The 230,686-nt window shown below is 37.4% G+C and carries 197 protein-coding genes and 4 tRNA genes (2 of these 201 cut by a window edge); 85 read left to right on the plus strand and 116 right to left on the minus strand.

Going from position 1 to position 230,686, the window contains the following annotated elements:
• The 3 genes from HHL20_RS08720 to HHL20_RS08730 form a co-directional block, all read left to right on the plus strand.
• On the plus strand, nt 1–238 hold the 3' portion of the coding sequence (locus tag HHL20_RS08720; protein ID WP_169230751.1) for a carboxylate-amine ligase. The gene continues 884 nt to the left of window position 1, outside the view; only the last 238 of its 1,122 coding nucleotides appear in the window; its start codon lies off the left edge, out of view; its stop codon occupies nt 236–238.
• 32 nt (nt 239–270) lie between these two features.
• Nucleotides 271–1,107, plus strand: coding sequence for a type 1 glutamine amidotransferase (locus HHL20_RS08725; RefSeq protein WP_169230752.1), 837 nt, complete (start codon nt 271–273; stop codon nt 1,105–1,107).
• Nucleotides 1,108–1,180: 73 nt separating this feature from the next.
• Nucleotides 1,181–2,365 (plus strand): hypothetical protein, encoded by a 1,185-nt coding sequence (locus HHL20_RS08730; RefSeq protein WP_169230753.1) that lies wholly within the window; start codon nt 1,181–1,183, stop codon nt 2,363–2,365.
• A gap of 102 nt (nt 2,366–2,467) precedes the next feature.
• On the opposite strand, the gene cphA is transcribed toward HHL20_RS08730, so the two are convergent.
• Nucleotides 2,468–5,098, minus strand: coding sequence for a cyanophycin synthetase (gene cphA / locus HHL20_RS08735; RefSeq protein WP_169230754.1), 2,631 nt, complete (start codon nt 5,096–5,098; stop codon nt 2,468–2,470).
• 198 nt (nt 5,099–5,296) lie between these two features.
• On the opposite strand from cphA, the gene HHL20_RS08740 reads away from it, so the two are divergent.
• The 3 genes from HHL20_RS08740 (at nt 5,297) to HHL20_RS08750 (ending at nt 7,504) form a co-directional block, all read left to right on the plus strand.
• The gene (locus HHL20_RS08740) at nt 5,297–6,187 is read left to right on the plus strand and encodes a cyanophycinase (RefSeq protein ID WP_169230755.1); all 891 of its coding nucleotides are present in this window, start codon (nt 5,297–5,299) and stop codon (nt 6,185–6,187) included.
• Between the two features lie 118 nt (nt 6,188–6,305).
• Nucleotides 6,306–7,148: an isoaspartyl peptidase/L-asparaginase gene (locus tag HHL20_RS08745; protein WP_169230756.1), complete on the plus strand. Its 843-nt coding sequence runs from the start codon at nt 6,306–6,308 to the stop codon at nt 7,146–7,148.
• Between the two features lie 98 nt (nt 7,149–7,246).
• Entirely contained in the window at nt 7,247–7,504 is a 258-nt protein-coding gene (locus HHL20_RS08750) for a YtxH domain-containing protein (protein ID WP_169230757.1), read from the plus strand.
• A 54-nt stretch (nt 7,505–7,558) separates the two neighbouring features.
• On the opposite strand, the gene HHL20_RS08755 is transcribed toward HHL20_RS08750, so the two are convergent.
• The 7 genes from HHL20_RS08755 to HHL20_RS08785 form a co-directional block, all read right to left on the minus strand.
• Entirely contained in the window at nt 7,559–8,356 is a 798-nt protein-coding gene (locus HHL20_RS08755; RefSeq protein ID WP_169230758.1) for a class I SAM-dependent methyltransferase, read from the minus strand.
• Nucleotides 8,357–8,539: 183 nt separating this feature from the next.
• Nucleotides 8,540–9,181 carry a GNAT family N-acetyltransferase gene (locus HHL20_RS08760; protein WP_169230759.1) on the minus strand — a complete coding sequence of 214 codons (642 nt, stop codon included), beginning with the start codon at nt 9,179–9,181 and terminating at the stop codon, nt 8,540–8,542.
• 5 nt (nt 9,182–9,186) lie between these two features.
• Complete coding sequence (gene chrA / locus HHL20_RS08765; protein ID WP_169230760.1) at nt 9,187–10,317, minus strand: chromate efflux transporter; 1,131 nt, start codon at nt 10,315–10,317, stop codon at nt 9,187–9,189.
• Nucleotides 10,314–11,381, minus strand: coding sequence for a leucine-rich repeat domain-containing protein (locus HHL20_RS08770; RefSeq protein WP_169230761.1), 1,068 nt, complete (start codon nt 11,379–11,381; stop codon nt 10,314–10,316). The genes chrA and HHL20_RS08770 overlap by 4 nt, the downstream gene beginning before the upstream one ends.
• A 4-nt stretch (nt 11,382–11,385) precedes the next feature.
• Nucleotides 11,386–12,738: a histidine--tRNA ligase gene (gene hisS, locus HHL20_RS08775; protein ID WP_169230762.1), complete on the minus strand. Its 1,353-nt coding sequence runs from the start codon at nt 12,736–12,738 to the stop codon at nt 11,386–11,388.
• Nucleotides 12,739–12,878: 140 nt separating this feature from the next.
• Complete coding sequence (locus tag HHL20_RS08780; protein WP_169230763.1) at nt 12,879–13,331, minus strand: HRDC domain-containing protein; 453 nt, start codon at nt 13,329–13,331, stop codon at nt 12,879–12,881.
• 16 nt (nt 13,332–13,347) lie between these two features.
• A complete protein-coding gene (locus tag HHL20_RS08785) occupies nt 13,348–13,680 on the minus strand; it encodes a single-stranded DNA-binding protein (protein WP_169230764.1) in 333 nt (110 codons plus the stop codon).
• A gap of 203 nt (nt 13,681–13,883) precedes the next feature.
• Here HHL20_RS08785 and HHL20_RS08790 point away from each other — a divergent pair, with 203 nt between their 5' ends.
• From HHL20_RS08790 to HHL20_RS08820, 7 genes are all read left to right on the plus strand, one after another.
• Entirely contained in the window at nt 13,884–14,486 is a 603-nt protein-coding gene (locus HHL20_RS08790) for an HPP family protein (RefSeq protein WP_169231157.1), read from the plus strand.
• Nucleotides 14,487–14,491: 5 nt separating this feature from the next.
• Nucleotides 14,492–14,836 (plus strand): hypothetical protein, encoded by a 345-nt coding sequence (locus HHL20_RS08795; protein ID WP_185194804.1) that lies wholly within the window; start codon nt 14,492–14,494, stop codon nt 14,834–14,836.
• A 12-nt stretch (nt 14,837–14,848) separates the two neighbouring features.
• Nucleotides 14,849–15,751 (plus strand): TIGR01777 family oxidoreductase, encoded by a 903-nt coding sequence (locus HHL20_RS08800; protein ID WP_169230765.1) that lies wholly within the window; start codon nt 14,849–14,851, stop codon nt 15,749–15,751.
• Nucleotides 15,752–15,771: 20 nt separating this feature from the next.
• Nucleotides 15,772–16,353: a GDP-mannose pyrophosphatase NudK gene (nudK, locus tag HHL20_RS08805; protein WP_169230766.1), complete on the plus strand. Its 582-nt coding sequence runs from the start codon at nt 15,772–15,774 to the stop codon at nt 16,351–16,353.
• Nucleotides 16,354–16,379: 26 nt separating this feature from the next.
• Nucleotides 16,380–16,958: a hypothetical protein gene (locus HHL20_RS08810; RefSeq protein ID WP_169230767.1), complete on the plus strand. Its 579-nt coding sequence runs from the start codon at nt 16,380–16,382 to the stop codon at nt 16,956–16,958.
• Nucleotides 16,959–16,989: 31 nt separating this feature from the next.
• Nucleotides 16,990–17,316 carry a hypothetical protein gene (locus tag HHL20_RS08815; protein WP_169230768.1) on the plus strand — a complete coding sequence of 109 codons (327 nt, stop codon included), beginning with the start codon at nt 16,990–16,992 and terminating at the stop codon, nt 17,314–17,316.
• Nucleotides 17,317–17,450: 134 nt separating this feature from the next.
• Nucleotides 17,451–17,897 carry a KTSC domain-containing protein gene (locus HHL20_RS08820; protein WP_169230769.1) on the plus strand — a complete coding sequence of 149 codons (447 nt, stop codon included), beginning with the start codon at nt 17,451–17,453 and terminating at the stop codon, nt 17,895–17,897.
• Between the two features lie 303 nt (nt 17,898–18,200).
• Here HHL20_RS08820 and HHL20_RS08825 read toward each other — a convergent pair whose 3' ends face one another.
• The 4 genes from HHL20_RS08825 to HHL20_RS08840 all read right to left on the minus strand — a co-directional run bounded on the left by HHL20_RS08825 (nt 18,201) and on the right by HHL20_RS08840 (nt 24,521).
• Nucleotides 18,201–21,386, minus strand: coding sequence for an efflux RND transporter permease subunit (locus HHL20_RS08825; protein ID WP_169230770.1), 3,186 nt, complete (start codon nt 21,384–21,386; stop codon nt 18,201–18,203).
• A gap of 7 nt (nt 21,387–21,393) precedes the next feature.
• A complete protein-coding gene (locus HHL20_RS08830) occupies nt 21,394–22,455 on the minus strand; it encodes an efflux RND transporter periplasmic adaptor subunit (protein ID WP_169230771.1) in 1,062 nt (353 codons plus the stop codon).
• A gap of 9 nt (nt 22,456–22,464) precedes the next feature.
• Nucleotides 22,465–23,832 carry a TolC family protein gene (locus tag HHL20_RS08835; RefSeq protein ID WP_169230772.1) on the minus strand — a complete coding sequence of 456 codons (1,368 nt, stop codon included), beginning with the start codon at nt 23,830–23,832 and terminating at the stop codon, nt 22,465–22,467.
• Nucleotides 23,833–23,927: 95 nt separating this feature from the next.
• Nucleotides 23,928–24,521 (minus strand): TetR/AcrR family transcriptional regulator, encoded by a 594-nt coding sequence (locus HHL20_RS08840; RefSeq protein WP_169230773.1) that lies wholly within the window; start codon nt 24,519–24,521, stop codon nt 23,928–23,930.
• Nucleotides 24,522–24,703: 182 nt separating this feature from the next.
• Here HHL20_RS08840 and HHL20_RS08845 point away from each other — a divergent pair, with 182 nt between their 5' ends.
• A complete protein-coding gene (locus HHL20_RS08845; protein WP_169230774.1) occupies nt 24,704–28,627 on the plus strand; it encodes a DUF7948 domain-containing protein in 3,924 nt (1,307 codons plus the stop codon).
• A gap of 31 nt (nt 28,628–28,658) precedes the next feature.
• Here the strand turns inward: HHL20_RS08845 and HHL20_RS08850 are convergent, their stop codons facing one another.
• The 3 genes from HHL20_RS08850 to HHL20_RS19535 form a co-directional block, all read right to left on the minus strand.
• Nucleotides 28,659–29,483, minus strand: coding sequence for a CvfB family protein (locus HHL20_RS08850; protein WP_169230775.1), 825 nt, complete (start codon nt 29,481–29,483; stop codon nt 28,659–28,661).
• Nucleotides 29,484–29,582: 99 nt separating this feature from the next.
• Nucleotides 29,583–30,347 (minus strand): GlxA family transcriptional regulator, encoded by a 765-nt coding sequence (locus HHL20_RS08855; protein ID WP_317165990.1) that lies wholly within the window; start codon nt 30,345–30,347, stop codon nt 29,583–29,585.
• A complete protein-coding gene (locus HHL20_RS19535; RefSeq protein WP_228463140.1) occupies nt 30,341–30,580 on the minus strand; it encodes a hypothetical protein in 240 nt (79 codons plus the stop codon). Before HHL20_RS19535 ends, HHL20_RS08855 begins: the two co-directional genes overlap by 7 nt.
• A gap of 114 nt (nt 30,581–30,694) precedes the next feature.
• Here HHL20_RS19535 and HHL20_RS08860 point away from each other — a divergent pair, with 114 nt between their 5' ends.
• From HHL20_RS08860 to HHL20_RS08870, 3 genes are read left to right on the plus strand one after another with little or no spacing between them, the layout of a single operon-like run.
• Nucleotides 30,695–31,006 (plus strand): EthD family reductase, encoded by a 312-nt coding sequence (locus HHL20_RS08860; protein WP_169230776.1) that lies wholly within the window; start codon nt 30,695–30,697, stop codon nt 31,004–31,006.
• A gap of 33 nt (nt 31,007–31,039) precedes the next feature.
• Entirely contained in the window at nt 31,040–31,519 is a 480-nt protein-coding gene (locus tag HHL20_RS08865) for a DinB family protein (RefSeq protein ID WP_169230777.1), read from the plus strand.
• Nucleotides 31,520–31,530: 11 nt separating this feature from the next.
• Nucleotides 31,531–31,959 (plus strand): SRPBCC family protein, encoded by a 429-nt coding sequence (locus HHL20_RS08870; protein ID WP_169230778.1) that lies wholly within the window; start codon nt 31,531–31,533, stop codon nt 31,957–31,959.
• A gap of 119 nt (nt 31,960–32,078) precedes the next feature.
• Here the strand turns inward: HHL20_RS08870 and HHL20_RS08875 are convergent, their stop codons facing one another.
• The 5 genes from HHL20_RS08875 to recQ all read right to left on the minus strand — a co-directional run bounded on the left by HHL20_RS08875 (nt 32,079) and on the right by recQ (nt 38,466).
• Entirely contained in the window at nt 32,079–32,921 is an 843-nt protein-coding gene (locus HHL20_RS08875) for a DUF4476 domain-containing protein (protein WP_169230779.1), read from the minus strand.
• A gap of 97 nt (nt 32,922–33,018) precedes the next feature.
• Entirely contained in the window at nt 33,019–34,422 is a 1,404-nt protein-coding gene (gene lpdA, locus HHL20_RS08880; RefSeq protein ID WP_169230780.1) for a dihydrolipoyl dehydrogenase, read from the minus strand.
• Between the two features lie 195 nt (nt 34,423–34,617).
• On the minus strand, nt 34,618–34,965 hold the full coding sequence (locus HHL20_RS08885) for a hypothetical protein (protein WP_169230781.1): 348 nt from the start codon (nt 34,963–34,965) through the stop codon (nt 34,618–34,620).
• 71 nt (nt 34,966–35,036) lie between these two features.
• Nucleotides 35,037–36,116, minus strand: a complete 1,080-nt coding sequence (locus tag HHL20_RS08890) for a glycosyltransferase (RefSeq protein ID WP_169230782.1) — start codon at nt 36,114–36,116, stop codon at nt 35,037–35,039.
• 145 nt (nt 36,117–36,261) lie between these two features.
• A complete protein-coding gene (recQ, locus tag HHL20_RS08895; protein WP_169230783.1) occupies nt 36,262–38,466 on the minus strand; it encodes a DNA helicase RecQ in 2,205 nt (734 codons plus the stop codon).
• A gap of 154 nt (nt 38,467–38,620) precedes the next feature.
• Between recQ and HHL20_RS08900 the strand changes: the two genes are divergently transcribed.
• The 4 genes from HHL20_RS08900 to HHL20_RS08915 all read left to right on the plus strand — a co-directional run bounded on the left by HHL20_RS08900 (nt 38,621) and on the right by HHL20_RS08915 (nt 44,479).
• Nucleotides 38,621–39,580 carry a KpsF/GutQ family sugar-phosphate isomerase gene (locus HHL20_RS08900; RefSeq protein ID WP_169231159.1) on the plus strand — a complete coding sequence of 320 codons (960 nt, stop codon included), beginning with the start codon at nt 38,621–38,623 and terminating at the stop codon, nt 39,578–39,580.
• A 70-nt stretch (nt 39,581–39,650) separates the two neighbouring features.
• The gene (tatC, locus tag HHL20_RS08905) at nt 39,651–40,475 is read left to right on the plus strand and encodes a twin-arginine translocase subunit TatC (protein ID WP_169230784.1); all 825 of its coding nucleotides are present in this window, start codon (nt 39,651–39,653) and stop codon (nt 40,473–40,475) included.
• Nucleotides 40,476–40,867: 392 nt separating this feature from the next.
• Entirely contained in the window at nt 40,868–42,499 is a 1,632-nt protein-coding gene (locus HHL20_RS08910) for a M1 family metallopeptidase (protein WP_169230785.1), read from the plus strand.
• Nucleotides 42,500–42,622: 123 nt separating this feature from the next.
• Nucleotides 42,623–44,479 (plus strand): M61 family metallopeptidase, encoded by a 1,857-nt coding sequence (locus HHL20_RS08915; RefSeq protein WP_169230786.1) that lies wholly within the window; start codon nt 42,623–42,625, stop codon nt 44,477–44,479.
• 533 nt (nt 44,480–45,012) lie between these two features.
• On the opposite strand, the gene HHL20_RS08920 is transcribed toward HHL20_RS08915, so the two are convergent.
• From HHL20_RS08920 to pepE, 3 genes are all read right to left on the minus strand, one after another.
• On the minus strand, nt 45,013–46,167 hold the full coding sequence (locus tag HHL20_RS08920) for a sensor histidine kinase (protein ID WP_228463142.1): 1,155 nt from the start codon (nt 46,165–46,167) through the stop codon (nt 45,013–45,015).
• Nucleotides 46,168–46,173: 6 nt separating this feature from the next.
• Nucleotides 46,174–47,544 (minus strand): D-alanyl-D-alanine carboxypeptidase/D-alanyl-D-alanine endopeptidase, encoded by a 1,371-nt coding sequence (gene dacB / locus HHL20_RS08925; protein WP_169230787.1) that lies wholly within the window; start codon nt 47,542–47,544, stop codon nt 46,174–46,176.
• Nucleotides 47,545–47,689: 145 nt separating this feature from the next.
• Nucleotides 47,690–48,382 carry a dipeptidase PepE gene (gene pepE / locus HHL20_RS08930; RefSeq protein WP_169230788.1) on the minus strand — a complete coding sequence of 231 codons (693 nt, stop codon included), beginning with the start codon at nt 48,380–48,382 and terminating at the stop codon, nt 47,690–47,692.
• 181 nt (nt 48,383–48,563) lie between these two features.
• On the opposite strand from pepE, the gene HHL20_RS08935 reads away from it, so the two are divergent.
• Nucleotides 48,564–49,139: a tetratricopeptide repeat protein gene (locus HHL20_RS08935; RefSeq protein ID WP_169230789.1), complete on the plus strand. Its 576-nt coding sequence runs from the start codon at nt 48,564–48,566 to the stop codon at nt 49,137–49,139.
• A 9-nt stretch (nt 49,140–49,148) separates the two neighbouring features.
• Here HHL20_RS08935 and HHL20_RS08940 read toward each other — a convergent pair whose 3' ends face one another.
• Nucleotides 49,149–49,454, minus strand: a complete 306-nt coding sequence (locus HHL20_RS08940; RefSeq protein WP_169230790.1) for a hypothetical protein — start codon at nt 49,452–49,454, stop codon at nt 49,149–49,151.
• A gap of 116 nt (nt 49,455–49,570) precedes the next feature.
• On the opposite strand from HHL20_RS08940, the gene fsa reads away from it, so the two are divergent.
• Entirely contained in the window at nt 49,571–50,224 is a 654-nt protein-coding gene (fsa, locus tag HHL20_RS08945) for a fructose-6-phosphate aldolase (protein ID WP_169230791.1), read from the plus strand.
• Nucleotides 50,225–50,280: 56 nt separating this feature from the next.
• Here fsa and HHL20_RS08950 read toward each other — a convergent pair whose 3' ends face one another.
• From HHL20_RS08950 to HHL20_RS08970, 5 genes are all read right to left on the minus strand, one after another.
• Nucleotides 50,281–50,841: a sugar O-acetyltransferase gene (locus tag HHL20_RS08950; protein WP_169230792.1), complete on the minus strand. Its 561-nt coding sequence runs from the start codon at nt 50,839–50,841 to the stop codon at nt 50,281–50,283.
• A 93-nt stretch (nt 50,842–50,934) separates the two neighbouring features.
• Complete coding sequence (locus HHL20_RS08955; RefSeq protein ID WP_317165973.1) at nt 50,935–51,834, minus strand: GLPGLI family protein; 900 nt, start codon at nt 51,832–51,834, stop codon at nt 50,935–50,937.
• Between the two features lie 96 nt (nt 51,835–51,930).
• Complete coding sequence (locus HHL20_RS08960) at nt 51,931–52,836, minus strand: GLPGLI family protein (protein WP_169230794.1); 906 nt, start codon at nt 52,834–52,836, stop codon at nt 51,931–51,933.
• Nucleotides 52,837–52,902: 66 nt separating this feature from the next.
• A complete protein-coding gene (locus HHL20_RS08965; RefSeq protein ID WP_169230795.1) occupies nt 52,903–54,753 on the minus strand; it encodes a M56 family metallopeptidase in 1,851 nt (616 codons plus the stop codon).
• 6 nt (nt 54,754–54,759) lie between these two features.
• Nucleotides 54,760–55,125, minus strand: a complete 366-nt coding sequence (locus tag HHL20_RS08970; RefSeq protein WP_169231161.1) for a BlaI/MecI/CopY family transcriptional regulator — start codon at nt 55,123–55,125, stop codon at nt 54,760–54,762.
• A gap of 334 nt (nt 55,126–55,459) precedes the next feature.
• Between HHL20_RS08970 and HHL20_RS08975 the strand changes: the two genes are divergently transcribed.
• Nucleotides 55,460–56,044: a hypothetical protein gene (locus tag HHL20_RS08975; protein WP_169230796.1), complete on the plus strand. Its 585-nt coding sequence runs from the start codon at nt 55,460–55,462 to the stop codon at nt 56,042–56,044.
• A 110-nt stretch (nt 56,045–56,154) separates the two neighbouring features.
• Nucleotides 56,155–56,361 (plus strand): hypervirulence associated TUDOR domain-containing protein, encoded by a 207-nt coding sequence (locus HHL20_RS08980; protein ID WP_169230797.1) that lies wholly within the window; start codon nt 56,155–56,157, stop codon nt 56,359–56,361.
• Nucleotides 56,362–56,397: 36 nt separating this feature from the next.
• Here HHL20_RS08980 and HHL20_RS08985 read toward each other — a convergent pair whose 3' ends face one another.
• The 4 genes from HHL20_RS08985 to HHL20_RS09000 form a co-directional block, all read right to left on the minus strand.
• Complete coding sequence (locus HHL20_RS08985) at nt 56,398–56,808, minus strand: hypothetical protein (protein ID WP_169230798.1); 411 nt, start codon at nt 56,806–56,808, stop codon at nt 56,398–56,400.
• Between the two features lie 102 nt (nt 56,809–56,910).
• Nucleotides 56,911–56,983: transfer RNA gene (locus HHL20_RS08990), tRNA-Met, on the minus strand.
• Between the two features lie 38 nt (nt 56,984–57,021).
• Nucleotides 57,022–57,094, minus strand: a tRNA-Met gene (locus tag HHL20_RS08995).
• A gap of 39 nt (nt 57,095–57,133) precedes the next feature.
• A tRNA-Met gene (locus HHL20_RS09000) sits at nt 57,134–57,206 on the minus strand.
• Nucleotides 57,207–57,307: 101 nt separating this feature from the next.
• Between HHL20_RS09000 and HHL20_RS09005 the strand changes: the two genes are divergently transcribed.
• From HHL20_RS09005 to HHL20_RS09020, 4 genes are all read left to right on the plus strand, one after another.
• Complete coding sequence (locus HHL20_RS09005; protein ID WP_169230799.1) at nt 57,308–57,922, plus strand: L-threonylcarbamoyladenylate synthase; 615 nt, start codon at nt 57,308–57,310, stop codon at nt 57,920–57,922.
• Between the two features lie 79 nt (nt 57,923–58,001).
• Nucleotides 58,002–58,760 carry a peroxide stress protein YaaA gene (gene yaaA / locus HHL20_RS09010; protein WP_169230800.1) on the plus strand — a complete coding sequence of 253 codons (759 nt, stop codon included), beginning with the start codon at nt 58,002–58,004 and terminating at the stop codon, nt 58,758–58,760.
• On the plus strand, nt 58,761–59,612 hold the full coding sequence (gene prmC, locus HHL20_RS09015) for a peptide chain release factor N(5)-glutamine methyltransferase (RefSeq protein ID WP_169230801.1): 852 nt from the start codon (nt 58,761–58,763) through the stop codon (nt 59,610–59,612).
• 104 nt (nt 59,613–59,716) lie between these two features.
• Nucleotides 59,717–60,967, plus strand: coding sequence for a hypothetical protein (locus tag HHL20_RS09020; protein WP_169230802.1), 1,251 nt, complete (start codon nt 59,717–59,719; stop codon nt 60,965–60,967).
• 55 nt (nt 60,968–61,022) lie between these two features.
• On the opposite strand, the gene HHL20_RS09025 is transcribed toward HHL20_RS09020, so the two are convergent.
• Genes HHL20_RS09025 through HHL20_RS09040 form a run of 4 tightly spaced genes read right to left on the minus strand, consistent with a single transcriptional unit; the run spans nt 61,023 to nt 66,687 of the window.
• Nucleotides 61,023–61,676: a rhomboid family intramembrane serine protease gene (locus HHL20_RS09025; protein WP_169230803.1), complete on the minus strand. Its 654-nt coding sequence runs from the start codon at nt 61,674–61,676 to the stop codon at nt 61,023–61,025.
• Nucleotides 61,677–61,687: 11 nt separating this feature from the next.
• On the minus strand, nt 61,688–64,270 hold the full coding sequence (locus tag HHL20_RS09030) for a DNA gyrase/topoisomerase IV subunit A (RefSeq protein WP_169230804.1): 2,583 nt from the start codon (nt 64,268–64,270) through the stop codon (nt 61,688–61,690).
• A complete protein-coding gene (locus tag HHL20_RS09035; RefSeq protein WP_169230805.1) occupies nt 64,248–64,760 on the minus strand; it encodes a hypothetical protein in 513 nt (170 codons plus the stop codon). Before HHL20_RS09035 ends, HHL20_RS09030 begins: the two co-directional genes overlap by 23 nt.
• A 55-nt stretch (nt 64,761–64,815) precedes the next feature.
• Nucleotides 64,816–66,687 (minus strand): DNA topoisomerase IV subunit B, encoded by a 1,872-nt coding sequence (locus HHL20_RS09040; protein WP_169230806.1) that lies wholly within the window; start codon nt 66,685–66,687, stop codon nt 64,816–64,818.
• 449 nt (nt 66,688–67,136) lie between these two features.
• Here HHL20_RS09040 and HHL20_RS09045 point away from each other — a divergent pair, with 449 nt between their 5' ends.
• The 4 genes from HHL20_RS09045 to HHL20_RS09060 all read left to right on the plus strand — a co-directional run bounded on the left by HHL20_RS09045 (nt 67,137) and on the right by HHL20_RS09060 (nt 74,423).
• Nucleotides 67,137–70,004: a sensor histidine kinase gene (locus HHL20_RS09045; RefSeq protein ID WP_169230807.1), complete on the plus strand. Its 2,868-nt coding sequence runs from the start codon at nt 67,137–67,139 to the stop codon at nt 70,002–70,004.
• Nucleotides 69,982–70,719 (plus strand): LytR/AlgR family response regulator transcription factor, encoded by a 738-nt coding sequence (locus HHL20_RS09050; RefSeq protein WP_169230808.1) that lies wholly within the window; start codon nt 69,982–69,984, stop codon nt 70,717–70,719. The genes HHL20_RS09045 and HHL20_RS09050 overlap by 23 nt, the downstream gene beginning before the upstream one ends.
• A 132-nt stretch (nt 70,720–70,851) precedes the next feature.
• On the plus strand, nt 70,852–73,071 hold the full coding sequence (locus HHL20_RS09055; RefSeq protein WP_169230809.1) for a T9SS type A sorting domain-containing protein: 2,220 nt from the start codon (nt 70,852–70,854) through the stop codon (nt 73,069–73,071).
• Between the two features lie 203 nt (nt 73,072–73,274).
• Nucleotides 73,275–74,423: a methionine aminotransferase gene (locus HHL20_RS09060; protein ID WP_169230810.1), complete on the plus strand. Its 1,149-nt coding sequence runs from the start codon at nt 73,275–73,277 to the stop codon at nt 74,421–74,423.
• 174 nt (nt 74,424–74,597) lie between these two features.
• Here the strand turns inward: HHL20_RS09060 and HHL20_RS09065 are convergent, their stop codons facing one another.
• From HHL20_RS09065 to HHL20_RS09090, 7 genes are all read right to left on the minus strand, one after another.
• Nucleotides 74,598–75,362, minus strand: coding sequence for an SDR family NAD(P)-dependent oxidoreductase (locus HHL20_RS09065; RefSeq protein WP_169230811.1), 765 nt, complete (start codon nt 75,360–75,362; stop codon nt 74,598–74,600).
• Nucleotides 75,363–75,448: 86 nt separating this feature from the next.
• Nucleotides 75,449–76,396, minus strand: coding sequence for a helix-turn-helix domain-containing protein (locus tag HHL20_RS09070; RefSeq protein ID WP_169230812.1), 948 nt, complete (start codon nt 76,394–76,396; stop codon nt 75,449–75,451).
• Nucleotides 76,397–76,542: 146 nt separating this feature from the next.
• Complete coding sequence (locus HHL20_RS09075) at nt 76,543–77,310, minus strand: hypothetical protein (RefSeq protein WP_228463144.1); 768 nt, start codon at nt 77,308–77,310, stop codon at nt 76,543–76,545.
• Entirely contained in the window at nt 77,307–77,609 is a 303-nt protein-coding gene (locus HHL20_RS19540) for a hypothetical protein (protein ID WP_228463146.1), read from the minus strand. Before HHL20_RS19540 ends, HHL20_RS09075 begins: the two co-directional genes overlap by 4 nt.
• An 85-nt stretch (nt 77,610–77,694) precedes the next feature.
• Entirely contained in the window at nt 77,695–78,786 is a 1,092-nt protein-coding gene (gene ychF / locus HHL20_RS09080; protein WP_169230813.1) for a redox-regulated ATPase YchF, read from the minus strand.
• Nucleotides 78,787–78,994: 208 nt separating this feature from the next.
• Nucleotides 78,995–79,546, minus strand: coding sequence for a ferritin (locus tag HHL20_RS09085; protein WP_169230814.1), 552 nt, complete (start codon nt 79,544–79,546; stop codon nt 78,995–78,997).
• Between the two features lie 444 nt (nt 79,547–79,990).
• Nucleotides 79,991–80,764 carry an SDR family oxidoreductase gene (locus HHL20_RS09090; RefSeq protein ID WP_169230815.1) on the minus strand — a complete coding sequence of 258 codons (774 nt, stop codon included), beginning with the start codon at nt 80,762–80,764 and terminating at the stop codon, nt 79,991–79,993.
• Nucleotides 80,765–80,877: 113 nt separating this feature from the next.
• On the opposite strand from HHL20_RS09090, the gene HHL20_RS09095 reads away from it, so the two are divergent.
• The gene (locus HHL20_RS09095) at nt 80,878–81,204 is read left to right on the plus strand and encodes a winged helix-turn-helix transcriptional regulator (RefSeq protein WP_169230816.1); all 327 of its coding nucleotides are present in this window, start codon (nt 80,878–80,880) and stop codon (nt 81,202–81,204) included.
• A gap of 232 nt (nt 81,205–81,436) precedes the next feature.
• Here HHL20_RS09095 and HHL20_RS09100 read toward each other — a convergent pair whose 3' ends face one another.
• Complete coding sequence (locus tag HHL20_RS09100; protein ID WP_169230817.1) at nt 81,437–83,029, minus strand: glycoside hydrolase family 10 protein; 1,593 nt, start codon at nt 83,027–83,029, stop codon at nt 81,437–81,439.
• Between the two features lie 1,458 nt (nt 83,030–84,487).
• Nucleotides 84,488–86,293 carry a translational GTPase TypA gene (gene typA / locus HHL20_RS09105; RefSeq protein ID WP_169230818.1) on the minus strand — a complete coding sequence of 602 codons (1,806 nt, stop codon included), beginning with the start codon at nt 86,291–86,293 and terminating at the stop codon, nt 84,488–84,490.
• 212 nt (nt 86,294–86,505) lie between these two features.
• Between typA and HHL20_RS09110 the strand changes: the two genes are divergently transcribed.
• The gene (locus HHL20_RS09110; RefSeq protein ID WP_169230819.1) at nt 86,506–88,002 is read left to right on the plus strand and encodes a right-handed parallel beta-helix repeat-containing protein; all 1,497 of its coding nucleotides are present in this window, start codon (nt 86,506–86,508) and stop codon (nt 88,000–88,002) included.
• A gap of 13 nt (nt 88,003–88,015) precedes the next feature.
• On the opposite strand, the gene HHL20_RS09115 is transcribed toward HHL20_RS09110, so the two are convergent.
• A complete protein-coding gene (locus HHL20_RS09115; RefSeq protein WP_169230820.1) occupies nt 88,016–88,279 on the minus strand; it encodes a DUF1294 domain-containing protein in 264 nt (87 codons plus the stop codon).
• A 62-nt stretch (nt 88,280–88,341) separates the two neighbouring features.
• On the opposite strand from HHL20_RS09115, the gene HHL20_RS09120 reads away from it, so the two are divergent.
• The gene (locus tag HHL20_RS09120) at nt 88,342–88,698 is read left to right on the plus strand and encodes a hypothetical protein (RefSeq protein ID WP_169230821.1); all 357 of its coding nucleotides are present in this window, start codon (nt 88,342–88,344) and stop codon (nt 88,696–88,698) included.
• 86 nt (nt 88,699–88,784) lie between these two features.
• On the opposite strand, the gene HHL20_RS09125 is transcribed toward HHL20_RS09120, so the two are convergent.
• The 3 genes from HHL20_RS09125 to HHL20_RS09135 form a co-directional block, all read right to left on the minus strand.
• Nucleotides 88,785–90,641, minus strand: a complete 1,857-nt coding sequence (locus HHL20_RS09125) for a DUF262 domain-containing protein (RefSeq protein ID WP_169230822.1) — start codon at nt 90,639–90,641, stop codon at nt 88,785–88,787.
• Nucleotides 90,642–90,975: 334 nt separating this feature from the next.
• Nucleotides 90,976–93,147, minus strand: coding sequence for a DNA/RNA helicase domain-containing protein (locus tag HHL20_RS09130; RefSeq protein ID WP_169230823.1), 2,172 nt, complete (start codon nt 93,145–93,147; stop codon nt 90,976–90,978).
• A gap of 15 nt (nt 93,148–93,162) precedes the next feature.
• Nucleotides 93,163–93,492: a nucleotide pyrophosphohydrolase gene (locus HHL20_RS09135; RefSeq protein WP_169230824.1), complete on the minus strand. Its 330-nt coding sequence runs from the start codon at nt 93,490–93,492 to the stop codon at nt 93,163–93,165.
• A 476-nt stretch (nt 93,493–93,968) separates the two neighbouring features.
• Between HHL20_RS09135 and HHL20_RS09140 the strand changes: the two genes are divergently transcribed.
• Nucleotides 93,969–95,297: a lipase family protein gene (locus HHL20_RS09140; RefSeq protein ID WP_169230825.1), complete on the plus strand. Its 1,329-nt coding sequence runs from the start codon at nt 93,969–93,971 to the stop codon at nt 95,295–95,297.
• Nucleotides 95,298–95,784: 487 nt separating this feature from the next.
• Here HHL20_RS09140 and HHL20_RS09145 read toward each other — a convergent pair whose 3' ends face one another.
• The 3 genes from HHL20_RS09145 to HHL20_RS09155 all read right to left on the minus strand — a co-directional run bounded on the left by HHL20_RS09145 (nt 95,785) and on the right by HHL20_RS09155 (nt 97,445).
• Nucleotides 95,785–96,084 carry a GIY-YIG nuclease family protein gene (locus HHL20_RS09145; protein WP_169230826.1) on the minus strand — a complete coding sequence of 100 codons (300 nt, stop codon included), beginning with the start codon at nt 96,082–96,084 and terminating at the stop codon, nt 95,785–95,787.
• A gap of 337 nt (nt 96,085–96,421) precedes the next feature.
• A complete protein-coding gene (locus HHL20_RS09150) occupies nt 96,422–97,063 on the minus strand; it encodes a DUF6266 family protein (RefSeq protein ID WP_169230827.1) in 642 nt (213 codons plus the stop codon).
• Nucleotides 97,064–97,292: 229 nt separating this feature from the next.
• Nucleotides 97,293–97,445 (minus strand): helix-turn-helix domain-containing protein, encoded by a 153-nt coding sequence (locus tag HHL20_RS09155; RefSeq protein ID WP_169230828.1) that lies wholly within the window; start codon nt 97,443–97,445, stop codon nt 97,293–97,295.
• A 683-nt stretch (nt 97,446–98,128) separates the two neighbouring features.
• Here HHL20_RS09155 and HHL20_RS09160 point away from each other — a divergent pair.
• The 6 genes from HHL20_RS09160 to HHL20_RS09185 all read left to right on the plus strand — a co-directional run bounded on the left by HHL20_RS09160 (nt 98,129) and on the right by HHL20_RS09185 (nt 110,306).
• Nucleotides 98,129–99,724 (plus strand): T9SS type A sorting domain-containing protein, encoded by a 1,596-nt coding sequence (locus HHL20_RS09160; RefSeq protein ID WP_169230829.1) that lies wholly within the window; start codon nt 98,129–98,131, stop codon nt 99,722–99,724.
• Between the two features lie 5 nt (nt 99,725–99,729).
• Nucleotides 99,730–103,155, plus strand: a complete 3,426-nt coding sequence (locus HHL20_RS09165; protein WP_169230830.1) for an RHS repeat domain-containing protein — start codon at nt 99,730–99,732, stop codon at nt 103,153–103,155.
• Nucleotides 103,156–103,159: 4 nt separating this feature from the next.
• The gene (locus tag HHL20_RS09170; RefSeq protein WP_169230831.1) at nt 103,160–106,555 is read left to right on the plus strand and encodes a DUF6443 domain-containing protein; all 3,396 of its coding nucleotides are present in this window, start codon (nt 103,160–103,162) and stop codon (nt 106,553–106,555) included.
• A gap of 13 nt (nt 106,556–106,568) precedes the next feature.
• The gene (locus HHL20_RS09175) at nt 106,569–107,003 is read left to right on the plus strand and encodes a hypothetical protein (RefSeq protein WP_169230832.1); all 435 of its coding nucleotides are present in this window, start codon (nt 106,569–106,571) and stop codon (nt 107,001–107,003) included.
• A 303-nt stretch (nt 107,004–107,306) separates the two neighbouring features.
• Nucleotides 107,307–107,537 carry a hypothetical protein gene (locus HHL20_RS09180; protein ID WP_185194805.1) on the plus strand — a complete coding sequence of 77 codons (231 nt, stop codon included), beginning with the start codon at nt 107,307–107,309 and terminating at the stop codon, nt 107,535–107,537.
• A 777-nt stretch (nt 107,538–108,314) separates the two neighbouring features.
• A complete protein-coding gene (locus HHL20_RS09185) occupies nt 108,315–110,306 on the plus strand; it encodes an Ig-like domain-containing protein (RefSeq protein WP_169230833.1) in 1,992 nt (663 codons plus the stop codon).
• 304 nt (nt 110,307–110,610) lie between these two features.
• Here the strand turns inward: HHL20_RS09185 and HHL20_RS09190 are convergent, their stop codons facing one another.
• Complete coding sequence (locus HHL20_RS09190) at nt 110,611–111,288, minus strand: YceI family protein (protein WP_169230834.1); 678 nt, start codon at nt 111,286–111,288, stop codon at nt 110,611–110,613.
• Between the two features lie 279 nt (nt 111,289–111,567).
• Between HHL20_RS09190 and HHL20_RS09195 the strand changes: the two genes are divergently transcribed.
• The 3 genes from HHL20_RS09195 to HHL20_RS09205 all read left to right on the plus strand — a co-directional run bounded on the left by HHL20_RS09195 (nt 111,568) and on the right by HHL20_RS09205 (nt 116,974).
• Nucleotides 111,568–113,970 carry a hypothetical protein gene (locus HHL20_RS09195; protein WP_169230835.1) on the plus strand — a complete coding sequence of 801 codons (2,403 nt, stop codon included), beginning with the start codon at nt 111,568–111,570 and terminating at the stop codon, nt 113,968–113,970.
• Nucleotides 113,971–114,247: 277 nt separating this feature from the next.
• The gene (locus HHL20_RS09200) at nt 114,248–116,371 is read left to right on the plus strand and encodes a Tex family protein (RefSeq protein ID WP_169230836.1); all 2,124 of its coding nucleotides are present in this window, start codon (nt 114,248–114,250) and stop codon (nt 116,369–116,371) included.
• A 9-nt stretch (nt 116,372–116,380) separates the two neighbouring features.
• Nucleotides 116,381–116,974: an RDD family protein gene (locus tag HHL20_RS09205; protein WP_169230837.1), complete on the plus strand. Its 594-nt coding sequence runs from the start codon at nt 116,381–116,383 to the stop codon at nt 116,972–116,974.
• Between the two features lie 66 nt (nt 116,975–117,040).
• Here HHL20_RS09205 and HHL20_RS09210 read toward each other — a convergent pair whose 3' ends face one another.
• A complete protein-coding gene (locus HHL20_RS09210) occupies nt 117,041–117,217 on the minus strand; it encodes a histone H1 (protein ID WP_034684091.1) in 177 nt (58 codons plus the stop codon).
• A 274-nt stretch (nt 117,218–117,491) separates the two neighbouring features.
• Here HHL20_RS09210 and HHL20_RS09215 point away from each other — a divergent pair, with 274 nt between their 5' ends.
• The 10 genes from HHL20_RS09215 to HHL20_RS09260 all read left to right on the plus strand — a co-directional run bounded on the left by HHL20_RS09215 (nt 117,492) and on the right by HHL20_RS09260 (nt 126,653).
• Nucleotides 117,492–117,965, plus strand: a complete 474-nt coding sequence (locus HHL20_RS09215) for a Dps family protein (RefSeq protein ID WP_169230838.1) — start codon at nt 117,492–117,494, stop codon at nt 117,963–117,965.
• Nucleotides 117,966–118,033: 68 nt separating this feature from the next.
• A complete protein-coding gene (locus tag HHL20_RS09220) occupies nt 118,034–118,729 on the plus strand; it encodes a LytR/AlgR family response regulator transcription factor (RefSeq protein ID WP_169230839.1) in 696 nt (231 codons plus the stop codon).
• A gap of 70 nt (nt 118,730–118,799) precedes the next feature.
• A complete protein-coding gene (locus HHL20_RS09225) occupies nt 118,800–121,013 on the plus strand; it encodes a hybrid sensor histidine kinase/response regulator (RefSeq protein ID WP_169230840.1) in 2,214 nt (737 codons plus the stop codon).
• Between the two features lie 6 nt (nt 121,014–121,019).
• A complete protein-coding gene (locus HHL20_RS09230) occupies nt 121,020–122,078 on the plus strand; it encodes an NADH:flavin oxidoreductase/NADH oxidase (protein WP_169230841.1) in 1,059 nt (352 codons plus the stop codon).
• A 95-nt stretch (nt 122,079–122,173) separates the two neighbouring features.
• Entirely contained in the window at nt 122,174–122,725 is a 552-nt protein-coding gene (locus HHL20_RS09235; RefSeq protein ID WP_169230842.1) for an antibiotic biosynthesis monooxygenase, read from the plus strand.
• A 355-nt stretch (nt 122,726–123,080) separates the two neighbouring features.
• Entirely contained in the window at nt 123,081–123,542 is a 462-nt protein-coding gene (locus HHL20_RS09240; RefSeq protein ID WP_169230843.1) for a redoxin domain-containing protein, read from the plus strand.
• A gap of 1 nt (nt 123,543) precedes the next feature.
• On the plus strand, nt 123,544–124,062 hold the full coding sequence (locus tag HHL20_RS09245; protein ID WP_169230844.1) for a DsbA family protein: 519 nt from the start codon (nt 123,544–123,546) through the stop codon (nt 124,060–124,062).
• 131 nt (nt 124,063–124,193) lie between these two features.
• The gene (locus HHL20_RS09250) at nt 124,194–125,015 is read left to right on the plus strand and encodes an alpha/beta fold hydrolase (RefSeq protein WP_169230845.1); all 822 of its coding nucleotides are present in this window, start codon (nt 124,194–124,196) and stop codon (nt 125,013–125,015) included.
• 262 nt (nt 125,016–125,277) lie between these two features.
• Complete coding sequence (locus HHL20_RS09255) at nt 125,278–126,099, plus strand: alpha/beta fold hydrolase (RefSeq protein ID WP_169230846.1); 822 nt, start codon at nt 125,278–125,280, stop codon at nt 126,097–126,099.
• A gap of 65 nt (nt 126,100–126,164) precedes the next feature.
• Complete coding sequence (locus HHL20_RS09260; protein ID WP_169230847.1) at nt 126,165–126,653, plus strand: MaoC family dehydratase; 489 nt, start codon at nt 126,165–126,167, stop codon at nt 126,651–126,653.
• Between the two features lie 133 nt (nt 126,654–126,786).
• Here the strand turns inward: HHL20_RS09260 and HHL20_RS09265 are convergent, their stop codons facing one another.
• The gene (locus HHL20_RS09265; RefSeq protein WP_169230848.1) at nt 126,787–128,220 is read right to left on the minus strand and encodes an SDR family oxidoreductase; all 1,434 of its coding nucleotides are present in this window, start codon (nt 128,218–128,220) and stop codon (nt 126,787–126,789) included.
• 39 nt (nt 128,221–128,259) lie between these two features.
• Nucleotides 128,260–128,850, minus strand: a complete 591-nt coding sequence (gene ribA / locus HHL20_RS09270) for a GTP cyclohydrolase II (protein ID WP_169230849.1) — start codon at nt 128,848–128,850, stop codon at nt 128,260–128,262.
• Between the two features lie 113 nt (nt 128,851–128,963).
• Here ribA and HHL20_RS09275 point away from each other — a divergent pair, with 113 nt between their 5' ends.
• The 3 genes from HHL20_RS09275 (at nt 128,964) to HHL20_RS09285 (ending at nt 131,707) form a co-directional block, all read left to right on the plus strand.
• A complete protein-coding gene (locus HHL20_RS09275; protein WP_169230850.1) occupies nt 128,964–129,662 on the plus strand; it encodes an SDR family NAD(P)-dependent oxidoreductase in 699 nt (232 codons plus the stop codon).
• Between the two features lie 40 nt (nt 129,663–129,702).
• A complete protein-coding gene (locus HHL20_RS09280; RefSeq protein WP_169230851.1) occupies nt 129,703–130,347 on the plus strand; it encodes a MarR family winged helix-turn-helix transcriptional regulator in 645 nt (214 codons plus the stop codon).
• 127 nt (nt 130,348–130,474) lie between these two features.
• Complete coding sequence (locus HHL20_RS09285; protein WP_169230852.1) at nt 130,475–131,707, plus strand: YaiO family outer membrane beta-barrel protein; 1,233 nt, start codon at nt 130,475–130,477, stop codon at nt 131,705–131,707.
• 412 nt (nt 131,708–132,119) lie between these two features.
• Here HHL20_RS09285 and HHL20_RS09290 read toward each other — a convergent pair whose 3' ends face one another.
• The 6 genes from HHL20_RS09290 to HHL20_RS09315 all read right to left on the minus strand — a co-directional run bounded on the left by HHL20_RS09290 (nt 132,120) and on the right by HHL20_RS09315 (nt 143,235).
• Entirely contained in the window at nt 132,120–135,557 is a 3,438-nt protein-coding gene (locus HHL20_RS09290; protein WP_169230853.1) for a sulfatase-like hydrolase/transferase, read from the minus strand.
• Entirely contained in the window at nt 135,551–136,615 is a 1,065-nt protein-coding gene (locus HHL20_RS09295; protein ID WP_169230854.1) for a HEAT repeat domain-containing protein, read from the minus strand. Before HHL20_RS09295 ends, HHL20_RS09290 begins: the two co-directional genes overlap by 7 nt.
• 6 nt (nt 136,616–136,621) lie before the next feature.
• The gene (locus tag HHL20_RS09300) at nt 136,622–136,978 is read right to left on the minus strand and encodes a response regulator transcription factor (protein ID WP_169230855.1); all 357 of its coding nucleotides are present in this window, start codon (nt 136,976–136,978) and stop codon (nt 136,622–136,624) included.
• A gap of 12 nt (nt 136,979–136,990) precedes the next feature.
• Nucleotides 136,991–140,923 (minus strand): response regulator, encoded by a 3,933-nt coding sequence (locus HHL20_RS09305; RefSeq protein ID WP_169230856.1) that lies wholly within the window; start codon nt 140,921–140,923, stop codon nt 136,991–136,993.
• Nucleotides 140,924–141,275: 352 nt separating this feature from the next.
• Entirely contained in the window at nt 141,276–141,854 is a 579-nt protein-coding gene (locus HHL20_RS09310) for a CinA family protein (RefSeq protein WP_169230857.1), read from the minus strand.
• Between the two features lie 484 nt (nt 141,855–142,338).
• On the minus strand, nt 142,339–143,235 hold the full coding sequence (locus HHL20_RS09315; protein ID WP_169230858.1) for a glycosyltransferase family 2 protein: 897 nt from the start codon (nt 143,233–143,235) through the stop codon (nt 142,339–142,341).
• A 321-nt stretch (nt 143,236–143,556) separates the two neighbouring features.
• On the opposite strand from HHL20_RS09315, the gene HHL20_RS09320 reads away from it, so the two are divergent.
• The 6 genes from HHL20_RS09320 (at nt 143,557) to HHL20_RS09345 (ending at nt 148,964) form a co-directional block, all read left to right on the plus strand.
• On the plus strand, nt 143,557–144,216 hold the full coding sequence (locus HHL20_RS09320; protein WP_169230859.1) for a TetR family transcriptional regulator C-terminal domain-containing protein: 660 nt from the start codon (nt 143,557–143,559) through the stop codon (nt 144,214–144,216).
• Nucleotides 144,217–145,533 carry an ABC1 kinase family protein gene (locus HHL20_RS09325; protein WP_169230860.1) on the plus strand — a complete coding sequence of 439 codons (1,317 nt, stop codon included), beginning with the start codon at nt 144,217–144,219 and terminating at the stop codon, nt 145,531–145,533.
• A gap of 189 nt (nt 145,534–145,722) precedes the next feature.
• The gene (locus HHL20_RS09330) at nt 145,723–145,878 is read left to right on the plus strand and encodes a DUF2256 domain-containing protein (RefSeq protein WP_169230861.1); all 156 of its coding nucleotides are present in this window, start codon (nt 145,723–145,725) and stop codon (nt 145,876–145,878) included.
• Nucleotides 145,830–147,128, plus strand: coding sequence for a DASH family cryptochrome (locus HHL20_RS09335; protein ID WP_169230862.1), 1,299 nt, complete (start codon nt 145,830–145,832; stop codon nt 147,126–147,128). Before HHL20_RS09330 ends, HHL20_RS09335 begins: the two co-directional genes overlap by 49 nt.
• Nucleotides 147,113–148,591: a cryptochrome/photolyase family protein gene (locus HHL20_RS09340; RefSeq protein ID WP_169230863.1), complete on the plus strand. Its 1,479-nt coding sequence runs from the start codon at nt 147,113–147,115 to the stop codon at nt 148,589–148,591. Before HHL20_RS09335 ends, HHL20_RS09340 begins: the two co-directional genes overlap by 16 nt.
• A 91-nt stretch (nt 148,592–148,682) precedes the next feature.
• Complete coding sequence (locus HHL20_RS09345; protein WP_169230864.1) at nt 148,683–148,964, plus strand: TIGR03643 family protein; 282 nt, start codon at nt 148,683–148,685, stop codon at nt 148,962–148,964.
• A gap of 102 nt (nt 148,965–149,066) precedes the next feature.
• On the opposite strand, the gene HHL20_RS09350 is transcribed toward HHL20_RS09345, so the two are convergent.
• From HHL20_RS09350 to HHL20_RS09370, 5 genes are all read right to left on the minus strand, one after another.
• Complete coding sequence (locus HHL20_RS09350; protein WP_169230865.1) at nt 149,067–150,314, minus strand: hypothetical protein; 1,248 nt, start codon at nt 150,312–150,314, stop codon at nt 149,067–149,069.
• A gap of 166 nt (nt 150,315–150,480) precedes the next feature.
• Nucleotides 150,481–150,801: a hypothetical protein gene (locus HHL20_RS09355; protein WP_169230866.1), complete on the minus strand. Its 321-nt coding sequence runs from the start codon at nt 150,799–150,801 to the stop codon at nt 150,481–150,483.
• Nucleotides 150,802–151,108: 307 nt separating this feature from the next.
• Nucleotides 151,109–151,414, minus strand: a complete 306-nt coding sequence (locus HHL20_RS09360) for a hypothetical protein (protein ID WP_169230867.1) — start codon at nt 151,412–151,414, stop codon at nt 151,109–151,111.
• Nucleotides 151,414–152,031 (minus strand): flavin reductase family protein, encoded by a 618-nt coding sequence (locus HHL20_RS09365; RefSeq protein WP_169230868.1) that lies wholly within the window; start codon nt 152,029–152,031, stop codon nt 151,414–151,416. Before HHL20_RS09365 ends, HHL20_RS09360 begins: the two co-directional genes overlap by 1 nt.
• A gap of 54 nt (nt 152,032–152,085) precedes the next feature.
• The gene (locus HHL20_RS09370) at nt 152,086–152,850 is read right to left on the minus strand and encodes a tryptophan-rich sensory protein (protein WP_169230869.1); all 765 of its coding nucleotides are present in this window, start codon (nt 152,848–152,850) and stop codon (nt 152,086–152,088) included.
• A 207-nt stretch (nt 152,851–153,057) separates the two neighbouring features.
• Between HHL20_RS09370 and HHL20_RS09375 the strand changes: the two genes are divergently transcribed.
• Both HHL20_RS09375 and uraH read left to right on the plus strand, forming a co-directional pair.
• Nucleotides 153,058–153,627: a Crp/Fnr family transcriptional regulator gene (locus HHL20_RS09375; protein WP_169230870.1), complete on the plus strand. Its 570-nt coding sequence runs from the start codon at nt 153,058–153,060 to the stop codon at nt 153,625–153,627.
• 106 nt (nt 153,628–153,733) lie between these two features.
• Nucleotides 153,734–154,141 (plus strand): hydroxyisourate hydrolase, encoded by a 408-nt coding sequence (gene uraH, locus HHL20_RS09380; protein ID WP_169230871.1) that lies wholly within the window; start codon nt 153,734–153,736, stop codon nt 154,139–154,141.
• Nucleotides 154,142–154,238: 97 nt separating this feature from the next.
• Here uraH and HHL20_RS09385 read toward each other — a convergent pair.
• From HHL20_RS09385 to HHL20_RS09395, 3 genes are all read right to left on the minus strand, one after another.
• Nucleotides 154,239–154,312: transfer RNA gene (locus tag HHL20_RS09385), tRNA-Arg, on the minus strand.
• 67 nt (nt 154,313–154,379) lie between these two features.
• The gene (locus HHL20_RS09390) at nt 154,380–156,140 is read right to left on the minus strand and encodes a TonB-dependent receptor (RefSeq protein WP_169230872.1); all 1,761 of its coding nucleotides are present in this window, start codon (nt 156,138–156,140) and stop codon (nt 154,380–154,382) included.
• Between the two features lie 94 nt (nt 156,141–156,234).
• Nucleotides 156,235–159,195 carry a tetratricopeptide repeat protein gene (locus HHL20_RS09395; protein WP_169230873.1) on the minus strand — a complete coding sequence of 987 codons (2,961 nt, stop codon included), beginning with the start codon at nt 159,193–159,195 and terminating at the stop codon, nt 156,235–156,237.
• Between the two features lie 252 nt (nt 159,196–159,447).
• Here HHL20_RS09395 and HHL20_RS09400 point away from each other — a divergent pair, with 252 nt between their 5' ends.
• Both HHL20_RS09400 and HHL20_RS09405 read left to right on the plus strand, forming a co-directional pair.
• A complete protein-coding gene (locus HHL20_RS09400; RefSeq protein WP_169230874.1) occupies nt 159,448–161,118 on the plus strand; it encodes an APC family permease in 1,671 nt (556 codons plus the stop codon).
• A 105-nt stretch (nt 161,119–161,223) separates the two neighbouring features.
• Nucleotides 161,224–161,565, plus strand: coding sequence for a DUF962 domain-containing protein (locus HHL20_RS09405; RefSeq protein WP_169230875.1), 342 nt, complete (start codon nt 161,224–161,226; stop codon nt 161,563–161,565).
• A gap of 68 nt (nt 161,566–161,633) precedes the next feature.
• Here the strand turns inward: HHL20_RS09405 and HHL20_RS09410 are convergent, their stop codons facing one another.
• The 3 genes from HHL20_RS09410 to HHL20_RS09420 all read right to left on the minus strand — a co-directional run bounded on the left by HHL20_RS09410 (nt 161,634) and on the right by HHL20_RS09420 (nt 166,506).
• Nucleotides 161,634–163,655, minus strand: coding sequence for a DUF3857 domain-containing protein (locus HHL20_RS09410; protein WP_169230876.1), 2,022 nt, complete (start codon nt 163,653–163,655; stop codon nt 161,634–161,636).
• 321 nt (nt 163,656–163,976) lie between these two features.
• Nucleotides 163,977–164,930: an SPFH domain-containing protein gene (locus HHL20_RS09415; protein WP_169230877.1), complete on the minus strand. Its 954-nt coding sequence runs from the start codon at nt 164,928–164,930 to the stop codon at nt 163,977–163,979.
• 220 nt (nt 164,931–165,150) lie between these two features.
• Complete coding sequence (locus HHL20_RS09420) at nt 165,151–166,506, minus strand: deoxyguanosinetriphosphate triphosphohydrolase (protein ID WP_169231162.1); 1,356 nt, start codon at nt 166,504–166,506, stop codon at nt 165,151–165,153.
• 134 nt (nt 166,507–166,640) lie between these two features.
• Here HHL20_RS09420 and HHL20_RS09425 point away from each other — a divergent pair, with 134 nt between their 5' ends.
• Both HHL20_RS09425 and HHL20_RS09430 read left to right on the plus strand, forming a co-directional pair.
• Nucleotides 166,641–167,378: an endonuclease gene (locus HHL20_RS09425; protein WP_169230878.1), complete on the plus strand. Its 738-nt coding sequence runs from the start codon at nt 166,641–166,643 to the stop codon at nt 167,376–167,378.
• A gap of 791 nt (nt 167,379–168,169) precedes the next feature.
• Nucleotides 168,170–168,889, plus strand: a complete 720-nt coding sequence (locus tag HHL20_RS09430) for an AAA family ATPase (protein ID WP_169230879.1) — start codon at nt 168,170–168,172, stop codon at nt 168,887–168,889.
• 35 nt (nt 168,890–168,924) lie between these two features.
• Here the strand turns inward: HHL20_RS09430 and HHL20_RS09435 are convergent, their stop codons facing one another.
• Nucleotides 168,925–169,290 carry a winged helix-turn-helix transcriptional regulator gene (locus tag HHL20_RS09435; RefSeq protein ID WP_169230880.1) on the minus strand — a complete coding sequence of 122 codons (366 nt, stop codon included), beginning with the start codon at nt 169,288–169,290 and terminating at the stop codon, nt 168,925–168,927.
• 55 nt (nt 169,291–169,345) lie between these two features.
• On the opposite strand from HHL20_RS09435, the gene HHL20_RS09440 reads away from it, so the two are divergent.
• Nucleotides 169,346–170,209 (plus strand): SDR family oxidoreductase, encoded by an 864-nt coding sequence (locus HHL20_RS09440; RefSeq protein ID WP_228463148.1) that lies wholly within the window; start codon nt 169,346–169,348, stop codon nt 170,207–170,209.
• A 128-nt stretch (nt 170,210–170,337) separates the two neighbouring features.
• A complete protein-coding gene (locus HHL20_RS09445) occupies nt 170,338–170,655 on the plus strand; it encodes a nuclear transport factor 2 family protein (RefSeq protein ID WP_169230881.1) in 318 nt (105 codons plus the stop codon).
• A gap of 130 nt (nt 170,656–170,785) precedes the next feature.
• On the opposite strand, the gene HHL20_RS09450 is transcribed toward HHL20_RS09445, so the two are convergent.
• The 20 genes from HHL20_RS09450 to HHL20_RS09540 form a co-directional block, all read right to left on the minus strand.
• Nucleotides 170,786–173,788 carry a LamG-like jellyroll fold domain-containing protein gene (locus HHL20_RS09450; RefSeq protein ID WP_169230882.1) on the minus strand — a complete coding sequence of 1,001 codons (3,003 nt, stop codon included), beginning with the start codon at nt 173,786–173,788 and terminating at the stop codon, nt 170,786–170,788.
• 593 nt (nt 173,789–174,381) lie between these two features.
• Entirely contained in the window at nt 174,382–177,240 is a 2,859-nt protein-coding gene (gene gcvP, locus HHL20_RS09455) for an aminomethyl-transferring glycine dehydrogenase (RefSeq protein WP_169230883.1), read from the minus strand.
• A 533-nt stretch (nt 177,241–177,773) separates the two neighbouring features.
• Complete coding sequence (locus HHL20_RS09460; protein WP_169230884.1) at nt 177,774–178,424, minus strand: J domain-containing protein; 651 nt, start codon at nt 178,422–178,424, stop codon at nt 177,774–177,776.
• Nucleotides 178,425–179,694: 1,270 nt separating this feature from the next.
• Nucleotides 179,695–179,964 carry a hypothetical protein gene (locus HHL20_RS09465; RefSeq protein WP_169230885.1) on the minus strand — a complete coding sequence of 90 codons (270 nt, stop codon included), beginning with the start codon at nt 179,962–179,964 and terminating at the stop codon, nt 179,695–179,697.
• Between the two features lie 83 nt (nt 179,965–180,047).
• Nucleotides 180,048–180,389 carry a hypothetical protein gene (locus HHL20_RS09470; RefSeq protein WP_169230886.1) on the minus strand — a complete coding sequence of 114 codons (342 nt, stop codon included), beginning with the start codon at nt 180,387–180,389 and terminating at the stop codon, nt 180,048–180,050.
• A 13-nt stretch (nt 180,390–180,402) separates the two neighbouring features.
• The gene (locus HHL20_RS09475) at nt 180,403–180,957 is read right to left on the minus strand and encodes an RNA polymerase sigma factor (RefSeq protein WP_228463149.1); all 555 of its coding nucleotides are present in this window, start codon (nt 180,955–180,957) and stop codon (nt 180,403–180,405) included.
• 340 nt (nt 180,958–181,297) lie between these two features.
• The gene (locus HHL20_RS09480; protein WP_169230888.1) at nt 181,298–183,301 is read right to left on the minus strand and encodes a S9 family peptidase; all 2,004 of its coding nucleotides are present in this window, start codon (nt 183,299–183,301) and stop codon (nt 181,298–181,300) included.
• 105 nt (nt 183,302–183,406) lie between these two features.
• Nucleotides 183,407–183,865: a DoxX family protein gene (locus HHL20_RS09485; protein WP_169230889.1), complete on the minus strand. Its 459-nt coding sequence runs from the start codon at nt 183,863–183,865 to the stop codon at nt 183,407–183,409.
• Nucleotides 183,866–183,878: 13 nt separating this feature from the next.
• Nucleotides 183,879–184,340, minus strand: coding sequence for an SRPBCC family protein (locus tag HHL20_RS09490; RefSeq protein ID WP_169230890.1), 462 nt, complete (start codon nt 184,338–184,340; stop codon nt 183,879–183,881).
• A gap of 214 nt (nt 184,341–184,554) precedes the next feature.
• Nucleotides 184,555–184,983: an SRPBCC family protein gene (locus HHL20_RS09495; protein WP_169230891.1), complete on the minus strand. Its 429-nt coding sequence runs from the start codon at nt 184,981–184,983 to the stop codon at nt 184,555–184,557.
• A 39-nt stretch (nt 184,984–185,022) separates the two neighbouring features.
• Nucleotides 185,023–185,856 (minus strand): SDR family oxidoreductase, encoded by an 834-nt coding sequence (locus tag HHL20_RS09500; protein WP_169230892.1) that lies wholly within the window; start codon nt 185,854–185,856, stop codon nt 185,023–185,025.
• A gap of 167 nt (nt 185,857–186,023) precedes the next feature.
• Complete coding sequence (locus HHL20_RS09505; RefSeq protein ID WP_169230893.1) at nt 186,024–186,890, minus strand: VOC family protein; 867 nt, start codon at nt 186,888–186,890, stop codon at nt 186,024–186,026.
• Nucleotides 186,891–187,091: 201 nt separating this feature from the next.
• Complete coding sequence (locus HHL20_RS09510) at nt 187,092–187,355, minus strand: helix-hairpin-helix domain-containing protein (protein WP_169230894.1); 264 nt, start codon at nt 187,353–187,355, stop codon at nt 187,092–187,094.
• 15 nt (nt 187,356–187,370) lie between these two features.
• Nucleotides 187,371–187,784, minus strand: a complete 414-nt coding sequence (locus HHL20_RS09515) for an SRPBCC family protein (RefSeq protein ID WP_169230895.1) — start codon at nt 187,782–187,784, stop codon at nt 187,371–187,373.
• A gap of 60 nt (nt 187,785–187,844) precedes the next feature.
• Nucleotides 187,845–188,276, minus strand: coding sequence for a VOC family protein (locus HHL20_RS09520; RefSeq protein WP_169230896.1), 432 nt, complete (start codon nt 188,274–188,276; stop codon nt 187,845–187,847).
• Nucleotides 188,277–188,734: 458 nt separating this feature from the next.
• Nucleotides 188,735–189,349 (minus strand): alpha/beta fold hydrolase, encoded by a 615-nt coding sequence (locus HHL20_RS09525; RefSeq protein WP_317165991.1) that lies wholly within the window; start codon nt 189,347–189,349, stop codon nt 188,735–188,737.
• A 9-nt stretch (nt 189,350–189,358) separates the two neighbouring features.
• Nucleotides 189,359–189,511: an alpha/beta fold hydrolase gene (locus HHL20_RS19545; RefSeq protein ID WP_228463151.1), complete on the minus strand. Its 153-nt coding sequence runs from the start codon at nt 189,509–189,511 to the stop codon at nt 189,359–189,361.
• A 1-nt stretch (nt 189,512) separates the two neighbouring features.
• Nucleotides 189,513–190,037, minus strand: a complete 525-nt coding sequence (locus tag HHL20_RS09530) for a DinB family protein (protein WP_169230897.1) — start codon at nt 190,035–190,037, stop codon at nt 189,513–189,515.
• A 24-nt stretch (nt 190,038–190,061) separates the two neighbouring features.
• Nucleotides 190,062–190,466, minus strand: coding sequence for a VOC family protein (locus HHL20_RS09535; RefSeq protein ID WP_169230898.1), 405 nt, complete (start codon nt 190,464–190,466; stop codon nt 190,062–190,064).
• Nucleotides 190,467–190,541: 75 nt separating this feature from the next.
• Nucleotides 190,542–191,132 (minus strand): Crp/Fnr family transcriptional regulator, encoded by a 591-nt coding sequence (locus tag HHL20_RS09540; protein ID WP_169230899.1) that lies wholly within the window; start codon nt 191,130–191,132, stop codon nt 190,542–190,544.
• Nucleotides 191,133–191,526: 394 nt separating this feature from the next.
• Between HHL20_RS09540 and HHL20_RS09545 the strand changes: the two genes are divergently transcribed.
• From HHL20_RS09545 to HHL20_RS09560, 4 genes are all read left to right on the plus strand, one after another.
• Nucleotides 191,527–192,441 (plus strand): helix-turn-helix domain-containing protein, encoded by a 915-nt coding sequence (locus HHL20_RS09545; RefSeq protein ID WP_169230900.1) that lies wholly within the window; start codon nt 191,527–191,529, stop codon nt 192,439–192,441.
• Between the two features lie 163 nt (nt 192,442–192,604).
• Complete coding sequence (locus tag HHL20_RS09550) at nt 192,605–193,375, plus strand: HNH endonuclease (protein WP_169230901.1); 771 nt, start codon at nt 192,605–192,607, stop codon at nt 193,373–193,375.
• Nucleotides 193,353–193,598 carry a hypothetical protein gene (locus HHL20_RS09555; RefSeq protein ID WP_169230902.1) on the plus strand — a complete coding sequence of 82 codons (246 nt, stop codon included), beginning with the start codon at nt 193,353–193,355 and terminating at the stop codon, nt 193,596–193,598. Before HHL20_RS09550 ends, HHL20_RS09555 begins: the two co-directional genes overlap by 23 nt.
• Nucleotides 193,599–193,820: 222 nt before the next feature.
• Nucleotides 193,821–194,483: a hypothetical protein gene (locus tag HHL20_RS09560; protein WP_051686407.1), complete on the plus strand. Its 663-nt coding sequence runs from the start codon at nt 193,821–193,823 to the stop codon at nt 194,481–194,483.
• A gap of 209 nt (nt 194,484–194,692) precedes the next feature.
• Here HHL20_RS09560 and gldG read toward each other — a convergent pair whose 3' ends face one another.
• The 18 genes from gldG to HHL20_RS09650 form a co-directional block, all read right to left on the minus strand.
• Nucleotides 194,693–196,363: a gliding motility-associated ABC transporter substrate-binding protein GldG gene (gene gldG, locus HHL20_RS09565; protein ID WP_169230903.1), complete on the minus strand. Its 1,671-nt coding sequence runs from the start codon at nt 196,361–196,363 to the stop codon at nt 194,693–194,695.
• A 4-nt stretch (nt 196,364–196,367) separates the two neighbouring features.
• Nucleotides 196,368–197,096, minus strand: coding sequence for an ABC transporter permease subunit (locus HHL20_RS09570; RefSeq protein ID WP_169230904.1), 729 nt, complete (start codon nt 197,094–197,096; stop codon nt 196,368–196,370).
• Between the two features lie 88 nt (nt 197,097–197,184).
• Entirely contained in the window at nt 197,185–197,733 is a 549-nt protein-coding gene (locus HHL20_RS09575; protein ID WP_169230905.1) for a CopD family protein, read from the minus strand.
• Nucleotides 197,734–197,859: 126 nt separating this feature from the next.
• Nucleotides 197,860–198,297, minus strand: a complete 438-nt coding sequence (locus HHL20_RS09580; protein WP_169230906.1) for a toxin-antitoxin system YwqK family antitoxin — start codon at nt 198,295–198,297, stop codon at nt 197,860–197,862.
• Between the two features lie 67 nt (nt 198,298–198,364).
• Nucleotides 198,365–199,561, minus strand: a complete 1,197-nt coding sequence (gene kbl, locus HHL20_RS09585) for a glycine C-acetyltransferase (protein ID WP_169230907.1) — start codon at nt 199,559–199,561, stop codon at nt 198,365–198,367.
• A gap of 84 nt (nt 199,562–199,645) precedes the next feature.
• Nucleotides 199,646–201,574 (minus strand): M1 family metallopeptidase, encoded by a 1,929-nt coding sequence (locus tag HHL20_RS09590; RefSeq protein WP_169230908.1) that lies wholly within the window; start codon nt 201,572–201,574, stop codon nt 199,646–199,648.
• An 85-nt stretch (nt 201,575–201,659) separates the two neighbouring features.
• Nucleotides 201,660–203,132 carry a D-alanyl-D-alanine carboxypeptidase/D-alanyl-D-alanine endopeptidase gene (gene dacB / locus HHL20_RS09595; protein WP_169230909.1) on the minus strand — a complete coding sequence of 491 codons (1,473 nt, stop codon included), beginning with the start codon at nt 203,130–203,132 and terminating at the stop codon, nt 201,660–201,662.
• 159 nt (nt 203,133–203,291) lie between these two features.
• Complete coding sequence (priA, locus tag HHL20_RS09600) at nt 203,292–205,739, minus strand: replication restart helicase PriA (RefSeq protein ID WP_169230910.1); 2,448 nt, start codon at nt 205,737–205,739, stop codon at nt 203,292–203,294.
• A 125-nt stretch (nt 205,740–205,864) separates the two neighbouring features.
• On the minus strand, nt 205,865–208,345 hold the full coding sequence (locus HHL20_RS09605) for a beta-mannosidase (protein WP_169230911.1): 2,481 nt from the start codon (nt 208,343–208,345) through the stop codon (nt 205,865–205,867).
• Nucleotides 208,345–208,722, minus strand: a complete 378-nt coding sequence (locus HHL20_RS09610) for a GxxExxY protein (protein ID WP_169230912.1) — start codon at nt 208,720–208,722, stop codon at nt 208,345–208,347. The genes HHL20_RS09605 and HHL20_RS09610 overlap by 1 nt, the downstream gene beginning before the upstream one ends.
• 180 nt (nt 208,723–208,902) lie before the next feature.
• Nucleotides 208,903–209,565, minus strand: a complete 663-nt coding sequence (locus tag HHL20_RS09615; protein WP_169230913.1) for a copper homeostasis protein CutC — start codon at nt 209,563–209,565, stop codon at nt 208,903–208,905.
• 106 nt (nt 209,566–209,671) lie between these two features.
• Complete coding sequence (locus HHL20_RS09620; protein ID WP_169230914.1) at nt 209,672–210,667, minus strand: isoaspartyl peptidase/L-asparaginase family protein; 996 nt, start codon at nt 210,665–210,667, stop codon at nt 209,672–209,674.
• Between the two features lie 98 nt (nt 210,668–210,765).
• On the minus strand, nt 210,766–211,248 hold the full coding sequence (locus tag HHL20_RS09625) for a DUF6691 family protein (RefSeq protein ID WP_169230915.1): 483 nt from the start codon (nt 211,246–211,248) through the stop codon (nt 210,766–210,768).
• 9 nt (nt 211,249–211,257) lie between these two features.
• Nucleotides 211,258–211,821, minus strand: coding sequence for a YeeE/YedE family protein (locus tag HHL20_RS09630; RefSeq protein ID WP_169230916.1), 564 nt, complete (start codon nt 211,819–211,821; stop codon nt 211,258–211,260).
• Nucleotides 211,822–212,000: 179 nt separating this feature from the next.
• Nucleotides 212,001–213,413 carry an MBL fold metallo-hydrolase gene (locus tag HHL20_RS09635; RefSeq protein ID WP_169230917.1) on the minus strand — a complete coding sequence of 471 codons (1,413 nt, stop codon included), beginning with the start codon at nt 213,411–213,413 and terminating at the stop codon, nt 212,001–212,003.
• A gap of 1,076 nt (nt 213,414–214,489) precedes the next feature.
• Nucleotides 214,490–215,278, minus strand: a complete 789-nt coding sequence (locus HHL20_RS09640; RefSeq protein WP_169230918.1) for a sulfite exporter TauE/SafE family protein — start codon at nt 215,276–215,278, stop codon at nt 214,490–214,492.
• 326 nt (nt 215,279–215,604) lie between these two features.
• Nucleotides 215,605–216,234, minus strand: coding sequence for a Crp/Fnr family transcriptional regulator (locus HHL20_RS09645; RefSeq protein ID WP_169230919.1), 630 nt, complete (start codon nt 216,232–216,234; stop codon nt 215,605–215,607).
• Nucleotides 216,235–216,250: 16 nt separating this feature from the next.
• Nucleotides 216,251–218,509, minus strand: coding sequence for a family 20 glycosylhydrolase (locus HHL20_RS09650; protein ID WP_169230920.1), 2,259 nt, complete (start codon nt 218,507–218,509; stop codon nt 216,251–216,253).
• A 102-nt stretch (nt 218,510–218,611) separates the two neighbouring features.
• On the opposite strand from HHL20_RS09650, the gene HHL20_RS09655 reads away from it, so the two are divergent.
• Complete coding sequence (locus HHL20_RS09655; protein WP_169231164.1) at nt 218,612–219,412, plus strand: DUF4197 domain-containing protein; 801 nt, start codon at nt 218,612–218,614, stop codon at nt 219,410–219,412.
• A gap of 114 nt (nt 219,413–219,526) precedes the next feature.
• Here the strand turns inward: HHL20_RS09655 and HHL20_RS09660 are convergent, their stop codons facing one another.
• Nucleotides 219,527–220,180, minus strand: coding sequence for a CoA transferase subunit B (locus tag HHL20_RS09660; RefSeq protein WP_169230921.1), 654 nt, complete (start codon nt 220,178–220,180; stop codon nt 219,527–219,529).
• 121 nt (nt 220,181–220,301) lie between these two features.
• Here HHL20_RS09660 and HHL20_RS09665 point away from each other — a divergent pair, with 121 nt between their 5' ends.
• Nucleotides 220,302–222,095, plus strand: a complete 1,794-nt coding sequence (locus HHL20_RS09665) for an ABC transporter ATP-binding protein (protein ID WP_169230922.1) — start codon at nt 220,302–220,304, stop codon at nt 222,093–222,095.
• Nucleotides 222,096–222,383: 288 nt separating this feature from the next.
• On the opposite strand, the gene HHL20_RS09670 is transcribed toward HHL20_RS09665, so the two are convergent.
• On the minus strand, nt 222,384–223,085 hold the full coding sequence (locus HHL20_RS09670) for a CoA transferase subunit A (protein WP_169230923.1): 702 nt from the start codon (nt 223,083–223,085) through the stop codon (nt 222,384–222,386).
• A 130-nt stretch (nt 223,086–223,215) separates the two neighbouring features.
• On the opposite strand from HHL20_RS09670, the gene HHL20_RS09675 reads away from it, so the two are divergent.
• Entirely contained in the window at nt 223,216–223,593 is a 378-nt protein-coding gene (locus HHL20_RS09675) for a DoxX family protein (RefSeq protein ID WP_072885671.1), read from the plus strand.
• 204 nt (nt 223,594–223,797) lie between these two features.
• On the opposite strand, the gene HHL20_RS09680 is transcribed toward HHL20_RS09675, so the two are convergent.
• The gene (locus HHL20_RS09680; protein WP_169230924.1) at nt 223,798–226,536 is read right to left on the minus strand and encodes a fibronectin type III domain-containing protein; all 2,739 of its coding nucleotides are present in this window, start codon (nt 226,534–226,536) and stop codon (nt 223,798–223,800) included.
• Nucleotides 226,537–226,818: 282 nt separating this feature from the next.
• On the opposite strand from HHL20_RS09680, the gene rplS reads away from it, so the two are divergent.
• The 5 genes from rplS to HHL20_RS09705 all read left to right on the plus strand — a co-directional run.
• A complete protein-coding gene (rplS, locus tag HHL20_RS09685; protein WP_034709455.1) occupies nt 226,819–227,175 on the plus strand; it encodes a 50S ribosomal protein L19 in 357 nt (118 codons plus the stop codon).
• 182 nt (nt 227,176–227,357) lie between these two features.
• Entirely contained in the window at nt 227,358–229,079 is a 1,722-nt protein-coding gene (locus HHL20_RS09690; RefSeq protein WP_169230925.1) for a cellulase family glycosylhydrolase, read from the plus strand.
• Nucleotides 229,080–229,301: 222 nt separating this feature from the next.
• Complete coding sequence (bla-A, locus tag HHL20_RS09695; protein ID WP_169230926.1) at nt 229,302–230,180, plus strand: CGA/CIA family class A beta-lactamase; 879 nt, start codon at nt 229,302–229,304, stop codon at nt 230,178–230,180.
• Between the two features lie 31 nt (nt 230,181–230,211).
• Entirely contained in the window at nt 230,212–230,634 is a 423-nt protein-coding gene (locus HHL20_RS09700) for a hypothetical protein (protein ID WP_169230927.1), read from the plus strand.
• A gap of 9 nt (nt 230,635–230,643) precedes the next feature.
• A protein-coding gene (locus HHL20_RS09705; RefSeq protein ID WP_185194811.1) for a 3-hydroxybutyryl-CoA dehydrogenase crosses the window boundary here: on the plus strand, nt 230,644–230,686 show its 5' portion. The gene runs 848 nt beyond the window's last position; the window shows 43 of its 891 coding nt (coding positions 1–43); it begins with the start codon at nt 230,644–230,646; the stop codon falls past the right edge of the window.

Below are 230,686 nucleotides of genomic sequence, written 5' to 3' on the forward strand. Positions count from 1 at the left end.
AGAATCCGTACCGTACCCTGATCTTTTGAAGGAACTTCTTGAGTTTATTGATGATGTGGTAGATGAATTGGGATGCAGAAAAGAAGTAGAATATGCCTGGACAATCCTTGAAAACGGAACCGGCGCAGACCGTCAGCTCCGAATATTTAATGAAACAGGAGACCTTACGAAAGTCGTTGATTATATGATCTCCGAAACCGAATATGGTATCACTCACGGTGAAGCACTACATTCATAATATTTGATACATTTGTATAAAATTTAAGACATATGAATGATATTCGAATTGCTTTGCTGGATATGAATAATAATCAGGTGAATCAGGGATTTAAAAATATAAAAGAAATTTCTGAAGCATTCAGGCAGAGCTGTACCGGAGAAAATGTAAGCATTACAACATTCGATGTACGATCTAAAAATGAAATTCCCGACATTAAAGATTTTGATATATTTATTTCTTCCGGCGGTCCCGGAAACCCACATCGTGAAGGATTTGAATGGGAAGATCAATTCAGTGTTTTTTTAGATTCGATTTACAATCACAACCGAATCAGCCAGGAGAAAAAATACCTTTTTTTAATTTGCCATTCTTTTCAGCTGGCAAGCATTCACTGGAAGCTGGGTAATATCTGTAAAAGAAAATCTTATTCTTTTGGAGTAATGCCTGTTCACAAAACAGAAGACGGTGAAGAAGAATTTCTATTTAAAAATCTTCCGGACCCTTTCTATGCTGTAGATTCGCGTGCCTATCAATTTATTGAGCCGGACCATGAGCGTTTTGAAGAGCTGGGAATGAAAATTACAGCGATTGAAAAATTCCGTCCTCATATTGATCTGGAGAGAGCGGTAATGGCCGTAAGGTTTTCTGAAGAGATCTTTGGTACACAGTTTCATCCTGAAGCCAACCCTGAAGGAATGATTGAAAATCTGAAAGATGAAAAAAACAAACTGGCTATGATTGAGAATTTCGGAATGGAAAAATATCTGGAAACTATCGACCGAATTGATGATGAAGATAAAATTACCCTTACGCAGTCTCAGATTTTACCGAGGTTTTTAGATCAGGCCAAACAAAATATTATCAGCAGAAGCAATGTTCTGATTTAGCGAATAAATTTAATACAGTAACATAATCGGGCGGTATTGTCCGATTTTTTTAAATCACAAAAGAAAAAGGATTATGATTTCAAAATACCGAAAGCAATTTAATCAGGAATTTTCGCAGGAAAAATATGCTCAGCTTAAAGAATATTTAAAGCAAAAAAGCGGACTGGAACCGGCCTTCAGAATTTCTGAAAGCCCTTTGTTCCTTACCAAAGACTTTGAAACTAAACTGACCGGTGCGAGCAATAGTATTATCAATCAAATAAAAAATTTATCTCCTGATGTCTTACAAAGGGCCGTTCCTGACAACTGCAGAGTTCCGAATGATACAGACAAACCACATTTTTTCACCATAGACTTCGGAATCTGCAAAAATAAAAACGGTGAAATAGAACCGCAGCTCATTGAACTCCAGGCTTTTCCTTCACTATATGCATTCCAAAGAGTATTTGAAGATGCATTTTGTGAAATATACCCATTCCTGTCCGAATTGAGAAATACAATTTCTCCCGAAGCTTTTAAAAATCAGCTTAATGATCTTATTGTGGGAAACGAAAATCCTGAAAATGTAATCCTTCTGGAAATCTATCCTGAAAAGCAGAAAACAGCCATTGATTTTATTTTGACTGAAAAGTTATTAGGAATAAAAACGGTTTGCCTTACTAAGGTAAAAAAGAACGGCAGAAAACTTTATTATGAGAACGAAGGACAGTTAACTGAAATCAAAAGAATTTATAATCGCGTTATTTTTGATGAATTAGACCGCATTCCTGATCTAAAAACGGAGTTTGATTTCCGTGAAGATATTGATGTAAAATGGATTACCCATCCCAACTGGTTTTTCAAAATTTCAAAATTTTTACTGCCTCTTTTACAACATCAATTTGTTCCGAAAAGTTATTTCCTGCATGAATTTCCCGAAACAGAGGATTTGAAAAATTTTGTTTTAAAGCCGTTGTTTTCTTTTGCCGGAAGCGGGGTTAATCTAAATCCTACAAAAGAAATTACAGATACCATTGAGGACAAACAAAATTATATTCTTCAGAGAAAAGTAGAATATGCCCCTATTTTCGAAGATATTAACGGAGATTTTTCGAAAGCAGAGATCCGTTTGTTGTATATTTGGCCTGAAAACAGCGACCGGCCTGTTCTGATGGAGAATCTGGCAAGAATGACCAAAGCAGCGATGGTGAACGTCGATTTTAATAAGAAAGATGCCATCTGGATCGGAAGCTCGAATGCTTTTTTTGCGGAGGAATAATTGATATAATTAAATCCATAAGACATTAGCAAAGATAAAATTTCAGAATTCTTAAAAAAGTTTCGGCGGCATCTTCGATGCCGCCGAAACTTTTAAATATGATTATAACATTCTGTCATCTTCCATTAATTCCCTGGTCTGGTAATCCTGTACGAGGTCAATCGCATTGGAAATTACGTCGCTTAAGGCAGTGATAAAAGTACCTTCTTCAGCCATTCCCATGGCGTGTTTCAGCGCTTCAATCTCTTTAGGAATGATTTCATAGCTCACATCTTTTCCTGAAGACTGCATTCCTTCAATGATCAGTCCATTGATTTCGTCTTCCGTACGTCCGCGGAGATGCTTTTCATTTCTGATGATGATATGATCGAACATTCTTCCTGCAATCTTTCCGCATTCCCGGATATCGCTGTCTCTTCGGTCTCCTACCCCTGAAATAATCCCAATTTTTTTTGTTGCCTCCACATTTTTGAGATAATCTTCAATCGCCTGATATCCCGAAGGATTATGAGCAAAATCAATAAGAACTTTGAAATTTTTAAACTTAAATACATTCAAACGGCCCGGGGTAAGCTGGGCACTTGGAATAAAAGTTCTTAAAGAATTGGAAATATCTTCAATCCCGAATCCGTACAGATAACAGGCGAGACTCGCAGCCAATACGTTTTCAATCATAAATTTGGCTTTTCCTTCCATGGTAATCGGAAAATCTTTAGCCTTGCCGATTCTTATCTTCCAGTCTCCTTTTTTAATCGTAACAAATCCTTCCTCGTAAACACAGGTAATCTTGCCCTCTTTAGCAAATTTCTGAATGTGAGGATTGTTTTCATTCATACTGAAAATCGCAACATGACTGTCGAGATCATTAACAATTTTCATGGAATACTCATTATCGGCATTCAGAATGCTCCAGCCGCTTTTCTTTACGCTGTCCAGAACGACTCTTTTTACACGCGTAAGATCCCTGAGGTTGTGGATATCATTCATTCCGAGGTGATCTTCCGCAATATTGGTCAATACCCCGATATCACACTGAGAAAAACCAAGTCCGGAACGTAAAATTCCGCCGCGAGCAGTTTCAAGTACGGCAAACTCCACGGTAGGATCTTTTAAGATAAACTCCGCAGATAATGGACCTGTCGTATCTCCTTTTGTAAGCATCGTATTTTGGATATAGATTCCGTCTGAGGTCGTAAAGCCTACTCTGTAACCGTTGCTTTTTACAATATGGGAGATCAGTCTTGTTGTCGTCGTCTTTCCGTTGGTTCCGGTAACCGCAATAATCGGGATGGTAAAAGGTTTTCCCGGAGGATACAGCATATCTACCACAGGAGCGGCAACATTTCTCGGAAGCCCTTCACTTGGAGCAAGGTGCATTCTGAATCCAGGTGCAGCATTCACTTCAATAATGGCTCCTCCACTCTCTTTTAGAGGCTGGGTAAGATTTTCCGCCATAATATCAATTCCGCAGACATCAAGGCCGATGATTTTCGAAATCCTTTCAGCCATAGTGATATTTTCCGGGTGTACCATATCGGTAACATCAATAGATGTACCTCCCGTTGAAAGGTTAGCTGTTGATTTCAGATAAACCACTTCCCCTTTTTGAGGAACTGTTTCCAGGGTGTAGTTCAGTTTCTCTAAAAGCTCGGTAGTATCTTTATCGACTTCAATTTCCGTTAATACATTTTCGTGTCCGTATCCTCTTCTCGGGTCTTTATTTTCTTTTTCAATAAGTTGCTGAAGATTTAATTCACCATCGCCTACCACGTGAGCAGGAACCCTTCTGGCAGCAGCAACCATTTTATTATTGATGACCAGCACTCTGAAATCGTATCCGGTAATATATTTTTCAACAATAACTTTTTTAGAATATTTCTGGGCGTGTTGCAATCCTATTTTTGCAGATTCCCAGTCATTGACGTTAATAGAAGAACCCTTCCCATGATTTCCATCCAGAGGTTTAATAACCACGGGATATCCTATTTTCCTCACTACACTATCAAGGCCTTCTTCATCCATGATAAGGTCTCCGATCGGCACAGGAATCGCAGCATCGTGCAGCATTCTCTTGGTAAGTTCTTTATTGCAAGCAATATCCACGGCAATAGAGCTCGTTTTCCCGGTAATGGTGGCCTGAAACCTTTGCTGATTCACTCCGTAACCAAGCTGTACTAAAGAGTTTGTTCCTAATCGGATCCACGGGATTTTCCTGGAAACAGCCTCTTCAACAATGCTTCCTGTTGAAGGTCCTAGACGAACTCTTTCGCGGATTTCTTTAAGTTTCTGAATACAGGCATTAATATCATATTCTTCGCCTTTAATCAAAGCTTCCGCAATTTTTACGGATTCTTCCGCGGCAAAAATCCCTGCGTTTTCTTCAATATAATTAAATACAACATTGTAAACTCCGGGTGTTTTAGTCTCCCTTGTTCTTCCAAAGCCCACTTCCATCCCTGCAAGCGTCTGGATTTCCAAAGCGATGTGCTCAATTACATGTCCCATCCATGTTCCTGTTTCAACACGATGAAAGAATCCTCCTTCTACTCCTTCAGAACATCTGTGAGCGAATAAGGAAGGCAGCAACTTTTCAATTCTTTCCCTGAATCCTTCGATCTTATTGGTAGGAAAATTTTCCATTTCTTCCAGGTCCAACCTCATCTGTATCAGCTTCTTTCGTCTGATACTCCAAATATTCGGGCCGCGCAATGCCTGTATTTTTTCAATTTTCATAATCTATTTGCATTTTTAATAGTTAACAATAACTGCATCTAGAATCAAAGATAATGCAAAACCCTAAACAAAACTATACCACATTTGAATATTTATTAAAAATAATCATTCTTTAGTAATCATTCTAAAATCCTCAAAATCAATTTTATGTACCATGAAATTTTTTCAGCTGTTAATATTTTTTTAAATTTGCACTCTATGACGAAACCTGTTGGAAAATTAATTGTTATTGGTGGTGCGGTAAACAAAGGAAGTTTTGCAGAAACCGATTTTGATCAGAATATAGAAAAAAACCTGAATTTTTTTGAGCGAGGGATCCTTAGAAAAATCATCAACGAGTCTAAGCATAAGGAAAATTCTGTTATTGAAATTATTACCACGGCCTCACAGATACCTCAAATTGTAGGCTCTGAATATAAAAAAGCTTTTGAATTTTTAGGAGCAAAAAATGTAAATATACTGGATATTCACAACCGTGAAGAAGCCAATTCTGATGCTATTGTCGCAAGGGCAAATGCTGCAGACGTTGTGATGTTTACCGGCGGAGATCAGCTTCGTCTTACATCCATCCTTGGCGGTACAAGATTCCATGATACCATTTTACTTAAATACCAGGAGCAGGATTTCATCTATTCCGGAACTTCTGCCGGAGCTGCTGCTGCTTCTGAAAATATGATTTATCAGGGAAGCAGTTCTGAAGCATTGCTGAAAGGTGAGATCAAAACCACACAGGGATTAGGATTAATCGACAACGTCATTATTGATACACACTTTGTACAGAGAGGAAGAATCGGAAGGCTTTTCCAGGCAGTGGTCAATAATCCGAGAACCCTGGGAATCGGTCTTGGTGAAGATACAGGTCTTTTTATCTATAACGATGTAATGACGGCCGTAGGTTCGGGACTTGTAATCTTAGTCGACGGAAGATTCATTAAGGATACCAATCTTACAAATATTAACCTCGGAGAACCGATTTCTATTGATAACCTTACGGTACACGTAATGTCCATGAATGATCATTATGATCTTACCACAAAAGTACTGACAATCGAAAATTCACAATTTAATCCTATTCCGCAGGATAAGTAAGAGCTTTTTCCGGCTTAATGATTATCCCTGATAATTTTTCTGAATTTTATTTTTCGGCCTGTTGAATCATATCCGGTTTGAAAAATTTGGCTATCTTGTCTGCAAAAACAATATTACAATGAAGGTAATCATTCACGGTGGGTTCTTTTCAGAAAGCGATCAGAGCCATGAGGTAAAAGCGGCCAAGCAGGAATCTCTTAAAAACATTGCAAAACAGGCTTTTGAATTTTTACAAACCCATTCTGCTTTTGACACAGCTGCCTTTGCCGTTTCGTTATTGGAAAACGATGAACTTTATAATGCCGGTATTGGTTCACAGATCCAAAGTGACGGGATTATACGGATGAGTGCAGCCATTATGGATGGAGAAACGCAGAAAATGAGCGGTGTTATTAATATTCAGGATGTAAAAAACCCGGTTTTCGTAGCAAAAGAGCTGATGAAGGAAGACGACAGAGTCTTAGGCGGAAGTGGTGCTAAAAAGTATGCTTCGACTCATGGTTTCGAAAATTTCTCCACTGAAATTCCGAAAAGAAGAAAAGAATACGAAGAAAAATTAAATAACGGCGGAAAAGGCACAGTCGGATGCGTTGTATTAGATAAAGACGGAAAATTGGCTGTAGCAACCTCTACCGGAGGAAAAGGATTTGAGATTCCGGGAAGAATTTCAGATTCCGCCACCGTAGCCGGAAATTATGCCAATTCTTTCTGTGCCGTTAGCTGCACAGGCGTGGGTGAAGATATTGTAAGCAATGCTACTGCTGCGAAGATCGTAACAAGAGTAACCGACGGAATGTCTCTCGGCGAAGCTTTTGACAAAACTTTTAAAGAACTGAAAACTTTTGATGGTTTTGCAGGAGCCATTGCCATCGATCAGCACGGAAATTTATACCATCAGGATTCTCATCCCACTATGGTCTTTGCAAGTTTTGACGGGGAAAATCTAAAAACCTTCCATTAACTTTAACATTATTTTATAGTTCTGATATTTTTTTTGGCACGTATTTTACATGATTAGTAATAACAAATTTTAATATTAACACTTAAAAAATAGAAATCATGGGAAATAAGACAAAAGGTTTATTGGCATTAGTTGGTCTTGGAGCTTTAGCATATTGGAAATACAAAAACTCAAGCCCGGAGCAACAACAAATGGTAAAAGATAAATTGAATAATGCAAAGGATAACCTAAACAAGTGGGGAAATGATCTTAAAGAGAAAGCCAACAGTGTTGCTTCCCAGGTTCAGGACAAAGCTGATGAATTTAAAAACCAAGCGCAGGATTCTGTGAACAAAGCACAGGAAACCGTAAGCTAAGACTAGTTATTTAACATTCATATATTTCAAAAAAAGTCATTGTAATTTAAAATATTACGATGACTTTTTTTGTGCTCCGATCGCAAAGACCAAGGGTATTTTATTACCAAACATGGAAATCCGCCATTTCCCTTTTTCAAATTCCTGAACATGTCTGAAACAAGGATAAGGTGACCAGTCGAATTCTTTAAACTGATCTATTTTCAAATTATTATCAATCAGGCTTTGCAATGCTTCTGCTAAAGAATGGTTCCACATCACATATTCCTGAACAATATTCGCGGAAGGATCTGCATAAGTTCCTTCGTATGTTTCTACAATAGGCTTTTCATTAAAATAATTGTATTTCACCCCATCAAAATCATCATCAAACATCCAAACGACCGGATGAAACTCTGCCATTACAAATTTACCGTCAGGTTTTAAGAAATGCGAAATTACTTTCGCCCAACGGTCGAGGTCAGGAAGCCAGCCGATCGTACCATAACTCGTAAAAACGATGTCAAATTTTTCATTAAGAACGTTGGTAAGGTTATACAGATCGGTGCATATAAACTGTGTATTGGTTTCGCATTTGAGAGCTAGCTCTCTGGCGGTCTCAATAGCTTTATCCGACAAATCTATTCCGGTAACTTCAGCTCCAAGCCTTGAAAGAGAAATAGAATCCTGGCCAAAATGACATTGAAGGTGAAGAATTTTTTTATTTTTAATGTCACCTAAAAGTTCCATTTCAATAGAATTAAGAGAGCTTCTGCCTTTTAAAAATTCATCTACAAAATAAAAATCTGATTTTAAGTGAGGTTCTACTTTAGCATTCCAGGATTTTCTGTTGATCTCTAAATAATTTTCCATGACTGATATTTATGTTTAAAAATATTAAAATAAATGTAACTGTAAATACATTCGTTTTAAAGACAACTAAATTAAAACAACAGAATTTTTAATTTCTTTCGATGTAAGATATGCTCGTGAGTTTAACTACATTGTAACGAGGTAACTTTACATTCTTATGTCATGAATTAATATTTTGACATTTTACTCCCCTTCAATAACGATGGAAGTATAAAAACTGTAGAGTTTCCAGCCTAATGATTCATACAGATTCTTACCTTCTTCGGTGGCCACCAAAAAGTTTGCGGAAAACCCTTCAGACAATGCTATTTTTTCAAGCTCTTTCATTAAAAGACTAGCCAGCCCTTTTCTACGGTGGTCTTTTTCAGTAGAAATTCTGTCATAAACAGCGAGACCATCAACAAAGACAATTCGTCCCGATGAAGCTACCTTATTGTTTCTCATAATATATACTACAATAGTAGAGTCATATTGGTTATATGCAAATCGGTAATCGTCGGGTAAATTTCTATCGTTAAATTTCATTGGTGAAGTACAATACATCATATAGCCTTGCGGCTGCAACGCCCATCTTTGGGGTATTTCGTTTTTAAATTCATCAAAAGAAGTACATACTTTCAGGAAGACCCACGGCTCATTTATGGCTTCAGCCAATTCAATAAAATCAGCATTGCATTCCGGGAACACATATCTCTTTCTTTGCTTTTCGTACCCTACCTCAACCATAAATCCTGATTTGTACTGTACAGGCAAAGGCAGTTCTCTTGATAACGACCATGCTTTAAGCCACTTTTCAATAGTATCTGATGAAATTTGTTTTTCCATAAGTTTTATATAAACGTCAGCATATAGCCCATTCCGGAACCTAATACAACAATAAGTGCACTATTGATTTTCCTGTATCCAAAGCTAATAAAAAGACAGAAAACAGCAATAAGAATCATGCGCCAGTCAGTAATTGTATCGATTCCCATACTGATGCAGACGGAAACAATAATAGCAACCGAAGCTGCATTGACCGCATCGAGAAAGACTGAAAAAATTTTCGAGTTCCTCATCTTTTTTACGAGGGGATTCAGCAATGCAACAAACAGGAATGAAGGCAAAAAAATCCCGAGAGTTGAAATGGCAGCCCCACTCCATCCGTTTATCTGATATCCGATGAATGTAACCGACGAAAAAACCGGTCCCGGAGTAAACTGCCCTACTGCAATAGCATCAATAAGCTGTTTCCTGTTCAGCATTCCGTTTGCAACAAACTCTGCATCAAGAAAAGCAAAAAGTACATAACCGCTTCCGTAAAGAATAGATCCAACTTTCAGGAAAATCAGGAAAAGCTTAAGGTTTAAAGACGATATAAAATTATTTTCACTTCCCTGTAAATAAACGAGAGGAATAAGATTTTTCAAATCTCCGGATTTTCCGGGAGGTAAAAACGTGATAAGCACGTAAAGAATTCCTGCTCCGAAAAGTAGAAAAACTTCATTGTAACCTAATAATGATCCCGCTAAAACAAGCAGTCCCAGGATTATAAGACCTGCTGTCTTAAAAGATTTTTTTGCCAAAGGAAAGATGGCCGATAAAATCACAGCGATAATAGCCGGTTTAATTCCGTAAACAAATGGCTGAATTTCCGGCAGAGCACCGTATTTTTTATACAGCCACGCGAATATCCCGGTAATAAAAACTGCAGGAAGTATAAAACATACACCTGCAGTAATTAAGCCTTTCCAGCCTGCTTTTTCTCTTCCGATATGAATGGCCATTTCAGTACTGTTGGGTCCTGGAATTAAGTTGGTAGCTCCTATCAGATCCAGAAAATGCTGTTGGGACATCCACTTTCTTTTGGTAACAACCTCATTCTGCATCATGGATATATGTGCAGCAGGGCCTCCGAAACCAATTATTCCTAGCTTGAGAAAAAGCCTGGCTATTTCTTTTAGATCCTCTGTATTTTTCATGGCATTTCCTGAGTAACAAACTTTGTTTTTGGCAACAAAGACTGTGCACGGGAAATTTCCTGATATGGAATATTATTTCCTGAAATGTATATTACTTTCAGCTTTTTCATTTTTTCCAAACCTGGAGGAAAAGCCGTAATTTTATTATTCCTAATATCTAGACCTTCAAGATTTTCCAGATTATAAATTTCTGTCAAACATTCGTTTGTAAGCTCATTCCTATCAATGAAAAGTCCTGTCAGTCCCGTCATGCCAATCATTCCGGGAGGGATCTGGCTAATTTGATTTTTATAAATATCCAGCCTTTTAAGACCTGAAATCTTGTATAGTTCTTTTGGAAAAACTTTAAATGCATTATTGTCCAAATGCAGCGTTTTCAAATTTTGAAGTCCGGAAAATCCGTTTGGCAAAGCTTTCAAAAGATTTTCCGAAAACCATACATCATTAACCATATTCAAAAATCCTATTTCTTCGGGCAGCTCAGACATCAGGCTTCCACTTACGGATAAAGTCTCCAGACTTTTCAGATTCTTTATGGAAGGCGGAAGATTTCTACCGGGTTTTCCTTCAGCACTTTTTAAACTTCTGATATCTAATCCTCTTGATAATCCCAGCCTTTTAAGCATTTTTAGCTTTCCAATATCCTCAGAAAAATCAAAATAGCTGGACTGAGAATATTCTAAATCTTCTAATGATTTAAGGTTAAAAATCACAGGAGACATCTTTTCTGTAAGCATATTATGCAGTGCAAGCTTTTTCAATTGTTTCAAAGAAGCAAACTCTTTGGGGAAATCTTTAATTTTGTGCCCTCCGGTGAGCATAAAAGATTCAAGATTTTTTAGCCTGGAAATTTTTCCGGGTATGCTTGTGAGCTGATCCGATTCAATTACTGTCAGGGATTTAATATTCCATGTAAAAATATGTTCCGGAAATGCTGTGATCTCACTAAGCACTACCCGATCGCTTTCTTTGCTGAGGTCCTGTTTAGGAATTTCCGGTATTCTTTCTTGTGCCTGAGTAAAAACAAAAGATATCAGTAGTGCTGAAAATAAGATGTTCTTCATAACTCTAAAATTGTAAAAACTCCTCCAGCGAAACCGTTTTCTGCTCCCCGGCTTCAAGACCTTTATAGGTAACATTTCCGTTCTTAATCTCTTCTTCACCCAGGAAAACAAGATTTTTAATTCCCTTCTTTTCGGCGTAAGTAAACTGTTTTCCGATCTTGGCTGCTTCGGGATATAGTTCGGTAGAAACTCCCTTTTCTCTGAGTTGTTTTATTAATTTCAGGGCTTCTACGATTTCATCCCCTCCGAAATTTGCAAACAGGTATTCCACTTTTGAGACTGCCTCTTCAGGGAACAGTCCCAATTCTTCCATGACAAGATAAATCCTGTCTAACCCAAAAGAAATTCCGATTCCCGGAATATTTTTAACCCCGAAAACCTCCGTAAGATTGTCATATCTTCCGCCACCGCCGATGGATCCCATCTGAACTTCATCCGCTTTTACCTCGAAGATAGCTCCGGTGTAATAATCTAATCCTCTGGCAAGCGTAATGTCAAATACCAGGTTCTGAATATCTACTCCAAGATTTAATGACTGAGTAATTACAAACTCCAATTCTTCAACACCTTTTAATCCGGTTTCGTTTCCTGCAAACTTTTCTTTAAGTTGCAAAAGGTTCTCCAGAGCGTCGTCCGACTGTGTAAAAAGAAAATCCAGTTTATCAATAGACTCCTGGGCAATTCCTCTTTCAAGAAGTTCCTTTACAACACCTTCTTTTCCTATTTTGTCTAATTTGTCAAGAGCTACCGTAAAATCAATTAATTTGTCGGTAATTCCTGCAAATTCTGCTAATCCGGAAAGTATTTTTCTGTTATTAATATGAATGGTTACAGAAACACCCAGTTCAGCAAATGACTTTAAATACAATTGAACCAAATCTATTTCCTGCAAAAGACTTTCACTTCCCACCACGTCAGCATCACACTGGTAAAACTCCCTGAATCTCCCTTTTTGAGGACGGTCTGCCCTCCAAACCGGCTGAATTTGGTAACGCTTGAATGGAAACGTAAGCTGATTGTGGTTCATCGCTACAAATCTTGCAAAAGGTACGGTAAGGTCATAACGAAGAGCCTTATCTGAAATCTGCGAAGTTAATTTCTGATGATTTTTATCTTCCCAGTCCTGCTGATTTACTTTTGAAGTATAGTCCCCTGAATTTAAAATCTTAAAAATCAGACGATCTCCTTCTTCTCCATATTTTCCTGTTAATGTCGAAAGATTTTCAAAGCTCGGAGTTTCCAATGGTTGGAATCCGAATAATTCAAAGTTTCTCTGTAAAATATTGATGATATATCTTCTTCTGGCAACTTCCGATGCGGTAAAATCTCTCGTCCCTTTTGCTAAACCTGGTTTCATTCTATAATTGATAAATGATGATTAATGTATAAGTGTTGCAAAAATAAGGAATTGAACTGACTTTAAAACTAAAATCCAAAGCCGAAGAAATAATCTTCCCCAGCTTTGAATTTCTTCATCATTTGTGTTTTTATCTGATATCAGATGCTTTCTAAAATTTCCAGGATTTCTTCGCCGTAATTTTCAATCTTGTGTTTCCCAAACCCTTTGATATCCAGCAGTTCTTCTTTCCGTGCAGGTTTATATTTAGCCACGGACATAAGTTCTTTATTGGTTGCAATAAAATAGCTTGGCAGATTCTGCTCTTTTGCCTTATCCGATCTCCACTCCTTCAGGGCATAGAGAATTTTCTCTTCATCGGAATTCAGCTCTTCGCCTTCTGCGGCATATTTTGCATGCTTCGATTCTTTTACAGTAGTAACTGCCGTTTTCAAGCTCTCAAAATACAGAATCACGGACCAGTAATTTTCGTCATTTATAAAAGCTGTTTCTACTTTTACGACCTGATGTTTCCCAAGAAAATCATCAAGTGTCTGCTGATCATGGTGTAAAAACTCCTGATCCAGCCGCACTTTAAAAACTTTTACTTTCATCGCCTGTGTTCTTAATTTATTTACCTCCCAGAAGCAGAATCTCGTCAACCCTGATTTCTGTGATATAGCGTTTTACCCCGTCCTTATCATCATATGATCTGTAGGTTAGCTTTCCTTCAATGGCAATTTCTTTTCCCTTTGTAACATATTTCTGAAAGATTTCTGCTGTTTTACCGAAAGCAATGAGATTGTGCCATTGGGTTTCTTCCACTTTTTCGCCTTTTGCGTTGGTGTAGTAATCGCTAGTAGCAAGAGATACGACTGCTTTGCTGTTTCCATTTTCGAAGTTTACCATTTCAACTTCTTTTCCTGTGTAACCAATAAGTGTTACTTTGTTTCTTAGTGACATAATTTTCTTTTTTTAAATTAATAATTCAGATTAGGGACGTTCACTGTTTTTCCCAGATCTCTGTTGCAAAGATTGGGGAAAGCTGAAATTCAAGCCGGTACCAAACTGTTTAAATTCGTTTGTAGTCGTTTGAAAACGAATAAAGAAAATGATCATCAATTTTTATCCGTTTGAAAACGGATAATTCCGTATCTTTGAGTGATATGAAAAAAGCGATTAAAAGAACATTCAGAGTATCAAAATATGTCATTTACAGGGAGACACTGGTTGACTATAAAGAACATTTCTGGTCTTTCCTGGGTGCTTTTGTCGGAATCGGGATTATTGCTTTTATCCAGTCGCATTCCGTATCGGCAACAGAAAATATTTTTCTGATCGGATCTTTCGGAGCATCGAGTGTATTGATCTATGGTGCAATACAGAGTCCGCTTGCGCAGCCGAGAAATCTGGTAGGAGGTCATGTAATCTCAGCTTTGGTCGGCGTTACCATTTATAAGCTGGTTCCTGATATCATCTGGCTGTCGGCTCCTCTGGCAGTTGCTTTTTCGATTGTCCTGATGCAGTATACCAAAACGCTTCATCCTCCCGGCGGCGCTACAGCACTCATTGCAGTAAGTTCCACAGGAAAAATTCCTGAATTGGGGTTTTGGTACGTGCTATCACCGGTTCTTACCGGATGCCTTATTTTATTGCTTACAGCACTTTTTTTCAATAATATAACGTCCAACAGAAGTTATCCTGCTCACAGCAGGTTCAAAAAGCTATTAAAGAAAAAACACGCTCACCCACACAAATTGAAAAAATAAAAATTATGGATTGTCTTGAATGCGGCGAAAAAATCATCGGGAGATCAGACAAAAAATTTTGTAACGATGCCTGCCGAAACGCTTACAACAACAAACAGAATAAGGATTCTAACAACCTGATGCGTAATGTTAATAATAAACTCCGCAAAAATTACCGCATCCTTTCCGAAGTAAATACGGACGGAAAAGCAAAAGTACCCCGCTCAAAACTTGATGGTTTGGGTTTTGATTTTGAATATTTTACCAATCTGAAAGTGTATAAAAATGGTTCTGAATATAAATTTATCTATGACTATGGCTATAAACTTCTGGATGACGATTTCATTTTAATTGTTAAAAATCAGTCATAAAAACATAATGTAATGAAAGATATTATACTGATCACCGGAGCTGGCGGGCTTATTGCCCGTGAGCTTGCCAAAAGACTTGAAAAAGACTATACCGTTCGTTTTTTAACAAGAAAAAAAAGGCGGAGTGATGAATTTGAATGGAATATCAGAGAAAAAACAATTGATGAAAGCGCTTTTGATGGTGTTTCCCACATCATTCATCTGGCCGGAGCCAATATTTCTGAAAAACGCTGGACCGATGAACGAAAGAAAGAACTCATTTCCAGCCGGGTTGATTCTGCTGACCTGATTTTAAAAACACTGCAAAAGAAAAATATTAAGCTTAAATCTTTTATATCCGCTTCAGGAATAAATTATTACGGAACCAAAACTGCCGATCAAATTTTCACTGAAAGTGACGGGCCCGGAAATGACTTTTTAAGCGAAGTGGTAGTATTGTGGGAGCGGGCTGCGGATCAGTTTAAAGAACAAAATCTTGCGGAAAGAGTGGTTAAAATCCGTACCGCAGTGGTTCTTTCTGAAAAAGATGGAGCTTTAAAGAAAATGCTGCCACCGATTAAGATGGGAATTGGTTCTGCTTTAGGCAACGGAAAACAATATATGCCCTGGATTCATATTGATGATATTTGTTCGATCTATGAGTTTGCCTTAACAAATCCGGATATGGATGGAGCGTACAATGCAGTTTCACCACAACACACCAGCAATGAGAATTTAACTAAAAAGATTGCAGAAGTTATAAAAAAGCCACTTTTTATGCCTAATGTTCCGGGATTTGTTTTGAAACTTATTTTTGGAGAGCTTGCCGATGCATTACTGGAAGGTTCCAGAGCTTCTTCAGAGAAAATTCAAAAGGCGGGTTTTCGTTTTGAATTCCCCGATCTAAAAAATGCCCTGGAAAATTTATTAAAATAATTACCAAGATTATACAATCTATGCACAATACAAACGTTCAGATAGAAAAGACCGAAATATTATCAGACAACTGGTACACGTTAAAAAAAGTAACGTTCAGCATTCAGAAAAAAGACGGCAGCTTTCAGCAGCAGAGCCGTGAAGCATACGACAGGGGAAATGGAGCTGTCATTTTGCTATATGATAAAAGCACGGAAAAGGTCATTCTCACCCGACAGTTCCGACTGCCTACATATATCAATGGGAATCCGTCCGGAATGATGATTGAAGCTTGTGCCGGACTTCTGGATAATGACAATCCTGAAGAGTGCATCAAGAGGGAAACTGAGGAAGAAACAGGATATAAAATATCCCATGTTGAAAAGATTTTCGAAGCTTTTATGTCGCCGGGCTCCGTAACGGAGATCCTTTATTTTTTTATTGGTGAATATTCCAAAGAGATGAAAATCAATGACGGCGGCGGACTCGATGATGAAGGGGAAGATATTGAAGTGCTTGAGCTTTTTTTCGAGGAAGCTTTGAAAATGATTGACACAGGAGAGATCAAAGATGCTAAAACCATCATGCTTCTGCAATATTTAAGACTTAAAAACATCCTGTAAAATCTTTTAAAATTAATATGAATATCATGAAATTATTATATACAGCAGGCCTTTCATTACTTTTATCAGCATCCGTTTTTGCGCAGAAAACGGAAAAAGCCGGCCCGAAGGATAAGGCTGTAATCGAACATTTTAAGAATGACTACAAAAAGAAAAACTATAAAAAGTTTAACGGAAATATTGTCGTAAAAGATAGCCAGATCATGTTTGATGATAAAGTTATTTTTTACGATAAATCCGATAAAATCACCAAAGCCGTTCTTCAGGAAGGACTAATTTATCCACAGCTTTTAACCGATTTTCAGGTTGATAAGTTTGAAAATGAAGACAGCGACAGAACCCAGAAAAGATTTGCCAAGCTGCAGAAAAACTGGAAGATTGCTTTTGACGTAAATAATATAAGGCTTTATAATGCTTCCGAGCTCGTTTTTTTAAGTGATAATGAAAAGATAAAACGCCTTAAAATATTTTGTAAAGATCCTAAGTTCCCTAATACGATGGCGTATTATATTGAGCTAACCAATAAAAATGCGGTGAAAGATACCCCGCTTCAGGATTTTATTAAGGATGCTAAAGTAACGCATATTTTCCAGAGGACGGAGTGAAACCCATGACAAGATCTGTATTATAATAGTTATGAACGCACAAGAATTTGTAAAAAATTTCTATTTAGAAAAACAAAATATTTTAAACTTAGCCTTTGATCAAAAATCAAAGTATAAAACTGTTAAATCTGCTAAGATTGAAGCATTAAATTTAAGTTTAGAACAAACAGAAAAATTAAAAGAAATAACTTCTGACCTTCTGACTGATAGTTTTTATACTATTTTATTGGGACTGGATGGAAGTGGGTCTATTGGAGAATCACAGGAAAGTTTTAAAATATATGATGAGGAGAATAATTTAATTTCCGAAGATGGAGATTTGGAAAGTTTGGCCTATGAATATTTTCACCAAAAATAATATGAGCCTTTTATCTTTTCTCTTTAACCTCTATATTTGAAGTATCTGAAAATGTTTTATATTAATAATCAAAAGCTTACACTTTCTCATTTAAAAACCTTAATTTTGCATCCCGAAAAAAGGATCCAACCATAATGAAAAAATTAGGCGAATACAGAAAGCTTCTTGAAGTTGATAAAAATGTGACACTGAAAGAACTGAAAACCATTTACAGGAATACGATGAAAGATACGCATCCTGATAAATTCATCAATGATGAAGCCGGTAAGCTGGAAGCGGAAGAGAAAAGTAAATCGGTAATTGAAGCCTATCATTTTCTGGTGAGCATCAATCCCGAAACTCAGGAGAAATACAAAGAAGAATATACGGAAACGACGACGACTTCCAATATTCAGGATTTTTATCTTGAAAAATCAATTCTTACAATTCAGCATCTGAACGGTAATATTTACGAATATCTTGGAGTTCCGAGAAATACGTATATCAAAATGGTGAATGCAGATTCGCCAAGCCGTTTTGCGAGAAGACATATCTACGGCAGCTTTGTGTTTCGCAAGGCAGGCGAAGTAATGGCAGATTAAATCTTACGATTTACCAATATATAAAGCCTTCGGATTATTTCGGAGGCTTTTTTTAGGAATAAATATTAACCTTAACGCAAAGAATTGCAAAGTTTTTTTTAAATTATAGAAAATATTTTTGTTCGCAAAGGCTGAACTATGTTCGTAAACTTTCAGTTTATACTCAGCCATTGAGCATTGATATTTATTATTTTTTACCTTATTATCAATTTCTGAGACTGCTTCTTCGCTTCGCTCATCGCAATGACAAAAAAGCGCACCATTTCTGATGCGCTCTTTCGGTTAATTAAGGTTGTTATTATATTAATCTAAATGTTTTGGCGTATAGCCGTCTTCACTCAGTTCTCTGTGATCATATTCTGCTTTCATTTCAGCATCATAATCTACTTTTTCGTTTTTACCCATTCTTCTAAGAATAGAATCAAACAGTGAATACACTACCGGTACGATAATCAAAGTCAGGAATAGCGATGATGTCAAACCACCAATAACTACCCAGGCCAGACCTTTGTTCATTTCAGCTCCTGCTCCTGTTGCCAATGCGATTGGTAACATACCGATAATCATCGCAATTGTCGTCATCAGGATTGGACGAAGACGGGCATGGTTGGCCTGTACTAAGGCGTCATGTGTATTGGCACCTGCTGCTTTTCTTGCGTTGGTAAAGTCGACGATCAAAATTGCGTTCTTGGCAACAAGACCGATCAACATGATCATCCCCAACATGGTGAAAATGTTCAGTGAATTGGCTGTTAAGGCAAGAATCACCATTACCCCGATCATCGCCAAAGGAATAGAGAACAATACTACAAACGGATACACAAAACTGTCATATAAGGAAACCATTACAAGGTACACCAATACGATGGCTGCCAATAAAGCAATTCCCAAGGTACCGAAACCTTCCTGCTGATTTTCCATATCCCCGCTCCAGATATAATCTACTCCGGCCGGTTTGTTTTTGCGATCCATAAATTGTTTTGCCCATTCATTGGCGACATCTCCTACCGGTCTACCTACTGCTTTTGCTCTTACTTTTACGGAAGGAGATTTGTCTCTACGCTCAAGTAAGCTTGGTCCTGATCCCATTTTAACTTCTGCAAACTGGCTCAGACGAATCTGCTGTCCCTGAGGATTGGTAAACATTAAGTTTTTAACATCATCAATAGACTGTCTGTTGGCATCGCCAAAACGGATATTGATATCATATTCGTACTCTCCTGCTCTGTATTTTCCGTCTGTATTTCCGTTAAATGCCGTCTGCATCGTCTGTCCTACGTTGGAAAGGTTTAAGCCTAAAGAAGCCATTTTATCTCTGTCGATGTTCACCTGAACTTCAGGATTTCCGGTATCGGTAGATAATTCTGCATCTACAGCTCCCGGCACTTTTTTCAGAAGCGCTAATATTCTTGTCGCTTCTTTTACCGCTGTTGCATTATCCGGAGCGGTAACCACCATTTCGATCGGTGCATTTTCGGCTCCCAGGATCCCGATTGGGGCAGTTTTAAATTCAACTCCTGTGAACTTTTCTTCTAACGCTCTTTTTATTTTAGCCGCTTTGATGTTCGTACTTTCAGAACGTTCGGATTTATCCGTTAGGTTTACCTGAACCTCCGACTGATAGGATGTAGCCTGGGCTCCACCAAAACCGGTCGACTGCTGTCCTACTGTTGTAATAAGATCTACTACATCTTTGTCGTTTCTTAAAAACTTTTCAACGTCCAGTGTCAACTGGTTTGTTTTTTCAACGGTTGCATCTTTTGATAATTCCATCTGAACAAGGAACTGGCCTCTGTCGATCGGCGGGAAGAATTCACCCCCGATAAATCCGAATGCCACCAGCATGAAAGAAGCAATCAAAACTACGAATGTAATAACAACTGTTGAAATTCTTCTTAATGTTGTTTTCAGACACCATTCCAGAATTCCTGTGATCCAGTGTGTAAATCTGTCGATTAATCCTTCAAACCAAAGGATGAATTTTTCGAACCAGTTTTTTCCTGTTAAATGTTCCAGCTTACCAAATCTTGAGGATAACCAAGGGATAATGGTAAATGAAGCCAGTAATGATAATAAAGTTGCAATAACTACCGTGACGCAGAACTGTGCCAGGATGTTGGCAACCAAACCAGAACTCATTGCAATCGGAAGGAATACCACTACGATTACCAATGTAATTGCCGCAACGGTAAATCCGATTTCGGAAGCTCCGTCGTATGCTGCACGGATCTTGCTTTTACCCATTTCCATGTGACGGTAAATGTTTTCCAACACTACGATCGCATCATCTACAAGGATACCTACCACGAGCGAGAGTCCTAATAAACTCATTAAGTTCAGCGTATAGCCCATCAGATTCATTCCGATAAACGTTGCGATCAACGAAGCCGGAATAGAAACCATTACAATGAATGCGTTTCTGATACTGTGAAGGAATAACAACATTACAATGGCCACCAAAATAATCGCCAGGAATAAGTCGAAAATAACGTGGTTGGCAGATTCCAGGGTAAATTCTGTACTGTCATTAACTACTTTTACTTTTATACCCTGAGCTTTGTAAGTTTCCTGAACGGTTTCGATAGTCTTCTGAACGCTTTCCGATACTGTAACCGCATTTGCATCAGATTGTTTTTTTACCTGCATCAAAATAGTTGGAAACTGATTGAATCTCGCTACTTTCTCAACATCTTTCTGGGAGTCGAAAACCGTTGCAATATCAGATAAACGAACCTGCGCTCCGTTTTTATTGGAAACTACAAGATTGTTCATTTCATCAGTTGATCTGTATTTTCCGGATAACCTGATCGTAGATTTTGTAGTTCTCGTTTTAATGCTACCGGTAGGGAAATCAAGGTTTGAAGAAAGAATAGCCTGCTGTACATCTCCTATGGAAAGTCCGTACCCCTGCAGTTTTTTTTCATCAAGATTAACCTGGATCTCTCTTTCCTGTCCACCCACAAGATCAACCTGAGCTACACCGTTTACACGGGAGAAAATAGGTTCTATTTTTTTATCTAAAAGATCATAAAGATCTTTGCTGTTTAACTTGTCTGATGAAACACTCATCGTAATGATCGGTAGATCATCCAGTGAGAATTTATTCAGAGACGGAGCATCTACATCATCAGGAAGATCTGCAAGGATAGCGTTCACCTTTCTCTGAGCATCATTTAAAGCATAGTCCACATCGGCTCCGTCATTCAGCTGTACCATGATTACGGATAAGCTTTCGTAGGAGGAAGATTCTACTTTTTTCACGTTTTCCAAAGAACCAACAGCATCTTCGATCTTTCGGGTAACGGACGTTTCTACCTCTGCAGGTGAAGCTCCCGGATATACCGTAGAAATCGTTACCATATTAGTCTCGAACTTCGGAATCAATTCGTATCCCATGAGTGTATAACTCAGGATACCTCCCAGCGTAAGAATCGTAAATAATACGATCACCAACGATGGTCTTTTAATCGATATTTCTGCTAACTTCATAGATCTTCTACTTTATGATATTTACTTTAGATCCGTTATCCAGGTTGATCTGTCCGCTGGTTACCACCTGCTCACCGCCATTCAATCCGCTAAGAACCTGAACTTTATCCCCGTATACTTTTCCGACTGTTACTTTGATCAATTTTACGGCACCATTCTGAACAACAAATAACTGTCCTGAACTAACACCGTTTACAAAGGCTTCTGCAGGAACCGTCAGCATATTTTGGGTTTCAGCACCATGGTTTGTTTTAAATGTAGCTGTTGCGTACATCCCTGCTTTCAGATTTCCTTTGTTCTGAACTTCAATTTCAACTGGGAAATTTAAAGAAGCATCACTTTTTGGAGCGATAAATGTAATTCTGCCCGCAAAAGATTCTCCCGGCAATACATTAACACTGATTGGCACTTCCTGGCCTAACTGGATCTTACCGATCTGGCTCTCATCCACTAAAACCGAAAGTTTCAATGAATTGATGTTTACAATTTCAAACAAGGCTGTACCCGGCGCTACTACCATTCCCGGCTCTACCATCTTTTTGTTGATGGTACCGCTGATTCCTGCACGTACGCTGGTATCGTTTATTTTTACTCCTTGCGCTCTTACTGCTGCCTGAGCATTTTTAAGCTGTAATCTTGAGTTATCAAGCTGCTGTTTGGTAACCCCTCCGGTTTTGAAAGCATTTTCGTAACGCTGATTATCAATTATAGCATTCTGCAAGTTGTTCTGAGCCTGGGTAACATCTACTTCGATAGCATCCCTTTTAATAGTCGCCAAAACCTGTCCGGCACTTACTCTGGATCCTTCTTTTACCAAAACATTTACAATTCTTCCGGAGATTTCAGAAGACTGGTTAGATTCCTGTTTTGGGATAAATGTTCCGTTGGCGGTATAATCTGTATCGATATTTTCTCTGGAAACGGTTACCACATTCACGTTGATCTTGTCAACCTGCTTGGCAACCTCTTTTACTTCCTGTGTCTGTTTTTCTTTATTTCCTGCAATCTTGTACGCCGCTAAACCGACCAGTACAGCTGCCACGATAATATATATTAGAGTTTTTTTCATTGTAGTTTATTATGGGTTTTGTAATGTGTTTAATTGTCCTTTTGCTTTGATCAATTTAATTTCAGCCTGTTTGTAATCTAATAAAGCATTTGCATAATTCTGTTTAGCCTGTGTAAGTGCATTTTCAGCATCCAGAACTTCGGTAAGTGTTGCAAGACCGTACTGATAGTTGGATTGTGTATTTTTCTGAACCCTTTCTGCAAGACCTACATTATCTTTGGTACTTTCAATATTAATGATGGCATTTTCCATATTGCTGATCGCATTTTTATAATCGAGGTCAAGACTTTCTTTGGTATTGTTGATATCCTGATCCAGATCCTGAATGTCAATTTCAGCCTGCTGAATTTGTGCTCTTGTAGATCCTCCGGAGAAAATCGGAATTTTAATAGCCAGACCTATCGATGCATAATCACTCCAGTTGGTTCCCTGAGCGCTTCCCGTAAAATACGGAAATTTGTTGCCCAGCCCCTGCCATCCGTAGTTTGCCTGTAGCCCAACGGTAGGGTAAAGTAAAGCTTCCGTAGCTTTTTTGTTGTATTGCAACAGCTCTTTCTGCTTGTTCAAAACTTTAAGCTCTGAACGTTCTTCTAAGTTAGCTGCAGTATTTAAAAGGGCTGTATTGGGTTCAATTGTTTTTTGTTCCAGTTCAATAGGTGTACTGATGGGAATTCCCATATAGAATTTCAGTGCATTTTTTGAAACTTCCACGGCATTGATAAGCTGCTGCTTATTTGAACCTATATTGGTAAGCTGAACGTTGGTACGGTCAAGATCAATAGATTTTGCCAGCCCGTTATCTACAAGACTTTTGATTACATTTCTCACTCTTTCCGTATTGGCATAACTTGCTTCTACAGTTTTAAGGTTTTCTTCCTGAACAAATACCTGATAATAGGCTGTTGCTACGTTTTCGATAATCTGTTCATTGGTGAGCTCCGAATTGAGCAGATAAAATTCTCTGGTAGACTTGGCAGCTTTTAATCCGGTAAATACTCTTTGGTCAAAAATATTCTGATACAATGACACTGAATTTACGGACTGCCATTTTGTTCCGAAAGTTACCGGAACCAGCTGGCCCGGCATCCCGATGATTTCGCCGGGAAGCACAGAGGTCTGAAGGATCGGGTTAAAAGTATTGCTGATATTGGCACTGATCTGCGGAAGGGCTCCGGCTCTGGCCTCATCAATCTTATACTCAGCTTTTTTTACCTGCAGGGCAGCTTTTTTGGCTTCCGCTTTATTCTGAAGGGCCTGTTTGATGGCCTCCTGAAGGGAAACCTGCTGCTGTGCAGACAGTGATGAAAAGCCGAAAATCATAAATGCAGCCGCTATTCCTATTTTTAGCTTTTGTGCAGTTATTCGTTTTCTTTTCATAATTTTATACTTCGTTTATTTTTTTTAATGTAATTGCTGTTGCTATAGTTTTATTCCTAAAAGACGAATCATTTTTTAAAATACTTTAACATTATTTAATTTTTAAATAACATATTTAAGATGATGTCTTTTCTTTCTGAAATTATTTTATCGAATTCCACTTCGTCAATCATCAGATTTTCCATAAGCAATGGTCTTACGGCACTCGGGAAAACCAGCAGAGAAATCATATTGAGAACAAACTGAATCGGTGCCATCTTTTCTATATTTCCCAGCTCCATTTCTGCTTCTACTTCTTTGTAGAGTTTTTTCAGCTCATCTTCTTCGATGTCTTTTTTCTGGCAGTTTCCCTTGTTGATCTGGGAAACAATATAGGTTTCCAGATACGGATACTGAAGGCTGGTAGACAGACTTCCCTCAATAAACTGTCCTATCTTTTCCTTAAACGGCAGATCAGAATTCATAATGATTTCAGACTTTTCGTGTTCTACTTTCTGAGCTTCATCAAAAATGATCTGGATCAAATTATCTCTTGATCGGAAATAATAGTTGATCAGCGTTCTGTTGACCCCGGCCTCATCAGCAATCTCCTGCGTGGTTGCATCAAACTTCCCCTTCACAAAGAATAGATTCTTCGCGGTTTCCTTGATTAATTCCTGTGTTTGGTCTTTTTTTGTTTGATTTGACATTTTTGTTAAACAAATTTGTGCAAATATAAATCAATCAAATGTTTTGACAAAATTGTTAAACAAAATAATTAAGAGAAAAAATTATGATATGCATCATGTTTTAACATAAAGCTTTTGTATTACTCATATTTAATCTTTAAAAAGTGGCTGTTTTGTTATATTTGCCGGAAAATTAATAACCGATGCGAAGAATTTTATTTCTGTTGAGTTTGTTGTGTTGGGGATCTATGATTTCTCAGAGCAAATTCCCTCAAAATAACGATTACTATTTTTACGAGAATAAAGGTCAGATTATTGACCAGGATGGAAATGCAAATCCAGACGTAAAGTATTTATTTCTTTCTAATGGTCTGAATGTTCAGCTGAAGAAAAATGGGTTTTCATATGATGTTTATGAAGTAAAGAAAACTGTAAACCCTAATTCTTCAAAGTTCAAAAAAGATAAATCGCTAGAAGGCAAAACTTATTATGAAGATGAGTTTTTGTATGAAAATTTATACCACAGAATTGATATTGAACTATTAAATTCAAATAAAAATGCATCAATTATTGCAGAAGGAAAATCTCCAGATTACAATAATTATTTCAACATTCCCAATCAACCAAAAGGCGTAACAAATGTTCATCGCTTTCAAAAAGTTTTATATAAAAATGTATATCCGAATATTGATTTAGTTTTTTTTAAACCAAATGATACATTAAAACCTGTTGAGTATAATTTCATCATAAATCCGGGAGGGAAAATTTCCGATATTAAAATGAAATTTAATGGTGCACCGACAAGTATTAAAGATCATAAACTTTCGATGAAAGTCCGTTTTGGGGAAATGTATGAAAACATTCCTAACAGCTGGATTTTAGGGAATAAAAAAGAAAATATTGACGTTTCCTTTAAGGATTTTGGAGATCAGACTTTCGGTTTTAACAGTCCTTTTGATATTTCAGATAAAACTATCGTCATTGATCCAGTTCCTACGAGAATCTGGGGAAGCTATGCAGGTGGCTTTGGTGAAGATTACGGAAGAATTAAAACAGATTCTCAAAATACAGGATATCTTTACGGAACAACAGCAAGCCCAACTAATATTTCAACTTCAGGAGCTTATCAACAAAATATTCTTGCAGCGTTTGATGCTTTTTTAATGAAAATTACAAAAACTGGACAAAGATTATGGAGTACTTATTATGGAACTATAAAAGATGATTCGTTTAACGATGTTGCATTCGATGAAAATTATAATATTTATGCGGCAGGTACAGTTTACAGGCTAGCAAGCAATCAAGATGTTGTAATAACTAAATTTAACGCTAATGGCGCGCTGATTTATCAAAAAAATTTTATTGGAAACTCTGTTGATGAAATGTATACTATTTCATACAATAATAATCAGGTTTTTCTTGGGGGGCAGACAATGAGTCCTGATTTTCCAACTTTAAACGCTCCACAGCCAACAAAACTTAGCCCAAATGGATATACTGACGGTTACATTATTACCCTGGATGCGTCAACCGGTAATACACTCCGATCTACATTCTTCGGTGCAACCGACCACTCTACTTCTATTTATAATATATTTTCTTCTACAGGAAGCGACCTTGAAGTTATTGGGGCAACCCGTTCTCCTAATATTCCTATGATCAACGCTTTTCAAAATACATTCGGGGGTGTAACTGACGGATTATATCTAAAGTTTTCGAAAAGCACAGGTACCTTGCTACGATCCAGCTATTTTGGAAATTCAATTCAGGAATACGTTTGGGAAGCAAGAATTGTAAATAATACTCTAATATTAGCAGGTGAGTTTCCTAATTTTAGCGGTCCGGTTTACGGTCCGGCCGGAATATGGAGAGTAGATCTGAATACAAATACTATTGTAAAAATTAATCTGCCTATTTTATATTCAATCCAATTAACAGCCCACATTGATACTACGGGAAATGTATTTTTCTCGGGATTATCTGATCATATTCATCAGGCAGGAATTGCTACACCTAATGCGTATATGGAGGACACAGGCCCTTCCCTAAAAACTTTTATGATAAAATATGATTCCAATAATGTAAAGCAATGGGGAACTTTTTATGGAGGAAACGGAGGAACGCAGCTAGGAACTGTTACAAAAGATAGCGAGGGTTATATTTATTTTACAGGAATGTCAAGTAATAACACTACAGGAATTGCTACCCCCGGAACATTTCAGCAACAGGGAGGACATCCTTCAAATGATATATTTATTGCAAAGTTTCAGGATTGCACATCCTCTGGTACAGTAACCTCCAATTCCCCGGTATGCATTAATTCCACCCTTCAATTGAACGCATCGGGAGGAACAACCTATAACTGGACCGGACCAAACGGATTTACATCAACACTACAAAATCCTACAATACCAAGTGCAACAGCGATTAATTCAGGAACGTATACGTGTCAGGTTACAGGTTCGGGAGCCTGCGATGGAAGTTTCATTGTAAATGTAGTTGTAGGTGATACTACTGCACCAGTTCCTGATACAGCAACACTTCCAACCATTACAGGAGACTGCCATACGGTAATTTCGGCAATTCCTACGGCAACAGACAATTGCGCCGGAATCATTACAGCCACTACAACAGATCCACTTTCCTACTCCCTTCCCGGAACATATGTAATTCACTGGAATTATGATGATGGAAACGGAAATATTTCATCACAAAATCAAAATGTAATCGTAACTGCGCCAGCTTTGCCAACTACTGCAAATCCCCAGCAAACTTTCTGTGGAACCAATCATCCTACCCTTTCAAATATTCAGATCACAGGACAGAATATCAAATGGTATGATGCGGCAGGAAATATCTTAACCACAACCACAGCACTTGTAAACGGGCAAACATATTACGCTTCACAAACTGTTAATGGCTGCGAAAGTAATAAGACAGCTGTTCAGGTAACCATTAACGAAACTCCGAAACCAACAGGAAACCCGGCTCAGGATTTCTGTGCTTCTTCAAATCCAAAATTATCTAATTTAATTGTTTCCGGTACTTCGTTAATATTTTACGATGCCGCAGGTAATGTTTTACCCCTTACTACTCCATTGATCCATGGGGTAACGTATTTTGTAACACAGACTTTAAACAATTGCGAATCGGAGAAATTTGGAATTTCAGTCACACTGTCAACCAACAATGTCCCGGCAAATGACTTTTCCGCAACGACATGTAATAGTTCAACGGCTAATTCAATGGTTGTAAATCTTACTTCATATCAGTCCAATATTGTAGCTAATCCTGCAATATATACTTTTACCTATACCGATGACCTTGGGAACCCTATTATCAATCCATACAATTATAACCTGAATGTCGGTTCAACAGTTATTCATGTAAAAGTTACTACAGCAGACGGATGTTTTACCGTAGTAAGACTAAGCCTTACCTTAAACCCAAAACCTGTACTGGAGCTTCCTGAAAAAATTGAGTTCTGTAAAGGCAAAACCGTAACACTAGATGCAGGAAATGGATTTGCCACTTATTTATGGAATACCGGAGACACTACCCAAACCATTATGGTTTCTACTGCCGGGAATTATTCGGTTACGGTAAGCAATAACTTCGGGTGCCAGAGTACCGACCAGATTCAGGTGAATTATATTATATTGCCGGAAATTACGGCTGTAACGGTTAATAATGGATCCGCAACAGTTACGCTTTCTGCTGCCGGTAATTTCGAATATTCTCTGGATAATTTTACATGGCAGACTTCAAATATTTTTACCAACTTAAATATCGGCGAGTATACTGTTTATGTAAGAACCAAAGAAGGCTGTTTTATCGGACAGAAACCTTTTTCGATTTTCAATATCCCGAATGCTTTTACTCCGAATGGAGATGGATACAATGATAAATGGAAAATCGCCGGACTTGAAAATTATCCGGGTACTGAAGTAAATGTGTATGACAGAAGAGGAATACCGGTTTTCAAAGAAGTGATCTCCAAAAAGCCGATGGAATGGGACGGCAAGCTTAACGGGAGCCCGATTCCTACAGGAAATTACTGGTACACGATTAAAGTTTCCGACGGCAGGATTTATACCGGCTGGCTGATGGTTAAAAACAGGGAATAAAAAAAGAGCAGAAATTCTGCTCTTTTTTGTTTTATAATAATTTGATTTTATCGTCAAGGATATCAATAACTTTATCTTTATAAAGTCCGCCAATGGCTTTTTTGAAATTCTTTTTGCTCATCTGCACTTCATCTTTGATTTCTTCGGGAGAAGATTTGTCGGAAAGATATAGCAGACCGTAGTTTTCTTCCAGTTTATCCAGAATTTTTTTTCTAAATTCATCAATATTTTCAAAACCTTCAGGCTGAAGCGAAACATCTATTTTTCCGTCTTCACGAATGGCCTTGATATAACCGGTTTCTTCGGATAAAGGGTACAGTTTTTTGAAAACATCAGAACTGTAAATGAGACCAATATATTTTTTGTTAATAACCACATTCCAGCCCAGCTCACTTTCATTCATCATGATAAGATCTACTTTATCCCCTTTTTTAAAAGGTAAATCCTGATATTGCGGATTTCTCTTAAACTTCGTAGTCCCAGTTATCAATTCAAGGTCTTCATCAACATAAATGTGAACAAGATATCTCTTGCCTTCCACGATTTTAGTTTTCTGCTGTTTGTACGGAATAAAAAGATCTTTGATAATTCCCCAATCCATAAAAGCACCACTCGGAAGACTCTGCACACAGCTCATTACCGCAAACTCCCCTACTTCGGCCAACGGAATTTCTGTGGTTGCTTTCAGTTTACTGTCATCCTGATACACAAAAACCTCCACTTCATCATCTATTTCTTTATCTTCCTGAATGAAAATTTTCGGCAGGAAAGCTTTTTCACCCGATTCGTCTGTTAAGATCCATCCTGAATTATTTTTATCTGAAATTTTTAAAGTCTGAGTTTTTCCGAGTTGCATTGATGATAAAATTAGTCGGTAAAGGTACGGAAATATAAGCCGAACTTGCAAAAATGAAAAAAATTAGAAACTTTACTGTATTGTAATTAAAAGTAACTTTTAATGAAAGAATTTATTGTCCTTATTATACTTTGATTTATAATCTAATGGTGATAAGCCGGTTACACGGCTGAATACATCTCTAAATGCTTTTGCGTCATTATATCCCACTTCATACATAATTTCACTTACGTTTTTCCGGGTAGTTTCAAACATCTTTTTGGAAGCCTCAATTCTCACTCTTTGTAAGTAATCAAGAGGTGTAAGGCCCGTTGCTTTAATAAATCTTCTGTCAAAATTTCTTCTTCCAATATGTAAATATGCCGATACATTTGCCATCGAAATTTTATCCCGGTAGTTTTCTTCAATAAACACTTGTGCCTTCAAAATAATTTCATCATTATGCTTTTTGTGTCCGTTAAATATTGAAAATGGTGCCTGTAGATTTCTGTCTAAATCAATTTGAAAGTATTTTGCGCAATGGATAGCGGTTGGCCTGTCATAAAATTTTTCGACCAGATACATCAATAAATTTAAAAAAGAATACGCCCCACCATTAGTATAAATCCCATTTTCATCAGTAATCAGTTGGTCGGTCTGCAGATTTACGTCAGGATATAGTTCTCTGAATTTTTCGGAAAAAGCCCAATGGGTGGAACATGTTTTACCGGCAAGAATACCGGAAGAGGCAAGCATAAAGCTTCCTGCACACATACTTGCAATTTCTGCACCTTCTATGTATTGTTTAGCAACCCAATCAATTAACAATTTATTGTTTTTTGAAGCTGTTTCGTAACTGCGGATTAAGGATGCGGGAATTATAATAAGATCGGTTTACGGATATCATTAATAGCAATTTGATGTCTTAAGGAAAACAGATGATTATTCAGATATTCATTTCTTGAAGCCCCAACCAATTCAATTTTAAAAGTTGTTTTCCCGCTGTTTTTATCCAAATAATTATTCGCCTCACTAAATATCTGATATGAACCTATAATACAGGCTATAGTACTCATATTGGTTTGCTCGTCGGGAACCAGTATACTTACATGCATCATTTTATTTGTAAATCTAAGCAAATATTTTGTCCAAATCAACCCCGAAGAATGTCTAAACAACACAGTTAAAACATTTGTTTTGGTCCTTAGATTTGTAAAATAAAATTTTAAGAAATGATAAAAATGACAGCCATTTACAAAATACCAAAGGATCTTATTTCTTTTGATAAACACTACTTTGATGTTCATGTTCCTTTAGCGAAACAATTGCCGGGACTGATTAAATATGAAATAAATGACGGACAAATTGTATCTACTACAGGTCATAATGAGGTATACAGGATTGCCAATTTATATTTTAAATCAATGCAAGAAATGATGGATGCGTTTCAATCGGAAATAGGAAAGCAATGTGCTGCTGACAGAAAAATTTTAGCTTCTGATGAAGAAGTGCAAATTTATTTATACAAAACGAAAGAAATATAATTAACACAATGTATTAACTACAAAATAAAAAAAATGATCACAACAGAATTATTTGTAAAAATGACAATTGACAGATGGAACGGCTCCATTGCGAATGTAAACAAACACTTAAATGCATTAACAGATGAGCAATTGCAAAAAGAAATTGCTCCCGGTAAAAACAGAGGCACTTATTTGCTGGGACACCTGATCGCAGTACATGATGATATGTTGAAATTATTAGATATGCGCGAAAAATTATACCCGGAATTATCCGAGCCTTTTATTCAATATGCAGATAAAGTTGTCGAGCCTACCCCTACAGCCTCTGATTTGAGGAAAATGTGGGAAAAACAAAACGGATGGCTTCAAGAAAAATTTGCAAAAATGAAACCCGAAGAATGGTTTGAAAAGCATACTGCTGTTTCAGAAGAAGATTTTATGAAAGAACCCTATCGCAATAAACTCAACATCATTATTACCAGAACTTCTCATTTACAATATCACTCAGGACAAATTGTGTTACTCAACTAAAAAATCAGCTAATGGCACATCAAAATTTTCAATACAGTTTCACAACTTCAAAAAATGCAAATGAAGTATTTGCATTTTTACTAAATCCTAAAAATTGGTGGATGGGTTTATTTGAAGAAACAATAGAAGGGAAAAGTGGAAAAATTAACGATGAATTTTCCTTCAGGGCAGGTGATGGAGTACATTATTCCAATCAAAAATTAATACAGCTTATTGCAGGTAAAAAAATAGTTTGGCTGGTTACGGAAAGTAATTTATCATTCTTAAAAAATGCCAATGAGTGGGCAGGAACAAAAATTTGTTTTGATATTGACATTTTGCAAGGTAAAACAAAAATAACATTTACACACCATGGTTTGCTTCCGGCAATTGAATGTTATGACAGTTGTTCTAATGCATGGACAGAATATATGCAAAACCTTCGGACATATCTAAAATGATAATCAATTATAATATTACTTTTCCTCTTTTAAAATAACAACATGTCGGCATCAATGAAATAGAGCCGGAAAACCAATTTAAAAACCCTTCGCATTGTAAATTATTGGATAAAGAATTATTACATTTTAGAAATATAATCCATCAGTTCCTTTCTGCTGCTTTCAAAATCCAATGCTTCTCCAACAATAAAATATCTTTGCTTATCCACGCATTTCGGAAATAATGATTTGGCTAAAGCCAGTTTATTTTTATCAAAACTAAGATCTTTTACCAAAATACTGATTTGCTCCGAGGTAAACATCGCATGTCTGCCCTGCTGATTGATAAATGCCAGTTTTTTATCATCAAACCATGCTCTAGTCTTCATTGTATCCATAAACTGCTGAAAAGTCTGATTATCCATTACATTAGGATAGTTTATATTTCCGCTGTTACCGTAAGGATTATTCCAGATGTCATTCCAACTGTTGAAGCCATAAGATTGCACGGGATAAGAATCAAGCAAAAACAAGCCTTCGTTGGTGAAAAAATCCAGAACCAGCCTGCTGTTATTTCTTACATTCAGAGTCGTTCGATACAGTAAATACCCGCTTTCATAGATTGAAATGGGAATTCTTCCTGCCGGAAGATCAAAAAACCTGAATTTCCCTGAGTTGTTGGAGATAAACTGATCGTCAATTTCCACACTGAAAAATCCCTGCTCCGGAATCCTGACAAAAACCTCGGAGTAACCATATTCCTGGTTCCATCGGTATTGCGGATTCTTGGTTCTGAAACCATTATTTCCCTGATTTCTGAAACTTGAATTATTTTTATTTTTTACATCGGATTTTTTATTATTCATAGATCCGATTTCGGTTTTGGAAGCTTCATTCTTCAGAAGTTCGCCCGCTTGTCCTGCTTCCTGTGCAAATGAACTGGCTGCAAAGAAAAGCAAAACACTTATACATATACTTTTCATAACACTTGTATTAAAGGCATTATTAACAAAAAAAGAGAGGCTAATGCCTCTCCTAATTTACAAATATTTTTAAATGATTGAATTTTTAATCCAATTATTACATGTGAATCGGTCTCTTAGCCGTAGCATCCAATGCTGCTTCTTTGATGGCTTCCGCATACGTAGGGTGTGCGTGTGAGCTTCTTGCAATATCTTCGGCACTAGCACGGAATTCCATCGCAATAACACCTTCCGCAATAAGATCGGCAGCTCTTGCTCCTACGATATGCATTCCTAATACCTCATCTGTTTTTTCATCGGCGATGATTTTAACCAGACCATCAACATCACCACTTGCGCGGCTTCTTCCTAATGCTCTCATCGGGAAAGATCCAACTTTATAAGCAACACCTTCTTCTTTAAGCTGCTCTTCTGTTTTACCTACTCCGGCAACTTCAGGCCATGTGTAAACAACACCCGGAATTAAGTTATAATTGATGTGAGGCTTTTGTCCTGCTAAAGTTTCAGCAACAAAAACTCCTTCCTCTTCCGCTTTGTGAGCTAACATTGCTCCTTTAATAACGTCTCCGATCGCATAAATGTTGGCAACATTTGTCTGAAGGTGATCGTTTACTTTTACTCTTCCTCTTTCGTCAAGCTCAACACCTGCTTTTTCCAGTCCAAGTCCGTCTGTGTAAGGTCTTCTTCCTACAGAAACCAGACAGTAATCTCCTTCAACCGTTACTTCTTCTCCTTTTTTATCTTTCGCAGTGATTTTCACGGTATCTCCATTTCTTTCCACCGCTGAAACAGCTGTAGAAAGCATGAATTTCATACCCTGCTTTTTAAGAACTTTCGTTAACTCCTTGCTTAGAGCACCATCCATTCCAGGGATGATTTTATCCATAAATTCAACAACGGTAACCTGGGCGCCTAATCTTAAATAAACCGAACCTAATTCTAGACCGATAACTCCACCACCAATTACTACCAGATGCTTAGGAATTTCTTTAAGGTTTAAAGCCTCGGTAGAAGTAATGACTCTCTCTTTATCAATCGTAATGAAAGGCAAAGAAGATGGCTTGGAACCTGTTGCAATGATGGTATATTTAGAATCAATGGTTTCCGTGGAACCGTCGTTTTTTGTCACTTTAATCTGGGTTGCAGATTCGAAGCTTCCGACTCCTTCAAAAACAGTGATTTTGTTTTTGTTCATCAGATAGCTGATTCCATCGGTATTTTGTTTGATAACCTCATTTTTACGCTCGATCATTCTTGCGATATCAGCCTGAGGCTCATTGATAATGATTCCGTGGCCGGCAAAATTATGTTTGGCATTTTCAAAATGCTCTGAGCTGTCTAAAAGCGCTTTCGACGGAATACATCCTACGTTAAGACAAGTTCCTCCCAAAGTTGGATATTTTTCAATAATTGCTGTAGTGAAACCTAATTGTGCAGCACGGATTGCAGCAACATAACCACCAGGACCGGAACCGATTACGGTAACATCGAATTGACTCATGTTATTTTATGAATTTGTTTATTATTAACTTTCTTATGCTTACAAATTTAACGATTAATTATCAGGTAGGAAAGTGAGATTTGTCAAATTTTCGGGATAAGGGCAGGAAGATGAATGATAGGGGTTTATGTATTGTGATTATCTTCTGACATCCTGCTTCGAGCTTCCCGCATATTACCTATTACTTTCATCAAGTCAATTCACACTCAGTTTTCCTTGGCCGATCATCCCGGCAGAATCAAAATAAGAGCCTCCGTACACATACCAATCAAGGCTTTCCAGATATTCTACCGCATTTTCAGGAGTAATATTCGGGCGGTCTTTCTTAGAAACAATTCCCCGGTACCATCTTCCTGATTTGGGATAATGCTCATATTCAACCAGATAATTAATCCATATTCGCTGGCATAGCTTACACTGCTGAATGCTTACTTCCGCATACCTTCCATTGGTATGATCTATCCCTAAAGCGGAACTTCTGTACTCCGTATAATTTGAGGTGGGCTTTTCGCAGGCGCAGCCTATTCTCTGGATTTTATTCATGAAAATTTTAATAGTTGGATAAAATTAAGTTGTCAAAAGTATAAAATAAGCTACACAAGAGCAATACAGAATTATTTTAAAATGTTCAACAACATCTTTTCGTAGGCATCCAGAATAATATTTTTTGAAAATCTGGATTTAATGGAACTTTTTATCATTTCTTCATCATGACTCTTGTGAAGAATTTTTAAAATTTTCTGAGAAAAATCTTCGTGATTTTCAATATTGGAAATCTCACCATTGATTTCATCTTGTATGATTTCATTGATTCCGCCCGGACAATTGTTAGCTAAAGAGTATGTACCGCAGGCTCCTGCTTCCAGCAAAACATTGGGAAATCCTTCATATCTCGAAGAAAGAATAAAAAGATCTGCATATTTCAGGAATTCATAAGGATTTTCCTGCCGCCCGTGAAAGATGACACGGTTTAGACCCAGGAAATCCTTCATCTGATGCAACATTTCGCGGTCTTTTCCGTCTCCTAAAATGTGGAGTAGAATATTTTCATTTTTTAGTCTTGAAAAAACTTTCAAAAGGTTATCAAAACCTTTTCTCTCCGATAAATTCCCAATGGCCACCACATTTTTATAATTGTATTTAAAGCTTTCGGGTTTTTGTGCAGAAGCAAGTTTTGCCTCTATAAAATCAAAATCTACGGGATTATTGATTTTAACTACTTTATCTGGTTTTATATTGAAATTTTTAACAAGATCCCGCATCATATCATCGCTTTGCGCAATAATCTTATCGTAATTATTATAGAAATTATAGAAGAATTTAATCTCCTTTCTTCTGACATGCTGGGTAACCACATTCGTTTCTCTGGCTATAAATTTTGTTTTGGGAAAAAGTTTGATAAATAATGATAAATACGCATTTACCTCTCCAAAACCGGAAAAGACAATATCCGGTTTTCGGCGGTATATTTCCCTGAGAATGGGCTTGAGGGAATGCCTGATTCTTTCGGTATTAATATCAATAATTTCCACATCTTTACGGAGAAACTTAAGGTATCCTCCTTGTTTACGTAAAAGCAAAATCTTTGGCTCGAAACGATCTCTGGAAAGATGATTCGCAATGGTGGTAACAATTCTTTCTGCACCTCCGGTTTCAAGATCCGGCAGAATAAATATGACAGAAATCTTTTTCATCAATGTAAATTTACTAAAAGTTTTATTAACCTTTAAATTCCATTTTCTATTTCTATAATCCGGAAGAATTTACTTAAAAAAAAAAAAGAAACCCTTCCGTGGAAGAATTTCTTTCATTATTATTTCGTTATTGTTTAAAATCAATTTAGTTGGCGACATCGCTGATGAATTTTATTCTCAACATTCTTACTTCCTCATCAGAAAGCTCATCCCCGAATTCATCCAGCAGCACTTTCATGCTGTCACTTTCAGACTCGTTCATAAACTCCATAAAACCGTCGACAATATCTTCATCAAAGTTATCTTCAATATAATAATCGATATTGAGTTTGGTTCCCTGGTAAACGATGCGTTCCATCTCTTTCAGCAATTCGTCCATCGAAAGGTTTTTGGCTCTGGCAATATCTTCAAGATCGATCTTTTTATCGGTACTCTGGATGATAAATACCTTATGGCTGGATTTGTTCGCCACCTGTTTCAGCACCATATCCTGAGTCCGTTCGATGTTGTTATCTTCTACATATTTGCTGATAAAATCTGCAAACTCCTTTCCGTATTTCTTGGCTTTTCCCTCACCTACCCCATAGATTTTGGTGATTTCTTCAACCGTTATAGGATACTGTACCGTCATATCTTCCAGACTCGGATCCATAAAAACCGTATAAGGCGGAATACCATGTTTTTTGGCAACCTTTTTTCTTAATTCTTTCAGTTGAGTGAATAAATTCTGGTCTAATCCTCCGGCAGACTGCATCTGAACCTGATCGCTCTCGGCTTTGGTCTGTGTAAGGTCAAACTCCCGGTCTTCAGCGATAACGAATGAATGTTCCAGCTCACCGTTTAAAGCCAGTTTTCCTTTTTCAGCAATCTTTAAAACACCATAAGTCTCGATATCTTTCTGAAGAAAATTCTGAACTGTTGCCTGCCGCAAAATTGTCTTCCAGTGATTGTCTTTTTCCTCTTTTCCAAAACCGAAATAAGAACTTTGTTCCAATTTATAAGACTTTGTAACGGCCGTTTCTTTCCCGGCAATTATAGAAATTAAATCTTTTGCTTTAAATTTCTCCCCGGTATCTTTGATCAGCTGCAGAACTTTTTTGAGGTCTTCCGTAGCATCTTTCAGCTTAGGAGGGTTCGTTGAGTTGTCGCACATCTGAGCGCCATCTCCGTTTACAGGATCAAAATTTTCCCCGAAATAGTATAAAATATATTGTCTTCTGCTCATGGAAGTTTCGGCGTAGCCTACCACTTCATTAAGAAGCTGCAACCCGATTTCTCTTTCGGAGACAGGCTTCTGAGCCAGGAATTTCTCTAATTTCTCAATATCTTTAGGATCATAAAATGCCAGACAGTAGCCTTCACCGCCGTCACGGCCTGCCCTTCCCGTTTCCTGATAATAGCTTTCCAGCGATTTCGGGAAATCGTAGTGGATTACAAAACGTACATCAGGCTTATCGATTCCCATACCGAATGCTATAGTCGCGACGATCACATCAACCTCTTCCATCAGAAATTTATCCTGATTGGCCACCCTCACTTTCTGGTCGAGACCTGCATGATAAGGTAAAGCGTTGATTCCGTTAACCTGAAGAAGCTGGGCAAACTCCTCTACTTTACGTCTGCTGAGACAGTAAACGATCCCCGATTTTCCTTTATTCTGATTGATAAATTTTACGATTTCCTTATCGACATTTACTTTCGGACGTACTTCGTAATAAAGATTGGGCCTGTTGAAGCTTTCCTTGAAAACCAGAGCATCTGTCATGCCCAGTGTTTTCTGGATGTCATCCTGAACTTTTGGCGTGGCAGTTGCAGTAAGAGCAATTACCGGAACATCGGCAATTTTATCGATAATAAATTTCAGGTTTCTGTATTCGGGTCTGAAATCGTGTCCCCATTCTGAAATACAGTGGGCCTCGTCTATAGCGAAAAATGATATTTTTACTTCTTTCAGGAAATCCAGATAATCTTCTTTGATAAGAGATTCGGGAGCAACATAGAGAAGCTTTGTTTTTCCGCTTTTTATATCGTCAAAAACCTGCTTGGTCTGTGTTTTGTTTAATGATGAATTTAAAACATGGGCAATTCCGTTATCAGATGAAAGTCCGTTCACCGCATCCACCTGATTTTTCATTAATGCTATCAAAGGTGAAACTACAATGGCAGTACCTTCGGAAATAAGTGCCGGAAGCTGGTAACATAAAGATTTACCACCTCCAGTAGGCATTAAAACAAATATATCTTTTCCGTTCAGAAGGTTGTCAATAATTTGCTCCTGCTGCCCTTTAAAAGTAGAAAATCCGAAATATTTTTTCAATTCGCCCGATAAATTGGCTTTTTTTGCGCTCATCTAATTTTATTGCTAAATTTGCATCTAATCCAAAGTTATGAATTTTTCGCTTAAAATAAAAGCGAACGAATTTATAAAAAATTATATTTATAATAAAAATCCTTTTAAAAGATACGTTTTTTTAAGTGATTTTTATATGCCTCACGTAAGTAAAATGGAAAGAGCCGATATTATCTCAATAGCGAAAAGCACCTTAGAAATAGAAATTTCAGAACTTGAAAAACTCCGCGACCGACTAAATGATGATTTTGCCCGCGCCGTGGAAATTATCAACTCTGCAAAAGGAAAACTTATTGTCGTGGGAATCGGAAAATCGGCACACGTGGGAAATAAAATTGTGGCAACGCTGAATTCTACCGGAACACCTTCCCAGTTTCTGCATGCTTCTGAAGCAATACACGGAGATTTGGGTGTGATTCAGAAACAGGATGTGGTGTTGTGCATTTCCAATTCCGGAAACTCACCGGAAATTGTTAACCTTGTTCCTTATCTTAAAGATTATTCTTCAGCCCTGATCGGGATGACAGGTAACAAAACAAGCAAACTTGCCGAGTTTTCCGAAATCATCCTTGATACCCATGTTGATATGGAAGCCTGCCCCAATAAGCTTGCGCCAACGAGCTCCACCACTTTGCAGATGGCTTTGGGAGATGCGTTGGCTATCGCTTTAATGGAGATGAATGATTTTAAAGCCAATGATTTTGCAAAATTTCATCCCGGCGGAAGCCTTGGGAAAAACCTGATTTCGAAAGTGGACGATTTTCTCTCTTCTCAAAAGCCCCAGGTTACGGAACAGGATACGGTGAAAGACGTTATTATCTCCATTAGCGGATCACGTCACGGGATTACCGTTGTTACCAATGCCGATGAAATCATTGGGGTTATTACGGATGGAGATTTAAGACGAATGCTGTTGAAAGGCGATGATATTTCAAAAGTGCTGGCAAAGGACATCATGTCTGCCAACCCGAAAACCATTGAAAGAACGGCTTTGGCAAAAGAAGCCATGAAAATTTTAAAAGAAAACAATATCGGACAGCTTGTTGTGACGGAAAACGGAAAGTATTTCGGAATTATTGATCTTCACAAGCTGCTGGACGAAGGAATTAATTAAGCTGAAAGATTTAACGTTATATAATACCGAAACTTTTTTCATACATTTGAAACCTTAAAAATAGCATCCTGTGAGTGAAAAAGACATGTCTTTCCTTGGACATATTGGAGAATTAAGAGGTCACCTCATCCGTTCGATTCTTGCCATCATCATTGCGGCAGTCATTATCGGATTTAACATCAACTGGATCATGGATCATATTTTTTTCGGTCCCACCAGAAACGATTTTGCCACCTTTGAAATGGTCAATCACTTTTCAAGAATGATTTTGGGCGAAGACAGCATTCACCTTCCTAAAGATTTCCCGGTACGTGCCAGCAAATTATACCAGCAATTCAATGTTATGATGGCGGTATCTATATTTGGCGGTATTGTTCTGGCTTTTCCATACATTGTTTGGGAACTGTGGCGGTTTATCAGCCCGGCCCTTCATCCCAATGAAAGAAAAAATTCCATCTTTATTATCAATTCCGTATGGATTTTATTTATGACGGGAGTATTATGCGGCTATTACCTTATTCTCCCCTTTGCCGTTAATTTCGGAGTTATCTTTAAAATTTCGGATATCATTATTCCGCTGTATGATTTGAGTGACTATACAACTTTATTTTTACAGGTTGTTCTGGGGATGGGGGTTATTTTCCTTTTTCCGATCCTTATTTATTTCCTTACAACCATAGGAATATTAACCCCGGTTTTTATGAAAACATACCGTCGCCACGCGATCGTTCTCATCATGGTGGTAGCAGCAATCATAACTCCGGCAGATGTTTTAAGTATGATGATGGCAGCATTGCCATTGTTATTGCTCTATGAATTCAGCATTGTGATGTGTGCCTATACGTACAAAAAGGTACAGAAAGCGGCAGGTAATCTGCCGGCTGTTAAGAATTAATTTCAAAAACATTAAAACATATTCCCGCGGATACTTTCTGCGGGATTTTTTTTAGGAGCTTATTCGCGCTTTCCGCTGCAATCTTTTTTTCAAAAAGGATTTCCGCTGCAATCACGGCTAGGGTTTTTGTCGGGAATAGAATTACTTTTAAAAAATATTGATCACAAGCCTTTTTAGATTAATGTTTTTTGACCACCCCGTCAAAAATTCTTGAATTTTTGCCACCTCTCCAAAGGATGGGAATCTCACGATAAGGTAATTGATTACAAAATGACATATACAAAGAATGTAACAAAACTTTATTTTTTCCGTCTCATTAAACAGATTTACCGTTGGTAATGAATGTCAGCATTGATTAATTCTTTATTTTAGTCTCCGTAATTTAAATTCAGATGAAAAAACTTTCATATACTCTTTTATTTGCTTCGGGCCTGGTTTTCGGCCAGTTTTTCGAGAAAGGTAAAACTTTTACGAAACAGGACACTTTGAAAGGTTCAGATACAGCATTCAGAAACTTCTGGGATGTAAAGAAGTATGATCTTTCCGTGGAACCTGATTTCGCTGCGAAAAGCATAAAAGGAAATAATACAATCAGCTTTGAAATCACTAAAGATGTTAAAAATCCTACGTTTCAGGTAGACCTTCAACAGCCGATGAAAGCTGATAAAGTGGAAGCAAGCTTTCCTATTGCAGAATATAAGCAGGATGGAGATTTTATCTGGATAAAATCTGATAAAACTTTTAAAAAAGGTGAAAAATATACCATTACCGTTTCGTATTCCGGAAATCCGAGAATTGCAATAAATGCGCCATGGGACAGCGGGTGGGTATTTACCAAAGATGAAAAAGGAAATCCGTGGATGAGTGTTGCCGACGAAGGTATCGGAGCATCAATCTGGCTTCCTACCAAAGATATCTGGAGCGACGAGCCCGAAAACGGGGTGGTCATGAAAATCATTACACCAAAAGATCTGGTTGGTGTCGGAAACGGAAGGCTCATCAGTAAAAAACCGGAAGGTGATAAAACAGCCTACACCTGGGAAGTCAAAAACCCGATCAATGCCTATTCTATCATTCCCAATATCGGAAAGTATGTCAATTTTAAAGATACTTTTAATGGCGAAAAAGGTAAGCTGGATCTCGATTACTGGGTAATAGATTACAATCTTGATAAGGCTAAAAAACAGTTTCAGCAGGTAAAACCGATGCTTTCCGCGTTTGAATACTGGTTTGGTCCCTATCCTTTTTATGAAGATTCTTACAAGCTTGTAGAATCACCGTATCTGGGTATGGAACATCAGAGTAATGTTGCGTACGGAAACCAATATGCAAACGGATACCTGGGAAGAGATCTTTCGGGGACAGGAGTCGGCTTGAACTGGGATTATATCATTATCCATGAAAGCGGCCATGAGTGGTTTGCCAACAATATTACGGCAAAGGACCAGGCAGATATGTGGGTTCATGAAGGATTTACCATGTATTCCGAAGTGCTGTTCACAGAAAAATTCATGGATAAAAAATCAGCGGACATTTACATGCAGGGAATCCACAATACGGTGAGCAACGATATCCCTATCATCGGAAAATACGGGGTGAGAAATGAAGGAAGCGGCGATATGTATCCTAAAGGGGCGAGTATGCTTCATACCATCCGTCAGGTAATCAACAATGATGAAAAATTCAGGCAGATTTTAAGAGGGATCAACAAAGATTTTTACCATCAGACGGTGACGACCCAACAGATTGAAAATTATATTTCACAAAAATCGGGAATTGACTTTTCGAGTGTTTTCAACCAATACCTGAGGTCTGTAAAAATTCCTGTTCTTGAATATGAGCAAAAAGGAGAAGAACTGAAGTTCAGGTATACCAACGTGGTTAAAAACTTCAATTTACCTATAAGAATCGATAGTGAGCAAACGATAAACCCTACCGAACAGTGGCAGACGGTAAAACTAAAAAAGGGAAGCCCTGTACAATTCAATAAAAACTATTATATTAATTACAGAAAGGTACAATAACTGCGGAAAATGATATGAAGGCAAATTTTTTAACAAAGAATTTGCCTTTTTTTTATATTTTAACACAATGCTTTGTAACGAAATTAATTTTTCAGCAACTACTTAATAATAATTTTAAACCCGATGAAGAAATTAGCATTTAGCTTAGGTATTTTATCAGCGTTTCTGGTAAATGCCCAATCCATTAAAACTACAATCGATCTTGTTAATGTAAAAGACGATAAAGTAGCTGTCACTATGGAGTTCCCAAACATGAAATCTGGTGACGTAAAATTTCATTTTCCAAAAACGGTACCCGGAACCTATTCTGTAGATGATTACGGAAGGTTTGTGGAAGGCATTAAGTTTTTAGACAACAAAGGAAAGGAAATTCCATTTTCCAAAGTAAATGACAATACGTATGCCCTCAAGAATGCCAAAAATTTATCCAAAGTTACTTATCTTGTCAACGACAGTTTTGATGATGAAATGGATACTTCCAAGCATAAAGCTGTTTTTTCTCCATCAGGAACGGATATCGAAGCAGGAAAAGTATACCTGATCAATACGCATGGATTCATTGGATATATTGATGACATGCAGGATGTACCGTACCAGCTGGTGATTCAGAAACCTGCGGATTTTTACGGAACAACGGCTTTGGTAGATCAGGATAAGTCGGATGCTACAGACACTTTTACGCTGGCTAATTATGCAAAAGTTACCGACTCTCCGTTAATGTATACCAAACCGGATTATATCACCTTCAATGCAGGAGGTATGGACCTTGTATTAGGCGTATATTCCCCTTCCGGAAAATATAAAGCAGCAGATTTTAAAGATAATCTTGAGAAGATGGTAGTGGCCCAAAAGAAATTCCTGGGTGATATGAATACCAACAAGAAATATGCAATCATGCTGTATCTTTCAGGAGGAGACGGTCCTCAGATCAAAGGCTTCGGTGCATTGGAGCATCATGAATCCACCAGTGTCGTATTGCCTGAGATGATGCCGAAAGAAGCTATTGATGCAACCATTACAGATGTTGTTTCGCATGAGTTTTTCCATACCGTAAACCCTTTGAAAACTCATTCTGAAGAAATTCATTACTTTGATTATGCAGACCCGAAAATGTCTCAGCACCTTTGGATGTATGAGGGAGGGACTGAATATTTTGCCAATCTCTTCCAGATTCAGGAAGGCCTGATTACAAAAGAAGAGTTTCTTAAGAGAATGAACGAGAAAATTAAAAATTCAAAGAATTACAATGATACCATGCCTTTTACGGTAATGAGTAAAAATGTTCTTCTTGACGAATATAAAGACCAGTACAGAAATGTATATGAGAAAGGCGCACTTCTCGCTATGTGTCTGGATATTGAGCTCAGAAAGCTTTCCAACGGTGAAATGGGATACCGCGATATGATCAGAAAGCTGTCTCAGCGATTCGGAGAAAACAAACCGTTCAAAGATGACAAGCTGATTGATGAGCTGGTAACCGTTACAGGCTATCCTCAGGTAAAAGATTTTTATAACAAATATATTGCAGGAAGCCAGCCTACTCCTTATGCACAATATTTAAACATGGTTGGTGTAGAATTGAAATCACAGGAAACCCCACCGATTTTCTGGTTTATTAAAGATGCAAACCAAACAGGATATGATGAAAAAGATAACGCATTCGTTTTTGATGAAAGTCTTGCCTTATCACCATTTGCAAAAAGTATCGGATTCAAAATTACAGATAAGGTTGTAGCTTTAGACGGAAAAACAATTAATATACAGAATATTCAGGATTTCATTAATTATTCTAAGACCATTAAAGAGGGTCAGAATGTAACAGTGACTGTTCTGAGAGACAACGGCGGAAAAGCCGAGAAAATGGACCTTAAAGGAAAAGCCATCCTTGAAAAAATGACTATGGAAACCATTCAGTTCAAAGCCAATCCAACTCCGGAAGAAAAGAAACTTCAGGATCAGTGGCTTACGGGAAAGAAGTAATTGTTAGTCATACTAATATAATCAAAGCGGGGAACTTTTCTCCGCTTTCGTTTTTTGAAGTAATCCTGCGAAATATTTTAGGAGCTTTTTCCCGCTTTCCGTTGCAATCTTTTTGCTTCCCGCTGCTGTCAGGCTGAGCCTGTCGAAGCCTGCAAAAAGGATTTCCTCTACAATCGGGGCTAGTGAAAAAAGATGAATAAATAACTTCAGGAGGTCAAATGATGAATTTTCTTATTTAAATTAGATTATTCATTTTTAAACCACCCCGACAAAAATTTCTAAGAAATTTTTGCCACCCCTCCAAAGGAAGGGAATTATGAATCGGTATAGAAATTCCGTGAGTTTGTCATGCTGTAAGCATCTAAACTTTTATATTTAAATTCCAAAGCTACAAACGGTAAAAGATATAAAAGGAAAGATTCTGTATTCTGTATTCCACCTCGCTTCACTCAGAATGATAGGCTATACTTAAAAAAAACATCTAATACTCTGAATTTCCAGCGTTTAAAGAAAATCAAAAGTAACAGCAATAGCTATGCTTTTTTAATTGTAATCCTAAAAGTCGTTCCCTTCCCTACCTCAGTTTGAGCAATCCTGATATCACCGTTATGATACTCCTGTATCACTCTTTTAGCGAGCGACAATCCTAATCCCCAACCGCGTTTTTTGGTAGAATATCCTGGTTTGAAAGCATTCAGTGCCTGCTGTTTCGTCATGCCGCTTCCGGTATCCTGAACTTCTACTACAATATTTTTATTTCTTTCGATCACCGACATGGAAATTGATCCCTCTCCTTTCATAGCGTCAACTGCATTTTTCACCAGGTTTTCAATTACCCAGCTCATCAGAATCCTGTTATGCGGAACAGAAATCGTATAGGCGGGAAGATGCAGTCCAAAATTAATTTTACGGGAAATCCTTGTTTTCAAATAATCATAATTCTCCTGAATGGTAGCATTAAAATCCTTGTCATTCAGCTCCGGAACGGAACCGATCTTCGAAAACCTTTCTGAAATGGTTTTTAGACGGTCAATATCCTTTTCTATTTCATGGATGCCTTCAGATTCGGGATCATCCAGCTTCATGATTTCCATCCAGCCGATCATCGAGGACAAAGGCGTTCCGATCTGATGTGCTGTTTCTTTGGCAAGTCCTGCCCAAAGATAGCCTTCATCTGTTTTCTTGATAGTCCTGAAAAACCAGAACGAAAACAGGAAATAGCATAAAATAAAAAAACCCAGTATGTACGGGGAATATCTCAGATTATTTAATAATGGAGAGTTATCATAAAAAACGATCTGCTTATCTCCTTTTGCAATTTCAATCACAATAGGAGGATAGCTTTTAGCCATCTTCTTTGCTAAAGCGACAATTTGAGCAGAATCATTTTCTACATCTTTCGGAAGGTTTTTATGCTCAATCACATTGTCATTTTTATCTAAAATAATAACCGGAACGGTAGTATTTGAGCTGTAAATTTGTAAAAGCAAAGCCTGAACTTCCAGATTAGGATTATCTACTTCCTGTTGAAATTTAAGGGCACTCACCAGGATATCAACCCTTTTAATCTCTTCCTTACGGAGAAAATTAATGAGAATGGTGGAGGCGATCACAATCGTGAGAACGACAATGGTCATCAGAACAAAAATGATCCAGTTATTAAGCCTTGCAAATATTGATTTTCTCAAAGCAGATTATTTTAAAACATTCAGGATTTTCTGCAGCTCTGTGCTTCCGCTTCCCTGATAATTGTTGATGATGATTGAAAACACATATTTTTTCCCGTCTTTGGAGGTATGGAACCCTGCAAAAGATTTAGTATCTTTCATGGTTCCGCTTTTCATTTTCATTCCGTTGTCCTGGGTTGGGAAGCCATCGTAATAGGATTCGAACCATGGCTGTTTTTTTGCGTAGATCAATGCCTGTACTTCGGCTCTGGCAGCCACATAGTTTTGTGGAGATAGCCCGCTTCCGTCGGCAAAATTAATCATATTCGGATTAATTCCTTTCGACTTCCAGAACTCTTTTAAATATGCAACTCCGCTTTTAAAAGAAGGATTTCCTTTTTTTTCCTTTGCTAAGGTTTTAATCAGTGTTTCTCCGTACAGATTGATGCTCTTTCTTAAAAACCAATAAATGATTTTATCCAATGTCGGAGATTCATAAGTAAAGATGATATTGTTTTTCGGAATTTGAACAGGCTCTTTTCCTTCGATTTCAAGCTGGGAGCTGGTGATTACTTTCCCTGACCAATCAATTCCCGAATCTTTCAGCCACTTTTTTACTTCAACCCCTAATTGTAAAGGTGGATTGGGGGTAGCTCCGGAAACAGTCACCGTTTTGGACGGCAGCGTTCCGTTGATCAGGGCTACGTTTGAATGTGGTGCTGTAAAAATCAGACTTTGGTCTGAGCTCCCTCCTATTTTCACATCATTGAGCCAGTTGACGCCTTCCAAATCATAAGAGAAGCTTTTAAATTCGTTTCCATTGATATTGATATCAAACTGATTTTCGCGCCAGTTGATCCCCCAGACTCCTGCACCGTAATAATTTCCCAAGTCATCCCACGGCCAGCCTCCGGGAATCGTCTGGTGGTCAAAATAAGAATCATCAATAATAAGATCACCGGAAATTCTGGTAATTCCTGCTTTCTTTATCGCTTCTATCAGTTTCTGCTTAAAATTTTCAGGTTTATACCCATCATAGCGCCAGCTTCCCAGTGTAGGATCTCCTGTGGAGCTGATGATTAAATTTCCCTTTAAGTTTCCGGAAGATATAGTTCCCGAATATCCTGATGTCGTCTTATAGGTATAATTTTTTCCCAACACTTCAAGTGCTGCCGCGGCAGTGAATATTTTCTGAGTAGAAGCGGTAGACAGCCCTTTATTTCCCTGATATTCATAAATAAAATTTCCGCTTTCATCGGAAACATACAATGATAGGTTTGATGAAACGGCACCTGAAGAATTCATCAGATTTTTGGTGGCTTCATCAAGTTTCTGGGATATATCCTGTGCAAAAACAACCTGCACGGATAAAGTAAGGACTGCTAATGTTTTTCTCATTGCATTTTGGTTTTTAAATTTATTGGTGCTTCGACAGGATCAGCATGGCATGCTTAATAAGACTCCTTTACATTTTTACCTTTAAATATCATTTAACATGAGTATAAATGCTATTCTATTCATTCAAATATAATTAAAAAATAAATTACAATTCGGTTCCCGGCTCGATCTCGTAGGGAACTTTATCTTTTTCGAAAATCCTTGTCAGTTCCGCGCCCTCAACGGTTATTTCATCACCTTTTCTCCGGATCCAGTTTCCTTCGCGAAGCCCTACTACTTTAAGGTCGTTTTGGGTAAGAAATTCTTTGATTCTTGTTTCTCTTGTTTCCCCATTATGTTTAAGTTCGGGATTCGGATCCAGATAATGCGGATTGATATTGAACGGTACTAATCCCATACACTCAAAACTTGGCGGATAAACAATCGGCATATCATTGGTTGTTTTCATATTTTGTCCGCCGATATTGCTTCCGGCACTGCATCCCAGGTAAGGCTTTCCGCATTCAACATTAGTTTTGAGGACCGACATCAGGTTTTCTTCATGCAGGGTTTTAACCAATAAAAACGTATTTCCGCCACCGGTAAAGAACCCTTTTGCATTGTTTAAAGCTTCAGCTTTATCATTAAATTCATGAAGACCTTTTACTTTTATACCAATCTTTTCAAAGAAAGAACTCGCTTTTGCCGTGTATTCATCATATGAAATACCGCCGGGACGTGCAAAAGGGATGAAAACAATTTCATCAATTCCTGCATACAGCTGTATTAATTCTTCTTTTAAATATTCAAGATATTCTCCGCCGAAGAGAGTGGAGGTTGAAGCTAATATGATATTCATCGGTATATATCGGTTTAATTTAAGCAGCAAAGATAGTTTTTAGAATGCTGAATCTAAAATTAATATAAAACACATGTAAAAGCCGTTAATTTTTTCAAAAAAAACTTAAAGCTTCTAAAATATTAACTTTTATGGAATTATTATTGAATTTTATTTTCTGCAATTGAAAAATATTAGAATTATGAAAATGACTAAAATGAATATCAGAAACCTGTTTTTAGGAATCATGATGATAGGAACCGCTGGTTTTGCAAGCGCACAAACCACACAGACAGACAGTACAACAAGTACGTCATCTACAGCGAATACAACAGTCGCTACGACTGCTACCCAGTCTAACCCTGCTATCGAAGCTTTAAAAAAACAGATAGAAGCAAATCCCAAGGATACCGAAGCTCTTTCAAAACTGGCAGGAGCATATCAGGAAGCATCTGACTGGACCAATGCCATTGATACATGGAAAAAAATATCAGTTCTTGTGCCTGACTGGGCACCATCATATTACAGCCAGGCGTATGCCTATCAAAATGCTAAAGATGATGCCAATGCAAAGTTAGCTTATGAAAAATATATAGCGACAGTAAAGCCTGAAGAGGTAGAGCAGAATAAGAAAAATCTTGCCTATGCTTACTTTTATGTAGCATTCTCAGAGCAACAGTCGAATCCCGATAAGGCAAAAGAGCATATTGCAAAATCATTACAGTATGATCCTACCAATCAGGATGCGATCAAACTTAGCCAGGCGTTGAATTCATAAATCATGAATTTAAATTGAAAAAGATCCGGACTTCCGGATCTTTTTTGTTTTAATGATCCGAAACTCCGCTGCATGCTGCAGGGCATATTCGGGAATCATTGAAAGTATGCTGCAGGCTGCAACAAGGTTTCGGGTATTCCCGAAATTTTGCCGTAAGGGTGTGATGGCTTTTCGGGTATTCCCGAAGACCTGATGCAAGGGTGTGACAGACTTTCGGCCCGTATTTGTATGTTTTTGGCTAAGCCGTTTGATTTTATTTTTAAGGTTGGGCGGACTAAAGTCCGCCTGTATTGATAAAGTTGTCTTATTTTCCACCAAATATTTTTCATTCAATCTTTTATCTTTACTTTAAATTAGCATTAACCTTATCTAATATAATTTCTCACTCCAAAAAGGAATGTTTATCTTTGTAGTACATAAATCTGTAAAACATGAAATTTTTTATTGACACTGCTAATTTAGAGCAAATTAAAGAAGCTAAAGATCTTGGAATTCTTGACGGTGTTACCACCAATCCGTCATTAATGGCTAAAGAAGGAATTCAGGGTGCTGAAGCGATTAAAAATCACTATAAAGCAATTTGCGAAATCGTAGACGGCGATATTTCTGCGGAAGTTCTTTCTACGACTTATGAAGAAATGATTAAAGAAGGTGACGAATTGGCAGCCATTCACCCGAATATTGTGGTAAAAATCCCAATGATCAAAGACGGAATTAAGGCATTAAAATATTTTTCAGATAAAGGAATCAGAACAAACTGTACTTTAATTTTCTCTCCGGGACAGGCGCTTTTGGCAGCTAAAGCAGGTGCGAGCTATGTTTCTCCTTTCCTGGGAAGACTGGATGATATTTCAACAGATGGACTGAACTTAATTCAGGAAATCAGATTGATATTTGATAATTACATGTATGAAACTGAAATTCTGGCAGCTTCTATCCGTCATTCTATGCATATTATCGATTGTGCGAAGATTGGTGCTGATGTGATTACGTCACCGCTTCCTCCGATCTTGAGCTTATTGAAGCACCCTTTAACAGATAACGGGCTTGCTCAGTTTATTGCAGATTCTCAGAAACTGGCTTAATCTTTTTTATGATAATACAATTTCAGCGCGGAAACGAAGTTTCCGCGCTGAAATTTTTACGGTTCAATATTCCTTACCGGTTTGCACGGGTTTCCTACCGCTACTACATTATCCGGAATATCTTTTGTAACAACGCTTCCTGCTCCAATCACGGAATTATCTCCAATTGAAATCCCGGGAAGCACCACTACATTTCCGCCAAACCATACATTGTTGCCCACTTGTATCGGATGTGCTGTTTCGAGTCCTTCGTTGCGCTGTTTGGCATCAATGGGATGACTGGCCGTATAAAAGCTGCAATTGGGACCGATAAATACATTATCACCAAAAGTGACTTTTGCGCAGTCTAAAATAACAAGATTATGGTTGGCATAAAAATTTTCTCCTGCTTCTATATTGTAGCCATAGTCGCACCAGAAAGTGGGTTCGATACAGATATTTTGCCCGGATTTTCCCAATATTTTTTTCAATAATGATGTTCTTCCTTCAGTATCAGAGTTTTTAAGCTGATTATATTCGCCGCAAAGATCTTTAGCCGTTATCCTTTCCTGTATCAGTTCCTGATCATAATTGGCATTGTACAAAAGTCCGGCCACACATTTTTCTTTTTCTGTCATAATTTTGTGATGATTTATGGTGTAAACATAAAGATAATAAAAAAGAAACAGGATGAAAGTAGATTTCATCCTGCTTTTAAAACAATTTATAATTTATTTTACTAAATCCGGTTCGATAGGATTATTATTTTTTGCTAAAGATTCTTTGACTATTTTTTCCCTTTCCCTGGCGGCTTTGTTGGGATCTGTGATCTCGTTGCCATTACTGTCGATATGTTTTATGATAACATTCTCCCCGTTATCAGCCATATTTCTCATGTTTCTCATATTTTTAGCAGGATCTTTAACATATTCCTTCCATAATTTCTTATACTTGTCCTTAGTGATTTCTATTTCCTGTAATCCTCCAAATATAACTTTTACGTCACCATTTTCGATTTCTTTAGTTTCTTTGGCGGGAGCTTTTATCGTTTTATTTCCTACTAAAGTCATAACATGGGTACCGGTGGTATCTTCAAGCTTTATAATAAGTCCCGGAAGCCCATAGAATTTATAGGGTCCGTCCTGAATCGGAATTTCGGTGCTGAACCAAGCAATCCATTCTCTTCCACCATAGCTCGTCGTAGCCTTTTGTGCAGTATATTCTCCTATCTTTTGCTTTTCAGAAAGAATTTTCCATTCGGGCTTCTGATCCTCATTTACCTTGTATTGATCTGCAAAAATTCGTGTAAAAAGATAGGTTTTGAAATCAGGGTATGACTTAGTTACTTTGTAGTTTACAGTTCCGGGATTTCCTCCTTCTTGGAAATTCAGAGCTCCTCCTCCTGTTATCTGTTTCTCTATATTGGCAACCATTGTAGAATCAAAAATAAATCTTTTATGGCTATAATAGTTTGATCCTTTTGCATCAATGTCTAATAACATCATTTCGTTTATGATATTCGTTTTGTTATTAATGTCCGGAACATACTTATACTCGTAAAAGAAACGGTTGATTTGCGCGTGTGTGCATATGCTTAAAAGCAGGCAAAATAAAATGTTTTTTTTCATCATTTGTAGTTTAAAAAGCCTTGCCGACGATTTTTAATTTATATCTATTGGCAAAACTGTAAGGTTAGACTTTATTTTTTTTTAATTATTAAATATTTTTTAATTCCCAACTAAATCCGGTTCTATAGGATTGTTATTTTTGGCTAATGACTCTTTGGTTCTTTTTTCCATTTCTCTGAATACCTGATTCGGGTCTGAAATTTCTTTACCATCCTGTGTTCTTACTTTGAAGCTTACTTTCGAATTATCGCCTCCGTTTCTCATCATCATTTCCCTCATATTTTTAGTAGGATCGTTCACATAGTCTTTCCAAAGCTTTTTGTACTGATCTTTGGAAATTTCCAGTTCTTTCCCTCCTAATCCCATGATGCTTACATTTCCCGGAACATCCATCTCTTCCGATGCTACAGGAGCTGCCATTTTTTTATTTCCTACAAGAGTCATCATATGGGATCCTGTAGTATCTTCAAGCTTTACGATAAGTCCGGGAAGTCCGTAAAATTTATAAGGTCCGTCCTGAAAAGGGATATCGATACTGAACCATGCAATCCATTCTCTGCCGCCATAGCTTGTTGTCGCTTTTTGTGCATTGTATTCTCCTATTTTCTGTTTTTCAGGAAGAATTTTCCATTCCGGTTTTTTATCTTCTTTTACTTTATACTGATCCATGGAAATCCTTGTGAAAAGATAGGTTTTAAAGTCGGGATAACTTTTTGTCACTTTATATCCTACCTGCCCCTGATTATTTCTTCTGCTGATGCTGATATTTCCGGTTCCTCCTTTTATCTGCTTCTGCACTTGTGCCATTGATGTGGAATCGGCAACAAACTTATCTCTGCTGTAATAATTCGAACCTTTTTGATCGATATCCAATAGCATCATTTCGCTTTTCACCTCTTCCTTATTATTAGAATCGGGAATGAATTTGTATTCATAGAAAAAACGGTTAATTTGAGCGGTTGCCATTATGCTTGTCAACATAAAAAGCAGACTTATATTTTTCATGGTTATTACATTTTTAAAAGCTCTGTCAATATTTTGTAATCAGTATTAACAGAGCTGATTGGAACTTTATTTTTTGGTTTCAATTTTTATTTCTCCGGCACTTTTTCCGTCTGTATTCCGCTTAATAATGTTCATACTTCTGATGGTTTCCGGTTTAAGGGCTTCCATCTGTTCTTTTGTGGATTCTTTTCCGTCGATATAGATTTTTAAATCCCCTATTCCATCTGCATTCTTAAATCCTGAAGTAATAATTGATGTTCCGTTGTTGCTGATTTTTATATTATCCGCATTCATTCTGAAGGTACGGTCTCCCGGAAAACTTTTGAAGATATTGCTGTAAATGTATGCCCTTTTTGCGCCATCTAATGCTCTTCGTTCTGCTTCAATTTTGGCTCTTTCACCTTCCAGCTTCGCTCTTTTTTCTTCCAGCCTTGCACGCTCTTTATCAAGTTTGGCTCTTTTTTTAGCTGTTGCAGCAGATTCTTTTGCATTTTCAGAAGATCTTACAAGCATATCTGCTTCAGGAGTCCACTTCATATCTCCTGTTCCTTTAAACTTATATACTTTAACTTTCGGCGCATCAGGCGGTGCGGGAACATCAGGAAATTCAAAGTTCATTTCAGGGACATCCGGCATTTCAAATTCATATTTGAAATCTTTAACTTCCTTCATTGCGTCTTTAAATTCTTTGGAATTAAAATATTCGTCAAACTTCATATCTTTTCCGTCTATTTTAATAACCATTGCAGAATTTAGGAACTCTTTGGAACTTGCTATTTTCCCGATTTCACCGGAAAGTTTCCCGATTTCTTCAAGATTCTTATTGTATTCATTGCTTTCCGGCTTAAAGTTTTTCAGGGCTTCGGTTCTTTCCTGGATTTTTTTGCTCAGTTCAGCAATCTTCCTGTCATCATCTGCTTTTTTGTATACTTTAGGAGTAATAATAGTGTTATTTTCAGACGTTTTAGGAGTAATAGTATCTTTTTTAGCAATGGTTTTATTTTCTGGTTTTATTTGAGAAACGGCTTTCTCAATTTCCATATTTGTTGCTTTAATCTCCTGGTTTTTAGCATTTACCAGATAAGCAAAAGCTACTGAAAACACGACCGGCAACGCAAAAATTCTACGCGCATATCCGAATTTGGTTTTAGGTTTTTGTAACATTTTTAATCGTTTTTTTAAATTGGAACTTAAAAATGGACTGGTGGCAGGCAACTGATTTCCGGAAAAGTGGCTTGCTAAAAGCATCTGCGCAAATGCTTTGGTGTCCGATTGTTTTACGGCTTTTTTATCAGCCAGATATTCGTGAATTAGACTAATTTCTTTTTTAATGAGATGAAAGACCGGATTGAACCAAAAAACAGAGGTAATAACTTCAATAAATATTTTATCGAATGAGTGTTTCTGCTCAATATGTACCATTTCATGCTTTAAAATCTGCTTTCCTATATCAGAATTCAATGTGATGGAATTCTTCCAGAAAAGATTTTTAAAATAGGAAAACGGTGCTTCGGTAAGATCGGTCTGATAAAAGTTGATCCCGTCAAAACTTTCTTTCCTGAACTGGCTTTTAAGCTTCTGGATTCTGAAGAGACCATAGATAAATCTTCCTAAAAAATAGCAAGAAACCAGTCCCAAAGCTGAAAAAATAATTCTAAAATAAGGGTAATCATGGGTTGGGTTTTTAGTGTTAAAATTCTGTACTGTATCTATTAATTTGTATATATTACTGCTTACTTCAATGGTGAAGTCTTCTACTTTTACCAAAGGAAGCAAGAGGGATATGAGCATCGCAGACAAAAGATAAAATCTGTTGTAGTGATGAAATGTCTTGTCTTTTAAAGACAATTTATAATACAAAAACATTACACCCGAACACAGAATAACTTTTCCTAAGTATAAAAGTACAGTTTCCATAAGCTATCAGTTTTTCTTTTTAAGTTCATCCAACAGCAGTTCAAGGTCTTCTACGGTCATTTCGTTTTTTTCTACCAGAAATGAAACGGCACTTTTATAAGAACCTTTGAAATAGTTTTTCACCAGGCTTTTTATTGTCTTTCCGGAGTATTGTTCTTTCGATACCAGCGGAAAGTATTCATGCTGTCTTCCATATACACTATAATCTACAAATTCTTTTTCTTTCAATACTTTAAGAATAGTAGAAACGGTGTTGGTATGGGGTTTCGGCTCAGGAAAAAGGTCAAGGACATCTTTTAGAAATCCTTTTTCGAGTTTCCATAAATACTGCATTACCTGCTCTTCTGCTTTTGTTAACGTCTGAATTTTCATACTCTTTTTCATTTATCATTTTACGTGATATCTATTCACATTTTCAATATCACTAAGAAATTAGTTATACAAATGTAGAAATATTTTCCTTTCAAACAACTATTTTTCTAGTGATAAGAGACGCGTATTTATAAATGACTGAAAATCAATAACATATTTTTTATTAAAATTTGTTAAATTTTTAACAGCAGTAAATTATCAATCTATATATGTTCAGAAAAAGGAATAATTCTCATCAAAATTCTTAAAACTTGTTAAATTTTATTAAATAAAATTAAAATGAATTTGTCTTAACTCAGAAAATATATTTATTTTAGTGCTTTAAAAATTTCTCATGAAAAGATATAATTTGTTATTTGTACTATTACTACTGATTTTTAATGTTACCAATGCTCAGAAGAAGGGTTCTCCCGCGGCAGATTTCAGTGCAATAGGTGAAGCGAAAACCAAGATTGAAAATACAGTTCCTTTAGTTATCAAACATTTAAAAGAGATCAGCGAAAAAGAAAATGATCCCAACATCCTTACCAACGGAACCACCGCGTTAGCAAAAGAATATGGAAAAGTAGAACTGGAGTGGCGTCTTTACAGAGGAAACATGAACAACTGCATCCTCAACAATTCTTCCAAAAAAGCTAAAAAGTGTATGGAGTATCATAACTCAATGTTCAGAGGTACCCTTATCAACTACAACAACTATATTACCAACCTTACCAGAAAGAACGGATATCTTGGGGTAGAAGGTGATACAAAATTTGAGATGAATCCTTCTGAAGTAACCACAAAATTAAGCGAATCTTATTTCAACGGAAGTGATGCCGCCAACAGAATGAAAGGAAACCAGAAAAAAGAATTCTTAAGCCAGACTACAGCAGACGACAATGCGCTGAAACCGTTTAATCAGCTTATAGTAGAATAATTTTTCTTTAAACAAAATATTCCCGCTTTACAGGCGGGATTTTTTTTGCCTTTATCTAAATTATTGTATGGCATAATAATTAGTACCATTTTAATACTAATTCAATACAGATGAGCACATTTAAAAAAGGAGATATGGTACGGTGGAATTCCAGTAATGGCGAAACTCATGGAGCTGTTACAAAAGTCCACACCAAAGATTTTGTATTTATGGACAGGCAGCGGAGAGCTTCCGAAGACAACCCACAATATGAAGTAATGAGCGAAAAAACAGGAAAATCGGCTGTACATAAAGCATCAGCCTTAAAAAAAATGTAAAGGCCGCAAAAGTGCGGCCTTTACATTTATACTGATCTATTTTATTTTATCATAAATAAATTTGGTAACAATCGCTCCGAATAGATAATAGGCAACCGTCATTATTTTCTTCTGATTATTCTCGGCAACCGGCGTATCATCAAGACCTAATTTTTCAGGGATAACAACCGCCCCAAGTCCCATCAATACTCCGGAAGCCATATTAAAGCCGCTGGTAGCCGTAGCTGCATAATACATCCCGTTTCCGATGACATCTCCGGCAAGAGTTGCGGCATACAGCTGATCGTGATTGGTAACTTTCGCGTCAACCTTATCCAGTGCTTTATTTAAAGCTTCCTCTCCCACTTTATTGATCTCGGGAACATTATCGAAATTTTTTCTGATGGCTTCATGCAGAAGGCTTAGCGCTACAGCACCGCCTAAACCTGCCAGGATTTTTTTGTACATAGTATTGTAATTTATGGTGTATTAATCTACCTGCATAAATTAAGCCATTGGAAAAACATTCATACAAAAAAAGAGTATTGCCGTAGACAATACTCACTGTAGTAGCGGGAACCGGACTCGAACCGATGACCTTCGGGTTATGAGCCCGACGAGCTACCTACTGCTCCATCCCGCGGTATATTTTTGAACGCTTACCGACAAGCGTCATATTAGTAGCGGGAACCGGACTCGAACCGATGACCTTCGGGTTATGAGCCCGACGAGCTACCTACTGCTCCATCCCGCGGTATATTTTTTGTAACGTTACCGACAACGTTAATCTTAGTAGCGGGAACCGGACTCGAACCGATGACCTTCGGGTTATGAGCCCGACGAGCTACCTACTGCTCCATCCCGCGATATTGGATTGCAAATATACGACAATTTTTTTAAAATCCTAATTTTTCTTTTAAATAAAGGACTTTCACAAAAACTATTTTAATATTTGTATCTTTGAACTATGGCAAAAATATTAAGAATTTATCCCGAAAACCCTCAGGAAAATCTTATCAATGAGGTGATTAAAACTTTAAATAATGGTGGACTAATTATTTATCCGTCTGATACGGTGTATGCTTTGGGCTGCAATATTTTTGATATTAAAGCTATGGAAAAGCTCGCACAGATGAAAAAAACAAAGCTGGAGAAAGCACGGTTTTCAATAATCTGTAATGACTTGAGCCACCTGTCGGATTTTACAAGACCTATTGACACCTCAGTGTTCAGGTTTCTGAAGAGCCATCTTCCGGGTCCCTTTACATTTATTCTCGATGCCAATAAAAGCCTTCCATTAGCTTATAAAGGACATAAAACCATCGGAATCCGTGTTCCGGACCATCCCATTCCCCAACTGATTGTGGAAAAATTAGGACATCCTATTGCCTCAACTTCTATTAAAGATGATGACGAAATCATTGAATATTCTACCGATCCGGAACTGATCGCAGAAAAATACGATCATCTGGTGGATATTGTCATTGATTCCGGGTACGGAGATAATGTGGCTTCTACCATTGTCGATCTGACCTCCGGGGAACCCGAAGTAATCCGTCAGGGAAAAGGAATTATATTATAGTGTCTTATTTTTGATCATTTAATAAATTTTTATACTCATAATGCATCTGCATTAGTGAATTATTTCTGTACTGAATATTATGAAAATACTCACTTCACCTGCCAAATTGATGAATACCGAGAATTCTACGGATCTGCTGAAAACAACAGTCCCGAAATTCATTGATGACGCCGCTTTTATACAATCATACCTTAAAGAAAAATCTCCGAAATATCTTTCTGAGCTGATGGAAATTTCAACCAAACTGGCAGACGAAAACTGGGAAAGAAACCAGAAATGGAAAGCAAAACCTACGGCAAAAGAATCTGCTCCGGCACTTTATGCATTTACCGGAGAAGTGTACAGAGGTCTTGACGCCAAAACACTGGATAAAAGTGCCGTAGATTACCTGCAGAAAAACCACAGGATCCTTTCGGGGTTATACGGATTGCTGAAACCTTCGGATAAAGTAATGCTTTACCGTCTGGAAATGGGACGGCCATTTGAATTTGAAAATTATAAAAATCTTTACGAATTCTGGAAAGAAAAGATCACAGACCAGCTGAATGCGGAAATGAAAAAAAATGAAATTCTCCTCAATCTGGCAAGCAACGAATATTTTAAAGTAATAGACCGAAAAAGGCTCACCCATACCGTTATTGATTTTGATTTTTATGAATTAAAAGATGGAAAGCCTAAAACGATTGTTGTATACACCAAACATGCCAGAGGAATGGTCGTTCGGTTTTGTGCAGAAACCAATGCCAAAACATTGAATGACGTGAAAGCATTCAACTATGAAGGCTATAGAATTGATGAGGAAAAATCTACCGATACAAAACTGGTTTTTACAAGATAAATGACAATTTCCGAATACAAAAAGCTTTTAAAAAATGAGCTTTCCGAAATATATACAGATCCTGAAATAACTTTTTTAAGTTCTGTTTTTATTGAAAAAATGACAGGATTTAATTCTTTTTATCAGAGAAAATTTTCTGATCAGGAATTATTGATTGATGATGAAAAAAAACTTTCTGAAGTTCTTACCGAACTAAAAACCGGTAAACCCTACCAGCACATTCTTGGAGAAACGGAATTTTACGGAATGACCTTTTTTGTGAACGGACATGTCCTTATTCCGCGGCCAGAAACGGAAGAATTGCTGGAATTGGCTATAAAAAAAATTCATGCCTCAACATTACCAACTAACAGCCTGAAAATCATGGATATCGGAACGGGAAGCGGAATCATTCCTTTGGTTTTGAAAAAGCATTTTCCGCATGCAGAAGTTTCTTCTGTTGATTATTCTGAAAAAGCTCTGGAAGTGGCAAAAAGGAACGCTAATTTTCATCAACTGAACATCAATTTTATCCACGCCGATTACCTGAATTTTGAACTAAAAGAGCAATTTGATGTGATCATTTCCAATCCGCCTTATATTGGAATTGATGAGCAGGACGAAATTGAAGATTCCGTAAAAGGTTTTGAACCGGAAATGGCGCTTTTCTCTCCGACTTCAGACGCCCTGATTTTTTACCGCAAAATTGCTGGGGATGCAAAGAACTTCTTAACAGACAAAGGATTATTATTTCTTGAGATCAATCAGAAATTGGGCCCTGAAACGCTGGAATTGTACACCAAAGATTTTGCAGAAGCGGAGCTGATAAAAGATTTATCCGGAAACGACCGGTTTGTTTTTGGAAGAAAGTAATAATCTTAATACCAGTGTTAAAGAAGGATTGAATAGGCTTTATGTTTAATCGATAAAATATTTCATAAAGCTCTGCGTTATCAATCAAACTAACCGTGTATTACATGAGAAAGACATTTTGCCTTATAGGAATTCTATTTATTTCATTAACCTCCGCACAGGAATTTACCACTTTTAGGAACGGGCTTATTTACAATGAAAAAACCATGGATAAGCTTGGGAAAATTGTTGATTCCTTACATCTTAAATATAAAACCTGCGATCTTACAAAAGTTTTTTATTCTAAGAAACAGGTAAAAGGCTGTATCATCAATCTTAATTCGGGAAATATAGCCCAGGCAAAAAAAGATATGGACAGCAATATTTCACTGGAAAATTTCATTATTAAGTACCCAAGTGCTAAGGTCAGAAAAGATATTCTTATTACCAAAACGAAGACAAAGGATTATGATAAAAAGGATATTATAAGGTATGATGAGCTATCCCTTAATGATGATTATGCCCTTTATCTGGAAAAAGATTATAAAAAAGCTTTCGCCGAGAAGCCCGAAAAAGGAACTTGGGTGTATGATTATCAGCCAAAAACATCCTATTCCGAAGAATATATTAAAGCATTTTATTTTCCCGAAAATTTCAAAAGTATTCCTTTAGATCAGAAATATTCAAAACAAATTGTTTACTCTGATTGTCTTATTGATGTTTCAACAACAAAATTTAAGGAAAATGCCAAAAGTGAAAGATTCAATGCCACTATTTCTCTTCCTGAAAATTGGCAAAGCCTTCCAAAAGATAAAAAAGAAAAGCTTTTGGACGAGATGAGATCAGCTGAGGCCGTAGGATCATGCAGTAACGATTTCAGTCCAAGAATTCAGGGTGTGAATATGGCTCTTTTATCAGCAGAAACTGCTCATTGGGAGATATTTTTAAAATCTCACCTGGATATGATGAACGACCGTTTTGAAAGAGTATCTGATGCAAGCTATGCATGGAAAGACCGCCAAACGTATATCAAAGAACTGGAAGAACTTGATATTAATGTTCCTGATCTTCTGCTGGGAATTTATTTCAGAATAGATAATCCGGAGAAAAACCATTACTATGGAAATATTGGAAGATTGGGACGGGCTATCTCAGAATCTAAGGATAATAAATTGTTTCTTTCGCAAATTCTTTCAATGGTCGAAGATGAAAGGCTGGATGACTACAACAGGGTCCTAGCCTATTTTCTATATATAAGTTGTAATTATTACACCAAAAGTAAAACAGAGAAAAAGTTTAACAATGCTAAAATTATTAATGCTGTAAAAAAACTTCCTAAATATCTGGCAGATAATATTAAAGTTGAGACGATATAAATAAAAAAACCAATGAACAATTTTCATTGGTTTTACTTTATCATTTAATTTTAAACTATCCAATTCTTTTTCGTACAAAGATTTCATACGCCAGATAAATCAGCGGAAGCGACATAATTCCTAAAAAAAGAGAATTAGCAATCGCAGCCTGCGGCTGAACAGCAACAGCATACACTAATCCGAAAAATGCACCTCCCAAATGCGCTGCATGGCCGATATTATCATGTTGGTTCGGATTGAGCATCATATAAACGGAATAGCTGAAATACACAAGTCCGAATATAAATCCGGGAATCCCAATAGGAATAAAGAACATATAAATTTCAAGATGAGGAATCATGGCGATTGAAGCGAACAAAATCCCCGAAACGCCTCCACTTGCTCCAATTGCAGAATACCACGGCTGTCTCTGATATACGAAAAGTGAGAATATATTTCCCAATAAGATCGATCCTAAATAAATCAGCAGAAAGCCAAAATTACCGAATGCCTGCATCACTACAGGCCCGAAAAAATAAAGCGTCATCATGTTAAACAAAAGATGAAAAATATCTGCATGCAGAAATCCTGACGATAGCAGGCGGATATATTCTTTTCTGTTGCGGATAGCTCCTACATTGAACTTATATTTCTCGAAATTACTGCTTCCGTTGGGCGCAACAAAGCTTATAATCGCGGTAATGGCTATTACTAATATTAAAATATTCATACTTTTTCAATTTAATTATCGGAATTGTTTTCACTTTGAAACAAATCACCTATCATTCCATCTTCATCGATGCCAGCTGTCGGTTCAGGGTCTTCGTACACTTCAGGCTCTTCCTCTTCAGGTTCGGGAACGGTAATATTGATCGCCTTTACCTTAAATTTCGTAAACTGGTTTCCGATGGCTTTAATCCCTTTTACGGCAATGAACTCATCAATATTTACGGTTTCAGGCTCCCTTTCTTTACCTTTATCTTTGGCGAAAATAATTTCTGCCGTGGCACCGTTGGCAACAATTACGTTTTCAATAAACGATTTCGGATGTTCCGAAGGCATAAATGTCTGGATGTTTGGTGTGTTTTCAAACAAGAATCTTTTAATGAAATAAATATCCTTTTCTCCGTCGAAATAAATACATGTTACCGGCTGATTCGGACGCCATTTTTCCAGTACCAGATATTGATCGTCAAAACGGTTTCCGAGGTCAAAAGAGACCAGCTTTGCTTCACCGTTCGTATTAATGGTCAATATTTTATTATCGCCTTTAAAGCTTCCCAGCAAAGTACCTCGTCCGTCGGCGTTCAGTCTTCTTACGGTATCATCAAACCATATTTTTCTCGGTGCAAGCGTAGAAACACCTTCTTCTTTTAAGTCTACCTTTTTCACCGAATATTTGGTCACCAGGTTTCCTTTGGAATCACGTCCTTTAATGGCCAGCTCAGAGAAATCAACATCCATTTTATTCTTCCTGATTCTTGGATTCGGTTTTAAAAGAACAGATACGGTTTCTGCCTCCCCGTTAGGATTTGCGGAAAAATACAGCACCTCAGAACCTTTTTTGTCTGAAGCCAAAGGATAATCGGTATTCCGGGTAACTCCGGTTACCGAGAATCGTTTCATATAATAAGGACCTTCCCTGCCTTCCCGGTAGATCATATTATACACCGTTCTTTTATCATTTTTCTTCCAGATGGCAACATGCAGGATATCTTTTCCGATAAAAGTCTTTGCTTCTACCTTCACAACTTTCATGCTTCCGTCCTTTCTGAAAGTAATAATGTCGTCAATATCTGAACAGTCAAACAGATACTGGTCTTTTTTGAGTGATGTTCCGATAAAGCCTTCTTCGAAATTTGCGTAGAATTTTTCGTTGGCCACCGCTACTTTCGTTGCATCAATGGTATCAAAAATCCTGAGCTCAGTTTTTCTCTGGCGGTCTTTTCCGTATTTTTTCTGAATATTGAGATAATAATCGATAGCGTACTGAACAAGATTATTCAGATGGTGTTTTACCATTTCGATTTTACCTTCTAAAGCAGCAATATTTTCTTTAAATTTATCTAAATCAAATCTCGAGATTCTTTTGATCCTGATCTCTGTTAATCTAAGGATATCTTCTTCAGTAACTGCTCTTAAAAGATGTCCCGTATGAGGCTTTAACCCTGCGTCAATCGTTTTCAGCACATCTTCCCAGGTTTTCACCTCTTCAATGTCATGATAGATTCTGTTCTCAATAAAAATTCTTTCGAGGGAAGAAAAATGCCAGCTTTCCTGCAATTCGTGAAGCTCGATTTCCAGCTCTTTCTTAAGGAGTGAAACCGTATGATCCGTGTTCATTTTTAAGATGTCGGAAACATTCATGAACATTGGCTTATCCCCAACAATTACACAGGCATTCGGTGAAATTGTAACCTGGCAGTCGGTAAAAGCATACAAGGCATCGATTGTCTTATCCGGAGAAACATCATTATGAAGATGAATCAGAATTTCAACCTTATCCGAGGTATTGTCCTCAATTTTTTTGATCTTGATCTTCCCTTTCTCGTTGGCTTTAAGAATGGAATCAATAAGATCACTTGTCGTTTTGGAATACGGAAGTTCCGTAATGATCAGCGTATGTTTGTCCAGCGGTGAAATTTTGGCTCTTGCTCTTACTTTACCGCCTCTGTGACCGTCATTATATTCCGAAACATCAAGATATCCTGCCGTCATAAAATCAGGAAAGAGTTCAAATCGTTTTCCTTTAAGATATGCAACGGAAGCACTGATTAATTCATTAAAATTATGCGGGAGAATTTTCGTGGAAAGCCCCACCCCGATTCCTTCCACACCCTGTGCCAGAAGCAGAGGAAATTTCACGGGAAGATCAATCGGTTCGTTGTTTCTGCCGTCATATGATTTTGCCCATTCTGTAGTTTTCGGATTGAAAACCACTTCCAGTGCAAAAGGAGTAAGGCGTGCTTCAATATATCTTGCGGCCGCGGCAGAGTCACCGGTATAGATGTTTCCCCAGTTTCCCTGGGTATCTATCAGCAGCTCTTTCTGCCCGATTCCTACCATTGCATCCGTAATAGAAGCATCACCGTGGGGATGATACTTCATCGTATTCCCTACTATATTGGCTACTTTGTTGTACCGTCCGTCTTCCAGCTCACGCATCGAATGCATGATTCTTCGCTGAACAGGTTTAAAACCATCGTAAACCGACGGAATGGCCCGGTCTAAAATTACATAAGAAGCATAATCCAGAAACCAGTCTTTGTACAGGCCGGAAACTTTTTTTAGGCTTTCACCTTCATGCGGGTGTTCTTCTGTCATTATTTATTTTATTATTAGCGCTGTTCTCTTTATTTGTTTTTGTTACTTTATTTAAGGAAAGCCTTAAATCAGCAATCTGTTTTCTTGTAAGATATGAGATTTCATATTTCAGCAGGGTTGCTCCATTGCTTTTACTTGATATCGTAATGTACAGTCTTTTCATAAAAACCATGTTGATGATTTCAAATTTCAGCAGTTTATACTTTGGAAATTCATCGTTCAGAGGTTTTTGCAGAAAAGGGATTACATTCCTGTTTCTGAAATGAAGGGCTTCCCCATCACTGTCATATTCAAAAATCTGCCTTCCGTTGAGGTAAAATAATACTATTGAAAGCAACGGTACTGCAATAAGCAGCAGGCTTTCTTTTCCTAAAATATTAAACCTGTTTTCTTCTAAAAAATAGGCTCCTATACCGGCTGCGAGGAACATGATCAGCAATGTATTGATAAAGCTGTATACCGAAGTTTTGTTGCGGTTGCTTAATCTCATATTTGTGTTGTGTTTTTGGGATTTATCGAAATTTTATTTTTTCATCTGCACTATATCAACTCAATACTTCTTTTTTATCTATATCCGGATCTTCTACCACAAGGTTTTCCAAAATAAAAACCTGTCTGTCCGGTGTATTTTTACCCATATAAAATTCCAGGAGCTGATCGATGGTCTGATCTTTTCCTACAACAACGGGTTCCAGGCGAATGTCTTTCCCGATAAAATGTTTGAATTCATCCGGTGAGATTTCTCCAAGACCTTTAAATCGGGTGATTTCAGGATTCTTTCCAAGTTCGCTCAGCGCTTTTAGTCTTTCTGCTTCAGAATAACAGTACCTTGTTTCTTTTTTATTTCTTACCCTGAATAATGGGGTCTGAAGAATGTAAAGGTGTCCGTTTTTAATAAGATCCGGGAAAAACTGAAGGAAGAACGTGATCATCAGAAGTCGGATGTGCATTCCGTCAACATCAGCATCAGTTGCAATAATCACCTGATTGTATCTTAAATCTTCCAGACTTTCTTCAATATTAAGGGCGGCCTGCAGCAAATTGAACTCTTCATTTTCATACACTACTTTCTTGGTCAGTCCGTAACAGTTCAACGGCTTCCCTTTTAATGAAAATACCGCCTGTGTTTCTACATCCCTTGATTTGGTAATAGATCCCGATGCAGAATCCCCTTCTGTAATGAAGATCTGGGTTTCCCCTTTTCTTTCGTTTTTCTGATCGTTGTAATGCTGTCTGCAGTCACGAAGCTTCTTATTGTGAAGAGACACTTTCTTAGCCCGTTCTCTGGCCAGCTTCTGGATTCCTGAAAGTTCTTTTCGTTCTCTTTCTGAAATTAAAATTTTCCTTTGAATAGCCTCTGCTACTTCAGGATTTTTATGTAAAAAGTTATCTAATTTACTCTTCAGGAAATCAATTACAAAAGTTCTTACGGTCGGTCCGTTCGGTCCGATGTCATTAGAACCCAGCTTTGTTTTGGTCTGGGATTCAAAAACAGGCTCTTCCACATTGATGGAAATAGCTGCCACGATGGACTTTCTGACGTCGGAAGCATCAAAATTTTTATTGAAAAACTCACGGATGGTTTTTACATACGCTTCACGGAAAGCATTGAGGTGGGTTCCTCCCTGCGTGGTGTTCTGCCCATTAACGAAGGAGAAATATGTTTCTGTCTGAGATTTGTCGGTATGGGTGATCGCCACTTCGATATCACTGTCCTTCAGATGAACGATCGGATACAGGGTTTCATTTTCCAGCTCTTCTTCCAGCAAATCTTTCAGTCCGTTTTCGGAGTAAAAAGTTTCGCCGTTAAAAAATATTTTAAGTCCCGGATTAAGATAAGCATAATTGCGGAGCATTCTTTCGATATACTCTTTTCTAAACTTGAAATTCAGGAAAATATCACCGTCCGGAATAAACGAGATCTCGGTTCCGTTTCGGTCGGACGTGTCCTTTTCATCATAATTTTCCGTAATCATTCCTTTGGAAAACTCGGCCATTTTCAATCTTCCGTCCCGGAACGAACGAACGCGGAAATATTCGGAAAGCGCGTTTACCGCTTTTGTACCGACACCATTCAGACCTACGGATTTCTTGAAGGCCTTACTGTCGTACTTCCCTCCTGTATTCATTTTAGAAACAGCATCCACTACTTTTCCGAGCGGAATTCCCCGCCCGAAATCACGGATGGTAACCTTGCCATCGTCTACTTTTATTTCGATTCTTTTACCTGATTTCATCCTGAACTCATCGATGGAGTTGTCCAGAATTTCTTTCAGTAAAATGTATATACCATCATCGGCAGAAGAACCGTCTCCCAGCTTCCCGATGTACATTCCGGGGCGCAAACGGATGTGTTCCTGCCAATCGAGGGTTCTGATGTTATCTTCGGAATAGATTGGATTTATCTCTTGTGACATATGTAATTTCAGCAAACATACAAAAATACGAAATTGAACAAAAATATCCGAAGATTTTTATTCTATTTTTTAAAAAAAATATTGCGTTATTAACAATGAAATCATATATTTACATGTTAATAATTAAATAAAATACACTTTTATTAATAAATTTTATTATTACATCATAAAATATCTAATATTTATTAACCAGCAATACCCATATCTGATGAAAAATTATATATTTTTATTAACGGTGAGTATAATTTATATTGAAAGTAATTTGCTTACAATGCAAAGGATTTACCAATTTAATTCCTAAAATGACAATATCACGCTTTCAATAGTGTGTTATCTGATAAGATATAGTGCATTATAATCACAAAATCAACCATAATATTTACGCGCATTTTCTGATGAAGATAAAGCGTGTAACCGTATTTTTTATACTACTGGTTTCATCAGAATACATGTCGCAAATTCCCGGACTAATCAATTACAATGAGGAGAATGGCCTGTATTGTTCTTATAATTATACTTTATCTCAGGATAAAAACGGATTTATATGGATTGGAAGCGATAACGGATTTTTCAGATTTGATGGCGTAGAGTTCAAAAATTACAGTAAAGGATTAAAAAATATTGAGATATTAGGGCTTACCCCTTTGTCGAATGGAGAAGTTTTTATCATTCCATTTTTAAATGATTTCGCTTATCTTAAAAATGGCGTCATCCATAATACCAATACAGATCCCGAACTGAATAAAATGCAGTTCCCTTCTGTATTTCCCATATTTTTTAATGATAAAAAAAGAGATGAGATCATGTTTTTTGCTCATGATAATCCGAAAAATATTTATCGATATAAAGACCGGAAAATTAAAACAACTTCTCTGGATACCGGTTTGAAAGTGTATAAAGGATTTCATTATGATTTCGACTCTCATACTTTATTTTTACAGAGCATGCCGGGTAAAATTATTTCATACAATATTCTTACAAAAAAGAAAAAAGATTTTAAAATCGATGCCAATAAGGATGAATGCGCAATTGTAATGAAAAACAATATACTCATTACGACTTTAAATGGTAAAAAAATTTCATTTTATTATAGAGCATCAGGTTCGTTTAAAAAATTAAAATCGATAACATTAAAAGATCCAGACACAATATATGGAATATATGTAGATGATTATGACAGGCTTTGGGTATCACTGCTTAATGGGGGAATTCTTTACTTTGATCAGGCAATTTCAGATTCTTCTCCTATGAAAAAGCCTTATCATTTCCTTAAAGAATATCTAATTAATGGTGTTTTGGTAGATAAGGACAAAAATATATGGTTTTCTTCAAAAAATGACGGAATATTTTTTCTTTCCCAGAAATTTTTCACTTCTTACATCAATTTTCCCATCAACAATAACTCCTATATTACTGCAATTGCATCAAACTCAAATTCTATACTGCTTGGTTATAATAGTTCTAACGGGGCATCTTATTCTTTCAGCAAAGGGTCCAGAGAGTTTTCTTTCAATTCTTCAAAAAAAATAGAACACAGAGCCATCTATGCCAATAATGACATTGCTATTTTCGGGCAAAATCAGGAAGCATTTCAGATGAATCTATCAAACTTTAAAGCAGTTCCTCTTAAGATCGGTTTTAAGAATGTGGTGTCTTACGGAAATAACGAAGTACTTATAAGCAGCCATTCCGGATTGTTTTCCTACAATTACAAAGATCGCAAAATTTCTGATACTCTTCTTAATGAAAGAAATTACACTGCATTACCTTATACTCCTGACAGCCTGTTTGTGGGCTACCTAAAAGATTTATATAAGTTGAACACAAAAACTAAACAAAAAAAATTATTTTTAAAAGACTATTATTTTACCGATTTAAAGAAGCTGAAAGAAAATTTATACCTGGGTGCTACAAACCTGCACGGCATTATATTATTTAATAACCATAAAGTGTTGCAACAAATCACAAGCAAAAACGGCTTAATAAGCAACCAGATTAAAAAAACAGACATTGAAAATGACCATGTATTCTGGGCAAGCAGCAATGCGGGGCTAATGAGGGTTGAGCTTAAAAAAAACGAACCTAAAATAAGTATTTTTACCAGAATAGACGGTTTACCTTCTGATAAGGTAGCAGGGTGCGTCATAAGAGGAGATACTTTGTATGCTGCAACATCTAAAGGATTAGGCATTTTTTCCATTAAAAACATGATGATACAACAAAAGTACATCAATAAAAAAGTCATTATCAATTCAGTTATTATAGGAGGAAAAGAATATTTTAACCTGCGGCAGAAAATTTCAGATATTTTCCCCAATAACGATGTTATTTTCAAGCTTAGTTTTTTAGATTATGCTTCTCAGGGAAAAATTAGCTATAAATATAAAGTGGAAGGTTTAAGTAAATCATGGCAGATCAGTAATTCTTCCAAAATTATTCTCAATTCTCTACCGCCTGGTAAATATATTTTCAAAGTATACGGTTTAGGATATAACGGCAAACGTTCTTACATATATACGGAATTGCCGTTTGAAATAAAGCCTCAGTTCTGGCAAACCTTATGGTTCACAATATTCGTTATTATACTCATCATTGCTGTATTGGTAGTAATTGTAAACGCATATATTCAGAAGCTGCGGAATAAAAAGCTTAAAAATATCTTATATGAAAAGAAAATTGCCGAACTAGAACTTCAGGCAATTAAAGCTCAGATCAATCCTCATTTCATTTACAACTGTCTTAATTCCATACAATTTCTATTGTATAAGAAAGACTATGAGGAAACTGAAAATTATCTGAATATTTTTTCCCAGATGATCAGGAAGACGCTTCAATATTCTGAACATGCTTTCATGTCTATAAATGAAGAGGTGGAATACCTTTCTATTTACCTGAACATGGAGAAACTTCGTCTTAAAGAACAGTTTGACTATAAGATTATTGTTTCAGAAGAAATTGATCCGGGCTGGCATATACCTTCCCTTCTTGTACAACCTTTTGTAGAAAATGCCATAAAGCACGGCATTTCTGGTTTGAAAAACAGAAAAGGAAGTATAGAAGTTACTTTTAATTATAAACATCCGGCCCTTTGCATTACTATTAAAGATAATGGGACAGGGTTTCCTGATAAATATGAACTTACCGGAAAGGAAAATTCTTTTGGGGTTAAACTATCACAAAAAAGAATAGATACCTTTAAGCAATTATTTAATACAAATATTATTTTAGAGATCAATAATCTTTCAGAAAAAAAACAAACACAGGGTACAGAAATTAAATTATATATAACGCCATATGAAAACCAGATTACAAGTTAATATTATTGATGACGAACCGGACGGCAGAGACTATATCGCTTTACTGCTTAAAAACGAATTTCCCGAATTGACGGTAACATTCCAAACCGGAAATATAGATGATGCATACATTCATCTTACCAGAAATACGCCTGATATTTTATTTTTAGATATTCAGCTTACAGATGGGACGGCATTTGAACTGCTTTCAAAGTTTCAAAATATTTCATCACAGATTATTTTCATCACAGCTTATGAAAATTTTGCTATTCAGGCCATTAAAAACAGTGCTACCGATTACCTGCTGAAACCAATTAAAAAAATGGATTTTGTAATTTCCGTAAATAAAGCACTGGAAAATATCCGGAAAAACAAAAAGCCTTATTCCGGTTCCGGAGATACGGATATGTCTAAAGTAAACTTACCCACATTACAGGGCTTTAAAAGAATAAACATTTCGGATATTATACGGTGTGAGGCAGATTCCAACTACACTGTTTTTTATTTATGCGATAAAACAAAAATAGTAGTATCCAAGACGTTACAGGATTTTGAAGATCAGTTTTTCAATCACGGGTTCTTCAGGGTGCATCATAAACATCTTATTAACCTGAAACACATGAAAGAGTATATAAAAGGAAAAGGAGGCCAGGTTATAATGACAGACAATTCTGTGCTGGATGTTTCTGTAAGAAAAAAAACATATTTCCTGCAAAGAATACAATATATAGAATAAAGAGTGGGTTTAATTCACTCTTTTTTAATTACATTAATCACTTACTCATGAATTAGGAACAGTTACTCGTTTCTGGTTGATAGAAATTGAACTTGTATGTAATCTTGTAACGTAATTATTAATTATATTACTATGAAAACAAAATTAATTTCTATTAAAACATTATCATTTTTGCTTCCGCTATTAATGAATAATCTTACCCATGCACAAAACATTGTAAAAAATCCGAGTTTTGAGGATGGACCTATGTTGTGTGATCCAAATAGTTCTTTGGGATTAGGATCATGTGATTTGGCTCGAGGGCCTGTAAATGATTGGACAGGAACCGTAAAACCCGCTTCGTATTATCCATATGGCACTGGACGTGTCAGTAAAAATAATGCAGGCTGTTCTCATGCACAATTTCCAAATAACATGACCACACCTTACGGAGAAAAAGCAGTATGGCTTAAATTAACACATTACTTAACTGGTGTTGAAGAATGTACCGCTATCGGAAAATTTACAACAGGTACCATGGCTGCTGGAAGATATAAAATTTCTTTGGCTGCAATTGGATATCCTAATATACCCTATGTTCCACATGATAAACACACTCTGCAGGTCGTTTTAGTACAGAAAGCTACCGGTCAGGAAAAGTTGATTAGCGAGTTTTATATTCCTAAAAATAATGGCACGCAGCCTTGGAAGGAATATGGAAACTCTTTTAATATATCTAATAATGAGTCTGGAAAATATGATGAGGTACATTTAAGACTAAAGACATTTTCTGTATCAGACATTATACCAAATGGAGGTCTATCATATTACATGCAATGTATTTTTGCAGATAACTTAATAATTGGACCTGCAGATACTACAACTACCCCTTCAGGAAACTACAATCTTGCAGCTTTCGACAATGACGGTGATGTGGGTGCTGAACCATATTTTCCTATTGCACCTAATGATGACATCTGGTCCGGCAGGGACATTTGGAACCGTACTACAAAAAACGGACTTAGCATTACCAATGAAAACCCTGGATACTCAAGTGATTCTAAAAAATACAATGTCATGAGATTCAGGGTACGTAATATTGGTTTAAGTCCTTCTCAGCCAAGTTATGCAAAACTTTACTGGACTATGGGCGCCACCGGAGAAACATGGGATACGAATACATCACCCGTATCGCCTTCCTCTTCTTCAGCTCTCAACGCATGGGACGGATCAAAATGTATTGTAAACCCTTCCAATAATAACTGTGTAGTGGCAGGTGGCGAATTAAAAGGAGCCAGCAATCAGTTTAACCCTAATGCTCAGGCTTATGTACCCGGAAAAGGCTTCCCCATTCCAGTATTGCAGCCGGGTGAAGAATACATTATTGACGCACAATGGCGTCCCATAGATCCCGCAAAATATGGCAAAGCCGATATTATAAAGAACCCAATGATCTGTTTCTTAGGAAGAATTGTAGACAGCAACGACCCCATGTTTGGAGAATATGCTACTGATGTCAGTAATAATCCCCAATTGCATCCTTTCAGGAATAATATTAAAAACAACAATAATGTCGTAACCTATAACACCGAGACCATAGCCCTGAAGTCGGGAGAAGGTTTCCCGGGAACCATATTTGTTAACAATCCAGGGCTTGAGCCTAAAAAAGTTGATGTGCAAATAGCAGAACAGATGATTACAGGTAATCCTTTTAACAGCATTGGAGGCAGATTTAACCTTATACTAGACGATATATTGTGGGATAAATGGGTAAATGGCGGGTCAAGTGCCAATGGAATAGAAATCTCAAATTGGGATCATCATGAATTACTTGTCACAAACTCTTCAATTGCCAGACTAAACAATATTTTGCTGGAAACGGGAGAGCACAGAGCTATTCAGTTATATTTCTCCCTGCCGACTCCTACTGATGTTGTAAACAATTATCACTATTCAGTCACTCAGCATTTAACCGAATCCCCTGATGAAGAATTTGGAAGCGTTTGTAATTTTCTGCTTTCCATAAATGCACCGCAACAGGAAGAAGGTGAGGAAATTTATGGTAATTCTTCCGATGAGCCTGTAGATACTGCACCGGAAGCTGCATCTGTATTCGGGGAGGAAATGAAGCTTTATCCAAATCCTACATTTGATATAACGACTCTTGATTTTACATTAATTCAGAATACAGAAGTAAGCATAGACATTCTTGATACATTTGGGAAAACAGCAAAAACAGTTATAAGTTCAGAAAAGCTGGATAAAGGCAGACAATCAGTAAAAATTGATACCTCAGATCTTAATACGGGAATCTACAGAGTTATCATTCACAGTTCTTCCGAAAACAGGCTTATTAATTTAATTAAAAAATAATCAATCATAAATTTAAGTTTACCAAAGTCCGCAGCTTATAAAGTTACGGGCTTTTTCTTTATAATCAGTTCAGGAATTATTAAGTCATAATACAAAAATCACCCTCATTTCTAAAGCATGGATCATCAAAACAATATTATTACCCTCTACATTTCGATATGGAGAAAAAATGAATTAAATTCGGTAAGTAAAAAACAGTTTTAATGATACAACTTCCTTTATCTAAACTTTCCGATGTCGGAACATCGATTTTCAGCCAGATGACGCAGCTGTCGAATGAGAATGAGGCGATCAATCTTTCCCAGGGATTCCCGGATTTTATGCCGGATCCTGAATTACTCGGTTACGTTGACCATTTTATCAGGAAAGGATTTAATCAATACGCACCAATGGGCGGAATGATGGCTCTAAAGGAAGAAATTGCGAAAAAAATTGAAAATTCTCATAAGGCTGTCTACCATCCTGATCTGGAAATTACCATAACTGCAGGAGGAACGCAGGCTATTTTTACCGCTATTGCAAGCTTTATAAAAAAAGATGACGAAGTCATTGTCTTCGAACCTGCCTATGATTGCTATGAACCTACGGTTGAGCTGTTTGGAGGAATTGTCAGGCGTTTTGAAATGAAAGCTCCGGAGTATGAAATCGACTGGAATGCTGTAAAGAATCTGGTGACAGAAAAAACAAAAATGATCATCCTCAACAACCCGAATAATCCTTCAGGAAAGGTTTTGAAGGAAAATGACTTTCAGGAACTGATCAAAATCGTTGAAAATACTTCCATTCTTATTTTAAGCGATGAGGTATATGAAAATATTGTTTTTGACGGGCGACAGCATATCAGCATCTGTGCCTATCCCGAACTGAAAGAACGAAGTTTATTAGCAGCCTCCTTCGGAAAGCTGTTTCATGTAACAGGATGGAAAACAGGCTATTGCGCCGCTCCCGAAAATCTGACTGCAGAATTCAGAAAGGTTCATCAGTTCAATGTGTTTTCCGTGAACAGTCCTATTCAGCTTGCTTTGGCAGAATATATGAAAAACCCTGACCACTACAACGGATTAAGCGCTTTTTTCCAGGAAAAACGGGACTTTCTGAGACAGGGCCTTGCCGGTACGGCTTTCGAACTGTTAGATTGTGAGGGAACGTATTTCCAGGCTTTAAAATATAATAAGCTTTCTGATAAAAGTGATATTGATTTTGCCCGCGAACTTACGATTACCCATAAAGTAGCCTCCGTTCCGTTTTCATCTTTTTATAAAAACAGGCTGAATGAAAACGTGATCCGTGTATGCTTTGCGAAAAAGCAGGAAACATTGGAAAAAGCAATCGAAAATTTGTCGAAAATATAAATAAAAAAGGTGGCTTCGAGAGCCTCAGCCACCGTTTGTTGGTGATTTCTCGAACCTCAATCACCAAAAAAATCCAGTACTGAGAATTTCGATTATTAATAAATCCAGCACTGAAAACCTGGGTTACTCATTAAAATCCGGCGGCTGAGGTCCTTGAAGCCGCCGGATTTTAATTTATAAAAACATTCCGCCGGAGGCTTCGATTCTCTGCCCGTTGATCCATCCGGCATCTTCCGTACAAAGGAAAGCTACCACTCCACCGATATCATCAGGAAGTCCTGCTCTTCCTAAAGCCGTATTTCCGGCAACCATTGCATTGATATGCTCATCATCCCTTGTTCTTCCTCCTCCGAAATCTGTTTCTATAGCTCCGGGAGCTACAACATTAACTTTAATTCTTCTTGGCCCTAATTCTTTCGCCATATATTTTGTTAACATCTCCACTCCGGCTTTAATGGAACCGTATATTGAAGATCCCGGCAATGCAAATCTCGCCAAACCTGAAGAAATATTGATGATTCCTCCATTATCATTCATGTAAGGTAAAAACTTCTGAGTCAGGAAAAATACGCCTTTGAAGTGAATATCAACCACATCATCCAGCTGCTCTTCGGTAACATCAGGAATAGGTGCGTACAGTGCTGTTCCGGCATTATTGATCAGAAAATCGATATTTCTGCTTCCTGTATTTTCTTCAAGATGATCTCCTACCGTTTTTACAAAAGCATCGAAGCTTCCCGTTTCTTTTGTATTGAGCTGATACGCAATGGCTTTTCTTCCTAATGCCTGAATTTCACTTACTACTTTATCAGCTTCTTCTTTGTTACTGTTATAGGTAATGATCACATCAAGACCTTTCTGGGCGATTTTAAGGGCTGAGTTTCTTCCCAGACCACGGCTTCCGCCGGTAATTACTGCAATTTTTGTTCTTGCTTCCATTATTTTATTTTTTTGATGAAACAAAGTTCAGAAATTTCAGACCGTTATAGTTTGCTTTAATCAAACTGAAATTTGCAAAATTCAAATCACATACGAAATTCCATCGGTGCCAGTGAAGTTTTCTTTTTAAAGAAATTGGAAAAATGAGCAATCTCTTCAAATCCCAAAGCGTAGGAAATCTCGGAAATGTTCCATTTCGTCTGTTTTAACAAAATCTTGGCTTCCTGCACAATTCTTTCTGCAATGATTTCCGTAGTGGTTTTCCCAGTGCTTTCCTTTAATTTTTTATTTAAATAATTCACATGGACGGCTAACCTGTCGGCGTAGTCTTTTGCGGTCTTCAGCTGCAATCTCTGGTCAGAGGATTCAATGGGAAACTGTCTCTCAAGCAATTCGATAAAGAGAGAAACAACGCGTAAAGAAGCATCATTCGAGGTCGATAATTTTGAAGCCGGCTGCAGCTTTTGTCCGTAGTGAATAAGCTCCAGCACGTAATTCCGGATCAGATCATATTTAAAAATATAATCCGAATCTATTTCTTTTTTGATCTTCCGGTACAGCTGCTCAATTTCGTCTGCCAATTCATCATCAATTTCAAATAACGGAATATTTCCGGGCTGGAAGATCGGCAGGTCTTCAAGGGTATTGTATGATTTGTCTTTGATTAAAAAATCTTCGGTAAACACACAGAAGCTCCCCGACTGGTTGGTATCTTCGGGAATCCAGTGGTACGGAACTTTCGGAGTAGCAAACAACAATGCATTATTTTTAATCTGAATGACCTTGTCTGCATATTCGGCTCTGTTTCTTCCTCTTATCAGGCTTATCTTATAATATTTTCTCCTGTTGTAGGGCATCTCTGAAGTAAGCTTCACCTTTTCGATGGTCTGTGCAATATCAAAAACATTGAAATGTCCGATCTCTTTGTGCAGTCCTTTCGGGAATATGCTTTCGATATCCGTTCCCAATTTGGAAGTCATCTCACGGTAAAAATCGTCCAGTGATGCATAGGAAGTATGTGCTGTTTTCTCCATACCTAAAATTTGTATAATTCAAATGTACGAAATATTAAGCTTGTTTAAACTTTTGTAATTTAACCACAAACTATTAAGCAATATTCTGTTAAAGACATAAAGCTATCTTATAAAAGGCCTTCAAAAGAATATCTTAAAAGATTTGATTAAATGACAATCCCTCCGATCATTTCAAGCTCCCATTTCCCGTTTCTGTATTCGGCTGCATAATCGGTAGAAGATCTGCTGTCCCATTTGTTAATATAAAATCGCTCCGGAAATTCTTTATTTTTTCTGATTTTGGAAATCCCGAAATCGCAGACATCTGTAAACCTTACATAATAACTCTGTTTGTCTTCGTTTTCGGGGATAAATAAAACCTTATACTCTTCGGGATTAATCTGATGAAAATAATCGCAATTTGTTTTAAAAACTTCAAAATGATAAGGATCTTTTTTGAAGTCAGGAGCTCCTGCATACGTCGGAAGCAGCATTTCGTACAATTCGGTGAATTTATTTTTTTCTGATCTATACATAGGATTTATGTCAGTAAAATCATTAACTCCGTCCCCATCAGAATCTTTATCATCAGGGTTCAGACCAAAGCATTTCTCAAAAATATCATTGTATCCATCCTGATCCGTATCCTTCATTAATTCTCTGAGATTAACTTTGAACATTTTGCCATCAGCAATCGCCGAATAATCATCATGCCTGGGAACTTTAACAATCTGTACCAGACTTCCTTCTACCTTTAGCACTCCATCTTTAATAAGTGGCTGATTCTGAATTTCATTGAAATAGTAATGACTGAAACTTAAACCCAAGAAATAAGCAGAAGGTTTGCGATCAGCTATTTTCAACAACCAGTATCCCAGATCATTTCTGCCTAAAGCATATTTTGTATTTCCAACATTTTGCTGTTTGTAGATCATAACTTATTATGAAAAGCATGCTTAAAATCTTTAAATTCAGTTTCTTTTTGTTTCATAATCTCATCATAATTCTTCCACTTGTATTCATGAGCGTACAAGCTGTCTTCTTTAAAACTCCTAAAGTTTTTTAAATCTACAATCTCTAAATAAGAAGGTTTTTTAGTCAGGATTTCTTTTACAGTAAAAGACCTTTGCTCAACATATTCAGATTTTTCTTTTTCGGATTCAAAACAATTTTTTTCAATCGTTGACGAACAGGAAATAAGCGGTATAAGCGCAGGGAAATATAAAATTTTCATACTTAAAAGTTTCGGACATGAATGCAAAAAACGCTCCCAAAATAGATTGGAAGCGTTTTTATATAATAACTAACTTTAATATTTTCTAGACGTTGAATCTGAAGTGCATGATGTCACCATCTTTCACAATGTATTCTTTACCTTCAACAGAAAGCTTTCCGGCTTCTTTTACCTTTGCTTCGGAACCGTAATGCATATAGTCATCGTATTTAATAACTTCTGCACGGATGAAGCCTTTTTCAAAATCAGTGTGGATTACTCCAGCCGCCTGAGGCGCCGTCCATCCCTGACCGATTGTCCAGGCTCTCACTTCTTTAACCCCAGCCGTGAAATACGTCTGAAGTTTTAGCAGATCATACGCTTTTCTGATGAGACGGTTAACTCCCGGTTCTGTAAGCCCCAATTCTTCAAGGAAAATTTCTCTTTCTTCGTAGGTTTCCAGTTCGTTGATGTCCGCTTCAATCTGGGCGGCCAGTACAACAACTTCTGCGCCTTCATTTTTAGCCATCTCTTCAATCTTGCCGATCCATTCATTTCCGTTTTTAATGGAGTTTTCATCCACGTTACAAACGTAAAGAACAGGCTTATTGGTTAACAGCTGAACTTCTCCGATAATGGATTTTGTAAAATCATCGGTTGCAAATTCTCTTGCGTTCTTACCGTCCTCAAGGAATTTCTGAAGGCTCTGCAATGTTTCATACGCAAGAATATCTTCTTTCTTTCCGGATTTGATGAATTTCTTAGCTTTTTCAACGGCTTTGCCTACGGTTTCAAGGTCTTTCAGCTGAAGCTCGATGTCGATAATTTCTTTGTCTCTTAACGGATCTACGGAACCTTCCACGTGGATGATGTTTCCGTTATCAAAACATCTTAATACATGAATAATCGCCTCACATTCGCGGATGTTGGCCAAAAACTGGTTACCCAGCCCTTCTCCTTTGCTGGCTCCTTTTACAAGACCTGCAATATCCACAATCTCCACCACTGCCGGCAAAACTCTTTCCGGTTTTACTATTTTTTCCAGTTCAAACAATCTCTGGTCCGGTACGGAAACCGTTCCAAGGTTGGGTTCGATGGTACAGAAAGGATAGTTGGCCGACTGTGCTTTTGCGTTGCTCAGACAGTTAAAAAGAGTTGATTTACCTACATTCGGTAAGCCTACGATTCCACATTTCATAACGTAAGATTCAAAGTTTAAGGTTTAAAATTCAAGGTTTAAGGTTTAGAGTTAGGTTTAAAGTTTATATAAACAATTAAATTAAACTCGAAACTATAATCTTTGAATTATGAGTGTGCAAAGATAGTGATTTTAAAGAGAGTTTCATAATAAAAAAATCCGCCAGAAGCTGACAGATTTTTTGTGTATTCAATTTACCGGATTGGCTTTACGGATTGTCACCCGTTGCTTCCTGAGCAAGCGGAACATCGTTTGGTGCGTTTTCCAGCGTTTTATCTAGAGTAAACAGAGATTCATCGGTAGCACGGTCTCCGCCTGCGATTTTCAGTTTGTCCATCAGGTTCATCGCCAGGGTTTCTTCTTCGATCTGTTCCTGAACGAACCACTGCATAAAGTTCCAGGTGGCCCAGTCTTTTTCTTCAAGCGCCATATCTACGAGTCTGTAAATAGAAGTGGTATTGTCTACTTCATGTCTGAAAACGCCTTCAAAACATGCGGTAAGAGATTCCGGATCAGCCGGTGGCGCTGGTATGGCTTCCACTTTAGGTTTCCCTCCCCTGTTCAGAACGTACTCCATAAATTTGATGGAATGGTTTCTTTCTTCCTGAGCGTGTCTGTAAAGAAAGTTGGCAATCCCCTGATATCCTTTATCATCTGCCCAAATTCCGTAAGATAAAAAAACATGTGATGCATGGATCTCTTTATTCATCTGATCACTAAGCGCTTTTTCCATCGCTTCGGAAAGTCTGTTGGTATTCATAATTCATATTTTTTAGTGATTATGAATCAATACGATGCAAAAATAGTTCCGAGAATATTCCAGAGGGAGTTATTGTTTTTGTGGTATTTATAATAGCCTGAACTACTTTATTTTAGATGGATAATTTATAGTTATTCTAAACTTCTGCACCTATGAAACTGCATCTTTAACCAAAAATATTTTCCATTTCTTTTGGAGCTTAATCCCGCTTTCCGCTGCAATCTTTTTCCTCACCCTGATCCCTCTCCGTGAGAGGGATTTTCAGCCGCAAAAAAGGATTTTCACTGCAATCGGGGCTAGGTTAAAGTCATTCATTTCAATATTTGACTTTTATTATTACAATTCAACTTTACAGGACCACCCCGTCTTCTCCCTATGGTCGAATCCACCCCTCCAAAGGAGGGGAATTTGTTTCCGTTAATTAATGGGTAATTAATTTTAATATTAAATCGTAGGTAAAGCACCTCCGTCGACTGAATAATTGACTCCTGTGATGTATTTTGCTTCCGGAGAAACAAGATAAGCGACAATACCCGCAACTTCATCAGGTTCAGCCATTCTTCCCAAAGGAACATTCAGCTTTTCCATAACAGACTGATAAGCTTCTTCCTGCGTAACGGAAGATGACTGCGCCATATTCTGAATGAATTCCAGCATGAGCGGCGTCTCTACTAGTCCGGGTGATACTACATTAACACGTACTCCATGTGTGGCAACCTCATTTGCCAATGCTTTGCTGTAAGCATTCAGCGCTGCCTTTGCAGAAGAATATGACATGGTCATTTCCCACACCGGCAATTTTGCAGCTCCCGTAGAAATGTTGACGATCACTCCGCTTTTCTGGTCGATCATTACCGGCAATAATGCTTTGTTGATCCGTACCACCGACATAAAATTCGTCTGCCAGTCATTATTCCAGTGCTCATCAGAAAGTGTACTGAAACCTCCGCCCGGACTTAAATTGGCTCCGGCATTATTAACGATAATATCGATCCTGCCGTATTTTTCCAGAATTTCTGCAGCAATGATTTCCGCACTTTCGGGTTGAGCAAGATCGGACTGGATAAAATATTGCCCTTCTGTAACTTCTGCAGGAGCCGTACGTGCTGTGATGATGACCTGAATACCTGCATTGCTTAACCGATCGGCGATTGCCTTGCCAATACCTTTTGTTCCTCCTGTTACCAGAGCAACCATTTCTTTTAACGAATGATTCATAATTTTTTGTTTAAATGAGTTGCAAAGTAAATTACAATACTTTACTTTTGCAAGTAGTTACACCAATGTATAGTAATAACATAAAGTAAAGCATTAAACATAATCAATCAGTTATGGCTAAAAAAAATATACAGCAATCTGAAGAAAAATGTGCGCTTCAGGAAATACTGGGCGTTATTGGCGGAAAATGGTCGATGTCCATCATTTATGCACTGTTCACCGGTAAAAAACGTTTCAGTGAACTGGAAAGGCTTATTCCCAACATCAGTACCCGGATGCTGGTGAAAGAGCTGAAAAATATGGAGGCCAACGGAATTGTGATTAGAGAAGTGTTTGCGACAGTCCCGCCTACTGTTGAATATACGTTAACCGTGAAAGGTGAAAAATTAGAACCTATTATCAATGAGCTGCAGAAATGGGGCGTTGAATATGTGATCTGACTATTTAAAAAGAATCTTTTTGAACCACAGATTTCTCAGATGGTCACAGATGATTGTATTGTTGTTTCTCATGCTAAATAGAGCAAAGCGGAATGATGAATTTTTTATTGCCCGAAGATTTCGCAGATGCCGCAGATGATTGTGTTATAGTTTGTCATTCTGAGAGCAGCGAAGAATCTCTACAACAAAAGTTTAAGATTCTTCACTGCATTTTTTGAAACAGCCTATTGGTCTATTTTATCTGTTTTGCTGTATAATCGCTTTCGTTTCCTAACCGGTCAATGGCTTTTACAGCAACAGCAGTAAGGGTTTTTCCGTCTTTAGACTTCGGGATTTCCCTGGAAAGCTGATCCAGTGTAAGAATATCAGTTTCCCAGACCCCGTTGTACTGTGTGAAAAGCACCCACTGAAAAACATCCCCTATATTTTTCGTACTCCAGCTTACCTGTACTAAACTTCCGTTGTCATTGATAAAAAGACTTGGAATCTGTAAAGGTGCTGCTTTCAGCCATGGCGTTTTCGGAACGAGAGCCTTTTCTTTGTACGGTCCGTTTTTCAATGCCGGTAACATCCCCGGATTTTTGGTAAGTCCTGCAATGCTCCAGTGTATTTCTCCTGCACCGTTTCCTAAAACCTGCCTCGAAATTTCAATCTGGTTTTTGATTTCTGAAGGGCGATCCGAAGATCTTATTTCCACTGTATTTAATCCCGGCCAGAGATGGCGGTTTAAGGTATTCTCCGATTTCCACCAGTTTAAAAGGGCTTCGAAAGGCTGTCCTTTTGACTCGATCGGCCAGTACAACTGAGGGGAGAAATAATCCACCCAGCCTTTATTTAACCATAATTTAGCATCAGCATATAATTCATCATACTGAGATGATCCGACAATTCCCTGCGGATACCCGGGCTTCCAGATTCCGAACGGACTGATTCCGAACCGGACATAGCTTTTCTCTGCATGAATTTCTTTATAAATCCTTTCAACAAATTTATTGACGTTATCTCTTCTCCAATCCGCTCTGGATAACGTTCCGCCATTTCTCACGTATTCGTTCCAGGATGCATGGTCCGGGAAATCAGCGCCCCTGTTGTAAGTAGCATACGGATAAAAATAATCGTCAAAATGGACGGCATCAATATCGTATCGTTTTACGATATCTTTCACCACATTGGAAACGTGGCCCTGGGTTTTCGGATTGGCCGGATCAAACCAGTACATTCCGTTTTTAAGACGGATCACAATATCTGAAAGTTTGTTGACCATCGATAAATTATTCGGGCTTCCGCCGTTGGAATGATGGGCACGATAAGGATTCAGCCAAACGTGAAGCTCGAGGCCTCTTTTGTGCGCTTCTTCAATCCAGAACTGTAAGGGATCGTAATTGGGATATGGCGCCACACCCGTCTGCCCTGTCAGAAAGTAAGACCATGGTTCGATATTACTGGTGTATAAAGCATCAGCGGAAGGCCTTACCTGGAAAATAACGGCGTTGAAATTATTATCTTTCAGCATATTCAGCATGCTGATCGCTTCTGCTTTTTGCTGGTCGACAGAAAGGTTGTTTCTTGAGGGCCAGTTGATATTGGCCACACTGGCAATCCAGGCACCGCGGAATTCTCTTTTGATCTCAGGAAGAACCGTCCTGAATGTTTCATCTGGCGGAATTGCAGCTTGAGGTTTCGGGCCGGTTGGCGGTAAGGTTTTATTTTTAGCGGTATTTTTTGAAGGAGTGGAAGCTTTTACGGCATTATTCTGGGTTGAACAGGCCATGAATGACGTAAAGACACCTGATAATATGATTAGTTTTAAGTAATTTATTCTCATATCTGCAAAACTACATTAATTTATTTTGTTGATTTAAATTATGATAATAAAATTAGTTAAACGCAAGGATCGCAAAGTTTTTTAACTCCTAACGGAAGTCAAAGCATCTTGATTTAGAAATGTTTTTTAACGCAAAGGGCGCAAAGAGTTTTTTTTGAATACTAAACGTTTTTAAGTTCGCGAAGGCGTTTCACTCAGCTAAGAGTGCGAAGATATAAATGTTACAGAAAGCAAGCTAGATTTTATTCTCCCGCGGATTTTACGGATGACGCAGATTTTTTTAACCTTTACTTATCGGGAGGTCGTCATGCTGGAAGCATCTTGATTTCGTAATGCTTTTTTTAACGCAAAGGGCGCAAAGAGTTTTTTTGAATACTAAACGTTTTTAAGATCGCAAAGGCGTTTCACTCAACTAAGATCGCGAAGATATAAAATGCTACAGAAAGCTAGATTTTATTCTCCCGCGGATTTCACGGATGACGCAGATTTTTTTAACCTTTACTTATCAGGAGGTTGTCATGCTGAAACCTTGGGTTCGACGGAGTCAAAGCATCTTGATTTCGAAATGTTTTTTAACGCAAAGGACGCAAAGTTTTTTTGATACTAACTGTTTTTAAGTTCGCAAAGGCGTTTCACTCAACTAAGATCGCGAAGATATAAAATGCTACAGAAAGCTAGATCTTAATCTCCCGCTGATTTCACGGATGATGCGGATTTTTTTTAACCTTTACTTATCAGGAGGTTGTCATGCTGAAACCTTGGGTTCGACGGAGTCAAAGCATCTTGATTTCGAAATGTTTTTTAACGCAAAGGACGCAAAGAGTTTTTTGAATACTAACTGTTTTTAAGTTCGCGAAGGCGTTTCACTCAGCTAAGATCGCGAAGATATAAAATGCGATAGAAAGCTAGATCTTAATCTCCCGCTGATTTCACGGATGACGCAGATTTTTTTTAACCTTTACTTATCAGGAGGTTGTCATGCTGAAACCTTGGGTTCGACGGAGTCAAAGCATCTTGATTTCGAAATGTTTTTTAAACGCAAAGGACGCAAAGAGTTTTTTGAATACTAAACGTTTTTTAAAGGCGCGAAGGCGTTTCACTCAGCTAAGAGCGCGAAGGTATAAAATGCGATAGAAAGCTAGATTTTAATCTCCCGCGGATTTCACGGATGACGCAGATTTTTTTTTAAACCTTTACTTATCAAGAGGTTGTCATGCTGGAAGCATCTTGATTCGCAATGTATTTAACACAAAGACCGCTAAGATTTTTGACTACTAAATGTTTTTAAGTTCGCAAAGGCGTTCTACTCAGCTAAGAGCGCGAAGAGATAAAATGCTACAGAAAGAAAGCTAAGTTTTATCTTCCTGCTGATTTTACGGATGACGCAGATTTTTTTAGGTATTATTTAAATAAAAAAGCTCCGGAATTCGGAGCTTTGGTATATTGATGAAAATGGGATTATGCTTTTGCAGATCTTTCCACTTTTTTTCTTTCTTCTTCGGAAAGGAGCTTCTTTCTCATACGGATGAAATTCGGAGTTACCTCGATGGCTTCGTCAGCCTGGATGTATTCCATACATTCTTCGAGTGAGAATAAGATTTTCGGAGCAACTCCGGTATCTTTATCTTTTCCTGCGGCTCTCATGTTGTTCAGCTGCTTCGCTTCCACGATGTTTACTACAAGATCACCCGGTTTGTTCTGTTCTCCGATGATCATTCCTGCGTAGATTTCCTCTCCCGGATCTACGAAGAACTTACCTCTGTCCTGTAGTTTGTTGATGGAATATTCTGTTGCAGGACCTTGGGTTTTGCTGATCAATACCCCGTTGTTTCTTCCCGGAATGGCCCCTTTGAAAGGCTTGTATTCCGTGAAACGGTGCGCCATAATGGCTTCTCCGGCGGTAGCGGTTAGCATCTGGGAACGCAATCCGATCAGACCTCTTGAAGGTATTTCGAATTCCATGTGCTGCATTTCGCCTTTCGTTTCCATGATGTGAAGGTCTCCTTTTCTCTGGGTAGCCAAGTCGATTACTCTTGAAGCATATTCTTCAGGAACATCTACTACCAAAGATTCGTAAGGCTCACAGCTTACTCCGTCGATTTCTCTAAGGATAACCTGTGGCTGACCGATCGTCATCTCATACCCTTCTCTTCTCATGGTTTCAATTAAAACCGACAAGTGAAGGATCCCTCTACCGAATACAAGGAAGGTATTGGCATCGTCGGTCTGCTGTACTCTTAATGCCAAGTTTTTCTCTAATTCTTTGGTTAATCTTTCTTTCAGGTGGTTAGAGGTAACATATTTACCGTCTTTCCCGAAAAAAGGTGAATTGTTGATAGAGAACGTCATGTTCAGGGTAGGCTCATCGATCGCCGTTCTTTCCAACGGTTCAGGATTTTCCAGGTCCACGAAAGAGTCTCCGATCTGGAAAGCGTCGAAACCTACAACAGCACAGATATCTCCTGCCTGAACTTCAGTTACTTTTTTCTTTCCTAATCCTTCGAAAACGTATAATTCTTTAACTTTTCCTTTGGCAATTTTACCGTCTGCCTGAGCAAGACCAATCCACTGGGATTCTTTAAGCTCACCTCTGGTCACTTTTCCGATAGCGATTCTTCCTAAGAAAGATGAATAATCAAGGGAAGTGATCTGCATCTGAAGGTTACCTTCGGTTACTTTCGGTTCAGGAACATATTGAAGGATACCGTCCAATAAAGGGAAAATATCTTCCGTTTGTTCCAATGAAGTGTTGAACCATCCCTGTTTTGAAGATCCGTAGAACGTTGGGAAATCCAACTGCTCTTCAGTAGCATCAAGGTTGAAGAACAGATCAAATACCTGATCGTGAACCTCATCAGGACGACAGTTTGGTTTATCAACTTTGTTGATCACCACCAATGGTCTCAATCCTAATTCCAGTGCTTTCTGAAGTACGAAACGGGTCTGTGGCATCGGCCCTTCGAAGGCATCCACCAACAGGATTACCCCGTCTGCCATTTTCAATACTCTTTCTACTTCTCCCCCGAAATCGGCGTGACCGGGTGTATCAATTACATTAATTTTCGTGTCTTTATAAGTAACAGAAATATTCTTGGATAAGATGGTGATCCCTCTTTCTCTTTCAAGGTCGTTGTTATCCATAATTAACTCCCCACTCTCCTGATTTTCTCTGAAAATATTGGTAGCGTGGATGATCTTGTCAACCAGCGTGGTCTTACCGTGGTCAACGTGTGCGATGATCGCAATATTTCTAATGTTTTGCATAAAAGATTTTTACGGGTGCAAAAGTAGTGATTTTTAATGAAATACCTGCTAATAAGTTATGTTAATTAACAAATTCATAATGAGAAAATTAAATAATCATAAAAAATAAATATAAAATTTTACACGTCAAGTCGCTGCCGGCCTGTACTTTTGCGGTATAGATTTCTTGCAAGAAACAATTCATTCATCATTAACTGTTTAAAATTTAAAAAATGTCAAAACAAATTCAAGATTTGCAAACGGGAGAATTTATCACCCTTGTTCCTGTCACCACATGGTACGATGGAACTCCTATTTCTAATAGCCATGTAGATGATATTATTTATTTCAAAGAAGAAATTGGTACTACTACAATTTTTTATATGAGATATATTGAAGATCATATCAATGTAAAATGGTTTGGAGCAAAAGGTGATGGCAGCGATGCTACGGCAAGCATTCAGCATGCATTTAACTACCTTATTGACATGTGTAAATCCCGTTACCAGGCCAATTCTTATCATCATCTGTCTTGTCTTATCCCTGACGGCAGGTACAAGATTACGAATACTTTATTGTTCCCTAAATCCTGTACCTTAAAGGGAGAATCTAAACATGGAACAGTACTCTTTACAGAGAATGCCGGTATTTCCGTTATTTTTCCGACTGAAAAAGGCACTACAGCCAATAATCATTGGCATCAGAATGAGGGAGACCCTTATTTCAATACCGGAGAAGAGTTTACCAATATTTCAGATTTAACAATTGCCGGACCTAATTACGGAATCAATCCTTCCATAGAAAGGGGAGTTCTTAATAATTTCAGCAATGGGATTATTATTCAAAATACGGATAAATTCATCCTTCAGAATCTTCATATTGAAGGTTTTGAAAACGCGGGAATTCAGGTGAATAACTCTTATTACGTCAATATAGAAAATTCAACATTTTTCAATAATAAAATCGGCTTACTTGCTGATGGAGTTTCAACGACCATGGAAGTTTCCCATTCCGTATTCAGGCTTAATTCTGTAGGGATGTCATTTTCCGGTTCTTACGGCTGCAGTATTACCAATACCATTATTGAGAGTAATATTGCTAACTATCTTCGACTGTTGAATATCAACAGATCGCCGTATATTTCTTCAGGAATCGGTGTTTTGATGAACGATTGCCAGAGTATTAGTTTTGACGGATGCTATATAGAGAATCATATCGTTGGTGTAATTCTGGATAATTCTCAGAGCAATATTTTCTGTAATAGTTTCTTATCGCCATCCAACAATAATGTCAATACGTACGTTACCTGGTTTTACGGCAATGATTCATCGTACAATAAATTTATTAACAATTACTATTTGAGTTCTAAAGCATCATTATATCCTGCCTTTACATTTTTTGTTTTTCAGAAAGACTCGTCTAAAGGCAACGTGTTTGAGCTTACCATGAAAGACCATCTTGATTCCTTTATTTCTCAAAACGCTGCGGAGTTTACAGAATTCAGGACTTTGGGATTAGCCCAGAATGCTCCTAAATTTATCTGTACCGGCGCCAATGAACAGTTTACTGATGCCGAAAGAAGGTTTATTATTGATAAAACGTTCGGCTCAACTACAGAAAGACCTACAGTAAATCTGTACAAGGGGCAGCATTATTTTGATTCCACGCTGGGAAAACCTATTTTCTGGCAGGGCGTTAAGTGGGTAAAAGCTGACGGAACAGACGCTTAATATTTAATCCTCATCAACCGATGAGGATTTTTTTGTATAGGTACACCAACATTACCTGTATTACAACAATTCCGCTGAATTTCAACAGAAATGATCTTTTTGAAATTTTATGTCTGAAAACGAGCATTCCCAGTAAAGCTCCGATCGTTCCGCCGAAGAATGCAAGAATTAACAAAGTATTTTCAGGAATTCTCCGCTGATGCTTCACGGCTTTTCTTTTATCGATTCCGAAGATGATAAACGTGATGATGCTGATGAGAGCTATTGCGTAAAACATGCTGCAAATCTAAGACAAAAAAATGAGCCCGATTTTTTACCTTTGCATTCTAAATACCATCAATGACCATACATGATCTGGCAGGAAGTTATGCCATTCAGGGTAGCAACCAGGAGGAAGCAGACAGCAGTTCCTACCAGGGAATTTTGACCTTATCCCTCGACGAAAACAACCGCATCATCGCCGAATGGCTCATCGGCGACCACGAACAGCACGGCACCGGCTTCTTCAAAGACGGCATTTTAGTCATCAACTTCCGCTACGAAGGTGACGACCAAAAAATTTATAAAGGCGTTGCCGTTTACCGTTGGATCAACCCGGATGTGTTGGATGGCTTCTGGTCTGAGAAGCATGGGGACCCGAGGTTTCTGGGGACTGAGTATTGTATTAAAATTAAGGATTCTAAGTTTATAAATTGACATTTTTAACAAATAGAAGGCATTTTATCTTTAGGTCTATCTATATCTCCATGACTCATAAGTTTATATTTAAACTCTGTAACATATTAAGACCAAATGATTAAAATCATTTTCGATAGTAGTCGATGTCTAGCTTCAAGTTCCTCAGGTCCAAATTTTGACATAGGTAAAATGTCTAAATCAAATCTTGATTTAAAATTTTTCAAATCTAAATTTGAATGATAAGTATCTGAATTTAAAGTTGCATTCCAATATAAACTTTGAGCATACGTCTTTAGTTTATCCACATATTTTTCATTTCCACTTGATTGATTCGAATTACCGCGTAAAAGTAATAATCCACCCAATCTATTGCGCTCTCGTTCAAAAATCTCTTCATTTTCAAACATTAATAAATTCTCTTCATTATATGAAAGTATATGTTCAATATGATGTCCATTTGCATAGCCATTATTTCTTACAAGATTATTAAAATTATTCTGCATTTCTGCAACAGCATTTTTAGTAAGAAAATATTCTATTCGTGCTAAAAAATAACGACTAAACCTAGTATTTAAATCAGAATAACCTACATCTTTGAAATAATTATAATTAAAAACCTCTGTTACTTCTGTATTTTTTGCAGTTTTCAATGAATCAATCAAATATTTATCAAAAACTATTGATATTAAATCAACTTCACTATCTCTTATTTCTGAACTTATCTTATAAATTAAATTTGTAAGTAAATTATTCGAATCTGCCTTCTGAAGTTGCAAAAGACAAAATATACGATCTAAGTGATATGATACTTCTTTTATTTTATCATCTTCTTTGCTATCATTATGTTTAATTGAGCTTAAAATTAATATATAGATATTACTCAGGTCATTTAAAAAATTAAAATATAGATGCTGGTATTCTTCTTGAAATATATCTTTTAAATCACGTATTTTACAATATAAATTTGTAAAATATATAAAATCGTTTTGTATAAATTTCTTTATTTCAGCAGGATTGCGGTGTAATTTAAAATAAAGATTTGATTCATTTTCAAAGAGTGCTTTATGATAATTTTTTTCTGTATATTTTTCAAGTGCAGATCTAGTATCTACTACTTTTGATCTGATATAACTAGAAAAAAATTTATCAATCTCATCAGAATCATCATCATTTCCTACACCAACTTTAACAATTTGGGTTTCCCAAATATCATTTAATTTTAATAATTCTAATTCATCTTTATCGATTTGTCCTAACAGCTTACCTTTTAGTATTTCATGGGGCTTTAAACGGACACCTCTATCATTAATTACTTCAAAAACCATTGGAACATCTTGCTGAGATACTTCTAATCGTAAAATTTCAATCTTTCTTAATAGATAATAAATGAATGCATCAAATTTATGTAAATTTGTTATTTCTCTTTCAATATAACTCTTAATGATTTTAGAATTGTTAACCATATTACTGCCTGTAACACCATTACTCTCGATATCTGAAAAGTTTATATTATTTAATAATGCCTCAAGAGTTTTTACATGTTTAGTATGATGTACCCAAAAATTCTTATTAGGCCCTGAAACCCCATACACTCTTGCTTTAATCCATTCTTGTAACTCACTATTAAACTTTATCGCTAACTGATACAATTGAATAAATAGTAAAGTTAGTGTTGTAAATCTCTGTTGCCCGTCTACTAAATAGACATCAGTTCCAATAGTATTGGTAACATAAGTATTTAAAAAATAACTACTAACTCTTGCTGCTATGGTTTCTGCATTAACTGAATTATCTTTTTCACAAATTTTATCATAATCCTGATTAAACTTATAAAAAATATCTTCTAATAATCTTTCCACGGGGTCTTTTGACCATTTATAGTGACGTTGATAAAAATCAATAAAATAATTAGTAGACGAAAAAACTTGTTCTAAGTTTTGAGGGCTTGGAATAATTGACATATTTTTAGTTTTAGACATTTGACGTAATATCAAATGTATGGTTATAGTTTTAAAGTAATTTTTAGTTATTAAATGGCCACCCCGTCAATAAACACATCTACAAAATCCTACACTTTCTAAATTATCCTTCTTGCGATCATTAAAACAGTTTATATTTATTTCCAAAAACTTATATAAATTTATTATATTCACAATGATAAAATTTTATCTCAAAAAAACTTCTTACAATTGAATAAAAAATTGATTTTTCATTTCTCAATTTTCACATAGACTCTTCATTAGGTTAATTTCTGACAATTCTACTACTCATATTAAGTTTTCACTTTATAAATAATTATTGGATAACTTTCACAAACACTCCAATCACTTTAAAATTCAACGTTTCTTCGTCCCTTAAAACAATTGGCTCATAAGATTTTGTAGATAAGGGTTTCAAGATAATCTCTTCATGATGCCATCCTTCTTCATCAACTGCTTTTTTACTTGAGTATTTTTTTATGGTATAATGAGCTCCGGTTTCACTGTCAAAAATATCACTGCCTTCAACCAAAATAATTAAACCATTTCTACTTCCTCCTGTATATTTCCTAAAAAGACAAAAACTACCATTAGGAATTACTTTATTCATTGATTCTCCCACAACTTTACAGATAAAATAATCTTGTGGCGAACTTAAATCCGGAACTTCAATAAATTTTGAATCTCTTACCGCCTGAAGATCAGAAAAATTACCGGCAGCGATTTCTAAATCATAAAAAGGAACAGTATGTTCATTAGGCTCATCTAAAATCTTTAATAAATTTTCTTGTTTAATTTTTTCCTGATATATCGGAATGAATTGAGAAAAATACTTGCGTAAATTAGGATTACAAACATAGATATATGTCCCCTCAATTCCTCTTAACAAAATCGTTTTGTAGATATTAATAACAAAATCTAACAAAACTTTAGAATCTTTAATGGAGTTTTTTCCATTTTTATCTTTGTATCTATCTTTATAGACTATGAATTCCTGATTTTCAAAATCATAATCAAGCTCAGGTCCAATAATAACCCCTGCGTAATTGAGATCATACCCCTGTGTTGTATGGATACATCCTACTTCATTTATGGCATTGGTAGAATTGACCCAATCTTTATCAGTACTGTTCCACTGCAAAAAAGTATCCTCTATAACAATATCAAACTTGGATTTATCATTTTTAGAAATCCATTCCCAAGCAAAACCAGCAACCATTCTTGATAACTTTTCCTCTTTTTCTTTTAACTGTATTTGATGCACCATTTCATTAAGATTATCAAATAGTTTAAGATCGTAAAAGCCAATATTGATTTTTGGTATAATACTGTTTATATTTTCATCAAATAACTGATGGATTAGTTTAACATAATTATTTCCACCTTTTACCCGAAATTGGGTTAATAGTTTTTCATTTCTTGTCGTTGGAAGATTTTTTAGATCATAAAAACTTTCTTTTGTTACATCAGAAGGCTTAATAGACTGGAACTGGTCATAAAAAATTATGGACTTTTTACTTTGTAATTGTACCCAGTCTAATTCCGAAGAAGTATTTTTATCAAGACCTAAAGCTTCAGAATTCTTATCAAAAGTTCCAAAATAGGAACCTAAATTCACTCTTCTTCGCAAACGATGACCTTCATCTACAATTAGCAAATCATATTTTTGCTTTACAATTTCGGAAGGTCCAATGACCATTTTACTTGAGAGCCCTTTTATATTTTTAAAGACATTAGAAATAGTCTGGCGAAAAGAAGCCATGGGAATGACAAGAGCCATGCTTAACTCGCCATATTTTTGTTTTACCAATTCTAATAAATGAAAAATATCTTTATCATTTTCATCAAAATCTGATTCATTAAAATCATCCAGATTTGTTTTTAAAAGTTTAAATAAGAAAATAGCTAAAATAGATTTACCCGTTCCCGCACCTCCTTGTATAAGACTAACTTTTGCATTATCATCAAGAAGGCAATTCAGAATCATTCTAAGTCCCTTTATCTGTTCCCTTGATAAAGATTTATAAGGTGAATATTTGAATAAATCAGAATTATCAATATCGTGAAGATAATGTCTAGCAATACCTAAGGTTTTTAATTCCCCCCAAATGTTCTTAAACAATTCCCAATAGATTTCTTTTTGCTGATAATATTGATGATTGGAAATACCTAGATTACCATTTTGCAGAGAATACGTTCCATCTGCAGAAATATATTTAATAAGATTCGATTCAACATCTAAAGTTGCAGATTTATTAAACTTATCACTTAAAATTAAATTGACAGTATTTAATCTCTGCTTTCTTTCACTTTTAGAATGTGTTTTTAATCTGCTGAGAACATCTGTTGTTTCACCTACATAAGCCTCTTTAGTTTTATTCTCTTCTAAAAAATAGACGAGTGGCCAGTTAAGAAAATCTCTATGATTATCAATTATTTCAGATTCCAGATTATTGTCAAAAGGATATTGTCGAATAGAAAAGTTCATAAATTAATATTAATTCTACAATTCATTATATTTTGTTGCATTACCTCTTGATTTATCAACCGGATATTTTTCTGCATTTTTTCTAATTTTATCTAAAATAATTTCGTGAATATCTAAGTCATGCTTATTGGCTAAAAGTAAGGCATACATCAGAACATCAGCTAATTCTTCTTTAAGCTTATCAATGTTAAAATCTTCATTTTCTTTCCATAAAAATAATTCTAAAAGTTCTGAAGCCTCAACAGATAAGGCAACAGCCAGATCTTTCGAGTTATGAAATTGTTCCCAATCCCTTTCATTCCTGAATTTTATTATTTCGTTTATAAGCGTGGTCATATTTTCCATAATTTCTAACTTTATCAAAGTTTAGACTATTAAAACTAAACTCCCTTAATATGATCAAAGATATTAATAGCTTTTCACTCTTTAAAGTATTTACAGTACTATTTGCAATCAATAGAATAGTAAATTATGCATTGAAGATCTACATTAAGTTAATATTTCGTAAAAATTGAATTATAGAATTGCAGCAACGCATTCTGCTCGGTAAGAACAATTTTCATGGTAAAAGTTTTTTTTTCAAATATAAATAAAAAAACAATTTCAGTTTAAGGAAAACCGTAAAGATATTATGATTTATCCAACATTACTGCCGTGATATACAATTATAAAACCACATTCCGTACAAACACTTACCCCTCAATTTGGTCATTTTCACGGATTCGCAAATCACAATTTGTCCCGAACTTTACTCTGTTATTTTAAATGAATAATAATCAGCATTCACTAACAAAAAACAAACAACCAAAAACAAAAATATCATGACAAATCCAACATTAGATGCTTATCAGCAGATATTCGGGATGGCCTGCCTTGTGGGCCGTTCCTCAGGGTACAAAGGTACCGCGAGTGAATTACAGCAACAGCTGCAGTACGATCTTTCTTTCTACCTGAATAATGTTCCGCCAGTAACCATTCTGGGACAGACCGGTCCTTCTACCGCCGATGCTTCGGTTACCCCGGTATTGGGCAGCTGGAACCTGGTTTGGGGACCTGCCCTGTTGCAGGAAAACAACGATGATGTTTCCGATAATGCCGTATTTGTAGCGCAGTGTGATGCCGTGGCTTTTCCGGGCGGACCTGTAATGCCAACCTACGTCGTAGCCATTGCCGCCACCAACCCCGATTCCTTATACGACTGGGAATCTGAAGATTTTTCCGTTTCACAGGTGGTCAATTGGAGTACCTACAATCCATCCAGTTTCAGTCCATCCGATTACAACGGTACCGATCCCTATATTTCACTCGGAACCGCTACCGGAATCAGCAATCTTCTGGGACTTACGACTGTAGAAACTGCCGCAGCTCCGGGAACCACACTTGAGCAATTCTTAAGCAGTGTGCAGCTTTCCGAAAATACTGCTGTAATTTTCTGCGGCCACAGTCTTGCGGGAGCCCTCTCTCCTACTTTGGCGCTGTATCTTACGGAACAGAAAAAACTGGAGGCTTTTAATCTTACGCTGGTGTATCCTACTGCGGGAGCCACTCCGGGAGAAACCAATTTTGCCAACCTTTTCAATACTACATTTCCCGCATTGCCATCCGGCTGGGAAAAGCAATCGCTTCCTTACCAAAGCTGGAATACGATGCACTGGAATGACCTGGATGTCGTACCTCACGCCTGGCAGAAACAGGATTTGCAACAGATAGCCGATCTTTACGGACCATCACCCAATTTCTGGACTGAAGCCTCATTGCTGGCACTTCAGACGTATGCAATCGTAGACTCTACAAAGTCGGGTGCCGTTTATACCCGGATTCAAAACAGTTCGCTGCCCGGAACGCTTCAGCATTCAATGGGAACCTCCGCAATTAATGTTCCTCCAAAATCAATACAGGATTTTGTAGAACAGCTGTTCATCCAGCATGTTGAAATGTATTCCGGTATTCCGGCCAACGGTTCAAATCCTGAAGTTACCGGACTGATCCTTCCGCAGCCTTTGCCACCATCATCCTACACCGGAATAGTTCCGGGCATTTCTCCCGTAACCGAAGCCGAAATGATCGCAAGAATCATTTCCCAGATCATTGGCTGGATTTCCAAACATGCCTTATCAGACATGAAATACGTAGTGAAAGAAGAAAAATAACGCCGATATATTGATTTCATATAAACCACCTGTTACGGATTTGCTGTAACGGGTGGTTTTGCTTTTGGTAACGATGCCTTCGAGAGCCAGGCATCGTTCCTGTACAATTCCTAGATAACATTAACACTTCAAAGGTGGCTGAGGCTCTCGAAGCCACCTCTCCTACAGACCTCAGGCATCGTTTCTGTAAAATTATTAGATAAGAGTAATACTTCAAAGGTGGCTGAGCTATTGATGGCACTCTGCCTTCGAGAACCTCAGGCGTCGTTTCTGTACAATTTTAGGTAACAACAATGTATTAAAGGTGGCTGAGGCACTCGAAGCCACCTCTCCTACAGAACCTCAGGCATCGTTCCTGTACAATTTTAATATATCAAAGGTGGTTGAGGTATCGATGGCACTCTGCCTTCGAGAGCCTCAGGCATCGTTTCTGTACAATTCTTAGATAACAGCAATACTTCAGGGTGGCTGAGGCTCTCGAAGCCACTTACCTTTCATCCGTAAGATCTTTGTAAGCAATGGCTAATGGGGGAAGAAGTTCCGGAGTACCGTTAATCAGCGCTTCTTTCTTTTTCCTGTTCCATCCCTGAATCTGTTTTTCGCGATAGAAAGCAAGATCGATCCGGTCATATTCTTCGTAATAAACCAGTTCTACCGGGAGTCTCTTTTTGGTATGGTTAGCACCTTGCCCTGTTTGGTGCTGCATGATCCTGCGGTGAAGATCATTTGTGCTGCCGGTATAATAGCTGCCGTCGGAACAGAGAAGAATATACATCCATCCTTTCATAATTTGTGTTTTTTGTATATCCAAAGATAAAACTTTTGACATTATACTCTGCCTTAGAGAGCCTCAGACGTCGTTTCTGTACAATTCTTAGATAACAGCAATACTTCAAGGTGGCTGAGGCACTCGAAGCCACCTCTCCTACAGAACCTTAGGCATCGTTCTGTACAATTCTTAGGTAACATTAACACTCCAAAGGTGGCTGAGGCACTCGAAGCCACCCCTCCTACAGAACCTCAGGCATCGTTCTCTTCAATGTTGAGATAATAGTAATACCTCAAATCTAAAGGAGGCTCTAGAAGCCACATAAAAAATCTCCACCTTGAGGTGGAGATTAGCGCTAAATCAACGTTAAACTGCCCAGATGGATGCTACTGGAAGCCTGGGTCTCTTCAGAATTATGAAAATAGCTCCAGACCTGAATTTCTTTTCCGGTATAGATAGCGGGAAGCGTGATGTCTGCCGTAAGAGCAGCACGTAAGGCTACCGATTCAAAAATTTCAAAGCGGTCGAGCTCTTCACAGTAGCAGACAACATTTACAGGGTCATTTTCTGAAGCATTGCCCTGTGCGAAATTATTTTCCCAGGTAAGCCTGATGATATTGCCAGTCTGCGTCACAGCAGCCACATTCTGAAAACCGGTAAGATCCCCTTTCGTAATCAGTACTTTATTGTATACCAGTTCAGGAATATCGTCCGTCATCTGTATAGCTTCACTAATGGTATACGATACAGCCATATTTACCCTTGATTTTGATCCGCTCCCCGATCCGAAATACCGGGTCTGGATATTTTTTAGCGGCTGCAGGAAACCGATGACCAGCTTAAATTTAGCCTGCTGAATCTGCTGTTTTTCACTGGGAGGCCTGCTGCTTGGTTTCGGAGTACTTCTGATGATGTCCTGTCCGCGCCAGTTTGCTCCTACAATAGTTCCTACTTTTCCTGAAAATCCGCCAAGGATTCCTTTTGTTATTCTTGCCATTTTAAATTATTTTAAAGGTTAACGGAACGAAGATATAACGGAAACTTCATATATCAACCTGTGATGAAAAGCGTGACCGGTTTTGAAGGGAAATGCTTATTTTTGCACGGTTTAGCTGTTCATTTCTTCGGGAACAGTTCCCGAAGCAATATACAAGGATTGCAAAACCATATGCGACACCATTGTACACCATCAGACCATATAAGTTAATTTTTGAAAAAAAATACCCTCATTTTCTGAGGGTAGTGTTAAAAAAAGATTTCGGGTAAAATATCTTCCGTCCGATCCTGATATGAGGAATTTTCTGGGATTTCCTTATCCTAAATAATGTGCTGTCGCTGATATTCAGAAGTCTTTTGACATAAGCACTGTCATAGTACATCACTTCATTTTCTTTTGATTTTTTAAGATGTGCAAGGATTTCGGAAAAATTTCCAGTATAGCCTTCATTAGCTGATCTTTTGGCAACGGAGGTTGTGATTGGTTTTTCATATTGTGTTCTTCTTTACATTAAAATAAAATGGGCTTTTTTAGCTCAAACGTCAGAGATTTAATTTTATTGTGGCATTGTTGTAACCGGCATCCGGCCTGTAAAATTTCATTATTTTTATTTTAAATCCAATACTTTTTATACGTGTATAATTTTCTTTAAAAACGTTTTTATACATTACGAACACCAGGCTGTTATGAAAATAAATTAATAATTTTTTTTAAGTCTTATACGGGTATTTTTTTCATCATATTAAATTCATTTCATTTCCTTTGTCCGGTGACATATTTTTTCTAATTTCGCCCCGGATTTTTAAGAAAGATTCCAACCCGGAAACAAAAAAAATCATCTTTAATAATACGACACCTTTTGTCGTGTATGGGATTTAATTTTGCTGCAAACGGAATCATCCTCTTAACATCCAATCATTAATAAAAACAATAAAACCATGATAAACCTATTCTTATCGGATCATCATCTAGTATTGCTCCGAATCTTTTTAAGAACAAAATTTCTCAGTTCTTAATAAACACTTTTTCATTTCAACAACAACAGCTTAACCATTAACACTACGTATGAAAAGACTCTATTCCAGTGCACTGATTGCATGCACATTCCTGAGCATTTCCGCCCAGGAAGTAGTCTGGCAGAAAGACATCAAATCCTCCACGCAGGATTTTCTTTCCCAGGTTACCACTACCATTGACCAGCAATATTTGATAACAGGCAGTTCTATCCACCCTTCGACAGGCTCAGGGTCCGCAGCCGAAAGCCAGCAGCCGAATAACGGTTACGATTTCCATCTGATCAAACTCAACCAACAGGGAGAAGAGGTTTGGGAAAAGTATTTCTCAGGACAAAACCACGATTTCTTATCGGCTACCGTGAATACGCAGGACGGCGGGTTCCTTATTTCAGGAACTTCATTCAGCAGTAAGGGGTTGGATAAAAAAGAAGAGTCCAAGGGCGGATCGGACATCTGGCTGATCCGGATCAATGAATTCGGGGATGAATTGTGGCAGAAAACAATCGGAAGCAATTCTGATGAAGAAGCCAGAGCGGTGATCCAGACGACCGATATGGGATTCTTTGTGGCAGGGAATATTCAAAATTCTGAAAAAGGTTACGGATCGAAAGATGTTCTGATTGCAAAACTGGATAAAAACGGAAAAGAACTATCACAATTAATTTTAGGCGGAAAAGGATTGGATGAAGTAGAGAAGATGATTCCCACGAAAGATGGCGGAGCATTGCTTGGAATCTATTCAAGAAGCAATGCTGGAGGATCTAAGAAGACAGAAAACTTCGGTGAGGGTGATTACTGGATTGTTAAACTTTCTAAAGACGGCAAAGTAGAATGGGAAAAGAATTTCGGAGGAAAAGGTGATGACCATGTAAGAACATTGGCTTTGACTTCCACAGGATACTTAGTTGGCGGTGAATCAAGATCGGAAAGATCCGGAAATAAAACCGTGGGTATTGAAGAAGGAACGGACCTGTGGCTGATTTCTTTAAACGAAAGAGGCGAAGAAATCTGGCAGAAATCCTACAACTTCAGGAACCGGGATGTGCTGATGGGAATGAGCGTGCTGCATGCTTCAGATGATAAATCATCAAAAGGCATTTTACTGGGCGGATATACCCAGGCTGAAGGACGGATAGAAAGTGATGATGAAACGTTCTGGATGTTGTATCTGAATGAAAAGGGAGAAGAACAGTGGAGAAAATATGTGAAAGGAGAATCCAAGAAAAGAGAGGAGCGACTTTCTGATATTAAGCTCAACAGAGACGGATCCATAATTCTAGCGGGAACCAGCGCAGAGGAATTGGGGAAAGAGAACTGGAAGATTGTCAAGCTGGGCGACAGACAGATTGACCAGCTGATCGAAAAGCAGGATATTAAGATTTACCCGAATCCGGTGAGTGAGTATACATATGTAGAAATCGGCTTCCCTTCGACAAGCTCAGGGACCACTCCTTCGACAGGCTCAGGACAGGGGTTTGAAGCAGAGATTATTGTATATGATATGGGAGGAAGACAGCTTCAGAGCTTAAAAACAAAAAATAAAGTAACCAAGATCAATACGCAGAACCTTATTCAGGGGGCGTATCTGGTAACGGTGAAAACGAATGATAATAAAACAGCGAGTGCTAAATTGATTAAGAAGTAAACATCATGAAAAAACAAGTAATATTAATTTCTCTACTATTTAATGGATTCTTTACTATGCAAGGACAAATGTCTGGAAGTAATCCAATTACGAGTGAGATCAAACCTGTTTCACTTCCACTAGCGCCTGAAGCTTATTCTCTTTTAAAATTTGATATTAATCCTGTTGACTTAAGTACAGGCATCCCGGATATATCGGAAAATATTTATTCTGTAAATGTAGATGCCCATATCAATATTGATCTCAGCTTAAAATATCATCCATCCGGCATTAGAGTAAAAGAGCTTTCTGGCTTGGTAGGACAAGGGTGGAATATCAATGCTGCAGGTGCAATCACAAGAGAGATCAATGGTTTACCCGATGATAAGCCTATGTATGGTATTTTGGATAATGGTTTTGAGAACGCACTTGCACAATATGGAGCATCACATAGTGAAACAGCAAAATATCTTTATGATTCCAAATACGGAAAAGAAGATGTAGAGTATGATCTTTTTCATTTTAACTTTTTAAATCATTCAGGAAGTTTTAAATTGAATAAAAACGGCAGCGGAGAATATATCGGAAGAGGCGGGAATTATAAAATATCTTACGAAAGGGACTCAAATGACCAAAACAGAATTTCCAAATTTAGCATAACAGATGATTATGGATATATTTATGTTTTTGATAAGAAAATTATTGATGGAAGGATAACAACAAGATCCTTAAACTATGAGCAGATGCATCAATGCCTTTCTTATAGTCCGATGGAAAGCACTTTGTTACCTCCGCCGTATACCATGTGGTATTTAAGTGAGATAAAAAAATATAACAATTCGGTTTTGTGTGAATTTGTATATAATGCATATACGGAAGTACCTCCTCCTACCAAATCAGAAGAGATTAATCTAAGAATGGATAATCTTTATATTGCTGATCTGGGGCAAGACGAACAACCTTTACCTGAAGATGCTGATGCCGCTCAAACCTGTGGTCCTCTTTTTTGTAATCATAGAAGTTTACTTCCGCGTTATTCGTCTACCGTAATTCAGAACTCAGCAGGACTTGTTTTAACCAAAATCAATATTACAAATAAAGGAACTATAGATTTTAATATTGCTAATAATAAAATGGAATCCATTTTAGTGAAAAATACGGAGGGCAATACCATCAAAAAAGTAGAATTTGATTTTCTTACAACAAGTAACGGAAGAAGATTCCTTAAAAATCTCTTTATCAAAGATAAAAACAATGCACAGATGTATAAGTACTCCTATGAATATGAATCGCCGGAGATGCTTCCATCCGTAACTGTAGATAATTATGATTATTGGGGATATTTTAATAATAAACCAAATACAAACTTAATTGTTGAAGGCAAAAATATTATTACGGAAAATAAATGGGCGGATAAAAATTTTGTTCTTACGGGAGTATTGAAAAAAGTTATTCTCCCGACGGGAGGAACTAAGGAATTTACCTTTGAATCTAACACCTATTCTAAAGAGTTGGTTAATCCTAATCTAAAATATGATGTGAGCGAAAATAGAGAATCAAAAAGTTACCATATTTCAAAAACTATTTTGAATGGAACTAATACAAGTAATGGAATGCCTGTAGAAAATGCTCTTATTTATGTGAAAGATTTTCAAAAGATAAATATCAATTATTCTGCTTCACAATATCAGAATATTGCGGATGTCTCTGAAATTTTTGTTCAATTAACTCCAATTATACTAACTGCTGATCCCGCACATCCGCTGATGGTTTTTCAGAGCCAGATTGATAATGCCCCGGAAGATCCTTCAAGAGCAAAAACCTATATAAATCTAAATAGCTCAACCAGCAATAGTGTTGAGTTATATAGTAATGGATATTATAGAGTTTCATACCATCACATTAACAATTTGCAATACAACCCGGTTACCTATAATCTGGATGTTTATTATTATGAGCTAAAAGATAATATTCAATATTTATACGGTGGAGGATTAAGAATAAAGCAGATCAAAGTGGCGGATGGAAATAGTAGTTATTTGAAAAACTTTGATTACAGTAATCCTTCTAATTCCAAACAATCCAGTGGAGAAATTATCAATACTCCGGTTTTTACAAAACTTCAGAATTATAAGTGGTCTCAGGTTGTAGGACAAAGTTTATCGGGATATGGTATTGTACCTGTCACCACGCAATATTTAAGCGCTAATGATCTGGGATACTCATCTGTTAATGCCATAAAGGGCAGTTATGTTAACTATAAATATGTTAAGGTGAGCGATGATAAAGGAAAGATTGAAAATATGTTCTCTGGATATTCAGATTATACGGATATAACTTATGATGATCTTTTCTATCCAACATATAAGTTTCATAATCAGGATTACAAAATTGGTTTACCAAAAAATAATAAAATCTACAGCGCTAATAACACTTTATTAAAAAGCACCGATAACGATTTTGAGATAAAAGATTTTACGGCGACCCTTAATAGTAAAGTATTTGATAATAACGGAGGTTGTTATCTACAAAACGGTCCTTGGTCTTCCAGAGTTAGTTCTTATAATACGTACATGGCTAATCTTAACAGCCAACCCTACCCATCTTCTGATTGTGGAAGTAATCCATTATCCTCATTAATTACAATGAATTCCTTGGTTAAATATGGTTTTAGCGGAGTAAAGAAAAACACAGAAATTGAGTTTTTTGGAAACAACAGTTTTGAGACAATTACACAAAGTACCTATAACACCCGCGATTATCTTACTAAGAAAACAATGGCATCCCCAGATAATAGCATTACAGAAACTACCTATCAATACGCCCACGAGAAGAACAACCAAAAGCTGATCAATGCCAATATGATTGGTATCCCTTTGGAAACGGCAGTAATAAAAAAGCAGAATGCTTCTGATCAGGGAAAAACCATTTCCAGAACCGAAACCAAGTATGACAATGCAGCCAATCTATTTCCAAGCTCGGTGGTTTCCTATGATTTGCAGAGTACAGCTTCTACGGAAGTTACTTACGATCAATATGACACCAATGGCAATCTTCAGCAGTACACGACAAAAGATGGTATTTCAACAGTTATTATCTGGGGCTATAATCAAACCCAACCGATTGCCAAGATAACAGGAGCTAAACTATCCGATATCCAGCAGTCTCTTATCAGCAGTATTGTAAATGCTTCCGACCTGGACGCTTCCAATCCATTGAATGAGCCGGCATTGATCACAGCGCTGGATGATTTCAGAAAAAATTCTAACATGGCAAATTATCAGGTAACCACTTATACCTATGATCCACTAATTGGAGTTACCAGCATTACCCCGCCATCGGGAATCAGGGAAGTGTACATTTATGATGCTGCCAACAGATTGAAAGAAATCAGAGAAAATTCTGCCACCGGCAAACTGTTAAAAGAATTCAAGTACAACTACAAAAACTAAAACGATGAAAAAGATATTAATTCCAATTGGCGCTTTGCTGGTGTCAGGTGTATCCCATGCCCAGCTGAACAATACGGAAAACTACGTCTATACAAAAACCTATTTAGATTATAACGGAACCACCGCTGCCAAAACTTCAGAAACCGTTCAGTACTTTGACGGTTTGGGAAGACCCAAGCAGGTGGTGAATGTAAAAGCTTCCCCACAAGGGAAAGATGTGGTAACCCATATCGAATACGATGGTTTCGGAAGACAGGTGAAAGATTATCTCCCGGTTCCCCAGCAGGGAACACAGAATGGAGGCATTTACACCTCTCCGCTGAGCAATGCCACCCAGCCAACGCTTTACGGTCCGGAGAAAATCTTTTCGGAGAAAATTCTGGAAAGTTCACCTTTAGACAGGATCTTACAGCAGAAACAGGTGGGTAATGATTGGAGCAACAAACCCGTACAGTTCGGGTATGATGCTAATATCCAGGGGGATTATGTGAGGAAGTATGAAACTTCTACCACCTGGATTGAAGGCAGAACGCAGACCTCTGTTCAGCTCCTGCAGTATTTTTTACCCAATCAGCTGTACAAGAATACGGTTACTGACGAGGATGGCAACAAAACCATCGAATTCAAAAACGGAGAGGGTCAGACGATTCTGGTAAGAAAAGTAATAAGCCCTACAGAAAATGCCGACACGTATTATGTGTATAATGAATATAACCAGCTGGCTTTTGTCATTCCTCCTTTAGCATCAGCTCCTACTGTTGAAAGCACTACGGTAGAAAATCTCTATTACCAATACCGTTACGATGGGAGGAACCGATTGGTAGAAAAGAAGCTTCCGGGCAAAAGCTGGGAATATATGGTGTATGATAAGCAGGACAGGCTGGTCCTCACCCGTGATGCTAACCTCGAAGCGCAGGGAAAATGGCTTTTTACAAAATACGACCAGTTTTCACGGCCTATTTACACAGGTTTGGTGTATAGCCCTCCGGGCAGAGCCCAGCAGGTGGCTGCTGTAGAAGGATTGGGATCTAATAATGAAGTAAGGACTACTTCCAGTTTTAATAATACGGGGATGGATGTGTATTATACCACCAATTCAGCCTATCCGCAGTATAATTATACCCTTTTGTCTGTTAATTATTATGATTCTTACCCGGGATACAGCTTTAACCCATCTTTCCCGACAAATATTTTAGGAGAACCCACCCTCACCGAAACTCCTACTGCGGAAGGCTTGAGCACAAAGAGCCTTCCGGTGATGAGTTTGGTGAAAAACATTGAGGATGATAACTGGACGAAAAATTACACCTACTACGACAAAAAAGGAAGAGCCATCGGAAGTTATTCGATCAATCATTTAGGCGGGCGTACCCAGACAGAATCCAAACTGGATTTTGCAGGAGCTGTTCAGCAGAGCATCACCCGCCACAAAAGACTGAATACGGATACCGATAAAGTGATTACCGAAAACTTTACGTATGATACGCAAAACAGATTATTGACTCATACCCATCAGGTAGACAGCAACCCTGTGGAATATTTAGCGCAGAATACGTATAATGAGCTTTCCCAGCTTTCCGGAAAAAAAGTTGGGGGAATATCTCCTTCCGCTCCGTTGCAGGATGTCAGTTACAAATACAATATCCGGGGGTGGATGACCAAAATTAATGATCCCAAAAACCTTAATGGAAAGTTATTCGGATATGAGATTAAATATAACCAAGTAGAGGGACAACAGACTCCCGATCCGTTTGATACGAATTTAAAAGTATTGCCTAAATATAATGGTAATATTGCTGAAGTAGATTGGCGTAGCAATACCACATCAGGGGATTATTTAAGAAGATACGGTTACGTGTATGATAAGCTTAACAGGTTATCAGCAGGCTTTTATCAAAGAGAAGACCGTCCTTCTGCTCAGGAATATTTTGAAAAAATAACCTACGACTTAAACGGCAATATCACCAACCTGAAAAGAACAGCATCGTTGGATGGCAATACTACAGCAGGATTAATTGATAATCTGACCTATGGATATTTTAATAATAACAACAGCAACAGGCTGAAGACCGTCACCGATTCCTCCACAGATTATAGGGGGTATCCCGATGTTTCAGGGATTGAGATAGGGTATGATGATAATGGGAATATGACGAGCCATCAGGACGAAGGAATTCTTCAGATTGATTATAATATTCTGAATCTTCCGAATTATATTAAGTTCGATAAGCTCTACTACACCAGAGGGGTTTGGCAGAATGTTAATACTCAGTATTTTTACAAGGCCGATGGAATAAAACATAGAAAAGAATACCGCTACAGTGAAAACTCTGTTTATAGGAAGAAAACAACAGATTATCTGGATGGTTTCCAGTATGAAGAGATCCAAAATGTGAGTCCAAATACATTGAAATTTGTTCCGACTGCGGAAGGGTATTTTAATTTTGAAAATAATAAGTATATTTACAATTATGTTGATCATTTAGGGAATGTAAGGTTAAGCTACTTTAATAATGGAACCAACGTAGAAGTTCTTGAAGAAAACAATTATTATCCTTTCGGGTTGAAACATGAAGGATACAATGCACTGGCAGGAAATTCTTCGTACCAGTATAAGTATCAAGGGCAGGAGTTACAGAATGAAACAGGCTGGTATAGTTTTAAATGGAGAAATTATATGCCTGATGTAGGAAGGTTTTTTAACATTGATCCTTTATCTGAAAAATATGCTTATCAATCACATTATAACTTTTCTGAAAACAGGGTTATTGATGGAAGAGAGTTGGAGGGGTTAGAATGGGTATCAAGTAGAAACTTAGAAGAAAAGACTGTCAATCTGCATCTTACATACAAATTGGCAAATAATACTATCAATGCTTTAACAAACAATCAGTTAAAAACTTTAGTATCTGAAAGGCAAAATGCAATAAATACAATCGTAGGGGGAATGACATCTGAAGGATATAATCTTAGTTTTAGTTTTACTCAAAGTGAAAAAGCCACAATAGTATGGGACTATAATATGGGATTCGATACTACAAATGTAGTTGACTTAAATAACGCGCCTAAATCTGATATTGAATTCGCGTTAACTACAGCACTTGGAATGACTGATGTAATAGGAAATACACAAATAAATAGAACACAAATAAGTGTAAGTAAATCAGAACATTTTTCATGGAATGAAGATGGGCAAATTGAATTTGATAAGGATGACCGATCAACTATTGCCCAGACTGGAGTGCATGAAACATTACATGAACTTGGATTAGGACATTTGGATAAGGAAACTTTAAAGGATCCCAAAAATATAGTTCAAGCCCATCCTATTGGTACGGTTGTTACACCACAGCAAAGATCAACAATTATAAATAATGTAGAAGAACAGCAAAAAAAATAATAGTCAAATAATTATGAATAATATATATAAAATTTACTTGTTAATTTGTTTTTTATTCTTAACAAGTTGCTCTAATATACATTTTTTATATGAAAATGAGAGTTTATCAAACAAGATAGAAGGAATATCAAAAGTATTGTATGATAAATATGATCTTTATAAAGATGAAAAATCATTAATTGTATTTGAATCGAACTTTAATAATGTAGTGAAAATTATTAATGATAATAAAATTATCTTTAATCGCAACATTAAGACTAAACCAACACTAGGATTTGCAGCTCCATGTATTATAAATAATTTTAGTGATGTTTCAATTTTTATTGATAATAAGAAAAAAATTACGTTAAAACCAGAAAATATAAATAATTATAAATTTATTTATATTAATAAACATGGAAATAGGTATAGTATTTTATTTACAAATAAAGCACATAGCTATAGATAAGCGATAATTAAATGATATTAGAATTGCTTATTTCTTCATCTAATTTAACAATAAAACTTTAAATAGTTAATAAAATAGATATTACCCTGAACTCTCGGATTTATAATGCGTGAGAAATAAACAAATAACCCTCGCATTTTGCGAGGGTTATTGTTTTTATAGAGCTGCTACATTTTTATTAAATAAGTCTTTAAATTTTTTGGTGGTAAGTATTTTACCATAAGTATAAATATTTCATCCATCCAATATAATTATTTAAATTTACCGAAGAAGATCACTCAAAATGTCCAGATAACAGATTATGTGTACTGTGCAGACGGATTGAAAGTGAAGAAGTTCTTTAATGGCTTAGAAACCGATTACCTGGATGGCTTTCAGTATAAGTTTACTTACGGTTGGGAAATTGAATCGGGTACGGATGCGATGAGGCTGAGAATCATCCCTACTTCGGAAGGCTATTTTGATGGATTAAGAAACAGGTATTTTTACAATTATACCGATCATCTTGGAAATGTAAGATTAAGTATTGACTAATTCAATTTAAATTACCTGCTTTCGCGAATTTGTAATCCGTGAGCGATAATAAATAAGAGGCTGTTTTTTAAGGCAGCCTCTTTCTTATCAATTCTAATTTTTAAAATAAGTAAATTTACAATTATGTTTGTAATTAAGTTATAATGATCTGTTTGAAAATATTATATAATTATATATCAAAAAAATCACAAATGTTATCAAATATTTTTTAAATCTGAATAGGCTTAAAATAATCAATCTACCATTTTTCTGTATGTCTGCTTCACTCATGAGTCAGCAAATTAATGATAAGTTAGTGTTTAATAATGAATTCATTTCAGATAAAAATCACCTTGTAACAAATAAACCTTAAGTTATTCAAACGATGAAATTGCCTTGACTTTCTATAATGTATTACAAGAAGCTGATCTATCTGTTCAGTATTATATTATAAATCCTGATTTAGGATATGTTGTCTCTTCAGAGAAACTAATGAAGGCATATCTTTTATCTTTGTAAAACTACGAACCCTGATAAATGAAACTTTTCTGAGTCTTCTGTTAGAGAACACGATAACATAGGCTAATGAAGAATCAACTGAAAAGGATTACTGTTTACTTATATTATTTGTTTATTTTCTACTTAATTATAAATTTTGAAATTTAGTTTCAATTTGAAATTTATGACTTCGATTTTTTTAATTAGTATTTTAATTATGGTATAAAATTAAATTAATAATATTTTATTAATACAATAAATTGCTAAGGATTATAATATATTTGCATACTTAAACCTAATATGATATATAAAACTTTTCTTTTCTTTAGTTTCATTTTATCCTTTCCTGTTTATTCTCAATTAGCATATCTTCCTGATTATAGCTGGGGAGGAAGTTTCGGTGATGCAGAATTCGATTATGCAAACAAGGTTACCACAGACATATATGGTGATGCTATTGTTACAGGAAAATTTATAGGTCTTGTAGACTTTGACCTAACTGCATCTTCAACTAATCTTGGGAGCGCCGGACAACCTGCTATATCATTGGCTAAATATTCACCGGACGGATCATTAAAATGGGTAAAAAAAATTCAGTCCAATCCTACTTCTGATAACTCACCGCATATCAAATCTATTGCAACCGACTCTTCAGGTAATATCTATTTGGTAGGATATTTTTATGGAGTCGTTGATTTTGATCCCAGCCCCACAGCCACAAAAATGCTGGCAGCAGTTGGGGAAATAGGTGCTTTTATTGTAAAACTCGACAGGAATGGTATTTTAGTCTGGGCTGGAAGCATAGGAAGTGATCTCTCAACTTTCAGTGCAAATGGAGTTGCTGTCGACAGCCAGGATAATGTTTACATAACCGGTGGATTTTCAGGAGACGGAGATTTTGATATTACATCCGGTGTTTTCAACATGGCAAGTGGAAATGGCCAGGCAACTTTCATATTAAAATTAAATAAAGATTCGCAATTAATCTGGGGAAAAATAACTCAGGGAATAGGTGGCGATAGCGGAATATCTGTTGCTGTAGATTCTGCATCTAATGTTTTTATTACCGGGACTAATTCCGGGACTAATGATTTTGACCCAAGCCCGGGTGGAACATTTAATATTACTACTTTAACTTCGGGACAAGTCTATCTGTTAAAACTGGACAGTAATGGGAATTTTGTTAATGCAGGAGTAGTTTCAGCCTCCGTGCAAAGTCATCGATCCAGATCAACACAAGTAAAAATAGACGGGAATAACAATGTTATTATTGCGGGCTATTTCTCAGGCACATTAGATTTTGACTTTGGTACATCTGTTAATCAAATGACCCAGTCCGGTAATGTTCCTGTGTACGATGCCTTTGTTCTTAAAGTGGATAATAATTTAAATTATCTTTGGGCTGCAAAACTCGGAGCAGAGTTTGCTGATGGTATTAACGGGTTAGCCATTGATCAAAATGATAATATTTTGTCGACCGGTTTTTTTGAAGGAATCATTGTCAATGATTATACGGGAAGAGATGGCTCAGAAATTTTTATCTGGGCGCTTAGTCCTGCGGGAAATCAGATCGATCTCGAAGACTATGTCGGGCCAACCAATATCGATAAAGGAAATGATATTGCGGTTGATAAATCAGGAAATGTGTATCTGGTTGGCGAATTCATGGCAAGCCTGAAAGATATGACCATTTTCGATTATCAGTCTGTTGGCATGCTTGATGGTTTTGTAGTAAAACTTGGAAATGCCCCGGTTCAGCAACCTGCAAATATTCCGCCTACAGCAATAAATGATACATTTACTGCGGATGGAAACAGTTCAAGCATACATAATGTACTCGCAAATGATCTGGGACTTTCCGGTACAAATATTGTTAAAATTGTATCACAGCCGTTGCATGGAACTGTATCTATAAATGCTGCAGGAATGGTCACCTATACTCCTACAGCTTCAGCGTGGGGCACCGACAGTTTTAGTTATACAGTCGAAAACGGCAACGGATTGGTCTCAAACGTAGCCGTTGTAAACCTTACAAATGCGAATTTAGGAACAGAAGAAATAGCATCCGACCACGAGCTTAAACTTTATCCTAACCCTGCAGTTAATGTAGTTTCCATAAGTTCTGCATTAAAAATAACCTCAATTGAGGTCTTTGAAATTTCAGGGAAGAAAATTTTCAGTGTTAAAAATGTACATAGTATTGATGTTTCATCTCTGATTTCAGGCATGTATGTATTGATTGCTGAAACAAATGATGGAAAGCGTTTCAAAAAAACATTCATTAAAAAATAATTACACAATTAAAGCTAATTTTCCATATTATGTGAGTAGTAATTTATAGGCTATTTAAGAAGTCAATACCTTGAGCATAATCTCTAGCTCGCATCTTGATAAAATAAAGTACCACCGTAATGCTAATAGAACTCAAAAATTTTAGATTCCACATACAAAGGAAATTGTGTTTCAAAAAACAAAAGTAATCCTAAATGATCGTATTCTGAAAAGCAATTATCGAAAGGCCGGAAGCAATGGGATTTTAAAATAAGAAAAGCTGCTTTATAAGCAGCTTTTCTTATTTTATTAAATGAACCTATAATTATTTCTTCGCTTTTACATCCACAGCGATCTCAATATCCTTGCTGATCATCCATTCTGCAGGATCGGCTTCGGAAGTCCCGAACTTAATTCCCCAGTCTGCCCTGTTTACCGTAAACTTTGCCTGAATAGAAGCAGAATTTTCTGTTACGTCAACTTTAGCCGGGAACGTTACATTCATTGTTTTTCCTGATAACGTAAGATTTCCGCTTACCGTTTTATTGGCTCCGGCAACAGCATCTGCAGACGCATTCTTAAGATCCGTTACACTTGTAATTTTGAAATCCGAAGTAGGATTCTTTGTCGTGTCGAAGAAATCGGGATTTTTAAGGTGCGCTTCAAGATCTGCAGGTTTTTTATCCTTTTCCGTCACGGAAGCAGGATCTACCTTGATTGAATTCATATCGATTACAAAATTTCCGGCAGCAAGCTGTCCTCCTTCAATACTCAAATCTCCGGATTGTATATGAAGAGTCCCCCAGCGCGGAGCCAGTCCCCCTTTATGGAAAGCCTTCCAGTTTACTACAGAAGCTGCCGTATCTACAGCCAGCATCTCCCCTTTGCTTTCCGCTACCGTCTGTTCCTGCGCCGTAGCTGCATTTTCAGCAGATTTTTCCTTAGTACATGAAGCGGCAAAAAGCCCTACTCCTACCAATGCAATAACACTCAATTTTTTCATATTGTCAATTGTTTTAAAAGTTTATTATTCATACCGAAACATTAAAAATATATTTCCGGTTTTTAATTTTTCAAAAATAGAAAAACTTATCTATGGTACCTCTTACCATACATCAATAAATTTAATCCTACTGTAGGAATCCGCTATAGATATTAAATTTCTCCATTAAAAAACGTTTCAATCAATCATATTTTCTAAGAAAGACAAAACAAGTTATTGTTGTTTCGTCCTTTTAAATCATGTAAATTTGCACTCTAATATTCAATGAAATTCAGATTTATGACAAAAAAGATTCTCTATCTGCTATGTATATTTGCAGCTTTAGGCAGTTTAGGAGCACAAGACAAGGCAGAAAAAGCACTCGAAATCTTCTCAGAAAAATATCCCCAGGAAAAAATACACTTAATTTTCAATAAAAACAGCTATATCGCAGGAGAAAATATTTGGTTTAAATCTTTTGTCTTTGATGGCTATAACCTCTCCTCTATTTCCACATCCATGTTTGTGGAGTTGTACGACAGCAATAAAACCCAGATCGCCAAAGAAATCCTTCCCCTTCTTAACGGACAGGGCAGCGGAAGCTTTATGTTGTCCGAAAATTTAAAAGAAGGGATCTATTATATCAGAGCTTATACAGCGTGGATGTCTAATTTCAGTGAAGATTTTCAGGCATTACAGCAAATTGTAGTCTATAATCCTTCGTCCCCGGAGAAACTTGTTTTGGATGACGCTTCAAAATGGACAGCCTCTGTTTTTCCCGAAGGCGGAACTTTTATAGATGGTATCAATACAAAATTCGCAGTTCGGTTACATTCAAAAGGCATTACGCCGTCAGACTGGAACGGATATGTTATTAACGCAGAAAAACCTGACGTTAAAATAACCTCCTTTAAAGGCTTTGATCAAAATGTAGGAACCTTTTCTCTGACACCGAAAACAGGTGTGAAATACCAGGTAGTTTTATCTGATTCTAAAGGAAACAGGCAGGTCGTAGATCTGCCGTATGTTGCGGATTCAGGAATAAACCTTCAGGTTTCAACAGGCAATGATGCCGTAAAATTTTCCGTAAAATCAAAAAACATTGCCCCCGGAACAGTATATAAAGTGATCGGGACAATCGGTAACCAGATGGTTTTTAAGATCAATTCAGACAAAATTCTTGAGAAAACTTATTCCATCCCCGCAGAGCAGCTTATTAACGGAATTCTCCAGCTTACAGTGTTCGATGAAAAAGAAAGTATCATAGCCCGGAGGCTTACCTTCGTTCAGCCCGGAATGTTAAAAATCAAAAAACCGGTACTGCAGTCTATGCAGCTTAACGAATCTCCGCGAGCATCAAACTCTTTCAACATCAATCCGGAGCAGAATAACAATGCTTATACCGTACTGGTATTGGATGGCAGTTCAGAAAATTCTGAAGATGAAAACAGTTTTTTAAGTACATTATGGCTTACCGGCGATATTACATCCAAAATATATACTCCATCCCAATATTTTACAACAAACCGTAACAACGAGGCACTTGATGCTCTTTTGATTTCAGAAATATGGAAAAGATTCGACTGGCGCAACATTATGTCCAGAACCTTTCCTATCATCAGCTACCAGCCGCAGCCCTATATTTCTTATAAAGGAAAAGTATCGGTACAAGGCAAACCAGCATCAAATACAGAGTTAAACCTCATGTTTGAAATTCCGGAATACGGAACAAAACTGTTTCAGGTAAAAACAGACGACAAAGGATTCTTTACCGTGAAAGGGCTGATCTTTGAAGACGCCATTAAATTTTCATATCAGCTGAATGATCCCAAAATACCAAAAGAACAGGTGCAGGTGATTTTCCAGCCCGATTATTCATTTGTTCCGTTAAAAAAATCGCTTCCCGAAAGTAATTATACCCTTGTTCAACGCCAAAGTGATGATCAGCTCTCTGAGCCGGTTAAAAGATATTTAGCAACCAAAAAAACACAGGCCAGTATCTACGAAAAAGCAACACTTATTGAAGAAGTAAAATTAAAAGCCAGGAAAAAGGATAAAACAAAAGAACTTAACGAAAAGCTGAGCAGCCCAATGTTCAAAAGTATGAACGAAACCATCTTTGATCTGGTGAATGAAAACAATTCGGCACAGGCCTCTATGAATATTTTAAGCTGGCTGCAGGGAAGAGTTGCGGGGCTGACCATAGAATCCAGCATGGGAAGTTATTTCCCGAAATTACGGGGATCCAACATAAATGTATATCTGGATGAAATGAAGGTCGATCCATCACAGATCAGCTCACTTCCGGTATCTGATATTGCCATGGTAAAAGTGATCAGAGGTTATTTTGCAGGAGGATTCGGTGGCGGAAACGGTGCGATCGCAATTTACACACGCCGCGGCGGAATAACAGGTTTTACAAATGATCCTAAAGCTTCAACGCAGCTAAAGCAGACTGTACTTCACGGATTCGATAAAGAAGCACCTTTTGTGAACCCCGATTACAGCGATCAAAACTTCAGCACGATCTCTAAAGATGTAAGGACCACGCTCTACTGGAATCCATACGTAGAAGCTGAGACAAAAGATCAAACCGGAATACAGTTCTTCAATAATGATGACGCAAAAAGCTTTAAAATTATCATAATAGGATTCGATGAAAAAGACCTTGTTCCAATTTATTATAATGAAATTGTTAAATAGAAAACCAAATGAAAACAGTACCAATCATACTGTTTTTTTATGTTTAAAATAATATCAGAATGGCTCCTAAAAGTCTTGAAATATTTCAAAGGACGTAAAAAAAATCAAAGATTTTTAAAACTTATGTGTTCTAAAGTTTGCGCAAAGCTTTATCCTCAAATCTAATTTGACTTATGTGTTTAAAAAGCTTTTGTATATGTACAAATGTTTAAGCAGACTTTTACAATACATTCCTCTTTTGTAAAAAAGTCTGTATTTTAGCCGTTTAAATTTTAAAATGAACGCAACCCGTTATATACAGCAGATTCTTGACATTCCGGAAAAAAATATTACCCCTACCCTTCAGCTGTTGGCTGAAGACTGTACCATTCCCTTTATTGCCCGTTACCGTAAAGACAGAACTGGAAACCTCGATGAGATACAGATTGAGCAGATCTCAAAAATCAGCAGGCAGTTTGAAGAGATTGTAAAAAGAAAAGAAACCATTCTGAAGGCTATTGACGAGCAAAATGCCCTGTCACCAGAATTAAAACAAAGAATCGAAGAAAGCTTCGATATGCAGGAACTTGAAGATTTGTACCTGCCTTTTAAAAAAAGAAAAAAAACAAAAGCAGATGCTGCAAAGGAAAAAGGACTGGAACCTTTAGCTAAAATCATTATGAGCCAGAAAGCTCAGGACCTACAGTTTTTAGCCTCAAAATACCTTAATGACAAGGTAAGCACCGAAGAAGAGGCACTTCAGGGCGCCAGAGATATCATGGCCGAATGGATCAACGAGAACATGTACGTCCGCAAAAACCTCCGAAGAATATTCCAGAGGAAAGCTGTGATTACTTCAAAGGTCGTAAAAGCAAAGCAGGAAGAAGAGGATGCAAAAAAATTCTCCCAGTATTTTGAATGGGAAGAAAATCTCAGCAGAACGCCCTCCCATCGTCTTTTGGCCATGTTACGGGCAGAATCGGAAGGTTTTGTGAGAACGAATGTCGGAATCGACAAAGATGAGGCAATTGAATTCATAGAAAATGCAGTTATCAAATCCAATAACGAAACGGCAGAGCAAATTGCACTGGCCATAAAAGACAGCTACAAACGTTTGCTGGAACCTGCCATCTCGAATGAAACACTACAGGAAGCCAAAGAAAGAGCAGACAAAAAAGCCATCGAAATTTTCTCCGAAAACCTTACACAGCTGCTTCTTGCACCACCTTTGGGAGAAAAAAGGATTCTTGCCATAGATCCGGGATACAGAAGTGGCTGCAAAGTCGTATGCCTGGATGAAAAAGGTGATCTTCTGCATAACGAAACCATCTATCCTCACGCGCCGCAAAACGAATCTGGTATGGCTATGAAGAAAATTCGCTCTATGGTCAATGCCTATAACATCGAAGCTATCTCCATTGGAAACGGAACCGCAAGCCGTGAAACGGAATTTTTCATTAAAAAAATTGCTTTTGACAAACCTTTACAGGTTTTTGTGGTTTCTGAAGCCGGAGCTTCCGTATACTCCGCAAGTAAGATTGCCAGGGAAGAATTCCCGTCGTATGATGTAACCGTTCGCGGAGCAGTTTCTATCGGAAGAAGACTATCAGATCCTCTGGCCGAACTTGTGAAAATTGATCCGAAATCTATAGGTGTCGGGCAATACCAGCATGATGTAGACCAGACTCAACTGAAAAACGAACTGGACTCTACCGTTATGAAATGCGTAAACGCTGTCGGAATCAACCTTAATACGGCCAGCAAATCTTTATTGAGCTATGTCTCCGGAATCGGTGAAAAAATGGCAGAGAATATCGTTAGTTACCGTGCAGAAAACGGAGCTTTCGAAGACAGGAAACAGCTTAAAAAAGTCCCAAGGCTAGGTGAAAAAGCCTTCCAGCAGGCTGCCGCTTTTGTGAGAGTAAGCAATTCTAAAAATCCGTTGGATAATTCTGCCGTGCATCCCGAAGCCTACGGAATTGTTGAAAAAATGGCGAAGGATTTAGGAATCAAAACCCACGAGCTGATTGCCAATAAAGAAAAAATAGCACAGATCAGTCCTGAGAAATATATCACGGAAGACATCGGAATTTTAAGTATCCGGGATATTTTAAAAGAACTTGAAAAACCAGGATTAGATCCGCGAAAAGCCGCCAAAGTTTTTGAATTCGATCCAAATGTGAAAAAGATTACTGATCTGAAGATCGGGATGATTCTTCCGGGAATCGTTAATAATATTACCGCCTTCGGATGCTTTGTAGATCTGGGCATTAAAGAAAGCGGACTGGTACATATTTCCCAGCTGAAAGACGGGTTTGTCTCCGATGTGAATGAAGTCGTAAAATTGCATCAGCACGTTCAGGTAAAGGTTACGGATGTGGATGAAGCAAGGAAAAGAATACAGCTGAGTATGATACTGTAAGAATTTATCGTGAAAATATCAGAAATTAAAGAAAGAAAAGTAATTCACAGACCGACTCTTGATTTTGACAGGTTCGGCAAAAGAATCTATCATGCTTACGAGTATTATCTTCCTTATAATCCCGGATTCAAAGGAAATGAGACCCAGAGATTATTTGCTAAATGGATAGATATGGCCTTGTTTGTTTCGCTTTTTTATTATTTATTCCATGAAAGGCTCATCATAAGTATTGCATTATCCGTTCCCGCCGTTATCATTTCAGGGGCAATAACAGAATATTATTTCGGAACTACATTAGGAAAAAAATTATTCAGAATGAAAGTAATTGATGATGAAGGAAATCATCCTGCTTTTCTTCATTCTTTAAAAAGAAATGTGCTATGTCTGGCAAATCTATATCCCGTTTTTACGGAATACACATCAAAAACTGTTGCTATGGGAAGGAGAACGGGAACACAAATGAATTTTAGGATGCATCTCAATAACACCATTTGCAAAACCTACATTGTAAAAGAGAGCAAAATGGAAGAAATAAGAAGTTTAATGGATGTTGAGCCGCCGGAAAATAAGAAGCTGCCTGGCTCAAATGATGATTTGATGTGATGCTGTTATATTTTAGACCAATAATGGAGATAAAAACAAAGCCGGCTAAGTGAGCCGGCTTCATTATTATTTTTTAGATTCTTCAACAGAAACTTTTCTGAAATCCTTGAAAAGCTTGCTTAGTTCCAAAGCTGATTTACGAGCTCTTGTACCCGCTGCTTTGTTTCCTTTTTCTGCCTGTTGGTTTGCTTCAGTTGTGAAAGCTTCAAATTCCGCGTTGATTTTTTCAATTAATTCTTTCATTATTTTTAAAATTTAGGCTGCAAATATATGTTTTATCACTATTCCAGCCTAATACAGACGAAAAAATTTGTAATAATTAATCAAATTTAACCTGTCGTCTTTGCTTTTAATTTATTTTTTAAATCAAAATATACTTTTTAGTGTTTTTCATACGGTATTCAACGATCCGTTTTGCCTGTTCACCGAAATCATTATCATTTAATCCCGATTCCTGCAGAACTTTACATCAGGAAAAAGAGCAATAGTGCTCATACAACTTTAAATAATTCACATCATGAAAGCAAAAATCGGACTTACAGAAAAAAATGCAGACGCCGTTGCTGCAGAATTGGCAAAATTACTCGCAGATGAATTCGTGCTGTACACCAAAACCAGAAATGCCCACTGGAACGTAACCGGAGATAATTTCCACGCAATGCACATTTTCTTTGAAAAACAGTACAATCAGCTGGAAGATCTCATTGACAGCGTTGCAGAACGTATGCGAAAAATAGGTCACTACGCTCCTGCCACCATGAAAGCATATCTTGAACTCACTCATCTAACCGAGTACAGCGACAGAACCAATGACGGCCTGGGTTATATGAAAGATCTGCTCAGCGACCACGAAAGCATCATCGACTTTCTCCGCGGAAACATAACTCCTTTTGCAGAAAAATACAAAGATTACGGTAGCAGCGACTTTATTACAGGACTCATGGAAACTCACGAAGAAATGGCCTGGATGATCCGTTCCTATTTCAGATAAGCGATGATCCTGAACATAAAATAAAAAAGGAATAAGTATATTTGTGTAGATCATAATAAACTGTTCCTATGAAAGCCTTAATCGTTGATGACAATGATATTGCGAGAATGACTTTGTCTCATCTCGCAAAACAAATTCCTCATCTTACCATTGTCCGGGAATATTCCAGTGCTGTGGAAGCTTATCTCCATCTTCAGAACGATCCTGTAGATCTTTTGTTTCTAGACATTGAAATGCCGGAAATGACGGGGATTGAACTGACAAAAAATCTTTCAGGAAAAGATACCATCATCATCTTTACCTCTTCTAAAAAAGAGTATGCGCTGGAAGCTTTTGAGCTTAATATCGCAGATTATCTCCTGAAGCCGGTAACTCCTGCAAGATTTTTACAGGCGGTAGGCAAAGCTCAGGCCGTTCTTGAGAGCAGAAAAGAAAACATACAGGTTGGTAAAGATGAGTTTCTGTTTGTGCGGGACTCCAATATTACACGGCGATTAAAGCTTGACGATATTTTCTATGCAGAAGCAATGGGCGATTATATAAAATTTTTCACCAAAGAAAAAGCATACGTGATTCACGGTACTATGAAAGCTGCAGAAGAACGTCTCCCGAAAGACAGTTTTATCCGCGTGCACCGTTCCTACATTATTTCTGTCGGGAAAATTGATACGCTTCAGGACGGCGGGATCATGATCAACGGAAAATTCATTCCCGTAGCCGATGCTTACCGAAAAGCACTCAACACAAGAATGAATGTTTTCTAAGGTTTTATTGCAAACTACTTAGCCCGGCCTGAACCAATTGCTTAAAACAGTCATCATTTTATAACTTATTATGATAAAGGTAAAGTCCGTAATGGGCAATAAAAGATTTCGCAATTTCATCATACTCAGCTTTATTGCGGGAAGCATATTGCTGATCGCCGTGCAGGTCAATTCGGCGAGAAATACTGAAGCCCTTATACAGAACAACAATACACTCTTGAATGAGCTTCGTTCCAGCAATCATCTCAGAGAGATCGACCGCGATATTCTGAGCGTTGAAAGCCGCATCAGGGCTTCTATTGCTACCAACGACACCACCCATCTTGAAGGAATCGATAAGAAAATCAACGAAATCGAAAACTTTCTTGATTCACTTTCCAAAGACAATGCGGATGCTGAAGAAGAGCAGCTGATTCACAGGCTCAGCGTGCTTGCCATGGAAAAAAAGAACACCAAAGAAAGACTGCTTCACCGGTATCTCACCGTGGGAAATATGGATGATAATACATCCATTGCCAATCCGCGTGCGCGAAAAATCTCTAATGAAATTACCTCTATTACAGCGAAGATTTATGAGAGCCGCCGTCAGCATATGGTGACACTCAGCAGCAAAAGTGAAGAGATGGGCCGAAAAGCACGTTTTTATGATGCCGCTCTTCTTGCTTTACTGGTATTCAGCGGAGGTATTGTAGGCTTTCATATTCTAAGACAGTTCCGCAGACAATCTATCTTGATAGAAGAACTGGATATAGCAGAAAAAAAAGCATCGGTTGCGGCACAGACCAAAGAAAATTTCCTGGCCAATATGAGCCATGAGATCCGTACGCCGCTGAGCGGCATCCTGGGATTCACAAATTTATTACAAAAAAGACCCTTGGACGAGACTTCTGCACAGTTTGTCACTTCCATCCAGCAGTCGGGAGAGAATTTAATGGCAATCATTAATGACATTCTTGATCTTTCTAAAATCGAAGCGGGTATGATGCGGATTACACCTGGAATATTCAGCATTAACGGATTGGTAGATTCTGTAAAAACACTTTTCACCGAAAGAGTAAAAGAAAAGAAACTTACAATTTCCGGCACTGTAGATTTTTCGATCCCTGACACGCTTATTGGCGATGCTACAAGACTTACCCAAATTATGGTAAACCTCATCGGGAATGCGGTAAAATTTACACAGCAGGGAAATATAAGCATTGAGGTATATATGAAAGAACGTTCGGGAAGCAGTGTTGTTTTAGGCTTTAAGATTTCGGATACCGGTATCGGAATTGAAAGAGAAAAGCTTGACGAGATTTTTGAACGTTTCAATCAGGGTGAAGATTCCATCACACGAAATTATGGAGGTACCGGACTTGGACTTTCTATCGTAAAACAGCTGATACTCCTGCAGCACGGAAATATCGAAGTGACGAGTGAACAGGGAAAAGGAACCACATTTCATTTTTATATTCCCTATACCGTTGCCGATGAGCAGCTCAAAACCACAGTTCCGGTGGACACAGATTACTTTAAAGACCGCTCAAATATCCCTTTGCGGGTGCTGGTTGTAGATGACAATGCCATTAACCAGAGCCTTATGAGCCATCTTCTCCTCCAGTGGAACATTGATTTTGATATTGTATCAAACGGGGTGGAAGCTGTAGATTATCTCAAAAAAAATTCCAGCGACCTCGTATTGATGGATATACAGATGCCAAAAATGGACGGTTATACGGCTACCCAGCAGATCCGTGAAGTACTGAAGCTGGATATTCCGATTATTGCTATGACTGCTCACGCATTGGCCGGAGAAAGAGAGAAATGTTTAAGCCGTGGAATGAACGAATACATTTCCAAACCTATTAATGAAGAAGAACTTTTCAGAATTATTTCAGGGTTCGGATTTGAAAGAAAAGAACAGGAAAATATAAGTCAGGAAACTTACCTTCCCGATTATAATTATATCAATCTCACCTATATGAAGTCGGTAAGCGGTGGCGACAAAAATTTTGAGCGTCTCGTAACCCTACAGTTTACGGAAAAAATTCCGCAGCACCTGGAAGAACTTTTGCTCGCTTATCAGAATAAAGATTTTGTTACCTTAAAACTGCGTGCGCATGATCTGAAATCCAGTGTTGCCATTATGGGACTTCTTCCTTTACTCGAAGAAAAGCTGGATATCCTAGAAAAACCTTCGGAAGATCTCGATATACTAAAACAGACTCTTGATGAAGTAAAAAATATACTAACACAGTCCCTTGCAGAAGCAGAAAATTTATTAACATCACAAAATAATTAGAAGAAAATGAACTTATTTTCACCGTTATACTTACGCAGCCTCACTCTGAAGAACAGAATTGTAGTATCGCCCATGCAGCAATACAGTGCCATCAATGGTATTCCCGGAAACTGGCATCTCGTACATCTGGGAAGCCGTGCCGTAGGTGGTGCCGGACTGATCCTTACCGAATGTACCGCCGTCTCCCCCGAAGGACTTGCCACCCTGAATGATGTCGGCATCTGGAATGACGAACAGAAAACCGCATGGAAGAATATCGTGGATTTTGTGCATGAACAGGATGCTAAAATAGGAATACAGCTGTGGCATTCCGGTGGTAAAGGCAGCCTCAGACATCCCAATGAAAGGATGAAGCCACTGAATGATGAGGAAGGCGGATGGACGGTAAAGTCATCTTCTGCTACCGAAATCAACGGTGTTGTTCCCAAAGAACTGACTGTTGAAGAGATTCATGAACTTACCAAAAAGTTTGCTGACGCAGCAGTACGTGCTGTTGAAGCAGGGTTTGATACCATTGAACTTCATGCAGGGCACGGCTATCTTTTTCATCAGTTTTATTCTGCGGTGATTAATAAAAGAGAAGACGAGTATGGGGGAAGCTTTGAAAACAGGATACGGTTTTTAATTGAAACGGTTCGTGAGGTAAGAAAAGTCATTCCTGAAATCATGCCTCTTCTGGTAAGAATTTCGGCAGTAGACTATATTGATACACCGGAAGGATGGACCTTGGAAGACAGTATAGCACTTTCGGAAATTTTAAAAGAAAACGGAGTAGATCTTATCACCGCTTCCGGTGGTGGCTTCACCAACGTTAGTAAGGACAAAGTTTTTCCGGGATACCAGGTTTCTTTTGCTGCAGCGATAAAAGAGAAAACCGGGATTCTCACCGGTGCTGTCGGTATGATTACGGAAGCGCATCAGGCTAATGAAATCATTACTTCTGAAAAGGCAGATCTGGTAATTATTGCCAGAGAACATTTAAGGGATCCGTATTTTGCTATTCATTCTGCGAAAAAATTAGGTATTGTAACCGAAATTCCATGGCAATATCAGAGAGCTTTTTAATTTAACAGATAAAAATTAAAATTGATTATTGTCATCAACGTTCGCTTTTCGAAATACCGGATTCAATGCACAAAAGTATATTTAAATAAGTACATATGGAAGATCAGGGTGCGTCTGTAGTGATTACCCATCATATTCTGGACGGAAAACAAAAAGAATACGAAAGCTGGCTGGACGAAATTATTCCCCAGACCAAACATTCAGAAGGTTTCATAGACCTGCAGATCGTAAGACCGATTCCCGGTCTTACGTTTGTCTATACGGTGATTATCCGTTTCGACACGATTACACATCTGAAAAACTGGATGGAATCTGACAACAGAAAAAGTCTTATTGAAAAAGCCTCTCCTTTATTCCGGAAAAATGACAATTATGAGATCAGATCCGGACTGGATTTTCTTTTTACTTCAGAAAGCTCTACCGGCAAAGCGCCTGTACGATGGAAACAATTCCTTGTGACATGGTCTGCCATCTATCCTTTATCTTTAATCATTCCACTTATACTCCTTCCCTTGCTTAAAATATTTGATATTCCTAAGAACCATTATTTTGAAGCATTGCTTATCTCAGGAGCTATTGTCTTTTTAATGGTATTTGCAGTGATGCCGGTGTATACAAGACTGATCAGGAAATGGCTTTACAAGTAAGATATTTTATCAGTTTCGGCTTCCGGCTTCGCCGGAAGCCGAAACTGTTTTAGAGAATCTATTGCACTTTTGATTTCATTACACTTGTTTAGATTATAGAATTCTGTTGTGATTTAATTTGCCATTTAGATTAAAATAATTTTCTGTTTAATTTAATTCGGTATTTTTAAACTAAGCAGATTTTATATTCTTATCTTATAGAAACCGGACGTCTTTCGGATGATCATTTCCACCGAGTGTTTTTGCCTGTTTAACGAATAACATTATTAAATCTCAGGATTATGTGGTAGCTTTATCATAGAAAAAAACAAACAACCTGTCCAATCACTTTATAATTAATATAAAACCAACCAAAATGTTACAAAAGAATACCGTTGCTCCCGATTTTACCTTATTTGCAACACCAGATCAGAAAATCACATTGTCCGAATTCAAAGGACGGAATGTAATCCTTGCTTTTTATCCTGCAGACTGGAGTCCCGTATGCAGCGACCAGATGGCACTGTACAATGAAACGCTAAAGTTTTTCAAACAATATGATGCAGAGATTTTCGGAATTTCCGTAGACAGCAAATGGTGCCACATGGCTTTTTCACAATCAAGAAATTTACATTTTCCTTTACTGGCAGATTTTGAAGCCAAGGGAGAAATCGCAAAACAATACGGAGTATACAATGAGGAAGAAGGTGAATGCAACCGTGCGTTATTTGTTATTGATAAAGACGGGATCATAGCATGGAGCTACCTCTCTCCTACCGCAGTAAATCCCGGAGCAGACGGTATTCTGGAAGCATTAGAAACCTTAAAAACAAAATAATATGTCACTAAAACCTTCAGTAAACAAAAACGACCACATTCAGGGTAATGCGAACGCCGAACTGGTCATCGTAGAATATGGCGATTATCAATGTCCGTATTGCGGAGCAGCGTATCCCGTTCTTAAGGAACTAATGGACGAATTTGGAAATCAGGTTCAGTTTGTCTTCAGAAATTTTCCGTTATCGGAGATGCATCAGTACGCAAGACCTGCCGCCATCGCAGCCGAAGCGGCCAATCTTCAGGGCAAATTTTGGGAAATGCATGATGCGATCTACGAAAATCAGCAATATCTGAACAAAGACCTGCTTCAGGAAATTGCGGAAAAATTAAACCTGAACATCAATCAATTTAAAAATGATATTGAAAGCAGCGAACTCGCAGAAAAAGTAGATTCGGATTTTGAAAGCGGAATAATCAGCGGAGTAAACGGTACGCCTTCCTTTTTCGTGAATGGAAAAAAATTCAATGGCGGTGCAACAGATCTACTTGAGCTGGTAAGAGAAAATGTCATTAATTAACATTTTTAAGCTTTGTTGAACGAAATTAAACTAGATTAACTTTCATCAGGTTCAACCTTTGTACATTTGCTAAAGAATCAGAGACAAACAATTTTACATCACAATATTAACAACATTAAAAATTAAACAAAATGAGTACACTTACATTAAAAGACGGAACAGAAATTTTTTACAAAGACCAGGGCGAAGGGCCGGTATTGATGTTTCACCATGGGTGGCCGCTGTCTTCGGATGACTGGGACGCGCAGGTAATTTTCTTCTTAAAAAGAGGTTACAGAGTAGTCACCCACGACAGAAGAGGCCACGGAAGATCCAGCCAGAATATTTACAACCACACCATCGAGCAGTATGCTTCTGATGCGGCAGAACTGGTAGAATTTTTAGACTTAAAAGACGTCGTACACATCGGTCACTCAACAGGGGGTGGTGAAGTGATAAGATACGTTAACAAATATGCCAACGGAAGAGCTAAAAAAGCAGTTTTAATCAGTGCTATTCCCCCGGTTATGGTAAAGAGTGAAAATAATCCTGACGGAGTTCCTATGGAAGTTTTCGACAACATCAGAGAACAGACGATGAACAACAGAAACCAGTTCTACTATGACCTGACGTTCCCTTTTTACGGTTACAACAGAGAAGGTGCCGATGTAAAAGACGGCATCCAGAGAAACTGGTGGAGACAGGGATTAATGGGTGGAATCGTAGCCCATTACGATGGAATTAAAGCATTCTCTGAAACAGATTTAACAGAAGATCTGAAAGCGGTTGATCTCCCGGTTTTGGTGCTTCACGGTGAAGATGACCAGATTGTACCTATTGAAAATTCAGCCATCAAGTCTGCAAAATTATTAAAGAATGGTAAATTGATTACCTATCCAGGTTTCCCTCACGGAATGCCGACTACTGAGCATGAAACCATTAATAAAGATATCCTTGATTTTATTCAGGAGTAATTTTATATTTAAATAAATTTTTTCTGAAAGAGTGTTTCTGCTGATTCACTCTTTTTTCATGTAAAATTTCAATTAAAATTCTGGTACCTATGATTAAATTGTGTCAATTTATCGAAGAGTCTTCATAATATTACGGTATTCCGTATTTTAGATACATTTAGTCATTTACTTATTTCACTGATAATTAATAAGTTAAAAATTAAGCTTTGTTTTTTGCAATAATCATTTTGAATTTAATCATTAATCAAAAAAAATTACAACAATGAGTACACTTACATTAAAAGACGGAACAGAAATTTTTTACAAAGACCAGGGCGAAGGGCCGGTATTGATGTTTCACCATGGATGGCCGCTATCTTCGGATGACTGGGACGCGCAGGTAATTTTCTTCTTAAAGAAAGGTTACAGAGTAGTCACCCACGACAGAAGAGGCCACGGAAGATCCAGCCAGAATATTTACAACCATACGATCGAGCAGTATGCATCAGACGCTGCCGAGCTGGTAGAGTTTTTAGATTTAAAAGACGTCGTACACATCGGTCACTCAACAGGTGGCGGTGAAGTGATAAGATACGTTAACAAATATGCCAACGGAAGAGCGAAAAAAGCCATATTGATCAGTGCTATTCCTCCGGTTATGGTAAAGAGTGAAAATAATCCTGACGGAGTTCCTATGGAAGTTTTCGACAACATCAGAGAACAGACGATGAACAACAGAAACCAGTTCTACTATGACCTGACGTTCCCTTTTTACGGTTACAACAGAGAAGGTGCCGATGTAAAAGACGGCATCCAGAGAAACTGGTGGAGACAGGGATTAATGGGTGGAATCGTAGCCCATTACGATGGAATTAAAGCATTCTCTGAAACAGATTTAACAGAAGATCTGAAAGCGGTTGATCTCCCGGTTTTAGTACTTCACGGCGAAGATGACCAGATTGTACCGATTGAAAATTCTGCCATTAAGTCTGCAAAATTATTAAAGAATGGCAAGCTGATTACGTATCCAGGTTTCCCTCACGGAATGCCGACTACTGAGCATGAAACCATTAATAAAGATATTTTGGATTTTATTACAGCATAACTTAAAATCAGTGAGTAATTATTGATAAAACTTTAATTTCTTATTCTTAACACCAAATAATTTTTATGGAAAATTCAAATGCTGAATCATCGGTTTTTAATCCTGAAGATTTTTCTATTGTAAAACAAAGAGGTTTCGACGAATTGAAAGTTGGGGAAGTTTTCAGGGCGTCGAGCAGAACACTTACAGATGCACATGCTTCCGCCTTTCAGACTGTATCATGTGATAACCATCCTATTCATTACGATAAGGAATATGCGAAAAAATACGGGCATGAAGCCCCGGTAGTACACGGATTACAGGTTTTAGCCTTTACCGCCCCGGGAGCCACATTGCTACCGCATTATTTCGGTAATGTTTTCGTCAGTTTTTTAGAACTGTCCTGCAGTTTTTTAAAGGAAGTTCATTCCGGAGATACTCTGTATTCTTCATTGACGATTACTGATCTTAAACCCAAAGGAGATCAGGGAATTGTAACAACGAAAGTAGCCGTTTATAATCAGAAATCAGAGCTTGTACTGGAAGGCCGTCACAAGTACCTGCTGAGGAGATAATCTTTTATCAGTAAAAATGAATAAAGTCTTTAAATTAAGTTTTAAAGACTTTTTGTTTAACGTTATGCTGTAATATTTTTTACTTACTAAAGCAATTCCCGTGCTTAAAAACATTCAGAGAAAATCAAGAATCTCAGGAATGGCCTGTAAGTTTTTTTAGCATTCCCTTAAAAATAATTCCGTGAAAAGGTAAAACAGAATACCAATACAACCTTCCGGAAATTCCATGCGGTCGGAAAACGGCTTTCTGCCAAAGCTTTCCGCGATACATTTTAAACATCAGCCAGGCTTCACCGGGAAGTTTCATTTCAGCAAAAAGAATGAGTTTGCCTTCCTGTCGGTCTGCATACAAAACCCTCCAGAAATCCAGGGCATCGCCTTCATGAAGCCTGTCGGGATGGGTACGCCCGCGCCTGAGGCCCGGCCCGCCTACCAGAAGATCCATAAATCCGCGGATTTTCCATAAGCTTTGCCCATACCATCCATTGGCTCCTCCAAGACGGAAAATCCTTTCGATGCACTTTTCGCGGTCATCATATTCCATACTTCTCAGATCGGTAAAGCATCCGTAATGAGGAACCTCCATAAAATCTTTAAGGCTGGTATCTCTTCGGCTGCTGATAAAGCTGTCTTTCCAGCTGGATACAATCTCATTCGCCTGAATTTTAGCCAATGTTCTTTTTAATGCTGTTTCATAAGAGAACGGCTGTATTCCGGTAATGCGTTTTATTTCACCAAGACTTTCGGGCCTGCAGATCACCTCTATCTTCATGCTTCCTACAAGCGCCGTGGCAAGATTATAGGAAGTGGACGTGATAAAATAAAGCCAGTATGAGGAAAGTTTCGGAGTCATTACGGGTAATGTAAAAATCTTTCTTTTCAGATTTCTTATCCTGGCAAATTCCATGAGCATCTGCTTATAGGTAAGCACATCATCACATCCTATATCAAAACTTTTATGGAAACTTTCTTCTTTAAACAGTACGAAGATCAGGAAATCCAGAACATTGGCAATCCCGATCGGCTGACATTTGGTGTCGAGCCACCTTGGCGCCACCATTACCGGCAGCTTTTCTACCAGATCACGGATAATCTCAAACGAGGCACTCCCCGATCCTATAATGATTCCCGCACGGAGAACCGTAACGGGAATTTTGCATTCCATTAAAATTCTTTCTACCTGAAACCTGGAGCCTAAGTGTTTTGAAAGTTCTTTTTCATTCACCAGGCCTGATAAATAAACCACGTGCTGACATTCAGTCGTTTCTATAAATGCGGCAAAATTCTCGGCGCATTTTTTTTCGGAGTCTTCATAATCATGGGTATTGCTCATGGAGTGCATCAGGTAATATGCCCCGGAAATATCCTTCGGAATATTTTCAAGGGTTTCCGGCTTCAGAAAATCCACCTCTACTACTTCTATCAGCGATTCATCAATATCCGTATTTTTTGAAAACCGCGTGGCATCCCTGCAGCAGCAGACCACTTTGTATCCCTGCGCAGCAATGACGCTGATCATTCTTTTACCGATATATCCTGTGGCTCCTGTAAGCAATATTTTTTTCATACGAAAGATTTTGTGATCACTTTTTTATCCCCGAAAAAATCATACCCTTTCCAGAAGATGTCCGAAATAATCTTTCTTTTTGGCAAGATAACTTTCATTAACTTCATTAAAATCTATCTCCAGAGGTATTCTTTCTTCTAAGGTTATTCCGCTGTTTTCCAGAGATTTCAGTTTGTCCGGATTATTGGTCAGCAGGTTTATTTTCTTTATTTCCAGAATTTTCAAGATTTCTACGGCAACGTCGAAGTTTCTTCCGTCGGCAGGTAAACCAAGCATCAGATTAGCTTCAACGGTATCAAAACCTTTTTCCTGAAGCGCGTATGCTTTCAGCTTATTGATGATCCCGATATTCCGTCCTTCCTGTCTGAGATAAATGATCATCCCGCCGTTTTCAGCCATAAATTTCATGGCCGCTTCCAGCTGCTGGCCACATTCGCATTTTTTAGAATGAAAAATCTCTCCGGTAATGCACTCCGAATGAAAACGTACATTTACTGTACTGTTAAAATCTGTATTTTGTGCTACAAGAGCCAGATGCGGACTCCAGTCGGATTCACTTTCTGAAAAAGCATACATCGTAAATAATCCGAAATCGGTTGGTATATTGGATTGTGCCTGTATTCTGATCATAATGAGTTTTTTAAAATTAATATCTAATACAAATTTATACTTTATTTATATATAAAGTAAATTAATTTACTAAATTTGTATATTAATATTTTCAATCACAAAAAAGTACTATTATGAAAAATATTGTGATCGTGGGATGCGGAACAGGCATCGGGCTGGCAACAGCAAAAATCCTTTCGGAAGACCATACCGTAACCGGAATCTCAAGAAGTAAACATCCAGACTCAGAATCTGCCGGGTTTAAGTTTTACGAAATGGATATTTTGTCGGGCAATCTTGACGACATTAGTTTTCCCGATATAGTTGACGGACTTGTTTATGCACCGGGAAGCATTAACCTGAAGTCTTTTAACCGGCTTTCTGAAGAAGATTTTATTAATGATTTTACGATTAATGTGCTGGGCGCCGTAAAATGTATCCGGAAACTGCTTCCGAATCTGAAGAAATCCGGCAGTGCATCAGTAGTTCTTTACAGTTCCGTAGCAGCAAAAACAGGAATGCCTTTTCATGCTTCCGTTGCTGCTAGCAAATGTGCAGTGGAAGGTCTTATAAGAAGCCTGGCTGCCGAATTCTCGGCTCAGAAAATAAGATTTAACGCTATTGCCCCGTCTTTAACGGACACTCCGCTCGCCTATCATCTTCTTTCCACGGCAGAAAAATGTGAGGCTTCGGCAAAAAGACATCCGTTGCAGAGAATTGGTAATGCTGATGAGATTGCCAAACTCACAGCTTTTTTACTTTCGGATGATACATCATGGATTACAGGACAGGTTTTCGGGATTGATGGAGGTTTAAGTACCATAAAACTGTAATACTCATTATTAAACAATATTTTTAATCTAAATTTGCAGTATGAATACTGACTTTTTTATCGATCTGCTTTATCAGGTAAAAGATTTTGAGAATTCGGATGCTTATAAGCCGAATTCCAGTGTTGAGGACTTCCGTCTCTGGCTGAATGATAAAAAATACCGGGAAGAAAGCCCCACAAAATTATTTACCACAGAAGAGCATGAAGTGTCGTTTACAGAAAATGAGATCTGTAAGCAGGTATTGCTGCTGGGCAGATATTCCAGGCAGCTTATCAGAAAAGGCCTAGGGGAATTCCCGAATCTTGCCAATGAGGAGTTTACGTACCTTTACCGTCTGAAAGATGAACCAAACCTCACGAAAATTCAGCTGATTGAAAGAAACGGACACGAAAAACAGACCGGGACACAGATCATCAAACGTCTTCTGGAATCAGGAATGGTTGAGGAAAGAAATGATGATGAAGACCGAAGAAGCAAGCGGCTGAAACTTACAGCCAAAGGTGAGGAATTATTTCATGAGTCGGTAGAAAGTGTCAACAGAACTTCCCAGCTTCTCTCGGGTAAACTGGCCAAGGAAGAACGGGAAGAATTATTAAAACTGCTGAAAAAACTCAATGAATTTCATTCTCATCTTTATCATGAGTACAGAAATTCCGGTTTTAATGATATGATTCAATTATTATAAAAGGTTATTTATCATTTTTAAGGTAAAAACTGCATTTTACATACCCATATTTATTTATACATACAAAAAGTTCAATATATTTGTCTACCATATCATTAAGAAAAAACCGACCAAACCATCTCTTTCAATGAAAAAATACTTTGGGTTTTTATTACTCGTATTGCTTCCGCTTAACGCTTACAGCCAGCAGAATCTTTCTGCGGATGAATTATTTGTAAAGGCAAGAACCGCTGCATTCGACGAAAAAGATTACACAAAATCTATTGATCTTGCAAAACAGGCTTTAGAAAAAGCACCCAATTATACAGATATTTCCGTCTTTTTAGGAAGATTATATACATGGAATAAAGATACCGAAGCTGCCCGAGCCGTTTTTACAGAGCTAGGTAAAAAAGAGGTTCAGGATGAGGATTATTTTATTGCCTATGCTTCTCTCGAGTACTGGAATGACGACAATACCAAAGCTATCGAGATCATTGATAAAGGATTATCTTATCATCCCAATTCCGAGGCACTGCTTCTTCTGAAGGCAAGAGCTCATTATGCCAATAAAGAATATCAGGAAGCTGAAACGGCTATTAAAAATCTGTTGGCCATTAACCCTAAAAATACGGAAGCGATTAACCTTGCGGTAAGAATCAATGACCTTGCTGCTAAAAATGCGATAAGTGTTACTTATAATTATTCTCATTTTGACAAGCAGTTTCCGGATGACTGGCATATTGTAAGTGTAGGTTACAAGAGAGTGACACCGATAGGATCTGTGATCCTGAGAGCAAACTATGCCAATAAATTTGCAGAAAACGGCGTACAGGCAGAGCTGGAAGCGTATCCTAGGTTATCTGATATGTTTTATCTTTATGTAGGCGGAGCATATTCCAATGACGTCGGAATTTTCCCTAAATACCGTACAGGTGTTTCTTTGAACGCGAATCTTCCGCACAGCTTTGAAGCGGAGATCGGCTATAGACAGCTTTATTTCAGCAATAATATCTGGATGTACACGGCTTCCGTAGGAAAATATTATAAGAATTTCTGGTTCAATATCCGTACGTATATTACCCCGGATAATAAAAATATTTCCCATTCTTACACAGGAACCATACGTTATTATACCAAAAGCGCACAGGATTATTTTGCATTCCAGATCGGGACAGGGATCAGTCCTGAAGAATCCCGCAACAACCTTCTGGAAAATGAAACTTTTAAACTGAAAACCTTTAAAGTGGGCGGAGAATACAATTTCTCAATTAAACGAAACCTGTTTTCTATAGGAACGATGTATTACAATCAGGAATACCGGCCTAACGAGAAAGGAAATCAGTTTGATGTTACTTTAGGGTATACAAGAAAGTTTTGATTTAAATACTGATCATCATTAAAAATAATTGATATTTTAATGCTGTAAAACAATAGCTTAAAGGATGGTTTAGCCATCCTTTTTTCATTACTTATATTAAATTATGATTAAAAATGAATTTATAATTTATTTTTATCATTAAGGAATTAAGGCTCTTTAGCTTAAAAGTTAAATAAAAATTAATTACTGGTATTCAATTAGAATCAGCTTAAGTCACTGAAATTATTACTATTAAATTTAGAATAAACAAAGTTTACTGAGTTTTAGATCATTAAGAAAAAGCCATAAATTTATTAAGTAATATAAGCAGGTTATAAATTTTCAACAAAAAAAGTTTATTGAAATTGATTCAATAAACTTTTTACTGTATTAATAATGGATTTAGATAAGGTTTATCAGTATCGCTTATACCTTACTGACCCGTTTTTTTCTTAAAATTGGTAAATACAGAATCCGGCATCAGCTTTTTCGTCTGATAGAATTCGGAATTCATTCTTTTAAACTGATCAAAGCGTCCTTTAATCTTTTTTAACATATCAGGATTATCATAGCTTTCTTCATCCAGATTATTAAGGATGAAAAGTTTGTTGTCATGCATATAATACTTATCTGCTACAAAATCTGCCAGAAGACTCTTACTTTGCATAATCGGATAATCTGCTTTAGTTATATCTGAATCTGAAGATAATCCTTTCCCAACCCATGTTACAGTAGATGGCGTACGCAGGTTGTAATTTTTGCGGTAATATGCCAGTACCGAAGGGGCAATATCAAAATGGCTTGCATTTTTGAGGAACTTCTTGGGACCTTTCAGCAATGGTGAATAGATCATCATCGGTACATGGAACCTGTCAATTTTATCCTGGATAAGAATTTCCGGCATACTGTGGTCTCCGGTAACAAAGAAAATGGTTTTGGCAAAATCCGGTCTTTTACGGTAATTATCGAAGAACTGCTTTAAGGCATCGTCCGCATTCAGGATGGAAATCAACTGATCTTTATACTGTACTGCCCATTTTTTCTGTTCAGGTGTCAGAAGATTGGATCTTAATCTTTCATTATACATTTTTTCATAATACGCTTTGTTATTAATCAAAAACGGATTGTGGGTGGAAAGTGTAAGAATCATATTGAAATAAGGCTGTCCCTGGACTTTCTGCTCTTCAAGTACTTTTCTGAAAACTGCCTGATCTTCGTATCCCCAGCTTTCTCCTTCGTTGGTTGCAGGGAGCCTTTTGTAGGTACCTCCTCCGTAAGATGCGATATCTACAATATGATTCACTTTACTGTATTGAAGGTAATTCCTGTAATTATCAAAGTTCAGGTTACCGCCATAATAAAATCCGGTTTCAAAGCCGTTTGCTTTAAGAATATTGAAAAGATTAAAATGATCCGGAGTTTCTTCAATTTCCAGGAATCCATTTTTACCGAAAGGTAAAGATCCCGTAAGCGAAGGTAAAGCGGCAAATGTTCTTCCTGCAGTACTGAGGCCGTTTTCCCAATACAGACTCTGATTGGAGAGCGCGTCCAGAAAAGGGGTAAAGTTACCCACATATCCTTTCGGGGAGGTGTAGGCATGGCCAAAACCTTCCAATACAACAAATACAAGGTTAGGAACTTCCTGAGATTTGTTTAAATAAGGTCCCAGAAAATCCTGTGTATCTTCTTTTTTCCAGAAAGGAAATGCTTTGTTCAGCATCGTATTGCTTGAGGCAATCTCCTCGTCGCTTCCCAGAAATTCAGTAATCTCAGGATGGTCGCTGATGAAATTTTCCTCATTCGCTTTAAAGAAGTAAGCCCATTTGCTTTTTGCAGCATTCTGGCTGAATTCGTTGGCCTTGTCTAATGTTGCTGGATGCAGAGCTTCGCTGGGAATAAAGAAAGCAATTAATCCTAAGGAAAGAAATGCCACTCCCGGATAAATGGACTTGAACCCGGAACGGCCGGATATCCATAATGGAACAAATGACAGCGCCAGTAAAATAGCAAAAAGCGCATAGTTTTTAAAATTAAGCATTCCGCTGGCCTGCAGAATTTGCTTCATCTCCTCCTTGCTGTAGTAGATGAGGTCTGCCCCGAGTAAATTTCCTGTTTCAGAAAAATAAAGAAACAAGATATACTGTAAGACGATCACAATCCCGCATGCAGCAATAGCCAGTATTTTTGCCCAGCCTTCTTTAATAAAGTTAACAATAAGATATATGATTCCAAAGCCAAACATAAGCTGGAATATGAAAAGAATATTGTCGGTAAAAAGAGAACTTACAACGGATGAAGTATCCATTTTCGTGAACATAAATCTGTACCAGAGCCATTCTGCAAGAATCCCGAGGACAAAAAGAATACTGAAAGCAGAAGCCAGGGCACCCCACTTTCTGAGGCCATGTTTTAAAATTGCCCATATTTTATCCTTCAGCGGTAAATCTTTTGTATTCTGATTAAAACCCTGCCTTGTCATTTCGCCCCAACCGTGCGACTTTTTAAAATAATCGATAAAGCCGTTTACTCCCGCTCTTACCACGATAGGGTGAAAATAGAACGGTTCTGAGAAGGCTGTTCCGATGAGGGCAAAGAAATCTTTTCTTTTACCGTACACCTGATGGCTTACCATGTCTACCAATATTCCGTATACCGAATACAGGAATCCCATGGAAAGCACAAGGGCAAACAATACAAAGAAAAACGGCCAGTTGATAATGCCCAGAAGAAGGAATAGGATAAAGACAATATAACCGGAGAATTCTACCAGAGGACCTAAAAACTCAAAGAAGAACCAGTACGGAAGACTTACCATTCCCAGTTTTCCATATTTGGGATTGAACATCATCTTGCGGTGTTTCCAGAGCGTTTCTATTGTTCCGCGCATCCAGCGGTTTCTTTGTTTTTTAAGGATATCTTTAGTTTCCGGAACTTCAGTCCAGCACAGAGGATCGGGGATGGTGAGCACTTCGTAAGGTTCATTCCGTTCTTCCATATATTTTCTCATCCTTACGACAAGCTCCATATCTTCACCTACCGTATTTCTGTCATAACCGCCGCAATCCAAAACAATTTTTCGGTCAAAAACCCCGAAGGCTCCGGAGATGAGAATAAGTCCTGAAGCCCTGGACCAGGCCATTCTACCAAGTACGAAAGCCCGGATATATTCTAATGCCTGCGTTCTTCCCAATAAGGTTTTCGGCATATTTACGCTCACCACTTTACCGTCTTCAATCACACAGTTGTTTGCCAGACGGATCACCCCGCCGCAGGCGATAATTTCTTTGTCTGTCTGTTCAAGAAAAGGTTTTGCCAGCCTGAGAATAGCATCCTGTTCCAAGATACAGTCTACGTCAATACACACAAGATAATCTCCGGAAGAAACATTGATTCCTACATTCAGGGCATCCGCTTTTCCTCCGTTTTCTTTGTCTACTACAATAAGCTTTCTGAAAGCCTGGTTCCTGCTTTTATAAATTCCTTTTATCTTGTTGGTTTCAATTTTTCCCTGTACAAAGTAAGATACGCACTCCAGATCGTAGGCCTCAATAAGCTTTTGCATAGAATCATCTTTACTTCCGTCATTGATAATGATGATTTCAAGATTATGATAGTAAAGGGATAACAGAGATCTTACATTTTCAACAATCGTCATTCCCTCATTATAAGCCGGAGCCAGAAGGCTGAAAACAGGAGCATTGGGATTGGCTGCAATAATGCTGTAATCGGTAAAAACATTTTCTTTTTTATACCTCAAAACTGCTCCAAAAGCATACACCCCTACCCATCCATAAATAATGGCAACAGCCGTACCATAGATCAGGTACAGCCAGATAACGACCTCATAAACAACATTTGAAAATTCTAACATATTTTTTCCTGCAATGCGTATTTTACAATTTGAACTAATTCTTCGGAGGCCTCTTCCTCCGCGGCGAGCTCTGATAAATATTCACCATGACCTAATGAATAAAGGGCCTGTGCGGCATTCACTTTAAGGCCGGAAGGAACTTCTTCCGCGAGCTCTTTTTTAAGCAGATCGATGCAGCATTGATCTTTTGATACTTTTATCACCCTGAGAATTTCAAGGCGCACTTCATCCGGCTGATCGTAATAAATCCCGGAAAGATACTGAACCGTTTCAGGATTTTCCAGCGACATCAGGGTCTGTACGGCTTTTACTCTCACCTCAACCGAAGCAATACTGAGCAAGCCAATGACTTTTGGGTAAAAGGAAAGCAGCTGGAACTTTTTTATTAGTTTAAGGGTAAAAATAATAACCGTATCATTCTGACTTTCCAGCCAGTCTGCGATTTTTTCTTCCGAATCTTCCGGCAACGAGGAAATGGAAAGCAGAAACCGAAGCTGCTGCCATTCTGAAATTCTGGTTGGAAAATGATCCAGGAAACTCAAACCTTCGAAACCTTTGAATCTTACCATAGCATACTGGGCTTCCTGGTAAACCTGTGGTGAGGAGTGTGATAAATACGTTTCAATCTGCGGTATCGCTTCCTGAAATTCCATGACGGTGAGTTCACGTATTCCTCTGGCAATAAGGTAAGCTTTTTTCTGGGTAAGCTTTTTTATTGCTTCTTTGCGGAGATCATATTCCTTAAATAAATCCTGTATTCTGTTTTTAGCAGCTCCGGAGAATTTTTTTTCCGAATCTACCAGTTTCTGGAGAAAAAGATTTCTGAACGAAGCATTTACGGAAAGTGCTTTAAAGTAGATATCTTCCGAGAGTTCTTCTTCTCCGTACACAATAACATCAGATATTTTCTTATTGATTGTTTCGGACCAGCCCGCTGTACGCACAGATTTGTTATATTCGATCAGATTGTATATAAGCACAATAACAGCCAGCAGCATTACCAGTGACAGCATCACGATAAAAATGAGAAAAAGAAAATGTACTGATGCAATAATCATTCTGTTTTAATTTGATAAAAACCTTTTGACTCTCAGCATCAGCTCACTGGGGCTGAATGGCTTTACGATAAAATCTGAAGCTCCCAGATCGAAAGCATTAAGCACCACTTCTTCCTGACCCATGCTGGAAAGCATGATTACGGGTGTATCTTTCCCCATTGATTTTATTGCTGATAATATTTCTATTCCTGAGGCAAAAGGCATCATAATATCCGTAATGGCGAGATCCACATCTCTCTCCTGCAGGGTTTCAATAGCTTCTTTACCATTTCGGGTCAATATAACCTCATGCCCTTCTTTCAACAATTTATGTTCTATTGTTTTAAGAATCAGTTCATCATCTTCTGCGATCAAAATTAACATAGCTCTGATTTTTTACTTTATTAAATTTTTTATTATATCTGTTCCTATTCTTATTTCTTCTTTTATTTCACTATTCATGGCCGAAAAATCCATGTCATCTGCTGTCATCTTTTCCCATTTCGACGCCCGTTCTGCGAGCTTGAAAAGCCCTGCAATCCCTCCGGTACCTTTAAGTTTATGAAGAATCATTTTTATTTCTGCAACGTCTTTTTCTTCAGCTGCCTTTTCTATATTTATTTCTACCTGGGTAAGCTCCTGGATCAGCAGATTGAGAAACATTTCTTTAAAATCGTCATCATCATCACCTATTTGCTCATTCAGCGTATTGATATTGATATACTTTTCGGGTTTCATTTCCGATTGATTTTCATTCTGACTGACATCTGCTTTTTTACCATTATTGCCGTTTACGCTGATGTATTTTTCAAGCATTTCCAGAAGGTCTGCCTGTCTGAGGGGTTTGGGAAGGAAATCATTCATTCCTGCTGCCAGGCATTTTTCTTTTTCACCCAATACATTTCCTGCCGTAACGCCGATGATCGGTACATTTTCATATTCCGGAAGCAGGCGTATCTGCTGTGTAGCTTCGATACCGTTCATTACCGGCATCTGTACGTCCATAAGGATAATAGAAAACTGCTTTTTCCTGCATTCTTCCAGAGCTTCCAGTCCGTTAACGGCTTCGGTTAAATGTGCATCCGGAGTCAGGGATTTCATCATCCTGTTATTCAGCACCATGTTTACGGGATTATCGTCTACCAGAAGAACTTCCAGATTATTCATAAAGGAATAGGAGTCGTCTTCCGTCATTTCCTCAGGAATCACTTCGATTATATTACTTTGTGCGACCCTTCTGAGGGTTTTATATAAATCATCTGATTTAATTGGCTTCAGAAGGAAATATGAATTTTCTTCTTTGCGGAACGAATTGATCACATCATGTTCTTCTGAAGAAGTGTGAAGGACAACCAGCGGGGAAATTTCATTCCGTTGATTAAAGAGCTCCCTGATTTTATCTATGGTTTCCAGTCCGGAGATAACAGGCATATGATAATCCATCAAAATCACATCGAAGCGCTCTCCTTTCAGCAGGATTTGTAATGCTTCCATTCCGTTGGCAGCCAGCGTAGATTCGATATTTTTATAAGCGAGCATATGCTGAAGAATGATCCTGTTGGTTTCATTATCATCCACCACCAAGGCTCTTTGAATGGTCATATCATCATCTTCGCGTAGTTCGGATATTTCGTAAGGAATCTCAATATCAAAGAAAAACACGGAACCTTTTTCCGGTGCACTGATCAGTGACAGGTGACTGCCCATATATTTCAGAATATTGTTTGAGATGGTAAGTCCTAGACCTGTTCCTCCATATCGTTTACTGATGGAGCTGTTTTCCTGGGTGAAAGCGTTGAATATATATTTCTGCTTTTCAACAGGAATACCGATTCCGGTATCCCGTACTGAGAAGCGCAGGGCAATATTTTTATCGTCCATGCGTAATTTCTCCACTTTCAGCTCAATCTCCCCTTTTTCTGTAAATTTCACAGCATTACCCAGAAGATTAATCAGGATCTGTTTTAATCGGGACTCATCGATCAAAAGCGTTTTAGGAAGTCCCGGTTCAATATTCAGAAGAAGCTCAATATTCTTTTTCTGGGATTGGTACAAAATGACGTTAATAACCTGGCTCAGCATGTCGTAGACATCGCTATTTTCAATTACAAGTTCCATTTTTCCGGATTCTATTTTAGAAAAATCCAGAATATCATTAATGATATTGAGCAGGTTTTCACCCGATTCATTGATGTAATTCAGGTATTGGGTCTGTATTTCGTTCAGCGGTGTCCTGAGGAGAAGATCAGAAAATCCGATCACCCCGTTTAGAGGAGTACGGATCTCATGGCTCATATTGGCCAAAAATTCTGACTTTGCCTTGCTGGCAAGATCTGCTATTTTCTTGGCATTCTTCAATTCTTCATTAACCTGTACGGCATGTGTAATATTCTGTATAGAAACAATAACACCCCCTACTTCATCTTCCGTAAGATACCACGGTCCTACTTTCAGGTCGTAATGCTGAAGTTCATCCCTACCATCTATCTTCATGGTAAAGTCTTCATCGATATGGGTTTTTCCCAGCAAGGCATTTTTATAAATTTCTTTTCTTTCTTCGGGAATATCAGGAGATATGGTGAACAGATTTTTTCCGATAAGATCCATATCATTCATATAGAATTCTTCTTTCCAGCGGGTGCTTACCGAAACATAATTGAGGTCTTTATCAAACATGGCCAGAGGAATCGGGACGTCGGTTACGAAAGACTGCATCATGGCTTCTTTTCTGGCCACTTCCAGAAACATTTTCTTAAAACCATCAATGTCCTGAATAATCCCAAAAACCCTGTTGCACACATCGCCGTCAAATTCCGGAATGCCTTTTACCCTTACCCAGATCGTAACACCGTCATTGCGGACCAGTTGGAATTCTTCATCAAAGGGAATTCCTTCTGTTACAGCTCTGTCGAACAAATATTTCATTCGTTCTCTGCTGTCTTCTTTATAGAATCCGAGAGCGTTTTCGAAATCCGGCTGGAAATTATTTTTTATCTTATGGATTTCTTTAGTACTCTGAGACCAGAAAACATTACCGGTTTTCATCTTTACTTCCCATCCTCCTACCTGGGCAACAGAGCTTGTCTGTTCCAGCATCTTTTTAGTGTAGATGAGATCTTTTTCTAGAGTCATTCTTTCGGTAACGTTCAGGGCAGTACTTACAACATACGGCTTTCCTTCTTTATCGATCTCAACCATATTATGATACATCCATATCAGCTCTTCACCTTCTTTTGTTTTCAGGATCATAGTCCCGAAATCTTCTTCATTCTGATTGATTCGCTCAAGATACTGTTTCAGCAAAAGCCAGTTTTGTTCGGGCACCAGGTCTTTAAGATTAAGACTTTTTACTTCATCTGCAGAATAATGCAGTGTTTCTCTTCCTTTTTCGTTTACTGCCAGAATATTGCCTTCCATATCGTGCATGCTCATCAGGCCAATGGCATTTTCAAAGAAACTTCTGAAACGTCTCTCTGAGCTTTCAAGCTGTTGTCTTTCCTCAATCTGCTGGGTAATATTCGTTCCGAAGCAGAAAATTTCAGAAAATTTCTGATTTTGTGTGAGATACCATTCTACGATGACTGAAGTTCCATCCTCAATTTTAGTAGAAGTTGTAAAGGTAATCTCTTTTCCCCCGTGCGGTAATTTCTGGATTTCCGGCAGTGATTTCAGATCCTGTTTTAAGAGAGTGAGAAAACTATGTTCAACAGCTTTTTCTTTAGAGATTGAAAAAACCTTCTCAAAAGAAGGATTCACATCTTTAAGCATGAAATGATTATCCAGAACACAGATCAGATTGTTTGAAATATTAAATGTCTGATGAAAATATTCTGCATTAATGGTTTCTCTGCTGTTCATAAGCAGACTTGTAACAACTTCGCCGAGTTTTTTAAGCGCCGATATTTGGTTGTCCGTTAATGTTTTAGGTTTAAAATCGATCACACAGATCGTTCCCAGTGCAAATCCTTCGTCATCAATAAGCGGCACGCCGGCATAAAAGCGAATCCCTCCCTCCAGAATTAACGGATTATCAGAAGATCTTTCATCCAGAAGCGTATCTTTAATAATCACAACTTCACCACTCGCCACAGAATATTGGCAAAGCGTATTCTTCCGGTCTACAGAATCCATAGAAAGCCCTATACAGCTTTGGATTCTCTGCGTGTCTGCTTCCATTACCGCTATAATAGAAGAGGGGCAGTCTGTAATGAGACATGCCGTTTGCGCAAAAACATCCAGTTGCGGATCTTTTGCCAGTTTTATGAGATCAAGAAGCTCCAGTTTTTTTATTCTTTCAGCTTCGTTGTCGGGAAATGGATAGCTATTCATAATTGACAACTAATTTCTTTAGTAATGTTAAATATAATTAGAAAATTGCTAAAAAAATAGTTTTTTATAAAGTTTTAGTATTATATCACATTAAAGAGATTAGCACTTTTCAGGCTTAAATCTAATAAAAATTTATCTGAGTATCAAAAAACTGGCTCAGATATGGGTTGATGTGGTATATTTTATACGATCTTATATCAAGGAAGTAAAAAAAAGCTCCTCAGATATTTGAGGAGCTTATAGAAGTGACTGCAAAATGAAGTGTATAGATATCTCAAAGATATATGATATGTGACGGAGGTTTTATGATCTATGTCATATTGTACCGTTTTTCGTTCACATTTTTATAAAATCAAGATATCGACCTTTTCTCATTCTGCTTATCAAGTTCAAGTTTGAAGCATCCTAATATAAACTCTGTGTAATATAACTGTGCATTTACCTGCTTTGTCCTGGAGTGCAGATCAAGTTTCTCGGAAAGGATCACCTGCCCTTTGTAAACAATAGAAAAATAAGCATATAGTTTTTGATTCGACTCGGGTACAGGTGTCGCGTATCCTGTCACAGCAATAGACCAGTCGGTTTTAAACGATTTTGCTACATTAAGCGCCATTGTTTCTGCAATATTCGGGGACACACAGTCACAGGAGGCGGCTTCAGCTTCATCAACGTTCAGCAGACGTACTTTTTCATCAAGCGTATATGCCGTGATACCACCTTTAAAAAATTTTGAAGCATCTTTCATTTGGGAAAAAGAAAACTGGAGAAACCCGGAACTTACACTTTCTGCTACGGAAACGGTTTCTTCTACCTCTAAAAGATAGTTTCCAATATATTCAAACAGGTTCTGCAGTTCTATAATAAAATATATAAGTGATCTTACGGAGAGCTCTTCTGAACTGACTCCGATTTTTGAGTGTTTTAAAATCATTAATTCTGTTTTATTTTAATACTTATTCTGTACTTTCCTCATTGGGAAACCGCAATTTTTCGCTGCATTATTGATGTCTGACGGCCAATTTCCGAAAGTTAGAATACTGGTCGTACAGCCGGCTAATGTTACATAACAAAGCTTGCGCCAACAGATGCTCAGACTATCGGTAAGCAGACAGTACTTCCGTCATTCTTTCAAAAAAATGCCTTTTATAAAAAATATAATTGCAGTATGTAGAATTGCTTTATGTAAGAGAAGTATAGATGAATGAATCTAATTTAGGGAATGCATGACGGAATTGTTATGATTAAGATCATTATGAAATATCTTTTTATTTCTACGATGGCAATAGCAGAAGGCGGGATAAGATGTTGAAGCAATATATTACAAAGTCCTTACTATAGAAAATGTGAATACATATTAGCTTACATTCTATTTTGATAAATTTCGGATGATCTTACGCTGAAATAAAGAATTATTTCTACAATACACTAAAATCAAAGATTCGTAAAGCGAACAGCTCAACAGATAAAGAAAAGATAAGAATATGGTTATGCTGGAAAATTAATTTCATTTTTGTTTTCAGTCTGTATAAAAACCCAGCCTGATAATTAAGAAGTTCATATATTTCTTCTGCATTATAACAATCGGGAACTTTACGGTTGTTAATCTCTTTAATTCCCCTTCTTTTCATTGCTTCATAGATGAGAGATGCAAAAGACTCCTTGGCAGACTGCTTTTTGTCCTGCTGGGAAATTCCGGCGGAATGGAGCCTGTATTTATACAACACTTCATCAATATACATTGCTTCTCCGAGTTCCAAAACCTTTAAATATAAGTCCTGGTCTACTGCTCTTTTAAGATCGGGATTAATACCTTCCGTTTTGAAATAGATATCTTTTCTGAATGTAAAAAAATGAGCAACCTGAATAGGACAGTTAAAAAAGTACGGATCGTTGTAAATTTGTTTTGTACCACTGTATACATATTGTGGCGATAATTTCTCATCACACATCAGCATTTTGGAATAGGTCGCAACAATATCAGGTTTGTTATACATTTGTACAGATTTCTCCAGCGCCTGTGGTAGCAAAGCATCGTCAGGATCAAGGAAGCCGCAAATTTCACCAACAGCATACTTAACACATTTGTTTTTGGTAAAGCCGCATCCTTTGTTTTCGGTATTTTTATATAGTCGGAACCTGCTGTCATTCTTTATTTTAGATTGTATTATCTGTAAAGAATCATCTGTAGAGGCATCATCTACAATAATAGCCTCCCAATTTAGGTGAGTCTGATTGACTAACGAAACATAACAGTCGTTGAAAAATTTACCATTATTATAATGTGCGATCAGCACAGAAATTTTTTTCATCATTAGTTTTTATGAGTTAAATTTAATAAAAAAAACACAATACTTGCCAAAAATTTTTAACAATTCATTAAACGCAAATATTTGAACGATAAGTGTTATTTCAGAATTGCGTATAAAATCTCCCAGATAAAATATTCACAATTTGATCTGATTTTAACAATTCCCAATTCTTGTATATCAAGCAATATTTAATGCTTCTGATTTCAATGCCGTTTAATAGTAAACATCATTTAAAAATCACATCGTCCATATAGTATAAATTAATACTATATATTTTATTTAGATAAATTTTATTACTAATTTTACCTGTAAATAAAATCTGTCATGGACGAACAAACAACAATTACCAAAGAAAAAATATTTGAATTATATGGCGATTATCTTTTAAATCACGGAGAAAAGCCAAAAAATGTTTACTTATTTGCTAAAGAAAATAGCTTCGAGGAAAAAGAGTTTTATCATTATTTTTCAGGATTTGATCATATTGAAAAAGAAATACTGAATCATCTTTTCATAAAATCCATTGAATTAGGCGCCGAAGTAAACTCCGCCGAAGGAATTTCTACTAAAGAGAAGCTTCTGAATGTATATTTTATTTTCTTTGAAAATCTTACAATTAACCGTTCTCTTATACTTTCAATTTTAGGACCTTATAAATTTCAGAATATAAAAACCCTTCAGAACCTTCGTGAAACGCACAGACAGTTCATCAAATCACTGGATTTTAATGAATGGGAAATGATTGAAAAAGCAAAAGAAGGCCTTAGGAGATTCAACGACAAATCAAGAGAAGAAGTACTTTGGCTTCATTTGGTTTCCATTATTAATTTTTGGAAAAACGACACGTCGCCGGACTTTGAAAAAACAGATATTTTCATCGAAAAAACCATTGATACCGGTTTTGAGCTGGTAGACAACGAGCCGCTTAGAAAAGTTTTTGACCTTGGAAAATTCCTTTGGAAGGAAAAATTTAAAATGAGCTAAATGAAAACATTAAATAAAATACCCACAGGAAAGATTGAACGAACCAGCAGCCTCCTGAAAGCCGGTGCAAAAGTCGGGGTAAATTACCTGAAATATTATGGCAATAAAATCACGAAGGACGAAGATGAAGCCCGCAAAATTTTAAATGAAGATAACGCTTCAGATATCTACGACTCACTGAAAGAGCTGAAGGGTTCCGCTCTCAAAGTTGCGCAGATGCTGAGTATGGAGAAAAATATTCTGCCGGTGGAATATGTAGAAAAATTTTCGCTTTCACAGTTTTCCGTTCCGCCTTTGTCGGGTGCGTTGGTGAAGAAAACGTTCAGGAAGTACTTCGAAAAAAATCCTGAAGATATTTTTGATGAATTCTCTTCCGAATCCGTAAACGCGGCGAGTATCGGGCAGGTGCATACCGCAAGAAAGGGAGATAAAAAACTGGCGGTAAAAATACAGTATCCCGGTGTAAGAGAAAGCATTTCCAGCGATCTGAAGATGGTAAAACCGATTGCGATGAAAATGTTTAACATCAAAAAGGAAGGTTCCGAATCTTACTTTCAGGAAGTGGAAGATAAATTGTTTGAGGAGACCGATTACAATCTGGAACTTAAAAGAAGTCAGCATTTTGCAGAAGAATGCAGTCATCTTCCGAATGTGAAATTTCCACACTATTATCCCGAATATTCCTGCGAAAAAATCATCACGATGGACTGGATGTCCGGGCTGCATTTTTCGGAATTCACCAAGAAGCAAAACAGCCAGGAAGATGTAAACAAAATCGGGCAGACACTCTGGGATTTTTATATGTACCAGATGCATGTCCTGAAAAAAGTTCATGCCGACCCGCATCCCGGCAACTTCCTGATTTCCGGGAATAAAGAATTGCTGGTTATTGATTTCGGCTGTATTAAAGAAATTCCGGAGGATTTTTACATTCCTTATTTCGAGCTTGCCAAAGAAGAAAACCTTAAAAATCCTGCAATTTTCCGTGAGAAATTATTCACACTCGAAATTCTTCGCGAAGAAGATTCGGAAAAGGAAAAAGAATTTTTTTCTACGCTGTTCTACGAATTGCTGGAACTTTTTACAAGACCTTTTAACCGGGAAATATTCGACTTTTCAGATGAAACTTTCTTCCAGGAAATTGCTGATCTGGGACAGAGATATGCCAAAATAAGTGATATGAAAGGGATGAATACCAACCGTGGTTCAAGACATTTTATTTATCTGAACCGGACATTTTTCGGGTTGTACAATATGATGCATGATCTGAAAGCGAAAGATGTAGCCATTAATAATTTTAAAAATTATTGTGAGTAAGGTTTAACCGCAAAAGCCACAAAAGATTTTCGACGTTTTTATAAGTTATTCAAAACGCAAAAAGGTCGAAACGATTGTGTTGGGATAAATAAATCAGTAAGAGGTCGCTCCTACGGAGCTCTTGCTTAAAAAGATGGAGCGACATGTTAATATTACAATTGTATTTGAATTAAAATTTAATAAAAGAATATGCCTTCAGGATTACCGTCTAAGATATGTGAAGTCTGCGGACTGCCTTTCAACTGGCGGAAAAAGTGGAAGAAAAACTGGGACGAAGTAAAATATTGCAGCGAAAGATGCCGGAAAAACAAAAAATCAATATCCTCTGGTTCACCCAGGATTTGAGAACGAGAGATTCTGAATCGTTATATAAAATTATGCAGGAAGATTTGCCTTTTCTTGCCGTCTATGTTTTTGACGCTGACTTTTTTGACCAAAAACAATTCGGTTTGAGAAAAATCGGGAAATACAGAGCAAAATTTCTTCTGGAAAGTGTAGAAGATCTAAAGCTGAATTTAACCAAACAAAATATTCCTTTTTTAGTAAAATACGGCAGAACAGATGAAGTCTTTAAAGAAATCTCCGGAGAATTCGAAATCGTAAAAATTTTCTGTCAGGAAGAATGGACAAAAGAAGAGATGGAGCTGCAAATAAAAATTCATCAGATTGTTCCATCTGCTTTTTGGATAAAATCCTATTCGCAGTTCCTGATCCATCCGCTTTTTGTTTTTAAAACGCTGGATAAAATTCCGATACTTTTTACGACATTCAGGCAGAAAATTGAGAAAAACATTCTGATTCGTCCGGAATTCCAGTCGGAAAACCTGATATACCGTAAGACTGAAATTCATTTTGAAAGTGACAAAATTACCCTTACATCCTTAGGTTTTAATGATTTTAAAACAGATGAAAGAAGCACTTTTCCTTTTTGCGGCGGTGAAAATGAAGCCCTGAAAAGATTAGATTCTTATTTTTCAGCAACCAACAACATAAGCCGGTATAAAGAAACACGCAACGGACTCACCGGGACAGAATACAGCTCGAAATTTTCTGCGTGGCTTGCTAATGGAAGTATTTCCGCCGTTACCATTTATCATGAAATCAAAAGATACGAAAAAGAATTTGGAAGTAATGATTCTACTTATTGGCTGATTTTCGAACTGCTTTGGCGGGATTTTTTCAGGTACGTTTCTTTACAGCATAAAGATTTGATCTTCAGTAAAAACGGAATTACGAACAGACAATACACTGCTGAAAACAATGATAAACTCCTCTTTCAATGGAGAGAAGGAAAAACATCTTCCGATTTCATTAATGCGAATATGCTCGAATTAAAAAATACCGGCTGGATGAGCAACAGAGGGCGGCAAAACGCGGCTTCTTATTTCTGCAAAATTATGAAGCAGGACTGGAGAATAGGAGCTGCTTATTTTGAGGAAATGCTGATTGATTATGACGTACACAGCAATTACGGCAACTGGATGTATCTTGCCGGCACCGGAAATGATAACCGTGACCGGACTTTCAATCCTGAAAAGCAGGCAGAACTATATGATCCCAAGCAAGAATTCCGAAGATTATGGCTAATACAGTAAAACATACCGCCCAGCTTATTTTTCCACATCAGCTTTTTAAGGATACTGATTATCTGGATAAAAGTCAGCCAGTGTTTCTGGTTGAAGAATTTCTATTTTTTAAACAATATTTATTTCATAAACAGAAGATCTCCTTTCACAGAGCGACCATGAAGTTTTATGAGAATGAGCTGAAAAAATCAGGCTTTGAAGTTGAATATATTGAAAGTTCATCGAAATTTTCGGATATCAGAAATTTAATTCCGGAACTTGAAAAAGAACATTTTGAAATAATCAAAACCACAGATGTCTGCGATAACTGGTTAGAAAAAAGACTCAAAGAGACGAAATTGAAATTAGAAATTCTCGATAGTCCTCTCTTTATCAATACCAAAAAAGAGCTCAAAGATTATTTTGAGAGTAAAAAATCCTACCATCAGACCGATTTCTACAAACAGCAGCGCATTACCCGGAATATCCTGATGAAAGCAGGAAAACCGCTTGGCGGAAAGTGGACTTACGACACCGAAAACCGGAAAAAATATCCGAAAAATAAGAAAGCTCCTCCGGTTCATTTCCCGGAAAACAATGAATATTACGAGGAAGCTAAAAAGTACACCGAAAAATATTTTGCCAAAAACTACGGAACATTAACGGATGAGCAGCTCTACCCCATTACTTTCAGAGAAGCTGAAAAATGGCTGAAACAATTCCTGGAAATACGTTTTCATGAATTTGGCGTTTATGAAGACAGCATTGTTGAAAAAGAACATTTTTTGCATCACAGCGTCCTTTCTCCCTTGATGAACGTTGGGTTGTTAACTGCCGAAAATGTACTGTTAAAAGCCATTTCGTTTGCTAAAGACAACGATATTCCGGTAAATTCTCTGGAAGGATTTGTTCGTCAGATTCTGGGTTGGCGGGAATTCGTTCGGGGCGTCTACCTTTATCGGGGAACGTATCAACGGAATAAAAATTACTGGAAACACAACAAAAAACTTCCGGAATCTTTTTACACAGCAAATATGGGAATCCGCCCGATTGACAGTTCGCTCCGGAAGATTCTGAAAACCGGTTATGCACATCATATTGAAAGACTGATGATTTTTGCCAATTTCATGAGTTTATGCCGGTTCAATCCGGATGAAGTGTATCAGTGGTTTATGGAGATGTTCATTGACTCTTACGATTGGGTGATGGTTCCGAATGTGTACGGTATGAGCAGCTTTTCGGATGGCGGAACAATGAGTACAAAACCCTACATCAGCGGCAGTAATTATATCAAAAAAATGAGCGATTATCCCGATGGTGACTGGGCAGAACAATGGGACGCCCTTTTCTGGAATTTTATTAATGACCATAAGAATTTCTTTGCTAAAAATCCGAGATTGGGAATGATGCTGAGAACATTAGAAAAAATGCCGGAGGAAAAACGAAACCAGCATTTTAAAATGGCAAAAGAGTTTATTGACAATTTGAAATAAATTTTACCGCAAAAATCACATGAACTGATTGAAAATAAATGTACATCGGGCTAAAGCCCGACGCAACTCACAGAATATAAATTCAATAAAAATGAACAAAAACCTCAACATACAGGAAATCGACAGAATCATAGAAATGGCGTGGGAAGACCGAACGCCGTTTGAAGCAATAAAATTTCAGTTTGGAACCAGTGAATCTGAAGTGATCGAAATTATGCGGAACGAACTTAAAGAATCAAGTTTCAGGCTTTGGAGAAAGAGAGTGAATTCGGGAGTAAGCCGGAAACACCTCAAAAAACGGAGTGAAGAAATCAGCCGGTTTAAATGCAGCAGACAAAAAGCGATCAGCAATAATAAAATTTCAAAACGATAATATGAAAAACCAAAGCAAAAAATCCTGCTTTGGTTTAACTAATTATTTTGATTTAAGTTCTATTAATTTTTTATGATCATTATTATCTGGTTTCCAAAATTTCTATTCATATTTAGAAAAATCTACAGCAAATATACACCTGTTGACCTGGCTTCCGTTTTGAGCTCCGGCATTAGGCTCATACTCCGTCAGACTCCATAAGTAACCATATTGAGATTCATAATAAAGGGATTCCGCTCCATACGGCCATCGGTAGCGAACGGTATCATCGGCTCCGTCTGTATAACGCGCCAATCTCGCATTTGAGCCATAAGAATTGCTTGGCGACCCCGTGCATGACAGCCATGTCCTGTTTCCTTTCCGAAACACGCCCTGTATGCCATGCGCATGATTATCCGCAAAGAGACTATTCTTTGGAGCGACTTCTACGATTCCTGTGTTTTGAAGTACTCCGCTCGCATTAATAGGAAAACCAAACACTTTAGGAACAATAGAAGCATCGGCACTGCCTGCATAATATTGCCCGGTCCACAAATGAGTTCCTTCATCATTCACCTGTACGGTAGAAAATGGATTGGCATTATTGATTTTTTGGTAACCAATCTGTGGCAAGATATAGCGGTAATTGAAAGCGAATAAATTTCCGTTAGCATCTTTTCCGCACTTATCATTGGTTGTATCGCCTGTACTGACTTCAATTATTTTATTCAAATCGAAAACGCGAACCCCTAAATTCGTACTGCTTAAATATATTTTACCTTTAAAATAAGCAATTCCACCGGCGTGTACATTTAACGGTGCATAGGAACCGTATTGCGAATAGGCGGTTGTATTTGCCGGAATATCCGGCTGCACCAACAGAATATGACGGTACGTAAGATAAGTGCCTGAGCTGGGGCTGATGTCAATGAGTGTAATTCGGGAGCCTTTAAACTCGGCATCATCTTTTGCATACCAGCTTACCAGAAGGTAGCGGACGCCATCTTTGGTAAATCCTGCAATTCCCTGCGGTCTCCAGATTGATGTCGTTTCATCATCGGTGTTCCAGCGGATTCCTCGCACCCTGTTTTCTTCAGGGACGTTGAATCCGTAGACCTCGGTGTAGGCATTCCCGCCGATCGCCTGACGGTTTTTGTCAACCTGAGACGGGTTTAAAAAACTAAAACCGGAATTGATATAAGCACTTGTATCAACATAAGGATTGACCGTAACATCTGCAGCTTCTTTACTTGCAATGGCTTTCGAAGAAAGTTCTTCTCCCACTGAAGCTGAGGCAAATTCATCATTCTGACATCCGACGCCTGTCACGGCAAGCAAAAGCATCCATCCGAGGACTTGTTTCTGAATCATAAGTAATTTAATTTAATCGTTATAAATTGCTTGCGAAACTATCGGATTCTCTTTTTATTCAGATCTCGTAAGCGTTAACTATGTATTAAATTTATGATTCAATATTCAGGATAAGATGTGACTGAAGTTAAATTTATTGTTTGAAATCAGTTAGCCACTGATAACATTAAAATAGCATTATATACAAATTCACTATCAATGAAAATAAAATTAAAATAATTGTCTCTTTAAAATAGTGATATTTCTTTTTATAAAAAACGGCAAGCAAATATGAAATCAACAAAAAGAAAAGTCCTATTGTCGTTAAGAATATAGTTCTGGTTATCAGTGCCGGATAAAATTCATTTTCAACAATTTCTTCCCAGTCCTCTTTACTTCCCATCCAGAAGTTGGCAAAAAAAAGCAAAGCAAGTATTGTTAATAAATACACTATACCTTTTAAAACAATATAAAAACTATCATTTTTTATTTTTTCCATCTTGGCCATAAATAATTTATTGATGTTGTGATGTGAATTGTTGGGCTGTTTAACTGCTTTCTGTGAGACATCTTATGAAGATTTTAAAAAGAAGTCATTAAAATCTCTATATGAACTAATTGCTGAGAAGAAAGATCATCATTTATAATTTTTATCACTGGTCCACTGGACAGAAGTAATGAATCAGTTGTCATAAATTTTACAGTATAATTTCCGTTGAGTGAATCTAATAAATTAAATCTAAATATGTTATTATTAGTTTTTAACCTTTCCCCAACGATTTTATTAGAATGTTGTTCTAAAAAACCTTTTTCATTTAAATAGAGTTTATTAATATTAACTTTTTTAATAATTGTATATTTTTTTTTAAATTAATTATTTTGATGTTTTTCAAATCCCAAACACCTCCAATGTATTTTGTTTTTTGATATTTTTTTTCTGTTGGTTTAGAGACGAAGATATATTCAACATTTGTAGGAGCAATATTACTTCCGTCTTTCTTATTGTTTTCTTCTTTACAAGAAACCCAAATTAAAATAAATCCAAAAAAAAGATTGTGATTCAATCTTTTTAATAAGATATTTTGATTCATCCCTCTTGATATTTCTATATATTTTCCCACTAAGGTTTTGCGTATTTCATTCTTTTTATCAATTGGGTAGAATGATAACCATCAAGACCGGAACCTGCAACGGTACCTGCCTTTTCAATATCAAAAATACCCTGATCTGCATCCCAGATTTCATTGGGAAAATATAATTCCACAATTTCGCCGACTATCAATTGGGTATTGTTAATCTCAATAGGAATAATATCTTTCAGGTACAAACCAATTTTTATATTCGATTCCTGAACATACGGTGCTAAAAATTCATTTTTATATTGAGCATTCAGTCCGGTAGCATCAAATTCCGACTGTTCTTTTTTATACCGTGCTGAAGTCTGGTGCGCTTTTTCGAAAATATCTGCATTAACGTGATTAATAGTATAGCATCCTGTTTCTTTTATATTTTCCAGCGTATGCCTTTCGACGGAATCAGGCCGGGAAATAAAACCCATTAAGGCAGGATCGGCTCCAAGATGTATTACAGAATTAAAGACCGCGAGATTGGTTTGACCGCCCTTATCTACCGTTCCGATTAAATTAAGACTTTTAAAACCGCTTAGGGAATTGATCAGTGCTGTTCTTGCCCTTTTCTCCATATTGGCAATCTGCTGGTTGGTAAAATGTGTTAACATCAATGAGTGAAATTATTTTTTATTGATTACTATTAATATGATTTTGCTAAACTTTCAAAACACCGCTCTCTTTTTTAGCATTTTAAAAACAACATTGACCAAAATGAATACTGCAGTTACTATGGCCGAAATATACACTGTATAATTAGAATGCTGATTGGCGACTGCAATAGCGATCAATGCCCAGACTGCCACTAATGCAAACACGCTCATATTCATCTTCCAGATCATATATAAATGGATTACCGCCGCAATAACGAACATGGAGATCGTCCAGGCAGTTTCGGAAATCCCGAAACCTGTCCATTCGATTTTTTTCAGATATGCTGCTGTATTTGCAATCAGTGCTACGGAAATCCAACCCGAATAGATATAAAAAGGCCAGCGAAGGAAAATTGCTGTTTTAAAATCCCCGGATTCTATAAGATCCCGGTTGTTGAGAATAATTTTAAGTAAAGAGATAAATAAGACAACCATGACCGGAATTGTAAGTAAGGTATACTCGTATAACCAGGTAAATATCCAAAGGCTGTTTGCAATGCATGAAATGATAAACCACCAGCCAACATTTAAAACAACTTTTTCTTTGTCATCCGTATTTTTCGTGAATGGTCCGTAATAGATCACAAAACCCAAAAGACCCAGATAAATAAGTCCCCAGATGGAAAAAGCATATCCTGCAGGGGTAAACAGATTCTGAAATTTTGCAGAAATACTGCTCATTGTTTCACCATTAAGGATTCCGGTGTTTGAAAGGTAGTTGATGCCAATTGTTGCAACCAGAACGACGATATTTAAAATCTTCAGTAGCCTTGCCATAATGTATTTTTTAGAGCGCTTTTTAGAATTTATTTTACCGTTAAATTACTCATTTTTTTTAAGCCGAAATCATCAAAAAGTAAATTATTACAGACAAAATCACTACCTTTTGGGTACATTTTTTAAGGGCGTCTTATCATAGTGTATCCAGAAAAAATAATTTGAAAAATAATTATACTTCATCTCCATTATAAAGTAATTTACATCATGTATTCAATTCTTGAAAAATTTATCCGAAGCAAAGGCGATATCTCTTCACAGGAAATGGAGACCGTAAAATCTTTTTTCACAAAGCTTACAACCGAACGAAACGAAATACTGATCCAATATGATCAGGTATGCAGATATTATTACTTTATCAACAAAGGATGTATCCGGCTGTTCACTACCACGAAGGATGGTGCAGACACCTCAAGGTACTTTGCATTTGAAGGGAGCTTTGCTACTGCTTTGCCAAGCTTTATTGATCAGAAACCGGCTCACGAGTATCTGCAGACGATTGAAAAATCGGAGTTACTCTGTATTTCGAGGAGGGATTTTTATCATTTGGTTGAAACGATACCTCAATTTGCCAAAGTATACACTGAAATTTTGGAGCTCGGATTTATTGTAGCCCAAAAGAGGATCTACGGATTTCAGGGTTTTGATGCCTTCGAGAAAGTGAAATGGCTCATTGAACATCAGCCCCAGCTTTTACTCCGGGTATCCAATAAAATGGCAGCTTCTTATCTGGGAATATCTCCTTCAACATTAAGCAGGATAAAATCAAAACTATAAAACGTTGACATAAGGCAACGTTTTTGTTTTTTGGCGGAGTTAATTTTGTAAAAGGTATTTAGAAATAATCCAACATCAAATAATTTAAATTTAAAACCAATACAAAATGAAATCATTCATCGTTACGATCTTATTTACGTTTTTGTGGATAGGAATTTCTGCACAGAAAAATAATTTCCAGCTTTCAACTCATATCCTGGACGTTTCCAGAGGCGTTCCTGCCACAGGGGTCAGTATAAAGCTAGAAAAATACAGTGAACAGTCGAAAACCTGGAATTTTGTGGATGAAAAAAAGACCGATACAAATGGAAGAATCTCAGATTTCCTTCCAGCAGAAAATAAAAATATGGGTATTTTTAAATTGATCTATTATACGAAAGATTATTTCAACAAAAATAACACGGAAAGTTTTTATCCATATATCGAGGTCGTATTTGAAATCAGGGATACAAACCATTACCATGTTCCTATAACACTTTCGGCGTATGGTTATTCTACATACAGAGGAAGCTGATTGAATAGCCATTGAAAATTCAGACTCCCGTATTTCAAATTGAGGAATTATAAAAATAAAAAAGGAAAAAGCAATTAAAATGCTTTTTCCTTTAAGGTGACCCCGGAGGGATTCGAACCCCCAACCGACGGAGCCGAAATCCGTTATTCTATCCAGTTGAACTACGGAGCCATTTTATAAATGATAACTGATGAATTATAAATGATTAATCATTCATCAATTATATCTATCAATTATATTAGAATGTAATCTTCACACCTCCCAAAATCTGCGCCCCAAGTACTTTATAGCCCTTATAGGTTTGGTATTTTGAGTTCAAAAGATTATTTCCGAGTGCGAAAATACTGAAATTTTTGTGAATTTTATACTCTGCCGACAAGTTTAAATCTGCATACCCCCCAACTTTATCATTCGTATCCTCGGTAGACAGGTAGGTTACCGGACTTCCAACTCCCTCAAGCACAAAGGAATTCGTTGTTCTGTCACTGGCAAAAATCCCTTTAAAACCAAGCATTAATTTTTGATCCAGCATGGTATATTTTGCCCCGATGGATGCCGTTACAAGCGGTACATTATAAATATCCGAGTAATTATCAAGGTCAAATTTGGTGAATTTCACTTCCGTATCCAGGATAAGGTTGGCCAACGGGAAATATTGAAGGCTTCCTTTAATGTCGCCTACATTTCCGTTGTCATAAACAGCAGAAAAAGTATTGGCAAAGTTATAAGCGGAACGGTTCTCCGAAGTATAATCGAAGAGATCATTTGCTCTGAAGAACATAATATCATTCATTTTTCCATAGCCTGCAGAAACATCATATTTAAACATTTCGTCGATATCTCCTCTTAAACCTACATAAAAATGGTATTTTGTCTCGGTAGGCCTCAGGTACTGATCGGAAACGATGAAAGGATTTTGCTGTAAAAGATCGGCATACGTATTGAGCTTAAGACCTCCGTCTACCCCACCGTAGAATTTAAACTCATCAGCGGCGGCATACTGGAATTCAGCCTGAGGAAACCAGTACGTTTTATTATTTTTCAACTGTTCAGCCATCATCGCATTCTGATTTTTTGAATTCAAAAATGCGAAGGAAGAACCTAACATTAAGTAAGAATCTCCTTTTCTGAAAGTTACTTTCGGAGCAAGATTCAGGTTAACAAAGTTGGATGTATTTTTATCGACAATGGCAAATTCACTTTTCACGGCCTCTACACCTACTCCCAGATCAGCATTCAGGTTAATTCCTGATTTGCCGATTTCCACTGCATGTTTTGATAAGTTGGCCAAAACGGAAACCTGGTTTTCCTGTGCATCGAAATGGTCTTTCAGGAAAGATGATTTTACCCGTACATCATTCAGGATTTCATTAGAATAAAAATCATAATATCCGTTTACCTTGAACTGATTCACCCTTTGGTCAAGATCAACATCCCCCGGTTCAAGAGCATAAATTCCGTAGTAATTGTAGCTGTCTAATCCATATTCAGCATTTAGGTTGAATTTCCCCTTATCTCCGTAAGAATTGAGGAAAGCACCTAATGTTGTAGAACTTTGCTTGGAATCCCAGTCATACACCTTTTTCAGGCCTTGTGTGGAAAGAAAATGAGCATCAACACCCACTTCGATTTTGTTTTCCAGTGTTTTGGAAATATTGGCATCTCCGAGAATTTTCCCGTAATTCCCCATTCCGAACTGGATATAATTATTTTGTGCAGAACCTTCAAATTTTGGCGTCACATCCTGTCCCTGGATCGTAGAGGTTTTAAAATCGGAAACCGCAGGAACATCCGTAATTCTGTATTGTACAGGATTCTGGGATTTTTCTTCCGGCGGATAATTTTTAATCGTTTCTACTGAAGTTTTCTTTTTTTCGATCTTCTTTACTTCCGGTTCTCTTTTTTTATTAAGAATCAGTTTTTCTTCTTTGATCTGGGAAAACGCCACCGAGGAAAACCCTAAAAATATAATGGATAATAATTGAATTCTTTTATTCATTTTTACAATAGGTATTAATGTATAATGTGGGATGTATAATGTATCTGAACGCTACATTTTACTTTTTACACTCTACGTTTTACATTTTATACTTTTATTTTTTAATCTGCTTTTTCACTTCTTTTGCTTCCGCTACGATTTCAGGGAAATCCTTGTAGTTCTCGATAATCTGATCGCAGGTATAACTTGCCTGGTAATTATCTTTTAAACCTACATAGTTTTTCGCCATTAACACAAGCGCTTTGGCACCCCAGTATTCTTCGGAAGAATAATTATTGGCCAGCCTGAAAATGGTTTCGTTGGAAGATTTGAAAGCCTTTGCTTTATTCTGATAAAATGCTTTTGCATAAAGCGATTCTGCCGCAACTTCCGTGTTGGAAGATTTTTCCAGTGAAGCGTAAGCCGTCTGTGCATCCTTATCTTTCCCTGAATTCATCAGGCTTCTTGCCTTAATCACTTTTGCAGTTTCAATAACGGCTGCTGAGTTTTTGCTGTTGGCAATTACCGCATCTGCAAGTTTTTCAGCTTCCGAAAAATTCTTTTCTTCTGCATATAACTTCATCAGTTCCACATTCGCATAGTTTTTAACATTTACGTTTGAAGAATTTCTGATATTTTCTAAATATTTTCTCGCTTCTGCCGAATCACCCTGTGCAATATAAATCTGTGCAAGACGGGTTTGCGCATCATCCTGATAATCGTTTTGCACATTGGCAATTTCCTGTAAAACCAACAATGCTTTTGTTGTATTTTTTGTCTGGTAATAACTTTCTCCAAGCTCATACTTAGCCTGGTAAAGACCTTCTCCTGTAGGATTCTGCGTTAAATATTTTTCATAATAAGAAATCGCGTTTTTGTAGTCTTTTTTAGCAAAATACTGTTTTGCTGTAGAAAGGTTGATTTCGTCAATTTCAGAAGCATCGATATTTACACCTATATTTCTGGCGAAACTTTCATATCCTGCAACGTCGCCGTTTTTAGTGAAGATCGGTTTTGCAGCCTGTACAATTTTTTCAGCGTACGCTGTATTTCTGTACTGCTCACCAAGAGATCTTAATTCAGATAATGCTTTATCATTCTGATTTAAATCAATATAATTCTGAGCCCTGTAAATTGACGCATTGGCTACAAGATCCTTATCAGATGAACTTCTGATTACTTTGGCGAAAAAGTCATTCGAGTTGGCAAAATCATCCTGCGCCGCGTACGCTGTTCCGATTTCGTATTGGGCATCATCATAATATTCAGAATCCGGATATTTTGACAGAAGGTTTTTCAGGTTAGAGATCTTTGCCTGCGTATCGCCTTTAAATCCTAGAGCCATTGCCTTTTGATACAATGTATAATCTGTAGCATCTTCATTTTTTTCGTAGATGGCAATCGCCTCATTCAGATTATTATTGGCGTAATTGATGTCTCCAAGACGAAGCTCCGCATCATTTTTAAATTCAGGTTTCGGATTTTTTAAATATTGGGTAAAATACTGTTCTGCCTGATCAAACTTTTTAGACTTGAAATAAGCGTATCCCAAATCGTAAGGAAGCTGCTGCTTCTCAGGGAAATTTTCGTTCAACAGCTTTTCGTAGCGTACAATTGCAGAAGGATAATTTCCTTTTTGGTAATACACCTGTCCGAGCCAGTACAACGCTCTGTTGTTAAATTCTTTATTAATATTAAATCCTAAACTTCTCAGGAAATACTGTTCCGCTTCATCATAATTTCCTTTGTTGAATTCTTCTGTTCCCAATAAATAAGAAACCTCCTGGTCAATTTTATTAATTTCCGGGGATGAATTCTGAAGCCTGTCTATTGCGTTCAGCGTTTCTTTATAATTTCCGGAATACAGATAAGACTTTACCAGAAGCGATCTCATCTCTGAAGCATTCGTATTCGGATTTTCGTTGATATAATTCTGAATTACCGTAGAAGCACTTTCAAAAGGGTTCCCGATATCGTAGCTTAATTTCGCATACTGTTCATGGGCAAGCTTCTTCACTTTCGGATCATAATTCATCTGATAGGACGAACGGAAAGCGGAAAGCGCTTCCTGCTTTTTATCAACTGCGAGATAGGCATTTCCAAGCTGATAATAAGCATTTTGAGCCAGTGCAGAATTGCTGTTTAACAATTGATTATAGTATGAAACTGCTTCATCATATTTTTTAAGCTGGGCCGCCACAAATCCCATTTCATAAAGATCATTTTCCGAAGGATTCTGCTGAACGCTCAGATAATCCTTAAGATGAGGATATGCAGAAGTATAATCCCCTTGCATAAAATAACTTTCGCCGATGATTTTGTGAACTTCCGCTTTATAAGATTCTGAAATATCTTCATTCAATAAAGCCGTTCCTTCTGAAATTGCCTTGCCATAATCCTTATCATTATAATACATCTGAACATAGTAAGGACGAACGAGCTTTGAATATTTAGGCTGGTCTTTTACCGAGTCAAAATACTGGAATGCTTTATCATTCTGCCGGTCGGAATAATATAAGTGTCCGAGCATGTAAGCGATGTCGCCTTTCTGAGATTCATCTGCCGTTTTATAAGCTTCTTCGAGGGCATCGGTTGCCCCTTTGGAATCTCCCATCATAAATTTGGCGTAGCCTAATTTAAGGACATACTGCGTATTTTCTTCTTTTGAAAGCTGATACTGGTTAACTTTTTTAAGCGTTTCCAATGCTTTAGGAAAATCCTTTTTAGCAAGATAATAATCGGCCAGCGGTAAATTAGCCTGCGCAAAATACGCCGAGTTCGGATATTCTTTAATAAAAGCCGTTAAACCTTCTTCCGCATGATTTTTCTGAAGAATTACACCGATGACATTATCAAAAAACTGCGCTGCTTCCTGTTTTGACCTGGACAAGTTCTGGTTGTAGAAATACTGTCTGGCATATTCGTATTGAGAAGCGTTGTATATTTTGGTCTGATAAAGATTTTCAGCGAGATTGAATCTGTAGTTTTCTTTTTGGGTAAAGTACTGAGACTGCTGTGCATCGGAAATTCCGAAATAGAACACCGCAGCCGCTAAGAGTATTTTTTTTGATTTCATTAATTTTAAATTTTAAAATGTTTAAGACTGATAATCAGGTCTAATATATTTAAAATTCTGTGGAAAAATTATCCACAATCCATCAACGAAAATATTGAAAAGATATTGTATAAACAAGCCTTTTAACACATTGTTAATAAGTGGATAATTTTTTAAGACTTCTTAACTTTTCGCCAAGAAACCTTAAGAAAATCTGAATTATTTCAGATAAATAATTACATTTGCTTTTTTCAAATCAAATTTTAGAATTGAATGAGTCAGCTATTTAGAAGGAAAATCTATTCAGATTCAGACACATCCACGAGCCTGCACAGGGTTTTAGGAGTCTGGGATATTGTGTTTTTTGGTATTGCGGCGATTATAGGTGCAGGGAGTTTCAGCAGTTTGGGAGAGGCCGTTTTTCGAGGAGGTCCCGGAGTTATTTTACTGTATCTGATTTGTGGTTTTGCCTGCGGATTTACTGCGCTCTGCTATGCTGAATTTGCCAGCAGGATTCCTACTGCAGGTTCTGCCTATACGTATGCGTACGCCAGTTTCGGGGAACTTATTGCATGGGTCATCGGATGGGCGCTCATTATGGAATATTCCTTCGGAAATATCTATGTGGCATTTTCCTGGTCAGATTATTTTACCAGTTTTTTAGAAAGAATGGGAATGCATATTCCGGATTACCTTACCTGCAGCTATACGGAAGCCAAAAAAGCTTTTATGAACGGCTCTGAAAACAAAGAACTGATCAACGCATGGACAAATGCTCCTTTATTAGGAAGCTTAAAATTCATTGTTGATGTACCTGCTTTGGTAATCAACGGGCTCATTACCTGGTTATGTTATGTTGGGGTTAAAGAAAGTAAAAACTTCAATAACGTATTGGTGATCCTGAAACTTGCAGTGATTGTTTTAGTGATTCTGGTAGGTTTTGCATACATCAATACGGATAACTGGACGCCTGTAAATCCTGAAACTCAGGTAGCTTCTTTTATGCCGAATGGTTTTGCAGGGGTTATGAGTGCAGTCTCGGGCGTATTCTTCGCTTACATCGGTTTTGATGCTTTAAGCGTGCTTTCCGAAGAGACGAAAGATCCGCAGCGAACGTTACCGAAAGGGATGATTATTTCTTTGGTATTGTGTACTTTTATTTATATCGCATTAACGCTTGTTTTAACAGGTATGGTCGATTACCGCAAATTCGACGGTGTGGGAGATCCGCTTTCCTTTATCTTTGAAAAATCCAATGCCAATGTTGCCTGGATGGAACTTGTAGTATCTTTCGTTGCCATAATTGCCATTACAACCGTTCTTCTGGTTTTCCAGATGGGCCAGCCGAGAATCTGGTACGCCATGAGCCGTGACGGACTGATGTCCCCGAAGTTTCAGAAGGTACATCCGAAATATAAAACCCCTTCTTATGCAACCGTAGTTACGGGAATTGTAGTTGGTATTCCTATATTATTTACGGATAAAAGCTTCATTCTCGATTTTACAAGTATCGGGACTATTTTTGCATTTGTGTTAGTTTGCGCAGGTGTTCTGATGCTTCCTGCAAAAGAGAAACTGAAAGGCAGATTCCATCTTCCTTATATTAATGGTAAAATTATTTTCCCGGTTATTTTCATCGGAAGTTTGATCGGTTTCTATTTCTGGCAGCCTGAGTTTTTCCATACACTAATGGACTGGAAAGATCCGAAAGAAGGTGAATTCAGAGCTTCGATCTTTTTCTTTATTCTGATCAATCTGGTGTTGTGCATCTTTACTTTTATTAAGAATTTCTCGTTGATTCCATTGGTTGGTTTAAGCTCATGCCTGTATCTTTTAACCGGGATGAGCCACGACAACTGGTTCTGGTTCGGGCTTTGGTTTGCTATCGGACTGATTATTTATTTCTGCTACGGATACAGAAACAGTAAGCTCAGAAAAGCTTAATTAAAATATACGGAAGCCGGATTCTTTATTGATTCCGGCTTTTTATTTCTTCAACATTGGCGAACTTCTTGCTTTAGCTTTTCAATAATCTAAACTACAAATGCCATGTCTGAAAGAATAAAAACATTCAGGGAGTTTTACCAATTTTACCTCACTGAGCACAGTAAAATGGGAACCCGTATTTTCCATTTCATAGGGATTTTATTAGTATTTTTCGTCATCGGGTACGTCATAAGTTCCGGAAAAGAAAGATTTTTATGGTACGTTCCGATATTCGGGTACGGTTTTGCATGGTTCAGTCACGCAGTTATCGAAAAGAATAAACCAGCAACATTTCGCTATCCGTTATGGTCGTTAATTTCTGATTTTAGACTTTTCTTTGAGCTTTTAATCGGAAAACAGAAATTCACGGGAATTCCAGTTCCGAAAAAAACGGAAGAGATTTAAAAACTTTTATAATAATAATAATTTCGGCGGGTTTGCTTTGCAAACCCGCCGAAATTTTACGTTAGACCTTACTTGAATCTTTTCTTAAAATTAAACTTTAGCATGTTCATCAGACCCGGTTCAATAATATCGATTCCTAAACCGAAATTGCTGTCTGCAACCGTGTGATGATCCGTACGGAATTTCTCAAATTCATCCTGCGGAATTTCAAGATTAACAAGAGGGTTGTATTCTATAGATACCGTTGCACCGTTTTTCGTTATCTTCTTCCGGCTTTTAAAATCAAAATAAGGATTGTTGATGGTACTTTCCTGCACCGTATATTTTTCCTCCGTATCGATCTTCTGGTCGGTATACAGACTGATCTCATACTTTTCACTGTCGAAATTATGCCAGAAAGGAAGATCTTTATGAATAAAATTCCGTGCGCTTGCTTTTACCAGATTCCGGTCGAAGTACATGAGAAAACGGTTGTTTTTAGGATCTGTATAATACGGATTTTCTATAACAGACTGGTACTGAATTTTAAATTCGTTGCGTTGTTTATCATCACTCACGATATCAATTGAAGCGTCTTTAAAAATATCCCTGATATCCGTTCCGTTTCTGTCACCCGAATAATTCAGGCTGTAAAAAAGGAAATTGTTCCAGCTGTCGATAACTTCCCGTCTGTTTGTATTTTTAAAATACCTTCTCATGGCATTGGCGCGGTTGCCTTTATACGTTGTGGTGAGTGTCAGTTTTCCTATTGAATTCTGAGCCCGGAAATCAACCTTTTCATCGACGCAGAAATAAGGATAACGGTACGGCTTTCTTTGCTTCAGTTCCTGATCGGGTTTAACTTCGAGGTAGTGCATGAAGTAAATAAACCCACGGTTTTCAAGCGTTCCGAATTCATCACGTATCGTAGCGTCTATAAAAAACTCTTCTCCTTTATGATTAATTTTCACAATCGCATGATTGAATGTTAGAAGAGAAGGGAGATAATATTTAATATAAAAATCCGTATGGAAATTTACCAGTACAATAGAAGCGTCTACCCCGATATAATCCAGAATAACTTTTAAAAGCACAGATTTGGCTTTACAGTCACCCTGTTTGTTTTCATAGGTGATGGCAGGTTCCTGCGGTTTGTGGCCGTTCATTTCATCGGCATTGAAAATGTAATAGATATTATTCTGTACATATTCAATCGCGAACTGTATTTTGTCGTCAAGATCAGGTAAGGCATCAAGTTTTTCGATAAGAGCCGGTGCAAAATCTTTCAGAGTGGCTGTATCAAAAATTTCCTGGTAAATAGGCGCAATATAATTGGAAAGTTCTTTCCAGTTGTTAGCTGTGGCGAAATCAATAAAAGGAAAAATCTCCCGACTGGCATCTACCGGATTGATATAATTGTTTTCTTCAAAAATAAATTTTTCACCCTTTTCAAGATAATGAATTTCCGGTTCCAGAACATTGCCGTTTTCATCCCTGAAGAATGTTTTCTTATACGCAATCTTTTCATTCCGCTCATTAATGAAGGTAAAAGTATACCTGCCGTATGCCCAGTAGTTGTCGGGGCTTACCCAAACATATTTTGAAAATTCTTTTCTCAGAAAATCACGTTCGGTAAATGGTTTTACTCTTGAATCTTCAAGAATCAGGACGTCATACAACCGCAGATCTTTTATGGTAATATTGATCTTCTTGTTGCTGCTCAGGATTCCGCCGCTGCTGTGGTTCTCGCTGTCCAGCACTTTAATTTTAGTATCCGGAATTTTATCGATCAAAATACCGTCTCTTAAAACACTGATGCGGTGAATATTATAGACTTCATTTTCTTCGACCACAATATCGGAAACTGAGGCTCTTTCAAGATTAGCAGGCTCATTTAAAGTGTATGCCATGCAGACATATTCACTGTTTTCGGTATTGCTGGTGTGATATTTTTTATCTAAGAAATAACAAAAATCCTTTCCTTCATTGTTTTGCTGTCGGGCAAAATCGGAATCCTGTATTCTGCTTATGAGTTCCTGATCATTAATATTTCCTGCCCATTCTTCCGATTTTCGGATTCTGTAATTTTCAATTTCAATCTGATTATCCATATAATGTTTACTGTTGTGTTTGGTAAAAAAAAGAAAGGTTAAATTAAGTATTTAAAATTGTAAAAACAAGTGTGGAAAATGTTAAGATAACTTAAAAGTACGGCACTTTATTTAACCGCAAAAGGAGCAAAAGATATAATATTTATTTAAAATTTATTATTAAGTTAGAAAAAAAGAAAAATCTAAGTCTTAAAAATATTTGATTTTGAAATCCTTGTATAAGTGTATATCTAAGCATTGCCTCTTTGCGGTAAATTTGCAGCCATATCCGGCAGATTTTCAGGACAAAAAAATAACCTCAGCAAAACTGAGGTTTATATGTTACAGATCGTTATTGGTATTGTGTGTATGATCTTTTGGCGGTTTTGGATAATTTCCTTTGGTAACCTCTCCTACCGTGTTTGCGGCGGTCATTGCTACCACAAGATCATTCAGCATATTGCTTGCGGCCGTTGGTGAATTCGGGAGAAGAACAAGATTACTCCTATTGCTTGAGCCTACAGAATGTAAGGTATCATAATGTTGTGTAACTACAATTAATGCAGAAGCTTCGTGGGAGTTGATTTCAACATTATTCAGCATTCGTACGGATTCTTCAAGACCTTTGGCAATTTCTCTTCTCTGGTCTGCAATACCTTGTCCCTGCAATTTTTTAGATTCGGCTTCGGCTTTCGCTACAGCAACAATTCTGATTCTTTGAGCTTCAGATTCATATTCTGCCGCGGTTTTTTCTCTTTCCGCCGCATTGATTCTGTTCATGGCATGTTTTACCTGCTCATCAGGATCAATATCCGTTACTAATGCTTTAATAATATCGTAACCATAGCTTTGCATAGCTTCCTGCAACTCTCCTTTTACCGCAATCGCGATATCATCCTTTTTTACGAAAACATCATCCAGCTTCAGCTTAGGAACTTCCGCCCTAACGACATCAAACACGTAAGAAGTAATTTGGTTTTCAGGGTTTTCCAGACGGTAATATGCGTCACCAACCTGTGTTCTGATCACCTGATACTGAACCGAGATTTTCATTTTAATGAAAACATTATCGAGGGTTTTGGTATCGATCATGACATCTAGCTGCTGAATTCGCAAATTCAGTCTTTTGGCAATCTGATCAATAATCGGTAATTTAAGATGAAGACCCGAATGCTTCACAGCCTGGAATTTTCCGAAGCGTTCGATGATGGCTGCGGTTTCCTGTTTTACCACGAAGAAGGAAGCAAATAAAATAATTAATCCGATAAAAATAATAGGTACTAAAAAAAGGCTCATAGTCATAATTTTTTAATATGAATTTGTATTCTTTATAAAGATATGGTTTTTAGATTGAAAAAGAAAACCGAACACTTTGTGCGCCCGGTTTTAATTAATCGTTCTATGAAAATCTTATCATTTACCACAAAAAGAAGGTTAAATTTAATGACTCAAAAATGTTTTATAGTAATATTTAATCCAGCAGGAGATAGAATAGTTTTTTTAAGTTTACATTCAATTACATCGTCATCCCAATATCAATTCCTTTTATTTTACGGTAGAGATCCGTGGCATAATTATCCGTCATTCCCGAAACAAAATCAATAACACCCAACACTTTCTGATAATCGGTCCCGTCTTTATATTCAAACTGCTGCGGAAGTAGTTTTAAGGCTTTTTTGTCATAAGACTTTCTTTCGTTCTCATGCTTCAGAATAGAAGGAATAAAATGATCCAAAAGCTCATACATTACGTTATAACCTGCATTTTCGATTTCAACCACAGCTTTATGATTGTATATTTTCTCGATGGAAAAACTTTCAATATCCTGTAAGGTGGTATTTTCGGTTTTATAAAGATCCAAAAGGGCTTTATCCAGATTTCCTTCCAGAATTTTATCAAAATTCTGCTTGTACATTTCCAGCGATTTATTAATCAGCGCATTGATCACCTTGGCACGGAGATAAGAGATCTGCTCATTTTCGTTGGATATGGAATTCAGTTTTGTTTCAATTCTTTGCACATCGTCCGTTTCAGATTTTACCAATTCGAAAAACAGGTTTTTGCAATCGGCGGTAGATACGATTCCTAGGCGGTGTGCGTCTTCCATATCAATAATATTATAACAGATATCATCAGCCGCTTCTACCAGCCATACAAAAGGGTGCCTTTTGAAAATATGAGGATCTTCGCTTTCTGAAATCAGATTCGTTTCTTTAGCAATTTCCAGAAAAATATCTTTTTCATTCTGAAAAAAGCCGAATTTTTTACGGTGAATGAAACCTTTCTTTTTAGCGATGGCTTCACACGGATATTTGGCGATACTTGCCAGCGTTGAAAACGTAAGCTGTATACCTCCCGCATCTTTACCCTGCTGTTGCTGCGCCAACACTCTGATCGCATTGGCATTTCCTTCAAAATTCATCAGGTCGGCCCATTCTTTTTCATTGAATTTTGGCTTCAGGTCAGACTCATTCCTTTCAAAATAGCTTGCAATAGCATCTTCACCGGAATGCCCGAAAGCGGGATTTCCTACATCATGACAAAGACACGCCGCAGCAATCACATTTCCTAAGTTATGAAGGTAAAAACTTTTAGCATCTTCCGTAAGGTCGTTTTTATACTGATCGTGGATGAACTCCCCCATTACGCTTCCCAAACTGCGTCCTACAGACGAAACTTCCAGTGAATGCGTAAGACGGTTGTGCACAAAAACACTTCCCGGCAAAGGAAAGACCTGGGTTTTGTTCTGAAGTCTCCTGAATGCAGATGAAAAAATAATTCGGTCAAAGTCTCTCTGGAAATCCGTTCTCGAAGCTTTCGTATTCGGATTGTTGCCTGTACGCTGATTCGTGAAAATCTGGTTTAAGTTCATCATGCGCCAAAATTACTTCAAATTTTGTTTTTTTTCGACACATCCGGTCATTTTTTGTTACGAGCAGACGTTCTTAGTTTCCTTCCAGATTTGTTATGGCAGAATTATTGTTATTTCGACAATAAAAGAACATCATGCCCGAAGGTCCTTCCATACTTTTAATGAAAGAAAGCATTCAAAAATTTGAAGGCGGAAAAGTGCTTGAAGCCACCGGAAATGCCAAGATAGAAAAGGAGATTCTGGTCGCACAAACCCTTAATGAGATAAAAACTTTCGGAAAACAAACCTATCTTATATTTGATAACATTGCCGTAAGAATTCACCTGCTGATGTTCGGTTCTCACAGTGTTGATGAACAGACGAAACCTGACCGTCAGCTCAGATTATCTTTACTATTTTCCGAAGGGAGTATCTATTTCTATACCTGTCATGTAAAAATGGTAGATAAAGAATTTTTAGAAAGCATTGATTGGGAAGCCGATGTTATGAGCGATGTCTGGAATCCGGCAAAAGCTATCGAAAAACTGAAATCAAATCCCGAAATGATGGTTTGCGACGCGTTGATGGATCAGGATATTTTTTCCGGAGTTGGCAATATTATTAAAAATGAAGTTCTCTTCAGAATCGGTGTACATCCTGAAAGCCTTTTAGGCAAAATGCCGGATAAAAAAATAAAGGAACTGATTAAAGAAGCCCGAAATTACAGCTTTGATTTTCTGGAGTGGAAAAGAGAGTTTACGCTTAAAAAGCACTGGCTGGCTCATACTAAGAAAAACTGCCCGAAATGCGGACAAAAATTCATCAAAAAGCAGACTGGCAAAGGGAAAAGAAGAAGTTTTTTCTGCGAAACCGATCAGAAATTATATCAATAATATCCGTCATCTCCCCATTCATTACTTTTTTAAAAATATTCAATTCGAATCACATCTTCTTCGGTAAATAACACATTTACAGCAATATTTCGTTTCCATTTTTCCGAATTTTTTTCACCATTGCAGGATTAAAGATTAAATTTTATTCATATTTAAATAATTTAATCAAATTCAGGTGATTTAAATCAGGTTTTATTTGATGCTATGCGATGCATTTTGATTATTAAGTTTTGAAGCTTAAATACTATCTTTTAATAAATTCATAAAATTCAGTCAAAAAATTAATAAATTCATAAATAAATTTTCCGGTTTATATTAAATTTATGTAAACCTATTTTAACCCAAAAGTTAATTTAACAGCCATAAAACACTGATATACATCATGATTTTTATTTTCAGGTGTCATTTTATTGTCGTAATATTGCAATATCAAATCAACAATAATTAATCAAATAATTAAAAATACAATAAAATGATAGCTTACATCGGAATCGCAACATGTTTAGTCGTTTTTTCTTCTTATTTCGCAACAGTTAAGAGAGAAGAAAGAAACTAATTTAAATTCTGCGGCTGCAAGTAGCCTAAGAACTCACAAATGAATTATATTGTTTATGTTTTCAACCTTTAACGGTTGCCGCTCTTTTACTCACAGGAGTAAAAGGGCATCCAAAACATAAGACAATCCACACTAAGGACAATTTTTAATTTTTATAATAGCCGATAGAGTCGAACATGTATTTGTTCGGCTTTTTTGTTGAATAACCTTTATCTTTGCCGTTAAATTTTGCCACATGAATCTCTACAACCTTATTATCCAGGATAAAGAAGAAATTATGCTTGACGATGTATTCCTCGACAGCCATAATAAGGATCAGATCGTGCAGCTTATCAAAGAAAATACCTATTCCCGGGAACTACAGGAATACGGACTTCCTGTCAACAATAAAGTGTTGCTGCAGGGAAGCTCCGGCTGCGGAAAAACCATGACAGCAAAAGCAGTTGCCCATGCACTAGGCAAAAACATTATTATCCTCAATTTAAGCAATATCGTTTCTTCTAGAATCGGGGAAACCTCACAGAATATAAAAATGATTTTTGATAAAGCAGCACGGGAGAGATCGGTACTTTTCCTCGATGAGCTCGACCAGATCGGAAAAGCGAGAGGCAGTGACGATAAAGATGTTGGCGAAATGAGAAGACTTGTGAATACATTAATCCAGTTGATTGATTATTATCCTGAAAATGCGCTGCTGATTTGTGCCACCAATCATCCGGAAATTATTGATACTGCATTGATGAGACGATTTCAGCTTTCCGTGCATTACGAAATGCCTTCGAAAGAATTTCTTGATCTTTTTTACGATAAAATCCTTTATAAATTCCCTCAGGATCTCAGGAATATCGGACGGAAATACAGTATTTCTTTTGCAGAGGCGAAAGATCATGCTTTTACGGTGGTGAAAGGAAATCTGATCAAAAAGCTTGAAAGCGAAAATATTAAAATCTCTTAAAGCCTTGAGTCGCTTCCGGATGATAAATATTGTAACTATTCACCATTTTCAGATCTTTTCAGGATAAGATTCCTCAACCGGTCTTCATGTTCATCACCCCAGTTTCCCAGTGCAGCGATTACAGGAATAAGTGTTTTTCCGAAATCTGTCAGATAATATTCTACTTTCGGCGGAACCTGAGCATAAATTTTCCGGCAAACAAGCTCATGCTCTTCCAGTTCTTTCAGCTGAATATTGAGTACCCGGCGGGACGCATCGGGAATTTTCCGCTGCAGTTCACTGGGCCGCAGATACCCTTCATTAATGAACCAAAGCAAACGGATCTTCCATTTGCCGTAAAGCACCTCACCGATCAGATCAAGGCCGCAGTTTAAGTTCAGGGGAATTTTTCTTTCTCGCATATAACAAAATTAACCTAATGCACCAAAACGTACAATAGGGGAAAAAATTTTCCCTATGCAATTCGGTTTTCCGTTATTGCCAGAACTGTGGATACTTCAGAAATTTGTACCAAAGAACAACAGTATGAACAATGCATTTAATTTTAATAATGAACTTAAAGGAAAAAAAGCCTTAGTAACAGGCGGTACTAAAGGAGCCGGAAAAGCCATTGCACAAAGACTTCTAGCTGCCGGAGCAACCGTGATCATCACTGCACGAAATCCACCCGAAGAAATCTATTCGGGGATGCATTTCATATCAGCAGACCTCAGCACTGCGAATGGTACTCAGCAGGTAATAGATAAAGTAATGGAAACATTCGGGCCGCTTGATATTCTGGTTAATAATATGGGCGGTTCGGAGACTAAAGCCGGCGGATTTTCAGTGCTCACGGATGAAGACTGGATAGAAACAGTTCAGACAAATCTTCTATCCCCGGTACGATTAGACAGAGGTTTTCTCCCTCAAATGATCGAACGGAAAACCGGTGTTATTATTCACATCGCTTCCATACAGGCCAGGTTGCCGCTGCACGACAGCACCCTGCCTTATGCGGCTGCCAAAGCAGGTCTTTTAAATTACAGCAAAGGTCTCTCGAAAGAAGTTTCTCCGAAAGGTGTACGTGTTCTTACGGTTTCTCCGGGTTGGATCATGACAGAGTCTTCCACAAGAATGATGGAGCGGATTGCAGAAAGCAGCGGAATAAGTACTGCAGAAGCTACCCAGACTGTCATGGATGCATTAGGCGGAATTCCGTACGGAAGACCTGCGGAGCCTGAGGAGGTTGCCGAACTGGTGGGCTTCCTGGTTTCACCTCGCGCAAATTATCTTACCGGAACCGAATATGTGATCGACGGAGGAACGATACCTACTGTATAATGATTGATAATCGATGATTGATGATTGATTGTTGACCGTTGATTTTATGAAAAGAAGTCTCAGACATATATCAGATATCCACACTTTTTGTGTTAAAAATTAAAACAATAATATTAAAATAAAGCAAAATGAATTTACCAGACATCATCACGGAACTTGTAAAAACACAACAGAATTTTGACAGTCATGCCTTTGCCGATTGTTTCACCGAAACAGCCGTTGTAACAGACGAAGGCAACACCTACAATGGAAAAGCAGAAATCGAAAATTGGATCGATAAAGCTAATAAGGAATTTAAAACAGTCATGAAGCCTTTAGCTTATAACGAAAAAGAAAATATCCTATCAGCGGAAATTTCTGGAACATTTCCCGGAAGTCCGGCTGTTTTGAAATATCATCTTGAATTAAAAGACGGATTAATCAACTCGCTGAAGATCACGGGATAAATCAATCTTGTTCAGCATATTTCAATTCACGCGAAATAACTCTGAAATTAATTGGCATATAAGCAGAAATCCCTCTCATTACTGAAAGGGATTTCTTCTAATTAAATATGAATGAACTAAGTATGTTCTCTTACTGAACAATAATTTTAAAATTGCTGTTTAAATTCTCGCCGGAAACATTGAGAATATAATTTCCTGACAGCTTTCTGCCTGCCATATTCAAATTAAAAATTCCGTTTCCATTGGTGTTAATTTTTTCTTTAATGATGATCTTCCCTGTCATATCGATAACCGTCGCCGTAAGGCTGGATTTTTTATAATCCGGAAGTTTTATGGAGACCTGATCTTTTACGGGATTCGGATAAACCACTCCCATATTCTTACTGATGCTGAATTCATCATTACTCAATACTCCCTGGTTGTATAACGAATAAACTTCTGCAGGCGTTAATGTATAGTTGTACATTTTAAGCTCATCAAATGCTCCTTTATACGGGGCAGATGCGTTGGCAGTCGCCTGAAATTCAAGTTCTCCAATATTTCCAATGATAAAATCACTAGCTTCGCCAATTCCTGTAACGGCGGTTTCATCCCCTTCAGCGCTTAAAACACCATTGGTATAAATTCTCATTTTATGGGTAATAATATCTCTTTGGATCACGACATGTACCCAGTTATTCGTAAAATAATTGGCAATGGGCGATGTAATTTCCTTTTTCGTGATATTATCATCAATTGCATACCTTAACTGGCCCCCTTTTATTTCTACGTTAAAACGTTTGCCTGTGGCTCCGGTTGCAGCATTAGCCGTGATAGAACCTTTGCATAAAACATAGAGGCTTGTAGATGAAGATGACGGTATCATGCTTGTTGGCGCTTTCATCCAGAAAGAAACCGTAAAAGAACTGGTATCGAATAAAATCTGATCCTGGTGAGGAATACTTGCGATATACATATTATTCGGTGAGGTTGCCAGATCAAGCGCATTATTTTCTTTTCCGGGAACCCTTACACTGGCATTGTCGTAGCTGATGTTTAAAATACCATGATTTGCAAAAGAAGTTACATCTGCGATTTGAGCACCGGCGGAAGGAGCTTCTGAAAACGGCCAGCTTCCAACTAATGTCTGCGTTAATGCCCGAAAAGTCCATACATCTCCCGTTACAGTTCCCAACGCATTAGCAGCATCAACTCTCCAGTAATAATTAGTCGCAGGATTCAGGTTATTTAGCTGATAAGACGGTGAAGCACTGTAAGGTACAGTCCCCACATTGCTCAAATTTGCCGGATCAGTTCCGAAATAAACCGAATATGTTTCGGTATTTGCACTTCCGTTCCATTTTAACAATAAATTTCCACTGCTTAGTTCGGCACTGTTATTTCCATTTGCAGGAACCGGGCTGACCGCTTTTGTAGGAGGAGAAGGAATCGGTGGCGTGGTTACTGAAGCATTTGAAGTATAAACAGAAAACTGTGAAGCATTTATTGCTTTAACTCTATAGTAATATTGGGTGTTTGGTGTTAAACCGGTCTCATTATAAGTTGTTATATTGGCACCTAATGTTGCAATCACGGTAAAATTTGTTCCGTTGTCTGAACGTTCCAAAATATAACCGGTTTCGTTGGTCGCGTTATCATTCCAGTTGACGGTTAAAGAGCTCGCAGCAGGATTTCCTGTTGTAGTTACTGCATTTGTAAAATTCAGATTGGTTGGTGGAATAATAAAATCCGGTGGTGCCGTATTGGGCAAACCATTAATATATACCTCAATATTCAGGTACGGAGCATTATTAGTACTTACCGCAAGAGCATCGAAAACGTTTTTATCGGTCCCATTGGCATCTTCCCACGCATCGGGCATCCCGTCATTATCTGTGTCTAGAGGAGCCGGAGCACCATACACATGGCCCGCTCCTCCATTGGTAAACCCAAATTGATTGGCTAAATCTGTCTGTACATACACATAAGTTGCAGTTGTTCCTTTAGACTGTAAATCTGAAATCATTAAATTATCAACCTGGTCACGTCTCGGATATGAAGCGCCTGCTCCTAAAACAATTTTATCGAATGCAGCCTGAGCGCTTAACGCCGGGTTTTTCATTGGATAATCGTAGGGAGCTGAAAGAATTGCTGCGGGATCTCCGACCGGATAGCCCGTTAAATCCTGCGGGACCAAAGAGCCATCCAATACACCGTTTCTATTGTTATCAAAATAATTCCCGGAGCCGTAAAGATTGAAGTTGGCATTTCCCACACTGAAAGGTGTGGAAACCGTAGTGCTGGTATTAGGTCCACCCACAAAATAATTGTTGATGATATTCGCAAAAGAGCTTCCCGCAGAATCCCCGCCCATAATGTAGGCTTCTCCGGATTGGGTATGTCCATAGGTATTTCCGTAATTGCCCCAGTTGTACACCACATTGTTTACAAACTCATTGATACCTTTTATTTTATTATTACGTGTTTTGTTACAGATATATAAATTTCCGATCAGACTTATTTTACCGCCCGGTGGGGGCTGCATAAGACCGCCGGCAGAATGATTGTGACGGTGCATTCCCTGCCCGATAATGGAATTCTGAATGGTTATATTATCCGGAGCTGTACCGTTATTATCCCAGTTCACCGAGAAAACTTCATCCGTACCCCAGGTAAAAGTCATGTGATCCAAAATAATATTGGCTCCGTTTGCGATCCCGGATGCATCCTGGTTTTGAGAAATACCTCCGTACCGGATTCTCAAATATCTCGCAATCGTATTATTAGCTCCTGTAAATGAAACTCTCGGGCCTAAAAAGACAATCCCTTCTCCCGGAGCGGTTTGTCCGGCAATGGTTGTGTTAGCCGCCACGGCAACAATGGACTGTAAATTCACAATACCTCCCACTTTAAAGATGACAAATCTTCCCGGCTGGCTCACGGCATCACGGAACGAACCCGGGCCGCTGTCATTTAAGTTGGTAACTAAATAAATCTGGGGATTGGCCGCGCCTCTGGCTCCTGTTGTAAATCTTCCAAAACCGGTAGCTTCCGGAAAGGCCAGTGTCTGGGCATTCAAATCAAGGGTGGAAAATGTTAATCCGCAAAACAGCAAAGCCGTAAGTGTACGCTTAGATAGTAGTGGTTTTATCATATGAATAATTTTGTGTTAACTAATCTAAACACAAACCTGAATTGCTGCATCCTGCTGCATCCTGCCAGAGCCTAAAAATCAAACCATTGCAAGTTAAATCATTGGTTTTACACTAAGTTAGAATCCGATCAATATTCTGAAAACTATAAAAATAAATTAATGGAAAATGATCGATTTAAATAAAAATTAAATTTTACTATTTATAATCTTAATTAAATACCCGTTATGAATTTTGAATTATTGTTTTTCGAAAATAAGTGAAACGGCTTTGTTTAGCTTTATAATCAGCATTTTTTTATAATTCTTTGTATAACCTTACGATTTTTTATCGCTAGGAAAAACAATTTTTTTTATAATAAATCTTTATTTTTTAAGATAAACAATGGCATTTCATTTAATAAAGAAAGACAAAGATTTAATTATCATTCACTTGACAGTATCTGCAGAATGCACGACGGATTTAAATCAAGTGTAAAAATTTAATATCTGAATTTTCCGCTAAACAAGATTGCTTCGTCGTTTCATTCCTCGCAATGATACAAAAAATCCCTTTCATCACTGAAAGGGATTAATTATATTTAAAAAAGTCTTAATTACATATAAGCTTCAATCGGCTCACAAGTACAAACTAAGTTTCTGTCTCCGTATGCTTCGTCTACTCTTGAAACGGTAGCAAAGAATTTGTGGTCTCTCACCCATTCTAACGGATAGGCCGCTTTTTCTCTGCTGTACGGTTTATCCCATGAATCAGAGATAACAATTTGTTCCGTGTGAGGTGCATTTTTCAACACATTGTTTGCCTGATCTGCATCACCGTTTGCGATCTCATCGATCTCATGTTTGATGGCAATTAATGCTTCTGCAAAACGATCGATTTCAGCTTTGCTTTCAGATTCTGTAGGCTCAATCATCAATGTACCTGCTACAGGGAAAGAAACAGTCGGAGCGTGGAATCCGTAGTCCATTAGTCTTTTCGCAACATCAGCCACTTCAATTCCTAAGGATTTGAACTGTCTGAAATCTACGATACATTCGTGGGCTACTCTTCCGTTTTCGTTGGAATATAAAATCGGGAAGTGCTCGGCTAAAATTTCTTTTAAATAGTTAGCATTTAAAATAGCATGCTCTGTTGCTTTTTTCAATCCGGAAGTTCCTAACATTTTGATGTATGCATAAGAAATATTCAGAATTAATCCTGAACCGTAAGGTGCCGCTGAAATACCGTCGATCGATTCTTTAGAACCGATTTTAATATTTGCGTTGGAAGGCAAGAAAGGTACTAAATGTTTCGCTACACAGATCGGACCAACACCGGGACCTCCTCCACCGTGAGGAATGGCAAAAGTTTTATGTAAGTTTAAGTGACAAACGTCTGCCCCGATATTCCCCGGACTTGTGTATCCTACCTGAGCGTTCATGTTGGCTCCGTCCATATAGACCTGTCCACCGTGCTCATGAATCAAAGAAGTAATTTCTTTAATATTGGCATCAAAGAATCCGTAGGTTGAAGGATATGTGATCATTACACAAGAAAGGTTTTCAGAATGCTGTTCTGCTTTCGCTTTCAGATCTTCAAAATCAATTTCTCCGTTTTCAAGATTTTTTACCACAACGATCTTCATTCCTGCCATTGCAGCGGAAGCAGGGTTTGTACCGTGCGCCGACTGCGGGATCAACACTACATTTCTGTGGCCTTCACCTCTTGAAATGTGATATTCTCTGATGACCATTAATCCTGCATATTCTCCCTGAGCTCCTGAGTTTGGCTGTAAAGAAGTACCTGCAAATCCTGTGATTTCAGCTAAATCTTTTTCCAGTTCGCGGATCATTTCCTGATATCCTGCGGCCTGGTTTACCGGTACGAATGGATGAATTGCACCCCAATTTTCCCAAGAAAGCGGTAACATTTGTGTTGCTGCGTTCAGTTTCATTGTACAAGAACCTAAAGAAATCATTGAATGTGTCAATGATAAATCTTTTCTTTCCAGACGCTTGATGTAACGCATCAATTCTGTTTCCGTATGGTATTTGTTGAATACTTCTTCCGTAAGAATTTCGTCTTTTCTCAAATTCTCTTCCGGAATGCTGTATCCTTCTTTTATTTCTAATTTGAATGTCTGCTTGTCTTTAAACTGAGCAAAAGAAGCCATCAGATAATTTAATTTTTCCAATGTCGTACTTTCGTTGATGGCAATACTTACCACACCTTCAGTGAAATAATTCAGATTCAGCTTGTGATCAAGCATCATCATCATCAGTCTGCCTTTCTCCTCTTCATTGATGTTGATTTTTACCGTATCAAAAATCGGTTCTTCAACAATTTCATACCCTAAGGCTTTAAGTCCGTTTTTAAGAGCATTTGCTTTAAAGTGGATCTGATCTGCGATATAATTCAATCCTTTCGGACCATGGTAAACGGCATACATCCCCGCCATTACCGCCAGAAGAACCTGAGCTGTACAGATGTTTGATGTTGCTCTTTCTCTTTTGATATGCTGCTCTCTGGTCTGCAGCGCCATTCTAAGCGCTCGTCTTCCGTAAGCATCCTGAGAAACCCCGATGATTCTTCCCGGAATGTCTCTTTTGTAATCTTCCTTACAAGAGAAAAATGCTGCGTGAGGCCCACCGTAACCCAACGGAATACCGAATCTCTGTGTTGTTCCAACAGCACAGTCGGCACCCATTGATGCAGGAGATTTTAATTTAACCAAAGCCATCGGATCACAGGCAACCACTACCTGAAGATCTGATTTTTTATATTCAGCGATGTTTTGGGTATAATCTAAAACGATTCCGTTTTTCCCCGGATACTGTAATAGTACACCGAAGTAAGAACCGTCGAATTCATGAGAAGCATGATCTCCTTCTACGATCTCGATTTCAAGGCCCTGTGCTTTTGTCTTTAAAACAGAAACTGTCTGCGGTAAAACAAGATCGGAAACGAAGAATTTATTAGCTCCCGCCTTTTTCTGATCTTTTGTTCTGTTGTTGAAGAACATGTGCATCGCTTCTGCTGCTGCCGTAGATTCATCCAATAATGATGCATTGGCCAAAGCAAATCCTGTAAGATCACATACAACAGTCTGGAAATTAAGAAGAGCCTCTAACCTTCCCTGTGCAATTTCTGCCTGGTAAGGGGTATAGGCTGTGTACCAGCTCGGGTTTTCAAAGATATTTCTCTGAATAGCCGAAGGCAGCAACGTATTGTGATATCCAAAACCGATATAGCTGGTATAATCCGTATTCTTCGATGCCAGCTCTTTCGAATGATTCAGCATTTCGTACTCTGAAAGCGGTTCTGAAATGTCAAGATCTTTCTCTAAGCGGATAGAAGAAGGAATGGTTTGAGAGATGAGCTCTTCAACACTTGAAACGCCGATCTTTTCCAGCATTGCCTGTCTATCGGCTTCATTCATGGAAATGTGGCGGCTCACAAACTGTTCTGTATTCATTTTTATTTATTAGATTTTGTTTGTAAAAAAGATTCGTAAAATTACGGTTTTTTAGAAAATTGTACAAGTAAATTGAAATCACACTAAAATCGACAATGTATTCTATCTTATTCAGAATTAACAGGTTTTTATTATCATTTTAAACGTAAATTCAGGTAAAATTATTTTTTAATATAAATTCTCATAATGCTTTTATTTTCAAAATACTACAAAATTTGCCTTAAAAACATTTGGTAATGAATTAATTCAAAGATTTTGCAATCGTTAATATCTCTATTTATAAAAGTATGATTATTTACATTCTAAACATTTAACATTCAACCTAATAAAATTCATGCAATTTTATTATCTGTATTTATTCTAAATTAATATATTTGCATCATGAATATGATTGTTCCTTTTAAAGTACCGCCTTTAGTGCCTGTATATTCTGCCAATCCTGAAGAAATGTATTGTGGTGATAAGAAATCCTGCTGCAAGAAATTTAAAAAAGGTAAACGGTGCAAGAAATGTCCCGGAAGAAAAAAAATGGCTTAATGACCGAAGCTTTTTATTAAAAAATAGAGGGCCAGGATAAGTAAACCAGCAGCCACAATAATTTTCATAATTTTTGGCTGACCGTGCGGATTTGCCGCTGTTCTCGGCTGTGATCTGAAGAATTCTTCCGCTTTTTCCCTGAATTGATCCGTCTCGGTTTCAAAAACCTCGGTTATGGTGATTCCCTGTACTGCCGTTTTATGCAGCAATGAATTGGTAGCATGCAGCAAAATCTGAAATTTACCGTCTTTAAATTCCGTTATTTTAAATATTCTTTCCCCGTAAGGTTTTTCCAGTCCGAATGGTAATACCTTCACGACATCTGCATTCTGCGTCTGCCAGGTCACAATAATTTCCTCCCCTTTTTTTGCGTGGATTTTATTGGCTGAAAATGTCTTTATGGATGGCGGAACTGTATATCGAAAGTTTTTCTGCTGGCTTTCTAAATTCTGGTCATAAGAATATCTCCTGCTTTTATCACTCAGCGTTTCATAAGCTTCCTGTATTTCCCTGAAGCGGTCTGCAAAGAAATCATCATTTTGGTTTTTGTCGGGGTGATATTTTAAAGAAAGTTTCCGATAGGCTTTTTTGATGTCTTCTTCTGAAGCATCGTGAGGAATCCCGAGAAAATAATAGTAATCTTTCATTGAACTATACAAAAGTAAGGAATTTGTTATTGCGGGCAAAGTGAAGGAATTCATTTCTTCTCCTAAATTTTTAACGCCAAGTCCGCGAAGATTTTTTTGTAATGATTGAGAATATTTTCGTTCGCAAAGGGCGTTCTACTCAGCGAAGGGTAAATGCTTTATATAAAATTGCACAAGCAATCAGTTTATACATTTTTGTCATGCTGAAAGCATCTTAACAATGTATTTTACACTCCGAGTTCGTAAAATAGATATGCAATTAAATGCGATCTTTTTATCCCTCAGACTTCACGGATTGCGCAGATTTTTTTATAGAATGTTTCAAAGTGGTTAATGGAATTTTAATCTAATTTTGTCATGCTGGAAGCATCTCAATAAGCATTTTAACGCAAAGTTCGCTAAGGCTTTTGTAATGTTTGCGATTATTCTTCGCCCGCAAAAGGCATTTCACTCAGCAAAGGATGTACGCTTTATTTAAAATTGCACAAGCAAGCAATTTAAACATTTTCTCATGCCGGAAGAATTTTCGACAACCATTCTTAACGCAAAGTTCGCTAAGGCTTTTGTAATGATTGAGAATATTTTCGCCCGCAAAAGGCGTTTCACTCAGCAAAGGGTGAACGCTTTATTTAAAACTGCGCAAGCAATCAGTTTACACATTTTCTCATACAGGAAGAATTTCGACAACCATTTTTAACGCAAAGTTCGCTAAGGCTTTTTGAAATATTTGCGATTATTTTTCGCTCGCAAAGGCGTTCTATTCAGCAAAGGCTAAGTGTTTATTTGAACATGAGGTTGTCGTGCTAAGAATCTCACAAAAGCTATTTGAATATATTCAGATACTTACAGCATGACAAATTATGTGAAATGAAGTTATACCGACTGCAACCCTAGCCCAGATTGAAGCAATTGTCTGAGCTCATTTCTTTGTTTCCAGCGGCGGCTCCGCCGCCGCTGGAAACAAAGAAATAGCGAGTGCGGAAAGCTGGAAATTGCTCCTTAAAAAATAATAAATTATAATTCGACGAAGTCAAAAAGCTTCTAATAAAAAATACTGCTTTTCGATGGAATCAAATTTGCTCCTTAAAAAAATTAATAAATACAATTCGACGGCTTAAGTTCCTTGAGAATTTGCCAAACAGTAACATTGAATTGACGCTGTTTTTAAGATTGCTTCTCCGCTCCGCTCATCGCATGAATATAAAAATTCCGGCTCGGGAAGCTTCGCTTCCCGAGCCGGAATAAACAATTTCAATTTAGTTACTTTCTATTATGCTTCCGCAATCTTTTCTTTCTTTTCAAATCTGCCGTGGCATCTTGAAGTGAACTCTTTTCTGAACTTTCCTTTCATTTCCTGATATTGCTCATCGTTCATTTCCCTGATTTTATCGGCCAGTCCGAAAGGTGATTTTTCCTTGATTCCGTATTCCTCAAAAATACCTTTTACAAATCTTTTTCTTTGGGCTGCTTTTTTAACGATCATGGCAACACCTGCAATGGCTAATGCTCCAAGAGCACCTTTTAATACTGAATTTTTCATTTTCTTAAATTTTAAATTTTACTACTTCTTTTTTATAAAGACGAATCGTATTGAACTTTACTTTACTACTTCTTAAATTTCAATTATTCGTTTGTTTTTTTATTTCTTCCGAAAAAACCGCTTTCACATCTGTTTTTCCAGACTTCCTTGAATTTTTCCCTTTCTTCTGGTGAAAGGTGCATCATTTTCTCTCTCATTTTTCTTTCCTTGAAATCCCGCATTCCTTTGCCGAAATGGAAACCTCCGAAAAGGATCTTACTTAACACTAAGATTCCCATGGCCTGCCAGTAAGTAATCGATTTCACTCCCAGAATTTCGGGAAGAAGATGATTCCAGAGGGCCATCACGATCCAGGTCACTCCTAAAAAAATCAGCGGCGGACACAGTATCAAGAAAATCCAGCCTTTTTTATGTTTATGATTCATATTTTTCTTTTTACTAACTATTTAAATCTTCGTATAATTTTCTCAACCGGTTTCTTAAGTGTTTTACCGCATAATTTTTTCGGCTGATAATGGTTTTGATATTTTCACCGTGTTCATCGGCTATTTCCTGAAGGGTTTTGTCGTTGAGCTCATTTTCCACATAGACGATTCTCTGTTTCTCGGGCAGTTCTTCCAGTGCTTCAAATAATTTTTTCCAGATTTCATCCTGAAACATTTTCACTTCCGGACCGGCACTTTCATCCATCAGGAGGATATCTTTAATGGAAAAGTCACCGTCTTCATCTTCATACACAAAATCTTCAAGATTTTCCGTCTTTTTCTTGCGGTACTTGTCTGTAATTTTATTGGCAGTTACCCGGTACAGCCAACCGCCTACGTTTACAATTTCGGAAAGATTGGTAAGGCTACTGAACTGATACCACACCTCCTGCAGAATATCTTCCGCATCTTCCGCATTTTTCACTTTAGGACGAATATAAGACATCAGCTTTCCTCCGTACTTTGAAACGGTTTGCGAGATGATATTATCCTTCTCCTTCTGTGGCATTGTTATTTTTTCGACAACCTCCATATTGCTATGACGGTTGAAATTTTTGTTTTACTTTAATAAATTTAAAATATTTTTCGGGAACTCTGGATTTTCTTTTATTAATCGTGTTTTTTTAGATGTAGTTTTTATTTGTAGAACTTGTATCATTTTTTTTAGGAGCTTTTTCCCGCTATCCACTGTATCTTTTTTGTTTTCCGTTCCAAAGCTTCAGCAAACAAAAAAGGATGCCGTTTCTATCGGGGCTAGGCTGTAGTCTATCGGTAAATTAACGTCATTAAAAACAAAACGGAAAGCTCAAGGAACTTTCCGTAGTTTAATTATAAAAATGTATTGGATTTTACTGATTAAAGTTTTTAGCAAAGAAACCCATCATGCTTTTATAAAATTCGATGCGGTTGGGCTCTTTTCCGAATCCGTGGCCCTCATCATATTTTACCATATACGGAACTTCAAAACCTTTAGCTCTTAAGCCTTTTACGATCTGATCAGATTCATTGATGTTCACTCTTGGGTCATTCGCTCCCTGAACCACAAACAAAGGCTTTTTAATTTTATCAATCTGGAAAACCGGGGAAACTTCTTTGGCAATTTTAGCTTCTTCAGGATTGTCAAGATCATACCAGATCTGCTTCACCATTTCTTTGTACGGCTTCCAGTATTCCGGGAAGGAATCGAAAAAAGTGAAGATATTTGATACCCCGACATAATCAACTCCGCAGGAATACAAATCCGGCGTTTTAATCAATCCCATTAAGGTAGCGTATCCGCCATGACTGCCACCGTAAATTGCGACTTTATTTTTATCAACCCAGCCTTGCTCAATAACATATTTTACACCGTCTTCCACATCATCCATTGCTTTTCTTCCGATCTGTTTGTAACCGGACTGTTGGAATTCCTTTCCATATCCTCCGGAAATTCTGAAGTTTACCTGTAATGTCGCATATCCTCTGCTGGCAAACAACTGTGTTTCCGGATTAAAGCCCCAATCGTCACGAATCCCCTGCGGACCGCCGTGAGGATTAACAATCAAAGGGACTTTCTTGCCCTGCAATGCTTCTTTTGGCAGTGTGATATAACCACGAATAGTTAATCCGTCCCTGCTTTTAAATTCAATGGGGCGCATTTCCGCCATATCTTCTTCTTTCAGCTGAGGCATGAGATCAAAAAGAAGCTTGACGGTCTTTGATTTTGTATCATATTCGTAATACTTCCCGTATACTTTATCACTGTCTACGACTATTAAAAGTTTTTCATCGTTGTCATCGGAAGAAACAACATAGAATTGTTTGTCACCGAATTCGGAAGCAAGTTTATCGTGAACTTCTTTATAGAATTTACTTACGGGAATCGTTTCATTTTTAATCCCGTTATAGCTGATTTCATCCAGCTCGTAATTTCTGTTTTTTCCCGCAAGACCGATGGAACTGACATCAAAATCAGGATGGGAATAAACTTCTTTAATCACTGCGTCTTTCTTTAAATCGTACAGGACAATTCTTGATTTGTCTCCGTCAAGATTGGTCACAACGTACGCTTCATCCTTATTTTTGGAATTTTCGTTAAAACTTGCGATATAGAAAGTATTTTTCCAGTCTGTAGATTTCAGCAGGTTGAATTTCCCGGTCTGCAGATCCTTGTAATACAGTTTTGAGGTCAGGCCGTTTTCTAGAACAACATATCCGCGGAGGTTTCCGTCTTTATCAAAAATATAATCGTCAATAGGACTTTTAACATCTTTGTTTTCGTACAACTGCGTGATTTCACCAGTATTGAAATTGATTTTATACGGCTCAAAAATCTGCTTGTTGTTTTTGTTCATGGTGACCACCACATACGGAGTATCTTTGATGGGCTTTACAGTTCCCAGAGTAATTCCTTCAAAAGGAGTAAGATCTTTTAAGTTCTTCCCATCAATATCTGCGGCATATAGATGCAGATTTTCGTTTCCTCCACGATCCTGCGTGTAAAACAGTCGTTTTTTATCCAGCCAACCATAGCTTCTGATCAGATCGTCTTTTTCTTCCAGTGCTTTGGTAACTTTTCCTGTTTTCAGGTCTTTTACATAGACATGGTTTTTACTGTCTTTGTCTTTTTCCTTATAGGAAAGATACTGGCCGTCAGGAGAAATTTTAAATTGTGAAGCTTTCGGCCTTGCAAAGTAATCCTCCACTTTATATTTAAAGTTTCCTTTGTCATAAGAAATAAGCTGGTCGAATGTTGCTTTTGTAGAAACCAGGGAAGGGTCTCCCGGTAGTTTGGCGGTGTTGGTCTGTGCATTCATCATTAAGGCGGTTATTACCACTTGCGATATCCCGAAAATTTTAGCTGTGATATTCATATTTTCATGGTTTGGTTAAATGTCTGTATAATAATAAGACGTCTAAGCCTGAAGAATTGTTACATCCGGACCATGAAATATTTTATCAAATTATTATCCGTCAAATTAATTTTGATAAATCCCGAAATACCAGGTCCAGGCTATCAGAATAATCTGCATCGGGATTCTTTCTTTATAAAGGTAATCCATTCCCGGGCCGGTAAAATCTGCCTTAAAAATATTGATATTCTTCTTTGATGAATTGATGTTGGCAATGAACACCAATACGTAAAAGATAATCAGTAAAACAGCAGTCAGCTCACGGATGGAAGGCATCATTAGTCCAATTCCGGCAGCGATTTCTAAAATTCCGGTAAAATATACCCAAAATAGTTTGGCCGGTATAAATTCCGGGATCATCATTGCCATTCCTTTCTGAAATTTAAAATGCGAAAAACCGGTAAATATAATAAAGACAGCCATTCCCAGGTTTCCGGAAAACAAAAAGTTCCAATCACCCTGAAATATTTTCGTTCCCGCTAAAGCAAGAACGAAGGTTACAAACAGTATTGTTAATAGTTTCATGTTCTATATTTGTTCAGACTGGCAAGGTACTATTTTCCGCGAGATTCTTTACAATGTCCAGGCCTTGGGTGAAGCCTTTATTCATATGGTCTTCCCAGTCTTTTTCAACCTGAACCTCAGCATGGAGCTTGGTTCTGCCTTCATAATCGATCAGTATATATTTTTCGAAACAACCGCTCCACTGCTTTACCTGCATGCTTTCGGTGTCTTCGTTTCCGTTTTTATCGACCATTCCGAGATGTTTAAAAGTGATCTGATCCGGCTCTTCCAGGCTATCAATAGTTGAAACCATTCCCTCACCTTCGGTATTCAAAAAGTAGGTTTTCCCGCCCACTTTCCAGTCGGATTTCATTACTGAAGCAGAAGCGGGATTGAAAAATTTCGTCCATTCACGATATGTTTTCTCATTCCACAATATGTCCCAAACTTTCTGTTTAGGCGCATTTATCACAATTTCATAAGATAAGGTTTCCATAACTTAAATTTTAGTAAATAATTTTTTATAGTCTTTTATTAAGTTTCTAAATTAGATAAACTTTGTTTATTCTTAAATTAACATTAAGAATTTTAGTAAGTTAAGCTTATTCTGATTAAGAAATCAATACATGAAGTTAAGCTCATCTTTGTAACTTTTGACTCTTTCGAACCTGCAGTTTATGGTTGTATAAAATTTTAAATAAGCTGATTATTTAAAGCTGATTTTCAGAGAGATGTTTCACATTGGACAATGCATTTGGAAATTTTTCTTCAAAAAATGATTTGAATTCTTCTGAAGTTGCGATTTCTACTTGCAAATGCGTTATGTTTTCATCTTCAGTAAGTATATATTTTTCCGTAGCTTCTCCCCAGTCACGGGGTGTTTCTACCCCTTCATAAATCTCTCCTAAATGGAGAAGCGTTATTTCCTGATTGGGAATAAGCTTTGTAATTTTGCTGTACATTCCGTTGTTTTTTCCATCAAGAAATTTGATGATACTTCCTTCTTCCAGATTTCCCTGATAAAAAGAACCTTCTGTAAAAGCCGATGTCCATTGTCTGAATGAAAAATCATCCCAAAGCACACTCCATACTTTTATTGCTTCCGCATTGATCTGAATATCAAAATGTAATTTTTCCATAAAACTGTATAAAATAGCTGTTGTATTGTATAGTATTTATTATCCTCCTACGTAATCTCCTCCATTGATATGAATAATTTCACCCGTAATGAAACTGGAATCTTTTGATGCCAAGAACACGTAGGCCGGAGCAACCTCCGATGGCTGTCCCGCTCTTTTCATCGGGTTATCTTTTCCGAAATCAGAAACGTCATCAAAGGTTTCCTTTACCAGAGGTGTCCAGATCGGTCCGGGTGCAACACCGTTCACCAGAATATTTTTCTCTGCAATATTGGTCGCAAGTGAGCGTATAAAGGTTGCGATAGCTCCTTTCGTTGACGAATAATCTATGAGGTGATCGCTTCCTCTGTAGGCTGTGACAGACGTTGTACAGATAATCCGTGATCCGCTTTTCATTAACTCCAGACAATCTCTGGTAAATGAGATCATCGAGATGATATTGGTGTTGAAAGTTTCGTAAATCTGTTCATCAGTAATGCTTTCCAAATCATCTTTTGGGAACTGAATCCCGGCGTTATTAACGAGGATGTCCAAAGATTCCCATTCTTTTTTAATTTTCTGAATGCATTCTTTCTGAAAATCCTTCTTCGAAATATCACCTTTCAGCAAAAGACAGGTTTTTCCTTCTTTCTCCACGAGCTTTTTCGTTTCTTCGGCATCGTCATCGCTTTCTTTATAGATAATGGCCACATCGGCTCCTTCACGTGCAAAATGTACGGCAACAGCCTGCCCTATACCGCTATCTCCTCCTGAAATTATGGCTTTTTTATTCAACAGCTTATCGCTTCCTCTGTAATCTTCCCGGATGATCTCCGGCAAAATTCCTTCTTCAGGTACTTTTGATTTAGATTGTGACTTGTTGTGTGTTTTCATAAAAGATATTTCCTTTACCGCATCAAACAACAAGCCGAAGCCGAAAATAGGGTATCTAATAATATGGATTACATTTTAATTTTTAGTTTTTCAGATTATGTAATGAATTATTTTTAAACATTAAGAAATTATGACAATTACGGACAATCATAACATTTAAATTGATTCTAAGAATGATAGGCATTTTCCAAATCCTGAATGTTAATTTTCTGCATTCTCATCATGGCTTGCACTACTTTTTGAGCTTTTGCCTGATCAGAATCGCTCATCAGCTCTATTAGCTTTTTAGGAACAATCTGCCAGCTGAATCCGAACTTGTCTTTTAACCATCCGCACATGCTTTCCCTTCCTCCGGCTGAGGTTAGGCTGTCCCAGTAATGATCGGTTTGCGCCTGATCATCGGTCATGACCACCATCGAAATGGCTTCATTAAAATCAAACTGATGATCGTAAGAACTGTCCATACAGAAAAAGCTGTAACCGTCAATCACAAAATGGCCATGCTGAACGTTTTCGGGTGGTTCCGGAGCAGGATGTCCCTCGCTTCCGTCTCCGTATCTCAAAATATTACCGATTTTAGAATTGGGGAAGGTTGAAGTATAAAATTTCATCGCCTGCATTGCTTTGCCATTGTTTTCATGCATAAACATCAGCGTAGGAATTATTTTTTGTGATTCCTGTTTATCTCCGAGGAATATTTGCCAGGTAACATCGTATTTATCTTTCAGCCATCCGTATTTTTTGCTCCATGAATAGGAATCCAGCGGCATTAAAGCCATACCGCCTTCCATCAGCTGATCCCAGTACTGTTGCACTTCATCTTCCGTTTCACAGATCACCATAAAAGAAACCGACGCATTTTTTTTGAACTGTGGCCCGCCGTTCAGGAGCATCATTTTTTGTCCGAAAAATTCAATATTCATAACGACAGGTGTGTCTGCCGTAATTTTTCCATTGAATATTTTACAGTAAAATTCGGCAGATTCTTTGGCATCTTCGTCGTACCAAAGACAGGGAAATATATTGTTGTTCATTGTTTTGATTTAATAGGAAATTAATCTGTTAAAATATAAGTTTATGATCATTAATTATTTTACGTTTTTATTATCGCAAGGTCAGACAAAGTTTTTGCAATACGATAATCTTTAAGATAAACAAAGGCATTTCATTTAATTACGTAAAACGAAAAATGTTATTTGATTGTTTAGTAAAAATTAAGTTTAAGTACACAAAAATTAACTTTGATTATTTTTAAAATACATATTATTTTTCATCATGTGGATTCTTAATTTCTCCATTGCATTTTTACCGAAGCCATGCATCTGCCGGATTTCTTTCTCAGAATATTCCGAAAGTTTCTCAAGGGAATCTATCTTTTCTTTTTCCAGGGATCTTCTGGCCGGTACAGGAATGATACCGATCAGGAAATTCCCCTGTTCAGCATGGCTTACGGCGCAGATCGAATTCAGGCACTTTGCCATTATTACCAGATTGATCATGGAAGGAAAGTTTATTTAATGATTCTCAACATATTTATGAAAGTTATTCAGGATCGCATACCAGCCATCGCGTTGCATTTCAATAGGATTCTGCTTTTCAGGATCGAATATCTCAGTAACTTTTGTCGTGTTTTCATCAATTTTATCGAAGATCACTTTTACTTTTCTTTGATCTTCCATATGATAAGTGATGCTTTTCTCAGGAATAATTTCATCGTAAATTCCGACAAGATCAAACCCGAAGCTTCCATCCTTTGCCTGCATTCTTGTGGTAAATCGTCCTCCTTCTTTTAAGTCTACTTCAGCAGAAGGGCACTCCCATGTATCGCTGGCAAAATTCCATTGAGTAATATGTTCCGGTTCATTAAAGTATTTCCATACTTTATTAACGGGTGCCAGAATCGTAATATCAATTTTTATAGGTTCCATATCGTTGTATATTTGGTATTTTAAAAGACTGCTTTTCACATTCTTTACTACTAAGGTACATTATTTTACGTATTCCTCATTATAATTGATCATCCAATGGATACCATATCTATCCTGGAAGCTTCCGAAATAGTCTCCCCAGAACTGATCTTCCAGAGGCATTTCGATATTGCCGCCTTCAGAAAGCCCCCTGAAAAGTCTTTCCGCTTCTTCTCTGGATTCCGGGAAAATAGAAACATAATTGCTGTTTCCGATTGTCAGGGTCTGCCCGAATCCCGGAACGATATCTGAAGCCATCAACAGATCGTTACCGATTGGCAGCGCAATATGCATTACCCTGTTTTTTTCTTCGTCCGATAAATTTTCGGTGCCGGGAGCATTTCCCATTCTGTAAATTTCTCCGAGAAATTCTCCTCCGAAAACGGATTTGTAAAAGTTGAAAGCTTCTTCGGCTTTCCCATCGAAGTTTAAATAAGAATTTAATTTAGCCATGATTTTTTATTTTAATGTTTATTTTTAACGCAAGGACCGCAAAGATTTTTTTTACTATTATACTTTTTTAAGTTCGCAAGGGCGTTCTACTCAGAAGAGGTTAGGAGTTACATGAACAATCGTTTCTAAAAATTTAATTGGCCATGATTTAAATATTTTTTTATTTAATGTTTATTTTTAACGCAGGGACCGCAAAGATTTTTTTTACTACTATACTTTTTTAAGTCAGCAAGGGCGTTCTACTCAGCAAAAGGTTACGATTTAATGACAATTATTTTAAAAAAATTTAATCTTAGTAAAGGTTAATTGTTTCAGAAGTAAAGAAAATAATTGCTTGTTTTTAACGCAAAGACCGCAAAGATTTTTTTACTACTAAACTTTTTTAAGTTCGCAAGGGCGTTCTACTCAGCAAAGAGAGTTAGAGTTAGATTTACATGACATATTGATTTTGAAAAATTTTAATTATTTAAAAACTTTTCTGCTTCGCTTACGGTAAAATCGATAAGTTTTTCATCGGTTTTGCCATTGAAATCAGCCATCATATAAGAACCATGGGTTGCGGGAAGAATCATGAGCTGCGAGTTTTTTACCAGCCGCCACATTTCCACCGTATGTTCTGGTTTCATAACATCTTTATCGCCTGAAATAAATAAGGTTGGAGATGATATATTTTTTAAAATATTTTCGTCCCAGTCTTCGAAAGCCTGCATTCTTTTACTGTCTTTATCGAACATATTTTCAAGGGCAGAAAAGTCCGGATTCAGGTTTAAAAAATTGATTTTAAGCGGCTCAGGCATTGAATCGAGAGTAGCATTGTTCATGCTTTCAAAGAAACCATCCATCATTCCGCTTTTTTTATAGAATGCGGATGCAATGACCAGTTTTTCCACCATGTCAGGATACAGATAAGCGACCTGCATCACCGTATTTCCGCCATTGCTGAATCCCCAAAATGAAGCTTTTTCAATGTTAATACTTTTCAGAAGTGCAGCAATATCATGTGCATCCTGTTCAAAAGTTTCCGGAATATCACGATGACCGGATCTTCCGTGATTCTGAAGATCAATCCCAATGAGCTGAAATTAATGTTCCAGTCTTGTAATAACTTCTTTGTAATCGAACAGAATGGAACCGCCGCCGCCATGAATCAAAACCAAAGGTTTTCCGGAACCGTAGATTTCGTAATACATCTTAATTCCGTTAACTTCCTGATAGCCTTTTTCAACCGGATTCATTTTAATATTTTAAATTTTTATCGAATTCATATTTTAAGCCTTCATAACCGAGAATTCTCCGCATCAATCCGATTTGTCCGCACAGATAATCTTCCCGGCCGATGCACATTCCGATGAAATTCAGAACCGTTTCCGGGAAAAAGTCGATATTCATTCCCATGGGAAAGGCTTTGTCTAATTCTTCATCCGATACTTCGAGCAGCTTCTGATATACCAGAGGTGAAATTTTATGGAAGGCGTCTTTTAGCTGTTCCAAAGATGGATATGTAAAACTTTCGTCCAGGCTCTTTCCCTGAAAGAAAAGTTCTTTAAATTCAAATTCCTCCTGAATCCCGAGCACCGATCCTAAAGCATATCTCATGTCTAAAAAGTTTCCGGCCATCCAGATGATGTGATTGGTTTTGCCTTCTATTCTTTTCAGGGCATCCTGCCCGGAAATTCCGTCAAGCACCATCAGGAAATTCTGGCTGTGACCCCGAAATGCGGGAATAATAATGTCTAATTTTTTTGCTGTTGGCGTGTCCATAATTTTCTTTTTGAGGATTTGTAATTAGGATGGAATCTGGGAAGGATCTGCAAAAATAACGTTCCAGCCATGACCATTGATGTCCCAGAAAGAATTTTGATACATCCAGCCATGATCCTGTGGCTCTTCATGCTGTGTTGCGCCGTTGGCTACGGCTGCATTCACCACCTGGTCTACTTCTTCGCGGCTGTCTAAGCCGATCGCGACCAATACCTGGGTCGTATCGCCTTTCGGAACGGGTCTTTCGGAGAAAGTTTCGAAAAATTCTTCGGTCAGGAACATGATAGAGATGGTATCATTCATCATGATACAGACTGCTCTTTCATCGGAAATCTGTTCGTTGACGGAGAATCCAAGATTAGTCCAGAATTTTTTTGTTTCCTGAATATCTTTTACGGGAAGATTGACATAGATCTGATTGATTTTCATAGTGTAATTGTATTGGTTTACCTATAACCAAAATTATCAACTTGCTGTGAAAATCAACTTGCCATAAGGCAAGATTTATGTTTTCGCGGGATGTGAAACCAATTCTTTACGGATACGGCTTAAAGAAGTATCTGTAACGCCGAGATAAGAAGCAATCTGTTTAAGCGGCGCGAATTGTATGACGTAAGGTTTTTGTTCCAGAAGATTAAGGTAACGTTTGGTTGCTGACAGGGTAAACATTTCCACGGAACGCTGCTTACAGATGAAAAGCTGCTGGGACATCCACGCCCTTCCCCATTCCCTCAGATTCGGAATTTTATGAAAAAGCTCCTGAAAGGTTTCAAAATCAAATTTCCAGCATTCGCAGTCGGTAATGCAGACAATATTTTCCTGGGTGGGAATTCTCTGAAAAAGGGAGGAAACCTCAATAATAATTTCGTTTTCAACAAAGAAATTAGTAGTGACGTCGTTGCCGTTGAAGTCCGTTACAAATGATCGGGCAAGGCCTTTTTCCAGAATATAATATTCATTGGCTGTTTTGCCTTCTTCAAGGATAAAATCTCCTTTATGGAAGGTTATTTTCTCATGGGCACTAAATATTTCCTGAAGTTCTTCAGGTAAGAAAAATGGGAAATCGTAGCATATTTTGAGGGCCTTGCTTATCATCAGGTAACTGTTTTTTGTGCTTCTAAAATAGAATTTTTATGGGAACTGATGAAGAGAAATTTTTAGATTTTGAAAGATGAGTATTTGAATAAGATTTTTAACATTAAGTAGTTAAGTTTTTTAGATCGACGCTATTTTAATTATTTTTTTGATGAGGTATAAACAAAGTTTATTTTGTTAAGTAATTGAAGATCCTTCGACAGGCTCAGGATGACAGCGCTAATACTACTCGCTATAGGCACATATTGTCAGATAATATTTGATGGTTGATAGTTGTCGGTTGTCGGTTGAAAATAAATCGATTTAAATATTATTGTTAAAAAAATTCATTATTTTTTCAAATAAGGTAAATAACTGAAGCTCAATGATTCAAAATAATTAATAATTTAGCGGTATGAAACAGACTTTCAGATTTAATTCGATTTCAGATTTTCATTCATTTTGTAATCTTCCGAATCCGGAACATCCGCTGATCAGCCTTATTGATTACAGCAAAGTACAGTATCCGGTGAATGATACGGAGCTGAAATGGATCCAGAATTTCTACTCGGTGGGACTGAAACGTAATGTGAATGCAAAATTCAATTACGGGCAGCAGGAATACGATTTTGATTCCGGCGTTCTGTGCTTTGTTTCGCCGCTTCAGTTCCTGAGCCTGGAAATGAAACCCGATATCGTAGCGGAACCGACGGGCTATCTGCTGCTCATTCACCCCGATTTTCTTTGGGGGACTTCGCTGATCAAAAAAATCAAGTCGTACGAGTTTTTCAGCTACCAGATCAATGAAGCATTGTTTTTGTCGGATAAGGAGGAGAAGGTGATTGTTGATCTTTTCCGGAATATTGAAAAGGAATACCAGAACAATACCGATAAATTCACCCAGGAACTGATTGTTGCCCAGCTCGAACTATTCCTTATCTACGCCGAACGTTTCTATGAACGGCAGTTTTTTACCCGTAAAAAATCCAGCCACGAACTGCTGGAAAAGTTTGAAGAAACGCTTTCGCAATATTTCAGCAGCGGAAACCTTCTGGAAAAAGGGATTCCTTCGGTAAAATCCATCGCTGAACAACTGAATATTTCCGCGAACTACCTGAGCAGCCTGTTGCGGATTCATACGCAGCAAAACACGCAGCAGCACATTCAGAATAGGCTGATCGATCACGCCAAAGAACGTCTGAGCACGACCAATTTATCCGTGAGCGAAATTGCTTATGAGCTGGGATTTGAGCATCCGCAGTCTTTCAGCAAACTGTTTAAGCAGAAGGTGAATCAGTCGCCGGGGGAGTTTAGGAGGGCGTTTAATTGAGGGTTTTATTGATTTGAAATTTGATTTAGTTATGCTAAAGTGTCAATTAAACTTTATATTTATTTATCTATTTTTGTACAAAGTACATGAAAAAACTTATTAATTATTGTGTATAATCTGAACTAAAGGTAATTATGTTCATAAAATTTTAACTACAAAACTAATGAAACCGGGACAACGTTTATGGACAAGAGATGAGCTTATTCTAGCAATTAATCTATATTGTAAATTACCATTTGGTCGCTTACACCGCTTAAATCCTGAGATTATAGACCTTTCTATACTTCTAAATAGGACTCCAAACTCAGTTGCATATAAATTAGTTAATTTTGCTAGCCTTGATCCAAGCTTAAAAGAAAGAGATATAAAGGGAGCCGTTAATATTAGTAAACTTGATAAGGAAATATGGAATGAATTTTATAATCACTGGGATATTCTGCCGTATGAAAGTGAAAGATTATTAGCTACTCTTAAACACACAACAGTTGAACGGTTAAATGATATTCCTGAAAATGAATTACCACGAGAGGGAAAAGTAAAAGAACAATTAGTAAAGACTCGAGTTAATCAATCTTTTTTTAGATCTTCAATATTGGCGGCTTATAACAACACTTGCTGCATAACGGGAATTAAACATTCAGAACTTCTAGTTGCCGGTCACATTCGACCTTGGGGAATAGATGAAAGAAACAGGCTAAATCCCAGAAATGGAATTGCAATAAATTCATTACATGATAAAGCTTTTGAAATAGGATATATAACAATTACACCAGATTATCATATTAAAATATCTCCAATACTTCTTAAAGAGACAAATCAACATTCATTTGATTTTTTTGGTAAATTTGAGAATCAAAAAATTATTCTTCCTTCAAGATTTTTACCAGATAGGGAATTTTTAAAATATCATAATGAAGAAAGATTCAAATCATAATATGAACTATAAACTTTTAGAAACAGTCGCAGACATTGCATATTATGCAGGTCAAAAAAGTTACTACTCTGGAAATTCAAGACAAGATATGATGGACTTTATCTGGTGGGCTGAAGAATTTGAAGAATTTCATGAAAATACTGATTGGGACACTATTGATTATATGCTAACTATTGAAGAGTATACAGAAAAAAAACTCTATTTAAAATTATCTGAATTTTAAATAGATAAATTCAAACTATTTTTTTTTAAGATAATTTATCAAACTTGTTTCAAAGAAAACTATCAAAAATCCCGACAACCATCACACTACTAAGTATTTACCCCCAACCCAACATTTGGTAATTTCTACGCTATCCTTCCTGTTTTTTTCTTCGTTACTTTGGTTAACCAAAATCAACTACCCAACAAGGGTAAAAACTAACACTAACCAAAAAACAAAAAAATGGAAACAATTGAAATCACCAAAACAGGAGTCGGGATCAACGATCCTTTTGAACGCGTAATCTTTGACGCCGCTAGATCATCGGGCAGTGCTACAGAAGCGTACTCGATTGAAGTATCCGGACAGGGCCAGCTTACCGGGCTTTCTTACACGGTTCCGGCCCACGCTGAAGGGAGAATCAAAGCCAAGCTTCAGATTTCTGCCATGTCCAGCGAAGACGTACAGAAACTTAACAATCTTGCGATGGGCATGCTGGATGCAAGCGCTCAGACCCAGGTAAAAGAATTTGAAAAAACCGCAGCCAGCGCCAACCTTTCGGTGTGGACCTGGTTTTTCGGTGGCGGAGGCGCTTCTGCTTCCTACGAGAAAACCAAAGAGAGCATGCTTTCAAAAGGGCTTACAGAGGCTCAGATCACCACATTGATGGATGCTTTCCTCGAACTGGCAAAGAAAATGTCAACGGTAGAAATTAATTTTTATATCAATAATTCAGCGAATCCGTATTCCGTTTCCGGGGATCTTTATTTATATACCGTTTCCGGAACGATCAAAACTGAAAAAGGAACGGCACAATACCGTATGTTGGCTGACAGTGCTTCTGCAGGTGGACCTCCTCCATCAGGCGGTGGCGCTCCTGCTTCGGGAGTTATTAAACTGAATTAATTTCAGAGATTGTAGATTAGAATATTTTGAGTGGCCGGAGAAATCCGGTCATTTTGGTTTATATAAAGTCTCGATACATTTTTCTTCGCTTCGCTGCGAAAACAGTCGCATTGACACAGAGAAAAAAAATTATAATCTGTTAATAAATCTTCTTTAAAAGAACAATCAACACAAAAAAGAGAAGCCAAAGCCTCTCTTTTCTATATCATTTATCCAAACTTTTTCTTTCTCAGCCAGAAGAACAATCCTCCTAAAATCCCGATGATTGCTAACGGCAGCAGCAAGTTAAACCATTGCCAGTTGTTTTTCTCTTCGGTGATTCTCTGTCGGTCCAGAAGCCTTTCTTCGATATTTCGGTTTCTGAGTTCCATCAGATTGCTGTCATCCAGAAGATAGTCGAGGGCATTTCTCAGGAACTGCTCATTTCCAAACTGTTCGTTGGTCAGCAGATCTACACCCAGAGGAAGCGCCTCTCCTTTCAGGACTTTATTTCTACCTACATCTCCGTCGGCGATGACGATCATTTTATTTTCAGGACTTGAATTTTTGAAATTCGGGTATGATTTTCTTTCAATCCTTGAAGCATACGCCGAGTTGAACTTTCCTTCCAGCGCTACTGCATAAATTTTCGGGGTGCTGGGTTTTTCCATTTGCCCGAGGCTGTCTACACTGGAAATTTCTTTTAAGTCAACATAATTCGGAACCTGTTTCAGCAACGTTCTTTCACTTGATTCAAAAAGAACATTTGTTTTAATATTTTTTCTTCCGCCCAATGTATCGATAGAAGTCGGGAATTCAAATTTCACCGGATTGATATTTTTGGTAATCGGATTGTTGTTTTCTGCAATTCCCAATGGATAATACGGCCACGGAAGACTTGTGTACTGAGGATTGCCACTCACTTCTCCCGTCACTAATCTCAAAAGGGCAAATTTCTTCACATCTTTTACCAAAGCGGGGTTAATCCTGATTCCGTAGTTGAAGAAAAAGTCGGTCATATTGATGTCAACCGGGAACGGCATTACTTTTTTAGACCTCATCAGCGTATCCATTTCTGCATTTACCGCGTCAATCATCCATAACGTTTTACCGCCGTTCATGATGTATTGGTCAAGGATCACTTTTTCTCCATCGGTAAAGGCTTTCCTTGGCTTTGCAATCACTAAGGCACTCATCTGCTTCAGCATCGGAACATCTGCAAGGCTAAGCTCAGTCTGGTTTTTCGGAATGATAGGCCCTGCATCGTAACTTTCTGTTGCCAGCTGCATGAATCCCTGGAATTCAGTAGGGCTCAGCTCATCCTGATTGATCAGGATTCCAATCTTTTTTCTTTTATGAGCCGAAATGTTTTTAATGTTGGAAACAAGATTGTATTCCAAATTTTCTATGGATTTTGTCAATTGCTGGTCTGCATCAATTCCGGACTGTTGTACCACCAAAGGAATCGAAACTCCTTTTTTATCATATTTTACCACCGCATACGGAAACAGCATGATCTGTGAAACTTTCCCGTCTTTGATATCCGGAAGTACGGAAGGCTGCATTCCCATTGCCATCAAAGTATCCTGGGACATTTTGGTTTTGATGGGATCAATAAATTTAAAATCGATCTTCGGATTGATCTTCCTGAATTCTTCGAGCATAAATCTCGTTTCACTCTGAAGCTGCTTAAAGCTTGCAGGAAAATCTCCCTCAAGGTAAACATCCACTACCAACGGTTTGTTGACCGATTCCAATACTTTAATGGTATTGTCGGAAAGCGTATATCTTTTTTCTTTGGTTAAATCCAGTCTGATGCCTGAAACGGCAAGAATAATTACCAACGGTAAAATGACGAAAAGTAAAATTCCCAGCGGAGATTTAAATGATATCTTCTTCATAATTCTACTTTTTTTTATTAATGAAATGATTGGACAACACTAAAGCAATACCGATGATCAATACAAAGTAAGCCACATCTTTAAAATCAATAAGCCCTCTTGTAAAGCCTAAGAAATGCTGGTAGAAACCGATATTCTGCAAAATAAAATCTGCACCGCCAAGCAATTTATAACTTGCCAGCTGCTCGATTCCGAAGTACATGATGAAACACATGAAAACACCCAACAGATAAGCCATGATCTGGTTTTGGGAAAGAGAAGAAGCCAGAATCCCCACTCCTGAAAATGCTGCAATTAAAATAATTAACCCGATATAACTTCCGAACGTCATCCCAAGATCAATATTTCCTGCCGGAACACCCAATACATAAACGGTGTATAAATAGATCAGCGAGGGTATCAGGCATAAAATACCAACAATCCAAACGGAAAAGAATTTTCCGAATACGAGATCTGAAATTTTTAAAGGTTGAGAAAACAGCCAGTTCAGTGTTCCGGTTTGTTGTTCTTCCGCAAAGGTTTTCATGGAAAGAGCCGGAATGATGAACATTAACAGCCATGGAACCAATACAAAATAGCTTTGTAAGGAGGCCATCCCAATCTCAAAAATATTGGAATCGTTGTCGAAAAAAAACAGAAACAGGGTTGTGATCAGACTGAAAGCCGCAATGATAATCCACGCGCTCCAGTTTCCGAAGTAACTCCAAAGTTCTTTTTTTAAAATTGCAATCATAGTTTTTATTGTCAAATGTTGTTAGTTAATTGTTGTTAGTTGTTAGCTTTTTACGATCAACCATGAGCTAACAACCATTAACCAATCATTACTTTTTCTTATTTTTATTAACGAGTTTCACCGTCATCATGATTAAAAATACCACAACGAAAAATCCTGTGATTAATTGCCACCAATATTCAATAACCTGAGATTTTAAGATTACCGTGAATACAACCAGGAACAAAATGAACGTTGCAATTTCATTTGCCTGTCTTAGTTTGATATTGGCTGTTTCTAAAGTGTTTCCGTTAAGTTCTTTCAGTTGTAATACTTTTTTCCAGCACCAGTAATGGTAAATTGCGAGGCCGATAAGAAATGTCAGCTTCAGATGAAACCAGGGTGTTTTCATCAATCCTAAATTCAGGAAGATCATCGTTATTCCGCAGATGGTCATGATGACACCTGCCGGAACGGTAATGATATTCCAAAGCCTGCGTGCCATAAAAGTATACTGTTCTCTCAGGATTTTCTTTTTATCATCGGCAAATTCGTCGGTATCTTTATAGTAGACAAAGATTCTTACAAGGTAAAAAATCCCTGCAAAATAGCTTACCATGAAGATAATATGAAGCGCTTTTATTATAGTGTAAAGCATCGTAAAAAAATAATGGCAAATATAACGTTAATGACAAAAATATTTGATAGAAAACGTAATAAATGTTATCATTTTCCTGCTATGTTTACTGTTATTTATTAAAAGTTTTGAAGATTTTAAGATCTTCTATTTTACGAAAGAGATACTATCCATTTTTTTACCCTCAGCATACTTTTTAATATAGAGGAGATTTCCCTTCTGATCATAATATTTCCAGTCTCCAAAATAAAACCAATGACGCTCATTCTGAGATACTTCTACTTTTGACTGCCCCCTCTCCATCAGTTCTCCGTTAGGAAAATACTTTTTAGTTTTGGTGACTGTTTTTTTAAATTTATTTTTTTCGTACAATTTATTGTTGAGATAAATTTTCCAGATTCCCACCTTTTCTCCCTTTTTATATTTTCCGAATGCGGTTAATATTCCTTCGTCAGCAGAATATTCTTCCTTCCACCTGCCGTCTCTTTTATTTACATTATTTTCGTTATTAATATATTGGTTCATTTTTGTGTTACAGGAAACCAATGTTAAAGCACAGACCAGAGCAATATATATTTTTTGCATAAAAAAACAGAATTTCCGTAAATATAGAAATTCTGTTTTATTCTACAATTGTAGAATCGTTTTATTTTTAAGAAATCACCCCAAGTTCTTTTCCAACTTTTTCAAAAGCTGTAATCGCTTTATCCAAATGTTCTCTTGTGTGTGCTGCAGAAAGCTGAACCCTGATTCTCGCTTTTCCTTTTGGCACCACCGGATAGAAGAACCCGATCACATAAATCCCTTCATCCATTAATTTTTCTGCCATTTTCTGGGCTAAAGGTGCATCGTAAAGCATTACCGGAACTATTGCTGCATCCCCATCAGGAATATCAAAACCTTTTGATTTCATTTCAGCTCGGAAGTATTCAGCATTTTCCATTACTTTATCACGCAAAGAAGTATCTTCGGAGATCATATCCAATACTTTCAACACTGCTCCCACGATTCCCGGCGCCAGTGAGTTGGAGAATAAATACGGTCTGGAACGCTGTCTCAGCATATCAATGATCTCTTTTTTACCTGAGGTAAATCCGCCCAAAGCACCACCTAACGCTTTTCCTAAGGTGGAAGTAATGATGTCTACTCTACCCATCACGTCGTTGGCTTCATGGGTTCCACGGCCTGTTTTTCCGATGAAACCGGTAGCGTGAGAATCATCAACCATTACCAAAGCATCATACTTATCCGCTAAATCACAAACGCCTTTAAGGTCTGCAACAATTCCGTCCATTGAGAAAACACCATCGGTAACGATGATTTTAAAACGGTGGTTTTTTTCGGAAGCGGCAATAAGCTGTGCTTCCAGATCTTCCATATTGTTGTTTTTATAACGGTATCTTGCGGCCTTACAAAGACGGACGCCGTCGATGATGGAAGCATGGTTCAGCTCATCGGAAATGATCGCATCCTCTTCAGTGAATAATGGTTCAAAAACCCCTCCATTAGCATCAAAACAAGCGGCATAAAGAATCGTATCTTCAAGGCCTAAGAAATCTGCAATCTTCTGCTCCAATTGTTTGTGAATATCCTGAGTTCCGCAGATAAAACGAACGGAAGACATTCCATAACCGTGAGATTCTATCATTTCCTGGGAAGCTTTCATCACTTCCGGATGATTGGATAATCCCAGATAATTGTTGGCACAGAAGTTCAGGAGTTTTTTTCCATTGGCTTCTATTTCCGCACTTTGCTGAGAAGTGATGATTCTTTCTCTTTTATAAAGCCCGTCGTTTTCAATATTTTGCAGTTCGTTCTGTAGATTTTCAAGATACTTTTCAGAGATCATTTCTAATAATTTTTAAGATGCGCTAATTTAATAAAAAAAGCCGTCTCACAAGGATGAAACGGCTTTGTATTTATGATCTGTCTTTTATTTCTTTAAAAACTTCATACTTTTATCATTAATTCTGAAAATATATGTTCCGGGAACAAACTCTGATGTATTAATTGGTTTTCCTGGCTGATATATTCCTTTCTTCACAAGTTTTCCATCTGAGAAATAGATGGTAAATTCCGCAGGTCTGTCAACGCCTTTGATATTGATTTCATTTTTAACAGGATTGGGATAAAGGGCAAATTCATTCTTCATCATTTCTGCTGTCCCTAATGTATTATCCTGAGTCACCGTTGAATTTTTTTCTAAAATCTGATACTCGTAGTTAAATTCTACACTGGCAACCGGAAAAGCCACGGATTGCGTAAAATACTGGTTGTTTACCGTATTATTCGGTGCGAAATACGCAACCTGACCACCTGTGCCGTTTACTTTTATCGGAAGAGGCATTTCAAAAAAGCTTACCGTAGGACTGCTTTGTGTCTGTGAAGCTTTAATAGTTAAGGTATTTCCTACCTGTTTCCAGCGGATATTATAGGTGGGATACCCCTGTCCGTAGATCCAGTCGTTGAAAAATTCTGTAAAATCTTTACCGGTGGAAGTCAGTAATGACGCGTTAAGATCCTGAGTTCTTACGTAATTGTAGGCAAGAGCAGGTCTGGAATGGTATTCTTTAATAGCCTGATAAAAAGCAGTGTCTCCAAGAATCCATTTAATCATTCTTAAAACATATCCACCTTTAGAATAAGACAATCTTCCATTAAAAATGGTACCGACATTGGTAAGGTTGGCATCTGCCACGTATACACTTCCTCCTGTTGCACTTGTAATGTAATTTTTCTGTCCGAGAAGGTAGTTTAAAAAATTAGCATTGGTCATCAGTAATTTTTCATTGGCTACATGTTCTCCGAATGTTGCAAAGCCTTCGTTGAGCCAGATATCGTTCCAGGCGCCACAGGTTACTTTATCTCCAAACCATTGGTGGGCAAGTTCGTGGGCTATTAAATCTCTGGACCATCCTCCCATTGAAGACATGGTCTGATGCTCCATACCGCCTCCTGCCTGGAATTCCATGTGACCGTACTTTTCGTTTCGGAAAGGATAAGGCCCGAAGTAGGTTTCAAAAGTATCCATCACTGTTTTTGTCCAGTCGATGTTGCTCATGCTTGTTGTATTGGTGGAAGTAGACGGGAAAATATAATTCACAAAAGGGAAAGGAGGATTTCCCATGGTGTCATTTATTTTAACAAAATTGGTAATCGAAAATGCAATGAGATAAGCCGTGGTAGGATATTGCGTTCTCCAGAAAGTACGCTTTTGGCCGTTCCCAAGAAGGGTTTCTGACATAAACTTACCGTTGCCCGCTACACTATACTGTGAAGGCGTAGTAACCTTTATATCAAATCTTTCTATTTTATCATTTAAACTTTGCTTGGTAGGAAACCAGTCTTGTGCACCATAAGGCTCACTTAACGTAGACAAAACTGCAGTTCCGCCCTGGGTTCCGTTAAAAAAAGCATTATTGGCGGTAGGCGGGGCTCCGGAATAACTGATGGTAAGAGAATCGAGCACATTCGCAGACAGCGCGGAAGCAAAATCAATTTTTACTTCTTTTGTGGAAAGCTGCTGGAAATTAAGATTATTGCCATGATAGGATACCTGTGAAACTGTCATCTGATCATCAAGATCAAAATAGATGCTGCTGATATTCTGGGTTGGCTTAAAATGCGAGGTTACGGAACCTGCAATACTGTAAACGGCAGGATCAACCGTGACATCCATTCTTTGGTACTGCAGATCATAGTTTAAGGTATTGGGATTGATATTTCCGACTGCCATTTTATTGGCAAAAGACTTCATTTCTTTTGCAATAAGCCCCTTTCTTTCAATATTGTCTATGTTTTTCTGGGCATACGACTGCTGAATCGTAAGAACGGCCAGTAACAAAAAATAGAATTTTCTCATACATAATAAAAATTGTATCAAAGATATAAAAAAACCTTTCAATCATTGATTAAAAGGTTTTTATCTTAATTAAATTTTAATAAATCTATAAATCTAAAGCTGGTTCAAGAATTTTTTCCATTCTTTTCTTCACCATGTCTACCGATCCTGAATAATTGTTTACCAATAAAGAAAAAACCAAGGTCTTGCCGGTATTGGTTTTCATATACCCTGCCAGTGTTTTTACTCTGTTTAAAGTTCCTGTTTTTGCAAAAATCTGTCCGTTTCCAAGTCCGTTGAACATTCTTTTTAACGTACCTGACTGTCCGCCCACCGGTAATGAATTCAAATATGTTTTATAATATTTTTCATTCATTAAGGAGGTAAGGAATTTTGCCTGGGCAATCGGGGTTACATTATTGCTTCTTGAAAGTCCGCTTCCGTCGATATAATTGAGGCCCATCATGTCAAAACCTTCGCTTTTCAAATGTTCCGTCACTACTTTTCTTCCGGATTCCGTAGTCTGATCTCCCAAGCTTTGGAAACCTACTGTTTTCAGCAATGCTTCGGCCAAACCATTATCACTGTGCTGATTGGTATAAAAAATAATATCGCCTAAAGTCGGAGATTTATACGTTGAAACCAGCTTTCTGCTTTCAGGATTGGCATCCGTCATTTTCGGGATTACTTTTCCGGTTACAGGAATTCCACCCTTCACCAGAGTTGTTCTGAATGTATTGGCAAGATAAGCCGGAGCGTCTGGTAATTTTGTGGTTAAAATACCGTCACCTTCATATTTATCGGCATACACCATCTGGTTGTTATAAGGAGAAACGTAGAAAAATTTCTTTTCGTTTGAGAAGTTGGCAGATTTTTTTACAATCAGTTTTTCATTAGCAGGATTGATCTCATGAGTGGTTCCTGCAGGCAGGTAGTAATTATTATTCTCCAACCAAACAACATTTTCCGGAAGCTTCGAAATATTGCCTTTGAAAAGCGCTGTCTGGATGATAATATCACCATTTACCTTTTTGATTCCCTCACGTGAAAGTCCTTCTTTAAAATCTGAAATAATATCTCTGTAGGCCCAGGCTCCGGCTTTGTTCGTACCTAAAGAAGGATCGCCGCTTCCCACGATATAAAGATTTCCGTTAAGAATTCCATTCTCATCAACACTTCCTGAATATTCCAGCTGCGTATTCCAACGATAATTCTCACCCAGCATGCTCATTGCCGTTTCGGTGGTCAGTAATTTTGTGGTGGAGGCAGGAACTAAGGGAGTATTTTCATTATACGAAGAGATCACTTTCTTCGTTTTCGGATCGTACACTACGAATCCCCAGGTTGCATTTTTTAGCACCGGATCGGTCATCATTGTGTTTACATTAATGTCTACAAGCTCTTTCGCCGACAGAACTGTTTTTTCTACTATCGATGTGATCGGTGAAGGCAGATTTAAACTGTTGTTCTGATTTTCGTAACCCGGAGAATACAGCACTGTAGAAACGGTAGACTGGGCAAGGACGAATCCTGCGGCCAGCACCGCAACACCTGAAATATACTTTCTGAAATTTACCATCTATTTTTTCATTTTGCTATATGTTGGATGAATTAAAAATCAATCGGTTAAATTGAAAGTTAAACCCCAAACATATAATCAACGACCAAATGTAGAAAATATTGCTAAAAGTTGATGCGGAAGGTGATAATAAAACCCTATAAAATTTGTTAAAATTTGTTAAAAATCAACAAAAACATCTTTTTTAATGCTTTGGTATGCAGTAATTTCATCGAATTCTTTTAAACTTGTTAAAACCAGTTTTTTATATTCCTCATATTTCCTTCCTCTTGGCAATTTAAGAAGAATCTGAAACTGATACAGGTTGTTAAGCTTTGCGATCTGCGCTTTTTCCGGGCCTAAGACACAGTCTTCAGGAAGATACTTCCTGAGAATTGACCCGAGAAACTGTGAAGCCCTGTTGGCTTTATCTTCTCTTCGGTGTTTCAGCTCAATCATGATGAGTTTCGTAAAAGGCGGATAATGGAATTTCTTACGTTCCGTTAAAATGTATTTATACACTTTAGCCGGATTATTCATTTTAATCAGTTGAAAAACAGAATGCTCCGGATTATAAGTCTGTATGATAATCCTTCCCTGTCCGGATACCCTTCCTGCCCTTCCTGATACCTGGGTAATGAGCTGATAAGCCCGCTCTTCTGCCCTGAAATCCTGAACATACAACATAGAATCTGCTTTAGGTATTGCCACCAGCTCAATATGATTAAAATCCAGTCCTTTTGAAATCATCTGTGTGCCGACTACAATATCGGTTTCGCGGTCTTCGATTTTTTCGTATAATCTTTCGTAGGCAAATTTCTTTCTCATCGAATCAACATCCATTCTGTCAACTTCGCTGTCGGAAAACAGCTTTGAAACTTCTTCATGGATCTGTTCCACTCCTACGCCTCTTTCATTCAGGTTTTCGGAGTAACATTTAGGACAGGTTTTCGGTTTGGAAGCTCTCTGGCCGCAGTAATGGCATTTCATTTCATTGGCTGCTTTGTGATACGTCATTACCACATCGCAATTGGAGCAGTAATTGACGTAGCCACAGGTTTCACATTCAACCACATTGGCGTAACCACGGCGGTTGTGAAGCACAATAACCTGATTTTTTTCCTCTAAAACTTTTTTAATCTCATCAATAACCTGTAAAGAAAAATTTCCGGAAACTTTTTTGGAATCCTGGGCTTCTTTAAAATTTACAAGTTCATATTCCGGAAGCTTTACATTCCCGAAACGCTCTTCGAGAAAGATATATGCCATTTTTTCTTTCCTGGCGTTGTAATAGCTTTCCACCGAAGGTGTTGCTGAGCCTAAAATTACACGGGCATTATAGAAATTTCCCAAAATTAATGCTGCATCTTTCGCATTGAAATAAGGAGAAACTTCTCTTGGCCGATACGCAGAATCATGTTCTTCATCGACCACAATCAGTCCCAAATTCCGGAAGGGCAGGAATAAGGAATTCCTTGTTCCGATCAGGATTTTAATATCATTCTGTCGGATTCTTCTCCAGACTTCCACGCGTTCAAAATCGGTAAGTTTCTGATGGTAAAAACCGAGCTGCCTGCCGTATTTTTTTTCTAACCGTTGGGTAATCTGCTTGGTTAAGGAAATTTCCGGAAGCAGAAACAATACATTCTTGTCTTCCTTAATGCATTCTTCTATTTTTTCAAGGTAGAGATGTGTTTTTCCTGATGATGTGACACCATGCAAGAGTACATTTTTCCCTTCTTCAAAAGCTTCATCTATTTCCGCCTTTGCTGTTTTCTGAGGTTCCGAAAGCTCTTCTATTTCTTCTATTTCTCCTTCATAGCTTTCCAGCCTGTCTTTCTGCATGTAATATTCCTCAACCAGATTTTTATCTGCTAATGCTTTAAAGTGTGAACTTCCAAAATAGCCATCTTCAAAAAGCTCTGATTTTTTAATATGAAGATCGGGATTTTCCGTCTGTTTTTCGAGAATATGAAGGAAAAGGTCTTTCTGCTTCTGCGATCTTTTTAAGGTTAAAAGTATTTCCGTAAGGTTCTGGTTTTTTAAAACCTCATCTTTTACCTTTACATAGGCAACTTCTTTTGCTTTGTATTTTTCGGCAATTTTTTCATCAATCTCGATATATTGAAGATCAATTAATGAATTGATGGTTCTGATAATATCTTTTTTCGGAATAAATGCTTCGATATCCGTTAAATTGATTAGCTGCCGGACTTCCAGCGCCTGGATCAGATACATTTCGTTGACATCCAGATTTTCGAAATCGACCGTTATATTCGGTTTTAATTTTAAATAGGTTTCACTTTCCAGCTTTAAAGAAGAAGGAAAAGCAAAACGGTAAATTTCGCCAAGACCACACAGATAATACCCGGAAAGCCAGTTCCAAAAGTTAATCTGCTCTTGAGGGACAATCGGCTGATCGTCCAGAAGGCTGATCACTTCTTTCGCCACAAATGTTTCCGGTGCATCATTATGAAGTTCAAATACAATTCCGGTATAGATCTTTTTACCACCAAAAGGTACCAAAACGCGCATTCCTGTCTGGATTTCGGATTGTAGCTCTTCGGGAACTTTATAGGTAAAAGATCCTTTTAAATTTAACGGCAAAACAATCTGGGCGTACTGCAAAGGGAAATATTTAAAGTGTAAAATTAATTTATTCTTTTGTGAACTGCAATTTTTGTTTAAACAACTTCTAAAGCTAAATCTTCAGGGTTTTTGAAACATTGAATGTTGTTTTGATCGAGTAAGTTTTAATTCATCGTATCCCATAAACTCATGACTTCAATTTTTTCCAAAGGCTTTGTAAGAGTAATTCTTTTCGAAGCTTTTGGGAGCAAATCGAAGAAATTGTCACTAAAGTGCGTATCTCCTATTAAATAGACATCTTTCGCTAAAACATCGGTAGAAACTTCAATTTCAGTCGGAGAAATTTTCCTGATTGTAAGATGGGGTTTTGGCAGTTTTAAATCTTTCGGTTTTGCAAAGAAATAGTTGGTCTCCGCAATTACTTTTTCATCTTTTCCTCTTAAAATTACATTTAAAAACAGCTCATTTTTATCGCCATCACCAATAAGTTCACTGATAGATGCAGAATCAAACTTTATATTTCCTTCCAAATTCTGTTTCTTATTTGAAACTGCCGTAAGAATATTTTCACCTTTAAAATTATTTACTTCAAACTCTAAGGTTACGTTTTCAATTGCATTCAATCCGTCATTAATACCATAAAAGTTTAAAATTCCATCCTTTTCTTCCGTTAAGATTACCTGGTTTTCAAAACTTCTTTTTAACTGATAATGCAGCGCTTTCCAGTTTCCTAAATAATCGATCGAAGACCAGGAAACCACCGGCCAGCAATCATTCAGCTGCCAATATAACGTTCCCATGTTGTAAGGTTTTGCACGGCGGTGCGCTTCTATGGCAATCTGCATTCCGCGGGCCTGAAGCAGTTGGGAAATATAGTTGTATTTCACAAAGTCTTTCGGAATATTATAATCCCTTTTCATATAATTTTCGATAATCTCCCAGCCTCTTGAGTGCTTTTCATGTGCTTTGATGGTTCCGTTCTGAAAATTCAAATCAGCTTTTCCTGAAAACATGGATTTTGTGGTTTCCAGTGTAGGCATTCCCTGAAAACCATATTCGGAAGCAAAACGCGGAACCTTTTCGTTGTATATCTCAAAAGGCTGTTCGCCCCACCAGACGCCCCAGTAATGAGAATCTCCTTCGCTTAAACTTTCCTGGTGGCCCCAGCCGATGGACGGTGAACTCGGCCAATAGATCTGTTTATCAGAAACCGCATATTTTTGAATGGCATTAGGAATTATTTCATAAAAAATTTTATTATAATCTTTCCAGACCTGGAGAGAATCTTCTTTTGAATATTTAAACTGCTTCTGATATCCCCAGTTGACAATCGCTTCATCAATTTCATTGTTTCCGCACCATAAAGCCAATGAGGCATGATTCTGAAGCCGCTCTACCTGATCTTTTACTTCCAGTTCGACATTTTTCTGAAAGTTTTTGTCTGCAGGATAAAAGCTTCCCGCAAACATAAAATCCTGCCATACTAAAATTCCGTTTTCATCACAGGCTTTGTAGAATTCGTCATCTTCGTAAATTCCGCCGCCCCAGACGCGGATCATATTCATGTGGGCTTCTTTACAGTCTTTGATGAGTTTCTGGTATTTTTCTTTGGGCATTCTCGGAGAAAAGCTGTCGCCGGGAATCCAGTTGGTTCCTTTGGCGTACATTGGTTTTCCGTTTACTTTGAAATAAAAGGATTTTCCTTTTTCGTCTTTTTCCTGAATTAATTCAACCGTCCTTAGTCCTATCCGTTCAGATTTTTTATCAATCAGTTTATTATCTTTCTGCAGGGTAATTTTTACGTCATAAAGATTCGGGGTTCCCCATCCGTTCGGCTGCCATAAATTCGGTTTGTTAACAGTAAAAGGAATCAAAATCGTATTTTTCCCTTTTTTCAACCGGATCGTGTTGATTTTATTATTGATTAAAACTGAATATTTTCCTTCGTTATCTGCTGAAATTTCAGTATAAATATTTAATTCTACTTTTTGCCTTGTTATCGTTTTTTGCTCAATTTTTATGTTTTCTAGTTTTGCCTGATTCCAGAAATTTAATTGTACATCTTTCCAGATTCCAGCAGTGACGAGTCTTGGTCCCCAATCCCAACCAAACTGATACTGTGCTTTTCTTACAAAGCTTCTTGGTGACTCCGGTATGGTAAACGGCACTTTTTCAGCCAACTGTTTCCCGGTATTTACTGCAGATCTGAATTTTACCTGTAAAATATTTTCGCCGATTATTAAATATTGCTTCACAGGAATCGTCCATTTTCTGAACATGTTATCTGTTGTCTGTATTAATTTTCCATTTAAATAAATCTCGGAAAAGGTATCCAATCCTGAAAATACCAAATCAATATTCTGATTGCTTAATTCCTTTTGAGAAACAGTAAATTTTGTCTGATATTCCCAGTCTTCATTTTCTACCCATTGTACTTTTTTCTCGTTTTCGTCTTTAAAAGGGTCAGGAATGACATTGTTCTTCATCAAATCCAAATGTACTGTTCCCGGCACGGAGGCCGCGAGCCAGTTATTTTCTTTAGCATTTTTAAAGTTCCATTTTTCTGAGGATAAATTGCGTCCGGAAAACTGAGCGTTGATTAAAATTTGTATGAAAAGGAAAGAAAAAAGTATGTTTTTTTTCATTATAATTTATTTACTATTCGATGGATTCCATCTTTAATAAGTGGTGTATTAAAGTTAATAAGAAGCCCTAATTTCAAATTTGTCAGTTTTAAATAGGTTAATACTTGAGAATAAAAAATAGGATGCATCTCTAAAACCGATTTAATTTCCACAATCACTTTATTTTCGACAATTAAATCAATTCTGTATGCTTTTTCAATAAATATTTCTTTATATTGGAGGGGTAAACAAACCTGTTTATCTACTTTAATTCCCAGTTTTTTAATTTCGTAAAACAGTGCTGTTTCGTAAGCGTTTTCCAATAAGCCTACTCCTAAATTTCGATGAACCTCTAAAGCTGCGCCTATAATTTTATAGGACAATTCGTTTTCTGTCATTTGTGTTTTGTTTTTAACGCAAAGATTATTTATAATATTCTCACAATTAAGGAGCAAAGAAGAATCAATAAATTGATTTTATTAAGCTAAAAAATTAAACGAGTAGCTTCATTAAGCGACTTTGTCGCATTCTTTGCTCCTTAAATATAATTCAAATTAATATAAGCTTTGCGTTTAATATTATTTATTTTTCAAGAAAATTATCTCAGTAGCATTTGCAAACTCACCGCCATCGGTAATTGCTGAAGAATGAAAATATCCGGCTTTAGTAAACTCACGGATTTCTTCGATATTGGAAGAACGAAGTCCGCCCCCTACAAGAATTTCAATTCTGCCGTTTGATAACTCTACCAGTTTTTTAAGGTTTTCTTTACCTTCCGATACGTTGGGTTTTTGTCCGGAGGTAAGAATGGTTGTAAAACCACAATCAATTACTTTTTCCAAAGAATTTTCTAAATCTTTAGCGCGGTCGAAGGCACGGTGAAAAGTGCAGGGATAAGGGCTTGCCAGTTCAACCAGGATTTTATTGCGTTCAACATCAATTTCATCAATTTCATCCAAAATTCCGAATACGAAGCCATCAACATTCAAAGATTTCAATTGGATTAAATCCGATTTCATCTGCTCAAACTCTTCATCCGAATACGTAAAATCTCCGCCACGGGGACGAATCATTACAAATATCGGAATGTTGATTTTTTCGCGAAGCTGTTTTGTTATTTCAAAGTCCGGTGTGGTTCCGCCTTCGCTTAATCCGTCGCACAGTTCTATTCTGTCAGCTTCGTTTTCAAAAGCGATTATTGCTGATTCGGAATTGAAGCATGCTATTTCTATTTTTGACATTTATATTATTTAATTTAGGCTAAAGCCAATGGATTTTTTATTTTGAAAAAACGGGCTAAAGCCCGTCCCTATTGATATCTGCTAACTGTTTGATTACGAAAATTATTTATTTTAATGCAAAGTCCGGTTTTTCAAGGCGGTTGCCTTTTTGGTCGTACACAGCAAAATTAAACCCATCCTGAATGCAATAGGAACCGTATTCTCCTTTTTTATTAAGAGCAATAAAACCTACTTGGATGTCCTTCAGATTTTTATCTCTTCTTTTCGTAATTTGTACAATTCTTTCCACGGCTTCTTTGCAGGCTTGCTGCGGCGTTCTTCCCTGTCTCATTAATTCTACGACCAAATGCGTACCCACGGTTCGAATCACTTCTTCGCCATGACCTGTCGCCGTAGCTGCCCCAACTTCATTATCCACAAAAAGACCTGCACCGATGATTGGTGAATCTCCTACCCTTCCATGCATTTTAAAAGCCATTCCGCTGGTAGTGCAGGCTCCCGAGAGATTTCCGTTAGCGTCCATCGCAATCATTCCGATCGTGTCGTGATTTTCGATATTGACAATGGGTTGGTATTTGCTGTCTTTCAGCCATTCTTTCCATTCTTTTTCGGATTCGGGAGTGAGAATATTTTCTTTTTTAAATCCCTGTGAAACTGCAAACTGTAGTGCCCCATCTCCAACAAGCATTACGTGAGGTGTTTTTTCCATTACGGCTCTTGCTACGGAGATCGGATTTTTGATATGCTCAAGGCACGCTACCGAACCTATATTGTAGTTTTCATCCATGATGCAGGCGTCCAAAGTTACCCTTCCATCTCTGTCGGGGCGGCCTCCGTAACCAACACTTCTTTCATTCGGGTCATCCTCGACCAGGCGTACTCCTTTTTCTACGGCGTCCAAAGCTTTTCCTCCTTTTCCGAGGATTTTCCAGGCTTCTTCATTGGCTTTTAAACCAAAATTCCATGTGGAAAGAACGATGGGTTTATTAATTATGGTATTGTTGTTTTCCGGGAGATCTTTGGCAAGCAGATCCAAAGGATTTACCGCTAAAGCAAGGGAAGCGATTGCCGATTTTTTCAGAAACTTTCGTCTACTTTGCATACTCAGATTTATTTGGCCCCAAATTAAGGATTTTTCGCATTTGCAGGAAATAAAAAAGCGGTAGATTTCCTACCGCTCAACATGATTTTTATTGAATATTAATGAGGTAATTTTTCCCTAAAATATCCGTAAACCCAGGTTCCGAAAATTGCGCTGATTAAAGTAACGGTAATGACCAGAGCTCCTGTTCCGATCTGTGCAAAAAGCGGTCCCGGACAAGCTCCTGTAATTGCCCAGCCAAATCCGAAGATCAATCCTCCGTAAATTTGTCCTTTATTGAACTTCTTCGGAGCAATGGAAATTTTTTCGCCATAAATGGTTTTTATATTAAATTTTTTAATAATAAACACTGAAATCATTGCGGTTATAACAGCACTTCCAATAACTCCGTACATGTGAAAAGACTGCAAACGAAACATTTCCTGGATTCTGAACCAGCTGATAACTTCTGCCTTCACAAAGACGATTCCAAAGAGAATTCCTACTATGAGATACTTTAAATGGTGATACCATTGATGCTGAAGATGGCTTTCATTGGTACAGATACTGTCCTGATGCCGTATATCTTTTTCTTTTTCCATTTTTATAAATTAAAGTGAAAGGATGACTGGCAGAATTACATTCGCCATTAAAAAGCCTCCTGCCATGAAACATATGGTTGCAATAAGGGATGGCCATTGTAAATTAGACAATCCCATAATGGCGTGCCCACTGGTACATCCTCCGGCGTACCGTGTTCCGAAACCCACCAGAAATCCACCGACGATCATCACGATGAAACCTTTTAAAGTTAAAAGATTTGCAAAATTCATGAGCTGTACAGGAACCAGATTGCTGTAATCTGTAATTCCGTAAGTTGCTAATTCGGATTTCAAGGCAGGATTAACAGAAATTTCTCCCGGATTAATTAAAAACTGAGAAGCAACAATGCCACCCAATAAAATTCCGAAAACGAAAAATAAGTTCCAGAGTTCTTTTTTCCAGTCATATTTGAAGAAGCTAATATTTGAAGGAATACATGCTGCACAGACATGTCTGAGCGATGAACTGATTCCGAAAGATTTATTGCCCAAAATTAATAAGGCAGGAACCGTAAGACCGATTAAAGGTCCTGCAACATACCACGGCCACGGTTCTTTTATGATTTCTAACATTGATGATTGTATTAAACTTTTATTCGGATTAATTATTAATTCGCAAAAGAAACAAAAGACGGTATTGATTTTTACATAAACCAAAAGCTACCAAAGCAAATGATTTTTAAACATTACCTTGCTATTATTCGTTTATTATTTACTTAACAGATAATATTTTATGCCTTTTGCGATTCAGATTACTTTAAAACTTTACTGTGGCACACAAAATCACTTACCGGAACTTCAGTTTGGGAAATCGCACTGAACCCTCCTCCGATTTCGCTGAAGTTTCTGTAACCCCTCGCCTGGAGAATACTTGCTGCCATCATACTTCTGTATCCTCCTGCACAGTGAAGGTAAAAATGTTCTGCCGGATCGACCGAATTGATCCACTCGTTGATGTATGCCAAAGGTTTATTGAATGCCTGATCGACATGTTCCGCATTGTACTCGCTTTCTTTTCGCACATCAATAATTTTTGCTTCTTTATTTTTAATTTCTTTTTCAAATTGTTGTGCTGAAATTCTATTGACGAAATCTGTTTCCTTTCCCTTATTTTTCCACTCTTCAAAACCACCTTTCAGAAATCCAAAGACGTTGTCGAACCCAACCCTGCTTAACCGGGTAACAGTTTCTTCCTCTTCACCTTCGTTGGTAATAAGAAGGATCGACTGTTGTACATCTACAATCAACGCTCCGACCCACGGTGCAAAATCGCCATTAAGCCCGATATTAATGGATTGCGGAATAAATCCTTTCGCGAAATCTTCGTTATTTCTTACATCCAAGATCAACGCTCCTGAATGTTCTGCGATTTCTTCAAATTCATCGGGAGAAAAAGCATGTAAACCTTTTGACAATACCTCATCGAAACTGTCGTAGCCTTTTTTATTCATGGCTACGTTCATTCCGAAGTAAGCCGGAGGCGGAAGAAGTCCTTCCGTTACTGCTTTTATAAAACTTTCTTTATCCTTCTGGTTCAGCGCATAATTGGTTTTCTTTTGATTCCCCAAAGAATCTGTCGTTTCTTTCTGCATATTTTTTCCGCAGGCTGAACCCGCTCCGTGAGCCGGATAAACGGTAATATCATCGTCTAAAGTTAAAATTTTGTTGTACAGGCTTTCATAAAGTAAGCCCGCAAGTTCTTCCTGTGTCATACTTGCTGCTTTCTGTGCTAAATCTGGTCGGCCAACATCTCCTAAAAATAAAGTATCCCCGCTGAACAAAGCTGTTTCCTTTCCATTCTCATCAATCAGCAGAAAAGATGAACTTTCAAGGGTATGACCAGGAGTATGCAGCACTTTTACTTTAATATCTCCTAATTGAAAAACCTGATTGTCATCTGCAATGATGGCTTCAAATTCAGGTTTTGCGGTCGGCCCGTAAACAATCGGTGCATTTGTTTTTCTGCTTAAATCGAGATGCCCGCTTACAAAATCTGCGTGAAAGTGCGTTTCAAAAATATATTTAAGTTCAACATTGTCTTTTTCCAGCCGGTCGATGTAAGGCTGTGTTTCTCTCAATGGGTCTACAATTGCTGCTTCACCATTAGAAACAATATAATATGCTCCCTGCGCAAGACATCCTGTATAAATCTGTTCTATTTTCATTTTTTGATGATTTTAATTTTAATATTTTATTGATACAAATTTCCGGGTTTGGGATTTTGTGTACAGCTACTTTTGTTACAGAACGGGATTTTTAAACATGAAGTTCGCTGGTTCCGCAGATGAAGCGAATGTATTTGAATGTTTTTAATTTATTATGAGATTGTTATGCTGGAAGCTTCTTGATATTCTTATATATTTTAACGCAAAGAGTTTTTGAATACTAAACGTTTTTAGGGGCGCAAAGGCGTTCTACTTAGCCAAGTCCGCAAACTGAAATTACTACAGAAAGTAAACTAAATTTAATTCTCGCTGATTCCGCAGATGACGCAGATTTATTTGAATGTTATTACTTTATCAGGTGATTGTCATGCTGGAAGCTTCTTGATATCGTTATATATTTTGAACGCAAAGAACGCAAATATTTTTTTGGCTACTAACTGTTTTTTTAAGTTCGTAAATGAGTTTCACTCAGATAAGAGCGCAAAAAAAATACAGTTTAATTTCTCACGCGGATTTTACGGATGACACGGATTTATTTGAACGTTTTTAATTTATTATGAGATTGTTATGCTGGAAGTTTCTTGATATCCAAAATATTTTTGTAACGCAAAGGCCGCAAAGATTTTTTTGACTACTAAGTGTTTTTAAGTTCGCAAAGGCGTTCTACTCAACTAAGAGCGCAAAGAATTTTGGAAAGTAATACAGTTTAATTTCTCACGCGGATTTTACGGATGACGCGGATTTATTTAAAAGTTTCTATTTTATCAGAAGATTATCATGCTGGAAGTTTCTTGATATCCGAAATATTTTTTTTAACGCAAAGGCCGCAAAGATTTTTTAACTACTAACTGTTTTTTTTTAAGTTCGCAAAGGTGTTCTACTCAGCAAAACTCGAAGAGATAAAGTACTATACTACAGAGGAAACTCAGTTTAATTCTCTCAGTTCCACGGAATCTCTCGCAGCCCGACCTGAGTGGAGCTCTTTTTGTGGAGCACAGCGGAACAAAAAAGCAGGAACCCTTCGATAAACTCAGGATAAACTACAGGCGGAAATAGCTGCCCTTATAAAGAAAAAACTACAAAAAAACTTCTTTTATGATGATATAAATTCCCATCACCAGAATAAACCAACCGAAAGCAGGCTTAAGTTTTCTGCCATCAATTTTTTTGGATAACTGTGAGCCAATGATGATGCCTACAATGGCAATGGAAGAAATGGTTGTCAACAATTTCCAGTCGACTGCTATATCGTTTATTGAAGAAAAAAATCCGATAAGCGAATTGAGGGAAATAATAACCAGTGATGTTCCGATGGCGACTTTCATGGGAGTTTTGAGAAGACTGACCAAAGCCGGAATAATCATAAATCCGCCGCCGGCTCCAACTAAACCGGTCAGAATCCCGACAACGGAGCCTTCTCCTGCCGCCAAAAGGGTATTGTTTTTATGGTGTGTTTCAAGCTGATATTCTTTGTTTTTACGAATCATTTTGTAAGAGGCCAAAATCATTAATCCAGCAAAGATCAACAGCAGCAAAATATCTTTCGTTACCACAAATTCATTGATTGTAAATACGTTACCAGGAATTAAGGGTAAAATATAATTTCGTGTAAGAAAAATGGAAATAATAGAAGGAATCCCAAAAACAAGAGCCGTTTTAAAATTTACCAACCCTTTTTTAAAGTATGAAACTGAACCGACCACACTGCTGATTCCGACAATAAAAAGTGAGTATTCTGTTGCCAGAAAAGCGTCTAATCCAAAAAGATAAACCAAAACGGGAACGGTAAGAATGCTTCCTCCACCGCCGATTAATCCTAATGAAACTCCTATTAAAACTGAAGCGATATATCCAAAAATTTCCATTTCTCAACTTTATGCTGCAAAATTGGATATATCGGAAAAGATGTACAGCTACTTTTGTTACAGAAGGTTTTTTTTAACGCAAAGGCCGCGAAGATTTTTTTTGACTACTAACTGTTTTTTAAGTTCGCAAAGGCGTTTCACTCAGCAAAGGTTAAAAGCCGTTACTTTATCAGCAGATTGTTATGCTGGAAGCATCTTGATATCGTTATATATTTTAACGCAAAGTTCGCAAGTTTTTTGACTACTCAGTGTTTTTAAGTTCGCAAAGCTACTTCGATAAGCTCAGCATAAACTTTTCACTTAGATAAGATCACAAAGGGATTTATCTAATCTTCTAAAATCACAATTTTATTCCTTCCGAGCTGTAGTTTTCCAGAATCTTCGAGCTGCTTCAAGAGTCGGGAAACAACCACTCTGGCTGTTCCCAATTCGTTTGCGAGCTGTTCGTGGGTAATAACAATTGTTTTGGAATTAATAATTTCGGATTTTTTGTGGAGAAGGTTCAGCAATCGTTCATCCACTTTTTTGAAAGCGATCGCATTGATGATATCCAAAAGTTCTTCAAAACGTTTGTGATACAGCCTGAAAATATAATCCAGCCATTCCGGATATTCTTTAATGAAAAGTGAAACTTTGTCTATCGGCAGAAAAAGAATTTCGGTATCTTCTTCTACTTCCGCTTTTACGATACTTTTTTCGTTGTGCATTCCGCCCAAAAAAGACATGATGCAGCTTTCTCCTGCTTTAATGTAATACAGAAGAATTTCGCGGCCGTCTTCTTCGGTGCGGATGACCTTCAGCATTCCTTTCATCACGATCGGAATTGAACGGATGGACGAATTTTCATCTAAAATAATATCGCCTTCGTGATACGTCTTCGTGATCCCATACTGATATAGCTTTTCTACCAGTTCAGGCGAAGAAGTAAATTCTGAAGAAAGAACCGAATCCTGCATAATAAAATTTCTAAGGCTAATTTACACCAATTTCGTCAACAAAAAGCCATGCTTTGGAATCTGCACCCGGATTTCCGGCAGGGATAATTCCAGCGTTTTCTATATTAACTTTAATATATTTTGAATTCTGAATGCCTACATTCACTTTAATTTTACCTTTTGCTGAAAGGATTTCCTCTCTTCCGATTTCTTTAATGAGTTTAAAATCCGTTCCGTTGTCTGAAACGAAAATCTGAGCCGATTTTGCGAAATGAATCCAGCTTCCTTTGTTGTCTAAAGTATTAAAGTACACCTCTGAAAACTGCGTTTTCTGTCCGAAATCAATCGTAGCCACGACATCTTTTCCCTGAAAACCAAGCCATGTTTTTCCCAATTGCTTTTGATTTCCGATAATTCCGTCGACTAAAGTAAAAGCTCCACCAAAAGAATAATTTTCATCAGGTTGGCTTTCTAATGTTATGGGTTTTCCGGTAGTTTTAGAAATCACAAAATCTTGCGAAGAAACGGCACTTTGAAGTCCACCTTCAAAATAAGCTGATTTAATGGTCATGGTTTTTGAAACGGGAATTGGAACGTCATACGTTTGGGAATTTTCTGTGGGAACACTCCCGTCTGTTGTGAAACGAATTCCTTCCGGCTTCTGCGATGTTGAAAGTTTATACGAAATACCTCCTACTCTCGGTTGCACTTTCCCATTGATATTGTAAATACTTTTCGCATAATTGATACCCATTTTATCCAACACCTTAAATTCATTAATTACTCTCCATTCAAATTCTTTGTAATTTTTAGGATCAGCTGTTCCCCAGCCTACTTCCGAAAGCGCCAGTAATCTCGGAAAAATCATATACTGAACCTGTTTGAAATCCAGAATATACTCCGTCCATAAATTTGCCTGAACGCCTAAAATATATTTTGCCTGTTCTGCATTCAGCTCTTCGGGAATGGGATTATAAGAATAGACTTTATCCAAAGGCGTAAATCCTCCGAAAGCATTCGGTTCCGTTGCAGGATCTCCCTGATAATGATCGAAATAGCAATAAGATCCGGGGGTCATTACTGCAAAATGTCCTGTTTTTGCAGCTTCTACACCGCCTTTTATGCCTGTCCAGCTCATTACGGCAGCATTCGGGGCCAGTCCGCCTTCCAGAATTTCGTCCCAGCCTATGATTTTTCTGCCTTTTGAATTGACATACTTTTCTATTCTATGAATAAAATAACTTTGAAGACCGTGTTCGTCCTTAAGATTATTTTTTTTGATTAATTCCTGACAGTGCGCACATTCTTTCCATCTTGTCTTCGGGCATTCATCGCCGCCAATGTGGATGTATTGTGAAGGAAAAAGAGCCATTACTTCATTCAACACATTTTCCAAAAAGGTAAAAGTTTCCTCTTTCGGGCAGAAAACATCATCAAAAACACCCCATTTCGTTGCCGGCTCAAAAGGTCCTTTTGTACAGGCCAATTCCGGATAAGCTGAAAGTGCAGCTAAAGCATGACCCGGCATTTCAATCTCAGGAACCACGGTAATATGTCTTTCCTGAGCGTATTTTACCACTTCTTTAATTTGATCCTGAGTATAAAAATAAGGTCCGTAAGGCTTTCCGTCAAACGTATTGTCAACATACGCACCAATCATTGATTCTTTACGTTTTGAACCGATCTGCGTTAACTTAGGATATTTTTTAATTTCAATCCTCCAGCCCTGGTCGTCGCTTAAATGCCAGTGAAAAGTGTTTAGTTTGTACATCGCAAGATAATCGATATACTGCTTTACCTCATCGACAGTGAAAAAGTGACGGCAAACATCGAGGTGCATTCCGCGCCATGCGAATTTTGGCTCATCCTCAATTTTCATGGCTGGAATTTTTCCCGAATCTTTATATTGTTCTATTAATTGGATTAATGTCTGGAGTGCCAGAAAATATCCCTGATTTGTATTTGAATTGATAACAATTCCTCCGGATGAAACTTCAATAGAATATTTTTCTTTTTTCTGCTGATCGATCACGGATTGTGGAGTAAAAAGAGCATTAACCAAGTGAACGTCTTCATTCTTTTTTCCGGAGCTGAAGGTAAACATTCCTGCAGTGCGCTTTTTAAAATAGGCTGTTTCTTTTACCGGAAGATTTTCATCAAGCTTGAAAGTTTTAGGAATAATAAATTCTCCTTTTTGAAATTCAACTTTTTGAGGATATGGAATCAAATTCAATTTCGTTTGGGCTAAAAAAAGACTTGAGAATAATACAGAAAATATCAGTAATAATCGATGCATTTTATGATTTTAGATTTAGGCGAATATACTTATTTTCTTAAAATTTAAATGTGCGATTTAACTTATTACTGCCCAAAATATCTAATTTTACAAAAATAAATGATGAAAAAAACAATTTTATTCGTTAGCGGACTTTTATTCTCTGTTTCCGCACATGCACAAATTTCAGATGTTATTAATTCCACTATAAAGAATCAGACGGGAATTGATCTTAAAAATCCCAAATCTGCAACAGGAAATACTTCTAATCCAAAACCCAAATCTTCCGCGTCATCTCCTAATCCCGGAAATCTTACCTCAACGCAAATTTCCTCTGGTTTAAAAGAAGCTTTAACTCTGGGAGTGAATGAAGGCGTAAAAAAGCTAAGCACCACAGACGGATTTTTAAAAAATGAAGCGGTAAAAATTCTGATGCCCGAAAAATTAAGAAAAATTGATACTACACTGAGATCCATTGGTCTTGGAAATCTTGCAGACCAGGGTGTAAAATTATTGAACAGAGCTGCTGAAGATGCAGTTACAGAAGCTGCCCCTATTTTTACAAAAGCCATTACTTCCATGACAATTACAGACGCTAAAAATATTTTATTGGGAAATAATAATGCGGCAACAAATTATTTACAGACAAAAACACAATCGCAGTTATTTACAGCTTTTCAGCCAAAAGTAAAAGCTTCCCTTGGAAAAGTAGGCGCCGATAAATTATGGAGCAATATTATTTCTAAATATAATACTTTTACCGGGGAATCTGTAACCACCGATCTTAATGAATATGTAACTACGGAAACCATCAATGGTGTGTTTAAAATGGTTGCCGAAAAAGAAAGCGGAATCCGCAATACTCCTGCAATGAGGACTACAAGTATTTTGCAGAAGGTTTTTGGAGCACAGGATGGAAAATAAATTTCTTTTGTCTTGAAACAAAAAGGAACAAAAGTTCGAAGTCTGGAACTTTTTGTTATCAAACGTTAAATATTTTCAATAAAAAAACCTTGTCGGCGACAAGGTTTTGCTTTATCAGAATTGCATTTCAGGAATCTCTCCTTCAATGATTAAATCGGCCTCTGTAGATTTTATGATGTGTTCTACGGAAACTCCCGGAGCTCTTTCAATAAGCTTGAAACCGTCTGGTGTTACATCCAGTACCGCCAATTCGGTTACGACTCTTTTAACGCAGCTTACTCCTGTTAAAGGAAGCGTACATTTTTTTAAAATTTTACTTTCTCCGGCTTTGTTCACGTGCATCATGGCAACGATAATATTTTCAGCAGAAGCTACGAGATCCATTGCACCGCCCATTCCTTTTACCATTTTTCCAGGGATTTTCCAGTTGGCGATATCTCCGTTTTCTGCAACTTCCATGGCACCAAGAATGGTAAGGTCTACCTTTTTGCTTCTGATCATCCCGAAACTGAAAGCAGAATCAAAGAAGGAACCTCCGTCCAGAATAGTGATGGTCTGCTTTCCTGCATTGATAATATCTGCATCTTCTTCACCTTCGTACGGAAACGGCCCCATTCCCAGCACTCCGTTTTCACTCTGGAATTCTACGTTAAGATTTTCCGGAACGTAATTGGCCACCAATGTAGGGATCCCGATTCCTAGATTTACATAATACCTGTCTTTTACTTCTCTGGAAATTCTTTGTGCAATTTGTTCTTTCGTTAGCATAGCTTAATCTTATCCCGCCAAATTAGCCATTTTTACGGAATTACAAAATAATTTCTTTCTTATCCTATGATAAATTTTGAATCTCAATTTGTTGTAAATTTGTACGCTTTTAATTTTACCGATGAAAATTTTATTACACTATCTTAAACCTTACAAATGGCTAATTATTATTTCGCTGTTTTTAGCCGCTGTAAATCAGGTTTTTTCTTTGTTTGCCCCTGCTATTACAGGGAATATATTAGACAAACTTGTTACCCACCCCAATTTTTTTGATAAGGAGAAAACGCTTCCTAGAAACATGAATGAATATCTTTACGGAACTGATATTTATCATGGTGTTTTTTACTTTTTAGGACTGTTGGTCGGTACTGCAATGATAAGCCGTATCGCTAAAGCATTTCAGGATTATGTCGTGAATGTGATCATTCAGAAATTTGGTGCGAAAATATTTACTGACGGACTAAAGCATTCTATGAGGCTGCCGTTTCAGGAATTTGAAGATCAGAGAAGCGGTGAGACGCTCTCAATTTTAACAAAAGTTCGTGAAGATTCCGTAAAATTTATCAATAATTTCGTCAATGTATTCTTCGGAATTCTGGTAAGCATTATTTTCGTGTCGGTATATGCCATTCGTCTGCACTGGTCTATTATGCCGGTATATGTGGTAGGAATTATCTTTATTGCAGTGGTGACTAATTTACTGAGCAAAAAAATCAAAACCATACAGAAAAATATTGTTACGGAAACCACCAATCTGGCGGGAAGCACCACCGAAAGTCTCAGAAATATCGAGATTGTAAAAAGCTTGGGATTAACCAATCAGGAAGTTGAACGTCTGAATAACAATACTTATAAAATCCTGAATCTGGAACTTAGAAAAGTAAAAAGCATCCGTTCTCTGAGCTTTGTGCAGGGGACCCTGGTTAACTTTTTACAGCAAATGATCACCTTTACGCTTTTATTATTGATTTTTAAAAATATTGTAACTCCCGGACAGTATTTATCATTAATGTTTTACGGATTCTTTATTTTCGGGCCGATGCAGGAAATCGGAAACATCATTATTTCCTACCGTGAAGCGCAGGCTTCGCTTAATAATTTCGACCGGGTGATGAAGAAAGAAGTTGAGCCTAAACCGTTAACTCCTAAGAAAATCGGAGCAATTGAAGAACTGGAATTTCAGAGCGTTTCTTTTCAGCATCAGACTGCTCATTACAAAGCCCTGAATTCAATTTCGTTTAAAGTAAAAAACGGGGAAACAATTGCTTTCGTTGGACCAAGCGGTTCAGGAAAAAGTACTCTGGTAAAACTTCTTGTAGGATTATACAGGCCACAGGAAGGTTCTATTCTATACAATAATATTGACGGAAAGGAATTCGATTTTGATGAACTGAGAAACCAGATCGGCTTTGTGACCCAGGATACGCAGCTTTTTGCAGGAACAATAAAGGAGAATCTTTTGTTTGTAAATCCTTCCGCAACAGAAGAAGATTTGCAGTTGGCATTAAAAAAATCGAGTTGCACCAATCTTTTAGAACGTGCAGAAAACGGAATAGAAACCGTAATCGGAGAAGGCGGTTTGAAATTAAGCGGCGGTGAGAAACAGCGAATTGCCATTGCCAGAGCTTTGTTAAGAAAACCGCATTTACTGATTTTTGATGAGGCGACTTCGGCTTTAGACAGTATTACGGAGGAAGAAATTACCACTACCATTAAAGAAATTTCCAGGGAAAAGGAACAGATTACCGTTCTTATTGCCCACAGATTAAGCACCATTATGCATGCAGACAGAATTTTCGTTCTGGAGCGTGGACAGGTTATAGAAACCGGATCGCACCTCAACCTTATTGAAGAAAAGGGACTGTATTATGCGATGTGGAGACAGCAAATCGGGGAAAGGAAAACTTTGGTATAGATGAGATGGAAGTTTATCTGATTGTGAGATTCTTCACTTTGTTCAGAATGACAATTAGGCTTTATAACTAAAATAAATTACCCCGAAAGCTGATTTCGGGGTATATTTTTAGAAAAATTTGAAAAATTCTTTTAAGTTTAATATTATTTACCGCAAAAGAAGCAAAAGATTTAGATATCTTTTAATCTTTAAATAAGCGACCAAAAGCCTTAAAAATCTTTGATTTTTGTTGAAAGCTGTATGTAAATTCTTTTGTGATTAACTTAATAAACTTACATTAACATCAAATTAATTTCTTTTTCTAACGGTTCTCTGTTCGATTCTTTTTTCAAACTTTTCTCCCTGAAAAATTCGTTGGATCATGATCCCCGGGATATGAATCTGGTTCGGATCCAGTTCTCCGGGTTCTACCAACTCCTCTACTTCAGCAATTGTAATTTTTCCTGCGCCGGCCATCGGATGGTTAAAATTTCTCGCCGATCCTTTGAAAATAAGGTTTCCTGCATGATCGCCTTTCCATGCTTTTACAATTGAAAAATCTGCTTCAAAGGCATATTCCAAGATATGAGGTTTTCCTTTGAAATCTTTCACTTCTTTTCCTTCCGCGACTTCAGTACCGAAGCCTGCAGGCGTATAAAAAGCAGGAATTCCGGCCTGTGCTGCTCTGCATTTTTCTGCCAGTGTTCCCTGTGGTGTCAGCTCCACTTCCAGTTCTCCTGAAAGCATCTGTCTTTCAAATTCTGCATTTTCCCCTACATATGAAGAAACCATTTTTTTGATCTGCCTTTTTTTCAGAAGCAATCCCAATCCGAAATCGTCTACCCCGGCGTTGTTTGAAATACAGGTTAAGTCTTTTACATCACTTTCTACCAAAGCATTAATTGAGTTTTCAGGAATCCCGCAAAGTCCGAATCCACCCAGCATCAATGTCATTCCATCTTCAATCCCTTCGATGGCTTCCTTTGCATTTTTTACTCTTTTATCTATCATGAAATATTAGATTTTCTGTTGGCTTAAATTTAATACTTTTTCTCATATATCAGATATTCCAGATATTCTGATTTTTTTCATGGTCTGAATTTTGGTTACTGTTAATCATCACTTCACAAAATATTATCATATGGAAACGAAAAACATTTCAAGGGTTGCGCTTGGCGCATTTCTCATCACCGCAGGAATCGGACATCTTACTTTTGCAAGAAAAGAATTTCAGGCGCAGGTTCCGGAATGGGTTCCTCTGGATAAAGATGATACGGTTGTATATTCCGGAATTGCTGAAATAGCATTGGGAACGGCGGTAATTGTTACACCCAAAAAGTACAGGAAGACAATGGGTAAAATTGTAGCGGGCTTTTTTGCAGCCGTACTTCCCGGAAATATTGCCCAGTATAAAAACAGAAGAGATTCCTTCGGGCTAAATACCGATAATCAAAGATTTGCCAGGCTTTTTATGCAGGCTCCGCTTATTGCTTGGGCTCTGAAATCTACTGATGAATAAATAAAAAAATCGGCAAAAATTAAAATTTTTGCCGATTTTTTTAATGTAAAATTGATTATTTTATTATTCATTGGATTTGCATCCAATGCTGGTTTAGGTCATCCCTTCGGGACTCTTTACTGGATATTTCTTTTAACCTAACCAATTATTTTTATTCATTGGACTTATGTCCAATGCTGGTTTAGGTCGTCCCTTCGGGACTCTTTATTGGATGATTAATTTTAAAGTAAATAATTTTCTGGTATGAACTTTTACAAAATAGACGCCTTTCGGTAGATTTTCGTTAACTAAAGAGAAACGTTGATTGTTGATGTTTTTTGATTCATAGAGCAGATCTCCGTTCGCCGACAGCAATTCTATTTTTTCGATAGGATAATCACTTTTGATAAAGGTCGGTTCTCTGGGTTTTGTAGGATTCGGATATAAGACTACATTTTTCTCTGTGCTTTTTGTTTCTTCTGTTCCCAACGTGGATCCACTTACCTGAAACTGTACCCTGTTGGATACTTCGGTATACGAATCATTGGTAAACATTACCATGTAATAATTTCCGGGTGTTGTCGGAACTGCTGTTCCCTGAATGGTTTTTGTACCCTGGGTAATTCCGTCAAAATACGTGTAAGAAACAAAATTATCATCCGGAACGGCAATGTTTTGAGGATAAATTCCCAGCCAGTCTTTGATGATGCCCGGAGAATCGGTCCACGAGGCTGTTATATTTTCACCTAATGTGTAAATAGGTTTATTGGTCCAAAGTTCGGTTACAATATCTCCGACTTTAAAGAAAACTTTTTCGCCTATTGTCGTGTAACCATCTTCGAGGAAATACTGTGCATAATAATATCCTTTTGCAAGCCCTGTAAAATTGAGTGTTCCGGAAGCCGTTGTCACATAGCTCCATTGTGTAGAATTTACATTTCCCGGCGTATGTCCCATTTTATAAATTCCGATCCAGTCTTTCGTAAGATTTGGTCCATTGGAGAAATTAACGGTTACCGTTCCGCCGACAGGATATACATCAGAAGTTGTTGTAAGCACCACTTTCGGTCCTACATAAAAGTTTTTTCTCGGGGTAATTTCAGTATAGCCGTTATTTGCGAAGAAGCCTGCAAAATACTGACCTTTCGTGGCAATTCCGTTTGGAAATGAAGCTGTTCCGGATGTCTGCCCGTTGGTATAGACGAAAGCCTGTGAAGTTACAGCCGCAGGATTCTGGCCCTTCTTGTAAATTCCTACCCAATCCTGATTATTGCCCGGACCATCTGTAAAATTGGCTATGATTGGTTCGTTCTGCAGATATTCTGTTTTATTTAAACTAAAAACAGGATTTGAAACAACACTTCCCGTAACGGTAAATTCTTTTACATCGCTCCAGTCACTCCATTCCATATTTCGGTCCCTGTAGCGTACTTTCACATAATAAACACCATTGGTAATAGAGTTTGCAGCGATTGTAGCTTTTGTAATGTCAACTCCGGCATTAAGATTTTTGGTAATATCAGGCGTTCCGTTTCCGTCTTTCCCAAACCAGTTCTCATAATCTCTGTAAAATTCCTTTTCAATAATGGAAAAATCGGCAGCTTTACTGATTAAGAACTGAGTGGTGTTCAGTAATTCTCCGTTCGAACTTGAAAAAGCTGATCCGTTCAATGTGAGAGGTAAAGTAACCGGTGCGGTAAATATGTTTGAAATAGCAGGTTTTGCAGGTTTTGGCTGATTTTTATAACGGTGGAACGTGTCAATCAGTTCATTATATTTTTTATGATAAACTCCTCCTATGGAATAGGATTCAACATCCACTTTTCCTGTATTGACATCCACTTCTACAATCTGATACGTCCAGTCCGTTAATGTTTTCTGAACATCATCAAAATCCTGTTCGGTAGACATTCCCCAATACTGGTCCCATGCAACACCGCCGGAAATAATCTGGTAATTCGGCGTATTTTTCAGCTGTCCCCTGTGATACAAATGGTGATGCGCTCCGACATGCATTAAATATTTTGAAGAAGTGGTTAAAAGAGGAACAGCGCTGTTTCTTACCCATGTTGAAATATCTCCTACATACTGCTCTGCCTGGTAAGGCCTGTGGCTCAATGAGATGATCCAGTCTACAGTAGAATCGTTCTCAGCCGCATTTAAAATCTGCTGCAGCCAGGCCATCTGTGCAGAACCGGTATGTTCAGAACTTAAACTGATAAATAAAACATTTCCCGCCTGCTGAGCGTAATAGTTCTCATTTCCGGATGAGATATTTTTATATTTTATTTCATCGATATAAAAATGAGCGTAATAAGAATTCATTCCCAACGTCCCATAGGTTTCGTGATTTCCTACCGTAGTCTGGATCGGAAGATAAGGAGATAAATTAATATTCTTTTTAAAATGCACATTTTCATAATGATCCAAAGTTCCCACATCCACCTGGTCTCCGACCATAAAAGTCAAAGCAACATTATCGGAAGGATCAGAATTTGGACCGAACTTTTCCTTTAGCTTTTTATAAGCATTCAGCGTTAAGGTATCATATCTCGGTTCTGCCTTGATCTGGTTGTCTCCCATAATCAGGAAACGGATTTTCCCGTTAGCCGTTGCGGCCTGTCCCGGCAAAGGCAGTGTTCTGAAATTGTAAACAGCCGATTCGCTGCTCCCTGTTCTGATTTTATAATAATATTTTGTGTTCGGCTGAAGGTTGGTGATTTTTGCCGTATGATAATAATAGTTATTGTTGTAACCGGTATCGGAAAATATATTGGTGGTTCCGGTAAAAGTCACATTAAGATTGGCCGGGCTTGTTCCATAGAAAACGGTTGTTTCATTATCGGATGAGGTTTTCCAGCTGACAATCATTGAATTTGGTGTAGGATTTTGTAAATAAGGATACAGAGCCTGCCCGAAAGCCATCTGGACGGCAAAGCAGAAAAAGAATAAGAGCTGTTTCATGAGTACAATTTGTATAATGTTTTAATAGTTTAGCTGATAATGATAGGGCTGAAGAAACCCTTTTATCATCGTGCAAAAGTAAAATACACATGTAAACTGTATCTGATGGTAACTTCAAAGAAATATTAATTTATTCCCGGAATTTTTCTTTAAATTTCATTATATTTTAATGGTAATGTGTTTGGAATATTGAAAAAAAGATTTGTATATTTGCAGCCTGTTATTCAACCTCTGACGAAGTCCGTGTAAGTTGCTTAGCCTTAACATTTTATTTTATTAATAATGGATTTATTAAAGTACGTACAAGACAAGTACATTACAAAAAAAGAATTCCCTGAATTCAAAGCAGGTGATACTATCACTGTGTATTACGAGATTAAAGAAGGTCAGAAAACAAGAACTCAGTTCTTCAAAGGAACAGTTATCCAATTAAGAGGTACCGGTTCTACAAAAACTTTCACGATCAGAAAAATGTCTGGTGATGTAGGAGTAGAAAGAGTATTCCCAATCAACATGCCTGCTCTTCAAAAAATTGAAGTTGACAGAAGAGGTAGAGTTAGAAGATCAAGAATCTACTACTTCAGAGACCTTAGAGGTAAAAAAGCGAGAATTAAAGACGCTGCTTACAAGAAGAAATAATTCAGACAACAATACATACGAAAAGAGACTGCTAATTTTTAGCGGTCTCTTTTTATTTTCAACAACCTTAATTTCATATTGCAGGGCTATATGGTTTTTATTCAATAAATTTTAAATATATTTGTGATTACCAAATAATAATTCTTTAAAAACATCCCATACTATTTAATAATTAAACAACTATGAAACGAGCCCTCCTATTATCCGCTTTTTTATTGTCTCAATTTGGGACATCTCAGCTTTTAAAAACTGAAGGTCAAAAGATTGTCAATGACAAAGGTGAAAACATACAACTGAGAGGCCTCGGTCTTGGAGGATGGATGCTTCAGGAAGGATACATGCTGAAAACTGGAGATTTTGCGGGTCCTCAGTACAAAATCAAAGAAAAAATTGCCGAACTGATAGGACAGGATGGAATGAATGAGTTCTACAAAGCATATCTGAAAAACGGCATCACAAAACAGGATATTGACTTTCTGAAGAAGTCGGGATTCAATTCGATCAGGCTTCCGATGCATTATAATCTGTATACTTTGCCTATTGAAAAAGAGCCTAAAAAAGGACAAAATACAGGGCTGGAAGAAGGCTTTAAAATGACCGATGATCTTTTAAAATGGTGTGCCGACAATAAAATGTACCTGATCCTTGATCTTCATGCAGCTCCGGGCGGACAGGGAAATGACGTGAATATTTCCGACAATGACAAATCAAAACCTTCTCTTTGGGAAAGTGAGGAAAATCAGAAAAAAACAATTGCGCTCTGGAAAAAACTGGCAGAAAGATATAAGGATGAACCATGGATCGGAGGATATGATTTAATCAATGAACCAAACATCAATTTCACCGGAAAAAATCCGAATGGAACCGATGAAATGTCGAATGCACCGCTTTGGAAGCTTCAGAAAGATATTACAGATGCCATTCGTACGGTTGATAAAAAGCACATCATCATTATTGAAGGAAACGGTTGGGGAAATAATTACAATGGCCTTACACCGCTTTGGGACAATAATATGGCCTTCAGTTTCCACAAATACTGGAATTATACGGATGATGCAACCATTAAGTTTGCATTGGATCTTCGTGAAAAGCACAATATCCCGATCTGGCTGGGCGAAACAGGTGAAAACTCAAATGTGTGGTTTACAGAATTGATCCAGCTTTTGGATAAACACAACATTGGCTATGCATTCTGGCCAATGAAAAAAATTGATAATATTGCAGGAGTTACCAATGTAAAAATCACTCCCGAATATCAGAAATTATTAGACTACTGGCAGAATGGCGGTGAAAAGCCTTCAAAAGAATTTGCCCGAAAAGCATTGATGCAAATTGCAGAAAATTACAAATTCAGCAATGTAGAGATTAAAAATGATGTGATCGATGCGATGTTCAGGCAGACAACGGATGCTTCCACAAAACCTTTTAAAAACCTTCAGGCTCCCGGAAAAATTTTGGCAACCGATTATGATTTGGGAAGAATGGGTTCAGCTTATCTCGATAAAGATTTTGTCAACCTTTGGGTAAGTGATCCTGAAAAAAGATCCGACTGGAATTCCGGAAACCAGCTGAGAAATGACGGTGTGGATATTTATAAAACCTCTAGTAATGAGTATTACGTAGGAAAAACAGAAAGCGGAGAATGGCTTCAGTACACGATTAATACCAAAGCTGATAAGATATATACTTTCGATATTAATTATGCAAGCAACAATGCAGCAAAAATCAGAATTGAGGATGCTTCCGGCAAACAATTATCTGTTGTATCTCTACCTTCGACAGGAGGTAACGAAAACTGGAAAACTGCTTCTGCGAAAGGTATTAATCTCAAAAAAGGAGAAAACAAAATCCGGATCTATTTTGAAAATGATGGTGTCAACCTAAAGTATTTTGAACTTAAATAATAAAAAATCTTACCTTGCAAATCCCTTTTAGTTTCTAAGAGGGATTTATTTTTGAACGTTATTTACCGCAAAAGAGACAAAATAATTTTTATATAAAATTGTATTAAAAAGAGATATATTAGTTTAAAAATTCTTATTGTTATTCTTTTGCAGGTTTTAATAAACTAAAATATTAACAATTATAAACTATCTTTTACCTCTTTACGGCAAATAAAAAATATTATGAAAAAAACAGGATTATTGTTTCTTTTGATTTCGGCATTCATTTTTGGACAGCAGTCTGTTTTAGACCAAAAAATAAATGCGATTATTAAAGACAAAAATGCTACGGTGGGGATTTCCGTGCTTGGTTTTGAAAACGGTTTTCAATATGGCAAAAATGCCGACAAAAAACTTCCGATGCAGAGCGTGTTTAAATTTCATATTGCTGCAGCTGTTTTGGATTATGTTGACAGGGGAAAACTGTCTTTAGATCAGAAAATTCTTTTAGATAAAACCAATTTACTGGAAGATACCTGGTCGCCGCTTCGGGACAAATATCCGGGAGGAAACGCCGGCGTATCTTTAAGTGAAATCCTTGAATATACGGTTGCTAAGAGTGATAATAATGGCTGCGATATTCTCCTGAAATTACTGGGAGGAACACAAAAGGTACAGAAATTTATGGATGCTAAAGGATTGAAAGGCTTTCAGATCAAATTTAATGAAGCAGAAATGCATAAAGACTGGAATGCACAATATCAAAACTACAGTACCGCATCTTCCGCAACGGATGTTCTGAAAAAATTCTATGACGGAAAATTACTTTCAAAAAAATCTACGGATTACCTGATGAAAGTAATGCTTTCCACTTCTACAGGAAAGAACAAATTAATAGAACAGTTGCCGAAAGATACCCCGGTGGCAAGAAAAACGGGAGCTTCCGGAAAGAATAATGCGGGCTTAACAGGCGCTGAAAATGAAATTGCCATCGTTACTTTACCGAATGGCAGGCATTATGCAATAGCTGTATTTGTCAGTAACTCAACGGAAACGGATGTAGTAAACTGTAAAATGATTTCAGACATATCAAAGTCGGTCTGGGATTATTTTAATAAGTAAAAATTTAAGCTTAATTTTAAAACCATTAAAAATGAAAAAAGTATTATTAACCATAGGATTATTCAGCACAGTATTATTCTTTGCCCAGAAAAATGAAAACTACTTTGTGATCGGTTATCACAGTATCTGTTGCGGCACACCGTCGGATCAGCCGGTTATGAACTTTATTAATCAGTTCCAGAAAAAGAACAAGGTGAAGAATTTCGAGGTGTACAGACAAAGCGGATTGGGAAGAGAGGGTGAATTCAACCTTTATATCGGGAGCGATAAGTTTTCCAAAGCACAGAAAGCTCAGTTTGTAAATGGTCTTAAAGCGGCAATTGACGCCCAAAACAGAATGAAAAAACCCAACAGAGACGGGAATGTGAGTTTCGATGAGACCGAAATGATAAAAAAATCAGAATTGCTGAACGGAAGAAATATAACTTTAATAAATAAACAATTAACTAAATAAGGAAAAATGATCAGAAACATTGTCGTTATCGGAGCCGGAACCATGGGAAATG

It is taken from the genome of Chryseobacterium cheonjiense (genome assembly GCF_012927265.1).
Taxonomy (GTDB): domain Bacteria; phylum Bacteroidota; class Bacteroidia; order Flavobacteriales; family Weeksellaceae; genus Chryseobacterium; species Chryseobacterium cheonjiense.

What these genes read in the sequence shown, in the direction of transcription:
- HHL20_RS08725 (WP_169230752.1), top strand. Translation starts at nt 271, where the DNA reads ATGAATGATATTCGAATTGCTTTGCTGGATATGAATAATAATCAGGTG.
- HHL20_RS08730 (WP_169230753.1), top strand. Translation starts at nt 1,181, where the DNA reads ATGATTTCAAAATACCGAAAGCAATTTAATCAGGAATTTTCGCAGGAA.
- cphA (WP_169230754.1), bottom strand. Translation starts at nt 5,098, where the DNA reads ATGAAAATTGAAAAAATACAGGCATTGCGCGGCCCGAATATTTGGAGT.
- HHL20_RS08740 (WP_169230755.1), top strand. Translation starts at nt 5,297, where the DNA reads ATGACGAAACCTGTTGGAAAATTAATTGTTATTGGTGGTGCGGTAAAC.
- HHL20_RS08745 (WP_169230756.1), top strand. Translation starts at nt 6,306, where the DNA reads ATGAAGGTAATCATTCACGGTGGGTTCTTTTCAGAAAGCGATCAGAGC.
- HHL20_RS08750 (WP_169230757.1), top strand. Translation starts at nt 7,247, where the DNA reads ATGGGAAATAAGACAAAAGGTTTATTGGCATTAGTTGGTCTTGGAGCT.
- HHL20_RS08755 (WP_169230758.1), bottom strand. Translation starts at nt 8,356, where the DNA reads ATGGAAAATTATTTAGAGATCAACAGAAAATCCTGGAATGCTAAAGTA.
- HHL20_RS08760 (WP_169230759.1), bottom strand. Translation starts at nt 9,181, where the DNA reads ATGGAAAAACAAATTTCATCAGATACTATTGAAAAGTGGCTTAAAGCA.
- chrA (WP_169230760.1), bottom strand. Translation starts at nt 10,317, where the DNA reads ATGAAAAATACAGAGGATCTAAAAGAAATAGCCAGGCTTTTTCTCAAG.
- HHL20_RS08770 (WP_169230761.1), bottom strand. Translation starts at nt 11,381, where the DNA reads ATGAAGAACATCTTATTTTCAGCACTACTGATATCTTTTGTTTTTACT.
- hisS (WP_169230762.1), bottom strand. Translation starts at nt 12,738, where the DNA reads ATGAAACCAGGTTTAGCAAAAGGGACGAGAGATTTTACCGCATCGGAA.
- HHL20_RS08780 (WP_169230763.1), bottom strand. Translation starts at nt 13,331, where the DNA reads ATGAAAGTAAAAGTTTTTAAAGTGCGGCTGGATCAGGAGTTTTTACAC.
- HHL20_RS08785 (WP_169230764.1), bottom strand. Translation starts at nt 13,680, where the DNA reads ATGTCACTAAGAAACAAAGTAACACTTATTGGTTACACAGGAAAAGAA.
- HHL20_RS08790 (WP_169231157.1), top strand. Translation starts at nt 13,884, where the DNA reads ATGAAAAAAGCGATTAAAAGAACATTCAGAGTATCAAAATATGTCATT.
- HHL20_RS08795 (WP_185194804.1), top strand. Translation starts at nt 14,492, where the DNA reads ATGGATTGTCTTGAATGCGGCGAAAAAATCATCGGGAGATCAGACAAA.
- HHL20_RS08800 (WP_169230765.1), top strand. Translation starts at nt 14,849, where the DNA reads ATGAAAGATATTATACTGATCACCGGAGCTGGCGGGCTTATTGCCCGT.
- nudK (WP_169230766.1), top strand. Translation starts at nt 15,772, where the DNA reads ATGCACAATACAAACGTTCAGATAGAAAAGACCGAAATATTATCAGAC.
- HHL20_RS08810 (WP_169230767.1), top strand. Translation starts at nt 16,380, where the DNA reads ATGAAATTATTATATACAGCAGGCCTTTCATTACTTTTATCAGCATCC.
- HHL20_RS08815 (WP_169230768.1), top strand. Translation starts at nt 16,990, where the DNA reads ATGAACGCACAAGAATTTGTAAAAAATTTCTATTTAGAAAAACAAAAT.
- HHL20_RS08820 (WP_169230769.1), top strand. Translation starts at nt 17,451, where the DNA reads ATGAAAAAATTAGGCGAATACAGAAAGCTTCTTGAAGTTGATAAAAAT.
- HHL20_RS08825 (WP_169230770.1), bottom strand. Translation starts at nt 21,386, where the DNA reads ATGAAGTTAGCAGAAATATCGATTAAAAGACCATCGTTGGTGATCGTA.
- HHL20_RS08830 (WP_169230771.1), bottom strand. Translation starts at nt 22,455, where the DNA reads ATGAAAAAAACTCTAATATATATTATCGTGGCAGCTGTACTGGTCGGT.
- HHL20_RS08835 (WP_169230772.1), bottom strand. Translation starts at nt 23,832, where the DNA reads ATGAAAAGAAAACGAATAACTGCACAAAAGCTAAAAATAGGAATAGCG.
- HHL20_RS08840 (WP_169230773.1), bottom strand. Translation starts at nt 24,521, where the DNA reads ATGTCAAATCAAACAAAAAAAGACCAAACACAGGAATTAATCAAGGAA.
- HHL20_RS08845 (WP_169230774.1), top strand. Translation starts at nt 24,704, where the DNA reads ATGCGAAGAATTTTATTTCTGTTGAGTTTGTTGTGTTGGGGATCTATG.
- HHL20_RS08850 (WP_169230775.1), bottom strand. Translation starts at nt 29,483, where the DNA reads ATGCAACTCGGAAAAACTCAGACTTTAAAAATTTCAGATAAAAATAAT.
- HHL20_RS19535 (WP_228463140.1), bottom strand. Translation starts at nt 30,580, where the DNA reads ATGATGCATGTAAGTATACTGGTTCCCGACGAGCAAACCAATATGAGT.
- HHL20_RS08860 (WP_169230776.1), top strand. Translation starts at nt 30,695, where the DNA reads ATGATAAAAATGACAGCCATTTACAAAATACCAAAGGATCTTATTTCT.
- HHL20_RS08865 (WP_169230777.1), top strand. Translation starts at nt 31,040, where the DNA reads ATGATCACAACAGAATTATTTGTAAAAATGACAATTGACAGATGGAAC.
- HHL20_RS08870 (WP_169230778.1), top strand. Translation starts at nt 31,531, where the DNA reads ATGGCACATCAAAATTTTCAATACAGTTTCACAACTTCAAAAAATGCA.
- HHL20_RS08875 (WP_169230779.1), bottom strand. Translation starts at nt 32,921, where the DNA reads ATGAAAAGTATATGTATAAGTGTTTTGCTTTTCTTTGCAGCCAGTTCA.
- lpdA (WP_169230780.1), bottom strand. Translation starts at nt 34,422, where the DNA reads ATGAGTCAATTCGATGTTACCGTAATCGGTTCCGGTCCTGGTGGTTAT.
- HHL20_RS08885 (WP_169230781.1), bottom strand. Translation starts at nt 34,965, where the DNA reads ATGAATAAAATCCAGAGAATAGGCTGCGCCTGCGAAAAGCCCACCTCA.
- HHL20_RS08890 (WP_169230782.1), bottom strand. Translation starts at nt 36,116, where the DNA reads ATGAAAAAGATTTCTGTCATATTTATTCTGCCGGATCTTGAAACCGGA.
- recQ (WP_169230783.1), bottom strand. Translation starts at nt 38,466, where the DNA reads ATGAGCGCAAAAAAAGCCAATTTATCGGGCGAATTGAAAAAATATTTC.
- HHL20_RS08900 (WP_169231159.1), top strand. Translation starts at nt 38,621, where the DNA reads ATGGAAAGAGCCGATATTATCTCAATAGCGAAAAGCACCTTAGAAATA.
- HHL20_RS08910 (WP_169230785.1), top strand. Translation starts at nt 40,868, where the DNA reads ATGAAAAAACTTTCATATACTCTTTTATTTGCTTCGGGCCTGGTTTTC.
- HHL20_RS08915 (WP_169230786.1), top strand. Translation starts at nt 42,623, where the DNA reads ATGAAGAAATTAGCATTTAGCTTAGGTATTTTATCAGCGTTTCTGGTA.
- dacB (WP_169230787.1), bottom strand. Translation starts at nt 47,544, where the DNA reads ATGAGAAAAACATTAGCAGTCCTTACTTTATCCGTGCAGGTTGTTTTT.
- pepE (WP_169230788.1), bottom strand. Translation starts at nt 48,382, where the DNA reads ATGAATATCATATTAGCTTCAACCTCCACTCTCTTCGGCGGAGAATAT.
- HHL20_RS08935 (WP_169230789.1), top strand. Translation starts at nt 48,564, where the DNA reads ATGAAAATGACTAAAATGAATATCAGAAACCTGTTTTTAGGAATCATG.
- fsa (WP_169230791.1), top strand. Translation starts at nt 49,571, where the DNA reads ATGAAATTTTTTATTGACACTGCTAATTTAGAGCAAATTAAAGAAGCT.
- HHL20_RS08950 (WP_169230792.1), bottom strand. Translation starts at nt 50,841, where the DNA reads ATGACAGAAAAAGAAAAATGTGTGGCCGGACTTTTGTACAATGCCAAT.
- HHL20_RS08955 (WP_317165973.1), bottom strand. Translation starts at nt 51,834, where the DNA reads ATGATGAAAAAAAACATTTTATTTTGCCTGCTTTTAAGCATATGCACA.
- HHL20_RS08960 (WP_169230794.1), bottom strand. Translation starts at nt 52,836, where the DNA reads ATGAAAAATATAAGTCTGCTTTTTATGTTGACAAGCATAATGGCAACC.
- HHL20_RS08965 (WP_169230795.1), bottom strand. Translation starts at nt 54,753, where the DNA reads ATGGAAACTGTACTTTTATACTTAGGAAAAGTTATTCTGTGTTCGGGT.
- HHL20_RS08970 (WP_169231161.1), bottom strand. Translation starts at nt 55,125, where the DNA reads ATGAAAATTCAGACGTTAACAAAAGCAGAAGAGCAGGTAATGCAGTAT.
- HHL20_RS08975 (WP_169230796.1), top strand. Translation starts at nt 55,460, where the DNA reads ATGAAAAGATATAATTTGTTATTTGTACTATTACTACTGATTTTTAAT.
- HHL20_RS08980 (WP_169230797.1), top strand. Translation starts at nt 56,155, where the DNA reads ATGAGCACATTTAAAAAAGGAGATATGGTACGGTGGAATTCCAGTAAT.
- HHL20_RS08985 (WP_169230798.1), bottom strand. Translation starts at nt 56,808, where the DNA reads ATGTACAAAAAAATCCTGGCAGGTTTAGGCGGTGCTGTAGCGCTAAGC.
- HHL20_RS09005 (WP_169230799.1), top strand. Translation starts at nt 57,308, where the DNA reads ATGGCAAAAATATTAAGAATTTATCCCGAAAACCCTCAGGAAAATCTT.
- yaaA (WP_169230800.1), top strand. Translation starts at nt 58,002, where the DNA reads ATGAAAATACTCACTTCACCTGCCAAATTGATGAATACCGAGAATTCT.
- prmC (WP_169230801.1), top strand. Translation starts at nt 58,761, where the DNA reads ATGACAATTTCCGAATACAAAAAGCTTTTAAAAAATGAGCTTTCCGAA.
- HHL20_RS09020 (WP_169230802.1), top strand. Translation starts at nt 59,717, where the DNA reads ATGAGAAAGACATTTTGCCTTATAGGAATTCTATTTATTTCATTAACC.
- HHL20_RS09025 (WP_169230803.1), bottom strand. Translation starts at nt 61,676, where the DNA reads ATGAATATTTTAATATTAGTAATAGCCATTACCGCGATTATAAGCTTT.
- HHL20_RS09030 (WP_169230804.1), bottom strand. Translation starts at nt 64,270, where the DNA reads ATGACAGAAGAACACCCGCATGAAGGTGAAAGCCTAAAAAAAGTTTCC.
- HHL20_RS09035 (WP_169230805.1), bottom strand. Translation starts at nt 64,760, where the DNA reads ATGAGATTAAGCAACCGCAACAAAACTTCGGTATACAGCTTTATCAAT.
- HHL20_RS09040 (WP_169230806.1), bottom strand. Translation starts at nt 66,687, where the DNA reads ATGTCACAAGAGATAAATCCAATCTATTCCGAAGATAACATCAGAACC.
- HHL20_RS09045 (WP_169230807.1), top strand. Translation starts at nt 67,137, where the DNA reads ATGTCGCAAATTCCCGGACTAATCAATTACAATGAGGAGAATGGCCTG.
- HHL20_RS09050 (WP_169230808.1), top strand. Translation starts at nt 69,982, where the DNA reads ATGAAAACCAGATTACAAGTTAATATTATTGATGACGAACCGGACGGC.
- HHL20_RS09055 (WP_169230809.1), top strand. Translation starts at nt 70,852, where the DNA reads ATGAAAACAAAATTAATTTCTATTAAAACATTATCATTTTTGCTTCCG.
- HHL20_RS09060 (WP_169230810.1), top strand. Translation starts at nt 73,275, where the DNA reads ATGATACAACTTCCTTTATCTAAACTTTCCGATGTCGGAACATCGATT.
- HHL20_RS09065 (WP_169230811.1), bottom strand. Translation starts at nt 75,362, where the DNA reads ATGGAAGCAAGAACAAAAATTGCAGTAATTACCGGCGGAAGCCGTGGT.
- HHL20_RS09070 (WP_169230812.1), bottom strand. Translation starts at nt 76,396, where the DNA reads ATGGAGAAAACAGCACATACTTCCTATGCATCACTGGACGATTTTTAC.
- HHL20_RS09075 (WP_228463144.1), bottom strand. Translation starts at nt 77,310, where the DNA reads ATGATCTACAAACAGCAAAATGTTGGAAATACAAAATATGCTTTAGGC.
- HHL20_RS19540 (WP_228463146.1), bottom strand. Translation starts at nt 77,609, where the DNA reads ATGAAAATTTTATATTTCCCTGCGCTTATACCGCTTATTTCCTGTTCG.
- ychF (WP_169230813.1), bottom strand. Translation starts at nt 78,786, where the DNA reads ATGAAATGTGGAATCGTAGGCTTACCGAATGTAGGTAAATCAACTCTT.
- HHL20_RS09085 (WP_169230814.1), bottom strand. Translation starts at nt 79,546, where the DNA reads ATGAATACCAACAGACTTTCCGAAGCGATGGAAAAAGCGCTTAGTGAT.
- HHL20_RS09090 (WP_169230815.1), bottom strand. Translation starts at nt 80,764, where the DNA reads ATGAATCATTCGTTAAAAGAAATGGTTGCTCTGGTAACAGGAGGAACA.
- HHL20_RS09095 (WP_169230816.1), top strand. Translation starts at nt 80,878, where the DNA reads ATGGCTAAAAAAAATATACAGCAATCTGAAGAAAAATGTGCGCTTCAG.
- HHL20_RS09100 (WP_169230817.1), bottom strand. Translation starts at nt 83,029, where the DNA reads ATGAGAATAAATTACTTAAAACTAATCATATTATCAGGTGTCTTTACG.
- typA (WP_169230818.1), bottom strand. Translation starts at nt 86,293, where the DNA reads ATGCAAAACATTAGAAATATTGCGATCATCGCACACGTTGACCACGGT.
- HHL20_RS09110 (WP_169230819.1), top strand. Translation starts at nt 86,506, where the DNA reads ATGTCAAAACAAATTCAAGATTTGCAAACGGGAGAATTTATCACCCTT.
- HHL20_RS09115 (WP_169230820.1), bottom strand. Translation starts at nt 88,279, where the DNA reads ATGTTTTACGCAATAGCTCTCATCAGCATCATCACGTTTATCATCTTC.
- HHL20_RS09120 (WP_169230821.1), top strand. Translation starts at nt 88,342, where the DNA reads ATGACCATACATGATCTGGCAGGAAGTTATGCCATTCAGGGTAGCAAC.
- HHL20_RS09125 (WP_169230822.1), bottom strand. Translation starts at nt 90,641, where the DNA reads ATGTCAATTATTCCAAGCCCTCAAAACTTAGAACAAGTTTTTTCGTCT.
- HHL20_RS09130 (WP_169230823.1), bottom strand. Translation starts at nt 93,147, where the DNA reads ATGAACTTTTCTATTCGACAATATCCTTTTGACAATAATCTGGAATCT.
- HHL20_RS09135 (WP_169230824.1), bottom strand. Translation starts at nt 93,492, where the DNA reads ATGGAAAATATGACCACGCTTATAAACGAAATAATAAAATTCAGGAAT.
- HHL20_RS09140 (WP_169230825.1), top strand. Translation starts at nt 93,969, where the DNA reads ATGACAAATCCAACATTAGATGCTTATCAGCAGATATTCGGGATGGCC.
- HHL20_RS09145 (WP_169230826.1), bottom strand. Translation starts at nt 96,084, where the DNA reads ATGAAAGGATGGATGTATATTCTTCTCTGTTCCGACGGCAGCTATTAT.
- HHL20_RS09150 (WP_169230827.1), bottom strand. Translation starts at nt 97,063, where the DNA reads ATGGCAAGAATAACAAAAGGAATCCTTGGCGGATTTTCAGGAAAAGTA.
- HHL20_RS09155 (WP_169230828.1), bottom strand. Translation starts at nt 97,445, where the DNA reads ATGTACTATGACAGTGCTTATGTCAAAAGACTTCTGAATATCAGCGAC.
- HHL20_RS09160 (WP_169230829.1), top strand. Translation starts at nt 98,129, where the DNA reads ATGAAAAGACTCTATTCCAGTGCACTGATTGCATGCACATTCCTGAGC.
- HHL20_RS09165 (WP_169230830.1), top strand. Translation starts at nt 99,730, where the DNA reads ATGAAAAAACAAGTAATATTAATTTCTCTACTATTTAATGGATTCTTT.
- HHL20_RS09170 (WP_169230831.1), top strand. Translation starts at nt 103,160, where the DNA reads ATGAAAAAGATATTAATTCCAATTGGCGCTTTGCTGGTGTCAGGTGTA.
- HHL20_RS09175 (WP_169230832.1), top strand. Translation starts at nt 106,569, where the DNA reads ATGAATAATATATATAAAATTTACTTGTTAATTTGTTTTTTATTCTTA.
- HHL20_RS09185 (WP_169230833.1), top strand. Translation starts at nt 108,315, where the DNA reads ATGATATATAAAACTTTTCTTTTCTTTAGTTTCATTTTATCCTTTCCT.
- HHL20_RS09190 (WP_169230834.1), bottom strand. Translation starts at nt 111,288, where the DNA reads ATGAAAAAATTGAGTGTTATTGCATTGGTAGGAGTAGGGCTTTTTGCC.
- HHL20_RS09195 (WP_169230835.1), top strand. Translation starts at nt 111,568, where the DNA reads ATGACAAAAAAGATTCTCTATCTGCTATGTATATTTGCAGCTTTAGGC.
- HHL20_RS09200 (WP_169230836.1), top strand. Translation starts at nt 114,248, where the DNA reads ATGAACGCAACCCGTTATATACAGCAGATTCTTGACATTCCGGAAAAA.
- HHL20_RS09210 (WP_034684091.1), bottom strand. Translation starts at nt 117,217, where the DNA reads ATGAAAGAATTAATTGAAAAAATCAACGCGGAATTTGAAGCTTTCACA.
- HHL20_RS09215 (WP_169230838.1), top strand. Translation starts at nt 117,492, where the DNA reads ATGAAAGCAAAAATCGGACTTACAGAAAAAAATGCAGACGCCGTTGCT.
- HHL20_RS09220 (WP_169230839.1), top strand. Translation starts at nt 118,034, where the DNA reads ATGAAAGCCTTAATCGTTGATGACAATGATATTGCGAGAATGACTTTG.
- HHL20_RS09225 (WP_169230840.1), top strand. Translation starts at nt 118,800, where the DNA reads ATGATAAAGGTAAAGTCCGTAATGGGCAATAAAAGATTTCGCAATTTC.
- HHL20_RS09230 (WP_169230841.1), top strand. Translation starts at nt 121,020, where the DNA reads ATGAACTTATTTTCACCGTTATACTTACGCAGCCTCACTCTGAAGAAC.
- HHL20_RS09235 (WP_169230842.1), top strand. Translation starts at nt 122,174, where the DNA reads ATGGAAGATCAGGGTGCGTCTGTAGTGATTACCCATCATATTCTGGAC.
- HHL20_RS09240 (WP_169230843.1), top strand. Translation starts at nt 123,081, where the DNA reads ATGTTACAAAAGAATACCGTTGCTCCCGATTTTACCTTATTTGCAACA.
- HHL20_RS09245 (WP_169230844.1), top strand. Translation starts at nt 123,544, where the DNA reads ATGTCACTAAAACCTTCAGTAAACAAAAACGACCACATTCAGGGTAAT.
- HHL20_RS09250 (WP_169230845.1), top strand. Translation starts at nt 124,194, where the DNA reads ATGAGTACACTTACATTAAAAGACGGAACAGAAATTTTTTACAAAGAC.
- HHL20_RS09255 (WP_169230846.1), top strand. Translation starts at nt 125,278, where the DNA reads ATGAGTACACTTACATTAAAAGACGGAACAGAAATTTTTTACAAAGAC.
- HHL20_RS09260 (WP_169230847.1), top strand. Translation starts at nt 126,165, where the DNA reads ATGGAAAATTCAAATGCTGAATCATCGGTTTTTAATCCTGAAGATTTT.
- HHL20_RS09265 (WP_169230848.1), bottom strand. Translation starts at nt 128,220, where the DNA reads ATGAAAAAAATATTGCTTACAGGAGCCACAGGATATATCGGTAAAAGA.
- ribA (WP_169230849.1), bottom strand. Translation starts at nt 128,850, where the DNA reads ATGATCAGAATACAGGCACAATCCAATATACCAACCGATTTCGGATTA.
- HHL20_RS09275 (WP_169230850.1), top strand. Translation starts at nt 128,964, where the DNA reads ATGAAAAATATTGTGATCGTGGGATGCGGAACAGGCATCGGGCTGGCA.
- HHL20_RS09280 (WP_169230851.1), top strand. Translation starts at nt 129,703, where the DNA reads ATGAATACTGACTTTTTTATCGATCTGCTTTATCAGGTAAAAGATTTT.
- HHL20_RS09285 (WP_169230852.1), top strand. Translation starts at nt 130,475, where the DNA reads ATGAAAAAATACTTTGGGTTTTTATTACTCGTATTGCTTCCGCTTAAC.
- HHL20_RS09290 (WP_169230853.1), bottom strand. Translation starts at nt 135,557, where the DNA reads ATGTTAGAATTTTCAAATGTTGTTTATGAGGTCGTTATCTGGCTGTAC.
- HHL20_RS09295 (WP_169230854.1), bottom strand. Translation starts at nt 136,615, where the DNA reads ATGATTATTGCATCAGTACATTTTCTTTTTCTCATTTTTATCGTGATG.
- HHL20_RS09300 (WP_169230855.1), bottom strand. Translation starts at nt 136,978, where the DNA reads ATGTTAATTTTGATCGCAGAAGATGATGAACTGATTCTTAAAACAATA.
- HHL20_RS09305 (WP_169230856.1), bottom strand. Translation starts at nt 140,923, where the DNA reads ATGAATAGCTATCCATTTCCCGACAACGAAGCTGAAAGAATAAAAAAA.
- HHL20_RS09310 (WP_169230857.1), bottom strand. Translation starts at nt 141,854, where the DNA reads ATGATTTTAAAACACTCAAAAATCGGAGTCAGTTCAGAAGAGCTCTCC.
- HHL20_RS09315 (WP_169230858.1), bottom strand. Translation starts at nt 143,235, where the DNA reads ATGATGAAAAAAATTTCTGTGCTGATCGCACATTATAATAATGGTAAA.
- HHL20_RS09320 (WP_169230859.1), top strand. Translation starts at nt 143,557, where the DNA reads ATGGACGAACAAACAACAATTACCAAAGAAAAAATATTTGAATTATAT.
- HHL20_RS09325 (WP_169230860.1), top strand. Translation starts at nt 144,217, where the DNA reads ATGAAAACATTAAATAAAATACCCACAGGAAAGATTGAACGAACCAGC.
- HHL20_RS09330 (WP_169230861.1), top strand. Translation starts at nt 145,723, where the DNA reads ATGCCTTCAGGATTACCGTCTAAGATATGTGAAGTCTGCGGACTGCCT.
- HHL20_RS09335 (WP_169230862.1), top strand. Translation starts at nt 145,830, where the DNA reads ATGCCGGAAAAACAAAAAATCAATATCCTCTGGTTCACCCAGGATTTG.
- HHL20_RS09340 (WP_169230863.1), top strand. Translation starts at nt 147,113, where the DNA reads ATGGCTAATACAGTAAAACATACCGCCCAGCTTATTTTTCCACATCAG.
- HHL20_RS09345 (WP_169230864.1), top strand. Translation starts at nt 148,683, where the DNA reads ATGAACAAAAACCTCAACATACAGGAAATCGACAGAATCATAGAAATG.
- HHL20_RS09350 (WP_169230865.1), bottom strand. Translation starts at nt 150,314, where the DNA reads ATGATTCAGAAACAAGTCCTCGGATGGATGCTTTTGCTTGCCGTGACA.
- HHL20_RS09355 (WP_169230866.1), bottom strand. Translation starts at nt 150,801, where the DNA reads ATGGCCAAGATGGAAAAAATAAAAAATGATAGTTTTTATATTGTTTTA.
- HHL20_RS09365 (WP_169230868.1), bottom strand. Translation starts at nt 152,031, where the DNA reads ATGTTAACACATTTTACCAACCAGCAGATTGCCAATATGGAGAAAAGG.
- HHL20_RS09370 (WP_169230869.1), bottom strand. Translation starts at nt 152,850, where the DNA reads ATGGCAAGGCTACTGAAGATTTTAAATATCGTCGTTCTGGTTGCAACA.
- HHL20_RS09375 (WP_169230870.1), top strand. Translation starts at nt 153,058, where the DNA reads ATGTATTCAATTCTTGAAAAATTTATCCGAAGCAAAGGCGATATCTCT.
- uraH (WP_169230871.1), top strand. Translation starts at nt 153,734, where the DNA reads ATGAAATCATTCATCGTTACGATCTTATTTACGTTTTTGTGGATAGGA.
- HHL20_RS09390 (WP_169230872.1), bottom strand. Translation starts at nt 156,140, where the DNA reads ATGAATAAAAGAATTCAATTATTATCCATTATATTTTTAGGGTTTTCC.
- HHL20_RS09395 (WP_169230873.1), bottom strand. Translation starts at nt 159,195, where the DNA reads ATGAAATCAAAAAAAATACTCTTAGCGGCTGCGGTGTTCTATTTCGGA.
- HHL20_RS09400 (WP_169230874.1), top strand. Translation starts at nt 159,448, where the DNA reads ATGAGTCAGCTATTTAGAAGGAAAATCTATTCAGATTCAGACACATCC.
- HHL20_RS09405 (WP_169230875.1), top strand. Translation starts at nt 161,224, where the DNA reads ATGTCTGAAAGAATAAAAACATTCAGGGAGTTTTACCAATTTTACCTC.
- HHL20_RS09410 (WP_169230876.1), bottom strand. Translation starts at nt 163,655, where the DNA reads ATGGATAATCAGATTGAAATTGAAAATTACAGAATCCGAAAATCGGAA.
- HHL20_RS09415 (WP_169230877.1), bottom strand. Translation starts at nt 164,930, where the DNA reads ATGAGCCTTTTTTTAGTACCTATTATTTTTATCGGATTAATTATTTTA.
- HHL20_RS09420 (WP_169231162.1), bottom strand. Translation starts at nt 166,506, where the DNA reads ATGAACTTAAACCAGATTTTCACGAATCAGCGTACAGGCAACAATCCG.
- HHL20_RS09425 (WP_169230878.1), top strand. Translation starts at nt 166,641, where the DNA reads ATGCCCGAAGGTCCTTCCATACTTTTAATGAAAGAAAGCATTCAAAAA.
- HHL20_RS09430 (WP_169230879.1), top strand. Translation starts at nt 168,170, where the DNA reads ATGAATCTCTACAACCTTATTATCCAGGATAAAGAAGAAATTATGCTT.
- HHL20_RS09435 (WP_169230880.1), bottom strand. Translation starts at nt 169,290, where the DNA reads ATGCGAGAAAGAAAAATTCCCCTGAACTTAAACTGCGGCCTTGATCTG.
- HHL20_RS09440 (WP_228463148.1), top strand. Translation starts at nt 169,346, where the DNA reads ATGCAATTCGGTTTTCCGTTATTGCCAGAACTGTGGATACTTCAGAAA.
- HHL20_RS09445 (WP_169230881.1), top strand. Translation starts at nt 170,338, where the DNA reads ATGAATTTACCAGACATCATCACGGAACTTGTAAAAACACAACAGAAT.
- HHL20_RS09450 (WP_169230882.1), bottom strand. Translation starts at nt 173,788, where the DNA reads ATGATAAAACCACTACTATCTAAGCGTACACTTACGGCTTTGCTGTTT.
- gcvP (WP_169230883.1), bottom strand. Translation starts at nt 177,240, where the DNA reads ATGAATACAGAACAGTTTGTGAGCCGCCACATTTCCATGAATGAAGCC.
- HHL20_RS09460 (WP_169230884.1), bottom strand. Translation starts at nt 178,424, where the DNA reads ATGAAAGATTACTATTATTTTCTCGGGATTCCTCACGATGCTTCAGAA.
- HHL20_RS09465 (WP_169230885.1), bottom strand. Translation starts at nt 179,964, where the DNA reads ATGAAAAATTCAGTATTAAAAGGTGCTCTTGGAGCATTAGCCATTGCA.
- HHL20_RS09470 (WP_169230886.1), bottom strand. Translation starts at nt 180,389, where the DNA reads ATGAATCATAAACATAAAAAAGGCTGGATTTTCTTGATACTGTGTCCG.
- HHL20_RS09475 (WP_228463149.1), bottom strand. Translation starts at nt 180,957, where the DNA reads ATGCCACAGAAGGAGAAGGATAATATCATCTCGCAAACCGTTTCAAAG.
- HHL20_RS09480 (WP_169230888.1), bottom strand. Translation starts at nt 183,301, where the DNA reads ATGAATATCACAGCTAAAATTTTCGGGATATCGCAAGTGGTAATAACC.
- HHL20_RS09485 (WP_169230889.1), bottom strand. Translation starts at nt 183,865, where the DNA reads ATGAAACTATTAACAATACTGTTTGTAACCTTCGTTCTTGCTTTAGCG.
- HHL20_RS09490 (WP_169230890.1), bottom strand. Translation starts at nt 184,340, where the DNA reads ATGGAAACCTTATCTTATGAAATTGTGATAAATGCGCCTAAACAGAAA.
- HHL20_RS09495 (WP_169230891.1), bottom strand. Translation starts at nt 184,983, where the DNA reads ATGGAAAAATTACATTTTGATATTCAGATCAATGCGGAAGCAATAAAA.
- HHL20_RS09500 (WP_169230892.1), bottom strand. Translation starts at nt 185,856, where the DNA reads ATGAAAACACACAACAAGTCACAATCTAAATCAAAAGTACCTGAAGAA.
- HHL20_RS09505 (WP_169230893.1), bottom strand. Translation starts at nt 186,890, where the DNA reads ATGAACAACAATATATTTCCCTGTCTTTGGTACGACGAAGATGCCAAA.
- HHL20_RS09510 (WP_169230894.1), bottom strand. Translation starts at nt 187,355, where the DNA reads ATGATCAATCTGGTAATAATGGCAAAGTGCCTGAATTCGATCTGCGCC.
- HHL20_RS09515 (WP_169230895.1), bottom strand. Translation starts at nt 187,784, where the DNA reads ATGGAACCTATAAAAATTGATATTACGATTCTGGCACCCGTTAATAAA.
- HHL20_RS09520 (WP_169230896.1), bottom strand. Translation starts at nt 188,276, where the DNA reads ATGGCTAAATTAAATTCTTATTTAAACTTCGATGGGAAAGCCGAAGAA.
- HHL20_RS19545 (WP_228463151.1), bottom strand. Translation starts at nt 189,511, where the DNA reads ATGAATCCGGTTGAAAAAGGCTATCAGGAAGTTAACGGAATTAAGATG.
- HHL20_RS09530 (WP_169230897.1), bottom strand. Translation starts at nt 190,037, where the DNA reads ATGGACACGCCAACAGCAAAAAAATTAGACATTATTATTCCCGCATTT.
- HHL20_RS09535 (WP_169230898.1), bottom strand. Translation starts at nt 190,466, where the DNA reads ATGAAAATCAATCAGATCTATGTCAATCTTCCCGTAAAAGATATTCAG.
- HHL20_RS09540 (WP_169230899.1), bottom strand. Translation starts at nt 191,132, where the DNA reads ATGATAAGCAAGGCCCTCAAAATATGCTACGATTTCCCATTTTTCTTA.
- HHL20_RS09545 (WP_169230900.1), top strand. Translation starts at nt 191,527, where the DNA reads ATGAAACAGACTTTCAGATTTAATTCGATTTCAGATTTTCATTCATTT.
- HHL20_RS09550 (WP_169230901.1), top strand. Translation starts at nt 192,605, where the DNA reads ATGAAACCGGGACAACGTTTATGGACAAGAGATGAGCTTATTCTAGCA.
- HHL20_RS09555 (WP_169230902.1), top strand. Translation starts at nt 193,353, where the DNA reads ATGAAGAAAGATTCAAATCATAATATGAACTATAAACTTTTAGAAACA.
- HHL20_RS09560 (WP_051686407.1), top strand. Translation starts at nt 193,821, where the DNA reads ATGGAAACAATTGAAATCACCAAAACAGGAGTCGGGATCAACGATCCT.
- gldG (WP_169230903.1), bottom strand. Translation starts at nt 196,363, where the DNA reads ATGAAGAAGATATCATTTAAATCTCCGCTGGGAATTTTACTTTTCGTC.
- HHL20_RS09570 (WP_169230904.1), bottom strand. Translation starts at nt 197,096, where the DNA reads ATGATTGCAATTTTAAAAAAAGAACTTTGGAGTTACTTCGGAAACTGG.
- HHL20_RS09575 (WP_169230905.1), bottom strand. Translation starts at nt 197,733, where the DNA reads ATGCTTTACACTATAATAAAAGCGCTTCATATTATCTTCATGGTAAGC.
- HHL20_RS09580 (WP_169230906.1), bottom strand. Translation starts at nt 198,297, where the DNA reads ATGCAAAAAATATATATTGCTCTGGTCTGTGCTTTAACATTGGTTTCC.
- kbl (WP_169230907.1), bottom strand. Translation starts at nt 199,561, where the DNA reads ATGATCTCTGAAAAGTATCTTGAAAATCTACAGAACGAACTGCAAAAT.
- HHL20_RS09590 (WP_169230908.1), bottom strand. Translation starts at nt 201,574, where the DNA reads ATGAGAAAATTCTATTTTTTGTTACTGGCCGTTCTTACGATTCAGCAG.
- dacB (WP_169230909.1), bottom strand. Translation starts at nt 203,132, where the DNA reads ATGGTAAATTTCAGAAAGTATATTTCAGGTGTTGCGGTGCTGGCCGCA.
- HHL20_RS09605 (WP_169230911.1), bottom strand. Translation starts at nt 208,345, where the DNA reads ATGAAAAAAAACATACTTTTTTCTTTCCTTTTCATACAAATTTTAATC.
- HHL20_RS09610 (WP_169230912.1), bottom strand. Translation starts at nt 208,722, where the DNA reads ATGACAGAAAACGAATTGTCCTATAAAATTATAGGCGCAGCTTTAGAG.
- HHL20_RS09615 (WP_169230913.1), bottom strand. Translation starts at nt 209,565, where the DNA reads ATGTCAAAAATAGAAATAGCATGCTTCAATTCCGAATCAGCAATAATC.
- HHL20_RS09620 (WP_169230914.1), bottom strand. Translation starts at nt 210,667, where the DNA reads ATGCAAAGTAGACGAAAGTTTCTGAAAAAATCGGCAATCGCTTCCCTT.
- HHL20_RS09625 (WP_169230915.1), bottom strand. Translation starts at nt 211,248, where the DNA reads ATGGAAAAAGAAAAAGATATACGGCATCAGGACAGTATCTGTACCAAT.
- HHL20_RS09630 (WP_169230916.1), bottom strand. Translation starts at nt 211,821, where the DNA reads ATGTTAGAAATCATAAAAGAACCGTGGCCGTGGTATGTTGCAGGACCT.
- HHL20_RS09635 (WP_169230917.1), bottom strand. Translation starts at nt 213,413, where the DNA reads ATGAAAATAGAACAGATTTATACAGGATGTCTTGCGCAGGGAGCATAT.
- HHL20_RS09640 (WP_169230918.1), bottom strand. Translation starts at nt 215,278, where the DNA reads ATGGAAATTTTTGGATATATCGCTTCAGTTTTAATAGGAGTTTCATTA.
- HHL20_RS09645 (WP_169230919.1), bottom strand. Translation starts at nt 216,234, where the DNA reads ATGCAGGATTCGGTTCTTTCTTCAGAATTTACTTCTTCGCCTGAACTG.
- HHL20_RS09650 (WP_169230920.1), bottom strand. Translation starts at nt 218,509, where the DNA reads ATGCATCGATTATTACTGATATTTTCTGTATTATTCTCAAGTCTTTTT.
- HHL20_RS09655 (WP_169231164.1), top strand. Translation starts at nt 218,612, where the DNA reads ATGAAAAAAACAATTTTATTCGTTAGCGGACTTTTATTCTCTGTTTCC.
- HHL20_RS09660 (WP_169230921.1), bottom strand. Translation starts at nt 220,180, where the DNA reads ATGCTAACGAAAGAACAAATTGCACAAAGAATTTCCAGAGAAGTAAAA.
- HHL20_RS09665 (WP_169230922.1), top strand. Translation starts at nt 220,302, where the DNA reads ATGAAAATTTTATTACACTATCTTAAACCTTACAAATGGCTAATTATT.
- HHL20_RS09670 (WP_169230923.1), bottom strand. Translation starts at nt 223,085, where the DNA reads ATGATAGATAAAAGAGTAAAAAATGCAAAGGAAGCCATCGAAGGGATT.
- HHL20_RS09675 (WP_072885671.1), top strand. Translation starts at nt 223,216, where the DNA reads ATGGAAACGAAAAACATTTCAAGGGTTGCGCTTGGCGCATTTCTCATC.
- HHL20_RS09680 (WP_169230924.1), bottom strand. Translation starts at nt 226,536, where the DNA reads ATGAAACAGCTCTTATTCTTTTTCTGCTTTGCCGTCCAGATGGCTTTC.
- rplS (WP_034709455.1), top strand. Translation starts at nt 226,819, where the DNA reads ATGGATTTATTAAAGTACGTACAAGACAAGTACATTACAAAAAAAGAA.
- HHL20_RS09690 (WP_169230925.1), top strand. Translation starts at nt 227,358, where the DNA reads ATGAAACGAGCCCTCCTATTATCCGCTTTTTTATTGTCTCAATTTGGG.
- bla-A (WP_169230926.1), top strand. Translation starts at nt 229,302, where the DNA reads ATGAAAAAAACAGGATTATTGTTTCTTTTGATTTCGGCATTCATTTTT.
- HHL20_RS09700 (WP_169230927.1), top strand. Translation starts at nt 230,212, where the DNA reads ATGAAAAAAGTATTATTAACCATAGGATTATTCAGCACAGTATTATTC.